Source organism: Pseudomonas sp. H3_C08 (assembly GCF_054669455.1).
On record NZ_CP162803.1, the window covers coordinates 5117160 to 5344649 of the forward strand.

The window sequence follows — 227490 nt, forward strand, 5'->3', positions numbered from 1 at the left end:
TCAGTTATCAGATCGATGGCCAGCCGCCGATCATCTGGCTCAACGACAAGGCCGAGTTCAAGACCGGCAAAAGCATCCGCGCCGGTGTACCGGTGTGCTGGCCGTGGTTCGGCAAGTTCGAGCGTAACCCGCAGAGCGTGCAGGCCATGTTTACCGGTGAGCAACCGGCACCCGCGCACGGTCTGGTGCGGGCGATGGATTGGGAGCTGGGCGGCATCGAATCGGAGGCTGACGGCGTCAAGGTCGAATTCAAGCTGCCCTACCCCGAAGGTGGCCTGCCGGGCTGGCCACATCAGGTCGATCTGACCCTGACCCTGCATTTGTCCGAGCAACTGAGTTTCAGCCTGACCAGCCATAACCATGGCAGTGACAGCGTCAGCCTGAGCCAGGCGCTGCACACTTACTTCGCGGTCAGTGACGTGCGCAATGTGCATGTCGATGGCGTGGATGGTTTGAATTACATCGAGACGCTGGATGACTGGAAAACCACCAGTCAGCAAGGTGCTCTGCATTTTGCCGGAGAGACCGACCGCATCTACCTCGATGCTCCGCCACAGCTGAGCATTGTCGATCCAACGTGGGAACGACGCATTGTGCTGACGGCTACCGGTTCGCGCACGGCGGTGATCTGGAACCCGTGGATTGATCGCGCCGCTGCATTGGCCGACATGGATAACGATGGCTGGCAGCGCATGCTGTGCATCGAGACGGCGAATGTGATGGATGACGTGGTTACGCTGGCACCGGGTGCGAGCCATACCATGGGTGTTAGCGTCGGCAGCCAACCGCTTTAAGACGCGCCGCAATACGAAATGTGGGAGCGAGCTTGCTCGCGAAGGCGTTGTATCAGTCAACATTCAAATGTCTGACACACCGCTTTCGCGAGCAGTCTCGCTCCCACAATTGTTTTGTATAGGTCCTACAGATCAGATTCCTGCACCACCCGCACCTTGTCCGCTTCCAGCGCATACGCCGCATCGGCCAGATCATTGCTGACCTTCTCGACCTTCAGCGTGCCGGTCACCCACAGCGGCGTGTAGATATCGTCCAGCTTCAAGCCTTTCGGATAACGCACCAGCACCAGTTGATTCGGTGGCGGTGGCGGCACATGGATGCACGCGCCCGGGTACGGCACGAGGAAGAACAGCGTGCTGCGACCCTTGGCGTCGGATTCCAGCGGCACCGGATAACCACCGATGCGGATGTGCTTGTCGTTCATCGACGCCACGGTTTTGGTCGAATACATCACTGCCGGCAGACCTTTGGCCTGCTTCATCCCGCCCTTCTCGGTGAAGGTGCCGGTGGCTTCCGGGGAGTTGTGGTCGATTTCTGGCATGGCCTCGAGGGCCTTTTGGTCCGACTTGGGCATCAGTTCGAGCCAGTCGGTTTCCGGCAGTTCGCCGGCGTGGGCCAAACCGCTGCCCAGGAAAAGGAGAGTCAACAAAAGACGGCGCATGAAGGTGCTCGGTATAGAAGGGAAAGAACAGTAAATCGCCGAGCATTCTAGCCCTCCCGGCCACTTTGGCAGAGAGGGCTTTGTCGCTTTGGATCAGTTCTTTTTGATCAGGCCGTAGATCACCAGCAACACGATCGCGCCGACCAGTGCGCCGATGAAGCCTGCGCCCTGACCTGCCTGATAGATGCCCAAGGCCTGGCCGCCGTAGGTGGCTGCCAGCGAACCGCCGATACCGAGCAGGATGGTCATGATCCAGCCCATGCTGTCATCGCCCGGTTTCAGGAACCGCGCCAGCAGGCCGACGATCAAGCCGATAAAGATGGTTCCGATAATTCCCATGGCATTTCCCTCTGAATAGTAGATATGCGAAGCCTAGTCAGACTTTAGCATCCTGCCATCAGAGAACGGCGGCACCTGAATGGTTCCGCCGCTGGCACATGAAACTGTCGTTACTCAGCGATCAGCGCTTCGACCTTGACGATCTGCGCCTGTAGCGTGGCCATGTCGGCGCAGCGCAGGTTGGCGTGACCGACCTTGCGCCCGGCCTTGAAGGCCTTGCCGTAGTGATGCAGATGGCAGTCTTCGATAGCGATGACTTTCTCAACCGGCGGTACAACACCGATGAAGTTAAGCATCGCGCTCTCGCCGACTTTGGCCGTCGAGCCCAGCGGCAGGCCGGCAACGGCGCGCAGATGGTTTTCGAACTGGCTGCACTCGGCGCCTTCGGTGGTCCAGTGCCCGGAGTTGTGCACGCGCGGGGCGATTTCGTTGGCCTTGAGGCCACCGTCGACTTCAAAGAACTCGAACGCCATGACGCCGACGTAGTCGAGTTGCTCGAGCACGCGGCTCGAGTAGTCTTCGGCCAGCGCCTGCAACGGGTGATCGGTACTGGCCACCGACAGCTTGAGGATGCCGCTGTCGTGGGTGTTGTGCACCAGCGGATAGAACTTCGTTTCACCATCGCGGGCACGCACGGCGATCAGCGAGACTTCACCGGTGAACGGCACAAAGCCTTCCAGCAGGCAGGCAACGCTGCCCAGCTCGGCGAAAGTGCCGACCACGTCTTCCGGCTTGCGCAGGACTTTCTGGCCCTTGCCGTCATAACCCAGGGTGCGGGTTTTCAGCACGGCCGGCAGACCGATCGAAGCCACCGCAGCGTCCAGATCGGCTTGCGACTGAATGTCAGCGAAAGCCGGAGTCGGGATGCCCAGGTCCTTGAACATGCTCTTTTCGAACCAGCGGTCGCGAGCGATGCGCAGGGCTTCGGCACTCGGGTAGACCGGGACGAATTGCGACAGGAATGCCACGGTTTCGGCCGGGACGCTTTCGAACTCGAAGGTCACCAGATCGACTTCATCGGCGAGTTGGCGCAGATGATCCTGATCGCCGTAATCGGCCCGCAGGTGTTCGCCCAGCGCAGCGGCGCAAGCGTCCGGCGCAGGGTCGAGAAAAGCGAAGTTCATGCCCAGCGGCGTACCCGCCAGAGCCAACATGCGACCCAACTGGCCGCCACCGATTACACCGATCTTCATCTCAACAACCTCAGGCAATACGTGGGTCTGGATTGTCCAGGACGCTGTCTGTCTGCTCGGCACGGAAGGTTTTCAGTACCGCGTGGAACTGCGGATGCTTGGCGCCGAGGATGCTCGCCGAGAGCAGGGCAGCGTTGATCGCGCCGGCCTTGCCGATGGCCAGGGTGGCGACCGGAACGCCCGCTGGCATCTGCACGATCGACAGCAGCGAGTCGACGCCAGAGAGCATGGCCGACTGCACCGGCACACCCAGCACCGGCAGGTGGGTCTTGGCCGCACACATGCCTGGCAGGTGGGCCGCGCCACCGGCTCCGGCGATGATCACCTCGATGCCACGACCTTCAGCCTCTTCGGCGTACTGGAACAGCAGATCCGGGGTGCGGTGGGCAGAGACCACTTTGACCTCGTACGGGATGCCGAGCTTTTCCAGCATATCGGCGGTGTGGCTAAGGGTGGACCAATCGGACTTGGAGCCCATGATCACGCCAACCAGTGCACTCATCGTCGCGCCTCTTCTCTCTGGAGCGCCCGCAGGCGCGTCATAAAACAACAAGCCACGCAGGTTGCGTGGCTTGATTGTACGAAAAATGGCCGGACGTGCCGGCCGAAGGCCGCGCAGTATACCGCAAAGAAAGCAATAAACAGCCCCCCGCACGACCATCTGTCATCTGCCGCAAATGCCCGGTTTTATTGACTTGAAGGTCAGCGACAGAACACCGCAAATCCCCTGTAGGAGTGAGCCTGCTCGCGATGGCGGTGTATCAGTCACATCATCGTTGAATGTGCAGACGCTATCGCGAGCAGGCTCACTCCTACAAGGGGGCCGCGTAGGCTCAGGAAGCTTGGGCAGCGCCACCCTCGAGCTTGCGCCACAGCAGGCGTACGTTGGCTTTGCGTACCAAGGCGCAGCGGTAGAGGCGAATTTCCAGCGGCACATGCCATTGCGGGCCGCCGCAGACCACCAGCTCGCCACGAGCCAGCTCAGCACGCACGCTCAATTGCGGTACCCAGGCGATACCCAGGCCTTCCAGTGCCATGCTTTTCAGACTGTCAGCCATCGCCGTTTCGTAAATAGTGGTGAAACGCAGCTGACGCTGACGCAGCAAACCATTCACCGAACGCCCGAGAAACGCACCGGCGCTATACGCCAGCAACGGCACGCTCGCATCACCTTCGAGATCGAACAGGGGCTTGCCCTCGGCATCCGCCGCACACACAGGGAGCATTTCCGTCTGGCCCAAATGCAATGAAGGGAAAATCTCCGGGTCCATCTGCATTGCCGCATCCGGATCGTAGAACGCCAGCATCAAATCACAGCCACCTTCGCGCAACGCATGCACCGCATCGCCGACGTTGGTTGCAACCAATCGGGTGGCGATGTTCAACCCTTCATTACGCAACTGCGCGATCCAGCGCGGGAAGAAACCCAGCGCCAAGGAGTGAGCGGCAGCGACCTGCATCACTTCGCCCTGCCCGCCTTCCAGATGATGCAGATGGCGCAGCACTTCACCGAGCTGTTCAACCACCGTGCGCGCGGTCACCAGAAACAACTGCCCCGCTGCCGTCAGTTCGATCGGCGTGCGCGAGCGATTGACCAGAGTCAGCCCCAGCGCAGCCTCCAGACTGCGAATCCGTCGGCTGAACGCCGGCTGGGTCACGAAGCGCCGTTCGGCCGCCTGCGAAAAGCTGCGGGTGGCGGCCAGAGCACTGAAGTCCTCGAGCCATTTGCTTTCCAGATTCATCACGTCCTCCAGGACACGCACCAAAACAGGTCACACGTCTGCCGCGCACGCGGCGTCACACGGGCATTATGCCGAATGTGCATAGGGCAGTGCTGAACAGCATTGGCCCAAAATTTCCCACAAGCCTAGCATTCGCAGCGTTCCGGCACAGACCGGGTCCATATCGAGATGATTTCTATCATGTCCTCCGCTGCATCTTTCCGCACAGAAAACGACCTGCTTGGCGCCCTCGAAGTACCGGCTCAAGCGTATTACGGCATCCAGACCCTGCGAGCGGTGAACAACTTCCGTCTCTCCGGCGTTCCGATTTCGCATTACCCGAAACTGGTTGTCGGCCTGGCGATGGTCAAACAGGCCGCCGCTGACGCCAACCGCGAGTTGGGTCACCTGAGCGAAGCCAAGCACGCTGCCATCAGCGAAGCCTGTGCCCGATTGATCCGCGGTGATTTCCACGAAGAGTTCGTGGTCGACATGATTCAAGGTGGCGCCGGTACTTCCACCAACATGAACGCCAACGAAGTGATCGCCAACATTGCTCTGGAAGCAATGGGTCACCAGAAAGGCGAGTACCAGTACCTGCACCCGAACGACGACGTCAACATGGCGCAGTCGACCAACGACGCCTACCCAACGGCGATCCGTCTGGGTCTGCTGCTCGGTCACGACACCCTGCTGGCCAGCCTCGACAGCCTGATTCAGGCGTTCGCGGCCAAGGGCAAAGAATTCGATCACGTCCTGAAAATGGGCCGTACCCAGCTGCAAGATGCCGTGCCGATGACCCTCGGCCAGGAATTCCGCGCGTTCGCCACCACCATGGGCGAAGACCTGGCGCGTCTGAAGTCGCTGGCCCCGGAACTGCTGACTGAAGTGAACCTGGGCGGCACCGCGATCGGTACCGGCATCAACGCCGACCCGCGTTATCAAGCGCTGGCTGTACAGCGTCTGGCCCTGATCAGCGGTCAACCGGTAGTGCCGGCGGCCGACCTGATCGAAGCGACTTCCGACATGGGCGCCTTCGTGCTGTTCTCCGGCATGCTCAAGCGCACCGCGGTCAAACTGTCGAAGATCTGCAACGACCTGCGCCTGCTGTCCAGCGGCCCACGCACCGGCATCAACGAAATCAACCTGCCAGCGCGTCAGCCAGGCAGCTCGATCATGCCCGGCAAGGTCAACCCGGTAATCCCGGAAGCCGTGAATCAGGTGGCGTTCCAGGTCATCGGTAACGACCTGGCGCTGACCATGGCAGCCGAAGGCGGCCAACTGCAGTTGAACGTGATGGAGCCACTGATCGCCTTCAAGATCTTCGACTCGATCCGCCTGCTGCAACGCGCCATGGACATGCTGCGCGAGCACTGCATCGTCGGCATCACCGCCAACGAAGCGCGCTGCCGCGAACTGGTCGAGCACTCGATCGGTCTGGTCACCGCACTGAACCCGTACATCGGCTACAAAAACGCCACCCGTATTGCCGGCCTCGCCCTTGAAAGCGGCCGCGGCGTACTGGAACTGGTGCGCGAAGAAGGTCTGCTCGACGAAGCCATGCTCGCCGACATTCTGCGCCCGGAAAACATGATTGCTCCGCGTCTGGTTCCGCTTAAAGCCTGAGCCGACGCGTAGTTTGTAGCACCGCTCACCAGGTCGAGGGACTAGACACCTCTCACCTTTTGAGGGCTTGGGGATTTGTCCCCAAGCCCTTTTTTTTAACTTTCTGACCCTGAGACCCGTATGTCTGGGGACTGAACAATGGGGGAGTCCGCTCCCACAAAAAAGCAGTTCCCGCACAAGCCCGGCGCCGGTAACGCCGGGTGTTTCACAGCTTCGTTTCGTCGCTTGCACCACAACCGTGCAGACGGGCGCCGCACTGATCGGTATAGTGCCGCCCCTCTTCGCGTGAGCGGTCGTCGGTAACGAGGCCACAACCCATGCGAAACCCGAACTAATAACAAACCCGCGAAATGGATCCGGGACGAAACCATCGCCTCACCTGTCGTGCCGTGCGCACACCGGTGTAACACGATATTTCTACCATCCAGCATTTGCTCACACAAAAAACAGCGAGGAAAAATCCATGCTCGAAGTCATCAACGACTTCCTCTCAGGGAAAGTACTGATCGTGCTCATTGTCGGGCTCGGTAGCTACTTCACGATTCGCTCGCGTTTCGTTCAATTGCGGCACTTCTTCCACATGTTCGCGGTGTTCCGCGACAGCCTCAAAGGCAGCGCCGGGCAACTCAGCTCGTTCCAGGCCCTGATGCTCAGCCTTGCCGGCCGTGTCGGTGCAGGCAACATCGCCGGTGTCGGCATCGCCGTGACCCTGGGTGGTCCAGGTGCGGTCTTCTGGATGTGGGTGACCGCACTGGTCGGCATGTCCAGCAGCTTCTTCGAATGCACCCTGGCCCAAGTCTACAAGCGCGCCGATGGCGACGGCCTGTACCGTGGCGGTCCGGCTTACTACATCCAGCACGGCCTGAAACTCAAAGGCATGGCGGTGGTGTTCTCGGTCCTGCTGCTGGTCACCTACGGCTTTGCCTTCATTGGCCTGCAGTCCTACACCGTGACTCACTCGCTGCAGAACGCCTTTGAATTCAACCCACAACACACCGGTATCGTCCTGGCAGTGTTGCTGGCCATCACCTTCATCGGCGGCATCAAGCGCATCGCCTCGGTGTCCGACCTGCTGGTACCGATCAAGACCCTCGCCTATATCGGCGTGACCCTGTACGTGATCGGTACTCAGATCGAACACGTACCAGCCATGCTGGAAACCATCTTCAAGAGCGCCTTCGGCCTCGACCCGGCCTTTGGTGGCCTGCTCGGCAGCGCCATTGTCATGGGCGTGAAGCGTGGCGTGTTCGCCAACGAAGCAGGCCTGGGCAGTGCGCCGAACGTCGCCGCCGTGGCTGCCGTGAAGCACCCGGGTGCCCAGGGAGTGGTTCAGGCCTTCAGCGTGTTCCTCGACACCTTCGTGATTTGCACCTGCACCGCGCTGCTGATTCTGCTGTCGGGCTTCTACACCCCGGGCTTCGAAGGTGACGGCATCGTCCTGACCCAGAACTCGCTGGCCGCTGTGGTCGGTGACTGGGGTCGCATGTTCGTCAGCGTCGCGCTGTCGCTGTTCGTCTTCACTTGCATCCTCTACAACTACTACCTGGGCGAAAACAGCCTGCAGTTCCTCACCCGCAACCGCGCCGCGCTGATGATTTTCCGCGGCTTGGTGCTGGCGCTGGTGGTATGGGGTTCGATGCAGGACCTGTCGACCGTGTTCGCCTTCGCTGACATCACCATGACCTGCCTGGCCTTCGTCAACCTGATGGCCCTGGCCATGCTGTTCAAGGTCGGCATGCGCGTAATGCGCGACTACGACGAGCAGCGCCGCGCCGGCGTTAAACAGCCCGTGTTCGACTCCAGCAAATTTACCGATCTGGATCTCGACCTGCAGGCCTGGCCGACCAACCCGTCTGCCGCTGCCGGCAAGACCGAAGCCGAGCCGCAAGGCGTGCCTGCAGCGCAACGCTGACAGGTGAATGACGGGCGCATCCCCTGCGCCCGTCAGTTATTGTGATGCAATAACTTGTAGGAGCGAGCCTGCTCGCGATAGCTGTCTCTCAGCCAACACCAATGTTGAATGATGAACCGCTATCGCGAGCAGGCTCACTCCTACAATGTCATCTCTTGTGGAGACCCTCAGATGATTGCCAATTCCTACTCAGCCGCCCAACACGTCATGGTGCTCTACACCGGTGGCACCATCGGCATGCAGGCCAGCGCCAACGGTCTGGCCCCGGCATCCGGTTTCGAAGCGCGGATGCGCGACCACCTGCACAGCCAGCCTGAACTCGTAGTACCGCAGTGGCGTTTTCGCGAGATGTCGCCGCTGATCGACAGCGCCAACATGACCCCGGCCTATTGGCAGCAACTGCGTGAAGCGGTGGTCGATGCCGTGGATGTGCAAGGTTGCGACAGCGTGCTGATCCTGCACGGCACCGACACCTTGGCTTACAGTGCGGCGGCGATGAGCTTCCAGTTACTGGGGCTGAATGCTCGCGTGTGTTTCACCGGCTCCATGCTGCCGGCCGGTGTTACCGACAGCGATGCCTGGGAAAACCTCGGCGGCGCACTGGTCGCCCTCGGCGAAGGCCTGACGCCCGGTGTGCATCTGTACTTCCACGGTGAGCTACTGGCGCCAACCCGTTGCGCGAAGGTGCGCAGCTTCGGCCGTCATCCGTTCAAACGACTTGAGCGGCAGGGCGGCGGCGTGAAAGCGCCTTCGATTCCAGCGTCGTTGAACTACAACCAGCCGAAGCAACTGGCCAAGGTTGCCGTGCTGCCACTGTTCCCCGGCATCAGCGCCGAAGTCCTCGATGGTCTGCTCGACAGCGGCATTCAGGGTCTGGTGCTGGAGTGCTACGGCAGCGGTACAGGGCCGAGCGACAACCCTGAGTTTCTGGCAAGCCTTGGCCGTGCGCGGGATAACGGTGTGGTGGTGGTTGCCGTGACGCAATGCCATGAAGGCGGCGTTGAGCTGGATGTTTACGAGGCTGGCAGTCGATTGCGCGGTGTAGGCGTGTTGTCCGGTGGTGGCATGACTCGTGAGGCGGCGTTCGGCAAGTTGCATGGCCTGCTCGGTGCTGGGCTTGAAACTCAAGAAGTGCGCCGACTGATCGAACTGGATCTGTGTGGTGAGCTGCTCTGAGCATAACTCTGGATCGGCCCTCACCCTAGCCCTCTCCCGGAGGGAGAGGGAACTGACCGAGTTGTTTTTCGCTGTCCGTCGACCTGATAAACCGTGTCGATCGTGGATTCGGCAGAGATGTCTCACGTCGATGGATCTCGCCAATATCCCCCAATCGGCCCCCTCTACCTTTGGGAGAGGGTTGGGGTGAGGGGCTGCTGCGGCATGCAACTTGCTGCATTCCAGCCATCTCAAGGCTGGAAGATCTTATGCTCCACTCCCACCTCACCACCCTCAACGCCGTCTCGCTAATCCTCAACACCTTCAAAGCCGAAGGCCTGTCGAGCGAAGCGTTGCTGGCCGGCAGCGGCATCAGTGCGGCAGATCTCAGCCGGGCCGACACGCGCATCACCACCAATCAGGAGATGCAGGTCTGCGCCAATGCGGTCGCGCTTAAGCACGATATCGGTCTGGAACTGGGCCGGCGCATGCACGTTTCCTGCTACGGCATCCTTGGCTATGCCTTGCTGACCTGTGCCACCTTCGGTGACGCTTTGCGTCTGGCGATTCGTTATCCGGCGCTGTTGGGAACACTTTTCGAACTCAGTCTGGAGGACGATGGCGAACGCGTCTGGTTCGTCGCTGCCGATTATCGCGAGAGCCCGGCGATGGCGGTGTTCAATGCCGAGTTCTGCCTGGTGTCGCTGAAAGTCATTTGTGATGACCTGCTCGGGCATCCGCTGCCCTTGCTCGCCACGCGCTTCGAACACGCCGCACCGGATTACCGTGACAGTTATGCCGAGCACTTCGACAGCCCGCTGCACTTCGCCGCCAAGGACAACGCCTTCGCCTTCGACCGTCACTGGCTCGATCAACCGCTGCCGCTGGCCGATGCCATCACCCATCAAGCCATGGCCGAACGTTGTCGCAAGCAGAACCTTGAGTTCACCGGACGCCAAGCGTGGCTCGGGCGCATCCGCCAGTTGCTCAGCGCCCAACTGAACGCCGCGCCGGGGCTGGAAGGTCTGGCGCAACAGATGAAGTGCTCGCCACGCACTCTGCGCCGGCATCTCAAGGACATGGGCTGCAGCTATCAGGAATTGCTCGATGAACTGCGCTTCGAGCGAGCCAAGCAGATGTTGTGTGAGGATCAGTTGCCGATCTACCGCATCGCCGAGACCCTTGGCTTCAGTGAGACTGCGAGCTTTCGTCATGCCTTCGTGCGCTGGAGCGGCGTGGCGCCGAGCCAATTCCGGGCCTGAGGGGGCGAATTTCGGTCAGTGTTTTTGGCCATATCCATCCCCTTTTGGCCTTTCCTGCCGTTCTCCGATTCACCTTGCGCCGCAACACTGGGAGCAACCGAATCAGCCCTGCGGAGACCAACAAATGCTGACGATCTACTCGGACGATCACCACCTGCACCATGGCCGCTGCGAACTCATCGATGGCCAACTGAAGCCGTGCTTCGAGATGCCGTCGCGCGCCGACCATGTGCTGCAGCGCGTTAAAAACCAGAAGCTCGGCTCGGTCGAAGCGCCGAAGGATTTCGGTCTGGAGCCGATCGCCCGCATCCACAGCCGTGACTACCTCGACTTTTTCAAAGGCGCGTGGGCGCGCTGGACTGAATTCAATACCGATGGCGATCTGCTGCCCTACACCTGGCCGGCGCGCACTCTGCGTGCAATCAAACCGACCAGCCTGCACGGCCAGCTCGGTTATTACAGCTTCGATGGCGGCGCACCGATCACCGCCGGCACCTGGCAAGCGGCGTACAGCGCGGCGCAAGTGGCCCTGACCGCACAAGCGGAAATTCAGCGCGGCGCGCGCGCGGCATTCGCCTTGTGCCGGCCACCGGGACACCACGCCGCCAGCGATTTGATGGGCGGTTATTGCTACCTCAACAACGCCGCCATCGCCGCACAAGCCTTTCTCGATCAGGGCCACAGGAAAGTCGCGATCCTCGACGTCGATTACCATCACGGCAACGGTACGCAGTCGATTTTCTATGAGCGCAGCGACGTGCTGTTCACCTCGATCCACGGCCACCCGGAAGCAGAATTTCCGTTTTTCCTCGGCTACGACGATGAGCGTGGCGAAGGCGCTGGGGAAGGCTTCAACTTCAACTATCCGCTACCCGCAGGCTCCGGCTGGGACGTGTGGAGTGCGGCGCTGGATCAGGCCTGCGACGAGATCGATCGCTACGGCGCCGACGTCATTGTCGTATCGCTCGGCGTCGACACCTTCAAGGATGACCCGATTTCGCAGTTCAAACTCGACAGCCCCGATTACCTGGCGATGGGCAAGCGCATCGCTGCACTCGGCAAACCGACATTGTTCGTCATGGAGGGCGGTTACGCGGTGGAGGAAATCGGCATCAACGCGGTGAACGTACTGGAAGGCTTCGAACGATAACCGGATTCCCGTCGCAATCGTAAACACCAGACCCGCCCAGGCGGGTCTTTTTTTGCCCGCAATATGTATGTACCGCACGTGCGCCGCCGCTCGCCGCTACCTTGCCCGGAACCGCCGCCCTTGGGCGCGCCCATCAGAGCAGGAGTTGCCCATGCCCGAAATCCCCTCGCCCAGCGCCGTTGATGTCGTGACTCAACTGGTGACCGGCCCTTCACTGCGAGAAGTTGCGTCGAAAACGCTGCGCCCCGCGCTCAGGACGCTGTATCCCGACCTCGATCTCGACCCGCAGCTGGCCATGGTCGTAAGACCGACCTGGGTCATTGAAGATGATCGGGTCGTCCCCGGTCGCCACCTGATCGAATCGCTGACCGACACCCTGGTACGCCTGGGCCTCTCCGGCACGACTGTGGCGTATCTCGACGGTGAGCATTATCTGACCTTGCAGCCCGACCTGCCGTCCGCCATCCAGCTGCCGGTGAAAATCAGCGCGATCGGTAAGCTGCTCAATGAGCTGGCACCGTTGCTGTTCATCGCCTACAAGGAACACCAGGTCAATTACTGGGATGATTTCACCTACCCAGGGCAGCCGCGCTGGCAGCAGATGTCACAAGCCCTGCGCAATTTGTGGAAGGTCGACGCGAACCCTGGCTGGGATGCCGACCAGCGAGCCATGGCCGAAGCGCTTTATAAATACCCGGACAAACACCAGCGACTGCCCACCGACAAATACAAGACCCGCGCCTGCCTGATTGATCTTGACCGTGGCGAGGGTGACGAGCAGAAGCATGTGACCCTGCTCGATACCGCGGTACTGATCGGCACCGATGACAAGCGCACCTTGATCATGACCCACTCGGTGCTGCAGGGCTTCGAGAGTTTTCAATCGCTGGAAAAACTCGGCGAAGCCCTGCCGCGTCGTTATTGGCAAGGTGCCTCCGGTGCCGGGTTGAAATGGCGACTGGTCGAACCACAGGGCCATTTCTTCGACTATCAAGCCTGCACACTGGTCGCCCTGGAAGCCGAGGCGCTGGGCGCGATCAATTATTTTCAGGGTTCGAGTTCCAGCGAGCTATATCCGCACACCGGGACTGTCGGCAATCCGCGAGAGCCGACACCGCGCCTCAAACCTCATATCGCTCGCCTGCGTCCGATGCTGCCAGAATGGCTCGACAGCGCCTCTCCCGCCGATCAAACCCGTTACAGCCGGCATCTGCTGGATCTGACGATGGTGCAGCACACGAACAAGGGAAAATCATTTCAAAGCGAGGTCATCAGCCTGCAAGCGTTCACCCGTGATGCCCTGAAACAACAGATAGCCAAGGATCAGCCGCAAGCCGGCGAGGTGAGGATCGATGACATCGAGATCAGCATCACCAGCCTGGTGGTCTGGGGCACATTTGTCTTTCCGGGTAACACGCAGACCAAGACGCTGTCGCTCATTGAACTCGCGCTGCAGAACCTCGCGGGGCAGCCAGCCGGCAACAAAACCGTACGTTACAAGGATGGCGGCGTGTTGCCTGAGTGGATGACCGCAAGCTACCTGCAACAACTGGTCAGCAGCGTCGATATCGGCCAGACCTACCCGGCGTACCTGCAAAACCTGCTGATTGACAACAATGAGCAGGCGTCGGCAGTGCAAGCACTTTATGCCAGCCAGTTGCCCATCGAGCTGCCGCTGCTGGCGTTACAGCACAAAATACAGGGCAAGACCGGCATCACTGAACAGGGTTACCGCTATGTGGTTGCCGCGCTGGCAAACACCGGCGATGAGCGTCATGTCGATCGCGATGAAATCGTCATTCGCCCGCTGGGGTTCGTGGCCCATCGCAGTCGATCACAGGCCGACATCGTCAACAACATGTTCGTCATCGGCCCGCGCGAGGCGGACAAAGGGCCGTGCCTGCTTTATCGACCACTGTTCGAAACGGCACTGATGCAATTTCCCTCACACGCCAACCTGTTTTACGAGATCCAGCACTCACAGGAGCTGCGCGAATCGGTCCTGGCCTGGTTGCCGGACGATGTGCGCTTCAAGTACAGCCAGTTCGTCTTCACCGCCCGATTGCCTTCAGTCTGGACTATCCCGCAATTGCTGGTGAACCCCTTCACCGCCCTCGACATGTCCGGCCCCGTTGCGCTGGCGACCGCAACGATTGAACACGATGTACTGGCGACCCTGCATAACAGCAACGTGCAGGCTGTCATCACCCAGGCCGATCGGCAATCGGTCTCTGATGCAGAAGCACGCTGGGCAACGCTCAAACACGGCGGCTGGATGCTGTTCAACGCGGCTTTGCCATTCCTCGGGCGCAGCGTCGGCACGGCAGCGTGGATCTGGCAGATCATGGACGACCTGCAAGAGATCAGCGACGTGGCCAATGAGCAATCCGGCAAGCTTGCCTGGACAGCCCTCACCGACATTCTCCTGGCCTTGGGCATGGTGCTCGCCCATCGCGCAGCGGTCGGCGACAAGCCATTCAGCGAGTCGATCCCGCAGGAAGAACCCACCGCCACCGTCACCACCGAACTCGTCGTCAGCAAACCGTTGCAGTTGCCGGACGTCTCCAGCACTGCACTGCCCATTGCGCATGAGATGGTGGTCAACCCCTTCACGGCGCTGAAACGATCCCCGGTCGCACTCGCAGCGCTGCTCGACAGTTTTCAGATCGCCAAACCCAAAGGTATCGGCGATGCCGCCACCGAGGGCACGCTCAGGCATCTTTATTCCCGCCAACAACAGTGGTTCGCTCCCGTAGGCCAGCGCTGGTTCGAAGTCATGCTCAATGAGCACGCCGAGGTGCAGATCATTGACTCGCGCCAGCAACCGCCGCGCAACGGGCCGCAACTGACCCGCACGGCCAACGGCCAATGGGTGGTCGACCTTCGCTTGCGCCTGCGAGGCGGCGGACTCGACAGCGCACTTGAGGCCGTTCAGGACGTGAGCAAAATGGACGCCAGGCAACTGACTGCCGAAATCAGTGCGTTCGACGTAACGATGAAAGCCAAGCAGACTCAGTGTGATGCTGACCACAAAGCCTTCAACGATGCGGTCGGGCAAGCACGAGGACCGGCACGCGAGCACTATCTGGCAACGCTAGACGCACAACTCAAGGCGTACGGCGCGAATATTGAACAGATCAAGGCGTTGAATCAGAAAGAGCCGATTCCGAACTACCGGACCGTCATGATTGAGCGACTGCAAATGCAGCTGTTTCTCGGGCAGGAATGGCTCGACCTGCATTCCGCCGTATTTCAGACTGACCTGAAGGCCATGCAGACAATGCTTGCCGATGAAGCCGGATTCATCGCGCAGGCGTTTGTTCAGACCTTTGAAAGAATGACCCTTCAGACCCAGGCCATCATTGAAAAAACAGAGTTGGCCAATAGCCGTTTTGACGAACTGACGTTGTTGGGAAAAGATGCCGTCAAAATTATTCCAACCTATCGCAAGGCATTGCCGAAATATGATCTGAACGACCTCAAGCTTTTGCAGATCAGTCTTGGCCAGGAGATCTGCATCAAGGCCGGTACGACAGCGGACGCCGCCAATGCCTATCAGGCACTCGCCAGTCTCGTCGAAGACGCCGCGTTGAGTATCCAGAGCACGCTGAATCTGACCGAGGATGAAAGCCTCGACAACCTGCGCGAACGCATCGATGTCCTGAGCAATGTGGCCGAACAGTTTTCCGCTATCGATCAGCGCTTTGGTGATCTGCTCATCGACTATCCCGAACAGATCAACACTGAGCGACTGCAGCATGTGCGTAAACGGGTAAACGGGTTCAGGGCGCGCACGGATGTAAAACTGGCCGAGTTGCTGCACTTCAAGCACTTGCTGGGACCGACATCGAAGCCTTCGAAGGCGAGATCATCAACGCGCCAGATCATCAAAACCCAATCCAGAGGCACAGTAGTCGGTAATCGAAAAAAACGCATCAAGGGGCAAAAATCCGACCTGGTGGAAGTACGAACCACCCTGACGGGCGTCATCGCCACATTCCAGGAAGAGTCGCCCGGTGTCTGGGTAGAACAGCGCACGGCAAAGACCCGCCAACCCAAGGCCCGTCCTTCCCTGAGTGCCAGCAGCCGTGCAGGCCAGGCGCTGATCGACGGCCTGGCTGCATTCCACCAACGTATCGAGGCTCACCTCAAACGAGGGCGGCGGATACCTGTCGAGGTCGAGGAGGAATACCACAAGCATGCCGCTGTCTTGCGCGAAGCCAATGCGGCGATTGATGAAGCATTGACCGCCAGTAATCTGACCGCAGACTTCAAAAAGCCGACCGAAGAAATCAGCCACAAGCTTGACGAGGCCGCTAACGCCCTTGACGAAAAAGGCACCAGCATTCGCATCGGACTGGTCAAACAACAACCGCCGACTGCGGCGGGGGTGCAGTGGCTCAAAGACAAGGGTGAAGTGACGATTTCCAAAACCATTACCCGTCGCCGGCTCAAAGGCCACTCGAGGGGTTTTCTCGACGAATACGAAGTACGCGATGCCCACATCGGCAAGGTGCTGTGTTACGCACACTTCCACTACAGCAGTGTCGACGCTCCCATCGCTTCGTTTACCGCCGGGCATATGAAAACAGTCGCGCAACGACACATCGGCGGTTCACACGAGCCGAGCGATCCCACCAGTTCGCAGCTCCTCGAAATCCATCGCAGCGAGATTTCACGACAGTCAGCCGAGCATCTGTTCTTCACGCCTGCCAAACCTGCCGCAAGCGCTTCAGTGCCGCTGTAATGTCAGGTTCAGGGACGGCGGCAAAGCCCAGGACCAGCCCGGCGCGCTGGTCCAGCGGTGTAGTGGAGTCCGGCAGCCAGTAACTGCTCAAGCCGTTGATCTCCACGTCAACGCCTGCTGCCTGCGCAATCAACTGCTGCTCGCGTTCGATGCTTGTTACGGCCACGGTCAGGTGCAGCCCGGCGGAAACGGCGGGCAAATCTCCAACACCGGCAATGGCGGTCGGCCAACCGTCGAGCAAGGTGTTGCGACGGCTAAGGGCGGCGCGGCGCATGCGCCGGATATGCCGCTGGAAGTGCCCGGCCGCCATGAACTCGGCCATCACCGCTTGGGTACTGACCTCGGAATGGCGGACATCCACCGCGCGGCGTTGCGAGAAGGCATCGACCAGCGCCGGCGGCAGCACCAGATAACCGAGGCGCAATGCCGGAAAGGCAACCTTGCCGAAAGTGCCGACATACAGCACTCGTCCCTGTCGATCAAGTGCCGCCAACGGCGCCAGCGGCGCACCGGTGTAGCGGTATTCGCCATCGTAGTCGTCCTCGACGATCCAGCCTTGGTCGCGCTCGGCCCAGGCGAGCAGTTCGAGGCGCCGCGCAAGACTCATCACCACGCCTGTCGGGTACTGATGAGAGGGCGTGACATACGCTACCCGACAGTCCCCGGTGGCCGACAACGCCGAGCAGTCCATGCCCTCCTCGTCCACGGCAATACCCTGCAAACGACCTCCTGCCACCGCGAACGCATGACCGGCCGCGCGGTAACCCGGATTCTCGATCGCCACACCGTCGCCCGGCTCCACCAGCAGCTGTGCACAAAGACTAATGCCTTGCTGTGCGCCGCTGGTGATCACAATTTGCTCAGGCGAGCACTGCATGCCGCGCGAACTGCGCAAATAGGCAGCGATCATTGCACGCAGGCGCGCATCGCCGGACGGATCGCCATAGCACAGTTGCTCCAGATCCGGTTTGCGCCAGAAAGCCGCATTCAGCTTGGCCCACACCTCGAACGGGAACAGATCAAACGCCGGTACACCGACCCGAAAGGCTCGTGGCGGACCACTCGGTGGCCGGGCCAAATGGTTCTTTTCGATGCGCGAAAAACTATCGCTGTGGATAACTTTACTGGATGAAATTACAGGTAAATCCAGCCAATTTGTGGATAAGGCTGTGGGTAAGCCTGTTGAAAACCCTGTGGATACTTTTGTGGATAATTTTTTCGCAGGGCTCGCTACCGGCATCAATTGTGCGACGTAGGTGCCATCGCCTACCCGCCCTTCGATAAAGCCTTCGGCATACAGTTGATCGTAGGCGCGCACCACGCTGTTGCGGGAAATCCCCAACGCCGCCGCCAGATCGCGACTGGCCGGCAACCGCGTGCCGCTCGCCAGTCGCCCGTCCAGTACCCGCAGGCGCAACGCCTGATACAGCTGACGACTCAAACCCTGGCGGCGATCAAGCTCGATCCCGGCAGGGTTGAACGGCATGGATAACAGCGGCGAATCGGGCATGGCAATGGACCTATGAAATTGGTCATCAATGGCTCTTACAACAGACCAATAGCCTGCCTAGGATGCTGGCATTCGCCAAGGAAAATCTGCCCATGTACACGCCACGCGCCTTTGCCATCGAAGAATTGTCCCAACTGCACGAACTGATTCTCGCCACCCGCCTCGCCATTCTGGTGAGCCATGGCGAAAGCGGCTTGCAGGCCAGCCATGTGCCGGTACTGCTGCATTGCGAACAGGGCGAGTACGGCACGCTCTACGGGCACCTGGCCCGCGCCAACCCACAGTGGAAAGACCTGCGCGACGGCGCCGAAGCCATGCTGATCTTCGCCGGCGCCGATGCCTACGTCAGCCCGGGCTTTTACCCGAGCAAGGCCGAACACGGCAAAGTCGTGCCGACCTGGAACTACATCGCCGTGCACGCTTATGGCCACGCCGAAACCTTCAGCGATGGCGGACGCCTGCTCGACATTGTCAGCACCCTCACCGACCGGCATGAGGCCGGCCGCGCCCAGCCGTGGTCAGTCGCCGACGCGCCCGCCGATTACATCGACGGCATGCTCAAGGCGATTGTCGGTTTCGCCATTCCCATCGACCGTCTCGAAGGCAAGCGCAAGCTCAGCCAGAACCGCAGCGCCGAAGACATTGCCGGCGTGCGCGAAGGTCTGGCGGCCAGCCCGGACATCAATGATCAAACCCTCGCCCGATTGATGCGCTAAGGAAATCCCCCATGAGTCAGATCGACATTCGCCCGGTCAGCGCCGACGACCACGCCGCCTGGCTGCCGCTATGGCAGGCCTACCTGCGTTTCTACAACACCGAACTGCCGGACGCTGTGACGCACAGCACCTGGCAGCGCTTTCTCGACCCGAACGAACCGACCCACGCCGCCCTCGCCTGGGCTGGCGGTAAAGCGGTAGGCATGGTGCATTACATCTATCATCGTTCGAACTGGAGCATCGAAAACTCCTGCTACCTGCAGGACTTGCTGGTGATCCCGGAGACCCGGAGCACCGGCGTCGGCCGCCGGTTGATCGAACACGTCTACGCCACCGCCAAGGCTGACGGCTGCTGCAAGGTTCATTGGTTGACCCACGAAACCAACGCCACCGCGATCCAGCTCTACGAGCGTATCGCCGAACGCCCGGGCTTCATCCAGTTTCGCCAAGCCCTTTAAGGAGACGCACGCATGATCGCTTCACTCGCTGACTGGAAAGGCGTCCCCGCCCCCACCGCCACCTTGCTTGAAGGGCGTTTTATCCGTCTGGAAAGACTCGACCCGGCGCGCCACGGTGACCAACTGTTCGCCGCACTCGAAGGCCCCGGTGCCGACCCGAAACTCTGGGATTATTTGCCCTACGGCCCGTTCCCGGAACGCAGCGTTTTCGACGCTTGGCTGAACAACCACGCGGCCGCCAGCGACCCGTATTTCTTCAGCGTCGTCGATCGCGCCAGCGGTCAGGTACAAGGCATCCTTAGCCTGATGTCGATTGTCCCGGCCCAGGGCCGTATCGAAATCGGCCACGTCACCTTCGGCGCGCCGATGCAGCGCTCGCCGAGAAGCACCGAAGCGGTGTACCTGTTGGCCAAATATTCCTTCGACCTCGGCTACCGCCGCCTCGAATGGAAATGCAATAACGGCAACGCCCGCTCCAAATACGCCGCCGAACGTCTGGGTTTCAGCTTCGAAGGGGTGTTCCGCCAGCACATGGTGGTCAAGGGCCAGAATCGTGATACCGCGTGGTACTCGATTCTGGATGGCGAGTGGCCGGCAATTGCGGCAGGTTTCGAGCGGTGGCTGTCGGATGAAAATCAGACGCCCGACGGGCAGGTGAAAGGTTTGGTCGAGTGCCGTTCCTGATTATCTGAAAAGCAAAAGATCGCAGCCTGCGGCAGCTCCTACACGGTGAATTTAAATCCCATGCAGGAGTGGCCGCAGGCTGCGATCTTTTGATCTGCGGCTACTCCAGTTTCTGCGCCAGCACCGCAATGTGCTCCGGCCCGATCCCGCAGCAACCGCCCAAATGGCTCGCACCGCGCTGCTGCCAGTCAATCGCCCAGTGCAAGTAACCCGGCGGATCCAGGTCATCGCGCAGCGGATCAAGTCCGTCATTGGCCGTAGCTTCTTTTGGCTGCGGCGGAAACGCATTGGCATAGGCACCAAGGTGAATTTTCGCCCCCAGACGCTCGAAGGTGTCACGCGCGGCATCAATCGCGGCACCGATCACTTCCGGCTGACTGCAATTGAACAACAACGTCTCGACGCCCAACTCAGCCGCCACCGCAGCCGCCTCGGCGACTGGCTCACCCGAGCGCAGGCGCGGCACTTCATCGGTGTCTTCGTCCTTCAAGGTGAACGACAACCAGAACGGTTTGCCATCCTTCGGCAACCCGGCGTGAATGGCACGCGCCTCGATGATCGAGCTCTGGGTTTCCGCCAGCCACAGATCAACGTGCGGGGCCAGACCATTGACCAACGGCGCCAGCAACTCGGTCACTCGTGCGGCCTCGAACAGATCCGGACGATATGAGCCGAACAGCGGCGGCAATGAGCCGGCCACCCGCACGGATTTCCCCGAGGCCTGCACCGCACGTCGCGCCAGCTCACCGGCCAACGCGGCCAGCGCCTGCCCTTCTGCGGCGAAACGCTCTTCGCCAATATGGAACGGCACCACGGCATAACTGTTGGTGGTAATCACATTGGCGCCACTGGCGATATAAGCGGCATGCACCCCCTCAACCGCTTGCGGCGCCTCGCTCAACGCCAGCGCCGACCACTCCGGCTGACGAAATGGCGCCCCGGCGCGCTGCAACTCACGGCCCATGCCGCCATCGAGAATAATCGTGCTTCCTGCGCCCATATGCTTTTCACTCATATGCTTATGAAAATAACTCACTATCAGAGTCGTTCTTATAACTATTTAATACGCACCATTCCGTTAAAAACAACCTCTTTTTTACCCAGGGATCGACTGTGAAATTTAAACCGCTACTGGCCCTGGGCCTGACGATTCTGGCCGCTTCCACTCAAGCCTTTGCTGGCGCCACGCTGGATCGTATCGAGCAGAAAAAAGAACTGGTCGGCGTGCTGATGGAAAGCTATCCACCGTTCTCGTTTCTCAATGACCAGAATCAGCTTGATGGCTTCGATGTGGACGTCGCTAAGGCCGTGGCTGACAAGTTGGGCGTGAAGTTGCGACTGGAAACACCGTCCTGGGACGTCATTGCCGCCGGCCGCTGGAGCGGGCGTTACGATATCTGCATCTGCTCGATGACACCGAGCAAGGCCCGCGCCGAAGTGTTCGATTTCCCGGTCGAGTACTACGCCTCGCCCGCAGTGATCGTAGTCAACGCCAAGGATGATCGGATTCACGCTGCCAAGGATCTGAGTGGCAAAAAAGTCGGCCTCACCAGCGCGTCCAGTTACGAAAGTTATCTGAACAAGAACCTGGTCATCGAAGGTGCCGAAGACAAGCAGTTGCAGTACCCGTTCGAAGATGTGCAGATCGCGCCGTACGACACCGACAACGTTGCCTTCCAGGATTTGGGCCTGGGCGCCGGCGTGCGTCTGGATGCAATCCTCACCAACCTCGTCACCGCGCAGCCACGCCTGAACGAAGACAAACGCTTCAAACTGGCCGGCGCGCCGCTGTATTCGGAACCGAACTCGGTGGCCATCGAAAAAGGTGACGCGCAATGGGATGCCAAAGTGCGCGAGGTGTTCGCGCAACTGAAACAGGACGGCACCCTGAGCAAGCTGTCGCAAAAATGGATCGGTGCTGATATCAGCCAATGACTTCTTTCCCGACACCTCCACAGCCACCACAACCGGTGGCTGAATCACGCCTGCAACGCCTGTTCGGTTTTCGTACGCGGCTGTACCTGACATGGGCGGCGCTGTTCTGCCTGTTCGCCGGGTTCTTCCTGAGCTTCGACCTGAAGTTCTCGATCATCCTCGACAAACTGCCCAACCTGGTCGGTTTGCACCTGGCGCCCAACGGCTTTCTGCAAGGCGCGGCGCTGACGCTTTTCCTGTGTATGTGCTCGATTGTCGCCTCGTCCCTGCTGGGCTTCATCACGGCATTGGCGCGCCTGTCGAAAAGCGCCGTGGCGTTCGGTATCGCCAGCTTCTACACCTCGTTCTTTCGCGGCACGCCACTGCTCATTCAGATCCTGTTGATCTACCTCGGCTTGCCACAACTGGGCATCGTGCCTGGCGCCATCGTCGCGGGCATCATTGCCCTGTCGTTGAACTACGGCGCCTATCTCAGCGAAATCTTTCGTGCCGGCATTCTCGGCGTCGACCACGGCCAGCGCGAAGCTTCGCTGGCATTGGGGATGCGCGAGACGGTGATTTTCTGGCGCATCACCCTGCCGCAAGCCATGCGCACGATCATCCCGCCCACCACCAACCAGTTCATCTCGATGCTCAAGGACTCGTCGCTGATCTCGGTGATGGGGGTCTGGGAAGTGATGTTTCTCGCCCAGTCATACGGACGCTCAAGCTACCGCTATATCGAAATGCTGACGACGGCGGCGATCATTTACTGGCTGATGTCGATTGGCCTGGAGTTGATTCAGGCACGCATGGAGCGGCATTACGGCAAGGCTTACGTGCGTCGCGATCAGTGACTCATCACCTCAAAGACATCATTCTGTAAAAACCCTTCGCTATACAGGACGGCCCGCTTATAACAAAAAGGCCGTCCGACCATGCCGTTCCCGCCCCAGCGTCTGTCTCTCGCCATTGCCCTGTTGATCACCGCCACGGCAGCCCACGGCAAAACCGTGCAGATCGACACCGCCACCACGGCAGCGCAAACGCTGGGAGGCAGCGATACGCTGACGATTTCCGCACCGGGCAGCATCACCAACAGCGGCAAGGCCGTGAGCCTGAAAGACAAGACCAGTGGTGCGGGTGTGGTGATCGATAACGCCGGCAAAATCGTGTCCAGCGGTGGCCGGGCCATCGACAGCAGCGGCGGGCAGATTCTCGGCGCCAACGACGCCTTGCGCATCGACAGCAACTTCGTCAGCGGCAGCCTGTTAATCGACAACAGCGGTGTGATTCGCTCCACTACCGGCCAAGGCCTGGATCTGGATGCGCTGCGCAGCGACGGGGTGAAAACCACCATCATCAACCGTGCCGGCGGGCTGATTCGCGGCGACGCCAGCGACGGCATGAAGACCGGGGCCAACGCGACTATTACCAACTACGGCGAGATTTCCACCGGTGATTCGCACAATGCCGACGAGAAATTCGACGGCATCGATATCGATTCCGCAGGCGGTGTCAGCGTGACTAACTACGGAGTGATTTCCGGCGGCCGGCATGGCATCACTACTGACCTTGGCGCGACGCTGATCAACTACGGGCAGGTCACTGGCCGCAATGGCTCCGGCTTCGGTTCCGACGGCGATGGCACGGTGATTAACCACGGCACCATCACTGGCGCTTACTCAGGCTTGCAAGCGAACGGTGACGGCGATGGCGTGGACATCGACAAGATCGCCCACATCGAAAACTACGGGACCATTCAGGGCGTCGGTGCAGGTGGTGTCGACAAGGGCGGTTTCGCCAACGGCAGCGAAGGTATTGCCCTCGGTGGTGGCTACATACTCAACGCCAGCAACGCGTTGATCAGCGGTGCCGACAGCGCCATTCTGGTGGACGATGGCAGCGGCGGTTCGGGGCTGGCGGCGACCACCCTGGAAAACTTCGGCACCATCCAAGGCCTCAACGGTTTTGGCGTGAAGTTCGTCGGTGAGTTCGCCGACAACGTCATCAACGGCGGCACGATCAGCGGCAGCAATGGCCTGGCGCTGGATCTGGGCAGCGGCAACGACAGCCTGACCTTGCGCAATGGCAGTCGCTTTGTCGGCGTGGTGGATGGCGGCAGCGGTTACGACCGCGTGGTGATGGAGGACGCGGCCGGTGGCAGCTTCGGCGCCAGTCGCAACTTCGAATGGCTGGAGGTCAAGCAAGGCGCGTGGACGCTGTCGGGCAGTGGCGATTTCAGCGACGGCGGCGCGGTGCGCAACGGCGCCACCCTGATCAACCAAGGCAGCATCACTGGCAACCTGACCGTCGACGCTGGCGGTGTGTATGCCGGTGGCGGTTCGGTGGGCAATCTCAACGTCAACGGCACGCTACGCACGGACACCGGACTCGGCCGCGCCACCATCGTTCACGACTTGAACATGGGCAGCGCCGGCACCCTCGCCTACGGCGTCAATGCCGACGGCAGCAGCGCGCCGGTACAGGTCGGCGGCATCGCCAACCTCAACGGTGCAACGCTCGCCGTCAATCCCGGCAGCGGCACCTATCCCTGGCAGAGCCACTACACCGTGCTGCAAGCGGCGCAGGTCAACGGCACCTTCGGCAAGGTCAGCAGCGACTACGCATTCCTGACGCCGACTCTCGCCTACACGCCCACGCAAGTCGATCTGACCTACACCCGCAATGATGTGGCGTTCAATGAGTTCGCCACGACTGGCAACGGCAAAAACGCCGCCAACAGCCTCGCCTCAATCGGCAAAGACAACGCCTTGTACAACGCCTTGCTCAATACCAGCCAAAGCAGCGCCGGCGCGGCGATCGAGCAACTGGCCGGTGCCAGCAATGCCAACCTGACCAGCGCCACCCTCGGCGCCAGCAGTCAGGTCGGCAGCAGCATGCTCTCGGCGATGCAGCAAATGGGCGCCAGCCCGGGACTGATGGTCGGTCTCGATCAGCGCGACACCCCCGTGCTGGCAGCCAATGGCGTGCCGTCCGAAGCACGCAACCTGAATGACCCGAACGCTCGCGGGCGGCTCTGGCTGCAAGGCATCGGCGGCTACGGCAAGCTCGATGGCGAACATGGCAGCAGTGGTCTGGAACAACGCACCAAGGGCAGCGTGCTGGGTGCCGACTGGTCGCTGAATCCAGCATGGCGGCTGGGCGTACTCGGTGGCTATTCGAAAACCGATCTGGACGCGACCGGCGTCGACGGCAACGTCGAGAGCTGGCACGCCGGCGTCTACGCGCTGCACCAGAACGGCCCGATCGCTTTGCGCCTCGGCGCGGCGTACAGCGGCCATCAGGGCGAAAGCAAACGCACCATCGCCTTCAATGGTTTCAGCGACCGCCCGAAAGGCGACTACGACGCCGATAGCCAGCAAGCCTTCGCCGAACTCGGCTATGCCATGGGCAGCGGCCGCCTCAGCGCCGAACCATTCGCCAGCCTCGGTTATCAGCGCTACCACCGCGACAGCTATAAGGAAAAAGGTGGCGCCGCCGCGCTGCAAGTCGACAGCCAGACCCAGGACAACTTCAGCAGCACCTTCGGCCTGCGCCTGGCGCACCTGAGCAGCCTGGACAACGGCATGAGCGTGACCCCGCGCATGGCCGCTGGCTGGAAACACACCTATGGCGATGTCAGCAGCTCGACTCGTCAGGCGTTTGTGACTGGCGGCACGGCGTTCAGTGTCGATGGCAGCTCGCTGGATCGCGACAGCCTGGTGCTGGAGGCCGGTCTGGATGTGGGGATCTCGGCGCGGCACACGCTGGGTGTGGGATACAGCGGTGAGATCGGCAGCAACAGCCGCAATCACGGTTTGATCGGGCAGTGGCAGATGAGCTTTTGAGGGTTGAACAGCCGGCGGGGTCTTGAATGGTTGTAGGAAAAGGGAACGCTGCAACCGAGTAAAAATCCTGGTTGCGGATCTCGCGGTCATTTTCTACAAAACGATGCGATGTCGCCTGCAAGCCTGCGGGAAGCAGCCGACATCGAATTTTTCAGTGCATCAATAGAGTTGGGTCTCCTGCTAACCGAGGCTCGACTCAATGACCATTCGACACACGTTCAAACCAAAACATCTGGCTTTGGCCATTTCGCTGGCGCTGGGTTGCGTAGCGGTTGCCAACGCTCAGCAACCCTCTGAAGTCGCTGATTCAACCGCAGTAGCGGATGTCACTGAATTGTCCGAAACCAGCCCTAAAAAAATGGCGCTTGAACGACTGAAGGGATTTCTCACCGACCCAAGTACGGTGCCCATCGCATTTAAAACCCCTAAAGAAACGTTTAAAGGTACCGCTGTAAACGATCTGATCACGCTCACGGACGGCGCAAGCTTTACCGGCCTGCTGGATGGTGGCGGGGGAGATAACGTCCTGTTCCTGGATGCAGCGGCAGGCGGCGAGCTGAAAGACACACGTAATTTCAACGGCCTGTTCCTCAGCCGGGGCGATTGGGCGCTGAGTTCCAAGGGAGACTTCAAGGAGGGCGTGCTGGTCAACAGCGGTACCACGTTGACCAACCTGGGGAGCATTAAGGGCGACGTGTATGTCGAGAGCGGTGGCAGCTTTGCCGGTAAAGGTGTGGTGGGAAGCCTGGAGGTCGCCGGCCTGCTCACCGTCAATGAGGTGCTAGGCAGCCCGCGCGTGAAAGGCGACTTGCGCTTGTCCCCGACCGCCGAACTGGCTTACGAGGTCACCCCCGGTGGCAGTCAAACGATCAAGGTTGATGGCACCGCCAAGCTGGAAGGCGCCACCCTGAAAGTCGTTGCGGGTCCGGGAGAATATCCGCAAAGCAGACAGTACAAAATCCTCGAAGCGGGCAAGGTAGAAGGCGAATTCGGTACGGTCGTTAGCGACCTCGCCTTCATGACAGCCACTGCGCAATACAACAAAAAGTCCGTCGGGCTGACTTACGCCCGTAACGGTAAGCCGCTTTCGAGCGCTGCCACGACAGCCAACACTCGTGCCGCTGCCGAGGCCATTGTCGATCCAACAGCACCTGCGCCATCAGTGACAACAACGCCATTGACGGCGTCTGCACCAGCTCCAATTTCTGTTCCTGTCCCGACTTCAGCGCCGACTCCCACTGCAGAGTCCGTCCCATCGCCAATGCCGGACGAACCTCTTACTGCGCAAGTTAACGAGACCGCCGAACCGCCCGCACCTGCGCCTATAAAACCTGCAAACGCAGCAGTCGCCGCGCTTCTGACCAGCGACAAAACCACCGCACCGGTCGCCCTCGAACAACTCGCCGCCGGCAGCAATGCAAACCTCGCCAAAGCCACGCTGAGCAGCATCACTCCCGTAAGCGCGAGCATGCTTTCGGCCATGCAGCAACTGAACAGCCGTTACGGTTCTGCCTACAGTTCCGGCAACTCGCCGCGTCAGGCCGCCGGCGCTGCCGATTCCGGGCGCGTGTGGATTCAGGCGCTTGGCCATGGTGGCAAAGTCGACCGCAACTTCGACAACACCCTCAAACACGCTACCCAAGGCCTGGTCATGGGCGCCGACTGGCGGCTCAACGAGCAATGGCATGTCGGCCTGGTCGGCGGTAAATCGCAGACCAGACTCGATGCCCGGCAATACGATGGCGACCTCGACAGCTGGCACCTCGGTGCCTACGCCGCACGTCAGGACGGCCCCTTCTCGCTGCGTCTCGGGGCGACCTACGCCAGTCATGACGGCGCCAGCAAACGTCGCGTGGCCTTCAACGGCTTCAGCGATCGCCTCAAGGGCAATTACGACGCCAACACCCAACAAGCCTTTGCCGAACTGGCGGTCAACATCGGCCGGCACAACGCGACGCTCGAACCGTTCGCCAGCGTCGGCTATCAGCGCTATCAACGCGACAGCTACCGTGAAAACGGCGGGGATGCGGCGCTGAAAGTCTTCGGACAAACCCGCGACAACCTCAGCAGTACCTTTGGCCTGCGCACGGCGAAAATCAATCGGCTGGACAACGGCATGACGCTGACACCGCGATTCAGTGCCGGCTGGAAACACACCTTTGGCGAGATCGAAAGCGACACCCGCCAGCAACTGGTCAAGGGTGGCAAACGCTTTGAAATTGCCGGTGCCGCGCTGGATCGCAACAGCCTGTCGGTGGATGCCGGCCTCGATCTCGGGCTGTCTGCCAATCACACGGTCGGTGTGGGTCTCACGGGTGAAATGGCCACTGACAGCCGCACTCATGGCGTAATGGGCCAATGGCGCATGGCGTTCTGACGGATTGAACATCGTCACTGTGGGAGCGAGCCTGCTCGCGAATGCGATCGGTCAGTTGAATAAATATCGACTGACACTCCTCTTCGCGAGCAGGCTCGCTCCCACATAGGCCTCATGTGATGCAGACAAATTCCGGATGAAAAAAAGGGGAGCACATGCCCCCCCGAGGTTTAAAACGTTGGATCGCGGCCGTTATCTCAGCCTTCGATCTCGATCAGAATTTCACCCGGATTGACCCGATCACCCTTGGCCACATGAATGGCGGTTACCTTGCCGGCAATCGCTGCCTGGACTTCGGTTTCCATCTTCATCGCTTCGGTGATCAGCACAGCCTGGCCGGCCTTGACGGTATCGCCCTCCTTGACCAGCACATCGACGATGTTGCCCGGCATGGTGGTGCTGACGTGACCCGGTGCCGACGCCTGCTTGCGTTTGCTGCTGCCTCCGCTGACAAATTCGTTGAGCGGTTCGAACACCACTTCTTCCGGCATGCCGTCGATGGACAGGTAGAAGTGACGCTTGCCTTCAGCTTTGACGCCGACACCGGTGATGTCGACGCGGTAAGTTTCGCCGTGAACGTCGATGACGAACTCGGTCGGCACGCCTTCGCCGCCCGCCTTGGTCACACCGCCCGCTTCCGGAATCGGCAGCAGTACTTCAGGGGTGAGGGTGCCGGCGGCACGCTCTTCGAGGAACTTGCGGCCGATGTCCGGGAACATCGCAAAGGTCAGCACGTCTTCTTCGGACTTGGCCAAGGCGCCGATGTCTGCACGCAGCTTGGTCATTTCCGGCTTGAGCAGATCGGCCGGACGCACGTCGATGACTTCTTCGCTGCCGATCGCCTGGCGACGCAGCTTCTCGTTGACCACGCCCGGCGCCTTGCCGTAACCGCCTTGCAGGTACAGCTTCACTTCGTTGGTGATGGTCTTGTAGCGCTCGCCGGCCAGCACGTTGAAGAACGCCTGGGTGCCGACGATCTGCGAAGTCGGGGTCACCAGCGGCGGGAAGCCGAGGTCTTCACGCACGCGTGGGATTTCCGCCAGCACTTCGGCCATGCGGTTAAGGGCGCCCTGCTCTTTCAACTGATTGGCGAGGTTGGAGATCATCCCGCCCGGCACCTGGTTGACCTGCACACGGGTGTCGACGGCGGTGAATTCGCTTTCGAACTGGTGGTACTTCTTGCGTACGGCGTAGAAATACAGACCGATCTCTTGCAGCAGTTCGAGGTTCAGGCCGGTGTCGTACTCGGTGCCCTTGAGTGCAGCGACCATCGACTCAGTGCCTGGGTGGCTGGTGCCCGAAGCGAAGCTGGAGATCGCGGTGTCGATATGATCGGCGCCGTTTTCGATCGCCTTGAGCTGGCACATGGTCGCCAGACCGGCAGTGTCGTGGGAGTGGATGAACACCGGCAGTGATTGCTCGGCCTTCAACGCGCGAACCAGTTCACCGGTGGCGTACGGGGTCAACAATCCAGCCATGTCCTTGATCGCTACCGAGTCGCAACCCATGGCTTCCATCTGCTTGGCCTGCGTGACGAACGCATCGATGGTGTGCACCGGGCTGGTGGTGTAAGCGATGGTGCCTTGCGCATGTTTGCCGGCAGCCTTCACCGCCTCGATCGCCACGCGCAGGTTACGCACGTCGTTCATCGCATCGAAGATGCGGAACACGTCGATGCCGTTGACCGCAGCTTTGGCGACGAAGGCTTTGACCACGTCGTCGCTGTAGTGGCGGTAGCCCAGCAGGTTCTGCCCGCGCAGAAGCATTTGCAGGCGCGTGTTAGGCAGCGCCGCGCGCAGTTGGCGCAGACGCTCCCACGGGTCTTCTTTCAGAAACCGTACGCAGGCGTCGAACGTCGCGCCGCCCCAGCATTCCAGCGACCAGTAGCCGACTTTGTCGAGCTTGTCGCAAATCGGCAGCATGTCTTCGGTGCGCATGCGAGTGGCGAGCAGCGATTGGTGAGCGTCGCGCAGGATGGTATCGGTGACAAAGATCTTCTTGGACATTGTTGTATTCCTCACAGGCCTGCGTGGGCGGCGATGGCGGCGGCGATGGCCAGGGCCAGCTCTTCGGGTTTGCGCTTGATCGAGTAGTTGGTCAGTTCAGGGTGACTTTCAACGAAGCTGGTATTGAACTGGCCGCTACGGAATTCCGGGTTGCGCAGGATTTCCTGGTAGTACGCGGCGGTGGTCTTCACACCTTGCAGACGCATGTCGTCGAGGGCGCGCAGGCCACGGTCCATCGCCTCTTCCCAGGTCAGCGCCCAGACCACAAGCTTCAGGCACATCGAATCGTAGAACGGCGGAATGGTGTAGCCGGTATAGATCGCTGTGTCGGTGCGCACACCCGGTCCGCCGGGGGCGTAATAACGGGTGATCTTGCCGAAGCTCGGCAGAAAGTTGTTCTTCGGGTCTTCGGCGTTGATGCGGAACTGCAACGCGAAACCCCGGTGCTGAATGTCTTCCTGCTTCACCGACAACGGCAGGCCGGAGGCGATGCGAATCTGTTCGCGGACGATGTCGATCCCGGTGATTTCTTCGGTGATGGTGTGCTCCACCTGCACCCGGGTATTCATCTCCATGAAGTACACCTCGCCCTCGGCGAGCAGGAACTCCACGGTACCGGCGTTCTCGTAACCGACAGCCTTGGCCGCACGCACCGACAGGTCGCCGATGTAGGCGCGCTGTTCCGGGGTCAGTTGCGGGCTCGGGGCGATTTCGATGAGCTTCTGGTTACGGCGCTGGATCGAGCAGTCCCGCTCGAACAGATGCACGACGTTGCCGAAGCTGTCACCGAGAATCTGCGCTTCGATGTGCTTGGGGTTAACGATGCATTTTTCCAGAAACACTTCCGCCGAACCGAAGGCCTTGGTCGCTTCGGAAATCACCCGAGGGAAATTCTGTTCGAGTTCTTCGCGGCTGTTGCAGCGACGGATACCGCGACCGCCACCACCGGAAGTGGCTTTGAGCATCACCGGGTAACCGATGCGGTCGCCCTCGGCCAAGGCTTCTTCGATGTCGGCGACGTTACCTTCGGTGCCCGGCGTCACCGGTACACCGGCCTTGATCATGCTGCGCCGGGCTTCGGTCTTGTCGCCCATGCGGCGAATGACTTCCGCCGACGGGCCAATGAATTTGATGCCGCGCTCGGCGCAGATGTCTGCCAGCTCGGCATTTTCCGAAAGGAAACCGTAACCGGGGTGCAACGCATCGCAGCCGGTTTCAACCGCCAGGTTCACCAGCTTGCGCGGGTTCAGGTAACCGGCCAGTGGCTCGGCACCGATGCTGTGGGCCTCGTCCGCGCGCTTCACATGCAGCGCATGGCGGTCGGCGTCGGAAAAAATCGCAACCGAGCGAATGCCCATTTCGGCGCAGGCTCGCACGATTCGTACGGCAATCTCACCACGGTTGGCGATCAGGATCTTTGTTATCACTTGGAGGTTCCCTTGAGCCGGTGGCACCACGACCTGCTAGACCCAGGTCGACGCGTGACCAAATGTTTCAATTCAGTCGCAGGTCCACACTAGCGCTCATGAGGGATTAACAAAAATGAATAAAAATTGGGCTAGCCATAAGTAAAGACTTATAGTTGAACGATCAGCCTGCCGACAGAGCCTATAAGAAATGCGTAAGTCATTGATGCGTATGACATTGCGTCAGTTGCAGATCTTCAACGAAGTGTGTGATTTACGCTCTTACAGCCGCGCAGCCGAGGAAATGTCGCTCACGCAACCGGCCGTCAGCCTACAGATTCGTCAGCTCGAAGAGCTGATCGGGCAGCCATTATTCGATTACGTCGGCAAAAAACTCTACATGACCGAGGCCGCCGAAGCACTTCAGCGTGCCAGCCGGGACATCTTCGGGCGTCTGGAAAACCTCGATATGCAACTGTCCGACATGCAGGGTTCGCTGCAGGGCCAATTGAAACTGGCGGTGGAATCCAGCGCCAAATACTTCGTGCCGCACCTGTTCGCCGCGTTCAAGCGTCAGCACCCGGAAGTGAATCTGCAACTGACCGTGGTCAACCGTGGCCAGGTGATTCGCAGGCTGTCCGACAACCGCGACGATCTGGTGATCATGTCGATGGTGCCGCAGGACATGGGTCTGGAATTCCTGCCGTTCCTCAACAACCCGATTGTTGCCGTGGCGCGCCCGGATCACCCGCTGGCACACATGGGCCCGCTGCGGTTGCAGGATCTGGAACCCTACACGCTGCTGATCCGCGAGCCCGGCTCGGGCACACGACTGGCCTGCGAAGAGTACTTCAAAGAGAAACGCGTGCACTTCACCCAGACTCAGGAAGTGGCCTCGGCCGAAGCTCAGCGTGAATGTGTTCAGGCGGGTCTGGGCCTGGCGCTGTTGACGCGCCACGCCCTGAACCTGGAACTGGCGACCGGCGGGCTCGTCGAGCTGCCGGTCGAGGAATTGCCGCTATTCCGTAGCTGGTGTCTGGTGCAAGCCAAAGCCAAACGCTTGTCACCGGTGGCGCACGCCTTCCTGGCGTTTATCCGTAGCGAGCGCGTGCAGATCAGCGCGCTGGTTGAGCGCTTCGACGGGAAGCTGCGGGTGCTGCCTGCCAGTGAGTGATCTCGGGAAAGTCGCCGATTTCGGCTTGAAGCTGACGGAGTTCGAAGCGATCTTCGATAGCGCGGCGAAACTCCATGCGGCGCTGGTCTTCCTGCTGACGACGGGTTTTCGCGGCGCTGTTGCGTTCTTCGTAGGGCTGAGCCATTTCGAGTCTCCCAAGGCGATTACGGGAGTTTCACGATAGGCGGCGAGGATGACGGTTTGGCTGCGCGGGGATGACAGTGCGATGAAACTTGCGCAGGGTTGTGGTGTTTTTGAGGACGCCTTCGCGAGCAGGCTCGCTCCCACATTTGATCTCGGTATGACACAGAATCTGTGTTCACAGGAAATCCCCTGTGGGAGCGAGCCTGCTCGCGATTAAGGTCGGAACGACCTTAGATGACTTCAGTCATCCAGCGCTTTCACGGCTTTCGGCGACAAGCGCAAGCTGCGCAGACTGCGCTTCACGCTCTTCAGGTGATTGACCAGACTCGGCCCACGCGCCATCGCCACGCCCATCGCCAGCACGTCAATCACTACCAGGTGAGCAATACGCGAAGTCAGCGGCGTATAGATTTCGGTGTCTTCGTGCACATCGATTGCCAGATTGACGGTCGACAGCTCAGCCAGCGGCGTCTGGCTAGGGCACAGAGTAATCAGCGAAGCGCCGCTCTCACGCACCAGATTGGCGGTAATCAGCAGATCCTTGGAACGCCCGGACTGCGAAATACAGATCGCCACATCGGTCGGTTTCAACGTCACCGCCGACATCGCCTGCATGTGCGGATCGGAATACGCCGCTGCAGTCAGCAGCAAACGGAAGAACTTGTGTTGCGCATCCGCCGCCACTGCACCCGAGGCGCCGAAGCCGTAGAACTCGACGCGCTGCGCCTGCGACATCAGTGTCACCGCACGCTGCAACTCAACCGGATCGAGCTTCTCGCGAACCTCCATCAAGGTGTGCAACGTGGTGTCGAAGATCTTCAGGCTGTAGTCGGCGACCGAGTCGTCTTCATGGATTGCGAACTGGCCGAAGCTGGCACCGGCCGCGAGGCTTTGCGCTAACTTCAGTTTGAGATCCTGAAAACCGGAGCAACCAATGGCGCGACAGAAGCGCACGATGGTCGGCTCGCTGATGCCAACGCTGTGGGCCAGGTCGGCCATGGAACTGTGCATCACCGCCGCAGGGTCAAGCAGCACGTGGTCGGCGACCTTGAGCTCCGACTTGCGTAACAGGTGACGTGACTGGGCGATGTGTTGCAGCAGATTCAAGGGGCTGGACTCTTCTTATGGGCAAGGATGTAGCACGCTTGTAGTTATACTACATGAATTGGCTTTTTGCCTGCTCAATGCGTAACTCCATGTCCCCATATCAGGCGCGATGGGGTGTATGTAGCCCTTAAAACGGTTTTTCCTGTTCGCGCAAAAGCCCGGCCAGACCGCTCGCCTCCACCGGCCGGCTGATCAGATAACCCTGCACTTCATCGCAACGCTCGGCGCGTAGAAACTCCAGCTGCTCCTGGCGCTCGACACCTTCGGCGACCACTTTCAGTGACAGCCCATGGGCCATGGCAATGATCGCGCGAGTGATCGCCGCATCTTCACTGCCCTCCTCCAAACCGCGAATGAATGCCTGATCGATCTTCACGTAATCCACCGGAATGCGCTTGAGGTAACTCAGCGACGAATACCCGGTGCCAAAATCATCGATGGCCAGTTTCACCCCCAGATCGCGCAGTTGCTGGAAGGTCGCGATGATGTGCTCGACGCTGTCGAGCAACTGGCTCTCGGTCAGTTCCAGTTCGAGGTAGTGCGACGCCAGGCCAGTTTCCTCTAGCACCTGCCGCACCAGACTGACCAGTTTGCCCTGACGCAGTTGATGCACCGACAGGTTCACCGAAACACGAATCGGCTCCAGCCCCTGACGCTGCCATTCGCAGGCCTGCCAGCACGCCTGACGCAGGACGAATTCGCCGATCGGCCCGATCAGACCGGTTTCCTCGGCCAGCCCGATGAAGTCCCCCGGCGGCACCTGGCCCATGGTTGGATGATCCCAGCGCACCAGTGCCTCTGCCGCATTCAAACGCCCGGTTTGCAGGCACAGCTTCGGTTGATAGAACACTTTCAGCTGCTTGTCTTCGATGGCCTTGCGCAGATGGTTTTCCAGCTGCAAGCGCTCAAGGGTGCTGGCCTGCAGGCTGTCGGTGTAGAACTGGAAGTTGTTCCCGCCCAGATGCTTGGCATGTTGCATGGCCATGTTCGACTGGCTGACCAGTGCGGAGATTTCCCGGGCGTTGTCCGGCAGCATGCTGATGCCCATCGAGGCGCTGACCACCAGCTCATGCCCTTCGACCGTCAGTGGCAGGCGCAACTTGCTCGACAGGCGCGTGGCGACCCGGGCCAGACTTGAGAGATTGCCGTAGGCATCGAACAGTACGGCGAACTCGTCACCGGACAAGCGGGCGATGGTATCCGCTTCCGGTAAGGCGTTGACCAGCCGACGCGCCATTTTCTGCAGTAACTGGTCAGCAATCTCATGGCCGAGACTGTCGTTGAGCAATTTGAAGCGATCCAGATTGATGTGCAGCAACGCCAGACTGCGTCGGCCCTGACGCGAACGTTGATGCGCTTCATGCAAGCGCTCGCGGAACAGCGAGCGGTTGGCCAACCCGGTGAGCTCGTCGTAATGGGTCAGATAGCGCATGCGCTCTTCGGATTCGCGGCGTGCTGACAGATCGGCGAAGAAGCCGACGATATGGCTGACATTTCCCCGACCATCACGCACTGCATTCAGTTGCAGCCACTGCGGATACAGCTCGCCATTCTTGCGCGTCTCCACCAGTTCGCCCTGCCAACTGCCGTGCTGCTCCAAGGCATGACGTATCGCCACGTAATGACGGCGGGCGTCGCGGCTGCACGGCAGCTCGACGACGTTGCGCCCGAGCATGTCCTCGATGTCGTAACCGGTAACCCGGCTGAACGCCTGATTGATCGCGATCAGCGCATAGTTCGGGTCGAGAATCACGATGCCTTCACTGGCCGCTTCGAATACGGTCGCCGCCAGGCGCTGCTGCTCTTCGAGGCTTTTGCTGGCGCTGATGTCGCGGCGGGTGCCGACCATGCGGATCACCCGGCCGCTGTCGCTGCGCTCTACAGCGCGGCCACGGTCTTCGATCCACACCCAATGGCCATCGCCGTGACGTACGCGGTATTCGATCTGATAGTCCTCAGTGCGCCCCTTCAAGTGCTCAATCAACGCGTATTTCAGCGTCGGCACATCGTCTGGATGCAGACGCGGCTTGAGGTCGCGCAACAGTGCCGTGACGTATTCCGGAGCGAGGCCGAACAGTTCCTGAATCTGCGTGTGGTGGACTTCGTCGGTTTGCAGGTTCCAGTCCCACAGCCCCAGCTCACTGGCCTTCAACGCCAGCGCCAGCCGCGCTTCGCTTTTGCGAAGGGCCTGATTGGCCGCGTCCAGTTCAAGGCTGCGCTGGGCAACGCGGTCTTCAAGTTCGACCTGCGCTTCACGCAATTTGCCCTCGGCGCAGCGGCGCTGGTCGATTTCTTTGGCCAGTTCCTGATTGAGCTGTTCGCTGCGCGACTGGGTCTGTTGCAGGTGCTCGATCAGATGCTGATTCTGGAAGCGCCGCAGCAAGCCCCGATCAATCAGCCGATTGACCTGCCACGCGACCACGCTCAGCGAACCGAGCAGGATCAGACCGAGCCAACCCCAACCGCGCGCCTGCTCGTCACCGCCCCAGAACAGATAACCGATCGCCGGCAACAGGCAGGGCAAGGTAAACGACAGAAACGCCGGCAGGCTCACCGCGTAGGCGACGCTAGCCGAGAGGGTTGCGGCGCCGATCAGGCCGAATACCCAGGCCTGCTGAATGAAGTTGTCGGCGGGCACCAGGGCGATGCCGGCACCGGCCAGGGTCAGACCGGTCATGGTCGACCCGAGCAGAAACATCCGCCGCCAGATCGGTTGCGCCTGACGATCAGGGATCGCCGAATCGAACGCCGCCACCTGAATCACCCGCAACGCCACCAGTGACAGCAACCACACCAGCCAGACGCTGACCACGAAATAGCGCTGCGGGCTCCAGAGCAAAGCGGCGCAGACCAGACCATTGATCAACATGAACAGCGTGGGCAACAACGAGCCCTGATACAGCAGACGCGTGCGCTCGACCGCCATCTCGACGGCATAGTGCTTGCGGATAACCCGGGGATCCACGGAGGGGCCCGACAGTTCGGAGCTGAGGGTCATGGGCAACGTTCTTGTTCTTATAAGGAGGGCGTGCGCCCGAAACGTGGACGGAGCATACACAAGCAGATCCCGTTGCCAAACTGCTCAAGATCATAATTTCACTTAAACTTTTCCGTCCTTTGCCACCGGCCAAACCCTGGGAACGCGGCGGGCCAATGCCTGTAGCCAGTGACCGACCGGTCGTCATCGACAGGAGTTTCATCGGCTAATGCAAAGCTCGGTTTGCCCGGGCCTGCGGCGCACCCTAGAATGCCCCGATGCGCGATGATCTCTCCCTTCTGCTGAACTCCCTCAACGATGCCCAACGCCAGGCCGTAGCAGCCCCCGTTGGCCGTCAGTTGGTCCTGGCCGGTGCTGGCTCCGGTAAAACCCGAGTGCTGGTGCACCGTATCGCCTGGTTGATCCAGGTCGAAAACGCCTCGCCCCACTCCATTCTGTCGGTGACCTTCACCAACAAGGCCGCTGCGGAGATGCGTCATCGCATCGAGCAGTTGCTGGGGATCAACCCGGCCGGCATGTGGGTCGGCACCTTCCACGGCCTGGCGCACCGCTTGCTGCGGGCGCACTGGCAGGAAGCGGGCCTGAGCCAGACTTTCCAGATTCTCGACAGCGATGACCAGCAACGGCTGGTCAAGCGGGTGATCCGCGAACTGGGCCTGGACGAGCAACGCTGGCCAGCCCGTCAGGCGCAGTGGTTCATCAATGGCCAGAAAGACGAAGGCCTGCGTCCGCAACACATTCAGGCCAGTGGAGATTTGTACCTGGCGACCATGCGCGGCATCTATGAGGCCTATGAGGCGGCGTGCCAGCGTGCCGGCGTCATCGATTTCTCCGAACTGCTGCTGCGTGCCCTCGACCTGTGGCGCGATCACCCGGGCCTGCTGGCGCATTATCAAAAGCGCTTCCGGCATATTCTGGTGGACGAGTTCCAGGACACCAACGCCGTGCAGTACGCCTGGTTGCGCTTGCTTGGCAAGGGTGGCGACAGCCTGATGGTGGTCGGCGACGACGACCAGTCGATCTACGGCTGGCGCGGCGCGAAAATCGAGAACATTCATCAGTATTCTTCCGATTTCCCGGATTCGGTGACCATTCGTCTGGAGCAAAACTACCGCTCCACCGCCGGCATCCTCAAGGCCGCCAACGCCTTGATCGCCAACAACACCGGGCGCCTCGGCAAAGAGCTGTGGACCGACGGCGGCGACGGCGAAGCGATCAATCTGTACGCCGCGTTTAACGAGCACGACGAAGCACGCTACGTGGTCGAAACCATCGAAAGCGCGCTGAAAACCGGCTTGGCCCGCAGCGATATCGCGATTCTGTACCGCTCCAACGCCCAATCGCGCGTTCTCGAAGAAGCCTTGCTGCGTGAGCGCATTCCCTACCGCATTTATGGTGGCCAGCGCTTCTTCGAACGTGCCGAAATCAAGAACGCCATGGCCTATCTGCGTTTGCTTGAAGGTCGTGGCAACGATGCGGCGCTGGAACGGGTGATCAACGTGCCGGCCCGAGGCATTGGCGAGAAAACCGTCGAGGCCATCCGCGATCACGCGCGCCACAGCGATGTGTCGATGTGGGAAGCGATGCGCCAACTGGTCGCCAACAAAGGCCTGACCGGTCGCGCCGCCGGGGCGCTGGGTGCGTTTATCGAGTTGATCGAAAATCTCGCCGCCAAGTGCATGGAAATGCCGCTGCATTTGATGACGCAAACCGTCATCGAGCAATCCGGTCTGATCGCTTATCACGAGGCGGAAAAAGGCGAGAAAGGCCAGGCCCGGGTAGAAAACCTTGAGGAACTGGTCAGCGCCGCGCGCAACTTCGAGAACACCGAAGAGGATGAAGAACTGACGCCGCTGGCGGCGTTCCTCGGCCATGCTTCGCTGGAAGCCGGGGACACTCAGGCTGACGAACACGAAGACAGCATTCAGCTGATGACCCTGCACAGCGCCAAAGGCCTGGAATTCCCTTACGTGTTCCTCGTGGGCATGGAAGAAGGCCTGTTCCCGCACAAGATGAGCCTGGAAGAACCGGGGCGTCTCGAAGAAGAGCGGCGTCTGGCTTACGTGGGGATTACCCGGGCGATGCAGAATCTGGTGATGACCTATGCTGAAACCCGACGCCTGTACGGCAGCGAGACCTACAACAAGGTTTCGCGCTTCGTGCGCGAAGTACCGAAAGGCCTGATTCAGGAAGTGCGCTTGTCGAACAGCGTCAGCCGACCCTTCGGCGGCAATCAGTCGATGAGCGGCAGCAATCTGTTCAGCGGCAGCGAGATTCCGGAAACGGGTTTCAGCCTCGGTCAGGCGGTACGCCATTCGATCTTTGGTGACGGCGTGATCCTCAACTTCGAAGGCGCCGGCGCCCAGGCACGGGTGCAGGTGAATTTCAGCGAAGGCAGCAAATGGCTGATGCTCGGTTACGCCAAGCTGGAAGCGATCTGACGCCGATTTCGCTTTTCTGTGGGAGCGAGCCTGCTCGCGAATGAAATCACCGCGGTTGATCTGATAAACCGTGGTGCGGCATTCGCGAGCAAGCTCGCTCCCACAGGATCTGGGTCGGCAGGTTGATCAAAGGACATTTCCATGGGCTCAGGCTTCTTTTCTTCTTGGACATTCTGGGCCCTGCTCTCGGCGACTTTCGCCGCATTGACGGCGATCTTCGCCAAAGTCGGCATCGAAAACGTCAATTCCGACTTCGCCACCCTGCTGCGCACCATCGTGGTACTCGTCAGCCTGGCCTTGATTTTGTACGCGACGGGCCAATATCAATCTTTGGGATCGATCTCTGCGAAGAGTTATCTGTTCCTGCTGCTGTCTGGCCTGGGAACCGGTGCGTCGTGGCTGTGCTATTTCCGCGCGCTGAAAGTCGGTCCGGCCTCGCTGGTCGCGCCAGTGGACAAACTCAGCGTGGTGCTGGTGGCGGTGCTCGGCGTGATCCTGCTGGGCGAGAAACTCGACCTGCGTCAATGGGGCGGCATCGGCCTGATCACCGCAGGTGTGGTGATGCTCGCTTTTCGTCGCTAAACGAGCTTTCTCACTGAACCTGTCCCGATTTCCTACAACCAAAAGTACATAGCCTTATTGTCCCGACCGAGCTGAACGTAACCTGTCAGGCAAAAGCCCGAAACACTCTCTCGCTAGCCAGTAACACTTCAGCTGTGCAACATGGCGCGCGTGTCTCCACAAACGGGAATTCCCTTTATGAAACGTTTTCTTAGCATCGCCATGGCGTTGTGCATCGGCCTGACGATGAGCCTCGACGCCAACGCCAAGCGCTTTGGTGGTGGCAAAAGCGCCGGCGCTGCGCCGACGCACCAGACCAGCCAGATGGCTCCTTCTTCTCCAGGTGTCGGCGGCGCTGCGGCGACCGCAGGTGCTGCCGGTGCCGCAGGCGCTGCCGCCAAGGCCGGCGGTGCTTCGAAATGGCTCGGCCCTCTGGCCGGTATCGCCGCCGGTGGCCTGCTCGCGTCCATGTTCATGGGCGGCGGCTTCCAGGGCATGCAGATCTTCGACATCCTGATCATGGCCGTGATCGCGTTCGTGATCTTCCGCTTCATCGCCGCGCGTCGACGCAAGCAGCAGGAGCAGTTCGCTCCGGCCGGCGCGCCGATGCAGCGTGAAGTGTTCGAGCAGAAGCCTGCCGCCATGGGTTCGATCTTCGGTGGTTCGGCCGCACCCGCCGCCGCTCGTCCGGTGATCAACGCGCCAGCCTGGTTCAATGAGCATAACTTCCTTGAAGCTGCCCGCAGCCACTTCCAGGCGCTGCAGCAGCACTGGGACGCCAACGAGATGGACAAGATCGCCGAGTTCGTGACCCCGCAAATGCTCGAGTTCCTCAAGCGTGAGCGTGCGGATCTGGGCGATGCGTTCCAATCGACCTACATCGACAACCTCCAGGTGCAACTGGATGGTGTTGATGACCGCGCCGACAAGACCATCGCCACCCTGACCTTCAGCGGTGTGTCGAAGACCTCGCGTTTCGACCAGGGCGAAGTGTTCAGCGAAAGCTGGAACATGGAACGTCCGCAGGGCGAGAACCAGCCTTGGCTGGTTGCCGGTATCCGCCAGAACGGCTGATCCCTTCCAGGCGTCACTTGCCGTAATAAAAAACCCCAGCCTCGGCTGGGGTTTTCTATTTCGCGGTTGCATCTATAGCGAGCTACTGTATAAACCGGCCCATATAAACCGCGCCATTCAAGCAAGAGGATCCCGGACGTGGAAGAAATCATCGAACAACTGCGTGAAGCCAACGAACCCGTGCCGGTTCCATTGGAGTTGCCTGACGAAGATCTGCTGGTCGAAATCGAAGAACAGCTGTTCATCGACATTCCGTTTGTCTTCAGAGAGTTTTTGCTGACCGTCAGCGATGTGGTGTACGGCAGCCTCGAGCCGGTGACCGTTACCGATCCACAATCCCACACCTACTTGCCGGATGTTGCCGCCAACGCCTGGGATGCCGGTGTTGATCGCAGCCTGATTCCAATCTGTCAGGACGGCGATGACTACTACTGTGTCGAAGAGGATGGCACGGTGGTGTTGTGGCAGGCCGAAGAAGAGTTGATTGCCGAGGAAACCTGGGAATCGGTATGGCACTGGGCGCGGGACGTCTGGCTGGAAAGCTGATCGGCCAGCCGCCCCGTATGATCAATGCCCCGACGACTCCTTATGGTTGTCGAGGGTTTCCAGCAGCGCCACTTGCATCCGCGTGTGCACGCGGATGAACCAGCGCCAGAGCAGCGCCGCCACGGCCGCCGCCACCACAGCGATCAGTACCAGCAACTTGTTGGTCGGCAAGATACTGGCCGACAAGGCTGCCAGCAGCAGGAAAATCACCAGCAGCGAGAGAATCGGGATCACTTCGGAGATCACCCGGCGCACTCGCTGTGTATGACGCCCGGCCATCTCGGGCTTCACACCCATCTCCGCCAGCAGCATCGACAACGCCTTGAGCTTGCGATAAGCGGCGATCAGGAACGGCAACGACACCAACAATGCCCCGCCCCAGATCAACGCCTTCTGCCAGCTCGGGTCGCTGATCCAGTCTTGCAGCCACAGCGAGATGCGTTCAGCGAAATACGCGCCGGCGAAGAAGATCGCAATCACCAGCGCCAGGTTGACGCCGACTTGCAGCAAGATCTTGCGAATGATTGACGCCAGCATCGCACCCTCGCCTTGCGGCTGAATGCTGCGCAGCCATTCGCCATACATGCCCAGCACGCGGCCGAGAGGCTTGGGCACAGCCGCGGACAACTTGATCGACAGCGGATCAGCCGCGCGGATCAGATACGGCGTCAGCAAAGTGGTAATCACCGACACCGCCACGGCGACCGGGTAGAGGAAGTTACTGGTCACCTGCAACGTCATCCCGAGAGCGGCGATGATGAAGGAAAATTCACCAATCTGTGACAGCCCCATCCCCACGCGCAGTGAGGTACGTCCGTCATTGCCGGCGATAAACGCTCCGAGACCGCAGGACAACATCTTGCCGAGTACAACGGCTACGGTGATCACCGCAATCGGCCACGCGTATTCGAGCAGAATCATCGGATCGAGCATCAGCCCGATAGCGACAAAGAAGATCGCGCTGAACAGGTCGCGAACCGGCTCGATCAGACGCTCGATTTTTAGCAGTTGTCGCGACTCGGCCATGATCGCGCCGATCAGGAACGCACCGAGTACCATGCTGTATTCGAGTTTGACCACCAGCAGGCAGAAGCCGAAACACAGGCCGAGCACGGTGATCAGCAGCATCTCGTTGCTTTCGAATTTGGCCACATAGGCCAGCAATCGCGGCACCAGCAGAATGCCGATGACCAGCGCGACGATCATGAACAGCGACAGTTTGCCAACCGTGGAAAACACTTCTCCGGAACTGACCGTGCCGCTGACGGCGATGCTTGAAAGCAGTGCGATGATGCCGATGCCGAGGATGTCTTCGACGATCAGCACGCCGAAGATCAACTGCGCAAAGCGCTCGTTTTTCATCTTCAGATCATTGAGGGCCTTGACGATGATGGTGGTCGAGGAGATTGCCAGAATCGCGCCGAGGAACAGCGAGTCCATGGTGTTCCAGTCGAACCAGCGGCCGATTTCATAGCCGATCCAGATCATCAGGACGATCTCGAGGAACGCCGCAATAAACGCCGTGGCGCCGACCTTGAACAGCTTGCGCAGGCTGAACTCCAGGCCGAGGCAGAACATCAGGAAAATCACCCCCAGCTCGGCGAGGGTCTTGATGGTGTCTTCGTCGTGGATCAGGCCGAACGGCGGGGTGTGCGGGCCGATGATGAAGCCGGCGACGATATAGCCGAGCACCACCGGCTGTTTGAAGCGATGAAACAATACGGTCACCACGCCCGCGACCAACATGATCACTGCCAGATCCTGAATAAAGCTGATGGCATGCATGGTGTGGGCTCCTTGAATGACGAGGCCCGCCAGCAGACGTCAGAAAGGTCTGGGCGAGCGTAGTAAAAGTCCGCTTTTCCTGTGGGAATTGCCTTTGTAAGGGGCTTTTGCAGGTTAACACCGCGACTTGCGGCTGGAAGGCGGTGCAATATATGGAAACAGATCGATTCCGGCGTGACGGCGGCCAGTCGCCCGGCGTCCCGATAACGGTGCTTTTGAAAAGCGACCAGGCACCCGCAGAGGTGCTTCCAGCAATCAGCCTTGATCCGTGAGAACGTTATGGAACCCGGAAACGCCCAGCTGTCGATGACGGTACTGATGACCCCCGACATGGCCAACTTCTCTGGCAATGTCCACGGTGGCACCCTGCTCAAATACCTCGACGAAGTGGCCTACGCCTGCGCGAGCCGTTATGCCGGTCGCTACGTGGTGACGCTGTCGGTGGATCAGGTGATTTTTCGCGAGCCGATCCATGTCGGCGAACTGGTGACCTTCCTCGCGTCGGTCAACTACACCGGCAACACCTCAATGGAAGTCGGTATCAAAGTCGTTACCGAGAACATCCGCGAGCGCTCGGTGCGCCACACCAACAGCTGCTTCTTCACCATGGTCGCGGTGGATGACCAGCGTAAGCCGGCCGCCGTGCCGCCGCTGCAACCGCAGAACAGTGAAGACAAACGTCGTTACATGCAGGCGCAGCAGCGTCGGCAGATTCGTCAGGAGCTGGAAAAGCGCTATCAGGAGATCAAGGGCGACGCCTGATCAGTCTTTGAACTGATGCTGTCTGAGCTATAGCCTTCGCGAGCAAGCTCGCTCCCACACTGGACCTGTGGCGTACACAAAACCAAATGTGGGAGCGAGCTTGCTCGCGAATGGGGGCAGCGCGGTCTTACAGACTGATCGCCGTCGCCTCGAACTTCACCCGCGGATGCGCAATCCGGTCCTGCGCCCGCACCAGTTGTAGCTCATAACTGGCGCATGCCTGCGTTTCCAGCAGCACCTCATGCACCGCCGCCGCGGTGAATTCGAACGCCGCCACCAGACTGTCACCCAGCAGCACCCGCGCCAGGAACAGGCCGGATGTCAGATCGCCCACACCCACTGGCTGACGCGGGAACGCCAGCAACGGACGGCGCAGATGCCAGCTGCCTTCAGCCGTCACCAGTAGCATTTCAAAGCCATCGGCCGGTTTGCCCGGATAATCCAGATGCTTGACCAGTACTGCTTTCGGCCCGCGCGCCAGCAAGGCCCGCGCCATTGCCAGGCAATCGAACAGCGACTGCGGCTTGCGCCCGGAGAAGCTGTCCAGCTCCAACTGGTTTGGACACATGATGTCCGCTACGGCCGCCGCCTCTTCCAGCAGGAAATCACTGACCTCGGTCGGCACGCTGCAGCCCTTCTCCGGATGGCCCATCACCGGATCGCACAGATACAGCGCCTTCGGATTGACCGATTTGATGCGCTCGACGCCGCTGAGAATCGCCCGGCCCTGCGCCGCGCTGCCGAGGTAACCGGACAGCACCGCATCGCAATTGCCCAGCTCGCCAATCGCAGCAATCCCTTCGACCAGCTCGGGAATCTGTTGCGGTGCCAGCACTTCGCCAGCCCACTGACCGTACTGGGTGTGGTTGGAAAACTGCACGGTGTTGAGCGGCCAGACATTAACCCCGACCCGCTGCATCGGAAAAACCGCGGCGCTGTTGCCGGCGTGGCCGAACACCACATGGGACTGAATGGCGAGCAGATGAGGCGTACGTTTCATTCGGGTCATTCCGTAAAACGATTGAAATTCAAGCCGCGCAGTATGCGACGAAACGCAGCCTGTACGACAGACCAGCGACGCAGTTAAGCTGACGCTATCTTTTGGAGTTCGATGTTGATGCTGACCCTGGAAAACATCTTCGTGCTGATACTGTTCGCCGCTGCCGGCGCGTGGTTATGGCACAACCACGGCTTGCGCGAGCGCGCGCTGGAGCGGGTCAAACAGCATTGCCTGAACGTACGGGTCGAGTTGCTCGACGGCAACGTTGCCCTGAAGAAGATCGGTTTCATCAAGGACGCCAACGGTCGCCGACGACTGGCGCGGGTGTACAACTTTGAATTCACCGTGACCGGCGAAACCCGGCATAACGGCACCATCACCCAGTTTGGCGCGCACAGTGCGCAGATCGAACTGGCGCCCTACCCGGCACCGTTCGACGACACGCCGCCAGTAGTGGAAGTGCACAAGCCGCGGGCGGAAGTGATCGAGTTGAGCCAGTGGCGGCAAGAACATACGAAGTGGAAACCGTAAAAATCGCAGCCTTCGGCAGCTTCTACAAGGTGCACAAAAATCCCATGCAGGAGCTGCCGAAGGCTGCGATCTTTTGATCTAACCCTCCCGACACCCCGATAGCTCCCGCTGCAACACCTCAACATCCTGTGCTTCAGCGAAGATCAGCTCGAGTCGCGAATCTTTTCGCCATTCACTGGCTTGCCAGATCAGTTCGGCATTATTCAAAGCATTAGCCGACACCCAACCCTCCGAGCTGTGGATAACCAGTTTCGCCCGCTGCCAATTGAGGCTGGCTAGCCAGTCAGCAATGTGCCGCTTGTCGAACGTCTGCCCCGGATGCCAACGCCAACCAATACTCCAGCCTCCCTCCTGCGCCTGACTCAGGCAAATCGGCAGCGTCGGATCAGTCCAGACGGCCGGCATTTGTCCTAATCCCTTGGGTACGGCCAAATTATCCACACCGTTGACCGCTTTTGCGGCTAGGCCCGGCAGTTCGCCCAGGCTTAGTTGCGCCTCTTGAGTCCAGACCAACGGCACTGCCGGCAACTGACTGGCGATTTTTTCTCTGGCCCTGTCATCAAGGTTTTCAGCCTTGTTCAACAACAGCAGGCCAGCGGCTTTTAAGGCTTCTTGTTGCGCTACCGGCAAGGCTTTCCCTGCCTGCAGCGCTTGAGCATCCAGCACCAACACACACGGCTGCACCGCCAGCACACCTCGCCACGGCGCCTCATTCAACTGGCTAATCAGCTGCGCCGGATGCCCCAGCCCGGACGGTTCGATAAACAACCGATCCGGCTTCGCCTTGCGCAACAACCGCCCCAGGCCAATCTGAAACGGCGCGCCGTTGACGCAACACAGGCAGCCGCCGGCCACTTCGCCCAGTGCGATACCCTCGGCGTCACTCGTCAACAGGGCGGCGTCGAGGCCGATCTGGCCGAACTCGTTGATCAATACCGCCCAACGTTCGCCTTCTGGACGCTGGGCCATGAGTTGGCGAATCAGGCTGGTTTTTCCGGCGCCCAAAGGGCCAGCAATGACATGGGTAGGAATGTTCTGCAACATGGCCGGGAGCTTTCTTGGGAGATTCAAAGATGCGTTGGAGGGGATGGTCGTTGCTGTTGGCGCTGCTGTCGAGTGAAGCATGGGCCCAGGCCTGCGTGGTGCACAGTCAGGGCGAGCGGCTCGACGTCAAAGTCTGTCAGCAGAACCGCAATATCCCGGAGAAACTGTTCAACGACGGTTTCTGCCAGCCGACGCTGGCCGGGCAAAAAGTCGAAGTGCAGTACGTCGATCAGTGCCCGAGCGGTGCATTTGGCGTGTGCAGCAACGCGCAAGTCGCCAATATGCCCTATCGCCAGGATATCCACTATTACGGCGTGGCCACGGATGCGGCGTATCTGCAACCGTACTGCGAAGGCCTGAGCCAGGGTAAGTGGCTCAAGCCTTGAGGCGTCAGCCGAGCCAGTCGAGGGTCAGTATCAGACGGCGCTGCCCCGCGTCCGGGTGCGGCGAGCGGTGGATCAGGCCAAAGCCTTCATTGCCGTGCCATTTCTCGCCTTTCAACAGCGCCACGTCGCCGCTGTTGAGTTGCTGGATTTGCACGTGGGGCTCGGCGTTGGCCTGCCCCAGCTGACGGCGATCCATCGCACCTTCCTTGAGCCATTGGCTGCCAACACCCGCATAAGTCGTGATCAGTCGCACCGGCACGTGATCGACATGGAAGCGTGGACACATGGCTTTATCCAATACCCGCAGGCGCAGGCCCACGCGCTTTGCCCCCAGTAAGCAGGCGAATGCGCTGACCAGCCATTTCAGGTCGGCGATAAAGCCCTCGTAGCCTTCCAGATCACGGAAGCCTGATGCCACACCGGTGAGATCAGGCTCGGCGTCCTCATCCGGCAACTCAAGGCACAACGATTCCGCCAAGGGTTCATTGAGCGACAGCAGCAGGTGAGCGAACTCGCTGATGTGCAACGGCAGTTGGCGTTGCCAGACGGCGAGGTTGGTGTCGTCTTCGAGGATTCGCGTCAACGCCTTCGGTGTCGGACCTTGATGCTGATGGCGCGTACGGTTCTGCAGCAGCTTTAGCGCGAGCATCAGGCAGCCTCTTCGTGCCAAGGGCCGAACGGATCGGGCAACAATTGCCAGCCTTCGACACCGAGCGCCATTTCTTCATCGTTGAGCAGGCAGGCATCCAGTTCGGCTGAGAGCTGTAGGAAATCAATATTTTGACCGATAAACACCAGCTCCTGGCGGCAGTCTCCTACGCTCGACAGCCAGTTTTCCATGATGGCAGCGGTGCTTTCCTGATCTTGTGGCCACTGCTCCTTTGGCACGAAACGCCACCAGCGCCCGGCAAAACCGTGGCGCATCAAACCACCGGCTTGCGACCAGCTGCCGGCGTCGGTGGGTTTGCTCGCGAGCCAGAAGAAGCCTTTGGAGCGCAGCAATTTCCCGTTCAGCCAAGGACGATCGATAAAGCTGAAAAACCGTTGCGGGTGAAAGGGTCGGCGGGCGCGATAGGCTGTGGAGGCGATGCCGTACTCATCGGTTTCCGGCACGTGTTCGCCGCGTAATTCCTGCAGCCAACCCGGTGCCTGTGCGGCTCTCTCGAAGTCGAAACGCCCGGTGTTGAGGATTTTCTCCAGCGGCACCTCACCCATCACCATCGGGATGATTTCCGCTTGGGCGTTGAGACGCTGGAGGATCGCGATCAACTCCTCACGCTCGCGCTGGCTGATCAAGTCGATCTTGCTGATCAACAACACGTCGGCGAACTCGATCTGTTCGATCAACAGATCGGTGATGGAGCGTTCGTCTTCTTCGCCAAGGATCTCGCCACGGGACGCGAGGCTTTCCGCTGCCTGGTAGTCCGGCAGGAAGTTCACACCGTCGACTACAGTGACCATGGTGTCCAGACGCGCGATGTCGGAGAGACTCTGGCCGTGCTCATCGCGGAAGGTAAACGTCTCTGCCACGGGCAGTGGCTCGGAAATCCCGGTGGACTCGATCAGCAGGTAATCGAAGCGATTTTCACGGGCCAGCTTGCTGACTTCTTCCAGCAGGTCTTCGCGTAACGTACAGCAGATGCAGCCGTTACTCATTTCGACTATTTTTTCTTCGGCGCGGTTCAGGCTGACATCACGCTGGACTTCGCTGCCATCAATGTTGATCTCGCTCATATCATTAACGATAACAGCCACGCGCAAACCCTCTCGATTACGTAGTACGTAATTCAAAAGTGTACTTTTTCCAGCGCCGAGAAATCCTGAAAGTACGGTGACGGGCAATTCTGCTGACATTGGATAATCCTCTTCAGAAGGCAGCCAATTGGCGCTTTTACTGGCGCATGGCGTTTTTGCGCTTCCCACGGGTGGATTACGTAGAAAACCAACGCCTTGAAATCGGGCTGCCCAGGCTTAATTCAAATCAATGTTATATTATAACAATAAAAAGAAACCAGCCTTCTCTTGTCTTGATCGACAAACAACAGGAAGCTTCACCAATCCCGCACCCGGAAATCGCCATGAGAAATGCGCTGAAATGCTCGATGTTGAGCCTTGGGTTGTTGCTGGGCGGCAATGCCTGCGCGCAATTGCCGGCACTCGCCAGCTGCACACGCAGCGCCAACCTGCTGGCTTGTGTCGACGCCGATGGCAACGCTTATAGCGTCAATACCGCAGGCAACACCCTTTATCTGCGCGGTTTTGAGAAGAATGGCCAACGTTATTGGGCGCAGACCAACAGCCGTTTCGGGCAATTGACGTTTTTCACCGGGATCGCCTCTGACGGCGAAGCCTGGGTTGGTTACACCCGACGTGTCGGCTGGACGACCATCAATCGTTTCTCCAGCTCGGGCGGCAGCAGCGCAAAATTCACCTGCAGCCGCATTACCGGCTGTTAAACCTGGGTGTTTTTCTGCGCCTGCTGCCAGGCAAGGTAGCTGTCGATGGGCGGATTCTTTGCAAAATAACGCTGCAATCCTTCAAACAAACCGTTGGCCACGGCCTGCTGATGTCGCGCAGTAACCAGCCGTTGACTGTCGCGCGCATTGGAAATGAAGCCTGTCTCCACCAGAATTGAAGGTACGTCTGGCGATTTCAGGACCGCGAATCCTGCCTGCTCCACACGCTTCTGATGCAGCGTAGTGATGCCGGCCAGACTGCCAAGTACCGTGCTGCCCAACTGCAGACTGGCAGCGATCGTCGCGTTCATCGACATGTCGAGAATCACCCCCGCCAGCATCGGATCCTTATCTTTCAGGTTGAGCGGACTGGTGGCGCCGAGCAGATCCGCACCGTTCTCCCGCTGCGCCATGAAACGCGCCGTCGCCGATGTCGCACCGCCCTCAGACAGGCAATAGACCGACGCGCCGGAAGCAGTCAGACGCGGCGCTGCATCGGCATGCACTGAGATAAACATGTCCGCCTTATGCTGACGCGCGATCTCCACGCGTTTGCGCAACGGCACGAAAAAGTCGTCATTGCGCACCAGTTTTACATTGAAGCCCCTCTCTTTTTTCAGGCGTTTGGCGAGCAGTTGCGCAATGGCAAGCACCACATCCTTTTCCCTTTCGCCCTTGGCACCGACAGCACCGGGATCCTTTCCGCCGTGCCCAGGGTCAACGACAACAATGATGTCGCGTCTGGGATGCGCTTTCAGCGCAGGTGTTTCACGTGGAACCATTGGCGTATTTGGCGTTGATTTGGCGCTAACCAGATCCAGAACCAAGCGATGGCCCTGGCCGTCCTGCGGCGCCAAAAGGAAGCTGTTCAACAGCACCCGATTGCTCAGATCCAGAACAATCCGCGTGTCACCGTGACCAAAAGGCCCGGAGCGAATCGAACGAATCACCGTTCCATTTAGCGCGAGCTGACGGAAATCTGCGCCTACGCTCGCACTAGACACATCAATTATCAGACGTTCCGGGGCCGTTAGCGTGAAGGTTTTATAGCGCACCGGGCCGCTTAGATCGAACACCAATCGTAGCTTTTCATCCGAGCGCCATAGGCGCGCATTACGAATTTGCGTAGCTGAAACACTGAAAGGGAGAGCGAGGGCCGCGCTGGCCAGGATCAGATTAAGCAAGTGGCGTCTGTGCATATGAAAGCCTGTTCATGAAAAAGGCATCGTGATTTGAATTGTTATAATGTAACATTCAATTCAATCAACACGACGGTCCCGAACATGAATTCGATGACACTTCCGGATATCGCCGCGCAGGCCGCACGCCAAACTTTGCCACTCGAATGGGTGGGCATGCGCGGCATTGCGTTACCTGTTTTGTTAGAGGGTCAGCGCTTGAGCGCCAAGGCTGATGCGGGTGTCAGTCTTGATGATGGCGAGGCGCGTGGCATTCACATGTCGCGGCTGTATCTGGCCTTGGAAGCACTCGAACAGAAGAACCTGTCCCCAGCGTTACTGCATCAGGTGCTCAAGGATTTCCTGCAAAGCCACGAAGGTCTATCCACCCGCGCCTACCTGAATATCCACACCGATTTGCTGCTAAAGAGGTCAGCGCTGATCAGCCCATTGGCCGGCTGGAAGTCTTATCCCGCGAGCATTTTCGCCAGCCTGATAAATGAAGTGTTCCACGTGGAACTCAAAATCGAAGTGCCCTACTCCTCAACTTGCCCTTGCTCAGCAGCCTTGGCGCGACAGTTGATCCAGCAGAAATTCATCGCCGACTTCGCCAACAAAGCTCTACAACACGCCGACGTTCTGGCATGGCTTGGCTCGACCCAAGGCATCCTTGCCACGCCTCACAGCCAACGCAGCACAGCACAATTGCACCTTCACCTCGACGACTTCATTGATGAGTTTCCTCTTAGCGTGATCATCAATGACGCTGAAGCTGCCCTCGGCACCGCCGTACAAACCGCCGTGAAACGCGCAGACGAACAAGCCTTCGCCCTCGCCAACGGGCAGAACCTGATGTTCTGCGAAGACGCGGCACGCCGTCTGAATCTGGCCCTGCGACGTACTCCCGGTATCAGCGCATTTCAACTGCGAGTGATCCACGCCGAAAGTCTGCACGCTCACGACGCCGTCGCCGAAAGCCATTGGCAGCGTGAGCAAGCATGATCCGCTGCCAATCCCTGAGTTGGGGTGCGCCCGGCCAACCACTGACCGTGCCCCTGGACCTTGAACTCGACAGCGGCAGCCTGACGGCGATCATCGGCGCCAACGGCTGTGGCAAAAGCAGCCTGCTGAAAGTTATCGCCGGGCTACAAAAGCCATTGGCAGGCAATGTCGGGCTGAGTGTCCCACGTCAAAGCGGGTTGTCCTTTCTGCCCCAGCAACAGCATCTGGATCGCCAATTCCCCATCAGCCTTGAAGATCTGGTCGCCGCCGGTTTCTGGGGACGCAGGCTCGCGACTCAACTACGAAGCCAGCGCCTGAAAGACGCACTGGCGAACTGGCACCTGAGCGGACTTGAGCAACGCCCACTCATGGCCCTGTCCGGTGGCGAACTGCAACGCGCCCTGCTCGCGAGACTGAGCCTGACCGACGCGCCCGTGCTGCTGCTCGACGAGCCCCACGCCGCACTCGATGAACTCGGTCAGCAGTTGCTCTGGCAGCACATCCACGGCTGGCACGGCGAAGGTCGGACACTGGTCGTCGTGTGTCACGACCTCGCCGCCGTACGCCAACACATCCCGAAAACGTTGCTGATCAAAAACCGCGACTGCGTGTTTGGTGCAAGCGCAGAACTCATTCAGCAAACACCTCACACACAGGTGGCCTGATGCTCACCGTCGCCCACCTCTGGCAACCATTTAATGAGTTCGTGTTCATGCGCCGTGCCCTGCTCGGCGGACTGGTATTGGCGTGCAGCACCGCCCCCCTCGGCGTGTTCTTGATCCTGCGACGGATGAGCCTGATCGGTGACGCCGTGGCCCACGGTATCCTTCCCGGCGCGGCACTGGGTTTCTGGTTTGCCGGACTAAGCCTGCCCGCGCTAACGCTGGGAGGCTTGGGCGCCGGTTTGAGCATGGCTGGCCTCGCCGCCTGGATCACCCGTCGCACGGGCCTGCGCGAAGACGCCAGTCTCGCTGCGATCTATCCGATCTCGCTGGCCAGTGGCGTACTCATCCTCGGCATCGCCGGCAAACGCCTCGACCTGTTGCACCTGCTGTTCGGCTCAGCACTGGCCGTCGATGGTCCGACCCTCATCGGCATGTTGTGGGTTTCGGGATTCAGCCTGATCGCCATGGCGCTGATCTACAAACCGCTGCTGCTCGACACCCTCGATCCGTTGTTCTTGAGAACCGTCAGCCGCCTCGGCCCACTCGCCCACGGCGTGTTCCTGACGCTGGTCGTACTCAATCTGGTAATCGGTTTCCAGGCCATCGGCGCGCTGATGGTGGTCGGCCTGATGATGCTTCCCGCTGCGGCTTCGCGATTCTGGAGCCGCCGGCTGCCGACCCTGATTGCCATCGCGGCCGTCATCGGTTGCCTCTCGGTCTGGTTCGGCTTGCTGCTGTCGTTCTACTACTCGTTGCCGAGCGGCCCGGCCATCGTGCTGATCGCTGGCCTTGGCTATCTGTTGTCCGTGGTGTTCGGGCCGGTGCACGGTCTGTTGCGCCGCCCGCCTTTGCTCACATCCCAATGAGGTGCTTCCCGATGCGCGCTCTACTCGTGCTGTTCAGCCTGATGCTGTCGATGTCATTGTCGGCGGCAGAAAAACTGCCTGTGGTCACTAGTTTCAGCATTCTCGCCGACATGGTTCATCAAGTCGGTGGTGAGCATATCCAGATCACCAATATGGTCGGCCCGGACACCGATGCGCACACTTACGAGCCGACACCGGATGATGCGAAAGCGCTGCTCAGCGCCAAACTGATCATCAAGAACGGTCTTGGTTTCGAGCCGTGGCTGGATCGCCTCGTGACCAGCACCGAGACCAAAGCCACGGTCATCAGTGCCAGTCACGGCGTGATTCCACGCTCGCTGGATGAAGACGGCGAAACCGTTCCCGACCCGCATGCCTGGCACAATCTGGCAAACGCCGAGTTGTACGTCGCCAATATCACCAAAGCACTGATCGCTGCGGATCCCGCGAACAAGGCCGACTACGAACGCAACAGCAAAACCTACCTTAAGCAGATCTACGCCCTGCTCGCCGAAGCCAAAGCCAAACTCGGTGCGCTGCCACCGGGCAACCGCAAGATCGTTACCAGCCATGATGCTTTTGGTTATCTCGGTCAGGCCTACGGTATCGACTTCATGGCACCGCAAGGCCTGTCCACCGAACGCGACCCCTCGGCTGCCGAAGTCGCCGCGCTGATCACCCAGATTCGCCAGGCCCACGTCAAAGCGGTGTTCATGGAAAACATCAAGGACGCACGCCTGCTCAAACAGATCGCTGACGAAAGCGGCGCGCACATTGGCGGCACGCTGTACTCGGATGCCCTCGCTGCCAGCGGTCCCGCCAGTACCTTCACCGGTCTGTTCGAATACAACCTCAACACTCTTTACGACGCACTGAGCCAACCATGATCCGCAAGAATCCTTCAGGTGATTTGCCCCACATTGCCGAGTCGGCCTACGTCGATAAAACCGCGATCATCTGCGGCAAAGTGGTGATCGGCGAGAACGTCTTCGTTGGCCCCTATGCAGTCATTCGCGCCGACGAAGTAGACGCCTCAGGCGAGATGGAGCCGATCATCATCGGCGCCAATTCGAATATCCAGGACGGCGTGGTCATCCATTCCAAATCCGGCGCGGCAGTGACCATCGGTGAGTACAGTTCCATCGCCCACCGCTCGATCGTGCACGGCCCCTGCGTCGTCGGCGATCGAGTGTTCATCGGTTTCAACAGCGTCCTGTTCAACTGCGTCGTCGGCAACGGTTGTGTGGTGCGGCACAACTCGGTGGTCGACGGTCGGGATTTGCCGGACGCTTTCTATGTGCCCTCGACGACTCGCATCGGCCCGAACACCGACCTCTCGCAATTTCCACCGGTGAGCGTCAGCGCCTCGGAGTTTTCCGAAGACGTGGCGCGCACCAACGTCGACCTGGTGCGCGGCTACAAAGCCTTGCAGAACGAGTTCTGAACCATGAGCAGCGTGCTGATTCGCAACGCAAGGCTGGTCAACGAAGGACGCGAGTTCGACGGCGATCTGTTGGTCAGCAATGGGCGCATCGTCAAGATTGCCCGCAGCATCGAAGGCGAAAACGCCAAGGTTGAAATCGACGCGAAGGGCCAATGGCTGCTGCCGGGGATGATCGACGACCAAGTGCATTTTCGTGAGCCTGGTGCGCCAGCCAAGGGCAGCATTCATACCGAGTCGCGGGCGGCGGTCGCCGGTGGCATCACCAGTTTTATGGACATGCCGAATACAACCCCGGCCACTCTCACCCTCGAAGCGTTGGCGGATAAAAAGCGCCGGGCTGCGATCAACTCCGTGGCCAACTACGGGTTTCACTTTGGCGTGAGCCAGGACAACCTCGATACAGTGGCGGCGCTCAATCCGTGTGAAGTCGCCGGGGTGAAAGTGTTCATGGGCGCATCGACCGGCAACATGCTGGTGGACGATCCGAAGATCCTCTTGGCTCACTGCGAGCACACGCCCAGCATCAACGCCAATGCCGCCAACTTGCATGAGCTGTTCGGTGATCGTTTGCCCCCGGCTGCCCATGCGTTGATCCGTAATGCCGTGACCTGTTATCGCTCTTCTTCAATGGCGGTTGATCTGGCGAAACGTCACGGCACGCGCCTGCATGTTTTGCACCTGACCACGGCGCGTGAAGTGGCGTTGTTCGAGGACAAACCGCTGGCGCAAAAACACATCACGGCGGAAGTTTGCCTGCACCATTTGCTGTTTGATGATCGCGACTATCCCCACCTCGGCAACCTGATCAAATGCAATCCGGCGATCAAAACCCAATCCGATCGCGATGCACTACGCGCGGCACTGAACAGCAATCGACTCGATGTGATCGGCAGTGACCATGCACCGCATACCTGGGCTGAAAAACAGCGACCTTATGCGCAGGCACCTGCGGGTTTACCATTGGTGCAGCACGCTTTACCGGCACTGCTGGAGTTAGTGGCGGACGATGTGCTGCCAATCACTACGCTGGTGGCGAAGACCAGCCACAGAGTCGCGGATCTTTTTGCGATTCCCGATCGTGGGTATCTACGTGAGGGCTACTGGGCGGATCTGGTGCTGGTTGAGGCGCAGACGCTGGAGGTCGATCGGCAACCCATTCTGTCGCAGTGCGGATGGACGCCGTTTGCCGGGCGCAGCTTTCGGCATCGGGTGAATGCGACGATGGTGTCGGGGCAGATTGCCTGGCGGGAGGGTCGGGTGAACGAGGGATGTCGGGGGCTGGCGCTGAGGTTTATGCGCTGAATACGAAGACGCTTTCGCGAGCAGGCTCCCACATTAGACTGCATTTCAAAGGTGGGAGCGACGGTACGACGATTCGACCTGCTCGCGAAGCTTTTAAGCTCTTGGCTTCACAGCGCCGCAGTCCTGACCCAACCAAACCGCGCGAGTCTCCAGACTGCCCTTCTGATTGATCCCGATCGCATTGAACGTGCCGTTGGCCACGGTGGTGAATTCACGATCACTGAGGAACGTCGCCACCCCGGTACCCTGCGCTTTCGGGCAACTGAAACGGAATTTCCACTGGTTGCCCGTGCGGTCGGTAATCTGCTGTTTGCAGCCCGATTGCGGGTCGGCCAATGGAATATCGTTGGTCGCCACCTGCTCCGGCGTCAGACAGGCACGAATGCCCTTGCCGCCGATATTGATCCCGTTCTTCTCCAGCGCAGCACGCTGTTGCGGGGTCATCTGGCCTTGCAACTGGCCGAGGATCGATTGCACATCCATCGGCTGGTCATCGACCTTGACGTTGCTCGATGTCATTTCCCACAGCCCCGGCTGCAGCATCTGCGCCTGCGCAACCACCGGCAATGCCAAACCCAGGCCCAGCGCCAAACCCAGCAGACGAACGTTCATCGAAAAACTCCTGATCAGTAGTGGCCGTTAGACGTCGGCCGATTGCTTCGGTTCATGCCCCAATTAAATAGCGACATTCGCGGCAGAACATGGTCTGTTAAGCATTGAATCTTCCGGAGCAAGGCTGCCCCATGGATTATTTTGGACCGCACATTTTCGGTTATCTGATCGCCCTGATACACACCCTCGGTCTGATCGCCGCAATTCACGCGGTGCTCACCGTGCGCACGGCTCAAGGCTCGATCGCCTGGGCATTGTCGCTGATCTTCATTCCCTACCTCACGCTAATTCCGTACCTGGTATTTGGGCGCAGCACCTTTGATGGTTACATCAAGGCACGACGCCAGGCCAACGAACAGATGCGTCAGGCCATCTCCGAGTTGAACTGGCGTCCGTGGGTGGAAGAAGCGCTGACTGCACGCGCCTCGAATGCCTACGCTTCGTTACGCGCAATGCCCAAACTCGGGCGCATGCCATGTCTGGCGAATAACGAAGTGCAATTACTGGTCAACGGTGCAGCCACCTTCGACGCTATATTTCAGGCCATCGATCAAGCTAAAGAAGCGGTGCTGATTCAGTTTTTCATCATCCACGATGATCGGCTCGGTCAGCGTTTGCGTGATCTGCTACTGAAGAAGGCTGCTGAAGGCGTATCAATCCATCTGCTTTACGACCGCATCGGCAGCCACGCCCTGCCCCACAGCTATGTGCAGACGTTGCGTGATGGCGGCGTCGAGGTCAAAGCCTTCGCCACACGCAGTGGCTGGCTCAATCGTTTTCAGGTCAACTTCCGTAATCACCGCAAGATCGTCGTGGTCGATGGAGTGGTCGGGTTTGTCGGCGGGCATAACGTTGGCGATGAATACATGGGTGAAAAACCACCGCTGGCACCTTGGCGCGATACGCATGTGAAGGTACGTGGCCCGGTGGTCGCGTGTATGCAGGAATCCTTTGCCGAAGACTGGTTCTGGGCCGCGCGCGCACTGCCGCCACTGATCCTGCCTGACGAGTACCCGGATGACGGCGTGCTCTGCCAATTGCTCGCCAGCGGCCCGGCGGATGCCTACGAAACCTGCTCGTTGTTCTTTGTCGAAGCGATCCACGCGGCGACCGAACGGGTGTGGATCACCAGCCCGTATTTCATTCCGGACGAAGCCGTATTCGCCGCACTGAGGCTGGCCGTATTGCGTGGTGTCGATGTGCGATTGCTGCTGCCGTCGCGTCCCGATCACCGCATCGTTTACGCTGCTTCCAGTCTCTACGCCTTTGAGGCCGTGAGGGCCGGCGTGCGGGTATTCCGCTACGAACCCGGTTTCCTGCATCAGAAAGTGGTGTTGATCGACAGCGAGATCAGCGCGATCGGCAGCGCCAATCTGGACAACCGTTCGTTCCGGCTGAATTTCGAAGTGATGCTGCTGACCGTCGACAGTGACTTCGCCGCCAGCGTGGAGAACATGCTCAGCGCCGATTTCGCGCAAGCCTACGAGGTCGCCAAAGAAGAAAGCCGGGAGATCCACCGCCTGCAACAGGTCGGCATGCGGATCGCCCGGCTTATTTCACCGATTCTATGAAAGCCCTCACCGGTAAGAAAAGGACTGCTTAGCGGTTAAGGGTTGTAGATATCGTCGCGCGTCCACGGCAGTTCATGGCTGCCATCCGCATGCGCCTTCACCGCGAGGATCTGGTGCAGATTGATCCAGCCGCGCGCAAACGCATAAGCGCAACCGGCCAGGTATAGACGCCAGATACGCAGCGCTTGATCCGGCACCAGTTTGCTAGCGGCTTCCAGGTTGTCCTCCAGCCGCTCGCTCCAGTGGTCCAGCGTGCGCGCGTAGTGCAGGCGCAGGCTTTCGACGTCGACAATCTCCAGACCGGCTTCGCTGATCTCGGCCGATATCATCGCCAGGTGCGGTAATTCGCCGTTGGGGAAGACGTATTTCTCAATGAAATCCCCGGCACCACGTCCCACCGGGCGGCCGTCGGTGTGCTTGGCGGTGATGCCATGGTTCATCACCAGACCGCCCTCCTTCACCGCGCCAAACAGGGTTTTGCAGTACTCGGCCAGGTTGGCATGGCCAACGTGTTCGAACATGCCGACGCTGACTACCTTGTCGAAACGCCCGTCCTGAGGCAGGTCGCGATAGTCGAGCAATTGCAGTTCGACCTGGTCTTCCAGGCCTTCGGCTTTGACCCGCTCGCGGGCCAGTTCCAGCTGTTCCTTGCTCAGGGTGATGCCGAACACTTTCGCCCCGAACTCCCGCGCGGCATACCTGGCCAGCCCACCCCAGCCGCAACCGACATCCAGCAGATAGTCACCCGGCTGCAAACGCAGCTTGCGGCAAAGGTGGCGGAATTTGGCTTGTTGCGCCTGCTCGAGGGATTCGCTGCCGGTTTCGAAATACGCGCAGGAGTAGGCCATGTCGCTGTCCAGCCAGAGCTGGTAGAACGCATTCGACAGGTCGTAATGGTAGGAAATGGCTTTGGCGTCGGTTTCCTTGTCGTGCCAGGTACGCACTGGCTGACTGTCGTCATCTTCGCCGAGCAACGCGTTGCTCAATTCGTCGCAGACCCGGATGACCTCGCTGATCGAGCCCTCCAGTTCCAGCTTGCCTTCAACGAATGCCGCTCCGAGCGTGTCGAGGCTTGGATGGGTGAACTGGGTGACCATCGTCGGGTCCTTGACCACGATGGTGACGCTGGGCGCCGGCCCCAGATTGAACTCATGGCCATCCCAGAGTCGCAGGCGCAGCGGAAGCTGCAGATTCTGTAAGGCCGGTGGAAGTTGCGCGAGCATGGAAAATCCCCCTTGTTTCAGACGTCAGATCTGAGGGTAGACCATCCCGAAAAAATAGCAGGCTATCGATTTGATTAACCTTGTCTATCGTTGCAGACGCTCCAGCAAACCATCCTGTATCCACTGTTTCAACCAGGTAACCGCTTGAAGTGGCGCGCCCTCACCATAAGTGACTGCTAACTCGGCGCACAGTTCGGCGAAATTCCAGCCACCGTTGAGTATGCCCATGAGAGCTGAGGCTTCGGCTGAATCCAGGCTGCGGTAACTGCAGATCAACTGGTTTCGCCAGATCAGACAGATCTGTGGGATTTCGAGCGGCGCGCTTTCAGGGAATTGCGCTTCTTCCTTTACCGAGCGCCATAAAGATAGGCTGTTGAAACGGCACTCCAGCCGTTGCATGGACGGCACCGCTCTGACGCGTAATTCGGGCCACTCCTCCGGAGCCAAAGCCGCCATGGCCTCAATTGTCAGCGGCTCAGCGGCAGGTGCATCGAAAGCCAGGGTGAAGGCCCATTCGAGCGCAATCAGCTCAGCCAGCGGCGCGCTCTGTTCCGGCACCAGATGCTCGCGGACGAAGCCTTCGAAGCCTTTACCCAACCAGCGCAGGCTGAAGTGCGCAGACGGATACCGATAGATGTAAGCCATTGCGAGGAGGTCGAATTCCTCATCGCCCAGCCAGTGCAGGCTCGTGGGAAAGTCATTGCGCAACACGTCCAGCAAACGCGCCTTGTAAGCATTGTGGTAGATCGCCAGTCCCGTGCCGACATCCAGTGTCGGGCCACCGATCAGGCTCTCGCTCAACGTCGGATTCGCGTTGGGGTCTTCTTCGAGCAGAAACGCTTCAAACGCCAGTTGCCAGTCTTTCAGGAGCATGGTTGCCTCCGCGCAAGAACCTTGTTCCCGAGCTGACGGGCCGTTTGCAGTTCATCAAGCAGCGCTTCGAAGGGCGGAAAATGATCGTCGCGTTCCAGCAACGTCGCCACCGGGCCGAAATGTTCGAGTGTGCGTTGATAGAGCGCCCAGACCGGATCGCTCACCGGATGGTCGTGGGTGTCGATCACGTAATCGCCGTAATCGCTGTGCCCCGCCAGATGCAGTTGGCGGACTTTATCAACGGGCAGGCTGCTGATGAAGTCCCATGGATCGAAGCCATGATTACGTGAACTGACGTAGACATTGTTCACATCCAGCAGTAATTCGCAGCCGCTCACATGGCTGAGCAAAGCAAGAAACTCCCACTCGGTGAATTCGTCAGAGGCGCCGCGCACGTAACTGGAGACGTTTTCCAGCACCAACGGGCGCTGCAGAATGTCCTGAACCTGCATCACCCGAGCAGCAATGTGGACCAGGCTTTCTTCGGTGTAAGGCAACGGCAGCAAATCGTGTAGCTGATGGGCATTGCCGCGGCTCCAGCACAGGTGATCAGAAATCCATGCCGGTCGGACGCGTTCGGCCAATTGTTTGAGTTGTTTGAGGTAGTCAGGATCGAGGGCATGCGGCCCGCCGATGGACAACGATACGCCGTGCATCACCAACGGATAGCGTTCGGCGAAGGCATCGAGGTAATACAGAGCCTTGCCGCCCTGCACCATGAAGTTTTCCGAGACCACCTCGAACCAGTCGACATCCGGCGACTGCTCAAGGATCTGTTGATAATAAGCACTGCGTAAACCCAGGCCATAACCCAGAAAAGGAAAAGAGGCGGACATGTGCGGACTCCTGATAAAAAGTGGCCGCAGTGGCGCAAACCACTGCGGCAACACTTGCCGGTCAGTTATTCGCCGACCTTGCCACCGGCTTTTTCGCACGCCGCCTGAGTCATTGCCTTGAAGCCCTGGCCTTTGCAGGCGCCCATGCCTTTACAGGCGTGGTCTTTGGTTTTGCAGTCGTTCTGGCCTTTGCAAGCGGTCACGCCGTAGCAGTGAACGTTGGCATCGGCGGCCATCGCGTTGGAGGCAACACCGGCAAACATTGTGGCGGCAGCCAAAGCGAGAGCGGCACCAGCAGCAGCGGTCTTGATGGTCATTTTTCTTATCCTCGGTAATCGTCAGGGGTGTCGGCTGGAAGGTTGTTCAGTCCCGACATAGCACTAGAGAGAGCGGCCCCGACGGCGTTACAGAGGATCGAAAAATAATTTCAAAGATCGTTCTTGAGCTTGAGCAACGGCTCCTGAAAGCGCAGCAAGCGCCCGGCATTCCCGAGGACCAGCAACGTGCTGAGGTTGTGCAGAAGCGCGGCGATCATCGCCCCGGCGGCACCCAGCCAACCGAAAGCGGCAAACACGACAATGGCCAGCGTCCAGCCCAGGCCGATGATCACATTGACCTGCAACGTCCTGCGGCACTGGCGGCTAAGCCGCACACATGTACCGAGACGGCGCAGGTCACTGCCGATCAACACGATGTCGGCTGAGGCCAGCGCGATGTCCGCTCCGCCCGCGCCCATCGCTACACCGACCACGCCCGCCTTCAGTGCGAGGGAATCGTTGATACCGTCACCGACTACCATCGGCCGGAAACCATTGTTGATTTCCTTGAGTACGTGATTGAGTTTGTCCTCGGGCAGGGCTTGGGCTTGCACCTCATGCAAGCCGACCTCGCTGGCCAGCGATTGCGCCACGCTTTGGCGATCGCCGGTCAGCAGCAATTGCCGGCCAAGACCCAACTCGCGCAATTCGTCGAGGGCAAAACGCGCTTCCGGTTTAACCGTGTCGGCAAGCAACAACCAAGCGAGGAATGCACCGTTCAATGCCAACCCGGCAATCGGACCGTCGTGATCGGGAACCGTCGTCGTGGTGATGCCCAGTTGCGCGAACAACTCCGGTCGGCCCAACGCGGCTTCGCCTTGCGCGGTCATGGCCACCACGCCGAGGCCCTGACGTTCGTGGATATCACTGAGTGCCAAACATTCTTCCTGACTGACCAACCCTGCGAGCGCACGACTGACCGGATGACTGCTTGCCGCGCCAAGGCTGGCGGCAAGCGCGATGATCACGGACGAATCTGCACACGGATTATTGATCGACTGCAGGCGCAGGGTGCCGAAAGTCAGGGTGCCGGTCTTGTCGACCACCAGCGAAGTCAGGTCGGCCAGTTCTTCAAGGAACGCCGAACTGCGGATCAGTATGCCGTGACGTGCGGCCACCGCCACACCCGCAATCGCCGTGGCCGGAGCCGACAGCACCAACGCACACGGACAAGCGGCGACCAATACCGCAAGCATCGCTTGCGCATCGTGAGTGATAAACCAGGTCACTGCCGCCAGCAGCAAGACCAGCACCATATAGCTGCCAGCGTAACGTTCGAGCAACCGGGTGATTGGCGGTTTCGAGCGCTCGGCGTTCTGCATCAACGCAATGACCTTGCCCAGCGTCGACTCGCCACCGGTGCGCGTCACTTCAATACGCAACAGACCGTCGAGGTTGATCGCACCGCCGAACACCGACATGCCGACACCCGCCTCGACCGGCACCGATTCACCGGTAATCGATGCAGTGTCGAGACTGGCCTGACCGGATAACACTCGACCATCTGCGGGAATCCGATCACCGGCGCGCACTTCAACGGTGTCGCCGGCTTTCAACGTGCCGTTGTCCACTTCGATGATCGAGCCATCCACTTGCACCTTGCGCGCATGGCTGCGCGTCAGTTGGCCAAGGGCATGGATCGCCTCTTGCGAGCCGATGACGCTGCGCTCCTCCAGCACATGGCCGAAGATCATGATGATCGGCAGCAACGCCGCTGTCAGCAAGTCACCAGTCGCCCATGCACCGAGCATAGCCAGGGCAATCAGTTGATCGGTGATGCCGTGCAAGCTCGGATAGCGCAGGCTGTACCACGCCGAGCGCATTACCGGCACGCCAACCAATAAAGATGCAAACCCAAGCAGCAACTGACTGACACCGGTTTGCTCGGGCATCTGCCAGCGCCAGATCAGACCCAGACCAAGCAGGCCCAGCGCAAGCATGGCCAAGGTCAGTTGCCGTGCAGCACGGCGTTGTTCGGCCGAAGACAACAGGCTCGGTGCGGCGGTGGTCGCAGTCATTTACTGGCTCCCTGAATGATCAGGCGGGAATCGTCTTTCGGGTCGAGCGTGGTCACCGATCCGGCCTGGCCGAGAATCTTCGGTATGCGCTCGCGGTACAGACGCAGGAGCATTTGCGGGTCGGCAGTTTTGGCCAGACTCGACACCGTGGCAGTATCGGTAGAGGCTTTGGCCAAGCGCTCACCAGCCTGCGCGTGAGCGACTTGTAGCGTGCGGTCGGCCTGTTCATTGGCGGTCTGGGTGAGTTTTTCGGCGTCGGTGCGTGCATTGGCCACAGCTTTGTCGGCCTGCTGACTAGCGGTCAATACCGCGTTGAAAGCACTGACCGCCGGATCGGGCAGACTCGATTGCACATCCACCCGCGCCACTTCGATGCCGATGCCCTGCCCGCCTGCCTTCAACTCGGCCAAGCGTTTGTTGATGCCTTGCACCAGATCGCCACGCAGTTTTTCCCGATGTTCCGCGGCTTGATTATCAGCACCGATCAACTCCGGTCGAGCGACCAGAATGGTGTCCAGATCGCGTGCGGCCGTCAGCGCCACCGCGCTGCGCGTCACCAGACGATCCAGCGCCGGCAAGACATGCTCGCCCTGCAACACGAAGTCGTAAGGGTCAGTGACTTTGTAGAACACCCGCACATCCAGTTGCACCACGCCGGCATCACCGGTCAATAAATAACCGGATCCGGCCAGCGCATCACTCAGGGGGGTGGCAAAGGAAGCGACCCGATCGGCCTTCAGCGCCTCATCACTGCGCAACAGATTCTCGACGCGACGCTCGATCACCCGATCGGCTGCCGGCAGCAAAATCACCTGTTCGAATGGCTGCGGCCAAGCCAATAGCAGACCGGCATTCTGGATGCGATCCAGCGCGCCGAAATGCAAAACCACTGCGCGATTTTGCGGATCGATTTGCCGCACATTGGAAAACACCCAAACTAACGCCGCCAGGATCGTCACCGCGTACAAGGCAAAAAACGCCAAGCGCCCAGCTTGAATCCACGGACTGTTCAGCGAATGTGTTCCACGTGGAACTTCGTCATTCATGGCTGCGATCCGGTTTTGCTGTCGAGTGTCGGCGGGCCGTCGACCAATACTCGAAATGGGGCGGCGTCTGTACGCAGAATCAGTTTGGTGTCCGGCGTAACGATGGTGCCGAGGGTGTCCAGCGAGCGCAGCAAATTGTAGAGCTGCGGTGAGCTGGCGTAAGCACGGCCATAAATCTGCGCCGCTTCGACACGAGACTGCGCTTCGATCTCTGCCGCTTTTACCGTCGCGTCAGCCTGCACAATTCGCGCATCGCGCTCAGCTGCGGAACGGATTTGCGCGGCCTCACGTTTGCCGACCGCCGTGCGTTCAGTGGCAATTGTTTCACGCTCGGCGCGCATGCGATCGACCGTGGCAGTGAGTGTCACCGACGGCAAGGTCAAACGCTCGATGCCGACTTGCACAACCCGCACGCCATACGTCGCGAGCAATTGCTGATCGATCTGCTGGCGCAACTGCGCTTCGAAATCGGCGATACGCACCTGACTGGCATCGGTGTTCACCAGATTCGCCAGATCAAAACTGCTCGCGGTGGTTTCCAGCGCCGAGCCGACAAAGGTACGAATCTGCCGCGCCGCTTCGTCCGGCTGATTCTGCACCGCACGCATGAAACGCTGCACATTGTCCGCATCGCCCTGCACCTGCCACGCGACGTAGGCCTGCACAATGATGCGCAAGCCGTCACGGGTGCCGACATCCTGCAAGCCACTGGACGTCGTGCGCAAACGCAAGTCGACCGGAATCGCCGCCTCGAACGGCGCTGGCCAACGCCAGCTCAAACCCGGATCAAGCAACACCCGCGCAGGGTTACCAAAACGCGTGATGACCGTGGCCTCGCCCGAGCGCACTTGCACCAGGCTTGCCGCCGCGATGGCGAACGCCACCAGCAATAGGGCCCAACTCATGCGTCGCCACGGGAAAGGCCCTGCCTCTTCCGGCGCACCGTGGTGATGGTGATGATGCCCATGATGATGGTGATGTCCGCCGTTGCCATGATCGTGGCCGCTGTGATCATGCGGTTCGTGAGTATGCGACTGGCTCAATGGGCGACTCCTGGTTGAGCGGTGGTACGCGCGGGCGTCGGGTCAGCCGGCAGCGTGAAGGTCCGCAAGTCGATGGTCGGCGCATTGCTGCTGCCCCCGAGACGATGGTCGAGTACCAGCAACTTGGCCTTGCTCAGCCCTTGGCTGAGCTGACCGAGGTATTGCTCCAGCACGAAAGCCTGGCCGGCACTGGCGTAAGCTTTTTGCTCGGCGCTGAATTTCAGATCCGCCGCCTGCGCAGTAGCATTGATTTCCCGAGCATTGGCGCTGGCCTGATCGTGAGCCAGGCTGGCCTGCAATTGCGCCTGATTACTCGCCTCGGCCGCCGCGCCACGCTCGCGGGAGATCAATGCCTGCGCGCCGATCTGCGCGGCTTGCACGCTGTGATAGGCATTGGCAGCACCAGCCGGCGGGTGAATGGCTTCGACGACCGTGGCGAGAATCTCCACGCCACTGTTGAGTGTTTGCAGATCACGCTGCATCGCGCGACCAATCTCATCGCCCAGCCCTACCCGGTCTTGACCAAGTAAGCCGTCCAGCGTGCGCGAGGCAAAGTCGTGCACCAGAATCCGGCTGGCGGTGCTGCGAATCAGCGTTGGCACATCGGCGCTGTTATACGTCGCCGCCAGTGCGGCCTGATCGCTGAGGCCGATGCGATAGACGAAGCGCACGTCCATGTTGACGATCTGAAAGCTCTGCTGATCGCCACGGCTGCTGGCGATCACTTGCGATTTGTCGTTGACGTGGCTGGCGTCCCACAAACGGTTGGCGGTCATCGGTGCCGGACCCTCAGCAGGGTCGGCTTGCAGCGGGACCGGGTTGTCGCCGACGCTGGTGGCCAGTTCATGCACCACGCCGTTTTCGATGATCCGCACCCGCCCCAGCGGCCAGGGTAAGCCGCTGTGCAACCCCGGGCCGAATACCTGCACCGGTTTGCCGAAGCGCTCATAAATACCGCGTCCCTGTAGCGGAATTTCATGGATCCCGGTGAGCAACCAACCCACTGCGGCTACTAGCACCAGCACCGGTAGAAAAGCACGGCGCATGTAGCTGAACGCCCAGATCTGGCGCAGATCGATGCCACAACGGTTGTGCAATTCATGCTGCAACGCGAGTAAAGGTTGTGGCGGCCAGCGCAACATATCGGCGACAAAACTGCGCGCCAGCAGGCGCGGCTCAAGCTGCTCGCGACGAGGGCTGAACACTGAAAGAACGGCGCGCAATAACAACTCGATCGCGACCAATCCCGGCAAGATACCGATCAGGACAGCGACACGAACTGGCCACACCGCATTCTCGCCAGCGAACAACAAACACAGTGCGCCTAGCACCAGGCTAATGATCGCCACACGCGTCAGTTGCGCGAGTGAAACCGCTTCGGGCCATTGCGCCGGGTTTTCCTGGGCCAGTTGCCGCTCCAGCACCAGCAGACCGAACGCCAGCAACAATGCCAGCGCTGCGCCCACCGTTGCCGATAAACCCACCGCAGCGGCCGGCAACGTCAGGTTCCACACTTGCTCGATGCTCAGCACCGTCAGCAGCGCCCAGCCCCCCAACCACAGCGTCGCCGCGCCGATCTGACCAAGCAAATGCAAACCGCGCTGACTCAAGCGATCCAGCAGCCGCTCATACCACCCTTGCGGCGCGGGTTGTTCCTCCACGGCAAGCGGCGCCAGCACCACAGGATTGATCACCCGCGCGCGCCACTGTGTCACCCACCACGCCGATTGCAGCCCGGCAACCAGCACCAGCAGCGCGGCGCTCTGATTGACCAGCAGCGGCAGCCACAATGACTGCGGGGCAAACAGCCCGACAAAGAACGCCAGCAACCACCCTGCCCCAGCCAGTCCGCCGAGGCCGATCGCCCAGCGGCGCAGACGCCGGCTCTGCACGGCCGCCTGTTGAAAGCGCGGCAGTCCGGTCACGTGCGTGCCATCTACCTCCAGATCGACTTGCATATCACCCCAATTCATTAGCCCACACTGCATATCGTTACGATATAACGAAAAGCGTGAAATATTCGTACACAATTACGCTTATTCAAAGATGCCCAACCTGTCGCTTGGCTGAAGCCTTGACCGAAATGTCCGCAAACGCACATATTACGTTCGTAATTTTTATCCGAAACTACCGTTAGCGATCTGCATCCATCCATCAGGAGCAAGCACATGAGCAACTATGACGTAGTGATTCTGGGCGGCGGCCCGGGTGGTTATAACGCGGCGATCCGCGCCGGCCAGTTGGGCCTCAGGGCCGCTTGCGTCGAAGGCCGGGCAACCCTCGGCGGCACCTGCCTGAACGTTGGTTGCATGCCGTCCAAAGCCTTGCTGCATGCATCAGAGCTTTACGATGCGGCGATGGGTGCGGAATTCGCCAACCTCGGCATCGAGGTCAAACCGGCGCTAAACCTTGTGCAAATGATGAAACAGAAAGACGAAAGCGTGGCCGGCCTGACCAAAGGTATCGAATTTCTGTTTCGCAAGAACAAGGTCGACTGGATCAAGGGCTGGGGCCATATCGACGGCCCCGGCAAGGTTACGGTGACCGACGATCAGGGCGGCAAAGTCGAACTGACCGCCAAGGACATCATCATCGCCACCGGTTCCGAGCCCACTCCCCTGCCCGGTGTCGAGATCGACAACAAACGTATCCTTGATTCGACCGGTGCGCTTTCCCTGAGTGAAGTGCCCAAACACCTGGTGGTGATCGGTGCCGGTGTGATCGGTCTGGAGTTGGGCTCGGTGTGGCGGCGGCTCGGCGCGCAGGTCACCGTGGTCGAATACCTCGACCGCATCTGCCCGGGCGTCGATGGCGAGGCCGGCAAAACCCTGCAACGCTCGCTGAGCAAACAGGGCATCGCATTCAAGTTGAGTTCGAAAGTCACCAGCGCCACCGCTTCCGCCAACGGTGTGCAACTCAGCGTCGAGCCGGCCGCTGGCGGCACTGCCGAGTTGCTGGAAGCCGATTACGTGCTGGTCGCTATCGGTCGCCGCCCTTATACCCAGGGCCTAGGTCTGGAAAACGTCGGCCTGAGCACCGACAAGCGCGGCATGCTCGCCAACAAACAGCACCGCACCGAAGCGGCAGGGGTCTGGGTGATCGGCGATGTGACCTCCGGGCCGATGCTCGCGCACAAGGCTGAAGACGAAGCGATGGCCTGCGTTGAGCAGATCCATGGCAAGGCCGGCGAGGTCAATTACGACCTGATCCCCAACGTGATCTACACCAAACCGGAACTGGCCAGCGTCGGCAAGACCGAAGAACAGCTCAAGGCTGAAGGACGCGCCTACAAGATCGGCAAATTCCCGTTCACCGCCAACAGCCGGGCGAAGATCAACCACGAGACCGAGGGGTTTGCCAAAGTCATCGCCGACGAGCGCACTGATGAAGTCCTCGGCGTACACCTGGTCGGTCCGAGCGTGAGTGAAATGATTGGCGAGTTTTGCGTGGCGATGGAGTTCAGTGCTTCGGCGGAGGACATTGCGTTGACGTGCCATCCGCATCCAACGCGGTCAGAGGCGTTGCGCCAGGCGGCGATGAATGTCGAGGGGATGGCGACGCAGATGTAAGCAAAAAAGTATGTGGTGACTGGGCGTCTGCTATCGCGAGCAGGCTCACTCCTACAGTTGATCGCGTTTGTTCAGAAGCATCGCGATCAATGTGGGAGCGAGCCTGCTCGCGATTGGGGACAACTCGGTCTCAGGCAGGAAGATGCCCCAGCGGCAACGCCCCCGGCGTCTTCACCGTGTGAATCGCAAAGTTGCTGCGGATGTCACTCACCCCCGGCAGTTTCAACAGGCAGCCGCTGAGAAAAAGGTCATACGCACGCAAATCCGGCACCACCACTTGCAGCAAAAAATCCGACTCCCCCGACACCAGAAATGCTGAAATCACTTCCGGCAATGCCGTCACTGCGGTGTAAAACGCCTCGGCCTGTGCATCGTTGTGGCGCTCGACCTTGACCCCGACAAACACCGTCAGTCCCAGCCCGACTTCATCGCGATCGAGATTGGCCTGATAACCGCGAATCACCCCGGCCTCCTCGAGCATCCGCACCCGGCGCAGACACGGTGAGGCCGACAAGCCGATTTCGTCCGCCAGCTCGACATTGCTCAGGCGTCCGTTGCGTTGCAGCGCCGCGAGAATCTTGCGGTCGAAGGCGTCGAGTTTCATGGTTGGCAGATCCTGATAGTCGGGGCGTTGAAAACCAGCAGATTATGCCAAAGCAGCAGGCTTTTGAAGCGGACTACGCAAGCACCTGCCTCACCTTTCGCGCCTAGACTTGGCGCACCGAATCGACAACGAAAGGGCTGCAACATGGCGAGTCTCTGGCTGTTCTTCCTGGCATTGGCGGTGGTCTATCTGTTGCCCGGCCCGGACATGATCCTGCTGCTGCAAACCGGCGCTCGGCAGGGACGCGGCGCGGCGCTGGCCACCGCTGTCGGTCTGGGCATCGCCCGTGGTTGTCACGTGGCCCTTGCGGCGTTGGGGCTGGCGGCGCTGTTCAAAGCGGCGCCGTGGACATTCGAGGTGGTGCGATTGGCGGGGGCAGCATATCTGCTGTGGATCGGCATTCAATGCCTGCGCAGCACCCTGCTGCCGAACCTGAATACCGGTGAAGCTGTCGACGCGCACGGGCAATGGCGCGAAGCCGTCCGACGCGGTTTGCTGACCAACCTGCTCAACCCCAAAGCGCTGCTGTTCTGCTCGGTGTTGCTGCCGCAGTTCATCGTCAATGACGGCGTGGCGGTGCTAAGCCAGTTCGCCGTGCTGGGCATGCTGCTTGTCGGTATCGGCCTGCTGTTCGACAGCGCCTACGCCCTCACCGGCGCCGCGCTGGGTCGTTGGCTGCAACACAGTCCAACGGCCCAACGCGTACAACAATGGTTGTTCGGCAGCTTGCTGATCGGTTTCGCCGTGCGCCTGACCTTCGTCCAGCAAGCTTAGCCTTTACGGACCTTGCGCTGGCGACGGCTGATCAACAGCAACGCAGCACCGGCGACCAGCACAACCGCGCCGATCTGCACCGGCCACTTGTACGGCCGCAGCGATGAACGCACGGCATCCGTGACCTGGGTGACGTAACGCTTGTCGGCGTTTTCGAAATCCGGGTACGGGCACTGATTGCCGAAATCCACCGCCCACGGGACAAACGGACCTTCCTTGATGTAACGCTGATACAGCGCGCTCTGATCTTCCAGGCTGCTGTTCCAGCCAGCGGCGTTGCACAGCACTGCGGCAAACGCCTGACTGGTGTGCGGCAGGTTGTCAGCGGCGCGCCCGGCCAGCGCGGTGGCGACGAAACGGTAGTGATAGCGCTGATCCGGTTTCGCTTCGCTGGCGACCTGACGTTGCACTTCGGCTTCGCTCACCAGCGGACCGACTTTCAGCTCGGTACTTTCCAGGCTGTAGTTGCCACCGAACGTGGCGTAGTCCGGCGCCATCTCGTAACCGAGAATATCCATGCCCCACTCGCGGGCTGTCCACGCCGCGTTGTACAAGGCACTGGCGCGCTTGGTCGGCCACCACGCGGCATCAGCCTTCAGCCGTTGTTCGCCGTAGAGTCGGGCCTTGTTTTGCAGGTCGGAATTGTCGAAATAAGCCACCGCGTCGGCGTAATGCCCTTCACGCAGCAAGCGTCGACCGAGCAGATTGCGCAGGCTGGCGGCGACCGGCAGCGGCACGTAGTTGTCACGCTCCTGCTGGGTCAACGCCGGCGGCGCCGGGACGTTGTCGTCGACGTATTTTTTCAATTCCTCGACCGTCAGCACTCGTTCGGCCACGGTCGCAGCGTCGAACCAATAGGTGCTGTTGCTGCGATACAACTGCACGAAGGCTTGCAGGTATTCGCCGCGCTGCAAGGCGAGAATCGCGCTTTCGCCCTCGACCCGGCACTTCGGCTGAACGGCTTCATACGCCCAGTCCGGGGTGCGCCGGTAACCCCAGTCTTCGCTCTGCGGGAAGGCCTGCGCGGCTTTCGAATAGGCGGCGGCCGCGGCATTTTTATCGCCGTCACGCACCGCCAGTTTCGCCCGTAGCCACCACGCCAATCCGCCGTCGCCGGCGTTCTCGAGAAAAGCCTTGGCCCCAGCGTAATCACCCTGTTGATAACTCATTGCCGCCAGACGATCAGCGTTGTCGAGGCTGCCACGGGTGCTGTTTTGCAGCAGCTTGACCAGTTTCTTCTCGTTCGGCGGCTCATCGCCAAACGACCAGCCTTGGCGGCTGACCAGCGATGCCGTGACCATTTGCTGCACGGCTTTGTGTTGCAGCAGCTCGGCCAGTTCGGCCTCGGGCAACTCCGCCAGTTCATTCATCAATTGCTTGAGCGAGGTGTAACCCACGGCCGAACCGTGCAGATTCTGTGCTTCATACAATTCGATGGCGCCGCTCCAGTCGCCTGCCGAGCGCAACACCCGCGCCTCTTCACCGAGGCTGGCAACACCCAACTCCAGCGGATCGCTGAAACCGTCGATGCTCAGTTGCCGGGCCTGGCGGAACGCATCACGCGATTGTTCCAGCGCCTCGACCCCATCCCCTCCTTCGCTGCTCATCGCAAACCAGGTACGGCCCAGCGAATACGCCGCCCACGTGCTGCGCAACGGACGCTGATCTGCCGGCAGCGCCAGCAGCTTGTTGAAATACGCGACCGCGAGTTGATGATCGCCTGTGGCAAACGCCACCGCACCGGCCACATACAAACGGATTTCCGTCGGCAGACTGGCGCCCTGCACCTCGACCTGACGCGCATCGGTCAGGCCACGCAGTTGTTTGACCAACGCTTGCTGCTCGGCGCTCAGTCCGGCCTGCTCGGCCTTCTCCCGTGCCTCGGCGGCCGCGTTTTCCTCGCCGTACATATCGTTCGGATTGTGCGTTGCCGCGGTGACATTCTTCAGCCCGGCGATGGCTTTGCCGAGGCGACTGAGTTCGAAGTTGAAGTTGCCCTCAGGCAGATCCGCGAGGGTTTGCCCGCGATTGTCGAGCAGGCGCATGGGGAAATCCGGTCCGCAGGCCAGCGCCGAACCCAGCGGCAGGCAGAGGCTCAGGCAGAGCAGATGGCGGGGCCAGTTACGGGTCAACATGCGAACCTCCTTGATCAATATTGGCGCAACGCGCCCAACCGATGGCGCGCTGCCCGCCCGCCGGCAAACGGCCGTCGCGCAGGCGGGTGAAGGTAAGCAGATCCGGGGCTTGTTGCAACGAGTAACCGGCGAGCGCATCGGCGCCTTCACAGCTTTGCGCCTTCAAGGTGATTTGCGCAGGCCAGGCACTGTCGAGGTTACCGGGGTTTTCGAGTTTGATGTCGTAGAGACCGTCGTGTTCGCTGAACGTCACGCCGAGCTGGCTGACGAGTTGATCACCCCGGGCCACCGCGCGCAGGGTGGTCAGGCTCCAGGCGCGGCGATCATTGGCCAGCGGCAAGCGAAACCAGATCAGCCCGGCCAGATGCGCCGGCGGGTCTTCGCGCAGGGTCTTGCCGAGTTGGCTCAACTGCAGCGGATCGGCGAGCAACTCCTGACGCTCACCGCCGCGCTCAAGTTGCACCTCGCTTTCCACCACCGGCGCCCCGCCGTCATCCGGCAACAGCGCGACACCGTAAGCCGGCAGCGCGAGATAAAAAGGTTTGTCGGTAATCCGTGCCCAGGCCTTGGCCCACTTCAACGCCTGATCAGGATCGAACAAACCCCGGCGTGGATCGCTGACGGCATGCACTTGCAGCACGCTGCTGTCGACGGTTTGCAGAAGTTCGGGCAATTGCACACTGCCGAGCCAGGCCGGTAGTGCCGTGATGCTCAAGGGCAGATTCGTCGGTAAGGCCGAGCGCAGATGTCTGAGAAATTCAGCATACGCCGGCAACCGCGCATTGCCCGCGTCGTGGTCGATTTCGACACCGCTCAGCGTCAGCCCTTGCGCCTGCCAATCGGCAAGCACCTGCAGAATCTGCTCGGTGACCTGATCCTGATCCAGCGACTTGAGTTGGCCGTCGAGACGAATCACGGCTATCAATGGACGGCCATCGGCTTTCAGTAAGTGCGCATCGATCCGCGCGCGGCTCCATCCGGCATTGGGAAAGGCTTGCAGTGCAAGGACGCGTAACGTCGAGAAATCCTGGCGACTGTCACGCAGCGCCGCCTCGTGGGCCGGCGTCCATTGGCGTTGCCAGATGTAGAGTTGTTGGTCGAGAGGGGGCGCGTCGTGTTGCTCGCAACCCGCGATAACGATGCCCAAAAACAGACCCACAATAAACCGCATACCTTCCAGCCCCCTGACAACACAAGGCTGCAAGGTTACACAAAAACCCTGTCGGAGCTGTCGAGTGAAACGAGGCTGCGATCTTTTGATCTTCTTTTTTCAGGATCAAGATCAAAAGATCGCCGCGTGCCGCAGCTACAGGGGTGCGGCGGGTTTACGGGCAATGATCACCTGGCTTTTCGCAACCACCGCATCCAGCGCCTGTTTGATCTGCGCGCCACGCGGCGAGTCCAGCACCGCTTGCCAGGTGTCGGCCCAGTGATTGAGCAGCGGATGATCCGGATTACTGAAATCGACCTTGGCTTCCCAGAACAGCAACATCCACATCGACCAGTAAAAACCGTATTGGCTGTGGCTGATGATCTCCAGCCCCGCTTCACTGACCATCGCCTTGAACTGGTCTTCGCTGATGATGCGAATGTGGTTGGGCTTCTGGAAATACTCGGCCGCGGCGATATCTTTTTGCAAATCTTCGGAGCTAGGGTGCGGCACGCTCAGCAAGTACAGGGCGCCTGGCTTGCCGACGCGTACCAGTTCGGCAAGGAACTGCGCCGGGTCGTCGACGTGCTCGATGACTTCCGTGGAGACCACACGCGTGGCCGTGCCGTCGGCAATCGGCAGCGGATTGCAGTCGGTGACGTGGCATTCGATGCCCCGCGCCGGGGTATCGCTGAGACGCTGACGGGTCGCTTCGACCTTCGCTCCGTCAATGTCGGCAATGATGATCTTCGCCCCACGCATGCCGCAGAAATGCACGTTGCCGCCATCACCGCAGCCGACGTCGAGCAGGGTGTCATCGGCGGTCACCGGAAAGTCTTTGAACAGCTCGCCGGTTTCCTGGTTGAACCAGCCACTGAGCATCGCATCGTGCAGGCCGAGCATGTACGGATCGGTCTTCTCGGCGACCGCCGCGACGGGCTGCGCGGCGGCCGGAGCAGGCGTGCCCGCCGTGAGTTTCTTCAAAAGGCTCAGCATGAGGTGGCTCCAGAGGATGGGATGGCGGTTCGGGACGTGCCGAGGCGTTTGACCAATGCTGCGCCACGGTTGCGCATCGGCATTTCGATAACGCGGTAATTCAGTTCACTGAGCAGCACGATCAGGCCGAACGCTAGCAACAGGGTGACGATCGGATGCCCGGCAGGGCTGGGCAAACCGGCGTTCTGCAAACGGAAGATCAGTTCACGCACCAGTTGATAGGCCGGAATGTGGATCAGGTACATGCCGTAGGATCGACTGCCGACCCACGCCAGCACACGCTGTACAGCACCGGCAGGCATCAGGTAGTCGCGGTTGTACGAAGCGATCCACACCAGCAAGGCGCCGAGTACGGCAATCGATCCGATGCGGTAAGGGGCAAAGGTGAAACGGTCGGTGGCCATGAAGCTCAACAGTGATCCGATGGCGATCAGCGCCGAAATGCCGGCCCACGGTCGACGCAGGAAGGTCGGCTCCCAGCGTTGATAACCCGGCTGCGCGCTCCACATCGCCAACAGCACGCCGAGGGCCAGCGCGTCGGTACGCACGACCATCAGCAACGGCGTGCGCACGCTCAGAATCTGCACCGCCACCAGCGCCAGCAATGCCCAGACCAGACGCCGGCGAAACAGCAGAATCAACAGCGGAAACAGCAGATAAAATTGCTCCTCCAGCGCCAGGCTCCAGTAAACGAAACTGCTGCCGTACTCGTAATGAAAGAAGCTGTCGGCAAAACGGAAGTTCGCGTACTGCAGCACCCCGGCCAGCGTCGCTTGCAGGTTGGCGCTCAACGTGCCAAACGCCCCGGAGCGATTGAGAAACACGCAGGCCAGCAGCATCAGCGCCAGCCACAACCAGGCCGACGGCAACAGGCGAAACGCCCGTCGCAACCAGAAATTGCGCGTTTGCTGCCAATATTCCCGGCGAGTCGTACAGCCTTGCAGCGTCGGAATCAGGCTACGGGCGATGACAAAACCGGAAATCGCGAAGAACAGATCGACGCCCCACCATGGCTGCGCCCAGCCATGAATCTTCTCCAGCAACGGCACCGGGTCGGTGAACAGGCTGCCCTGCAGGTGGTGGAACAGCACGCCCAGCACGGCAATGGCGCGCAGGACTTCAATGTCCATGATCCGTTTGCTGCTCATGCTTGGGGAGTTTCCATGGCCATGCAGCGCTGTTCGAACAACTGTGCGAGGAATACCTGCAGACGCTGTTCAGCCACGGCCTGACTGCAGAAACCTTGCAGGCTGCTGACGGCGTGTGCCGACATCTGTGCGTAACGCGCCGGATGGTTTTTCGCCACGTCGTAACTGGCTTTGTAGGCTGCACACAACGACGCCCAGTTGGTTACATAACGCAAGGTGCGAAAGGCCCGACGCGGGTCGTGCGGCCAGGCGGTCAGTTCGTCGGTGGACTCGATCAGAAAGGCATTGTCGGCGCTCAGGTAATCGATCATTGCCGTGGTGCGCGGCGCCACCGCCGGTTTGCCGCAGGACATGAACTCCATCAATGGCAAACACTGACCTTCGCCATACGAAGTGTTGACCACGTAACGGGTGGCCTGCACCAACCGCTCATAATCCGGATCGGCAAGGTAGCCATAGATCAACACGATGCGGCAGCGGTAGGACTGGTTTTTGTACAGGTGATGGAGGATGTCGCTGAGGGCTTCTTCGGCATCGTGGTGGGTCAGTTTCAGCACCAGCGTGGCATCTTCGACGTCGCGAAAACTCACACAGAAAGCGCTGAGCATGTCTTCCCAGTTCTTGCGCCCGTCGCCGGGGTTGAACACCGAGGTGTACACAACGCCGTCGAGCAATAGCTCCTGCTCGGCGACCGGCGCGGTGAAATCGATGCCGGGGCCACTGCGCAAATGGGCCGGGCCGAACGCATTCAGATCGAGCGTGCGACTGTCTGCTACCACGCCTTTGATTGTCAGGCGCAACGGCTCTTCCCGCGGTGCCCCATGCAACTGCGCGCCACGCGCTGCAAAGCGATCCCACACCGGCGCCGGCACCGCAATTATCGGGTAGTCATCCGCCATCGCTTCGCGCACGGCGTTCACCGTGTAACTCGAATGAGTGATCGCCGCGCCACAGGCAGCCAACACCGTGCGCCAATCGTTGCGCGGCTCACCGGCAAACGGCTCGTTGGGGATGGTGCTGAATTCCCACGCAAACACCGGCAATGTCGGACACGCCAGGTGTACCGAGGTGCGATGTGGCGGCGAGAACGACAGAAACACACACGGCTCGCCCCGGCTCAGGCACTCCAGGTACAGCGCATCGACCTCAACCTGCGGATCGAGCACTTCCACCACCCGCCCGAGTCGTTCGAGTACCGGACGGTATTCCTTGAGCACAAAGTAATAGCTGTACTCCGAACGCCCGAGGTTCTGCGCGATGGTGTGCTGGTTGGTTTCCGAGTGAATGATGATCAGCATGAGGCGTTATCCGTCACGGGCGCGGCATCGGCAGTCCTGGGTGCCAGCGCGAAAAAGTCCGCCATGCGTTTTTGCACCGGGGCGAACGCGCAGTAATCGTGCATGCGTTCGATGGCGGCCATGGACATCCGCTGATAGTCCTGAGGCTGGGTCCTGGCCATCCGATAGCTGTGTTCGTAGGCGTTTTTCAGCGAGCCCCAGTCCGGGCGATAACGCAATGTGCGGTAGATGATGCGGGTGTCCTGCGGCCAGATCGTCAGCTCTTCGCTGGACTTGACCACGAATGCCACCGCGTCATCGATGTAGTCTTCCATCGCCGTGTGATCGGGGGCGATCACCGGTGTGCCGCTGGACATGAACTCCATCAGTGGCAGGCACAGCCCTTCACAGCGTGAGGCGTTCACATAGAAACTCGCGGCCTGATACAACCTGGCATATTGCGCATTGTCGAGGTAACCGTGCATCACCACCACCCGACAGGCGAACGGCGTTAGCTGCGCGAGCAAGGTCATCAACTCGCTGTAATAGGACGCCAGATCGTTCTGGGTAATCTTCAACACAAGCGTCGCGTCGGACGTTTCGCGAAACGCCCAACAAAATGCGGTAATCAGTTGATGCCAGTTCTTGCGCCCGTCCTTGGGGTTGAACACGGTGACATACACCACACCGTCGACTGTGGTTTCGACCACCGATGTGGTGTCCGGCAAGTCCAGCGTCACTGGTTCGACTACGGGCACTGGCAGCGGCCCGCACACAGCCGGCAGGCGCTGTTCGAGCCAGCCGTGCAGCGTGTCAGGCACCAGATCGCGAATACCTTCCCAATACCAGTGATAGAGAAACTTCACCCGTGGCACCGGCTCTGCCTGCGCGTGTCCCAGATTCAGCGCCCATAGACGCAGGTAATGCCGGGCAATGACGAAGCGGCGTTTGAGGGTCAGCGGTGGCGGCCGCGCGGCTTCGATTTCGGCCGCCAGCGCGGCTTCCTCTTCAGGCGTGATCGGCGTCGGGATCAGCGCATCGGCGCAGAGGCCAAGGGTACGGGTATCGAAAATGCAGCCTTTTATCGCCAGCGACGTGCCTGGTTTGACCGGCAGACTGAGCGTCTGCTGACGAATCGCCGCGAAGTTTTCCCATAGCGGCGTGGGCAATACCAACACCGGGAAGTTTTCGCCCATGGCGCGACGAATGGCCCGGGCGGTGTGGCTCGACAGGGTGATAACCCGCCCATGGCGAGCGAGCATCTGCGTCCAGTCCTGACGCGGGTCGTTGTCCCATTGCTCGTCAGGAATCGAGTCGAACTCCCAGGCCACCACACACACCGTCGGGCATTCGAGGTCGACCGGGGTTTTCTGCGGTGGAGTGAACGACAGGAACAGGCTGTCTTCGCCGGCGGCAAGCAGTTGTCGATACAGCGGATCGACATCGGCGGTGGACGACACCACGTGCACATGCCCAAGGCTTTCCAGCACCGGGCGATAGGCCTTGAGCACGAAGTAATAACTGTATTCGGGACGCCCGAGACTCTGGCTGATGGAGCGGTCGTTGACGTCCGAGTAAAGAATGAAATTCATGGCATCCCACGATGAAGCTGCCGTCCTGGCAACCTCATGCTATGACGACCGGGCGCTGGTTCAAGTCGGCATCGCTGCTGCTTGTCCATCATCCTCGGGAACGTCTTCGTTTTTGTTTTAGTGGTCAGTTTCACCCCGTTGCGCTACGCCCACGGCGAACCTTGGGAATAGCGACGAGGGCCATTCTAAACACATCCATCAACGATCCGGGAACCGCCGGACGGGAATAAATCGGACTACGCTAACGAGAACTGACCGGTCACGGTTTGGCCTGTTGAAATTGCTGAGTAATTGGCACAGATTGGTAACAAACAACTACAACAACTGACTTCGCCTGTCTTTCACCCGGTTTTTCCTACGGTCTGACAGACCTCTCCTTAAAGCCTGTGAGAAAGTGGCGCAAGTTCAAGACTAAGGGGTCGCTGTTTGAAAAAGCGTCTGTTCGTCACGGGTCTCAGTGGATTCGTTGGACAACATATTCAGTCATGTTTGGCCTCGCCTGACTCAGCGTGGGAACTGCTGCCTGCAGCTTCACGTTACGACCTGACGGATCCGGACAGCCTTGTCGACCAGTGGCCGCAAATGCCTGACGCGGTCATGCATCTGGCCGGCCAGACTTTCGTCCCCGAAGCCTTCCGCGACCCGGCACGTACCTTCGACATCAATCTGCTCGGCACCCTCAATCTGTTGCAGGCTCTTAAGGCCCGTGGTTTTCAGGGCACCTTCCTGTACGTCAGCTCCGGCGACGTTTACGGCCAGGTCAGCGAAAGCGATCTGCCGATCACCGAACGACAAGCGCCCTGCCCGCGCAATCCGTATGCGGTGAGCAAACTCTCGGCCGAGTTTCTCAGCCTGCAATGGGGTTTGAGTGAGGGCTGGCCGGTACTCGTCGCACGGCCGTTCAACCACATTGGCACAGGGCAAAAAGAAAGTTTCGTCATCGCCAGTGCCGCCCGCCAGATCAATCGCATCAAACAGGGCCTGCAAGCCCCGCAGCTAGAAGTCGGCGATATCGACGTGACGCGAGATTTTCTCGATGTCGGCGATGTGATCTCGGCCTATCTCGCGCTGCTGGAAAAAGGCACACCCGGCCAGGTCTACAACATCTGCTCGGGTCGTGAGCAAAGCATCCGCAGCCTGATCGAGCAACTCGGCGACCTGGCCGAAGTGGAGATGCAACTGGTGCAAGACCCCGCGCGCATACGCCGCGCCGATCAGCGTCGCGTTTGCGGCAGCCACGCAAAACTGGCCAAAGCCACCGGATGGTCGCCAGCCATCACCACACAACAATCCCTGCGGACGATCCTGTCCGACTGGGAGACGCGAGTACGACAAGAATGACAAAAAGTGCACTCATCACAGGGATCACCGGCCAGGACGGCGCGTATCTGGCCAAGTTGCTGCTCGACAAGGGCTATAAGGTTCACGGCCTCGTTGCACGACGCAGCAGCGACTCGCGCTGGCGTCTGCGCGAAATGGGCGTCGAAGCCGACATCGTCTATTTGGACGGTGACATGGCCGATGCCTGTTCGGTACAGCGAGCAGTCATTCAATCAGCGCCGGACGAGGTCTATAACCTCGCCGCGCAGAGCTTTGTCGCCGCGTCGTGGAGTCAACCGGTGACCACCGGCATCGTCGATGGCCTGGGCGTTACCCACCTGCTCGAAGCGATCCGCCAGTTCAGCCCGCACACCCGGTTCTATCAAGCCTCGACCAGCGAAATGTTCGGTCTGATCCAGGCCGAGCAACAGGATGAAAACACGCCGTTCTATCCGCGCAGCCCTTACGGAGTGGCCAAACTCTACGGTCACTGGATCACCGTCAACTACCGCGAAAGTTTCAACCTGCACGCCAACAGCGGCATCCTCTTCAACCACGAATCGCCGCTGCGCGGCATCGAGTTCGTCACCCGCAAGGTCACCGATGCCGCCGCACGCATCAAGCAAGGCAAACAGCAGGAGCTGGCCCTGGGCAACATCGATGCGAAACGCGATTGGGGTTTTGCCGGTGACTACGTCGAAGCCATGTGGCTGATGCTGCAACAGGACAAACCTGACGACTTCGTGGTGGCCACTGGTGTCACCACCACCGTGCGGGAAATGTGCCGCATCGCCTTCGATCACGTCGGCCTCAACTACCGCGATTACGTGAAGATCGACCCGGCGTTCTTCCGCCCCGCCGAAGTCGAAGTGCTGCTCGGCAATCCGGCCAAGGCTCAGCGCGTGCTGGGCTGGAAGCCGAAAACAGACCTGGATACCTTGATCCGCATGATGATGGATGCGGACATGAAACGCGTCGCCAAGGAGTAGGCCATGCTGATTCCCGTGATTTTGTCCGGCGGTGCAGGCACCCGTTTGTGGCCGGTGTCCCGCGAGGGCCATCCCAAGCCGTTCATGACCCTGCCCGACGGCCAGTCGTTGCTGGGCAAGACCTACCGGCGTGCGGCAGCGTTGCTCGACGGCTGGGGTGATATCGTCACGGTGACCAACCGCGAGTACTACTTCCAGAGCAAGGATCATTATTGCGCCGCACATGTCTCGCGTCATCGCGGGCATTTCCTGCTGGAGCCGAGCGGGCGCAACACGGCGCCGGCCATTGCTGCTGCCGCGTTGTCGCTACAGGCGCTGCACGGTGACGACGCGATCATGGTGGTGATGCCCGCCGATCATTTGATCGTCAATCAGGACGCGCTGAAGACGGCGGTCGAGCACGCGATCAATCTGGCCAAAGACGGTTATCTGGTGACCTTCGGCGTAATCCCGACGGCGCCGGAAACCGGCTTCGGCTACATCGAAACCGGTGCCCCGCTGGACGCCAGAGGCGCGGCGAAAGTGCAGCGCTTCGTCGAGAAACCCGACCTGCAAACTGCCACGCATTATCTGGAGAGCGGCAACTTCCTGTGGAATTCGGGGATGTTCTGCTTCACCACCGCGACCTTGATTGCTGAACTGCAATTGCACGCGCCCGAGTTGCTGGAGCAGACCCGCGCCTGCATAGATGTCAGCGCGCCGATTGAAACCGTCGGCTGCCTGCAACAGGAACTGTCGCCGGCACTGTTCGCGGAAATCACTGACATCTCGATCGACTACGCACTGATGGAGCGCTCGGAAAAAGTGGTGGTCGTGCCCGCCGGTTTCGACTGGAGCGACATCGGTTCGTGGGGCGCCGTCGCGGCCCTGGTACCGGCCGATGCCGACAACAACCGCGCCAGCGGTGAAGCGATCTTTATCGACAGCCATAACAACTTTGTCCAGAGCGATGGCCGGCTGGTAGCAACAGTGGGTGTGGATAACCTGATCGTGGTCGATACTGCTGACGCCGTGCTGGTAGCCCACGCCGACCGTGCGCAAGACGTACGCCGCGTGGCCAAGCAACTCAAGGACAAATCCCACGAAGCCTATCGGTTGCATCGTACCGTCAGCCGCCCGTGGGGTACTTACACGGTTCTCGAAGAAGGTCCGCGCTTCAAGATCAAGCGCATCGTGGTCAAGCCTGGCGGCAAGTTGTCGCTGCAAATGCACCATCACCGCAACGAACACTGGGTGGTGGTCGAAGGCATGGCCAAGGTCACCAACAACGGCTCCGGCACGACGCTGGTGGCCAAGAACGAATCGACCTTCATCGCCGCCGGCCACAAGCATCGTCTGGAAAACCCTGGGGTGATCGATCTGGTGATCATCGAAGTGCAAAGCGGCGAATACCTGGGAGAGGACGACATCGTCCGCTTCGAAGACCAATACGGCAGGACGGTTTAAATGCTGCTTTCCCTGTATCGCTCGTTGCATGGCTACCGGGGTTTCATCCTCGGCAGCGTGCAGCGAGAGTTTCAAGCGCGATACCGCAATTCGCTGTTCGGCGCCTTGTGGCCGATTTTCAATCCGCTGTCGATGATCATTGTTTACACCGTGATCTTTTCCCACATCATGCGCGCCCGCTTGCCGGGTGTGGATGACAGCATGGCCTACAGTGTTTACCTCTGCGCCGGGTTGCTGGCGTGGGGACTGTTTTCCGAAATCACCCTGCGCAGCCAGAACATGTTTCTGGAAAACGCCAACCTGCTGAAGAAAATCAGTTTCCCGCGTATCTGTCTGCCAGTGATTGTGCTGTGCAATGCCGGGATCAATTTCGCGATCATCATCAGTCTGTTTCTCGGCTTTCTGCTGATCACCGGGCGCTGGCCGGGCATGGCGCTGCTGGCGCTGATTCCATTGATCGCCCTGCAAATGATGTTCTGCGCCGGGTTAGGCATGGTGCTCGGCGTATTGAACGTGTTCTTCCGCGATGTCGGCCAGCTCTTCGGCATCTGCTTGCAATTCTGGTTCTGGCTGACGCCGATCGTTTACCCGATCACGATCCTGCCGGAATGGGTGCAGCGCCTGTTGCAACTCAATCCGCTGACCAACCTGTTCAGCAGTTATCAGAACCTGTTTCTCTACGGACAGTGGCCGGTCTGGAGCTCGCTGCTGCCGATCTTCGTTACGGGCGTGCTGTTTTGTCTGATCGGTCTGCGGCTGTTTCGCCAACGCGTTGGCGAAATGGTGGATGAACTCTGATGGGGCATATTCGCGTCACCGGCCTGAGCAAGGCCTACAAACAATATCCCAACCGCTGGAGCCGACTGGCTGAGTGGCTGATTCCGTTTTCGCCAATCCGCCACCACCAACACTGGGTGCTGCAGGACGTCGAATTCGAAATCGCCCCCGGTGAAGCGGTGGGCATCGTCGGTGCCAACGGCGCGGGCAAAAGCACCCTGCTGAAGATGATCACCGGCACCACCCAACCCACCACCGGCAAGATCGAACTGCAAGGCCGCGTGGCCGCGCTGCTGGAACTGGGCATGGGGTTCCACCCGGATTTCACCGGTCGCCAGAACGCAATCATGGCCGGTCAGTTGCTGGGCATGCAGCTCGAAGAAATCGAAGCACTGATGCCCGAGATCGAGCATTTCGCCGAGATTGGCGACGCCATCGACCATCCGGTACGCACTTACTCCAGCGGCATGCAGATGCGCCTGGCGTTCAGCGTTGCCACAGCCCGGCGCCCGGACATTCTTATCGTCGACGAGGCACTGTCGGTGGGCGACGCCTACTTCCAGCACAAAAGCTTCGAACGCATCCGCAGTTTCCGCAAATCCGGCACCACGCTGCTAATCGTGTCCCACGACCGCTCGGCGATTCAGTCGATCTGCGACTCGGCCATCCTGCTCAAGGACGGCCGCATGGCCATGTACGGCAAACCGGAACCGGTGCTCGACTACTACAACGCGCTGATGGCCGAACGCGAAGGCCAGATCGTCCGTCAGGAAATGCTCGCCGGCGGCGAAGTGCAAACGATATCAGGCACCGGCGAAGCGGCGATTCTCGGCGTGCGCCTGCTCGATGAAAACGATCGCAGCATCGATGCCGCCGAAGTCGGTCAGCCGGTGGTACTCGAAGTCAAAGTCGAAGTGCACAAGGACATCGAACGACTGGTGCTGGGCTTTATCCTCAAGGATCGTCTGGGCCAGATGATGTACGGCATCAACACCCATCGCCTCGACAAGGCATTGACCGACCTGCACGCCGGCGAGCGCTTTACCTACCGCTTCTCGTTCATCATGGGTTTGGGCAAAGGCAATTATTCCGTGTCGCTGAGCCTGTCGCGTCTGGACTCGCACCTCGATCGCAATTTCGAATGGCGCGACTACGGGTTGGTGTTCCACGTGATCAACAACCGTCAGGAAGATTTCGTTGGCTGCTCATGGCTCGGCGCCAAGACCACCATCACTCGCGACATCGAGGCCCGGCACGTGGAGCGTGCGCCATGACCCGCTTGCTGGTCGAATGCACCCATGTGTTCAAACACCCGGCCATCAATTCGGGTATTCAGCGGGTGGTGCGCAACGTCATCAAGCAACTGCCCGCCAGCGCCGCAGGTGTGGAGTGCATGCCGGTGGTGGTGCTCAATGGCAAACTCTATCGCGTATTGCAACTGGCATCGCTCGATACGCCTTTTTTCAACGCGCTGGAAACCTTCGGTGGACGCCTGGAGCGCCTCGCCCATCGCGTCTGGCAATGGCACCAGCGGCGTGACGCCCAATGCACCTCGAAGCTGGCGCGACGAATTTTGTATGTCGGATACCGGCTCACCATCTTCGGCGCATTCGGCCTGCCGATCCGCCTGATCCGAAGAATCAACCGCAGGCAATTGCTCAAGCGTTGTTCACCACTGCAACATCAGCCGGGCGATCAATTGATGCTGCTGGATTCATCCTGGCACTCGGATTTTTTTGCCCACGTCGAGCGACTGAAACGCGACGGCGTCGGCATGATTGCGGTGATCTACGACCTGATCCCGCTGACTCACCCACAGTTTTACGATACGCGTCTGGTCGAGGTCTTCAGCGAATGGTTCGACTGGATCACCCGCACAGCGGATGGCTACATGGCGATTTCCGCCACGGTGCGCGATCAAGTGCATGAAGAGATGCAGCGCAGAATCGGTGCCGAGCAGACCAATAAACGCTGGTTCGATTTCTTTCACTTGGGTTCCGAACTGGATCTGCACAACGACCAGGCCACGGTTGATCCACGCCTAAGACAATTGTTCACGACAACAGACCCGGTTTACCTGATGGTCAGCACCATCGAGCCGCGCAAGAATCATGCGTATCTGCTCGATGCCTTCGAGCGCGCCTGGGCCACAGGCTCGACGGCCCGGCTGTGCATCGCCGGGCGGGTCGGCTGGAAATGCGACACCCTCCTCGCCCGGGTGCGCAATCATCCCGAGCTGAACCAGCGTCTGTTCATGTTCAACGACCTCAGTGACACCAGCCTTGAACACGCCTACGCCCACGCCAGTGCGCTGGTGTTTCCCTCGTTCGTCGAAGGCTTTGGTCTGCCCCTGGTGGAAGCCATGCAGCGTGGCTTGCCGGCGATGGGCAGTGATATCGCGGTGTTCCGCGAAATCGGCGGCGAGTTCATGGCGTACTTTGATCTGCAGGATCCGCAAAGCCTTGCCGACCTGATCAACCAATTCCAGCGCAGCGGCCAGTTCCCCGCTGCACGCGATGTCGCGGACTGGCAGTGGATCGGCTGGCGCGAAGCCAGTCTGCAACTGGCCGAACGCAGCGTGCGTAACGTTCTGCAAGCGCCGGCGGCGCCAGCGAGGCTGCATGCGCATTGCCCTTAACGCACGAATTCTCCAGGCGCCACGTACCGGCATCGGCCACTACGTCGCCGAACTGGTCAACGCCTTGCGCAGCGAGCCTGATATGGATGTGACGTTATTCCATGGCTGGGGCTGGAGTTCGGCGCTGCCGGAAGCGGCCATGCCCGGTTACTCGCGTCTGACGCCACTGCTGCGGCAAATCCCCGGTGCCTATCAGGCGCGCCGCTGGTTGGAGCAGAAACGCTTCGATCAGGGGCGCGCGCAAGGTATCGACCTCTATCACGAGCCAAGTCTGTGGCCGCTGGCCTTCGACGGCCCGACCGTAATCACCCTCCACGACCTGACACACCTGCATTTCCCCGAGACCCAGCCCCCGGCGCGGCTCAAGGAAATCGAGCGTCGATTGGCTCAGGGTGTGCAACAGGCGCAGGTGATTCTCACCGACTCGCAAGCCATTGCTGAGGAAGCTCAAGCTTATTTCGGCCTGCCTGCCGAGCGTTTTGTGGTGGCGCCACTGGGCGTCGCCGAGCGCTTTCATCCACGCGAGGCGAGCACCATTGACGCGGTGCTCAAGGCGCACGCGGTCGAGGCGCGGGAATATTTCCTGAGTGTGGGCACGCTGGAGCCGCGCAAGAATCTTGGCCTGGCCCTACGTGCCCATGCCCTGTTGCCGGAGGCTGTGCGCCAGCGCTTTCCGCTGTTGATCGTCGGTATGGCCGGGTGGGAGCGCGAACAGTTCAGCGACCCCTTGCGTCAGGCACTGGCCAGCGGGCACGTGTGCCTGCTCGGTTATCTGCCCGATGAACAGGTCGCGCAACTGCTGGCCGGCGCCCGGGCGCTGATTTTTCCATCACTGTATGAAGGTTTTGGTCTGCCGGTATTGGAGGCCATGGCCAGCGGCACACCGGTGGTGCTCACGCGTTCTTCAGCGATGCCGGAAGTCGCGGGCGCGGCGGGCAACTATATTGAAGCTGACGATGCAGAAGGCCTGCGTGACGCGCTGAGCCGACTGATCGACGATCAAGCGCATTGGCAGGCATGCCAAGAAGCCGGGTTACAGCAGTCACGGCTTTTTTCCTGGGAGCGTTGTGCACAGGCCACAGCCAGTGCCTACCGCCAGGCCATGGGAGGTTGAATGCGAGTTCTTCATTTTTTCAAGACGTACCTGCCTGACTCCGTCGGCGGCATTGAGCAAGTGATCTTCCAGCTCTGCGAGAGCGGCGCCCAGCACGGCATCGATGGCCAGGTGCTGACATTAAGCGCTGACCCGACACCGGCCGTGGTGCAACTCGGTCAGCACGAAGTGCACCGGGCCAAACTCGATATTCAATTCGCCTCCACCGGTTTTTCCTGGAGTGTGTTCAAACAGTTTCGCGAGCTGGCCGCCGAGGCCGACGTGGTCAATTACCACTTCCCGTGGCCGTTCATGGACATGGTGCATTTCGCCAGTGCGATGAATAAACCAAGCGTGGTGACCTACCATTCGGACATCATTCGCCAAAAGCACCTGCTCAAACTCTATCGCCCGTTGATGAATCGCTTCCTCGCCAGCGCCGACCGCATCGTTGCCGCTTCACCGAACTACCTGCACACCAGCGATGTGCTGCAGCAGTTCCAGGACAAGACCCGAGTGATTCCCTACGGTTTGAACAAGGCCGGTTATCCACAGCCGGATACCGAACGAATGAATCGCTGGCGCCAGCAGCTTGGGGATAAGTTTTTTCTGTTTGTCGGCGTGATGCGTTACTACAAAGGCCTGCACATTTTGCTTGAGGCCCTGAAAGACGTGGACTATCCCGTGGTCATTGTCGGCGCCGGGCCTCTGGAACTGGAACTGCACGCTCAGGCTCGGGCGCTGGGCCTGCGCAACATTCATTTCCTCGGGCGCCTGGGTGACGAAGACAAAGTCGCACTGCTGCAACTGAGCTACGCCATCGTCTTCCCTTCGCACCTGCGCTCGGAAGCTTTCGGCATCTCCCTGCTGGAAGGTGCGATGTACGGCAAGCCGATGATTTCCAGCGAGATCGGCACTGGCACCAGCTACATCAATATCCACAACGAAACCGGGCTGGTGGTCCCGCCCAGTCATCCGCAGGCGTTTCGCGAGGCAATGCGCACGCTGTGGGAAGACCCGGTGCGTGCCGCAACGATGGGGGTGAAAGCCGAAGCGCGTTACCGTCAGTTATTCACAGCCGATGACATGGGCCGCAAGTGGACAGAGCTGTATCAGGAATTGCTGGAAGAGAAATCCCTGTCTTACGCTTAATGCTATTCAACACAGATTCATTGTAGGAGTGAGCCTGCTCGCGATAGCGGTCTGTCAGCAACAATGATGTTGATTGACCCGACGCGATCGCGAGCAGGCTCACTCCTACAGGGTCAGGTTACAGATCCAGTACCAGCGGCTGCGTGCTTTGCGCCGGGACCGCGCAGCAAATCAGCACATGCCCCGCTTCCGGAATATCCGCCGGCACCTGTGGATAATTCACCGCGCCACTGACCAGCCGGGTCTTGCAGGTACCGCACGACCCACCACGGCAACTGAACTCCGGGCGTAGTCCGCGACTTTCTGCTAGCTCCAGCAAACTACCGCCATCGGGTTGCCAGCGCGCCTCTTTCGCCGAGCGCTCGAACACCACCGGCACCGACGTGGTCGCTGCGGGCGGTTGTTCGATCACGATCGCATCCGGATCGGCCTGACGTTTCAGCGTCGACGGGCCAAAGGTTTCCGCGTGAATCTGCGCGTCGCGCACATCCAGTTCGCGGAGGGTGTCGTACAACCCTTGGGTAAAACCACCAGGGCCACAGAGCACAAAGTCGAGCTGATCGAAATCCTCGGCCTCCAGCAGGTTCCTCAGCACCGCGCCGTCGATGCGCCCATGCACATCGAAATCCTCGCCCTCTTGCAGATCGGCTTCCGGCTGGCTGAGCAGACGCAGCACTCGTACAGAATCGCCTGCGGTTTCGAGCAAACGATCCAGCTCCTTTCGAAATGGCTGATCCGCCAGACTGCGCGAACTCTGCAGCAACAACGTCGGACGAATCCCCCGCGTGCGCAAGCCCTGGTACACAACCTCGCGCAGCATCGACAGCAACGGCGTGATGCCGACCCCGGCAGCCAGCAGCACCAACGGTCGCTGTTCCAGCGGCGCCACGGTGAAATGTCCCTGCGGCGCCCGCGCCTCGAGCACATCACCAACGCGAATCTGCTCATGCAGGTGCGAGGAAATCAGCCCTTCGCGCTTCACGCTGATCCGGTAGAAACCATCCGATGGCGCACTCGAAAGACTGTAGGTGCGGATATGCACCTCGCCATCAATAGTGAAACGCACTGGCAAATGCTGACCCGCGAGAAACACTGGCAACCCGGCGCCATCGGTTGGCTCCAGATAGATTGAACGGATGCTGCGACTTTCTGCTTCGATCTTCGCTACGCGCAGCGGCCGCCATTGATTACCCAGTGCCTGCGCCTGCAAACGCGCGTCCGCCTCGGCCCAATTACCGGTCAACAGACTGGTCGGCGACATGCTGTCGAAGCGCCAGCGCAACGCCAGAGCGGCCGGACGCCGCACCAGTTTTTCCACCTCAAATGTCCACAGCCGTTCCGCACCTTGAAAGGCTTCGATCTGCGGGTCATCGAGAAGGATCTCGGTACGCCCGCTGATTTGCAGCAGATCACCTGTGGAAAAGTCGATGAACAGCAAGCCGGCCTTGGGATTGAGCAGCAGATTGCCGAGGGTGTTGAAATGCAGGTTGCCGGCAAAGTCAGGGATGGTCAGACGATTGCCTTCCACCCGGACGAAACCGGCCTGGCCACCCCGGTGAGAAACATCCACCGCACGCTGGCCGTCGACATCGACATAACTGGCGACAAAAAACGTATCAGCGCCGGCGATCAGCGCCATGGCTGCATCATCGAGGCCGCTCAGATGCTCAGCCGGGCGTGTCTGCGGATCCGTCAGCGGCACCCGCTGAAACTGCCGCAGTTGAATGTACTGCGGGCAGTTGCCGAAGGCCTGATCCACGCTCACGTCAAAACCATCAGCGCTTAGATTGCCGACATGGCCGTTGAGGCGATTGCGCCGGCGGGTGTGCAACTCGATGCCAAGCAAACCGATCGGCTCGCCATTGCGCGGTTGCGCCGGGTCATCGGCAGCAGGCTGGCTGGCGAAATGCAAATGCTCGGGATCCGGCGACCGGGCAAACCCCGGCGCACCTTCGAGCACACTGGCCCACGGCATCCCCTGCGCATCGACTGCGCCGTACAGCATGAAGGGCAGTTGCTGATAGAACTCACGGTGCTGATCCGGCATCCAGGTGCGAATCACCTTACGCCCGAAGGCTTCCATACGATCGGCAACGCCGACATGGGCCTGCAATTGCTGTTCGCCAGCGTGCCACGGTGAACGTTCCATCACGACCTCTCCCCTGCACCGTCGGCGCAGTGTCGATTGCGAAAATCAGGCAGTGGTTTGCAGACCGGCAACCGTACGCGGCATGCCGACGAAACCAGGCAAGGCTTCAACCCGCGCCAGCCAGGCGCGGACGTTGCCGTAGTCGTCCAGCGACACGTTGCCTTCCGGTGCGTGGGCGATGTAACTGTAGGCAGAAACGTCGGCAATGCTCGGTTCGTCGCCGGCCAGGTACGCGGTTTTGCCCAACTCGATGTCCATCACCTTGAGCAGGTTATGCGCCCGGGTGATTGCCTCGTCCGCATTCAGTTGTGCGCCAAACACCGTGACCAGTCGCGCTGCAGCGGGTCCGAAGGCAATCGGCCCGGCGGCGGCCGACAACCAGCGCTGCACACGTGCGGCGCCGACAGGATCCGTTGGCAACCAACGGCCGTTGCCGTATTTCTGCGCCAGGTACACCAGAATCGCGTTGGAGTCGGCCAGCACCACGCCGCCGTCATCAATCGCCGGTACTTGGCCAAAACTGTTGATCGCCAGATACGCCGGCTGCTTGTGCTCACCCTTGGCCAGATCGACGAAAACCAGCTCGGTCGGCAGTTGCAGCAGGGACAACATCAGCTCGACACGGTGGGCGTGGCCGGAACGTGGAAAGTTGTAGAGTTTGATCGCTTGCATGGTCGACTCCGCTGAACAGGGGCGCCACTGCGGGAATGAGAGCGCCGATGGAGGCCATCTTGCGCTGATCGCAAAAACAACAGAATAACCAGTAACTGCAATCGATTATTTCATTGGGTGCAATAACGCAGCGCCTTTCAAAGCAGGATGTTCGCGCAAAGCGTTGGCGGTGAAATCGACAAAACTGCGAATCCGCGCCGGCGCCTTGCGCCCGCCCTGATAAACCACATGGATCGGCAATGTCGGCAGTTCAAATTCAGCGAGGACGATTTCCAGCTCACCGGTCGCGATTTTGCTGGCAACTTGATAAGACAGCACCCGAGTCAAGCCCAGCCCCATGCAGGCTGCGGTAATCGCTGCCTGATTGGCGGTCACGATCAGACGCGGCTCAGGACGCACGCTAAGCGGTTCGCCCGCGTCGAGAAACGGCCAACTGCGTTGCTGGCTAATTGCTGAAGTCGCCACCACTGGCGCGCCCGCCAAGGCGTGGGGATGAGCCGGTCGGCCATATTTGGCAAAGTAGTCCGGCGAGCCGCAAACGACCCTACGCACCTCACCCACGCGAACAGCATGCTGACTGCTGTCCGGCAGATCACCGATGCGCACCGCCACATCGATGCCCTCCTCGACCATGTTGACGATCCGATCGACCAGCACTGCGTTGATCGTAACGTCCGGATACTGCGCCAGATAACGCGCCATCAGCGGCGTCACAAACAAATCACCGAACAACACCGGCGCCGTGACCGTCAGTTGCCCACGCGGCTCGGCATGACTGCCCGCTGCCGAATCCTCGGCCTCCTGCACCTCGGCGAGGATCCTCCGGCAATCCTCCAGATAACGCTGCCCGGCTTCGCTCAAATGCACACTGCGCGTGGTGCGGATCAACAACTGCGTACCGATGCGTTGCTCCAGCGCCGCCACCGCCCGCGTGACGCTGGCAGCCGACAATCCCAGACGCCGCGCGGCAGAGGAAAAGCCTTGCTCCTGAGCGACGGTGGTGAAGATGTGCATTTCCTGGAAGCGATCCATGGTGCCTCTCGAGTCAGATACAAAAATCGCAGCCGAAGCTGCGATTTTTTGTGCGTAGGTCAGCTGTGGATAACTTATTCCACCGTCACCGACTTCGCCAGGTTACGCGGCTGATCGACGTCCGTGCCCTTGAGCACCGCCACGTAGTACGACAGCAACTGCAGCGGAACCGTGTAGAGGATCGGCGAGAGGATGTCGTGGATATGCGGCATCTGCACCACGTGGGTGCCTTCACCGTTGGTCATCCCGGCTTTCTCATCGGCGAATACGATCAGTTCACCGCCACGGGCACGGACTTCCTGCAGGTTGGATTTGAGCTTTTCCAGCAGTTCGTTGTTCGGCGCGACGGTAACCACCGGCATGTCGTTATCCACCAGCGCCAGCGGGCCGTGTTTCAGTTCGCCGGCCGGATAGGCTTCGGCGTGGATGTAGGAGATTTCCTTGAGTTTCAGGGCGCCTTCCATTGCTACCGGGAATTGCGCACCACGACCGAGAAATAGCGTGTGGTTCTTCTCGGCGAACAGCTCGGCGATTTTTTCCACCGTGCTGTCCATGGCCAGTGCTTCGCCGAGACGGGTTGGCAGGCGACGCAGTTCTTCGACCAGACGTGCTTCGACGCCGTCGGCCAGTGTGCCGCGCACTTGGCCCAGCGACAGGGTCAGCAGCAATAGGCCGACCAATTGCGTGGTGAAGGCTTTGGTCGAGGCGACGCCGATTTCGCGGCCGGCCTGGGTCAGCAGGGTCAGGTCGGATTCGCGCACCAGTGAGCTGATGCCAACGTTGCAGATGGCCAGGCTGGCGAGGAAGCCCAGTTCCTTGGCATTGCGCAGCGCCGCCAGGGTGTCGGCGGTTTCGCCGGACTGCGAGATGGTCACGAACAAGGTGTCCGGCTGCACCACCACTTTGCGGTAGCGGAATTCGCTGGCGACTTCGACCTGGCACGGGATACCGGCCAGTTCTTCGAGCCAGTAACGCGCGACCATGCCGGCGTGATAGCTGGTGCCACAGGCGACGATCTGTACGTTGCGGACTTTGGCGAACAGTTCGGCCGCTTGTGGGCCGAACGCTTGCACCAGCACCTGATCGTTGCTCAGGCGACCTTCGAGGGTGCGTTGTACAACGGCCGGTTGCTCGTGGATTTCCTTGAGCATGTAGTGGCGGTATTCACCTTTGTCGGCAGCTTCGGCACCATCGCTGTACTGCACGGTCTGGCGCTCGACGGCATTACCGTTGATGTCCCAGATCTGCACGTTATCGCGGCGAATTTCGGCGATATCGCCTTCTTCCAGGTACATGAAGCGGTCCGTGACCTGACGCAGGGCCAATTGGTCAGAGGCGAGGAAATTCTCGCCCAGACCCAGACCGATCACCAACGGGCTGCCACTGCGCGCGGCGACCAGACGATCCGGCTGTTTGGCATTGATCACGGCCAGACCGTAAGCACCGTGCAGTTCCTTGACCGTCGCTTTAAGCGCAACGCTCAGGTCTGGCTGGTCCTTGAGCTTGTGGTTGAGCAGGTGGGCAATGACTTCGGTGTCGGTGTCCGAAGTAAACACGTAACCCAGCGCTTTCAGTTGTTCACGCAGGGCTTCGTGGTTTTCGATGATGCCGTTGTGCACCACCGCGATGTCGCCGGAGAAATGCGGGTGCGCGTTACGCTCGCAAGGAGCGCCGTGGGTGGCCCAACGGGTGTGAGCAATGCCGAGACGGCCCACCAGTGGGTGTTCGGCCAGCGCCGCTTCGAGTTCACTGACCTTGCCCGGGCGACGCATGCGCTCGAGGGTTTCGTCGTTGGTGAAGACCGCGACACCGGCGCTGTCATAGCCACGGTATTCAAGGCGCTTGAGGCCTTCGAGCAGGATGGCGGTGATATTACGTTCAGCAACTGCGCCGACAATTCCACACATGCTTATTTCTCCTGACTGACAGCCGCGCAAATCACGGTGATACCGCGGGCCTGTATCTGATCGCGCGCTTCGATAGGCAGGCGATCATCGGTAATGAGGGTATGGACGCTGCTCCACGGCAGTTCCAGATTGGGGATCTTGCGACCGATCTTGTCGGCCTCGACCATGACGATGACTTCTCGCGCCACCTCGGCCATGACCCGGCTCAGTCCCAGCAATTCATTGAAAGTCGTCGTGCCGCGCACCAGATCGATACCGTCGGCGCCAATGAACAACTGGTCGAAGTCGTAAGAGCGTAGTACCTGCTCGGCGACCTGGCCCTGAAAGGATTCCGAATGCGGATCCCAGGTGCCGCCGGTCATCAACAGCACCGGTTCGTGCTCAAGTTCACTCAGGGCGTTGGCGACGTGCAGGGAATTGGTCATCACCACCAAACCCGGCTGCTGGCCAAGTTCGGGGATCATCGCGGCGGTGGTGCTGCCGCTGTCGATGATGATCCGCGCGTGTTCGCGGATGCGTTTCACCGCCGCGCGGGCGATGGCCTGTTTGTACTTGGAAACGCTCTGCGCGGTTTCCGCGACCAGTTCCTGCGGCATGGTGATCGCCCCGCCGTAGCGGCGCAGCAACAGACCGTGGCTTTCCAGGGCGGCGAGATCCTTGCGGATCGTAACTTCCGAGGTTTCGAAGCGCTTGGCCAGTTCATCCACACTGACTTCGCCCTGCTCGTTGAGCAAGGCGAGGATGTTGTGACGGCGTTGCGGCGTGTTGCGTTTCGACATGGCGACTTAAGTTTCGTTTCGAAAGATAACGGAAGCAATCAAAACCTATCGGCTCTAAATCGTCAAGCGGCAGCAAGGCTTTTTTGAAAACGACACAAACAAAAATGTGGGAGCGAGCTTGCTCGCGAAGGCATCGTGTCAGTCAACATCAATGTTGAATGATCTACGGCATTCGCGAGCAAGTTCGCTCCCACATTGGATTTTCGTCGCTAAAAAGAAACTGTGGATAACTCAGCTCTTCTTGATCTTCTCCGGCCGCTTCCAGCCGTCGATATTTCTCTGCCGCGCTCGGCCCACGGCCAACTGCGCGTTATCCACATTCTGCGTAATCGTCGAGCCGGCCGCCGTGGTTGCACCATCGGAGATATCCACAGGCGCGACCAGCGAATTATTGGAACCGATGAACACATCTGCACCCAGCACGGTTCTCCACTTGTTGGCGCCATCGTAGTTGCAAGTGATGGTGCCGGCGCCGATGTTGGTACGCGCACCGATCTCGGCATCGCCTAGATAAGTCAGGTGTCCCGCCTTGGCGCCTTCGCCCATGCGGGCATTTTTCAGCTCAACGAAGTTACCCACATGCGCGCGTGCTTCAAGCACGGTGCCTGGACGCAGACGCGCGAACGGGCCGGCGTCACTGCCCTCGCCCAGTACGGCACCTTCGATATGACTGTTGGCTTTGATGACCACGCCTTTGCGCAGGGTGCTGTCCTTGATCACGCAGTTCGGGCCGATCACCACGTCATCTTCGATGACCACATTGCCTTCGAGGATCACGTTGATGTCGATCAGCACATCGCGACCGACGGTCACTTCACCACGCACGTCAAAGCGCGCCGGATCACGCAAAGTGACGCCTTGCGCCATCAACCGACGACCAGCGCGCAACTGGTAATGACGCTCCAGCTCAGACAGCTGCTTGCGGTCATTGGCGCCCTGCACTTCCATCGGGTCGTGTGGTTGCTCGGTGGCGACCACCAGACCATCATTGACCGCCATCTCGATCACGTCGGTCAGGTAGTACTCGCCTTGAGCGTTGTTGTTCGACAGACGGCTCATCCAGTCAGCCAGACGATTGGCCGGGACAGCAAGAATGCCGGTGTTGCCTTCAGTAATTGCGCGTTGCGCTTCGCTGGCATCTTTGTGCTCAACGATCGCGGCCACCTTACCGTCGGCATCGCGCACGATGCGGCCGTAACCGGTCGGGTCATCCAGCTCGACGGTGAGCAAGCCCATCTGTCCAGGCACGACATGCTTGAGCAGACGCCGCAGAGTTTCGACTTCGATCAGCGGTACGTCCCCGTAGAGGATCAGCACGGTGTCGGCAGTAATGAACGGCACCGCTTGAGCGGTGGCGTGGCCGGTGCCGAGTTGCTTGTCCTGCAGGACGAAATTCAGATCGTCGGCAACCAGTCGCTCGCGCACCACGTCGGCACCATGACCAATCACCACATGAATGCGTTGTGGATCGAGTTGCCGAGCGCTGTGGATAACATGACCCAGCATGGAGTTGCCGGCAATCGGGTGCAGCACCTTCGGCAGGGCCGAGCGCATACGCGTGCCTTGACCGGCCGCGAGGATAACGATTTCAAGAGACATGACTGGCTACCAATCCTGGGTGGTCAGCAACTGCGACCGGGTTGTAAAAATCGGAAAAGAAAAAAGGGTAGCCGAGGCTACCCTTTTTTATCAATCGCACAACAAGCGGCTGACGGATTAACCGCCAAACTTCTTGCGGATCTGCTGGACGGTGCGCAGCTGAGCTGCAGCCTCGGCCAGTCGCGCGGACGCAGCTCCGTAGTCGAAATCTGCGCTCTTCTCGTGCAGAGCAGCTTCGGCAGCCTTGAGAGCGGCCTGGGCTTGAGCTTCATCCAGGTCGGCAGCACGTTGCACGGTATCGGCAAGTACCTTGACCATGTTCGGCTGAACCTCGAGGAAACCACCGGAGATGTAGAACACCTCGGCTTCCCCGCCTTGCTTGATCAGGCGGATCGGACCTGGCTTCAGATTAGTGATCAGCGGCGCGTGACCCAGAGCGATACCAAGATCACCCAGTGCACCGTGCGCAATCACCATCTCGACCAGGCCGGAAAAGATTTCCCCTTCCGCGCTGACGATATCGCAATGGACTGTCATAGCCATCTGATTGCCTCAACCTAAATTAGCGCCCGTTGCCGGGCGCCGGGATTACAGTTTCTTGGCTTTCTCGATCGCTTCTTCGATGCCGCCAACCATGTAGAACGCTTGTTCTGGCAGGTGGTCGTAGTCACCGTTGAGGATGCCTTTGAAGCCAGCAATGGTGTCTTTCAGGGAAACGTATTTACCCGAAGCACCGGTGAAGACTTCAGCCACGAAGAACGGCTGCGACAAGAAGCGCTGGATCTTACGAGCACGGTTTACCAACTGCTTGTCGGCTTCCGACAGCTCGTCCATACCCAGGATCGCGATGATGTCCTTCAGCTCTTTGTAACGTTGCAGAACGTACTGAACGCCGCGAGCGGTGTCGTAGTGGTCCTGGCCGATTACGTTCGGGTCCAGCTGGCGCGAAGTCGAATCCAGTGGATCTACCGCTGGGTAGATACCCAGGGAAGCGATGTCACGGGACAGAACGACGGTGGCGTCCAAGTGGGCGAAGGTGGTCGCTGGCGACGGGTCGGTCAAGTCATCCGCAGGTACGTATACCGCTTGGATCGAAGTGATCGAACCTTCCTTGGTCGAAGTGATACGTTCTTGCAGAACGCCCATCTCTTCAGCCAGGGTCGGCTGGTAACCTACTGCCGAAGGCATACGGCCCAGCAGTGCGGATACTTCAGTACCGGCCAGGGTGTAACGATAGATGTTGTCGACGAACAGCAGAACGTCGTTACCTTCGTCACGGAACTTCTCGGCCATGGTCAGGCCGGTCAGTGCTACGCGCAGACGGTTACCCGGCGGCTCGTTCATCTGACCGTAAACCAGTGCCACTTTGTCCAGAACGTTGGAGTCCTTCATCTCGTGGTAGAAGTCGTTACCCTCACGAGTACGCTCACCCACACCGGCGAACACGGAATAACCGCTGTGCTCGATGGCGATGTTACGGATCAGTTCCATCATGTTTACGGTTTTGCCTACACCGGCACCACCGAACAGACCGACTTTACCGCCTTTGGCAAACGGGCAAACCAGGTCGATAACCTTGATGCCGGTTTCCAGCAGGTCGTTGCCGCCTGCCTGTTCAGCGAACGAAGGCGCTGGACGGTGAATGCCCCAACGCTCTTCGGTGTCGATCGGGCCAGCTTCGTCGATCGGGTTACCGAGGACGTCCATGATCCGGCCCAGGGTCGCTTTACCGACCGGTACGGAGATGGCTGCGCCAGAGTCGGTAACTTCCAGACCGCGCTTCAAGCCCTCGGTGGAACCCATCGCAATGGTGCGAACCACGCCGTCGCCCAGCTGTTGCTGAACTTCCAGAGTGGTTTCAGCCGCGCTCACTACTTTCAGCGCGTTGTAGATGCTCGGTACGCTGTCGCGTGGAAATTCCACGTCGATAACGGCGCCGATGATTTGAACGATACGTCCGCTACTCATAGCTGGATCCTCTGAATATTTGAACCGTTAAACCGCGGCAGCGCCGCCGACGATTTCCGAGATCTCTTGGGTGATCGCAGCCTGACGCGCCTTGTTGTAGATCAGCTGCAAATCGCTGATCAAATCACCGGCGTTGTCGGTAGCGTTCTTCATCGCGATCATCCGCGCAGCTTGTTCAGCCGCGTTGTTCTCGACCACCGCCTGGTAGACCTGCGACTCAACGTAGCGGACCATCAAGCCGTCAAGCAGCTCTTTGGCATCCGGTTCGTAGAGATAGTCCCAGTGGTGCTTGAGATCCTGATCCGGGGTGGCCACCAGTGGAATCAACTGCTCCACGGTAGGCTGTTGCGTCATGGTGTTGATGAACTTGTTGGACACCACGGACAGGCGGTCAATACGGCCGTCCAGGTAGGCATCCAGCATCACCTTGACGCTGCCGATCAGATCATTGATCGACGGCTCTTCACCCAGGTGGCTGATAGCTGCAACGACGTTACCGCCGAAGTTGCGGAAAAAGGCCGCACCCTTGCTACCAACAACACACAGATCAATCTCAACGCCGTTTTCGCGGTTTACCGCCATGTCCTTGACCAGGGCCTTGAACAGGTTGGTATTCAAGCCGCCGCACAGACCACGGTCACTGCTCACCACAACATAACCGACACGCTTGATAGCGCGGTCGATCATGAACGGGTGGCGGTATTCCGGGTTGGCGTTGGCCAGATGCCCAATAACCTGGCGGATACGCTCCGCATAAGGACGGCTAGCAGCCATGCGCATTTGTGCCTTTCGCATTTTGCTGACCGCCACTTTTTCCATGGCGCTGGTAATCTTTTGCGTGCTTTTGATGCTCGCAATCTTACTGCGAATCTCTTTTGCGCCTGCCATGTAACACCTATCAGGTTAGCAAGCGGGAGCCTCGCGGCTCCCGCTGCGGCTTACCAGGTTTGGGTGGCCTTGAACTTCTCGATACCGGCTTTCATGCCAGCGTCGATTTCGTCATTGAAGTCACCTTTAACGTTGATCTTGGCCATCAAATCGGCGTGATCGCGGTTGAAGAAAGCAATCAGCGCTTGTTCGAAGCTGCCGATCTTGGCGATTTCAATGTCAGTCAGGAACCCACGCTCAGCGGCATACAGCGACAGCGCCATGTCAGCGATCGACATTGGTGCGTATTGCTTCTGCTTCATCAGCTCGGTAACGCGCTGACCATGCTCAAGTTGCTTACGGGTCGCTTCGTCCAGGTCAGAAGCGAACTGGGCGAATGCCGCCAGTTCACGGTACTGAGCCAGAGCGGTACGGATACCACCGGAGAGCTTCTTGATGATCTTGGTCTGAGCGGCACCACCCACACGGGATACCGAAACACCGGCGTTCACTGCAGGGCGGATGCCCGAGTTGAACATGGCCGATTCCAGGAAGATCTGACCGTCGGTGATGGAAATCACGTTGGTCGGAACGAACGCGGAAACGTCGCCAGCCTGGGTTTCGATGATCGGCAGTGCGGTCAGGGAACCGGTTTTGCCGGTCACTGCGCCGTTGGTGAACTTCTCTACGTATTCTTCCGAAACGCGGGATGCGCGCTCCAGCAGACGGGAGTGGAGATAGAACACGTCGCCTGGGTAAGCTTCACGGCCTGGTGGACGGCGCAGCAGCAGGGAAATCTGGCGGTAAGCCACTGCTTGCTTGGACAGATCGTCATAAACGATCAGCGCGTCTTCACCGCGGTCGCGGAAGAATTCACCCATGGTGCAACCGGAGTACGGTGCCAGGAATTGCAGCGCAGGAGATTCCGAAGCACTGGCAGCCACGATGATCGTGTTGGCCAGGGCGCCGTTTTCTTCCAGCTTGCGAACCACGTTGGCGATGGTCGATTGCTTCTGACCGATAGCTACGTAGACGCAGAAAATGCCGCTGTCTTTCTGGTTGATGATCGCGTCGATCGCCAGAGCGGTTTTACCGATCTGACGGTCACCGATGATCAGCTCACGCTGGCCACGGCCGACAGGGATCATGGCATCGACAGCCTTGTAGCCAGTCTGTACAGGCTGGTCTACCGACTTACGCCAGATCACGCCCGGTGCAACTTTCTCGACCGCGTCGGTCTCGGTGTTGCCCAGTGGACCTTTGCCGTCAACAGGGTTACCCAGTGCGTCGACTACGCGCCCCAGCAGTTCCTTACCAACCGGAACTTCGAGGATGCGGCCAGTGCACTTGGCGCTCATGCCTTCAGCCAGAGACTGGTAAGCGCCCAGTACAACGGCACCTACGGAGTCTTGCTCCAGGTTGAGGGCCATACCGTAGACGCCGCCCGGAAACTCGATCATCTCGCCGTACATAACGTCGGCCAGACCGTGAATCCGCACGATGCCGTCAGATACGCTGACGACAGTGCCTTCGTTACGGGCTTGGGAGGTCACATCGAGCTTGTCGATGCGGCCCTTGATAATTTCACTTATTTCGGAAGGATTGAGTTGCTGCATTGCTCTGCTGCCCCTTCAAACTCAAGATTTCAATGCTTCGGCAAGTTTCGCGATTTTGCCGCGAATCGAGCCATCGATAACCAGGTCGCCGGCGCGGATAACGACACCACCTATTAGGGCAGCATCCTCCGCAACTTGCAGGCGCACTTCCCGGTTGAGTCGTGCACTGAGAACCTTGGCGAGTTTGTCTTGCTGTTCTTGGTTCAATGCAAAAGCACTGGTCACTTCAACGTCTACCGACTTCTCTTGTTCGGCCTTGTACAGGTCGAAAAGAGCGGCTATCTCCGGCAGAAGCGGGAGACGGTCGTTTTCGGCAACGACATTGATGAAGTTCTGTGCCTTGGCATCAAACTTGTCGCCGCACACGTCAATAAACGTGGCGGCCTTTTCTGCGCTCGTCAGTCGCGGGGCCTTGAGCACGCGCTGCATGGTGTCGTCTTGCGACACCGCTGCAGCCAGGCCGAGCATGGCTGACCAATTGGCCAGTTGCTGGTGGGCCTGAGCGTGCTCGAAGGCCGCCTTAGCGTAAGGTCGGGCCAACGTGGTCAGTTCTGCCATGATCGCCCTCGCTTAGATTTCAGCAGCCAGTTGGTTAACCAGCTCTGCGTGCGCGTTTTGATCGATTGTGGCACCCAGGATCTTCTCGGCGCCGCCGACAGCCAGCAAACCCACTTGGGCGCGCAGCTTGTCTTTGACACTGTTCAGTTCCTGTTCGATCTCGGCTTGAGCCTGAACCTTCACACGGTCAGCGTCGACACGGGCCTTTTCAACGGCCTCTTCGACAATCTGGTTACCGCGTTTCTTGGCTTGCTCGATGATTTCAGCTGCCTGAGCTTTCGCTTCGCGCAGTTGCTGACCCGCTTTTTCTTGGGCCAACTCCAGGTCGCGAGCTGCACGGCTGGCAGCGTCCAGACCATCAGCGATCTTCTTTTGACGTTCGTGCAGAGCAGCGATGACCGGAGGCCATACATACTTCATGCAGAACAGTACAAAAATCAGGAACGCAACGGACTGGCCAATCAGGGTCGCATTAATGTTCACGCCAACACCTCGCAGTTACGTTGTCCATCACATCAAATTACTCGGAAGAATCCGGGTAATTAGCCAGCGATCTGACCAACGAACGGGTTCGCAAAGGTGAAGAACAGAGCGATACCAACACCGATCATGGTTACGGCGTCGAGCAGACCGGCAACGATGAACATTTTAACTTGCAGCATTGGAACCATTTCTGGCTGACGCGCTGCGCCTTCCAGGAACTTGCCGCCCAGCAGGCCGAAACCAATTGCGGTACCCAGTGCGCCCAGGCCGATCAACAGTGCAACAGCGATAGCGGTTAGACCAACTACAGTTTCCATCTTTCCTCCCGACTTTTACGTCGTATGGTTTAGGTTTTTTAGATTAAAGCGGTAAAACAAATCGTTTCAGGTGCCCTGTGAAGAGCCCCTTCCCGTTTGACCGGGAAGGACATCAGACTAGTCGAGACTGGCCTTAATGGTTTTCTTCGTGCGCCATCGACAGGTAGACGATGGTCAGCATCATGAAGATGAACGCCTGCAGCGTGATGATCAGGATGTGGAACACAGCCCACGCCCACTGCAGAACAACGCCCAGGCCGCTCAGCCAGAGCAGGCCGCTGCCGAACATCACAGCGATCAGAATGAACACCAGCTCGCCGGCATACATGTTGCCGAACAGACGCAGAGCCAGAGAGATCGGCTTGGCGATCAGGGTCACGAATTCCAGCAGGAAGTTCACCGGGATCAGCAGGGCTTGAACGAAGATGTTCTTGCTGCCGAACGGGTGCAGGGTCAGTTCGCCGATGAAGCCGCCGAAGCCCTTGACCTTGATGCTATAGAAAATGATCAATGCGAAAACCGAGAACGCCATGCCCAGAGTCGCGTTCGGGTCGGTAGTCGACACGGCGCGGAACGGGATGTGGTGGTCGCCGGTGATCAGGATGGCCAGCTGAGGAATCCAGTCGACCGGTACCAGGTCGACAGCGTTCATCAGGAACACCCAGACGAAGATGGTCAGTGCCAGCGGTGCAATCACCGGGCTACGGCCATGGAAGCTGTCTTTCACGCTGCCATCGACGAATTCGACCAATACTTCAACGAAGTTCTGCAAAGCACCCGGCTGACCCGAAGTCGCTTTCTTTGCCGCCATGCGGAAAAGAAGTACGAAGATCAGACCCAACGCGACCGACCAGCCGAGGGTATCGACGTGGAAAGCCCAGAAGCCCATTTCTTTGGCTTCTGCTGCGGTATGGGCAAAGCCCCAGCCGCCGTTAGGTAGCTGACCGAAGGTCAGGTTCTGCAAGTGGTGCTGGATATAGCCCGAAGCGGTTGTTTCTGCCATGGTTGCCTCAAACGCCCTAAGGTCTCGAAAGTCTTGTTCTCATCAGCAGGGGAGCGAACCAGCTGACCGACTGAGTCAGCACGAACGCGCCGAATACAGCTATCGGCGCCAGTGGCTTCACACCTGCAAACACCAGTGCAAAGAGCACTGCCGTCAAAATCAGTTTGCCTGCCTCGCCGGCATAAAAAGACCGGACGATGGACTGGGCTGCTCGGGCGCCGGAAAACCGAAATGCCTTGTGAGCGAAATAAACATTGGGCAGCAAGGCTATCAGGCCTCCGCAAAGTCCCGAGTATCCGGCAACGACTCCGTGCCATTGCCAGAGCGCCAAAGCGGCAATGAGCAAAATGACAAATTGAGCCATTAACACCGGAAAAACCGCCAGGCGATGGAACGGCAGGCGGTTTGGCTTGCGGGTTTCCATCACGTTTGCTCTCCAATGGTCGGCTGCCAGAATTCAATAACTTGGCATAATTTGTGCCGACAAAATGCGCGCAGAGTATAGGGGCGGTTCTGCCCCTATTCAACTGTCAGGTAGTGATTTCCGACTGCGCGCTACATGAGGAAATGTTTCAGCGGATGTGTGCGAGCACACCTTGAAGCTCATCGAGGGAGTTGTAACCGATCACCAACTGGCCCTTTCCTTTCTTCCCATGGCGAATCTGCACCGCAGAGCCTAGGCGCTCGGCCAGACGCTGTTCAAGGCGGGCGATATCCGGGTCGGGTTTGGTCGCTTCCACAGGCTCCGGTTTGCCACTCAACCACTGGCGAACCAGTGCCTCAGTTTGGCGCACGGTGAGACCGCGTGCGACAACATGTCGCGCCCCTTCCACCTGCTGATTGTCCGGCAGACCGAGCAAAGCACGGGCATGCCCCATTTCCAGGTCGCCATGGGACAGCATGGTCTTGATGACTTCCGGTAGTGCAATAAGCCGCAACAGGTTAGCCACAGTGACGCGGGACTTACCCACAGCCTCGGCGACCTGCTGCTGCGTCAGCTGGAATTCCTGCTGCAAACGCTGCAGGGCCACCGCTTCTTCGATCGGGTTGAGGTCTTCGCGCTGGATGTTCTCGATCAGCGCAATGGCGATTGCGGTTTCATCCGGCACATCGCGGACCATCGCCGGGATGGTTTCCTGCCCGGCTTGCTGACTCGCGCGCCAGCGACGTTCACCAGCGATGATCTCAAAGCGGCCACCGCCAATCGGGCGCACCACGATCGGCTGCATGACGCCTTGCGCCTTGATCGACGCTGCCAGTTCTTCCAGCGCCTGCGGATCCATGTCGCGGCGCGGCTGGTATTTGCCGCGCTGCAGCAGATCCAACGGCAAGTGCTGCAGTTCGCGGGTGTCAGCTTGCGCCGCTTGTTCTTCCAGCGCGCTGACGGTCGGACCACTCAGCAGTGCATCCAGTCCACGTCCGAGACCTCGTTTCTTGACGGCCATGGGGATTCCTTAAGTTGCCTGAGCGGCGGCGATGCGTGAGTTTTTGCGCTGACGGCGAACCATCTCGCCGGCCAGGGCCAGATAAGCCAGGGCGCCGCGCGATTGCTTGTCGTAGGCCAGCGCCGGCATGCCGTAGCTCGGCGCTTCGGCCAGGCGGATGTTGCGCGGGATCACCGTGTCGTACAGCTGATCGCCGAAGTGCTCCTTGAGCTGCGCCGAAACGTCGTTCATCAGGCTCAGGCGCGGGTCATACATGGTCCGCAGCAACCCTTCGACTTTCAGGTTCGGATTCAGCAGTTCAGCGATGCGCTTGATGTTATCCACAAGGTCGCTGAGACCTTCGAGCGCAAAGTACTCGCACTGCATGGGGATAATGACCCCGTCAGCAGCAACCAAGGCGTTCAGCGTAAGCATCGACAGCGACGGCGGGCAGTCGATCAGAATGTAATCGTAGTTTTCGCGGATTGGCGCCAGCGCGCTGCGCAGACGGCTTTCCTTCATCTGCATTTCCAGCAGCACGACTTCGGCCGCCGTCAGATCGCGGTTGGCCGGCAGCAGTTGGTAACCGCCATGTTCGGAATAGTGCATGGCCTGAGCCAGATCACATTCGCCGATCAGCAGGTCGTAGACCGAGTTTTCCAGGCCGTGTTTATCCACACCGCTACCCATGGTGGCGTTGCCCTGTGGATCGAGATCGATCAACAGCACCCGGCGCTTGGTCGCGACCAGGGATGCTGCGAGGTTGATGCAGGTGGTGGTCTTGCCCACACCACCCTTTTGGTTCGCTATCGCGAATACCTTAGCCATTCTTGCTTGTGTTCCCAATCATGCCGTGCGGCGCAGTATCAGCAGATGGCGTTGGCCTTGGCAACCGGGTACGGCCAGGGCGTGTTCGCTATCGAGTTTGAAGTCTGCCGGCAATGCTACCAGCTCATCGGCCGGATGAACGCCCTTCATTGCCAGCCAGCGTGTATCGGCGTCGCCTAAGTGGCGAGTCCAGTTGGTGAAGTTTTCCATGCTGCTGAACGCCCGGGAAATGATCCCGTTGAACGGCTGCGCAGGCTGGAACGCTTCGACACGACTGTGGATAACTTGCAGGTTATCCAGTTTGAGTTCGAGTTTGACCTGGGTCAGAAAGCGGGTTTTCTTGCCGTTGCTGTCCAGACAAGTCACTTGCGAGTCCGGATACAGGATCGCCAACGGGATTCCCGGCATGCCGCCGCCGCTACCGACGTCGAGCCAACGGCCGTTTTCGATGAACGACATCACGCTCAGGCTATCGAGCAAGTGACGCGACACCATCTCGTCCGGATCGCGTACAGCGGTCAGGTTGTAGGCCTGGTTCCATTTGATCAACAGGGCCAGATAACCCAGCAGCAATTCATGCTGGGCTTCAGTGAGGTTGACACCGAGCTCGCGGGCTCCTGTGGATAACTCTTCGGCGTGTTGCGAAGTGACCTTAGAACTCAAGCGCTTTGCTCCAACTGACGGCCCGCGCCGCGTTTTTTCAAATGAATCATCAACAGCGAAATCGCTGCCGGGGTCACACCCGGGATCCGCGAAGCCTGGCCCAGCGTCTCTGGTCGAGTCGCGCCGAGCTTGCTCTGGATCTCCTTGGAGAGACCGGAAATGTTGGTGTAATCGATATCCACAGGCAATTTCGTGTCTTCACTGGCGCGCAGACGGGCGATTTCGTCCTGTTGACGGTCGATGTAACCGGCGTATTTGGTCTTGATCTCAACCTGTTCGGCGACCTGTGGATCTTCGGCGCCATTGCCGGTCACTTCGACCAGACCAGCGTAGTCGATTTCCGGACGACTCAAGAGGTTGAGCAAGTTGTATTCGTGAGTCAGCGGCGTGCCGAATTTTTCCGCGATCGCATCGCCCTGCTGCGTATTCGGGCGAACCCAAGTGCTTTTCAGGCGCTGTTCTTCGAGTTCGATGCTTTCGCGTTTCTTGCAGAAGGCTGCCCAACGTGCGTCATCGACCAATCCGAGCTCGCGACCTTTTTCGGTCAAACGCAGGTCGGCGTTGTCCTCGCGCAGTATCAGGCGGTACTCGGCACGGGAAGTGAACATGCGGTACGGCTCTTGGGTACCGAGGGTGATCAGGTCGTCGACCAACACACCGATGTACGCTTCATCGCGACGCGGACACCAGGCTTCTTTGCCCTTGGCGCGCAGTGCCGCGTTGGCCCCGGCCAGCAAACCCTGGGCGCCAGCTTCTTCGTAACCGGTGGTGCCGTTGATTTGTCCGGCAAAGAACAGACCGCCGATGACCTTGGTTTCGAGGCTGTACTTCAGGTCGCGCGGATCGAAGTAGTCGTACTCGATCGCATAACCCGGACGCACGATGTGCGCGTTTTCCATGCCGCGAATCGATTGCACGATCTGCAATTGCACATCGAAAGGCAAGCTTGTGGATATTCCGTTCGGGTACAGCTCATGGGTGGTCAAACCTTCCGGTTCGATAAACACCTGATGGCTTTCCTTGTCGGCAAAGCGGTGGATCTTGTCTTCGATCGACGGGCAGTAGCGCGGGCCAATGCCTTCGATCTCACCGGCAGCGGAATACATCGGCGAACGGTCGAGGTTCGCCGCGATGATTTCGTGGGTGCGGGCGTTGGTGTGAGTAATCCAGCAACTGACCTGACGTGGATGCTGTTCTTTGTTACCCATGAACGACATCACCGGGATCGGCGTATCGCCTGGTTGCTCGGTCATTACCGAGAAATCCACAGACTTGCCGTCGATACGCGGCGGTGTGCCGGTTTTCAGGCGACCGACACGCAGCGGCAGTTCACGCAGACGGTGAGCCAGTGCGATGGACGGCGGATCACCGGCACGACCGCCGGAAAAATTCTGCAAACCGATGTGGATAAGTCCGCCGAGGAACGTACCGGTGGTCAACACCACGGAATCGGCGAGAAAACGCAGACCCATTTGCGTGACAACACCACGGACTTGTTCCTGCTCGACGATCAGGTCGTCAGCAGCTTGTTGAAATATCCACAGGTTCGGCTGGTTTTCCAGAATTTCGCGGACAGCGGCTTTGTACAGAATCCGGTCAGCTTGCGCACGGGTCGCCCGTACGGCCGGGCCTTTGCGGCTGTTCAACACGCGAAACTGAATGCCACCCAAATCGGTAGCGGTGGCCATCGCGCCGCCGAGGGCATCGATTTCCTTGACCAGATGGCTTTTGCCAATGCCACCGATGGCCGGGTTGCAACTCATGGCACCGAGGGTTTCCACGTTATGCGTCAGCAACAGGGTTTTTGCCCCCATACGTGCTGAGGCCAGTGCTGCCTCGGTACCGGCATGACCGCCGCCGATGACGATCACTTCAAAACGGGAAGGGAAATCCACCACGCACCTCGTGCCTGCTTAAGTAGGTAATTCAGGAATAGTTTGAGATCAGGTTTCTGAACCTGGTCGACAAGTATAGGGACTTCGCCCTTCCTAAAGAACCCTTTGCACAAAATTTAACCAGCTGTGGAGAACTCGAGGTTAAAAGAATAAAAAAGAGAGAAATTTATAAAACCTTTGTTTTTATGTTTATTTCTACTGAGGCCATTTTCTGTGGATAGATTGATACAGGCCTTTATATACAATATGTACAGAGATTCAAAACCCTGTGACCATGTGCCAATGAGGGCCTTGGATAACCGGTTTAAGCCTGTGGATTAAAGGGTTGGTTATCCACAGAGGGGGTTATGTCCAGTTTTCAGGCCCTGTTATCAACTGCCCTTAGTGGCAGTTATTCACAGGGCTTAATCCACAGAAATACGGTGAATGAAGAAATAACAGGCGCGAGAAATCCGCTCAGGGAGACGAAATCTGCCCGGCACTGGAGAAAGGTTTGAGAAAGAGGAGGCGCAGACAGGTCGCGAATGGACCTGTCTGTGGAAAGCGGAGGGTTTATTTACCGATACAGAAGCTGGAAAAGATCCGTCCCAGCAGATCATCAGAGCTGAATGCCCCGGTGATTTCCCCTAGAGAGTGCTGAGCCTGACGCAGGTCTTCGGCCAGCAACTCGCCCGCACCCGCCAGAGTCAGTTGCGCACGACCGTGTTCAAGGGCTGCACTGGCATGGCGCAACGCTTCCAGATGGCGACGACGAGCACTGAAGCTGCTTTCCGAAGTCTGCTCGTAGCCCATACAGGCCTTGAGGTGATCACGCAGGAGTTCCAGGCCATCACCTGCAGATTTGGCGCTCAGACTGATCGTCACGTGGCTATCTTCACTGACTTCCAGGGAAATGGATTCACCAGTCAGGTCTGCTTTGTTACGGATCAACGTAACCTTGGCCGGATCCGGGCGGGTTTCGAGGAATTCAGGCCACAAGGCAAACGGATCCAGTGCTTCCGGAGCGGTTGCATCGACCACCAGCAGGACGCGATCCGCTTCGCCGATGGCTTTCAGTGCGCGTTCAACGCCAATCTTTTCCACCTGGTCTTCGGTATCACGCAAACCTGCGGTATCCACAACGTGCAACGGCATACCGTCGATGTGGATATGTTCACGCAAAATATCGCGGGTGGTGCCGGCAATCTCGGTGACGATCGCCGCTTCGCGACCGGCTAACGCATTCAACAGGCTGGACTTGCCGGCATTCGGACGACCGGCAATCACCACGGTCATGCCATCGCGCAACAACGCGCCCTGCCCGGCTTCGCGCAATACTGTGGATAATTCATCACGGACTTTGTCGAGCATGCTCAGCACATGGCCATCGGCGAGGAAGTCGATTTCTTCTTCCGGGAAGTCGATGGCGGCTTCGACGTAGATGCGCAGGCCGATCAGTTGTTCGGTCAAGTTATGCACACGCTGGGAAAACGCACCTTGCAAAGACCGCAGGGCATTGCGCGCCGCCTGTGCAGAACTCGCCTCGATCAAATCGGCAATCGCCTCGGCCTGGGCCAGGTCGAGTTTGTCATTGAGGAACGCGCGTTCGCTGAACTCCCCCGGACGCGCCAGACGGCAGCCCAGTTCCAGGCAGCGTTTGAGCAGCATGTCCAGAACGATCGGCCCACCGTGGCCCTGCAATTCCAGAACGTCTTCGCCTGTGAACGAGTTTGGCCCCGGGAAATATAGCGCCAGACCTTCATCGAGCACTTGCTGGTCATCACTGAAAAATGGCCCGTAATGGGCGTAACGCGGTTTCAGCTCGCGGCCGCTTATAGCTTTGGCTGCAACGCTGGCCAGCGGCCCGGAAATACGAACAATGCCCACACCGCCGCGACCCTGAGCGGTGGCGACGGCGGCGATGGTTTCACGAGGTGTGCTCATAAACCGGAATCCAGACAAAAGTGGCAGATAGCAAAACGCCCCACTAGGGGGCGTTTTGAGTGGTTATCCACAGTGTAAATCAAGCGGCTGCTTTGGTAGCCCGTTCGATCTTACGTGTGATGTACCACTGTTGGGTGATGGACAGGCAGTTGTTCACAACCCAGTACAGCACCAGACCAGCCGGGAACCACAGGAAGAAGAAGGTGAAGATGATTGGCATCATTTTCATGACCTTCGCCTGCATCGGATCCGGCGGAGTCGGGTTCAGCTGCTGCTGGATGAACATGGTTGCGCCCATGATGATCGGCAGAATGAAGAACGGATCCTTGATCGACAGGTCAGTGATCCACAGCATGAACGGCGCCTGGCGCATTTCCACGCTTTCCAGCAGAACCCAGTACAGCGAAAGGAAAACCGGCATCTGCACGAGGATCGGCAAGCAGCCGCCTAGCGGATTGATCTTCTCTTTCTTGTACAGCTCCATCATGGCTTGCGACATTTTCTGCCGGTCATCGCCATGTTGCTCTTTCAGAGCAGCCAGTTTCGGCGCAACGGCACGCATGCGCGCCATCGATTTGTAGCTGGCAGCCGACAGAGGGAAGAACAGACCCTTGATCAGCATGGTCAGGAAGATGATCGACCAGCCCCAGTTACCAACGATCGCGTGGATGTGTTGCAGCAGCCAGAAGATTGGCTGGGCAATGAACCACAGAATGCCGTAGTCGACGGTCAGTTCCAGACCTGGGGACAACTCTTTCAGTACAGCCTGGCTTTTCGGACCGGCGTACAGCACAGCGCTGGTTTCAACTTTGGCACCCGGAGCAGCGGTCAGTGTAGGACCGGTGTAACCGATGATGTAGTTGCCTTTGCTGTCTTTGCGGGTCTGGACGATGTTGTTTTCGCCCTTGGCCGGAATCCACGCGGTCACAAAGTAGTGTTGCAGCCAGGCTACCCAACCACCGGTGACGGTTTCCTTCAGTTGCGCCTTGTCCATGTCCTTCATGGACACTTTCTTGTACGGCTCCGAACTTGTCCACAGGGCGGCGCCCAGGTAGGTCGCGGTGCCAGTAGCAGTAGTGGACGAAGGGTCAGCGCTGTTATCACGCTTCAACTGAGCAAACATTGCGCCGTTCCAGGACTGAGCGCTCTGGTTATCCACAATGTACGAAACGGCTACGTCATACAGGCCGCGTTTCAGGGTGAAACGCTTGATGTAGTTGACGCCGTCCTTGCTGAATTTCAGGTCGACGACCAGTTGGTCCTGACCGTCAGCCAGTTGATAAGTCTTCTTCTCCGAAGAGTAGACCGGACGACCGGCCGGATTTGCATCCGGGCCATTGGTGCCGATCAGGCCGCTTTGTGCCAGATAAACACGTTCGCCGCCGTTATCGAACAGCTGGAACGGCACATCAGGACGATCCTGACGACGTGGATACAAAGGCAAGGTCAGTTGAGCAACATCACCACCTTGTGGATCGATCGCCAGATCGAGCACGTCGGTTTTGATCTGGATCAGATCCTTGCTGGCGGCTACCGGTGTTTCGGCAGGTGCGCTGGTATCGCTAGCGGCGCGCGGAATATCGTCACTGGCAGCAGCATTATTGCCAGTGGCGGTGTCCGGCAAACCGGATGTAGTCGTACTGGAAGCAACATTCTGAGTCGGCAGGGCAGCCTGACCATAGTCCTGGTTCCATTTAAGGACCATAACGTAGGCCACGATTGCCAGGGCGACGATCAGGATCGTGCGTTTGATATCCATGATTACTCGGCCATCGAAGAAGAACGGGAGGTAGGGATAGGTGGAACCGGGTCATAACCACCGGGATTCCACGGATGACAGCGACCTAAACGACGAAAGGTCAGCCAGCCACCGCGCAGAAGGCCATGATTTTCGATGGCTTCATACGCGTAGCAGGAACAACTGGGGTAGAAACGACAGTGACTGGCCATCAAAGGACTAATGGCATAGCGATAAAACTGGATCGGAACGAGGGCCAGTTTACGCATCTGGACTGTCTACCCCTACAGTTTCGGTTTTGACTTCTGGAACTGGCTTGCTGCGTGCCAGACGCTTCCAGAGCTTGCCGAAATGCTGAATCAATTCGGGGTTTTCTACATCGCCCAGACCTTTGCGCGCGACGATAACGATGTCCCAGCCGACCAGTGAATCCTGGTGCAGACGGAACGATTCGCGCATCAAACGTTTGAGGCGATTGCGCTCAACGGAGAGCTTTACGCTCTTTTTCCCGATAACCAGCCCGAGACGGGGGTGATCAAGATCGTTGTTGCGTGCAAGGAGCAGGAGATTTTTCCCCGGAACCTTGCCGGTAGGGGAGTCAAAGACTGCCTTGAAATGCCGGGGAGTAAGCAGACGCTTTTCCCGACTGAAGTCCTGACTCACCTCCAGTACCGGATTATCAAACTGCCAGACGCGCACGACCTTTGGCGCGGCGACGCGACAGGACAGCACGGCCGTTCTTGGTAGCCATGCGAGCACGGAAACCGTGGGTACGGGCGCGTTTGATGGTGCTTGGTTGGAAAGTACGTTTCATGTCGTGTTACCTGGTTCGTCCACAACGGGCCGGAATGGCCCCCGTTTTAAGAGACCGGGGATTCTAGAGAAAGCAAGCCTTCAGGTCAATTTCCAACCAGCGTTTCCTTATAAATAGATCTCAGGGCTGTCTCTGGCTGAAAGCCTGTCTGCCAAACATAAAAATAAAGAAGGGAATTATTTAAAGCTTTTCTGTAAAGCTTATAAAAGCTAGGAATGCCTCCTTCTGTGGATAAGTGCTATCAGCCCTTATTTCGCCTGATGTACAGAGAATGACAACTACAGTGGAAAACCGTGTTCAGCCTGTGCTGCACTATCGGATAACCTGTGTGTGGAAAGGCCTGTTATCCACAGCCAGGTTATCCACCGAGTTCAGCCCCCAGTTGTCCAGTGCCCTTAGAGGCGGTTATCCACAGAGCTTATTCACGCACCGTTGGTCGCTTTTTCATCGGTTAACACATTGATAAATCATGGTCACCGGGCAACCTGCATGTGGATAAGTGGACGGCTCGCCGCTACAATGGCCGCTTGTTTTTGCCTCACCGGCTTTCAACTTAGGGGATATCCGTGTCAGTGGAACTTTGGCAGCAGTGCGTGGAGCTTTTGCGCGAGGAGCTGCCTGCCCAACAATTCAACACCTGGATCCGTCCACTACAGGTCGAAGCCGAAGGCGACGAGTTGCGCGTCTACGCACCGAACCGTTTTGTGCTGGACTGGGTCAACGAAAAGTACCTGGGCCGCGTCCTTGAACTGCTGGATGAGCATGGCAACGGCACGGCGCCGGCGCTCTCCTTATTAATAGGCAGCAAGCGCAGCTCGGCACCGCGTGCCGCACCGAATGCACCGCTGGCCGCCGCTCAGGTTTCCCAGGCTCAGCTCAATGCCGCACCTGCGAACGTGCAGGCACCGACGCAGACGCCCGCACCGACGGCCAAGCGCTCGACGCAGAAAAGCCCTGAAGTCAGCGATGAACCGTCTCGCGACAGTTTCGATCCGATGTCCGGTGCCGCTTCGCAGCAAGCCCCTGTTCGCGCCGAACAGCGCACCGTGCAGGTCGAAGGTGCGCTCAAGCACACCAGCTACCTGAACCGCACCTTCACCTTCGAAAACTTCGTCGAAGGTAAATCCAACCAGCTCGCCCGCGCGGCGGCCTGGCAAGTGGCGGACAACCCCAAGCACGGCTACAACCCACTCTTCCTTTATGGTGGCGTCGGCCTGGGTAAAACCCACTTGATGCACGCGGTGGGTAACCACCTATTAAAGAAGAACCCGAATGCCAAGGTTGTGTACCTGCATTCCGAGCGTTTCGTCGCCGATATGGTCAAGGCGCTGCAACTGAACGCGATCAACGAGTTCAAGCGTTTCTACCGTTCGGTGGATGCTTTGCTGATCGACGACATTCAGTTCTTCGCCCGCAAAGAGCGCTCGCAGGAAGAGTTTTTCCACACCTTCAACGCCCTGCTTGAAGGTGGCCAGCAGGTCATTCTCACCAGTGACCGCTACCCGAAAGAAATCGAAGGCCTTGAAGAACGCCTCAAATCCCGCTTCGGCTGGGGCCTGACGGTTGCCGTCGAGCCGCCGGAATTGGAAACCCGCGTGGCTATCTTGATGAAGAAGGCCGACCAGGCCAAAGTCGAGTTACCGCATGACGCCGCGTTCTTCATCGCCCAGCGCATTCGCTCCAACGTCCGTGAGCTGGAAGGTGCGCTGAAACGCGTGATCGCCCACTCGCACTTCATGGGCCGCGACATCACCATCGAGCTGATTCGCGAATCCCTGAAAGACCTGTTGGCGTTGCAGGACAAACTGGTCTCTGTGGATAACATTCAGCGCACCGTCGCCGAGTACTACAAGATCAAGATCTCGGATCTGCTGTCCAAGCGCCGTTCGCGCTCGGTGGCTCGTCCGCGTCAGGTCGCCATGGCCTTGTCCAAGGAACTGACCAACCACAGCCTGCCGGAAATCGGCGATGTGTTCGGCGGCCGCGACCACACCACGGTGTTGCACGCCTGTCGAAAGATCAACGAACTTAAGGAATCCGACGCGGACATCCGCGAGGACTACAAGAACCTGCTGCGTACACTGACCACTTGATGAACACCAGCGCAGCTTATTAAGGCAAGGGACTAGACCATGCATTTCACCATTCAACGCGAAGCCCTGTTGAAACCCCTGCAACTGGTCGCAGGCGTCGTCGAGCGCCGACAGACCTTGCCGGTACTCTCCAACGTGCTGCTGGTTGTCGAAGGCCAGCAACTGTCGCTGACCGGTACCGACCTCGAGGTCGAGCTGGTCGGTCGTGTGCAACTTGAAGAGCCGGCTGAAACAGGTTCCATCACCGTGCCTGCGCGCAAGCTGATGGATATCTGCAAAAGCCTGCCCAACGACGCGCTGATCGACATCAAGGTCGACGAGCAGAAGCTGGTGGTGAAGGCTGGCCGTAGCCGCTTCACCCTGTCGACTCTGCCGGCCAACGATTTCCCGACCGTTGAAGAAGGTCCGGGCTCGCTGACTTGCAGTCTTGAACAAAGCAAACTGCGTCGCCTGATCGAACGCACAAGCTTCGCCATGGCCCAGCAGGACGTGCGTTATTACCTCAATGGCATGCTGCTGGAAGTGTCCGAAGGCATCATCCGCGCTGTGGCCACCGACGGTCACCGTCTGGCCATGTGCTCGATGAAGGCCGATATCGGCCAGCCAGATCGCCATCAGGTGATCGTGCCGCGCAAAGGTATTCTGGAACTGGCGCGTCTGCTCACCGAGCCGGACGGCAATGTCAGCATCGTGCTGGGTCAACATCACATCCGCGCCACCACCGGCGAATTCACCTTCACCTCGAAACTGGTTGACGGCAAGTTCCCGGACTACGAGCGCGTTCTGCCAAAGGGCGGCGACAAGCTGGTATTGGGCGATCGCCAGGCCTTGCGTGAAGCGTTCAGCCGTACCGCGATTCTGTCCAACGAGAAGTACCGTGGTATCCGTCTGCAACTGGCCAGCGGTCAGTTGAAGATCCAGGCCAACAACCCGGAACAGGAAGAAGCGGAAGAGGAAGTGGGCGTTGAATACAACGGCGGCTCTCTGGAAATCGGCTTCAACGTGAGCTATTTGCTCGACGTGCTGGGCGTGATGACCACCGAGCAGGTTCGTCTGATCCTGTCCGACTCCAACAGCAGTGCATTGGTGCAAGAGTCCGACAACGACGATTCGGCTTACGTTGTCATGCCGATGCGTCTGTAATCAGCTGACCCTGGATGTCCTTAAGTCGTGTTTCGGTCACCGCGGTGCGCAATCTGCACCCGGTGACCTTCTCCCCCTCCCCCCGCATCAACATTCTTTACGGCGCCAACGGCAGCGGCAAAACCAGTGTTCTGGAAGCCATTCATCTGCTGGGGCTTGCCCGTTCGTTTCGTAGCACGCGGCTGTTGCCGGTCATTCAGTACGAGCAACTCGCCTGCACCGTGTTCGGTCAGGTCGAATTGGCTGAGGGTGGGCACAGTGCGTTGGGGATCTCGCGCGATCGTCAGGGCGAGTTCCAGATCCGCATCGACGGCCAGAACGCCCGCAGTGCTGCGCAGCTGGCGGAGATCCTGCCGCTGCAGTTGATCAACCCCGACAGCTTCCGCTTGCTTGAAGGTGCGCCGAAGATTCGTCGACAGTTTCTCGACTGGGGCGTGTTCCACGTCGAGCCGCGCTTTATGGCCACCTGGCAGCGGTTGCAGAAGGCCCTGCGCCAGAGAAACTCTTGGCTGCGACATGGTACACTTGACGCCGTTTCGCAAGCGGTTTGGGACAGGGAACTGTGCCAGGCCAGCGCTGAAATCGATGAATACCGCCGCGCCTACATCAAAGCCTTGAAACCAGTCTTTGAACAAACCTTGAGCGAACTGGTTGAGCTTGAAGGTTTGACGCTCAGCTATTACCGAGGCTGGGACAAAGACCGGGAATTGAGCGCTGTACTGGCTGGATCCGTGCAACGGGATCAGCAAATGGGTCATACCCAGGCCGGACCGCAACGAGCTGATTTGCGTCTTAGATTGGGCGCTCACAACGCCGCGGACATCTTGTCCCGGGGTCAGCAGAAGTTAGTGGTCTGTGCACTACGGATTGCCCAAGGGCATTTGGTCAGCCGGGCCCGTCGCGGTCAGTGTATTTATCTGGTGGATGACTTGCCGTCCGAGCTGGACGAGGGCCATCGTCGCGCGCTGTGCCGTTTGCTGGAAGACTTACGCTGCCAGGTGTTTATCACCTGTGTAGATCACGAATTATTGAGGGAAGGCTGGCAGACGGAAACGCCAGTCGCTCTGTTCCACGTGGAACAGGGCCGTATCACCCAGACCCACGACCATCGGGAGTGAAGGCATTGAGCGAAGAAAATACGTACGACTCAACGAGCATTAAAGTGCTGAAAGGCCTGGATGCCGTACGCAAACGTCCCGGTATGTACATTGGTGACACTGACGATGGCAGCGGTCTGCACCACATGGTGTTCGAGGTGGTCGACAACTCGATCGACGAAGCCCTCGCCGGCCACTGCGACGACATCAGCATCATCATCCACCCGGATGAGTCCATCACCGTTAAAGACAACGGCCGTGGCATCCCGGTAGACGTGCACAAAGAGGAAGGCGTTTCCGCCGCCGAGGTCATCATGACCGTCCTCCACGCTGGCGGTAAGTTCGACGACAACTCCTACAAGGTCTCCGGCGGTCTGCACGGCGTAGGTGTATCGGTAGTGAACGCACTGTCCGAAGAACTGGTCCTGACCGTTCGCCGCAGCGGCAAGATCTGGGAACAGACCTACGTCCACGGCGTACCTCAGGCACCGATGGCCATCGTTGGCGACAGCGAAACCACCGGTACCCAGATCCACTTCAAGGCTTCCAGCGAAACCTTCAAGAACATTCACTTCAGCTGGGACATCCTGGCCAAGCGCATTCGTGAACTGTCCTTCCTCAACTCCGGTGTCGGCATCGTCCTCAAGGATGAGCGCAGCGGCAAGGAAGAGCTGTTCAAATACGAAGGTGGCCTGCGTGCGTTCGTTGAATACCTGAACACCAACAAGACTGCGGTCAACCAGGTGTTCCACTTCAACATCCAGCGTGAAGACGGCATCGGCGTGGAAATCGCCCTGCAGTGGAACGACAGCTTCAACGAGAACCTGTTGTGTTTCACCAACAACATTCCGCAGCGCGACGGCGGTACCCACCTGGTGGGTTTCCGTTCGGCCCTGACGCGTAACCTGAACAACTACATCGAGCAGGAAGGTCTGGCGAAGAAGCACAAAGTCGCCACCACCGGCGACGATGCCCGTGAAGGCCTGACCGCAATCATTTCGGTGAAAGTGCCGGATCCGAAGTTCAGCTCGCAGACCAAAGACAAGCTGGTGTCTTCCGAAGTGAAGACTGCGGTCGAGCAGGAGATGGGCAAGTACTTCTCCGACTTCCTCCTGGAAAACCCGAACGAAGCCAAGCTGGTCGTCGGCAAGATGATCGACGCCGCCCGTGCCCGTGAAGCTGCGCGCAAGGCCCGTGAGATGACCCGCCGCAAAGGCGCGCTGGACATTGCCGGTCTGCCAGGCAAGCTCGCTGACTGCCAGGAAAAAGACCCAGCGCTGTCCGAACTGTATCTCGTGGAAGGTGACTCCGCGGGCGGCTCTGCCAAGCAGGGACGTAACCGCAAGACCCAGGCGATCCTGCCGTTGAAGGGCAAGATCCTCAACGTCGAGAAAGCGCGTTTCGACAAGATGATCTCTTCCCAGGAAGTGGGCACCTTGATCACCGCGCTGGGCTGCGGCATCGGTCGCGACGAATACAACATCGACAAGCTGCGTTATCACAACATCATCATCATGACCGATGCTGACGTCGACGGTTCGCACATCCGTACCCTGCTGCTGACCTTCTTCTTCCGTCAGTTGCCGGAGCTGATCGAGCGCGGCTACATCTACATCGCCCAGCCGCCGCTGTACAAGGTCAAGAAAGGCAAGCAAGAGCAATACATCAAAGACGACGACGCCATGGAAGAGTACATGACGCAGTCGGCTCTGGAAGATGCGAGCCTGCACCTGAACGAAGAGGCCCCGGGCATTTCCGGTGAAGCACTCGAGCGTCTGGTAAACGACTTCCGCATGGTGATGAAGACCCTCAAGCGTCTGTCGCGCCTGTACCCGCAAGAGCTGACCGAGCACTTCATCTACCTGCCGGCCGTGAGCCTGGAAATGCTTGGCGACCACGCCAAGATGCAGGACTGGCTGGCCCAGTACGAAGTCCGTCTGCGCACCGTCGAAAAGTCCGGCTTGGTCTACAAGGCCAGCCTGCGTGAAGACCGTGAACGTGGTGTGTGGCTGCCGGAGGTCGAACTGATCTCCCACGGCCTGTCGAACTACGTCACCTTCAACCGCGACTTCTTCGGCAGCAACGACTACAAAACCGTCGTCACCCTTGGCGCTCAACTGAGCACCCTGCTCGACGACGGCGCGTACATCCAGCGTGGCGAGCGCAAGAAGGCAGTCACCGAGTTCAAGGAAGCCCTCGACTGGCTGATGGCTGAAAGCACCAAGCGCCACACCATTCAGCGATACAAAGGTCTGGGCGAAATGAACCCGGATCAGCTGTGGGAAACCACCATGGACCCAAGCGTGCGCCGCATGCTGAAAGTCACCATCGAAGACGCCATTGGCGCAGACCAGATCTTCAACACCCTGATGGGTGATGCGGTCGAACCTCGCCGTGACTTCATCGAGAGCAATGCGCTGGCGGTTTCGAACCTGGATTTCTGATCCATATCAGCTGCAACGAAAAAGGCCAACGCATTGCGTTGGCCTTTTTTTATTTTCCCGGTTTGCCACTGTCAACCATTCCGAGCATGTGCTCGGAATGGTCTACTCGACCGCAGATGCGACACTTTCTAAACGATACCCATACCCATAAATCGTCAGCAACTGCCACCCTCGATCCGCCGTCAGCCCGAGCTTGTTCCGCAACCGGTAGATATGCGTATCCAACGGTCGCGACGACGCCATCTCTTCATGCGGCCAAAACCGCTCATATAGATAATCCCGTGACAACGGCCGGCCCAGATTGCTGAACAGACACCGCGCCAGCCGATATTCACGCTCGGTCATGACGATCGGCTTTCCCTCCCGGGTAACGGTCAGCTCTGCATCATCAAACGTCAGGTCATTGAAGCTCAGCACTTCCGTCGCCGTGCTGCGTGGCTGGCTATGCCGACGTAGTACTGCGGCGACTCGGGCTTTCAGTTCATTGGGGCGGAACGGTTTACTTACATAATCGTCGGCCCCGGCATTCAACGCCTGGACGATATCGCTCTCGCCATCACGACTGGTGAGCATGATCGCCGCCGGCGGTGCTTCCATGTGTTCGCGAGTCCAGCGCAGCAGGGCCAGGCCGGTCAGGTCTGGCAGTTGCCAGTCGAGGATCAACAGGTCGAAGGTTTCCCGGCGCAACTGGCGCAGCAAGTCTTCGCCACGCTCGAAGCTGTGCAGCGACCATGGCTGATCGCCGGCATCGGCCATTTGCTGCAGGGTTTGCTCGACCCGGCGCAGTTCGGCGGGTTCGTCGTCCAGAATCGCAACGCGCATTCGCGGTTATTCCTTGTTGCTGGGGCAGTTGGCGGACAACCATAGTCGCTCGGCCCAAGCTGTGAAAGTAAGCGGCCCGCCGTTGGTCGACGTCCGCTATGATTCTTCGGGTCTACGTCTCAGACCTGTGGCCCATGAAACCATTCACACTGCCCTGCCCTTTTTCCCCATGAACAATCAGCGTCGGCGTGAAAGCCGTGAACCGAGCCAGGTGCAGCGATTGTTTCGACAGTTGGTGCGCGAATGGTTGTGGATAAGTCTAGTGCTGTTGCCGCTGACTGCGCTGCTGTCTTATCGCGCGCAGATTAACCTGCACGATGCGTCTGCCGCCAAAGGCGCCCTGTTGTCGGTCGCCTTGGTGGCCGGCAGTCTTGGGCTGCTGTTGTGGCGCCCGCGCTGGGCGCTCTGGGTCACGTTGATCAGCATGGCGTGCGCGTTGCTGACCAGTGCAGGTTTAGCAGAAACGCGCCGCTGGTGGTCGCCGACGCCAGCCGTGTTGGGGATGTTGTTCGGTTATCTGATCTGGAACTGGCGGCGCCTGAGCGTAGTGCTGACTTATTTCGGCTGGGAGCTGGCACGACTGGACAGCGAGCCGAAGGTTTTCCCCGAACGCCGTCGCTCGCAATTCACCGGTGCTGATCGCTTGCAGGGGCAGATCATGGCGCTGGAACAGGCTATGAGTCGCACCCGTGATACCCGGCGCTTTATTGCCGACGGTCTGGAGTACTTGCCCGTCGCCACACTGATCAGCGATCCCAAAGGCCAGATCCTGCTGGGCAATCGCAAGGCTCGCCAGCTATTCGATCACAATCTGGTGGGGGACGACGTCCTCGATCAACTGGCCAGCCTCGGTTACCCGGAGTTGTCCACAGAGTTGCGCCCGTCACTGTCGGCCATTCCGCTGTTGGAGTTTCGCGATCACAAGGAACGCAGCCTGCGCCTGGAGCGTGCCGCCCTGCTGCCGGTGGACGGAGACACGCCGATTGGTTGGCTGCTCAGCCTCACCGATCTCAGCGCCGAACGTGCCGCCGAGGAACAACGCGGGGTATTGCTGCGCTTTCTTTCCCACGACTTGCGTGCCCCGCATTCGGCGATCCTCGCCCTGCTCGATGTTCACCGCCATCAGGCCGGGGCGGACTCGCCGTTATTCGAACAGATTGAGCGGCAGGTGCGTCGCGCGCTGGATCTCACCGATGGTTTCGTCTTGCTGGCGCGGGCCGAGTCCGAAGCCTATCAGTTCCAGCCGAGCCTGTTCGCTATGTTGGTGCTGGACGTGCTGGATCAGGCCTTGCCCATCGCCCAGCAGAAACGCATCGAACTGCTGCACGACATGGATGAGCAATCCCAAGAGCGCCTGATCATGGCTGACCAGGGATTGCTGACGCGTGCGCTGTTCAACCTGCTGGAGAATGCGATCAAGTACAGCCCCGCAGATACCACGATTGAACTACGAGTCAGTTGCCAAGGAGAGTGGCTACGTTGCGAACTGACCGATCAAGGCAAAGGCATCGCCGAACAAGAGTTGCCCGACCTGTTCAGTCAGTACCGACGTTTTTCCTCCGCACAAGGCATCGACGGCGTTGGCCTGGGCTTGTCGATGGTCAAAGCGGTGGTTGATCACCACGGCGGCAAAATCTCGTGCCACAGCATGGTCGATCAAGGCACCACATTTCTTTTCGAATTACCGTTGATCGCCGAGTGAACAGGCACAAAAAAACCGGCTATATCAGCCGGTTTTTTTACTTCCGAAAAAAACTTATGCACCTTTTACGGTGTTTTATGAGCTTGAGAAATATATAAGTAAATCAATAAGTTAATTTCAATATTCAGGCTTTTTCAACAAAACCGTACACAGGTTATCCACAAAATCTCAGATAGCGATCTGATCATTTGCAGCCGGTGCCTGCGGAGCAGGTGGCAGTGAGCCCATTTCCCGTTGAGTCTTCTCGTTCCACGCTTGTACGCGGTCGTTCAGATGAGCAATGGCGCGAGGCCCTGTGCCTTCGGCATACATCGGCTCACCGATGACCACGGTGATCACCCCAGACTTCTTGCCCCAGCCGATTTTCGGCCAGAATTTGCCGGCATTGTGTGCAATCGGCAGGACCGGAAGCGCCGCATTCACTGCCAAAGCGCTACCACTGCGGGAGAACTTGCCGACAGTGCCGTAAGGAACGCGTGTACCTTCCGGAAAGATCAGCACCCAAACGTTGTCCTTGAGCAGCTCATCACCTTTGGCCGCGACTTGTTTCAGCGCCGCTTTCGGGTTGTCGCGATCAATCGCGATCGGCCGCAGCATGGCCATGGCCCAGCCAAAGAACGGTACATAAAGCAGTTCGCGCTTGAGCACCTGGCTCAACGGCGAAAAATAAGCGGAGAGAAAGAACGTCTCCCAAGTGCTCTGGTGGTTCGACTGAATCACGCAGGGCCGATCAGGTACGTTTTCCGCGCCTTTGATTTCGTAACGGATACCGAGGAACACCTTGGTCAACCACAAGGCACAGCGGCACCAGTACACGTTGATAAAACGATAGCGCGCCTTGAACGGCAAAAATGGCGCGATAAAGAAACTCAAGCTGCACCACAGCAGGGAGGTGGTGCCCAGCAGCAGGTAAAAGAGAAAAATCCTGATGGCCCGCAGTATCGACATAGTGACGTTTACCGTTACGGGGCAATGCCCGAATGTTCAAGCGCACTCCCGATCAATCCCTGGTCAGGAACTTCAGAAGTACTCTAGTTGTGGATAAGTTCTGCGGCAATCGCCGCCAGATCGTCAAAAATCAGAGTGCCAACCGGCAGGGTTTTGCCCTGAGTCTTTGCGCCTTTTCCGGTCTTTACCAAAACTGGCTGTGAATCGACGGCTTTGGCGGCCTCCAGGTCACCAAGGCTGTCGCCGACGAACCAGACATTGTTCAGTTCGACGTCGTAATGCGCGGCGATGGTTTTCAACATCCCCGGTTTCGGCTTGCGGCAATCGCAGCCTTCGTCCGGCCCATGCGGGCAATACACGATCAGCCCGACTTCACCGCCCTGCTCCGCCACGAGCGTACGCAATCGCGCGTGCATGGCATCGAGGGTGGCGAGGTCGTAGTAGCCGCGAGCAATGCCCGACTGGTTGGTGGCGACCGCCACCGTCCAGCCGGCCTTGCTCAACTGCGCAATCGCTTCGATCGAGCCGGGCAGCGGAATCCACTCCTCTACCGACTTGATGTAAGCGTCGGAGTCGTAATTGATCACTCCGTCCCGATCGAGAATCAGCAGTTTCAACAGCAATCCCTCAACCCAGCAGCGAAATGTCGGCAACACCGAGGAACAGACCACGCAGACGCGCCAGCAGCGCGTAACGGTTGGCCCGCACATTGGCGTCGTCGGCATTGACCATCACCGCGTCGAAGAACGCATCCACCGGCTCACGCAATGCCGCCAGGCGTGCCAGCGATTCGTTGTACTGACGCGCTGCCGCCATTGGCTGCACCGCTTGATCCGCTTGCTGGATCGCCGAGTACAGCGAGAACTCGTTGGCGTTGTCGAAGTACTTGGCTTGCACCTCGGTCGGTACCGCGCCTTCGAGTTTGCTCAACAGGTTCGACACACGCTTGTTCACCGCCGCCAGCGCTGCTGCTTCCGGCAGTTTGCGGAAGGCTTGCACTGCTTGCACACGCTGGTCGAAGTCCAGCGCCGAACCCGGTTTCAGGGCACGCACCGACAGGTAAGTGGCAACATCGACGCCTTCGTCTTCGTAACGTGCACGCAGACGATCGAAGATGAACTCCAGCACGGCTTCGTTGAGGCCGGCAGCCTTGACCTTGGCGCCGAACGCAGTCACGGCGAAAGCCACGGCGTCGTTCAGGTCCAGATCGAGTTTTTTCTCGATCAGGATACGCAGCACACCGAGGGCCGCACGGCGCAGGGCATACGGGTCTTTGCTGCCGGTTGGCAGCATGCCAATACCGAAGATACCGACCAAGGTGTCGAGCTTGTCAGCGATCGCGACGGCTGCACCGGTCAGGGTGGCTGGCAGTTCCGCACCGGCACCGCGTGGCATGTACTGCTCGTTGAGCGCCAGCGCGACGTCTTCCGGCTCGCCGTCATTCAGTGCGTAGTAGTAACCGGCGACACCTTGCATCTCCGGGAACTCGCCGACCATTTCAGTCGCCAGGTCGCACTTCGACAGCAGGCCTGCACGGGCAGCCCACGAGGCGTTGCCACCGATGCGTGCGGCGATGTACGCAGCCAGTTTGGAAACGCGCTCGGCCTTGTCGTAGACGCTGCCGAGTTTTTCCTGGAACACCACGTTCTTCAGGCGATCATTGAAGGCTTCGAGTTTCTGCTTCTTGTCTTGCTTGAAGAAGAACTCGGCGTCGGTCAGGCGTGGACGAACCACTTTCTCGTTACCGGCGATGATCTGTTGCGGGTCTTTGCTTTCGATGTTGGCCACAGTAATGAAACGTGGCAGCAACTTGCCGTCGGCATCCAGCAGGCAGAAGTACTTCTGGTTGTCCTGCATGGTGGTGATCAGGGCTTCTTGCGGCACGTCGAGGAAACGCTCCTCGAACGAGCACACCAGCGGCACCGGCCATTCAACCAGTGCGGTCACTTCGTCGAGCAGTGCCGGCGGAACGATTGCCGTGCCTTCCTGACGGGTGGCCAGTTCTTCGGTGCGCTTGCTGATGATCTCGCGACGCTCGTTGGCATCGGCCAATACATAAGCGGCACGCAGGTCGGCGAGGTAGCTCGACGGCGAACCGATGCGCACGCTTTCCGGGTGATGGAAGCGGTGACCACGGGAATCACGGCCAGCCTTCTGCGCGAGGATGGTGCAGTCGATGACCTGGTCACCGAGCAGCATCACCAGCCATTGGGTCGGACGCACGAACTCTTCCTTGCGCGCACCCCAACGCATGCGTTTCGGGATCGGCAGGTCGTTCAGCGAGTCTTCGACGATGGTCGGCAGCAGGCTCGCGGTCGGCTTGCCGGCGATGCTCTGGCTGTAACGCAGTTTCGGGCCGCTCTGATCGATTTCGCTCAGATCGACGCCGCACTTCTTGGCGAAGCCCAGTGCTGCTTGCGTTGGATTGCCGTCAGCGTCGAACGCCGCCTGACGTGGTGGGCCGTCGAGGTTGATGCTGCGATCCGGTTGCTGGGTAGCCAGCGCGGTGATCAGCACAGCCAGACGACGCGGTGCGGCGTAGACGGTTTTAGTCTCGTAGCTCAGGCCAGCGGCTTGCAGGCCCTTGTCGATACCGGCGAGGAACGCTTCAGCCAAGGTGTTCAGGGCTTTCGGTGGCAGTTCTTCGGTGCCCAGTTCAACCAGAAAATCTTGCGCACTCATTGTGCTGCCTCCAGCTTGGCCAGTACTTCGTCACGCAGGTCCGGGTTCGCCATCGGGAAGCCCAGCTTGGCGCGCGCCAGCAGGTAGGCTTGCGCAACGGAACGCGCCAGGGTGCGTACGCGCAGAATGTATTGCTGACGCGCGGTCACCGAGATCGCCCGGCGTGCATCCAGCAGGTTGAAGGTGTGCGACGCCTTCAACACCATTTCGTAGCTCGGCAACGGCAGCGGCTGGTCGAGTTCGATCAGGCGTTTGGCTTCGCTTTCATAGAAGTCGAACAGTTCGAACAGCTTGTCGACGTTGGCGTGTTCGAAGTTGTAAGTGGACTGTTCCACTTCGTTCTGGTGGAACACGTCGCCGTAGGTCACCTTGCCAAACGGACCGTCAGCCCAGACCAGGTCGTAGACCGAGTCCACGCCTTGCAGGTACATGGCCAGACGCTCGAGACCGTAAGTGATCTCGCCGGTCACCGGGTAGCACTCGATGCCGCCCGCCTGCTGGAAGTAAGTGAACTGAGTCACTTCCATGCCGTTGAGCCAGACTTCCCAGCCCAGACCCCAGGCGCCGAGAGTCGGCGATTCCCAGTTGTCTTCGACGAAGCGAATGTCGTGGACCAGCGGGTCCAGGCCGACATGCTTGAGCGAGCCCAGGTACAGTTCCTGGAAGTTGTCCGGGTTCGGTTTCAGGACGACCTGGAACTGATAGTAGTGCTGCAGACGGTTCGGGTTTTCGCCGTAGCGGCCGTCAGTCGGACGGCGGCTTGGCTGCACGTAGGCGGCGTTCCAGGTTTCCGGGCCGATGGCGCGGAGGAAGGTCGCGGTGTGGAAAGTGCCGGCGCCTACTTCCATATCGTAGGGCTGAAGTACCACGCAACCTTGCTCGGCCCAGTATTGCTGGAGCGCGAGGATCAAGTCTTGGAAGGTACGCACGGCTGGCGTAGGCTGGCTCACGAAATTCACCTGTTTCTTGGGCTGCGATTTAAAGAGCGGGAGTATACCCGATTCAGTCGCACCTCCACCCCCTGGAGCCTTATGCCACGCTGCTTTTGGTGTACCGAAGATCCGCTGTACATGGCTTATCACGATCAGGAGTGGGGCACGCCGCTACGCGATGCGCAGGGTTTGTTCGAGTTGCTTTTGCTCGAAGGGTTCCAGGCCGGGCTGTCCTGGATCACCGTGTTGCGCAAGCGCGAGCGTTATCGCGAGGTGTTGTTCGGCTTCGACGTACAGCGCGTGGCGCAGATGAGCGACGCTGAAATCGACGAATTGATGCTCGATCCTGGGATCATCCGCAACCGCCTGAAACTCAACGCCGCCCGGCGTAATGCCCAGGCCTGGCTGGCGCTGGAGGACCCGGTGGCGTTCCTCTGGTCGTTCGTCGGTGACCAACCGCTCATCAATCACTTCAAGGATCGCAGCGAAGTCCCGGCGATCACCCCCGAAGCGCTGGCGATGAGCAAAGGCTTGAAAAAGGCCGGATTCACGTTCGTCGGCCCGACCATTTGCTACGCACTGATGCAGGCCTCGGGCATGGTCATGGACCACACTCAGGACTGCGACCGCTACGCGCAGCTCGTCAACGCCGGTTAGAATGGCCGCCTCGCGCACCGCACAAGATCAGGAGTGACCTGTGGAAAAGTTTAAAGGCGCCTTGCTGGTAGGCGCTCTGCGGCTGTTTGCCCTGCTGCCATGGCGGGCCGTGCAGGCCGTAGGTTCGGCGATTGGCTGGATCATGTGGAAAACCCCCAACCGTTCCCGCGAAGTGGTGCGGATCAACCTTGCGAAATGTTTTCCACAGATGGATGCCGCCGAACGTGAACGTCTGGTCGGCCAAAGCCTGAAAGACATCGGCAAGTCGCTGACCGAAAGCGCCTGCGCGTGGATCTGGCCGGCGCAGCGCTCGATCGATCTAGTGCGCGAAGTTCAAGGTCTCGACATCCTCAAGAATGCCTTGGCCTCGGGCAAAGGCGTGGTCGGCATCACCAGCCACCTGGGCAACTGGGAAGTGCTCAACCACTTCTATTGCAGCCAGTGCAAACCGATCATTTTCTACCGTCCGCCGAAGCTCAAAGCTGTGGACGAATTGCTGCGCAAACAGCGCGTGCAATTGGGCAACAAAGTCGCTGCTTCCACCAAGGAAGGCATCCTCAGTGTGATCAAGGAAGTGCGCAAAGGTGGTGCAGTGGGCATTCCTGCTGACCCGGAACCGGCCGAATCCGCCGGGATCTTCGTGCCGTTCTTCGCCACTCAAGCGCTGACCAGCAAATTCGTGCCGAACATGCTCGCCGGTGGCAAAGCCGTCGGTGTGTTCCTGCATGCGCTGCGCCTGCCCGACGGTTCCGGCTACAAAGTGATCCTCGAAGCCGCGCCAGAAGCCATGTACAGCACCGATACCGCCGAATCCTGCGCCGCGATGAGTAAAGTCGTCGAGCGTTACGTCGCCGCGTACCCGAGCCAGTACATGTGGAGCATGAAGCGCTTCAAGAAGCGTCCGCCGGGCGAAGAGCGCTGGTACTGAGCTGATTGGCATGATCTGTGGATAACCTCACTGGCGAGGTTATCCACAACCGTTCATCAAAGGGCGCAACAAGATGTCCGAACAACGCAAATCCTTCCGCATCAAGATTACCCACGACAGCTTTGGCGAATGCCTCGGGCAGACGCGCAACCTGTCGCCTACCGGGGTGTTTGTGCAGCATCCGGTTTTGGCTTCTTTGCCCAAAGGCGCAGTGGTTTACGGCGAGGTGCAGGGTTTACCCACAGGCGCGCCGCGGGTGCGGATGGAAGTGGTGACGGTGGATGCCGACGGGATCGGTCTTCGCTACCTTTGACTTATAGCGCCTGACGATCAAGCTTCTTCAGAAACACCGTCATTTCCTTCTCGGCCTGCTTGTCGCCATGGGCGCGGGCCGCTTCCAGACCTTGTTCCCACGCATTACGCGCGGCGGCGTGATCGCCCAGCGCCAGATGCGCTTTGCCCAACAGCTTCCAGGCTGCGGAATATTTCGGATCGAAGCCGACACAACGTTCAAAGTGCTCGGCGGCCTTGGCGTTTTCACCCAGATCCAGATAACCCTTGCCCAGGCCGAAGCGCAGCAGAGAGTTATCCACACCCTTGGCGAGCATTTTTTCCAGGGAGTCGAGCATGGGAGATTCCTTGAGTGAGGTGTGTCAGGGATGAGTCTTGCTTACTGATACCGCCATCGTGAGCAGGCTCACTCCTACATTTGGAATGCGTTCCCCTGTAGGAGTGAGCCTGCTCGCGATGACGCCAGTCTGATCACCCAAAAAGCCGGATCAGAAGAAGCTCAACCCCACATGAAACAGCTTCTCCACATCGCGAATATGCTTTTTATCCACAAGAAACAGGATCACATGGTCGCCCGCTTCGATTACCGTGTCGTCGTGGGCGATGATCACTTGCTCGTTGCGAATGACCGCGCCAATGGTGGTGCCGGGCGGCAGGCCAATCTTCTCGATGGGCTTGCCGATGACCTTGCTCGACTTCGCATCACCGTGGGCAATCGCCTCGATGGCTTCTGCCGCACCGCGGCGCAGTGAGTGCACGCTGACGATATCGCCACGACGCACGTGCGCCAGCAAGGTGCCGATGGTCGCCAGTTGCGGGCTGATGGCGATGTCGATATCGCCGCCCTGAATCAGATCGACGTAGGCCGGGTTGTTGATGATCGTCATGACCTTCTTCGCCCCCAGCCGTTTGGCCAGCAGCGACGACATGATGTTGGCTTCGTCATCGTTGGTGAGGGCGAGGAAGATATCGGCGTCGGCAATGTTCTCCTCCATCAGTAAATCACGATCTGATGCACTGCCCTGCAGCACCACGGTGCTGTCGAGGGTGTCGGAGAGATAACGGCAACGCGCCGGATTCATCTCGATGATCTTCACCTGATAACGGCTTTCGATGGCCTCGGCCAAACGCTCGCCAATTTGCCCGCCGCCAGCAATGACGATGCGTTTGTAGGTTTCGTCGAGGCGGCGCATTTCGCTCATCACTGCGCGAATATTCTCACGGGCGGCGATGAAAAAGACTTCGTCATCCGCCTCGATCACCGTATCGCCCTGGGGCAGGATCGGCCGGTCACGGCGGAAAATTGCGGCGACGCGAGTCTCGACATTCGGCATGTGCTCACGCAACTGCCGCAGTTGCTGACCCACCAGCGGCCCGCCGTAATAGGCGCGCACCGCTACCAGTTGCGCTGCACCCTCGGCGAAGTCGATCACCTGCAAGGCGCCCGGATGCTGGATCAGGCGCTTGATGTAGTTGGTCACCACCTGCTCGGGGCTGATCAGCACGTCGACCGGAATCGCTTCGTTCTGAAACAGTTGCTCCTCGCGATTGAGGTAGGACGCTTCGCGCACCCGGGCGATCTTGGTCGGGGTGTGGAACAGCGTGTGGGCGACCTGGCAGGCGACCATGTTGGTTTCGTCGCTGTTGGTCACCGCCACCAGCATGTCCGCGTCGTCGGCGCCGGCCTGACGCAGCACCGACGGCAGCGAGCCCCGGCCCTGCACGGTGCGGATGTCGAGGCGGTCGCCGAGGTCGCGCAGGCGCTCACCGTCGGTGTCGACTACCGTAATATCGTTGGCCTCGCTGGCCAGATGTTCTGCCAGCGAACCGCCGACCTGTCCTGCACCGAGGATGATGATTTTCATCCAGTCACTCCGTTAAATCCGTTTAGCTGCGTGCGGCAGCAATCTTGATCAGCTTGGCGTAGTAGAACCCGTCATGCCCACCTTGCTGGGCCAGCAGTTGGCGACCATGGGGCTGTTTGATTCCGGCCGACGTGGCCAGATCCAGTTCACGGGCGCCTGGGGTACGCTCAAGGAACGCAGCGATGACTTCGGTATTCTCGGTCGGCAGCGTCGAGCAGGTGGCGTACAGCAGGATGCCGCCGACTTCGAGGGTTTTCCACATCGCGTCGAGCAGTTCGCCTTGCAGTTGCGCGAGGGCGACGATGTCGTCCGGCTGACGGGTCAGCTTGATGTCCGGATGGCGGCGGATCACGCCGGTCGCCGAGCACGGCGCGTCTAGCAGAATGCGCTGGAACGGTTTGCCGTCCCACCACTTTTCGGTATCGCGACCGTCGGCGGCGATCAGTTCGGCGTTCAGACCAAGGCGTTCAAGGTTCTCCTTGACCCGCACCAGACGCTTGGCTTCCAGATCCACCGCCACTACACCGGCCAGCGCAGGTTCGGCTTCGAGGATGTGGCAAGTCTTGCCGCCCGGCGCGCAGCAGGCGTCGAGCACGCGTTGCCCCGGCGCCAGATTGAGCAGATCGGCGGCCAGTTGCGCCGCTTCGTCCTGCACGCTGATCCAGCCTTCGGCGAAACCAGGCAGGCTGCGTACGTCGGCGGCGGCTTCGAGAATGATGCCGTCGCAACTGTACACACATGGCGTCGCGGCAATCCCGGCCTCCGTCAGCAAGCCAAGATAGGCGTCGCGGCTGTGGTGACGGCGGTTGACCCGCAGGATCATCGGCGGATGCGCATTGTTCGCCTCGCAAATCGCTTCCCACTGTTCCGGCCAGAAGGCCTTCAGGGATTTTTGCAGCCAGCGCGGGTGAGCGGTGCGCACCACTGGGTCACGTTCCAGCTCGGCGAAAATCGTTTCGCTTTCGCGCTGGGCGTTACGCAGCACCGCGTTGAGCAGGCCTTTGGCCCACGGCTTCTTCAGCTTGTCGGCGCAACCGACGGTTTCGCCGATGGCGGCATGGGCCGGCACGCGGGTGTAGAGCAATTGGTAGAGACCGACCAGCAGCAGCGCTTCGACATCGGCGTCGGCAGCCTTGAACGGTTTCTGCAGCAGCTTCTCGGCGAGTGCCGACAGGCGTGGCTGCCAGCGCGCAGTGCCGAAGGCCAGATCCTGAGTGAAGCCGCGATCACGATCCTCGACCTTGTCCAGTTGCGTCGGCAGGGAGCTGTTCAACGAGGCTTTGCCGCTGAGCACGGCGGCGAGTGCCTTGGCGGCGGCCAGACGCGGGTTCATTGCGCGTCCACCGCTGCGCCGAGCACGGTGCCGACAGCGAATTTCTCTCGACGGCTGTTGAACAGGTCGCTGAAGTTCAGCGCCTTGCCACCCGGCAATTGCAGGCGGGTCAGGCACAGCGCCTGCTCGCCGCAAGCGACGACCAAACCGTCCTTGCTGGCGCTGAGGATTTCACCCGGCGCGCCTTTACCTTCGGCGAGTGTCGCCGCCAGTACTTTCAGCGCTTCACCGTTGAGGGTGCTGTGGGTGATCGGCCATGGGTTGAAGGCGCGCACCAGGCGTTCCAGCTCAACGGCCGGACGGCTCCAGTCGATGCGTGCTTCGTCTTTGTTCAGCTTATGCGCGTAAGTGGCGCGCTCATCGTTCTGCACTTCACCTTCCAGCGTGCCTGCAGCCAGACCGGCAATCGCCTGGACCACGGCGGGCGGGCCCATTTCGGCGAGGCGGTCGTGCAGCGTGCCGCCGGTGTCTTCGCCGGTGATCGGCGTGACGACCTTGAGCAGCATCGGTCCGGTGTCGAGGCCCGCTTCCATGCGCATCACGGTCACGCCGCTTTCCGCGTCACCGTGTTCGACGGCGCGCTGAATCGGCGCCGCACCGCGCCAGCGTGGCAGCAAGGAGGCGTGGCTGTTGATGCAGCCCAGACGCGGGATATCCAGCACCACTTGCGGCAGGATCAAGCCGTAGGCGACCACCACCAGCAAGTCCGGCTTCAGTGCGGCCAGTTCTGCCTGAGCGTCAGCGTTGCGCAACGTCGGCGGCTGCAACACCTGGATATTATTTTCCAGGGCGAGCTGTTTGACCGGGCTTGGCATCAGTTTTTGCCCGCGACCGGCCGGACGATCCGGTTGGGTGTAGACCGCAACGATCTCGTAAGGGCTATTCAGCAGGGCCTTGAGGTGTTCGGCGGCGAATTCCGGGGTGCCGGCAAAAACGATGCGCAGTGGCTCAGTCATGAAGGGAGTCTCATAAAAAGAAAAGGCTTGCCGCAGCAAGCCTTTGAAGAGGGGCATCAAGCGTTCTGGCGGTGCTGCTTTTCCAGTTTCTTCTTGATCCGGTCGCGTTTGAGCGTGGACAGGTAGTCGACGAACAATTTGCCGTTGAGGTGGTCGCATTCGTGCTGGATGCACACCGCGAGCAGGCCTTCGGCGATCAGCTCATAGGGCTTGCCGTCGCGGTCCAGCGCCTTGATCTTGACCTTTTGCGGGCGGTCGACGTTTTCGTAGAAACCCGGTACCGAAAGGCAGCCTTCCTGGTATTGGTCCATTTCGTCGGTCAGCGATTCGAACTCGGGGTTGATGAACACCCGCGGTTCGGTGCGGTCTTCGGAAAGGTCCATCACGACGATACGTTTGTGCACGTTGACCTGGGTCGCGGCAAGGCCGATGCCCGGCGCTTCATACATTGTTTCAAACATGTCATCGACCAACTGACGCACTTCGTCGTCCACTACAGCCACAGGTTTGGCGATAGTGCGCAGACGCGGGTCCGGGAATTCGAGGATGTTTAAAATGGCCATAGGCTTTGATTGCTGCACACGTTGAGTAAAGTCGGGCGATGGCCTGGCAGGTCCGAAGATGCAGGCTACCGTTGTGAAGCGTAGCTTGTGCATTTTGCACAAGCGAGCCACGGGGGCTCTGACGGTTCACGCGAATGCACATGATAAAGGGATTCACTGCATGAGGAAAACACTACTCGCCCTGCTGCTGTTGGCTTCGGCCGGCGTGGCGCAAGGGCAAGTGCAACTCAGGGATGGTTTTCCACAGCAATACACGGTGGTTTCGGGGGATACGCTCTGGGACATTTCCGGCAAATACCTGCGCGAGCCCTGGCAGTGGCCACAACTGTGGCGGGCCAATCCGCAAATCGAAAACCCCAACCTGATCTATCCCGGCGACACGCTGACGCTCAGTTATGTCGATGGCCAGCCACGTCTGACCCTTAATCGCGGCGAGTCGCGCGGCACCATCAAGCTCTCGCCACGCATTCGCACCAGCCCGGTGGCCGAGGCTATTCCGAGCATTCCGCTGAAATCCATCAACAGCTTTTTGCTGAGCAACCGCATCGTCGACAAGGTCGAGGACTTCGACAAGGCGCCGTACATCGTTGCCGGCGATGCCGAACGCGTGCTCAGCGGTACCGGTGACCGGATCTTCGCGCGCGGCCATTTCGACCCGGATCAACCGGTCTACGGCATCTTCCGTCAGGGCAAGGTCTACACCGATCCACAGACCAAGGAGTTCCTGGGAATCAACGCCGACGACATCGGCGGCGGCGAAATCGTCGCCACTGAAGGCGACGTCGCCACCCTCGCCCTGCAACGCACCACCCAGGAAGTGCGCCTTGGCGACCGTTTGTTCAGCGGCGAAGAGCGCTCGATCAACTCGACCTTCATGCCCAGCGCGCCAACGACCAGCATCAACGGCGTGATCATCGATGTACCGCGCGGCGTCACCCAGATTGGTGTGATGGACGTGGTCACGTTGAACAAAGGCAAGCGCGACGGTCTTGCCGAAGGCAACGTGCTGGTGGTGATGAAAACCGGTGAAACCGTGCGCGACCGCATCACTGGCCAGCCGCTGAAAATTCCCGATGAACGCGCCGGGTTGCTGATGGTGTTCCGCACCTACGACAAACTCAGCTACGGCCTCGTCCTCAATGCATCGCGATCGCTCGCGGTGCTCGACAAGGTGCGCAATCCGTAAGCGTGCTTCACAAGTTACCAACAGAGTTATCCACAGCTTGTTCCGAATGGTTCGGGGCTTATAACGATCAAGGATGATCCATCATGTTGCCTGTCTGTACGCCGGTTTCCCCGGCGGAACTGGAAGCGCGTCTGCGCCTGCACCGCTTGCCGGATGTTGGCCCGAAGCGTTTTGCCAAATTGCTCGAAGCCTTCGGCTCGGCCTCCAAAGCCATCAGCGCGCCGGCCAGCGCCTGGCGTTCTCTCGGTTTGCCGGCGGCGTGCGCCGAAGCGCGGCGCTGCCCCGAAGTTCGCGACGGCGCCAGTCATGCAATGCGCTGGCTAGAGCGTCCGGATCAGCATTTGCTGATGTGGGACCAACCCGATTACCCCGCATTGCTGGCGCAGATTCCCGACCCGCCGCCAATGTTGTTCGTGGCCGGTGATCCGCAGATTTTGGAAAAACCGCAACTGGCGATGGTTGGCAGTCGCCGGGCATCGCGTCCGGGCATGGACACCGCAGCGGCATTTTCCCGCAGTCTCGCCGGGGCCGGTTTTGTCATCACCAGCGGCCTGGCGCTAGGTATCGATGCCGCTGCGCATCAGGCCGCGCTGGATGTTGGCGGGTTGACGGTCGGTGTCCTCGGCACGGGGCTGGAAAATTTTTATCCACAGCGCAACCGCCGCCTGGCTGACGCGATGATTGCGTGCGGCAGCGCAGTGCTTTCCGAGTTTCCGCTGGATGCCGGGCCAACGGCGAGCAACTTCCCGCGACGTAACCGCATCATCAGCGGTTTGTCCCTCGGCGTGCTGGTGGTCGAGGCCAGCGTCGCCAGCGGTTCGCTGATCACCGCACGGCTGGCGGCGGAACAGGGACGCGAGGTTTACGCGATTCCCGGTTCGATCCATCACCCCGGCGCTCGCGGTTGCCATCAGCTGATCCGCGATGGCGCGGTGCTGGTGGAAACCATTGAGCACATCCTCGAAGCCTTGCGTGGTTGGCAGCATCTGCCGCTATCCACTGACACGGCGAAAGCCGATCACCCGTTGCTCATCCTGCTCCATGCTGCCCCGCACACCAGCGAAGGCTTGGCTGACAGCAGCGGCTGGACGTTGCCCAAAGTGCTGGCGGCACTCACCGAACTGGAAATGGATGGCTGTGCAGTGTGCGAAAACGGTCGCTGGTTGGCCAGGACACGCTAGGTTTTACAAGGAAGATCGGTAAACTGCGCGAAACCTGTTTGCGGAGAGTTTTTTCATGGTTAACAGTTGGCGTGTGCAACAAGCCGCACGAGAGATTCGCGCCGGGGCGGTGATTGCCTATCCAACCGAAGCCGTCTGGGGGCTGGGTTGCGACCCATGGAACGAAGAGGCCGTGGATCGGTTGCTGGCGATCAAGAATCGTTCGGTGGTCAAAGGCCTGATTCTGGTTGCCGACAACATTCGCCAGTTCGACTTTCTGTTCGAAGACTTCCCGCAAGAATGGATCGACCGCATGGCCAGCACCTGGCCGGGGCCGAACACCTGGCTGGTGCCGCATCAGGGCTTGCTCCCGGAATGGGTGACCGGCATGCACGACACCGTCGCACTGCGGGTCAGTGATCATCCGCAAGTACGCGATCTGTGCTCGATGGTCGGGCCGTTGATTTCGACCTCAGCCAACCCGCAGGGACGCCCGGCGGCGCGCACGCGATTGCGTGTCGAGCAGTATTTCCGTGGGCAGATCGATCTGATACTGGGCGGGCAACTGGGTGGGCGCAAGAACCCCAGCGTGATTCGTGATCTGGCGACCGGCAAAGTCATTCGTCCCGACTGATCCAGCCTCGAACATTTGTGACGTGAGTACTCCTCGCCTTGATGGCGAGGAGTACTACACGTGCCTGCGATTTATCCTGCAATGATGCTGATTGTTGCGTCGGAAAAATCATCAACTATCTGAATCAACTGAATTTTCCCACCTGATTATCAGACCGCGTTTCGTGGCGGTATCGCCAAAAGCAACCATCCTTTCCCTGCACTCGAAACACTTCGATAAGTTAAGGTCTGCGGAGAAAGAATGGACACTACGGATTTGCAACTCACGGATTACCTGCAGGCGCTCCAGGTGACGTTAAACAGTCATCAGGAGGGTTGCCGTATCGTGATGCTTGAAGCGGGGTCGGATACCCAGGTGTTCGATCGGTTTATCGATCGGCAATTTCGGCTTCGGCTGCAGCATTACATGCTGACGTCCAGGGCGCGGATGCTCGAAACCCGACTGGCGACACGGTCGCGCAGTACCCACTTTCTGCTGTATCGGCACGAGCAACTGCTGGCGGTATTGAGGGCCACTCCGGCGCCGTTCGAGTGGGCATCACTGGCGCAGCAACATGTTTCGCCCACGGTGGCGTTGTCACGCCATGTCGAACTCAGTCGCTTGATCTCGTACGCGCCCAGCCAACAGCCCATTGCCGTCGACAGTCTGCTGGCGGCCGCTGCCGAGTGGGCCATAAAACAGGGCTATCTAGGTGTCACCGCGTTGTGCAGGGCATCGCAGCTGCGCCTGTACCAGCGTTTCGGTCTGATGCCGGTCGCCTCCAATCCCTTGCATATCGAACAGCGCGCACGCGGGGATTACTGGGTGTTGTCAGCCGAGTGGCGGCAAATCCTCGCCGCGTTGCAACAGCCTGATTCCGCGACGGTCGGTCATTGGGCGCCAAGACCGTTGGCGGCTCATCCACCGCAGTACTGAACACGCTCGAAGCGTCCTGTCAGTCATGGTTCTGAAACCCTGACTGGCAGGACGCCGGGAGGTATCAAGGCAGCAGGATGGTGGAACCGGTAGTGCGCCGTGCCGACAGCTCGGTTTGCGCCTTCGCCGCATCAGCCAGTGGATAACGCTGGCTGACGTCCACCTTCAACTTGCCGCTGATGATCATCTCGAACAGCTCATCGGCCATTCGCTGCAGGTTTTCGGCGTTGTTGGCATAAGTCGCCAGCGTCGGCCGGGTCACGTACAGCGAACCCTTGGCGGAGAGAATCCCAAGATTCACGCCGTCCACCGCACCGGAGGCATTGCCGAAGCTCACGACCAGGCCACGCGGCGACACGCTGTCGAGGGACGTCAGCCAGGTGTCCTTGCCAACACCGTCATAGACCACCGGGACTTTCTTGCCATCGGTCAATTCCAGCACGCGCTGGGCAACGTTTTCGTGGCTGTAATCGATCGTCGCCCAGGCGCCATTGGCCTTGGCCAGTTCGGCTTTCTCTTTGGAGCTGACGGTGCCGATCAGCTTCACGCCTAACGCTTTGGCCCATTGGCAGGCCAGTGAACCGACACCGCCGGCCGCCGCGTGGAACAGAATGGTTTCGCCACCCTTGAGTTCATAGGTCTGGCGCAGCAGGTATTGCACGGTCAGGCCTTTGAGCATTACACCGGCAGCCGTTTCGAAACTGATTTCGTCGGGCAGATGCACCAGATTGTCCTGCGGCAGCACATGCAATTCGCTGTAGGCCCCCAACGGGCCGCTGCCATAGGCCACGCGATCACCGACCTTGAACCGGGTGACGTCGCTGCCCACGGCATCGACGATCCCCGCACCTTCAGCACCCAGGCCGGACGGCAAGGCGGGCGGTGCGTACAGACCGCTGCGGTAATAGGTGTCGATGAAGTTCAGGCCGATCGCCTTGTTCGCCACGCGGACTTGATTGGGGCCGGGCGCGGCGGGTTGGTAATCAACATATTCGAGCACTTCGGTGCCGCCGTGGGCGCGGAACTGGATACGCTTTGCCATCTGCCTGCTCTCCTTGGGTCTTTTGTGAGCCCCCTATCCAACTCCCATGCTTGATCTTCGTCAACTGCGGCGGGTTGTTGTGCGGTGGTATGCTACGCGCCCATTTGCGTCGCCCGTCTGCCGGGGCGCCGCCCGATTCAAGGTGAAGCCATGACGACCCGCACCGACGCCGTAAAGGCCTATCTGCTCGACCTGCAAGACCGCATCTGCGCGGCTCTCGAAACCGAAGACGGCGGCACGCGCTTCGTCGAAGACGCCTGGACCCGGCCCGCCGGCGGTGGCGGTCGTACTCGCGTGATCGAGAACGGCACGGTAATCGAAAAGGGCGGTGTCAACTTTTCCCACGTCTTCGGCAGTGGTCTGCCACCGTCGGCCAGCGCCCATCGCCCGGAATTGGCTGGCCGCGGTTTCGAAGCCCTTGGCGTGTCGCTGGTGATCCACCCGCACAACCCGCATGTGCCGACGTCCCACGCCAACGTGCGCTTTTTCATCGCCGAGAAGGAGGGTGAAGAGCCGGTCTGGTGGTTCGGCGGCGGCTTTGACCTGACCCCGTATTACGGCAATGAAGAAGATTGCGTTCACTGGCACCGCGTTGCCGAGCAGGCTTGCGCGCCGTTTGGCCCGGACGTCTACCCGCGCTACAAGGCCTGGTGTGACACCTACTTCCACATCAAGCATCGCCACGAACCGCGCGGCATCGGCGGTTTGTTCTTCGATGACCTGAACGAGTGGGACTTCGATACCAGCTTCGCTTTTATGCGGGCCATCGGCGACGCCTACATCGATGCTTATCTGCCGATCGTGCAGCGCCGCAAAAACGATGCGTTTACCGCTCAGCAGCGTGAATTCCAGGAATTCCGCCGTGGCCGTTACGTCGAGTTCAACCTGGTGTATGACCGTGGCACCTTGTTCGGTCTGCAATCGGGCGGGCGTACCGAGTCGATCCTGATGTCGTTGCCGCCGCAAGTGCGCTGGGGCTATGACTGGAAAGCCGAGCCTGGCAGCGAAGAAGCACGCCTGACCGAGTACTTCCTGCAAGACCGCGACTGGCTGGCCGAGGCCTGAGGACATCTGATGGATCGTTACGTCGTTTTCGGCAACCCGATCGGCCACAGCAAATCGCCGATGATTCACAAGCTGTTCGCCGAGCAGACCTGCCAGCACCTCGACTACAGCACCTTGCTGGCGCCGCTTGAAGATTTCGCCAACTGCGCCACGGCGTTTTTCCAGGAAGGTCGCGGCGCCAACGTCACCGTGCCGTTCAAGGAAGACGCCTATCGTCTGGCAAATAGCCTGACCGCTCGCGCACAACGGGCCGGTGCGGTGAACACCTTGAGCAAACTGGCCGACGGCTCACTGCTCGGTGATAACACTGACGGCGCCGGACTGGTGCGCGATCTGACGGTGAACGCCGGGTTCAGCCTGACCGGCAAACGCATTCTGCTGCTCGGTGCCGGTGGTGCGGTGCGCGGTGCGCTGGAACCGTTGCTGGCGGAACAACCGGCCTCGGTGATCATCGCCAATCGTACGGTGGACAAGGCTGAGTTGCTGGCGGAGTTGTTCTGCGACCTCGGGCCGGTCTCGGCCAGTGGTTTCGACTGGTTGCGCGAGCCGGTGGACGTGATCATCAATGCCACATCGGCCAGCCTCACTGGTGACGTGCCGCCGATTGCACCGAGCCTGATCGAGCCGGGCAAGACCCTGTGCTACGACATGATGTACGGCAAAGAGCCAACGGCGTTTTGCCGCTGGGCCCGTGAACATGGCGCGGCGGTGGCGATGGATGGCTTGGGGATGTTGGCGGAGCAGGCGGCTGAGGCGTTTTTCCTGTGGCGTGGTGTGCGCCCGGACACTGCGCCCGTGCTCACAGAGTTGCGTCGACAACTGGCCCTTTAAAAAGCTTCGCGAGCAAGCTCGCTCCCACAGTGGAATGCGATCAAATGTGGGAGCGAGCTTGCTCGCGAATGGCCTCACCACCGATTCTGGGTCAGTCTTCAAACCGGATCGGACATTTCTCCGGCCCTTCCAGCTTCCGCAGCTCCTCCACCACCTGCGGCCGCGCCCGGCGCAAGGTCAGGCTGCGATCCTGGCCAAGCAAGCGCCGCGCCTCCTGATGCAGCATCTCCACGCCCGAATAATCGATGAAGTTGATCTGCTGCGCCTCGATCACCACGCGTGCGCCGTGCATGCGCTGCAGACGTACCTGCAGGTAATGGCTGGCGCCGAAAAAGATCGATCCGCCGACACGCAACACATCGTCTTCGCCGTCGCGCCAGTGCTGCACGCGCGGTTGCGAAGTGCGCTTGAGGTAGAAGAACAGCGAGGCCAGCACACCGGCATAAATCGCCGTCTGCAATTCCAGTAGCAAAGTCGCGAGGCAGGTCAGCGCCATGACCACAAACTCGGCGCGGCTGACACGCAGCAATGCGCGAATGCCTCGGTGGTCGACCAGCCCCCAGGCAATCAACAGAATGCTCCCGGCCATCGCCGGGATCGGAATGTGCGCGATCAGCCCCGCACCAAAAATTGCGAACAACGCCACCCAGATTGCCGAAAACACTCCGGCCAGCGGCGAGCAAGCGCCTGCCTCGTAACTGAGGCCCGAGCGGGTGAACGACCCGGCCGACAGCGACCCGGAAAAGAACGCCCCGAGAATATTCGACAAGCCCTGTGCACGGACTTCCTGATTGGCATCAAGCAATTGCTGCGACCGCGCCGAAATCGAGCGCGCAATCGACAGACTGGTAACCAGGCCGAGCATGCCCACCGCCACAGCACTTGGCAGCAATCGCAGGATCAAATCCAGATCCAGCGGCAATCCACTGAACGGCGGCAAACGCCCGACAAACGCGCTGACCAGATGCACATGGCCGAACACGCCCGGCCACAACCACACCAGCAAACTGGCCAGCACCAGTGTGATCAACAGCGTCGGCCAGCGCGGCAACAGGTGTTTGAGCAGCAGACCGACGACCACCGTGGCCAAACCCAACACCAGCGAAGGTTTATCCACAGCCCTCAGGTGTTGCAGCAGATCCATCAAACTGGCCAGCGCCGTGGCTTTTGCCGGCAACTCCAGGCCCAGCAGGTTTGGCAATTGTCCGATAGCAATCACCACCGCCGCGCCAAGGGTGAACCCCAGCACCACCGAATGCGAGACGAAATTCACCAGCGCGCCAAAGCGCAGCAAACCGAGCAGCCACTGGAATATCCCCGCAAGCAAGGTCAGCAGCAGGATCAGGGTGATGTAGTCCTGCGAGGCTGGAACCGCTAAAGGGCTGACACTGGCAAACAGCACAATCGAAATCGCTGCCGTCGGACCGCAGATCAAATGCCACGACGAACCCCACAGGCAGGCGATCAGCACCGGAATGATTGCGGCGTAGAGGCCGTACTCGGGTGGCAGACCGGCGATCAACGCGTAGGCAATCGACTGGGGGAGCGCAAGAATCGCCCCGCTGAGGCCGACGATCAGATCCCGTCCGACGCTGGCGCGGGTTTGTCGCGGCAACCAGGTGAGGAAGGGGAAGAGAGAGTGGCGGCTGGGGAAGGCCATGGGTCCTCGCGGTTGGGTTTTGTTCAAGGTTATCAGGGTGCCAGGGGAAAGGCCCCTCACCCTAACCCTCTCCCAAGGGAGAGGGGACTGACCGTGGTGTTTATTCAAGATTCACCGACCTGCGATTTCAGAGTTGAACGCAAGTTTTGAATCCAACAGATATCGGCTCCCTTTCCCCCTCGCCCCTCTGGGGAGAGGGCTGGGGTGAGGGGGCAAAAATCTCGAGCCGAGCACAATTCCAGCCACCCCACGATCAAAGCTTCGCTTTCACCGCCGCCAACGCATCCTTCCCGTCAGACGTCTTGACGCCATCCAGCCACTTATCCAACACCGCCGGATTTGCCTTGATCCAAGCCTTCGCCGCCTCGGCATTGCTGACCTTTTTGTTCACCACCTCAGCCATGATGCTGTTCTCCATCTCCTGAGTGAACGAAAGATTGGTCAGCAATTTACCCACATTCGGACACGCCTCGGCGTAGCCCTTGCGCGTTAACGTAAACACGCTGCCGGTGTCGCCAAAGTACTTCTCGCCACCCTTGAGGTAATGCATCTTCAACTGCACGTTCATCGGGTGCGGCGTCCAGCCGAGGAAGGTGACGAATTTCTGTTTCTTCACCGCCCGCGACACTTCAGCCAGCATCGCCTGTTCGCTGGATTCGATCAGCTTCCACTGGCCCATGTCGAAGTCGTTCTTCTTGATGATTTCCTGCAGCGAGATATTCGCCGGCGCACCCGAACCGATGCCGTAGATCTTACGATCGAACTTGTCCGCGTATTTGTTCAGGTCGGCAAAGTTATGCACACCCGCGTCCCACACGTAGTCCGGCACGGCGAGGGTGAATTCGGTGCCGTCGAGGTTCTTCGCCAGTTGCGTGACGTCACCGGTGGCGACGAACTTGTCGTAGAAGCCCTGCTGCGCCGGCATCCAGTTGCCGAGAAACACGTCCACCTGGCCGTCCTTCAAACCACCGAAGGTGATCGGCACCGCGAGGGTGTCGACCTTGGCCTTGTAGCCCATGCCGTCCAGCAGAAACCCGGTGATGGCGTTGGTCGCGGCGATGTCGCTCCAGCCCGGATCGGCCATTTTCACGGTGTCGCAGCTTTGCTCAGCGAAGGCCGAGGCGCTGCTCAGCGCGAGCAGGCCGATCGTCACTACTGTGGATAACTTACGCATGGACTTCCCCTTAACATTATTGGTTTTGGCAGGGTTGTGGATAACGTGCTTTGCGTTCCAGATCGTCGAGGTCGATGTGGTTGCGCATGTATTGCTGACTGGCGTCCACCAGTGGCTGGTGATCCCAGCTCTTCAGCTTGCCGAGGGTCAACGCGTCGGCGACAAATCGGCGGCGGCGCTGGCTCGCGAGGACCTCCCGGTGAATCGACTGAATGTCCCATTTGGCCCGTGCTTCGGCGAGAAAATCGTCGAACAGCGGGCGATGTTGCGGCGATTGGCTGAGTTCTTCCAGTTCATGCGGATCGTTATCTACGTCGAAGAGTAGGCAAGGGTCGCTTTCACTGTAGATAAATTTGTAGGCGCCGCGACGGATCATCATCAGCGGGCTGATGGTGCCTTCGGCCATGTATTCGCCGAACACTTCGTCATGACCGCCCTGCCCTTGAAGGTGTGATACCAGCGAGCGGCCATCCAGTGGCAGGCCCGGTTCCAGCGTGCCGCCGGCCAATTCGACGAAGGTTGGCAACAGGTCTGCGGTCGATACGGCAGCGCTGACACGCCCGGCATCGAACTGGCCTGGAGCACTTATCAACAGGGGGACGCGGGCCGCCATTTCGTACCAGTGCATTTTGTACCAAAGGCCCTTTTCGCCGAGCATGTCGCCGTGGTCACCGGAGAAGACAATAATTGTGTCTTCGATCAGCCCGGTTTCTTCGAGGGTTTCCAGAAGTTTGCCGACGTTGGCGTCGATATAGCTGCATGCACCGAAATATGCCCGGCGTGCATCGCGAATCTTATCCACAGGCAGTGGCTTGTCCCACAGGTCATAAACCTTGAGCAGCCGCTGTGAGTGCGGATCGAGTTCGTGTTGATCCGGGGTTGTAGGCAACGGGATATCGGCATCGTCGTACAAATCCCAGAACGCCTTGGGAATGGTGTACGGGTCGTGTGGGTGAGTCATCGATACTGTCAGGCAAAACGGCTGATCGCCGTCCTCGCGGATGTGATCGAACAGATATTGCTGTGCCTTGAACACCACCTCTTCATCGAAATCCAGTTGATTGGTGCGCACACATGGCCCGGCCTGCAGCACCGAAGACATGTTGTGGTACCAGCTCGGCCGTACATCCGGCTCATCCCAGTTCACGGCCCAACCGTAATCGGCCGGGTAGATATCACTGGTCAGGCGTTCTTCATAACCGTGCAACTGGTCCGGACCGCAGAAGTGCATCTTGCCGGATAGCGCGGTGCGGTAGCCGAGGCGGCGCAAGTAATGGGCATAAGTCGGCACATCGGCAGGGAAATCGGCGGCGTTGTCGTAGGCGCCGATCTTGCTCGGCAACTGGCCGCTGACCAGGGTGAACCGCGATGGCGCGCACAACGGGCTGTTGCAGTAAGCGGCATCGAACACCACGCCTTGGGCGGCGAGGCGGGAAAGATTCGGCAGTTTGATCGGCGATGGGCCGTAGAACGGCAACATTGGCGCGGCCATCTGATCGGCCATGATGAAAAGAATATTCTTGCGCTTCATGTGATCGCGGCATTCCATAGTGAATATTTATGCGACATTGCTGCGATCGAGCATGGAGTCCATGCTTTATCCGGTAAAGCCCGCGCCGGACAATGACTAGGATAAGCACAGCTTATGTATGAAGCCTTGGGTGATCTGTCCCTCGACCTGTTACGCGCCTTTGAGGCGGCCGCTCGCCAGCGCAGCTTTACCGCAGCGGCGGTAGAGCTTGGCACCACGCAACCAGCGATCAGTCAGCAGATCAAACGGCTGGAAGAACAACTCGGTACGCGACTATTTGATCGCATTTACCGTGGGATCGAGCTGACCGAAGTCGGCGCGATACTGTTTGAGCAAGTTACTCTCGGTTTACAGAATATCGATGCAGGATTGAGCGCGATCAGCGCACAGCAACAACATGAAGTCCTGCAAGTTGCCACCGACTTTGCCTTCGCTGCTTATTGGCTGATGCCGCGCCTGCACCGCTTTCATGAAGCTAACCCGCAGGTCGACGTCAGCCTGGTGACCAGCGAACGCAACCACAACATGCTGCGCACCGATATCGACGTGGCGATCCTGTTCGGTGATGGTCGTTTCAAGCAGGGCGAAAGCCATTGGTTGTTCAGCGAAGAAGTATTCCCGGTGTGCAGCCCGCAATTGCTCAAGGATCGCGCCCTGCCCTTGCCTGCTCACGCACTGCTGGAGTTCCCGTTGCTGCACCTGCGTGGGGAAAACAGCAGCAACTGGTTTGACTGGAGTGGTCTGTTCCGTGAACTCGGTATCAATACGCCGCCGGCGCCGGGGCAATTGCGCTTCGACAATTACACGTTGTTGATTCAAGCGGCGATTGGCGGTCAAGGCGTAGCGATTGGCTGGCGGCACCTTGTGGATAACTTGCTGAGTCAGGGTTTGCTGTGCCGCCCCATCGCCGAAACGACCTTGTCGCGCCTCGGTTATTACGTGGTGCTGCCCCAGCGCAAACGTCGGGGCGCGTTGATTCAACAGTTTGTCGATTGGTTAATGGCGGAACAGGCGAGCAGCGCGCAATCCCTCAACGGTTTGACGTTGCCGTCGATCGCGGTTTGAAGATCTTTTACGAATCTGAAGCCGCAACGAAATTCACATGCTGCCCTATATGCAAATTCAGCCGTAGCTCATCGGCAATCCCCACCGCCACGCGGTTCAGCCGCTCCAATGGCTCGGCCAGACCCGGTTCGAGATTGCCGCCGACCTGGCTGAAATGCTCAATGGTCAGCCCGGCCACGCCGTGTGGCGCATTGACCAGTGTCCAGTGCAGCGGGCTGCTTTGCACGGCTTCGCGAATTTCTTCGGCAGCATGGCGTTGCAGGCGATCATCGACGTCCGGCTCATCGAGTACGGCAAAATCCCCCACCAGAAACAGCCGCGAAACGTTGGCGGCTTGCAGTCCATCGACCAATGCATCGACGGCCAGCACCTGCTCGACGGGGCCGAGTACGACAGAGCGCTCAACGTGATCGCTGCTGAATGGCAAACCTGGCGCATCCAATAAGCAGATGACCACCGAACTGCCGGCCACACTTTGATTGACCCTCTCGGAGTCGAACAGATCGCCGCTCTTGGTGCGTAGTCCGGGACGCGGCGCAAGTGCGGTCAGATCGTCGAGAATGGCGATGACTTCATGCTGACGACGCAGCAACTCAGCCATCAACGCGCTGCCCAGGCTACTCATGGCACCATAGAGCACCACTTTTACCGCCGGGGTTTCGGCATTTTTCATGGCTGATCCCTTTTCTTATCCCTTGTATGACGTGTGACATACGGGCAACGCCGAGGGTTCGAACCGATTTCCGAGGGCTTCAGATGCAAGCGATCAAGGGCTACCACGCCCACGTCTATTTCGACGCCAGCACCATTGAACAGGCACGGGCCTTGTGCGAGCAGGCCGCGCAGTTATTTGCAGTGAAAATGGGCCGCGTTCACGAACGTCCGGTCGGTCCGCATCCGGACTGGAGTTGCCAGTTGGCCTTCGGCCCCGAGTTGATCAGCGATGTGCTGCCGTGGCTGGTGTTGAACCGCAAAGGTCTGGTGGTGTTCCTGCACCCGGACACCGGCGATGACCTGCTTGACCACACCGAACACGCAATCTGGATGGGCGCGATGCGGTCGCTGGATCTGTCTGTTTTCTGATCAGATCGTTTCTTCGGCTTCGCCCGGCAGATGCTCGTCCAAGTGCAGCCAGGGCAATTGGCTGTCGGTCCAGATGTGTCGTTCGGCGGGCGCCAGCTCGGGTTGATCGAGGGTGGCGATGGTCACGTCGATACTCTGTGGGCTGAGCAACGTCACCAACGCCAGTTGCGCGCCGCACTGCGGGCAGAAGTACCGCGCGCAACTGTCGGATGAGTCATAACGCGCCGGCGTACCAGCCAGCCATTGGAAACTGGAGGCTGGCACTGTGATCCACGTCGTGACGATGCCGCCGCTGACCTTGCGGCAGATCGAACAATGGCAATGGGCGATATCCTGCAACGCCCCGCTGAACTGATAACGAATATGTCCGCAGTGGCAGCCTCCGCTGTGCGATTGGCTCATCTCGAAAGCTCCCCTTCCCGTGTTTATTGACTCTAGATCGCATCCGACGGCCGGTTGACCGTTCATTCAAAGCTTTCTGCAGCGAAAGGTAGCTGAAAGCTTGCCCGATTAGGATCGCCTCACTTCCGGCAACAGACCGGTTGGCCAATGCGTGTGATACCTCGCACTAAAGGCCCAATTAACAACAACAATGGTGATTCTGATGTCCTCTGTAGCCCGCCTTTACGCTGTCACTCCGCCCGTACGTCTCGTGCTTCCCGTTCTGCGCTGATCGGCCCGATCTGCTCATTTAACTAGCCGCGCTACGCCTGGAGTATTCCCATGCTGACTTTCCTTGGCTTCGCCATGGTCATCACGTTCATGTTCCTGATCATGACCAAGCGCCTGTCCGCGCTGATCGCTCTGATCATCATCCCGATCGTCTTCGCCCTGTTCGGCGGCTTTGCACCGAAGATCGGCCCGATGATGCTCGAAGGCATCACCAAGCTCGCGCCGACTGGCGTGATGCTGATGTTCGCCATTCTCTATTTCGCCCTGATGATCGACTCCGGCCTGTTCGACCCGGCCGTGCGCAAGATCCTCAAACTGGTCAAGGGCGACCCGCTGAAGGTTTCGGTCGGCACCGCCGTACTGGCGCTCGTCGTTTCCCTCGATGGTGACGGCGCGACCACTTACATGATCTGCGTGGCCGCCATGCTGCCGCTGTACAGCCGCATCGGCATGAGCCCGCGGATCATGGCCGGTCTGATCATTCTCGCCGGCGGCGTGATGAACATGACTCCATGGGGTGGCCCGACTGCCCGCGCCGCGAGTGCGCTGCACGTTGACCCGTCGGACATCTTCGTACCGATGATCCCGGCGATGGCCGCGGGTGTGGTCGCGATTCTGGTTATCGCTTATTTCTACGGCAAACGTGAACGTGCGCGTCTGGGTGAGCTGCATCTGGTTGGCGATGATATCGATCACAGCGAAATCAGCGTGTCGCAGTTCCCGGATGCCCGCCGTCCAAAACTGATCTGGTTCAACGGCGCCCTGACCTTCGGCCTGATGTGCACCCTGATCGCTGGCCTGCTGCCGCTGCCGGTTCTATTCATGGTCGCGTTCAGTATTGCCATGATCGTCAACTACCCTTGCCTGCAGATGCAGAAGGATCGCGTTGCGGCTCACGCCGGTAGCGTGCTGGCAGTGGTCGGGCTGATCTTTGCGGCGGGTATCTTCACCGGTATCCTGAGCGGCACCGGCATGGTCGATGCGATGTCGAAGAGCCTGTTGGCGGTGATTCCGGATTTCCTCGGCCCTTACCTGGCCGTGATCACGGCGCTGGTGAGCATGCCGTTCACCTTCTTCATGTCCAACGATGCGTTCTACTATGGCGTGTTGCCGGTGTTGGCCGAAGCCGCCAGCCACTACGGGATCACCGCAGTGGAAATGGCCCGTGCCTCGATCGTCGGTCAGCCCGTCCACTTGCTGAGCCCGTTGGTGCCATCGACCTATCTGTTGGTGGCCCTGGCCGGTATTGATTTTGGTGACCACCAGCGTTTCACCCTGAAATGGGCGATCCTGGTATGTATCTGCATTCTGATTGCTGCACTGCTGTTGGGGACTTTCCCGGTGTTCAGCACTCTATAAGCCCACGACTCACCGTTTCGGGTCCTGGCTTCGCGGTTTGAAGCCCGGGCCTTTTTCGGTTTAACACTCGCTCAAAGGAATACACATGGATTGGCTGACCAACCCCGAAATCTGGGTTGCCTTCTTTACCCTGACCGCCCTGGAAATCGTACTGGGCATCGATAACATCATCATGATTTCGATCCTGGTCAGCCGCATGCCCAAACACATGCAACAGCGCACCCGGATCTTCGGTCTTGGCCTGGCCATGATCACCCGCATCCTGTTGCTGCTGTCGATCACCTGGGTCATGCGCCTCACCGCCGACCTGTTCGAAGTGTTCGGCCAAGGCATTTCCGGCCGTGACCTGATCCTGTTCTTCGGTGGTCTGTTCCTGCTGTGGAAGAGCTCGCAGGAGATGTACCACGCGCTGGAAGGCGAAGACGAAAGCGACGAAACCCCGGGCGGCAAGGGTGGCAACTTCCTCTACACCATCATCCAGATCGCGATCATCGACATCGTTTTCTCGCTGGATTCGGTGATCACGGCGGTGGGCATGGTGTCCCACGTGCCGGTGATGGTCGCGGCGATCGTCGTGGCGGTGCTGGTGATGATGCTGGCCTCGGGCAAGATCAGCGAGTTCATCGACAAACACCCGTCGCTGAAGATGCTGGCGCTGTCGTTCCTGCTGGTGGTCGGCACCGTGCTGATTGCCGAGTCGTTCGACGTGCATGTGCCGAAGGGCTACGTCTACTTCGCCATGGCGTTCTCGCTGGCCGTGGAAGCGATCAACATCAAGCTGCGCGGCGCAATGGCCAAGAAAAAACAGCAGCAAGACCCGGTGAAACTGCGCAAGGACATCCCGGGCCAGTAACCCGGTAATCCAGACGCACGCAGTACCCCCTGTGGGAGCGAGCTTGCTCGCGAAGGCTTTGTGTCAGTCGACAGAAATGTTGGCTGGCCCACTGCTTTCGCGAGCAAGCTCGCTCCCACATTTGTTTTGGGTAACACAGGGGGAACGTGTCGGATTCAGGTGGGTGAATGAACCCGTTTTCATGACACTTTTGTTTCAATCGACACTTTAGCTGTGCAATGCTGGCGCCCAGACCGTTAGCCAACTACAGCTTAAGTATCAAAAACGTAGAAACCGCGCGGTACCGTCAACTTGCCTCTCTGAGGCGCTGCTACTACAGGGGGTTTGTATGCTCACCCTGCTCAATCTGCTTTCCGCCGTCGCCCTGCTGATCTGGGGCACGCACATCGTTCGAACCGGCATCCTGCGGGTGTACGGCACCAATCTGCGCCATGTGATCGGCCAGAACATGTCCAAGCGCTGGCTGGCCTTTGTCGCCGGCATCGTCGTTACCGCGATGGTGCAGAGCAGCAATGCCACGGCCATGCTCGTGACCTCTTTCGTCGGCCAGGGCCTGATGGCGCTGACCCCGGCGCTGGCGACCATGCTCGGCGCCGACGTCGGTACCGCGCTGATGGCGCGGGTGCTGACGTTTGACTTGTCGTGGCTGTCGCCGCTGCTGATTTTCCTCGGGGTGATTTTCTTTCTGTCGCGCAAACAGACGCGGCTCGGGCAGATGGGCCGGGTCAGCATCGGTCTGGGGCTGATCATTCTCGCGCTGCAATTGATCGTCGAGGCCGCCGCACCGATCACCCACGCGCAAGGGGTCAAGGTGATCTTCGCCTCGCTGACCGGCGATATCCTTCTCGACGCCTTGGTCGGCGCGTTGTTCGCGATGATTTCCTACTCGAGCCTCGCCGCCGTGTTGCTCACCGCGACACTGGCCGGCGCCAGTGTGATCAGTCTGCCGGTGGCGATCGGCCTGGTGATCGGCGCCAATATTGGCAGCGGCATTCTTGCGTTCATGAGCACCAGCATGCAGAACGCGGCCGGGCGGCAAGTGGCGCTGGGCAGTCTGCTGTACAAACTGATCGGCTTGCTGCTGATCATTCCGGTACTCGATCCGTTGGTGCACTGGATCGACAGCCTCGATTTCAGCCCGCAGGAAATGGTCATCGGCTTCCACCTGCTCTACAACACCGCGCGCTGCCTGATTCTTCTACCAAGCGTCGGGCCGATGGCACGCCTGTGTGCTTGGCTGCTGCCGGAGCGGCCGGAGGTCAACGGCACCGCCAAACCGCGCCATCTCGACGCGACCGCGCTGGTGACACCGAGCCTGGCGTTGGCCAACGCCGCGCGGGAAACCCTGCGCATGGGCGATCTGCTCGACAACATGCTCGACGCGACCCTCGATGTGCTGCGCGGCAAGCAGACCGCCGTCACCCAGGAAATGCGCCGATTGACCGACGACGTCGAAGCGCTGTACAGCGCAATCAAACTGTACCTGGCGCAGATGCCCCGCGAAGACCTCGGCGAGCAGGACAGTCGGCGCTGGGCCGAAATCATCGAGCTGGCGATCAATCTGAAACTGGCCGCCGACCTGATCGAACGCATGCTGCGCAAGATCCAGCAGCAGAAAACCTCGCAGCGGCGCTCGTTTTCCGAAGAGGGTCTGGAGGACCTGGCCGGGCTGCAGCAGCAACTGATCGCCAATTTGCGTTTGGGCCTGTCGGTGTTTCTCAGCGGCGACCGCGAAAGTGCCCGGCAATTGCTCCGCGAGAAACGCCGCTTTCGCGCGCAGGAACGTCGTCTGGCCCACGCGCATGTCAGCCGTTTGCAACGCAAGATCGTGCAGAGTATTGAAACCAGTTCGCTGCATCTGGAGTTGATTGCCGACATGAAGCGGCTCAATTCGCTGTTTTGCGGCAGTGCGTATGTGGTGCTGGAAACGGCGGATACCGGGGCGCTGGCGGCGGATGATATTGCCGACATTACGCATTCGCCTTGAACGACTGGGGCTGGGTTTAGTCAGTTACATTGATTCAGCCTTCAGGCCGCTATCGCGAGCAGGCTCACTCCTACAGGGGGGGGACGCATTCCAAATGCAGGAGTGAGCCTGCTCGCGATGGGGCCCTGACTGACGACACGGATCTCCAAATCAGCCGTACGGAAGCCTGTTATGCGTTGCCTGTTGTTCGCCTGTCTGTTGCTCGGTTCCCTGCCCGCCTTCGCCCTGGATCGTTTTCAGGTTGAAGGCTATGCGCTGCCCAACGGTTTGCAGCTAATGCTCAAGCCCGGCACCGAACGGGGGCACGTGGCGATCCGGCTGGTGGTCGGCGTCGGCCTTGATGATTTCGAGTGCGATGACAAGGAGCTGCCGCACCTGCTCGAACACCTGCTGTTCAGTGGCATCGACGCCACCGGCGAAGGTGGTCTGGAGGAGCGCATGCAAGCGCTGGGCGGTGACTGGAATGCCTTCACCAGCAACGCCGACACCACCTTCGTCATCGAAGCTCCGGCGAAAAACCAGCGCAAGGTACTCGACCTGCTGCTCGCTCTGCTCACGCAAACGCGTATCGACGACAACGCGATCAACGCCGCCAAACGTGTGGTCGAGCGCGAGGACGGCGGCCATTACACACGCCTGCAACGCTTTCTCGATCGTCAGGACCTCGGCCACACCGCGAGCAATCAGCTCGCTGTTGAACTGGGCCTCAAATGCCCGCAACGCGCCGAGGTCGGCCATCTGACTCAGGAGCAACTGGAGAAGGTGCGCAAGGCCTGGTACGCGCCGAACAACATGACGCTGATTGTCGTCGGCGAACTCGACAAACTGCTGCCGGCGTATCTGGAACGCACTTGGGGCGCGCTCGAAGCGGTCGAGCCAAGCGAACACCGCCCACTGCCGGATATCCGCACCAGCGCCGCCCACGAGCGCACGCTCACCCGTGGCTTTATCGGCGACAGCGCCAAATTGCACTGGCTGGTGCCGGAACCGGTGCTGGACGATCAGTACGACCAGACGTTCGATATCCTCAAGGATTATCTCGACTGGGCGCTGTACCGGCAGATTCGTCTCAACCACGGTTTATCCTATGGGCCGTGGGCCGAGCGTGAGGTGTTTGGCGGTGTGGGCTTCATGAGTCTGAACGCCGATCTGGATCGTGATGACGTTGACGAAGCCATTCAGGTGCTGGAGGACCTCAAGGCTGATCTGCTGAAAAACGGCCTAGACCCGGATACTTTCGCGCGGATCAAGCAGGCCTCGATCGCCCATCAGGCGTGGGCGGTGCAAGGCAACAGTGCGCTGGCGGATTATTACTGGAGCGCCCTCGGTGATTACCAGGACGGTCGTTTTGCCAACCCGGCGCGGGAGCTGCAAGGGGTGACGCTGGAAGCGGCGAACAAGGCCATGCGTGAGTTGCTGTTGCAACCGGGGTATCTGCGGATCGAGAAGCCGTTGATCAGTGATGATCAGGTTTTGTGGTTGAGTGCGGGTGGCTTGGGTCTGGTGTTGTTGATCCTGATCGGCTGGCGTTTGCATCACCGCCGCCGGCCGGCCGAACACTAACCCTGTAGGAGTGAGCCTGCTCGCGATAGCGGTCCTTCAGTCATCATTTCTTCGGCTGATACACCGCAATCGCGAGCAGGCTCACTCCTACAAGGAAATGCGTTGGTTTTAAGTGACCATCAGCCTTGCCAGCGCTACTCTGTCGAGGTTTTTTCCCCTCAAATCGTGAACCGCCCAAATGCCAAAAATACAGCTCCTGATCCAGCGCATTCTCGAACTGATGAAGCGTTATCCCGGGGTCATTGCGCTTGGCGGGTTCATCTCCGGGGTCGGCAGTTTCATCATGGTCGATCGTCAGCAGGGCCTGGCGAGCTGGATCACCGTGATCATGCTGCTCAGCTGGATCTGGCTGATGCTGGAAAACACCCTCACCGGCCTCTTCACCCGCGTGTTCAAACGCGAGATTCCCCAGCCGCTGCTGCGTTATGCGACGCAGATGATCCATCAGGAAAGCCTGTTTTTCGTCTTGCCGTTTTTCTTCATCACCACGACCTGGAACAGCGGCCAGTTGTTTTTCACCGGGCTACTCAGCGTCGCCGCACTGATTTCCATCGTCGATCCGCTTTATTACAAATGGCTGGCGCCACGGCGCTGGGCGTTTCTCGCGCTGCACACGCTGACCCTGTTCGCCGCCCTGCTCACCGCGTTGCCGGTGATCATGCACCTGACCACCGCGCAAAGCTTCAAATGGGCGCTGGGCATTGCCGTGTTGTTGTCGTTCCCGAGCCTGGCGTCGATCTTCCCGATCCGCACGGTGCGCAATGCTTTGGCAATCCTGTGCATCACGGTCGGCATCGGTGGCGTGGGTTGGGCGCTGCGTTCGTGGGTGCCGCCGGCGACGCTGTGGATGACCGACGTGGCGATCAGCACGCAAATGCAGGATCGCACCCCCGGCGCCAGCCTCGACACGGTCAGCGCCGAGCAGATTCGTGGCGATGGCCTTTACGCCTATACCGCTATCAACGCGCCGCGCGGGCTGGATGAGCGGATTTATCACGTCTGGCAATTCAACGGCAAAGAGGTCGACCGCATCGCCCTCGACATCCATGGCGGGCGCAAGGAAGGCTACCGTGCGTGGACGCACAAGCAGAATTTCCCTGGCAATCCGGCGGGCAAGTGGCAGGTGCGGGTGTTGACCGAGGATGGCCAGGTGATCGGCGTGCTGCGTTTCGAAGTCACGGACAGCACAGCGATCAAAGAAAAGTAATCCGGTTCGTGCTATTACGTTAGTTCGCATAAAGGCCGAACAAGCACGGAGCTTATGACCAGCAGCTCGATCAGCGGTAATGCTCAACTGGACACGTCGATAACCCCTGCGCGCCTGCGGGTCACGGGGGACTGGACGCTTGCCCATTACGCCGAGCTCAAGCAACTGAGCGAAAAGCTCCACGGTCAGTACGATGCCAACACCCCGATCGACCTCAACAGCCTCGGCGCCCTCGACACCGCTGGCGCTTCGTTGCTGGTCGAACTGCTCGGCTCCGAACGCCTGGGCAAATCCGCCGAACACCCCGATTGCACCCTGACCTCCGCCGACCGCGCGCTGCTGCAAACCGTGTACTGCTCCATGACCGATTTCTGCGTGCCGATCAAAGAACCGGAAATCAGCGTCAGTGTGCAACTGCTGACGCGCATTGGTCGCGCCGTCGACACCGTCTGGCAGGACACTCTGCAACTGCTCGGTTTCGTCGGCCTGATCATGGAAACCATCGCTCGCAACCTGTTACGGCCCAAGCGCTGGCGCATCACGCCGATGATCGCGCACATCGAGCAGACCGGCCTCGACGCCGCGCCGATTGTGGCGTTGCTGACTTTTCTGGTGGGTGCGGTGGTGGCGTTTCTTGGCGCGACGGTGCTGGCCAGTTTCGGTGCGACAATTTTTACTGTGGACCTGGTGGGCTTCTCGTTCCTGCGCGAATTCGGTGTGCTGCTCACGGCGATCCTCATGGCCGGGCGCACTGCCAGTGCTTTCACTGCGCAGATCGGCTCGATGAAGGCCAACGAGGAAATCGACGCAATCCGCACCCTCGGCCTCGATCCGATGGAGTTGCTGGTGGTGCCGCGGGTATTGGCGATGCTGGTGGCGCTGCCGATGCTGACGTTTCTCGCCATGCTTTGCGGGATCATCGGTGGCGGCGTGGTCTGTGCGGTGTCGCTGGATATTTCGCCGGCGATGTTTCTGTCGTTGCTGCAATCGGACATCGGCATCCAGCATTTTCTGGTGGGCCTGGTCAAAGCCCCGATCTTCGCTTTCCTGATTGCCGCGATTGGTTGTCTGGAAGGTTTCAAGGTCAGTGGTAGCGCCGAGTCGGTTGGCGCGCACACCACGTCTGCCGTGGTGCAATCGATTTTCGTGGTGATCGTGCTCGACGCGGTGGCCGCGCTGTTCTTCATGGAGATGGGCTGGTGAGTCGTCTACCCCGCGCGCCCTCGGAGGCGGTGATCGAAGTCCGTGGCCTGTGCAATCGCTTTGGCAGCCAGAGCGTGCACGAGAACCTCGATCTGGATTTGTACAAAGGCGAGATTCTCGCCGTGGTCGGCGGCTCCGGCAGCGGCAAATCGGTGTTGCTGCGCAGCATCGTCGGCCTGCGCCGGCCTAGCGAAGGCATCGTCAAAGTGTTCGGCAAGAACCTGCCGAGCCTGTCCGAGCATGAGCGTTCGCTGGTCGAACGCCGTTTTGGCGTGCTGTTTCAGAAAGGCGCGCTGTTCTCCTCGCTGACCGTTACTGAGAACGTCGCCCTGCCCCTTATCGAACACGCCGGCCTCAGCCGCAACGACGCCGAGCACTTGGCTGCGGTGAAGCTGGCGCTGGCCGGGTTGCCGCTGTCGGCGGCGGACAAATACCCGGCATCGCTGTCCGGCGGCATGATCAAACGCGCTGCTCTGGCCCGGGCTCTGGCGCTGGACCCGGACATCCTGTTTCTCGACGAACCCACCGCTGGCCTTGATCCGATTGGCGCGGCGCAATTCGATCAATTGATCCTGACCTTGCGCGATGCGCTCGGCCTCAGCGTGTTTCTGGTGACCCACGACCTCGACACGCTCTACACCATCACTGACCGCGTGGCGGTGCTGGCGCAGAAGAAGGTGCTAGTGGCAGGTCCCATCGACGTTGTCTCGGAAACCGACGACGCGTGGATTCACGAATACTTCCACGGCCCGCGCGGCCGCTCGGCGCTGGACGCCGCCAAATTGCTCAACGAGGTCTGACATGGAAACCCGAGCGCATCATGTGTTGATCGGCCTGTTCACCGTGATTGTGGTGGCAGGCGCCCTGCTCTTCGGCCTGTGGCTGGCCAAGTCCAGCGTCGACACCGAGTTCAAGGATTACGAAATTGTCTTCAGTGAGGCGGTCAGTGGCTTGTCCAAAGGCAGCCCGGTGCAGTACAGCGGGATCAAGGTCGGCGATGTGATCAACCTGCGCCTTGATCCGAAGGACCCACGGCGGGTGCTGGCGCGGATTCGTCTGGCCGGTGACACCCCGGTCAAGGAAGACACCCAGGCCAAACTGGCGCTGGCCGGGATCACCGGTACGTCGATTATCCAGCTCAGCGGCGGTACGCCCGAGAGCCCGAAGCTACGTGGACATGACGGCAATCTGCCGACCATCGTCGCTTCGCCCTCGCCTATTTCGCGGCTGCTCAATGACAGCAATGATTTGATGAGCGGCATCACCGCGCTGCTGCAAAACGCCAACCAGATGTTCTCTGCCGACAACGTCGAGCGTGTGAGCAAAACCCTCGCCCATCTGGAGCAGACCACCGGCACCATCAACGATCAGCGCGGTGACATCAAGCAAGCCATGCAGCAACTGGCGAGCGTTGGCAAACAGGCCGGCAGCATGCTCGAACAGACCTCGTTATTGATGCGCAATGCCAACGGCTTGATCAACGATCAGGGCAAGCAGGCATTGGGCAGTGCCGAACAAGCCATGAAGTCGCTGGAGCAAAGTACCGCGACGATCAGCACCCTGCTGAACAAAAACGAAAACTCCCTCGACAACGGCATGCAGGGCCTCAATGGCCTGGCCCCGGCGATCCGCGAACTGCGCGAGACGCTGACCTCGCTGCGCGCCATCTCCCAACGCCTTGAGGCCAACCCCAGCGGCTACCTGCTGGGCCGTGACAAGAACAAGGAATTCACGCCATGAAGCTGACTCGACTTGCCCTTCTCGCCGGCTTCACGCTGATCAGCGCCTGTTCGATTCTGCCCCAGTCGGAGCCGGCGGATGTCTATCGCCTGCCGGCCGCACAGGCGCCCGCCTCGGCCAGTTCGGCGGCGACTCAGTCTTGGTCGTTGCGGCTGAACAAGTTGCAGGCCAGTGAGGCGTTGAACCGGCCGACGATTGCGGTGATTCCGCAGGGCGACGTGATCAGCAGTTACAAGGGCTCGCGCTGGAGTGATCCGGCGCCGGTGCTGGTGCGTAATCGCTTGCTCGATGGGTTTCAGCGTGATGGTCGGGTGACGTTGCTTAGTACCGATGACAGCAACTTTGCGGCGGATCTGGAATTGGGCGGGAGTTTGCAGGCGTTTCAGACCGAATACCAAGGCTCACAGGCCAGCGTTGTGGTGCGCGTCGATGCGTTGCTGGTGCGCGGTTATGACCAGCGCATTCTCGCCAGTCGCCGCTTTGAAGAGCGCCAGCCGTTGAGCGATGTGCAGGTGCCGGCGGTGGTGGCAGGGTTTGGCCAGGCCAGTGATCGCCTGACCGCGAAAGTCGTCGCTTGGGCTGTCGACCAAGGCCAGAAACTCGCCCCCCCAAAACCTTAAGCCCGACACACAACCCCTGTAGGAGTGAGCCTGCTCGCGATAGCGGTTTATCAATCGCCATCATCGGTGACTGATACACCGCTATCGCGAGCAGGCTCACTCCTACAGTCTGGATATTTGTTCAGCCGAAGAACCAGTAGCAGACGGCGATCGCGCCAACCACACCAGCGAACTCCGCCAGCAACGCACACCCCACCGCATGCCGCGCGCGCTGAATGCCCACCGCGCCGAAATACACTGCCAGCACATAGAACGTCGTCTCGGTACTACCCTGCACCGTCGCCGCGACCAGCGCCGGGAAGCTGTCGACGCCCGAGGTCTTCATCGTCTCGATCAGCATGGCCCGCGCTGCGCTGCCGGAGAACGGCTTGACCATCGCCGTCGGCAACGCATCGACAAACCGCGTGTCCCAACCCGCCCACTCGACCAGATGACGAATGCCGTCCAGACCGAAGTCCAGCGCCCCGGACGCACGCAGTACGCCGACCGCGCAGAGCATCGCCACCAGATACGGCAGCAGGTTCTTCGCGACGTCGAAGCCTTCCTTCGCGCCTTCAACGAACGCCTCGTAAACCTTCACTTTCCTCAACGCGCCGATGATCAGAAACAGCATGATCAACCCGAACAGCGTGAGATTGCCGAGGATCGACGACAATCCCGCCAAAGCCGTCGCTGAAAGGGTGCCGAGCAACGCCATGAAACCACCCAACAACAGCGCACCCGGTACCAGATAGGCCAGCACCACCGGATCCCAGATCCGCAGGCGCTGCATGAACGCCACCGAGAGGAAGCCGACGATCGTCGAACAACTGGTCGCCAGCAGGATCGGCAGGAACACCAGCGTCGGATCTGGCGCGCCTTGCTGGGCGCGGTACATGAAGATCGTCACCGGCAGCAGGGTCAGGGAGGAGGCGTTGAGCACCAGGAAGAGGATTTGCGCGTTACTGGCGATGGTGGCGCTGGGATTGAGCTCTTGCAGCGCCTTCATGGCTTTCAGGCCGATGGGCGTCGCGGCATTGTCGAGGCCCAAGCCGTTGGCGGCGAAGTTCAGGGTGATCAGGCCAAGGGCAGGGTGACCGGGTGGGACTTCCGGCATCAGCCTTAGAAACAGCGGGCCGAGGATCTTGGCCAACCATTCGACGATGCCGGCCTTCTCGGCAATGCGCAGAAAGCCCAGCCACAGGGTGAGGGTGCCGAACAGCAGCACCATGACTTCGACCGAGAGCTTGGCCATGGCGAAAATGCTTTCCACCATCGCCGCGAAGATCCCGGCGTTGCCGCCGATCAGCCACTGCGCCAGCGCCGATACGGCTGCCACGATGAAGAAGCCAAGCCACAGGCCATTAAGCATCAGTCAAATCCCCCGAAGAATGCCGCGAATGATAGCGGGGTCACCAGAAACGACAAACCCCGGATTTCTCCGGGGTTCGTTGGTAAGCCTTGCATCAATCACTGTGGGAGCGAGCTTGCTCGCGAAGGCGGTGTGTCAATCAACATAATGGTTGAATGTGCCGGCCTCTTCGCGAGCAAGCTCGCTCCCACAGGGTTTTGCGTTACGGCTTGGAGATTTCGCCCGCTGGCAGTTTTTCCTTGCTGCGCCAGTGTGGCAGGGAGTTCCAGTAGCGCTGGCCCTTGGCATCGTCGTACATGCCTTCCCAGCGTGCGATAACCAGTACCGCGAGGGCATTGCCGATCACGTTCAGAGCGGTACGCGCCATGTCCATGATGCGGTCGACACCGGCGATGAACGCCAAGCCTTCCAGAGGAATGCCGACGCTGCCCAGAGTGGCCAGCAGCACCACGAAGGACACGCCCGGTACACCGGCGATGCCTTTGGAGGTGACCATCAGGGTCAGGACCAGCAACAGTTGCTGGCTGATCGACAGGTCGATGCCGTACAGCTGGGCAATAAAGATCGCCGCGATCGACTGGTACAGGGTCGAACCGTCGAGGTTGAACGAATAACCGGTCGGGACCACGAAGCTGCAGATGGCTTTCGGTGCGCCGTAGGCTTCCATCTTCTCGATCACGCGTGGCAGCACGGTTTCCGAAGACGCGGTGGAGTAGGCCAGCACCAGCTCATCCTTGAAGATGCGCATCAGCTTGATCACAGAGAAACCGAACAGCTTGGCGATCAGGCCCAGCACCACGAAGGCAAAGAAGGCGATGGCGACGTAAACCAGGATCACCAGTTTCGCCAGCGGCAGCAGCGAGGCGAAACCGAAGTTGGCCACGGTCACCGCGATCAGTGCGAACACGCCGATCGGGGCGTAGTTCATGATCATGTGGGTGACTTTGAACATGCTTTCCGAGACGCCCTGGAACATCTTCACCAGCGGCTCGCGCAGGTCCGACTGCAGGCTCGACAGACCGAGACCGAACAGCACGGAGAAGAAGATGATCGGCAGCATTTCGCCGCGGGCCATGGCCGCGAAGATGTTCGACGGGATCAGGTTGAGGATGGTCTCGATGAACGCGTGTTCATGCTGCACTTCGGCGGCGGTCGCCTGGTACTTCGAGATGTCGACCGTACCCAGGGTGCTCATGTCGATGCCGGTGCCCGGGTGGAACAGGTTGGCCAGCAGCAGGCCGACAACGATGGCGATGGTGGTGACGATTTCGAAATAGATGATCGTCTTCAGGCCGATCCGCCCGAGTTTCTTGGCGTCGCCCACGCCGGCGATGCCGACGATCAGGGAAGAGATGACGATCGGGATCACGATCATCTTGATCAGACGGATAAAGATATCGCCTGCCGGTTGCAGGACGTTGCTGATCCACCAGGCCTTCTCGGCACTGAAGTGATTGAGCAACGCACCAATTGCAATCCCTAGAACAAGACCGATGAGGATCTGCCAGGCGAGGCTGATTTTTGCCTTCTTCATTATCTTTACCCTTACTTGCGTTTGACTCAGGCACATGCAGGAACTGGAACGCTCTTTAGCGGAAAAGTCTGTGCATCTGCCTCCGTATAAGGTGCCCCGAAGCGCGTAGTTACGGCTCTTCGGCAGGCGAAAAAAGGCGCAACTATTCCGATGCAAGGTTGCGCCGTCTAATGCCGTAAACGCCTACCCTATGCCGAATCGGCATGAGCTTTTTTAAATGAAACTGGCGTCCCAACCGGTTCGATTGTGACATTTCGGCCGGCATAAGTGCCGTGAACCGGTCATCACAGCCTAGGTTGGTTATTTTTTGAACGAGAAAAATCGACGAAATAATTAGGAAAAAGCCTACGCAGGAAGACTAGAAGTCCTACTGTTTAAGCGGTCTCTTTGTCGATATACGGTCGCCATGAAACACCGCGTAATGTTTTCGCGCGCAGTGTCAGCGATAAAAAGGATGAGCTGGACGCTCTGGATCAATGTTTTGCGTGTTGGAAAGCTCAGCGCAAGTCCGTCGAGCCACTACGGGTCGGCGAACCTGCGGCGCAGCTTTTACCCTGACCCGGCCCTTGCGCAGGCACTCCCTGTCCCCGTAGGTCACTCCGACCCTGCAACAGTCAGAACGTCCCGGCCCCTTGGTCATGCGCCTGCCTTCCTCAGGTGGGCGCAATGGAAGGCAGCAGGGCTGCTGCCTTCATGTTCAAATCAGTACCACTTCGGATCTTTCTTCAGGGTTTCCATCAAAAGATCCTGCATGCCTTGATCGGGTTTGCCGAGGAAGCGATAGGTCGCATGTCGCGTCGGCGACTTGTCGGCCGGCAGTCCTTCGGGCACATCAACGAGCATGGCGTAAGCGTCTTTCTTGTCGAAACTGAAGGCGACGATCAAACGGTGGTTGAGGCACTTGTCTGCGGATTCGCAGAGGGGGCCGACCAGATACTTGTCGCCATCTTCAGTCACGGCATTCATCTGCTGGTCAGGCGTGCCGGACAGGTTCATCACCCATTCCGGCAGGCGTTCTTCCTTCTTCACCACGCCTTCCCAGGTTTCGCGATACTGCGGGTCGGAACTCAACAGTTCGTTGACCCGCGTCTGGCCGTCATTGGCCGCCATCGCCATGGCACTACCGCCCAGAAGCAGGGCGGCTGCCAGTGTCTTTAACACAGTCATCGTTAACCTCGGCCGCGACGGCCAAAGAAGAAGGAAGCGATGAACATCACCAGGAACACGACAAAGAGAATCTTGGCGATACCCGTGGCGGTGCCCGCGATACCACCGAAGCCCAGTACTGCAGCGATGATGGCAATGATCAAGAATGTAATTGCCCAGCTCAACATGGTGATTCTCCTTACTTCTCTATTTAGGGGTGTTACGTGTTCTGGCGCTGTGCGCCCGAATTCATGTGTTCTTTAGAAAACCCAACGCTCTTCACGTGGCAGTTGATCCAGCGGCTGCGCCTGATCGACATCCATCATGCGCATCGAGGCGCTCTCGGCCTGGCTGCTGCTGACGGCGCTGAAGTGCGTTTGCGTGTTGTGCTGGATCGAAATCAGCGGCTCAACCTGCTGGCTGTTTTCCCAGCGCAGGTATTGCTGACAGGCGATCAGGGTGATCAACAGCGCCAGTACGCCAAACAGACCTTGCTGAATATGCAGTGGCGAGATACGCACTTGGGCGGCACGTTGGCGAGTCATCCTGGGTTCCTCACTCTTATTCGGTTGGGGCAGTTCATTTCTGCCCGGGCTGAATGAGGTATTGCAGCCTGCATGCCAGTTTTTTAACTGAAAAATATTCAATAAAATCAATTAGTTATGATCTTAGTAAAAAACGTTCGCGACGCATCCTGCACGATGGGTCATCTGGGATCGTGCGCAATGCACGATTTTTTCGTAGGAGATTTCATTCTTATGGAATTGAGAGCAGGGCGCAGATGTCAGAAAAGTACGCAGGGAATGCCCTGCAAATCGGCATTTGTTTAAAAAACCAACAAAATCAACGTATTGGCCGTAAAGGCAGGAGAGAGCTACCCTCCTATGGCTGGCATCGTTCAGAATCAACCATGCAACTTGCCCGATTTTTCCGGGACTAACCCAAGACCAATCACTATGGAGCGTAGGAAAAATGGAATCTGCCACTGAGCATCAAGGCCGCATTCTGCTGGTGGACGACGAATCCGCCATCCTGCGTACTTTCCGTTATTGCCTCGAAGATGAAGGCTATACGGTTGCCACAGCCAACAGCGCGGCTCAGGCCGACGCCTTGCTGCAACGCCAGGTCTTCGACCTGTGCTTCCTTGATTTACGTCTGGGTGAAGACAACGGCCTCGACGTACTGGCGCAGATGCGCATTCAGGCACCATGGATGCGAGTGGTGATTGTCACCGCGCATTCGGCTGTCGATACCGCCGTCGACGCGATCCAGGCCGGCGCCGCCGACTATCTGGTCAAACCGTGCAGCCCGGATCAGCTGCGTCTGGCCACCGCCAAGCAACTGGAAGTGCGCCAACTGTCGGCGCGCCTCGAAGCCCTCGAAGGCGAGATCCGCAAACCGAAGGACGGTCTTGATTCCCACAGCCCGGCAATGAAAGTCGTACTGGAAACTGCACGTCAGGTCGCCGGCACCGACGCCAACATTCTGATCCTCGGCGAGTCCGGCACCGGTAAAGGTGAGCTGGCCCGAGCGATTCACGGCTGGAGCAAGCGCGAGAAAAAATCCTGCGTGACCATCAACTGCCCGTCGTTGACCGCTGAACTGATGGAAAGCGAGCTGTTTGGCCACAGTCGAGGCGCATTTACCGGTGCCAGCGAAAGTACACTGGGCCGAGTCAATCAGGCCGACGGCGGTACGCTGTTTCTCGACGAGATCGGCGATTTTCCGCTGACATTGCAACCAAAATTGCTGCGTTTCATTCAGGACAAGGAATATGAGCGGGTAGGGGATCCGGTGACTCGTCGCGCGGATGTGCGCATCCTCGCCGCAACCAACCTCAATCTGGAAGACATGGTCCGTGACGGCCGATTCCGTGAAGACCTGCTCTATCGCCTCAACGTCATTACTCTGCACCTGCCGCCTCTGCGCGAGCGTGCCGAGGACATCCTGACGTTGGCCGACCGTTTCCTCGCGCGCTTCGTCAAAGAGTATGCGCGTCCGGCACGCGGCTTCAGCGACGAGGCTCGCGAGGCACTGCTCGGCTATCGCTGGCCGGGCAACATTCGCGAGTTGCGCAACGTGGTCGAGCGGGCGAGCATCATCTGCCCGCAGGAACGCGTGGAGATCAGCCACCTGGGCATGGCCGAACAACCGGCCAACAACGCGCCACGAGTCGGTGCCGCGTTGAGTCTCGACGAGTTGGAGAAGGCCCACATCGGCGCCGTCCTCGCCACCGCCGGCACCTTGGACCAGGCGGCGAAAACGCTCGGCATCGATGCCTCGACCCTGTATCGCAAGCGCAAGCAGTACAACCTGTGAGCGCCCGACGATGAAATTGGCGATGAAGTTGCGGACCCGTTTGTTCTTGAGCATTTCCGCGCTCATCACCGTGGCCTTGCTCGGGCTGTTGCTCGGGCTGGTCAGCGTGATGCAAATGGCTGGCTCGCAGGAAACGACGCTGCGTAACAACTTCGTCACTCTCGATCTGGGCCTCAAGCTGCGACAAACCCTGGGTGATCAACTGGTCCTCATGCTCGCCGAAAAACCCGATGCGGTCGCGTTCGAGGCGTCAAAGCAGCAGTATCTCAAGTTGCTTGATGACGGTATCGCCCAAGAGCACATTGGCGATGGCCGCCAGTATGGTTTCAGTCAGGCCAAGGCTGATTACCTGAGTTTTCTTCAGGCCTTTGATGTGTCCCGTGATCCGGCGACTGCGTTGAGCAGCAACGCCAACCTCAGAGAGCGCTTCAACACGCTGCGCAACGGTTTGATCACTGAACACAAGCATGCACTGGACAACATCAACGCGGTTCAGCATCAAGCGCGCGACCGAGCATTGTTGATCGCCGGTCTGTTGGGTTTTGTCGGGCTGGCGGTGTTGATCATCGGCTTCATCACGGCCCACGGGATTGCCCGGCGTTTCGGCGCGCCGATTGAGGCGCTGGCGCAGGCGGCGGACAATATCGGCCAAGGCAATTTTGAAGTGACCCTGCCGATTTCCTCGGCGATGGAAATGAACCTGCTGACCAAGCGTTTCGGCCTGATGGCTGAGGCCCTGCGGGAACATCAGGCGACCAATGTCGACGAATTGTTCGCCGGTCAGCAGCGGCTGCAAGCGGTGCTCGACAGTATCGACGACGGCTTGCTGATGATCGACCGCGAGGGGCATCTGGAACACCTCAATCCGGTGGCTCAGCGCCAGTTGGGTTGGGACGATGATCGCCTCGGCCAAGGCTTGGGCACCGCGCTGGAGCGGCCGGAGCTGGATGCGCAGTTGCAACTGGTGTTGCGCGGTGGCTCGCTTGAGCGCGCACCGGAAGACCTGAGCATCGAGGTCGACGGCGAATCTCGTTTGCTGACCTACAGCCTGACGCCGGTCAGCCACACGCAGGGGCATATCCTTGGCGCGGTGATGGTCTTGCATGACGTGACCGAGCAACGCGCCTTCGAGCGGGTGCGCAGCGAATTCGTGTTGCGCGCTTCCCATGAGCTGCGCACGCCGGTCACCGGCATGCACATGGCCTTCGGGCTGTTCCGCGAACGAGCGAAGTACGCCCCGGAATCGCGCGAAGCCGATTTGCTCGACACCGTGAACGAAGAGATGCAGCGCTTGATGCAGTTGATAAACGACTTGCTCAACTTCTCGCGTTATCAGAATGGCCTGCAGAAACTCACGCTGGCACCATGCTCCATCGAGGATTTGCTGGAGCAGGCGCAACTGCGCTTTGCCGATTCGGCGGCGGCCAAGGGCATCGCCCTGCATGTCGAAGTGCAGGGACCGTTGCCACGTTTGCAGGCCGATCAGGCACAGCTCGATCGTGTGCTGGATAACCTGATCGACAACGCCTTGCGCCATACCGCCCGCGACGGTCAGATCCGCTTGCAGGCACGTCGGCATGGCGAGCGGCTGATTATCAGCGTCGAAGACAACGGCGAAGGCATTGCCTACGGCCAGCAGGGGCGGATCTTCGAACCTTTCGTGCAGGTAGGGCGCAAGAAGGGCGGTGCCGGTTTGGGCCTGGCGTTGTGCAAGGAAATCGTCCAGTTGCATGGTGGGCGTATGGGCGTTTACTCACGGCCGGGGCAGGGCACGCAGTTTTATATGGCGCTCGCTGTCTAGGCTTCGTCATCCATGCGTCGACCGGCAAGGCGCCGGCCACGGGTGATCAGTTCGATGAATTGCACCGCGCTCAGCGCATGGGCGAACAACCAGCCCTGACCGAATTTCACCCCTTCACTGCTGAGCAATTGCGCTTGGGATTCGAGCTCGATGCCTTCGGCAATCACCTTCAAATCCAGCGCCTGGGCCATGTGAATGATGTGCGGGGCGACGCCGCTGCTGGCCGCGTCATGGCCCAGTGCATCAATGAATGCTTTGTCGATCTTCAAGCAGTCCACTGGCAAGGTTTGCAAGTAGGCGAGGCTGCAATAGCCGGTGCCGAAGTCGTCGATCAACACCTGATGGCCAACGTTGCGCAAGGCTTGCAGGTTTTCCCGCGCCACTACCACATCAATCAAGCCACGTTCGGTGACCTCGAAGGCAATCTGCCGCGCCGCCACGCGATGCAGGGTGAGCAGCCGCGCCATGACCGGGCCGATGCGCGGCACCATCACGTCGCAAGCTGCCAGGTTGACCGAGATGTATAGCTGCGGATTGGCGCGCAGCAACTGGCCCAGTTGCTCCAGCAGGCGCTGCAGGACGAAGTCGGTCATCTGCCGGATCTGCCCGGTGTTTTCTGCCATGGGGATGAACAGGTCGGGGCTGGTCAGCGTACCGTCGGGGCGGCGCCACCGCAGCAGGGCCTCGGCACCGACGCAGTTGCGGCTGTCGAGGTCGAAGATCGGTTGATAGAGCACCTGCAACTCGCCACGGCGGATCGCACCGTGTAGTTCGGCATCCAGAGACTGACGCTGGCGCACCAGTAAGAACACGAAAAATCCGACAAAGGCGCCGAGCAGCAGACACGCCGGGATGATCCACCACCAGACAGCCGGAATGTGCATGCCGGTTCTGGGTGTGATCAGGACCAACTGATACTCCGGATTATCCGTGGGCATGCGGTAGATCAGCCGGGTTTGCGTAACTTGCAGGGCATCGCGACTTTTCGGTGGCCAGTGTTCCGTGGGTGGCCAGGCTTGCGCCGTGCCAAGCACCGGGATAGCACGGGTGCCATGATCGAGCACCACCAGCAGGCTGCTGCCGGGGGACAAATCGACCATGTCGGTCAGATGCCCGCGCGAGGTGGCCACGCGGAAATTGCCGCGCCCCAGCATCAGCGCCGCGCGGTTTTCATCAGGTTCGGTGGTGGTGTTCAGCCAATAGCTGTAGGTCGGGCCTTTGATATCTGGCGCGCGGACCACTGACAGACCTTCCTGGCGCGGACGGTTGGAGCAGATCCGCGAGGCGTCCATGTAAGCCGCTTCATAGACGAAGCGATAGTTGAAGGTGACTTGCTGCAGGGTGGCGATCATTTCATCGTCACAACTGCGCAAGGGCTGCGCTTCCAGGTCATCGAGACTTTCACGCAACTGGCCAAACAATTGTTCGAGGCGGGCCAGAAAACGTTCGCCTTGTGCGTTCATTTGCTGGCTTTCGTTTTGCTCGACCTGACGCATCGCCACGAACATACCGCCGGCGATCAGCAGGCTGGCACTGAGGACAGCCGCGATCATCGCCAAAAACCAGGGGCGATAAAACCAGCTACGCAGCGTCTCTCGGGTAGCAACCATTATGGAATATCCGAAGAATTACCAATGAGTTATAGCTGCTGATTGCAATTTCGCCCTGACCGTCGGGCGGGCGTCATTATTTTGTCTGATTGAGTACCAGCAACAACGCTGCCGTTTGTGCATCCGGCGTGCCGTCGAAGCGCGAAGGGCGGAAGTGCATCTGGAAGGCGGCGAGGACGTGGCGTGTGGCAACGTCCAGCTCACCGGTCTGCGGTGTGTCATAACCCAAGTGCGCCAACTGTGCCTGGAACCAGCTGATGCTCGGCAGTTCGCTGCTGTTGAACAGCATTTGCTGGCGCGCTACTGCCTGTTCGTTCGGCCATACGCCCAAGCCTTCGGCGGCGAGACGTTTCCACGGGAACAATGGGCCCGGATCGAGTTTGCGCAGTGGCGCGATGTCGCTATGGCCGATGATGTGGCGCGGGCTGATGCCGTTGCGCTTGCTGATGTCCTTGAGCAGGACGATCAACGATTGAATCTGCGCTTCGCTGTACGGATACCACAGACGGCCGGTCGGGGTGTCCTTGAAGCCCGGATTGACGATTTCGATACCGATCGAGCTTGAGTTAAGCCAGGTACGGCCCTGCCATTGGCTTTCGCCGGCGTGCCAGGCGCGCTGGTTTTCGTCCATCAGCTTGTAGATGGTGCCGCTCTTGTCGTCGCCGATCAGGTAATGGCTGCTGACTTCGCCATGGGTCAGCAGTTGCAGCGAGCGTTCCAGCGACGCTGAGGTGTAGTGGACGATCACGAACTGGATACGGCTGTCGTAATTGGCTGAAGGATGGCTGGTGTCGTAACGCGGGGCGCTGGCACAACCGGCCAGAACGAGCAGCGACGCGAGGAGGGCAAAGAATTTCATGGCAGAGGACAATACACGCAAGACAGTAATGCAACAGTGTAACGTACTGCCTCGCGTCTCGACGGTCAGTGGGCGGATTTAAACAAAATGGAACAATTTGCTCAGCCCAGCTCGACCCTGTTGCGCCCCGCATTTTTCGCCCGGTACAACGCCTGATCGGCTCTTTTCAATACAAGATCGCTGTGTTCTCCGGCACGGAATGTCGCCAGTCCCATGGAGAGGGTGATGGTCACTCGTTCACCCTTGAAGTGGAACGGGCAGGCTTCGATAGCGGCGCGCAGGGTTTCCAGCAGTTTTGCGCCGACCGCTGGCGGCGTCGCCGGCATCAAAAGAACGAACTCCTCACCGCCGAAACGGGCGATGAAATCGCCGCCGCGCAGACGCTTGCGCAGTACGGTGGCGATGATTTTCAGCACCTTGTCGCCGGCCAGATGGCCGTAGTTGTCATTGATCCGCTTGAAGTGATCGAGGTCGAGCATGGCCAGGCTCAGCGTGTTGCCGTGCTGTTGCCACTGCTTGATTTCATGCTCAAGGCGTTCGCTCCACGCGGCGCGGTTCGGCAGGCCGGTGAGCGGGTCGATCAGTGCTTTCTGCCGTTGTACTTCAAGATGTTCGCGGAAACCCTGGGCTTCCTGCTCCATGTGCGCCACGCGTTCGGACAGGCTTTTCAGCCGCGTGGCGACTTCCTGCTCGCGGGCGTCGCGCTGCTTCTGATGCTGGTCCATGGTGCCGAGCAGGCCTTCGAGATGATTTTCCAGCACGTGCTTGAGGTCTTCCAGATCCGCAGCTTCCTGCATGCTGGTCTGCAGGCCGTCGACTTGCTCACGGATCTGCGTGTCCATGGCTTTCGCCGCCGAGCTGTTGTCGGCATGGCCCTCGCTGGCGGCTTGCAGATTGCTCTGAAACGCTTCGAGGCGTTCATTGAGTTGTTGCAGATAGGCTTCGAATTCGTGCTGGCCGCTATCGGTGATCGCCAGCATCAACGTTGCAAGATCGTCGAGAATCGGGATCAGTTCGTACCAGTTCAAACCGTGTTTTAGCCGCTCACGCATGGCTTCGGCTTGCGGGCGGTGGCGTTCCGGCAGAGTCAGGTCGTCGAGCAGCCCGATCAGGGTATCTTCGATGTGCTTGGCCACGGAACTGTAAGAAGGCTCCGGGGTGTCCGGCAGGGCGAACAGGATGTCGTGCTCGGGCTGTTCCGGGTCGATGGCGGCCAGCGCCTGAGCAATCGGTTCGGGCAGGGGCAGGCTGTCGATGATCGGTGGTGATGGGTCACCGGGGTGGATCAGTTCATCAGGATTGACCGCCTCAGCGGTGATCGGCGCTTGAGCCGGCGCTGAAGCGGGGGCGAAAACAGGCTCGGGCTCGAAGCGCTCTGCCTCCGGTTCGAGCGGTTCACTGATAACTTCGCTGACGACCGTTGGCGGGACGAAGGCCACTACATTTGCCGGTTCCAACGGGGTTGGAGCGGCTGGCGTGGGTGGTTCGACAACAGGTGCAAGTGCTTCGCTGGCAGGCGCTGCCGGTGCCGGCTCAGCCGCCGCGACAGGCGCGAGCTGTGCGGTTTCCGCTGTGGGTGACGGTGCAGCCAGCGGTTGCTCTGGCGGCGAGGCTGGAACCTGCGCGGGGGATTGTGTCGCTAGCGCTTCTTCGCTGTCACGGCTACCAAACAAACGCTGCAACAATCCTGGGCGCCCCGGTTCGGCTGGCGTTTCCAGCTGACTCAAAGCCTTGCCCTGCAAGCCGCTGAGTTCACTCAGCAACAGGGGCATTTCCCGCGCCGAACCGACGCGGCTATCCAGTTGTTTGGCGAATTTCTTCAGTGGCTGAGCGACTTCACGCGGCAACGGCAAAGCCTGCAACTGAGTGACCAGCGATGTCAGCGCGGTACTGACTTGATCGATGCGGGTTTCGCGGCGCTGTTCGGAATCGAGCACGGCTTTTTCCAAGCGCGGCAACAGGGCGGCGAGGCCGGCGTCCATGTCGTCGGTGCGCACCACGTCGCGCATCTCTTTCATGCACTGATCGACGACTTTATCGGTGCCTTCAGCCGCTAGTGTGCTGCGCACCAGACCGCGCCGCAGCAAGTCGAGCCTGGCGGCCCAGCGCCGTTCAAGCTTGTCTTGCTGTTCGATGCTTTTGAGGTACTTCTCTTTCCAGCGCTGGGCGTCGTCGCTCATTCAGGGGTTCCGCGAGGGGCAGGACTCAACGCGGGCAATGCATCGGCCGTGAGCGAACCCGGCAGACGAATCTCTACCGCGACCGGCAGGTGATCGGAAATCGGTTGGGCCAGCACTTCGACCTTTTCCAGGGTCAGGGTCGGGCTGAGCAATATATGATCAAGGCAACGCTGAGGACGCCAGCTGGGGAATGTCGCTTCCACCTGCGGTGCCAGCAGGCCGAGATCGCGTAACGGAGAATGTTGCAGCAGATCGCTGGCATGGGTGTTCATGTCGCCCATCAACACCTGGTGTTTATAGCCACCGATCAGCTCACGAATATAGGCCAGTTGCAGGCTGCGGGTTCGCGCGCCAAGGGCCAGATGCATCATCACCACCACTAACGCCTCCGGACCTTCGCCGAAGCGCAGCAGAATCGCGCCGCGACCTTTCGGACCGGGCAGCGGGTGATCCTCAATCGCCCACGGTTTCAGGCGACTGAGCACGCCATTGCTGTGCTGGGCCAGTCGACCGAGGTTGCGATTGAGTTGTTGATACCAATAAGGGAAGGCGCCGAGCTGCGCCAGATGTTCGACCTGATTGACGTAGCCCGAACGCAGGCTGCCGCCATCGGCTTCCTGCAGCGCGACCAGATCGAAGTCGCCGAGCAGGTCGCCGATCTTTTGCAGATTGCCTGAGCGGCCGTTGTGCGGCAGCAGGTGCTGCCAGCTACGGGTCAGGTAATGCCGATAACGCTCGGTGCTGATGCCCACCTGGATATTGAAACTGAGCAAACGCAGACGCTGGTCTGCGGGCAGGCCCGTGGACTCCAGGTGATGCTCGTTGACCTGCGGATCATGCAGGCCAACGATGCGTTCAGACTTCCAGCGGCGCATGGCGGTTGCCGCGCTTAGTTGGCAGCAGCCTTGGTTGCCGCTCGCTCTTTGGCAACCAGTTGGTCAGCCAGTTTCAGCGCCTGCTCGGCACCACCGGCAGAGCCGATGTCAAAGCGGTACTTGCCGTTGACGATCATGGTTGGCACGCCAGTGATTTCGTACTTCTTGGCCAGTTCACGGGCCTTGACGATCTGGCCTTTGATGGCGAACGAGTCGAAGGTGGCGAGGAACTTGTCCTTGTCCACGCCTTGAGTGGCGAGGAAGTCAGCCATGTCGTTCTTGTCGGTCAGCTTCTTGTGTTCTTTCTGGATTGCGTTGAACACGGCGTTGTGAACCTTGTGCTCGACACCCATCGCTTCCAGGGTCAGGAACATCTGGCCGTGAGCGTCCCACGGGCCGCCGAACATCGCCGGGATACGCACGAAGTTGACGTCGGATGGCAGTTTTTCAACCCACGGGTTGATCACCGGTTCAAACGCGTAGCAATGCGGGCAGCCATACCAGAACAGCTCGACCACTTCGATCTTGCCAGGCTCTGCAACCGGAACCGGGTTGGCCAGTTCCACGTAAGGGGCGGCAGGTGTTTCGGCGGCTTGAGCGGTCACGCCGAACAGGCTGGCAGCGACGAGGGCGGCGCTGATGATCAGATTACGCATGCTTTACTCCTGGACAATTTGGGTCGCCTCGCGCGACCTGTTTTCAGACAGATCCTGGCGGGCATGAGTTCTGTAGTGTAACGGCAGCGGCCACAAAAAAGGGCGGCCAAAGCCACCCTTTTTATACTTGCTGCGACGGATTAATCGAGCGTTAACGTTGCACGAGATCTATCGCTGCCAAATGCTCTTAGTGCAGACCTTGAATGTAGCTGGAGACCGCAGCAATATCTTCGTCGCTCAGGCGCTTGGCGATGGTCTGCATGGTCATGGTGTCGCCGTCGTTGGTGCGGCCACCTTCTTCCTTGCGGAAATCGGTCAGCTGCTTGGCGATGTATTGAGCGTGTTGGCCACCCAGGTGCGGGAACCCGGCGGCGGCGTTGCCAGCGCCATTCGGCGAATGGCAGCCAGTGCAGGCTGGCAGGCCCTTGGCCAGGTTGCCGCCACGGAACAGCGCTTCACCGCGAGCGACGATCTTCGGATCGGCGGCGCCGACGCTGCCTTTCTGGCTGGCGAAGTAGGCGGCGATGTCGGCCAGGTCCTGATCGCTCAGGTTGGTCAGCAAGCCGGTCATTTCCAGAACGGTGCGTTTGCCCGACTTGATGTCGTGCAGTTGCTTGGTCAGGTAGCGTTCACCTTGACCGGCCAGTTTCGGAAAGTTTGGCGCTATGCTGTTCCCGTCCGGGCCATGACAGGCTCCGCATACGGCGGCTTTTGCCTGGCCTGCTGCGGCATCACCGGCAGCATGGGCGAAGCCTGAGATTCCCACGGTCAACAGCAGACTCACGATCAATTTGTTCATCAGCTAATCCAACTACGGCTAAGGGTTAAGTTATGGACCGGGTTTACTCGCTCATCCACAGGATGATGGCTTGGTAATCCTCGGCACTGCAGTCCATGCACAAACCACGCGGCGGCATCGCCTTGAAACCCTGGGTCACGTGTTGCACCAGCGTCTCCATACCTTTCGCCAACCTCGGCGTCCAAGCTTCCTGATCGCCTCTTTCGGGCGCCATGGGTAGTTGGCCGGAATGACAGGCACCACAAACACGGTTGTACACAGCTTCCGGATCCTGTGTAGCCTGTGCGCTGTAAAGCGGCATCAAGACTCCGGCAGCCAGCAGCCATTTCGTCATAAAACGACCTTTTCAGGGTTGAGAGCGTTCTGCGTTCTAATGCGCAATCAAGGTCTGTCGCTCTCGTGAACTTAATCCTACGCTGGGACAAAGCACACACAAAATCTGCGGCATTATATACTGGCGTCACTGAAACGGAAGCGACACCGCGTTCCGCGCCCAATCCCGGCGCCGCCCACATCGGAAATCCCATGCAACTCAAGAATCCCATCCTCGGCCTGTGCCAACAGTCCACGTTCATGCTCAGTGCCGCCAAAGTCGATCAATGCCCTGACGACGAAGGCTTCGAAGTAGCGTTCGCCGGTCGTTCCAACGCCGGCAAATCCAGCGCGCTGAACACTTTGACTCACGCCAGCCTGGCGCGTACCTCGAAAACCCCGGGTCGCACACAGCTGTTGAACTTCTTCAAGCTAGACGAAGATCGCCGTCTGGTCGACCTGCCGGGCTACGGTTACGCAAAAGTACCGATCCCGCTGAAGATGCACTGGCAGCGTCACCTTGAGGCTTACCTCGGTGGCCGCGAGAGTTTGAAGGGTTTGATTCTGATGATGGACATCCGTCATCCAATGACCGACTTCGACCTGCTGATGCTCGACTGGGCCGTTGCGGCCGGCATGCCGATGCACATCCTGCTGACCAAGGCCGACAAACTGACCTACGGCGCAGCCAAGAACACCCTGCTCAAAGTGCAGTCGGAAATCCGCAAGGGTTGGGGCGACCTGGTCACCATCCAGCTGTTCTCCGCGCCAAAACGCATGGGCCTGGAAGAGGCCTACACTGTACTGGCCGGCTGGATGGAACTGGCAGACAAAAGCGCCGAGGCGGCAGCCGAGTAAGTCGGGATTGGGAAAAATTGGTTGTAGTGTGGTCAGGCAAGGCAAAGGTGATGCTCAAAAGCGGAGTTTAGGGACCTAAATGAGCATTTTGAGTAGCGCCTTTAACGCAGCATGGCCGCGCTACAGCCGATTTTTGGGCAAAAAAAGCCCCGGATTTCATTGGGGAGGGAGAAATTCCGGGGTTTAAGTTCCGAACCGCTAGGGCGGGGTTCAGATATCTGCCAACACTTAACACAACATAGGAGCATCGAAGGGCTTCACCAGCCATTCAGTATCTCTGAGTGGCGTCCTTCCAGATTAGTTCAGATTTTTTTCAAAAAGCTTTGGAATAATCCCAAGCGCTTTTCGAAATAAGCAGGTTTTACCGGCGTTGCCGCGACAACAGGTCGCGGCAGACCGAGATCAAATGGCTCAGTGAGCCTCATCCCAATTGTTGCCCACACCCACTTCGACCAGCAGCGGCACATCCAGTTTCGCCGCCTCGCTCATGTGCACGCGAATCTCGGCACTGACTTGTTCGACCAGATCCTCACGAACCTCCAGCACCAGTTCATCGTGCACCTGCAGGATGACTTTGGCGTCCAGCCCGGATGTTGCCAGCCAGTTATCCACCGCCACCATGGCTTTCTTGATGATGTCGGCAGCCGTGCCCTGCATCGGCGCGTTGATCGCTGTGCGCTCGGCAGCGGCGCGTTCCTGCGGCTTGTTCGAGTTGATCTCCGGCAGGTACAGACGACGACCGAAAAACGTCTCGACATAACCCTGATCCGCTGCCTGCGCGCGGGTGCGATCCATGTATTCGCGAACCCCCGGATAACGGGCGAAGTAGGTATCGATGTAAGCCTTGGCGGTCTTGGTATCGACGCCGATGTCCTTGCCGAGCTTCTGTGCGCCCATGCCGTAGATCAGGCCGAAGTTGATCGCCTTGGCGCCACGGCGCTGGGCGGAGGTCACTTCGTTGAGTTCGACCTTGAACACTTCGGCAGCGGTGGCGGTGTGCACGTCCAGATTGTTGCGGAAGGCGTTCATCAAGCCTTCGTCCTTGGACAGGTGCGCCATGATCCGCAGCTCGATCTGCGAATAGTCCGCCGCCAGCAGTTTGTAGCCTTTTGGCGCGACGAACGCCTGACGGATGCGTCGGCCTTCGGCGGTGCGCACCGGGATGTTCTGCAGGTTTGGATCGCTGGAGGACAAACGTCCGGTCGATGCCACAGCCTGGTGATACGAGGTGTGGACACGCCCGGTGCGCGGATTGATCTGCTCCGGCAGACGATCGGTGTAAGTGCTTTTCAGCTTGCTCATCGAACGGTGCTCCATCAGCACCTTCGGCAAGCGGTGATCGTCTTCAGCGAGCTTCGCCAGCACTTCTTCAGCGGTGGACGGTTGGCCCTTGGCGGTCTTCTTCAATACTGGCAGGCCGAGTTTCTCGTAGAGAATCACGCCCAACTGCTTCGGCGAGCCAAGATTGAATTCTTCCCCGGCGATCTCGAAGGCTTCGCGCTCCAGCGCGACCATTTTGTTGCCCAGTTCGATGCTCTGAATGCCGAGCAACTCAGCGTCAACGAACGCGCCTTGGCGCTCGATGCGGGCGAGAACGGGCACCAGCGGAATCTCGATATCGGTCAAAACGCTGGCCAGACTCGGGATCGCGCTGAGTTTTTCGAACAGCGTCTGGTGCAGGCGCAGGGTGATATCAGCGTCTTCAGCGGCGTACGGCCCGGCCTGTTCCAGGGCGATCTGGTCGAAGGTCAGCTGCTTGGCGCCTTTGCCGGCGATGTCCTGGAAGCTCACCGTGGTGTGGTCCAGGTACTTCTGCGCGAGGCTGTCCATGTCGTGGCGGGTGGCGGTGGAGTTGAGCACGTAGGACTCAAGCATCGTGTCGAAGGCGATGCCGCGCACGTTGATGCCTTGGCTCTGATCGCCGCCGATGGCGCAGTTGGCCAGGATGTTCATGTCGAACTTGGCGTGCTGGCCGACCTTGAGCTTGTTCGGGTCTTCCAGAATCGGCTTGAGTGCGCGCAGCACGGTGTCGCGATCCAGCTGTTCCGGCACGCCGATGTAGGAGTGGGTCAGCGGAATGTAAGCGGCTTCGTTGGCCTGCACGGCGAACGACAGGCCGACCAGTTGCGCCTGCTGCGCGTCGATGCCGGTGGTTTCGGTGTCGAAGGCGAACAGCTTGGCGTTGTTGAGTTTTTCCAGCCAGACGTCGAAGCGCGCCTGATCAAGGATGGTTTCGTACGCAGCTTCGGCGGGAGCGGCAGGCGCTTCTTCCGCTGGTGCGCTGAACAGATCGCCGGCCAGCGCAGGTTCGCTGGCTGCGCTCAGTTCCAGACGTTTGGCGTCGCGATCGAGATCGTTGATCCAGCTTTTGAATTCCAGCAGCGAGTACAGTTCGTAGAGCTTGGCCGGGTCTTCGGCGCCCATCTGCAGATCGTCGAGTTCGACGTCCAGCGGCACATCGACCTTGATGGTCGCCAGTTGATAGGAGAGGAACGCCATCTCCTTGTGCTCTTCGAGCTTGGCCGGCAGGGTTTTCGCGCCGCGAATCGGCAGGGTCGGGACGATGTCGAGATTGGCGTACAGCTCGGTGAGGCCGCCGTTGACGCCGACCAACAGGCCGGACGCAGTCTTCGGGCCGATGCCGGGAACGCCCGGAATGTTGTCGGACGAATCGCCCATCAGCGCCAGATAATCGATGATCTGCTCCGGAGCGACGCCGAATTTCTCCTTAACGCCCTCCACGTCCATCGAGCTACCGGACATGGTGTTGACCAAAGTAATGTGGCCATCGACCAGTTGCGCCATGTCCTTGTCACCGGTGGAGATGATCACCGGGCGATCCGCCGCCGCGCTGCTGCGCGCCAGGGTGCCGATCACGTCGTCAGCCTCGACGCCTTCCACGCACAGTAGCGGGAAACCGAGGGCGATCACGCTCTGGTGCAGCGGCTCGATCTGCACGCGCATGTCGTCGGGCATGCTTGGGCGGTTGGCTTTGTATTCGGCGTACATTTCATCGCGAAATGTCCCGCCCTTGGCGTCGAAAACCACGGCGAACGGGCTGTCCGGGTACTGCTTGCGCAGACTCTTGAGCATGTTCAGCACGCCTTTGACCGCACCGGTCGGCAGGCCTTTGGAGGTGGTCAGTGGTGGCAGCGCGTGAAAGGCGCGGTACAGGTAAGACGAACCGTCCACCAGGACGAGGGGGGCTTGGCTCATGAGCAGGATCAACCTTTTCGGCGGGTCCGGCGCTAGAATAGCGGGACCGTTGACGACAAAGGGACAAGGTTATCATGCGTACGTTAAATCGCTTGCTGCTGGTCGGTCTGATTGCTGCCTCACCGTTGGCCGCGATGGCGGCGGATGATGCGCCGTCAAAGGAGCCGGAAGTTACCATTAACACGCACACGGAAGGCGACAAGGTTATCCAGGAATACAGTCGCAGTGGTTTCGTCTATGCGATCAAGGTCACGCCAAAGGGTGGCAAACCGTATTTCCTGGTGCGCGCCGATGGTACGGACGCGAACTACATTCGCTCCGACCAGCCGGATATGCTGATTCCGTCGTGGGAAATCTTTACCTGGAAGTAAGTTTCCCGACTTTTAATCGGCGTCGCCTGACCGCGACGCCTGAACTGAGCAGTTTTTGACCATGTCTGTGTTCACTCCCCTGGCTCGGCCCGAGCTGGAAACCTTTCTCGCCCCTTACGGGCTTGGCCGTCTGCTTGATTTCCAGGGGATCGCCGCCGGCAGCGAAAACACCAATTTCTTTATCAGCCTGGAGCAGGGCGAATTCGTCCTGACTCTGGTCGAGCGTGGCCCGGTGCAGGAGATGCCGTTTTTCATCGACCTGCTCGACGTGCTGCACGAAGCCGACTTGCCGGTGCCGTACGCGCTGCGCACCACTGACGGCGTGGCATTGCGTGAGCTGAAGGGCAAACCGGCGCTGCTGCAACCGCGGCTGTCCGGCAAGCACATCAAAGTCGCCAATGCTCAGCATTGCGCGCAGGTCGGCGAGTTGCAGGCGCATCTGCATCTGGCGACCCAGGGCGAGCGCATGATCAAGCGCAAGACCGATCGTGGCCTGGACTGGATGCTGGAGGAGGGCAACGAGTTGCTCTCGCACCTGAGCGATGAGCCGCGTGCCTTGCTGCAAAAGGCGCTCGATGAAATCACCGAGCGCAAAGAGAAGATCCTCGCGCTGCCTCGGGCCAACATTCACGCCGACCTGTTTCGCGACAACGCGATGTTCGAAGGCACGCACCTGACCGGGCTGATCGACTTCTACAACGCCTGCTCGGGGCCGATGCTGTACGACGTAGCGATTGCGTTGAACGACTGGTGTTCGGACGAGGACGGTCTGATCGATGGGCCGCGAGCCCGCGCATTCCTTGGTGCCTATGCGGCGCTGCGACCGTTTACGGCGGCGGAGGCCGAGTTGTGGCCGACCATGCTGCGCGTGGCCTGCGTGCGGTTCTGGCTGTCGCGGTTGATCGCGGCGGAGCAGTTTGCCGGGCAGGATGTGTTGATTCACGATCCCAAGGAGTTTGAGCAGCGCTTGGCGCAGCGGCAGCAGGTTCACACACCGTTACCTTTCGCCCTTTAAAAGCATCGCGAGCAGGCTCACTCCTACAGGGGTTAGGTGATATCTTGTAGGAGTGAGCCTGCTCGCGATTGAGGCGAAGCCGAATCAGCCTTAAAGCGATTCCAGGCAGCCCGCCATATCGTTACCCAACTTCTCCAGCACTTGCTCATAGCCCTGAGCCGTAGCCGGGGTGTACCCGCCCAGCGCATCCAGCTCCGCCAGTTTCACTGGCAAACCCGCCACCAGCGTCTCCGCCAGACGCGGCCGCAACGGCGGCTCACTGAACACACACGTCTTGCCGACTTCCTGCAAGCGCTTGCGCATCGCCGCGACATGTTGCGCGCCCGGCTGCACTTCGGCGGCCACGCTGAACACGCCGGCATGCTTCAGGCCGTAAGCCTCTTCAAAGTAATCAAACGCCTCGTGAAAGACGAAGTACGGCTTGCCTTCAACGCTGGCCAGACGCTTCTTCAAACGCTGATCCAGCGCATCCAGACGCTCATCAAACGCCTTGGCATTGCTCTGATAACGCTCGGCGTTCTCCGGGTCCGCAGTGCTCAAGTCAGCGGCCATTTTGTCGGCAATTACCCGCGCATTGACCGGTGATAACCACAAATGCGCATCGAGCGTGCCAGGACGGTGATCGTGATCGTGATCGTGCTCGTCAGCCTCTTCGGCGTGGGAGTGGCTGTCCTCAGCGAAACGCCGCAGTTTCATCCCTGGCAGATCCTGCACCGCGACGCTCGGCAGCGTCCGACCGTTCAACACGCGCGGCAGAAAGCCTTCCATGTCCGGGCCGATCCAGTAGAGCAGATCCACCGATTGCACCTTCCGTACGTCGGATGGCCGCAGGGCGTAATTGTGTGGCGAAGCACCCGGCGGCAGCAGCACTTCGGGAATCGCTACGCCGTCCTGCACGGCCGCTGCAATCAGCTGCAACGGTTTGATGCTGGTGAGGACTTTGACCTCGGCCTGAGCCGAACCGATCAGCAGAAAACTGGCGACAAAAGCCACAAAAACAGAAAAAAGTCGGGACACGATGACCACTCAAGGAGGCGAGAACGGGTAACATAATAACGTCTCTATCAAAACTCGTCGCCGCCCATGCCTATTACACCGATTGCCAGCCGTCCCCACGACCACTCTCATTGCGTGCACAGCGCTTTGTCCGAGGCCGATACCTTGTGCGCCCAGAAAGGCTTGCGCCTGACCGCGTTGCGCCGCCGGGTGCTGGAATTGGTGTGGCAGAGCCACAAACCGCTGGGCGCCTACGACATTCTTGCCGTGCTGAGCGAGCAGGATGGCCGCCGCGCCGCGCCGCCGACCGTGTACCGCGCGCTGGATTTCCTTCTGGAAAACGGCCTGGTGCACCGCATCTCCTCGCTCAACGCCTTCGTTGGCTGCGTGCACCCGGAGCACGCGCATCAGGGCCAATTCCTGATCTGCCGCGATTGCCACGCCGCCATCGAACTTGAGCAAAAAGTGATCAGCGACGCGATCATCAACAGCGCCAGAGACGTTGGTTTCATCGTCGAAGCGCAGACCGTCGAAGTCGTCGGCCTGTGTTCCGGTTGCCAGGGGGCTTGATGAGCAATGCGCTGATCCGTCTGGAGCAGGTCGCCGTCACGTTTGCCGGGCAGGCTGTGCTGGACAACATCGAGCTGAGCGTCGAGCCGGGGCAGATCGTCACCCTGATCGGCCCCAACGGCGCCGGCAAGACCACGCTGGTGCGCGCCGTGCTCGGCTTGCTCAAGCCGGACAGCGGCAGTGTCTGGCGCAAGCCGAAGCTGCGCGTCGGTTACATGCCGCAAAAACTCCACGTCGATCCGACCTTGCCGTTGTCGGTGCTGCGCTTTCTGCGCCTGGTTCCGGGCGTTGATCGGCCGCGCGCGCTGGCTGCGCTGAAAGAAGTTGGCGCCGAACACGTCATCGATAGCCCGGTGCAAAGCGTTTCCGGCGGCGAAATGCAGCGCGTGCTGCTCGCTCGCGCGTTGTTGCGCGAGCCGGAATTGCTGGTGCTCGATGAACCGGTGCAAGGTGTCGACGTCGCCGGCCAAGCGGAGTTGTACAGCCTGATCACCCGTCTGCGCGATCGTCATGGTTGCGGCGTGTTGATGGTGTCCCACGATTTGCATCTGGTGATGAGCACCACCGACCAAGTGGTCTGCCTCAACCGTCATGTCTGCTGTTCCGGGCATCCCGAGCAGGTCAGCGGCGATCCTGCGTTCGTCGAGCTGTTCGGCAAGAACGCGCAGAGCCTGGCGGTTTATCACCACCATCACGACCACGCTCACGACCTGCACGGTTCGGTGGTCAAAGGGCCGGTTATTGGCCAACCTCACGTTCACGGAGACAACTGCAAGCATGGCTGATTTTCTGTTGTATGCCCTGCTTGCAGGTCTGGCGCTGGCGATCGTTGCAGGTCCGCTGGGTTCGTTTGTGGTCTGGCGGCGCATGGCGTATTTCGGCGACACCTTGTCCCACGCCGCGTTGCTGGGTGTGGCGCTGGGCTTTCTGCTGGATGTCAGCCCGACCGTTGCGGTGACCGTAGGCTGTCTGTTGCTGGCGGTGCTGCTGGTCACATTGCAACAGCGTCAACCGCTGGCGTCCGACACGTTGTTGGGAATTCTCGCACCGAGCACGCTCTCTCTCGGCCTGGTGGTACTAAGCTTCATGCATGAAGTGCGGATCGACCTGATGGCCTATCTGTTTGGCGACCTGCTGGCGATCAGCCCGACCGATCTGGCGTGGATCCTCGGTGGCAGCGCGGCGGTACTGGCATTGCTGGTGACACTGTGGCGGCCATTGCTGGCGATCACCGTGCACGAAGAGCTGGCCAAGGTTGAAGGTCTGCCGGTGGCGGGCCTGCGCATGGCGCTGATGCTGTTGATCGCGGTGGTGATTGCGGTGGCGATGAAAATCGTCGGAGTGTTGCTGATTACTTCACTGTTGATCATCCCGGCGGCTGCCGCACAGCGTCACGCCCGCTCGCCGGAGCAGATGGCACTGGGCGCAAGCCTGCTGGGCATGCTCGCCGTGTGTGGCGGGCTGGCGCTGTCGTGGTTCAAAGACACCCCGGCGGGGCCGTCTATCGTTGTGACGGCGGCCGCACTGTTTCTGTTGAGTTTTGTTCTGCCCCGTCGTGGGGTGTAGACTTGGCCGCTTTTTGCGCAAATAGAGAGTCGCAGGAATGAAGCCGTTCGCCTCCCGTTATCTGCTCCTTGTCGCATTTTCAGTGCTACTGGGCGCCTGCCAAAGCACGCCGCCGGTGGCCGAAGTCCCCGATGCGCGAGCTGCGGCCATCGCACAGCTGGAGCAAAGCCTGGCCAGCAGCGAGCTGGCCACTGCCGAAGATCAGTTGGCCGCTTTGCAGAAAGAAACCCCCAACGATCAATCCCTTGAGCAATACCAGCGGCAATTGGCCGAAGCGTATCTGCGTCGCAGCCAGATTGTGCTGCAGAAGGGCGATGTGAATGCTGCCGCTACGGCGTTAAGTCGTGCCCGCGCTTTGATGCCGAAAGCGCCGGCGCTGACCGGTGGCGTCAACGGTGCCATTACTGAAGCGCGCAAGGCTGAGCTGGAAAAGGCTGAGGCTGCATTGCTGGCCGCCGAGGCCAAGCCGAAAGCCAAAGTAATTGATCCGACTGCCGAGAGCACCACGGTTGCGCTGAACATCACCGATAGCCGCAAACTTCGTCGGCAACTCGACGCGATCGCCGCTGATGTGGTGAATTATGAGTGTGGGGTGACGATTCAGGCGCCACGGACCAATGATTATCCTTGGTTGGCGACGTTGCTGACCAAGCGAGTCAAGAAATTGAATCCGGATTTTGATCTGAAGATTGTGAAGCAAACTCTGCGCACAGTACCGGCGCAGATGGTCTTGAGTCCGCGTAAACCTTAAAAGCTTCGTCGAAACGCCGCCCGGAGCAAGCTCGCTCCCACATTTGATCTCGGGCCTGACACAAAATCTGTGTTCACCAGAGATCCCTTGTGGGAGCGAGCTTGCTCGCGAAAGCGTCCTTTCAGCCAACGAAGCTTTTAAGCCGGAATGGCCTTCGCCTTAGGCTCCCGCGCCCAAACCCGATGCTGCCCGATCGCCGCAAAGAACGGCTTGGTCAACGCCGGCACATCCTTGCCCTGCAGCAATCCAGCATCAGCCTCCAGCTTCAGCAGATCCTGCAACTGCTTGGCCTCGCCGTGCAACGCAATCGCCTTCAGATGCTTGTACGCCTCCAGCAGGTAGTGCAGCGCCACACCATCGCCGCTCAACGCCTTCACCGACGCCGCGCCACCCGGTACGAACACCGCATCGAAAATCACTGACGGCATGCCTTCCATCGAGGCATCCACTGGCAACGTTTTGCCGTCAGCGGTCTTCACCGGCGCTGAAGTTGGGCCGAGCAACTTGGCATGCGCACCCTCAGCCGCCAATGCCTTCCTCATTGCATCAATCGCCGCACCATCGACGCCGTTAGCGGCAAGAATTGCAACTTTTCGCGTCTTGATGTTTTCTGGCAGCAAATTAGCCTGACTCAATGACGGCGAGTGATCGAAAGACAGCTTGCGCGCATCCACTGTGCCTTTGGCAGGCGCCGGCAAGCCCAGATTAGCCGCCACACGCTTGGCCAGTTCCAGATCGATGTTGGCCAGAATCTCGTTCACCTCCCGCGCACGGATAAATTCACGCTCAACCTTGCCCAACTCGAAGCTGTAGGCCGCAATGATGTGCTCCTTCTCGTGATCGCTCATGCTGTTGAAAAATAGCGTCGCTTGGGAGAAGTGATCGCTGAACGACTCGCTGCGCTGGCGGATCTTGTTCGCATCAATGCGTTCTGGATAGCTCTCGAAGCCACCGTCCTGTGCGGCCGGCGGCGTTTCTTTCGGCCAGCCGCCATCAATCGAGTTCGGCTCATACGAGGCGCGGCCCTTGTCGATCACCGTGCGGTGCTGCGCATCACGCTGGCCATTGTGGAACGGTGCCACCGGCCGGTTGATCGGCAACTCGTGAAAATTCGGCCCACCGAGTCGGCTGATTTGCGTGTCGGTGTAGGAAAACAGCCGACCTTGCAGCAGCGGGTCATTGGAGAAGTCGATACCGGGCACGATGTGGCCAGGGCAGAACGCGACCTGCTCGGTCTCGGCAAAGAAGTTGTCGGGGTTGCGGTTCAGGGTCATTTTGCCCAGCGGCGTGATCGGCACGATTTCTTCGGGGATCAGCTTGGTCGGGTCGAGGATGTCGAAATCGAAGTCGTGCTCGTTTTCCTCCTCGATGATCTGTACGCCGAGTTCCCATTCCGGGTAATCGCCCATCTCGATCGCTTCCCACAGATCGCGACGGTGGTAGTCAGTGTCCTTACCGGCAAGCTTCTGCGCCTCGTCCCACACCAGCGAACAAGTGCCGGCGGTAGGGCGCCAGTGGAATTTGACGAAGCGCGATTTGCCCTCGGCGTTGATCAGGCGGAAGGTGTGCACGCCGAAGCCCTGCATGCTGCGCAGGCTTTTCGGGATCGCCCGGTCGGACATCGCCCAGATGACCATGTGCGCCGATTCCGGCACCAGGGACACGAAGTCCCAGAAGGTATCGTGCGCCGAACCGCCAGTGGGGATTTCGTTGTGCGGCTCGGGTTTCACCGCGTGGACGAAGTCGGGAAACTTGATCGCGTCCTGAATGAAAAACACCGGCATGTTGTTGCCGACCAGGTCGAAGTTGCCTTCATCGGTAAAGAACTTCACCGCGAAACCGCGTACGTCACGCACGGTGTCGCCGGAACCGCGTGGGCCCTGAACCGTGGAAAAGCGCACGAACACCGGGGTCTTTTTCCCCGGATCCTGTAGGAACCCGGCCTTGGTCAGCGTCGAATGGTTCTCGTAGGCCTGAAAGAAACCATGCGCCCCGGTGCCGCGTGCGTGGACGATGCGTTCCGGGATCCGCTCATGGTCAAAATGCGTGATCTTTTCCCGCATGATGAAATCTTCAAGCAGCGACGGCCCGCGCGGGCCGGCCTTGAGGGTGTTCTGGTTGTCGGCAATCTTCACACCCTGGTTGGTGCGCAGCGCCTGGCCAGTGGCGTCGGAGCGGAATTTCTCCAGGCTGTCGAGTTTGGCGTTGGTGTTGGCGCGATCCGGGGCATCGGTTCCGGCCATCTGGCTTTTATCGGTCGTAGGCTTCTTGCTCATCAGTCGTAAACTCCTCGGTTGACCCCGTGGTTTGCCGGGGACTCTTGAGTGGTTCCCGGGCACGGCACCCAGGGTTTTCAAGTCGCTTACTTAGTGACTGATGAGGCGTTGGGGGCGTTCCTTTTTTATGACCTTTGATCTTGTTATTGCCAAATCGAAGGTTAATTGCGAAATAAATGCTAAGAACCTCTATACGGACAGGCTAAAATGCGCGCCCGGCTAACCGCTGATCCTTTTCTAACGCGCCCCACAAGGTTCGCTACGTGATCGAGTTTCAAAACGTCCACAAGACTTACCGCGTCGCCGGTAAGGACATTCCCGCGCTGCATCCGACCAGTCTCTCCATCGAGAACGGGCAGGTGTTCGGCCTGATCGGCCATTCCGGCGCGGGCAAAAGTACCCTGCTGCGCCTGATCAATCGCCTGGAAGACTCCAGTGGCGGCAAGATCATCGTCGACGGCGAAGAAGTCACCGCACTGGACGCAAACGGCCTGCGCCATTTCCGTCAGCAAGTCGGGATGATCTTTCAGCACTTCAACCTGCTTGCCTCCAAGACCGTGGCCGACAACGTTGCGTTGCCGCTGACCCTGGCCGGCGAACTGTCGGGCGGCGAGATTGACAAGCGTGTTGCCGAATTGCTGGCTCGGGTCGGTCTGTCCGACCACGCCAAGAAGTACCCGGCGCAATTGTCCGGTGGCCAGAAGCAGCGCGTCGGCATCGCCCGCGCCCTGGCAACCAAGCCGAAGATTCTGCTGTGCGACGAGGCCACCAGTGCCCTCGACCCGCAGACCACCGCGTCGGTCCTGCAATTGCTGGCCGAGATCAACCGCGAACTGAAACTGACCATCGTCCTGATCACCCACGAGATGGATGTGATCCGTCGCGTTTGCGATCAAGTGGCGGTAATGGATGCCGGTGTGATCGTCGAGCAAGGTTCGGTCGCCGATGTGTTCCTGCATCCAAAACACCCGACCACCAAGCGTTTTGTGCAGGAAAGCGAGCAGATCGACGAAAGCGAACAGCGTGATGACTTCGCTCATGTGCCGGGCCGCATTGTGCGTCTGACCTTCCAGGGCGAAGCGACCTACGCGCCGCTGCTCGGTACCGTCGCCCGGGAAACCGGCGTCGACTACAGCATCCTCGCCGGTCGCATCGACCGCATCAAAGACATTCCGTACGGGCAATTGACCCTCGCCGTCACCGGTGGCGACATGGAAGCGGCGTTTGCCCGCTTCACCGCCGCTGACGTTCACATGGAGGTATTGCGCTAATGGAAGACCTGATCAGTTTCTTCACCAATATCGACTGGTACGAAATCTGGCTGGCCACCGGCGACACGATGCTGATGCTCGGTGGTTCGCTGCTGTTCACCGTATTACTCGGCCTACCGCTGGGCGTGTTGCTGTTTCTGTGCAGCCCGCGTCAATTGCTGGAAAACCGTGGCCTCTACGCATTCATGTCGCTGGCGGTGAACATCCTGCGTTCGCTGCCGTTCATCATTCTGTTGATCGTGATGATCCCGTTCACCGTGCTGATCACCGGCACGTCGCTGGGCGTGGCAGGTGCGATTCCGCCATTGGTAGTCGGTGCGACACCGTTCTTCGCGCGTTTGGTGGAAACCGCGCTGCGTGAAGTCGATCGCGGGATCATCGAAGCGACCCAGTCGATGGGCGCGACCACGCGGCAGATCATCATGAACGCTTTGCTGCCGGAAGCCCGCCCGGGCATCTTCGCGGCGATTACGGTGACGGCGATTACACTGGTGTCCTACACGGCGATGGCCGGTGTGGTCGGCGCCGGTGGTCTGGGTGACCTGGCGATCCGTTTCGGTTACCAGCGTTTCCAGACTGACGTGATGATCGTCACCGTGGTGTTGCTGTTGATTCTGGTGCAGGTGCTGCAGATGGTCGGTGATCGACTGGTTGTGCATTTCTCGCGCAAATAACCGGTTTTGTAATCAAGAGATGAGCCGGCCATTCGCTGGCAGGCGCCAGACGGGCGCCTCATAAGGAGTTAGCTGAATGAAAAAACTGATCGCTGCTTTCGCTGCCGTTGCAGCATTCTCGGCCCACGCCGAAACCCTGACCGTTGCCGCCACCCCGGTGCCGCACGCGGAAATCCTTGAGTTCGTGAAGCCGGCGTTGGCCAAAGAAGGTGTGGATCTGAAGGTCAAGGTCTTCACCGACTACATTCAGCCGAACGTACAGGTCGCGGAAAAGCGTCTGGACGCCAACTTCTTCCAGCACCAGCCGTACCTCGATGAGTTCAACAAGGCCAAGGGCACTAGTCTGGTTGCCGTGACCGGTGTGCACCTGGAGCCGCTGGGCGCCTACTCGAGCAAGCTCAAGGATCTGAAGGATCTGCCAAGCGGTGCCAACGTGGTGATTCCGAACGACGCCACCAACGGCGGCCGTGCCCTGTTGCTGCTGGCCAAGGCTGGCGTGATCACGTTGAAGGATCCGACCAACATCCTGTCGACCGTCAAAGACATCAAGACAAACCCGAAAGACCTGAAAATCCGTGAACTGGAAGCCGCGACCATCCCGCGTGTGCTGACCCAGGTCGATCTGGCGCTGATCAACACCAACTACGCGCTGGAAGCCAAGCTCGATCCGTCCAAGGATGCGCTGGTAATCGAAGGCAACGACTCGCCGTACGTGAACATCCTCGTGTCCCGCGCGGACAACAAAGACAGCGACGCGATGCAGAAACTCGCTGCTGCGCTGCACAGCCCGGAAGTGAAGAAATTCATTACCGAGAAGTACAAAGGCGCGGTATTGCCGGCGTTCTGATTGGGGTTGCTGTAATGAAAAAGGGGACGCCATGAGCGTCCCCTTTTTTGTCTCTGGTGTTTGGCTTTGGACCTGCTGTGACGCTGCCCCTCACCCCAGCCCTCTCCCGAGGGAGAGGGGGCCGATCTTCAAGCTTTTCGAGCCTGAGTTCGACTCATAATTGCAGGTCGGCGCAACTCGAACAAACACCTCGGTCAGTTCCCTCTCCCTCTGGGCGGTCCGACGTTTCGGGAGGGCTAGGGTGAGGGGCTTTTCGCTCTTCAGCTTTTATTTGCGGTTAAGCATGACCGGCAGCTGCGCAACCAGTTTGGCATTGTTCAACGGCGCTCGAATAAACCCCCGCTGCGTCCCGTCCGGGCCGATCACCGCCAGATTGCCGCTATGGTCGACGGTGTAATTCGGCTTGCTCGTATCCGCCGGAATAAACGGAATACTCACCGCGTTCGCCACTTTCTGCAGCTCTTCAATCGAAGTCGGTGTCAGGCCAATGAACTGCGGATCAAAATAGCCCAGGTACTGCTTCAACTGCTTCGGGTTATCGCGGTTCGGGTCAACACTGACCAGAACGATCTGCAACTTGTCCACAGCGTCTTTCGGCAGTTCACTCTTGATCTGCCGCAGCTGCGCCAACGTAGTCGGGCAGATGTCCGGGCAGAAGGTGTAGCCGAAGAACAGCAGGCTCCACTTGCCTTTCAACTCGTTGATCGCCACCGGTTTACCGTCCTGATCGGTCATCGTCACATCCGGCAGATTGCGGCTCTGCGGCAGCAGGATAATGCCGGCGTCGATCAGCGCAGTCGGGTCGCCCTGGCCCTTGCCGCTCAGCACTTTGTTGACGGTAAGTCCCAGGATCAGCGCGATCACGGCGACGAGGATGAAGACGGTTTTCTGGGTTCGAGTCATAGGTTCAACAGTAAGTAGTGGTCTACGAGCAGGGCGATGAACAACAGGAACAAGTACCAAATAGAGTACTTGAAGGTGTTGATCGCCGCGTGCGGCCGAGTGCCACGGTACAGCACCACGGCCCATTGCAGAAACCTCGCGCCCAAGCAGAGCGCGCAAATCAGGTAGAGCATGCCGCTCATGTGAATCACGTACGGCAGCAGACTCACCGCCAGCAGCGCGAAGGTGTAGAGCAGAATGTGCACCTTGGTGTAGTGCTCGCCGTGGGTGACTGGCAGCATCGGGATGTCGGCCTTGGCGTATTCCTCCTTGCGATGAATCGCCAGCGCCCAGAAGTGCGGTGGGGTCCAGGCGAAGATGATCAGCACCAGCAACAACGGTTCGGCGCTGACGTGGTCGGTGGCTGCGGTCCAGCCCAGTAATGGCGGGGCAGCACCGGCGAGGCCACCGATGACGATGTTCTGCGGCGTCGCGCGTTTGAGGAAACCGGTGTAAATCACTGCATAACCAAGAAGCGAAGCCAAGGTCAGCCAAGCGGTCAGCGGATTGGTGAAAGTCAGCAACAACGCCTGACCGAGCAACGCCAGCACCAAGGCAAACGTCAGCGCCGCCGCCGGTGAAACCCGGCCCTCGGCCAGCGGCCGTTTATGCGTACGCGCCATCACCGCATCGATGCGCCGATCCACCACATGGTTGACCGCCGCCGCACCACCGGCACACAGGGCAATCCCCAGATTGCCGAACACCAGCACCGTCCACGGCACCCCGGCACGGGTCGCGAGGAACATGCCAACCAGCGAGGTGATCAGCATCAGCACCACGACTTTCGGTTTGGTCAGCTCCAGATAATCACGCCAGATCGCCTGATGCGGGCGCTCGCCAATCAGAATCGCCACGGCGTTTCTCCTTTTATGGTGATGGGCGCGGCCGTGTGTTTGCGCGGGCTCAGGCGCCAGCGCGCGAGCACCGGTTGTTTGACCCGGACCAGGCTGGTGCGCGCGTGGTAATTGACCAGCACCATGGTCAGCAGCAACGCCGCGCCGCCAGCGTTATGCGCGACCGCCACCGGCAGGGGCAGATGGAACAGCACGTTGCTGATGCCGAGGGTGATCTGCGCCGCGAGGGCGACGAGAACCAGACCGGCCAACCGCGTCATGCCAACCACTTTCAGTTGCCAGGCGAGACCGAGCAGCACCAACGTCACCAGCAACGCGCCGATCCGATGAGTCAGGTGAATCGCCGTGCGCGCATCGCTGTCGAGTTGCCCGCCGAGATAATTTGGGCCGATGTGTTGAGTCAGATGAAACCCATTGGCGAAATCCGCTGGCGGCAACCACTGCCCGTGGCAGGTCGGGAAGTCGATGCAGGCCACCGCCGCGTAGTTGGAGCTGACCCAGCCACCCAGCGCAATCTGACCAATCACCAACAGTAATCCCGCCGTCGCCCAATACTGCAAACGCTTGGGCACGGTCAGCGCCGGCAACACGCCGGACAATCTAAGCGTCAGCAAAAACAGCAGACTCAACGTCGCAAAACCGCCGAGCAAATGCCCGGTGACCACTTGCGGCCAGAGCTTGAGCGTCACCGTCCACATGCCGAACGCCGCTTGTGCGAACACCACCGCTAGCAGAAACAACGGCAGCTTCAACGGCAGCCCCGGATGACGACGGTTAACCCACGCGCGCCCGGCGAGAATCGAAATGAGCAGGCCGAGGGTGCCGGCGAAGTAGCGGTGGATCATCTCGTTCCAGCCCTTGTGTGCCTCTACTGGCGAGTCGGGGTAATGCAGTTCGGCATGGGCCAGTTGCGCTTCGCTTTTCGGCACGCTGATAAAACCGTAGCAGCCCGGCCAGTCCGGACAGCCGAGGCCGGCGTGGGTCAGGCGCGTATAGGCGCCGAGCAGCACCACAATCAGGGCCAGCAGGGTGGCAAACAGCGCGAGGCGAAATCCAGGTTTGGCCATGACGATGCCCTTATCCGATGTTCGACAGTTTCAGCAGATGACGCAGGTCGTTGAGCAGATCCTTGCCTTTCACATTCGGCTCGTAACGCAGCACGAGGTTGCCGTGGGGGTCGATGATCCACAGTTGCGGCGTGGCTTTGTCGCCCGTGGTTTTACTGAACGTTGTAGCGTCCAGCGGATAGCGTTGCAGCTGTGGATATTCGCGGGTCAGCTTGGCGTCGTAATCGGCGCTCACTGGTTGCGCAGCAGCAAGGGCGTGGCTGGCGCGGCCGGCATCGCGACCGAGGCCGATCTGGATCTGCCGCGCCAGATACACCAGTTGCTGGCAATCCACCGCGCAATCCTTCGGCGCGGTGACCAGCATCTGCCAGCGCTCCTCGTCGGCCTGCACGCCGAGGTCGGCGCGGGTCTGGCCGTTGCCGATCAGTTCGCCGTGATAGCTGCGACCCTCCGGCACCCAGAACTGCAATTTGTACATGCCGGTGGCGAGCACCATCGGGCCGATCACGCCAAGCAATATCAGCAGCAACTGAATGCGCCCGCGACGACGGGTGGCGGCAGGTTTCGCCTCAGACATGCTGGGTGGATTCATGGCCGTTCCCATGGTGTTTCTCCTTTGCGTTGTGCAAGCCCAAATAGACGTAGAGGCCGAGCAGGGCGGTGGCCATGGCGAACCACTGCACGGCGTAACCGAGGTGTTTTTCCGGGCCCATGGCGACCACCGGCCAATCGGCCTCGTAGCTGGCCGGGCCGGGTTCGGCGCGTAACTCGTAGGTAAAGCCGTCGCGCTCAAGGGTTTTCCACAGCTTGGCGGGTTCGACGGCAGTGATGGTTTGCGGCCAGGTGTTGCTGACCGGATCGGCATGAAGTTGAAAAGTGGCGCCGGGGGCGACGTAGACCCAGGCATCGACATTCAAGGCTTCGGAAGGCGTGGTGAATTGCGGCGGCACGCGGCGGTCCGGCCACGGCAGCCAGCCGCGATTAACCAGCAGCCACAGGCCTGTGCGTTGATCCTGAAACGGTTGCAGCAGCTCGACACCGACCTTGCCGTTACGCTGACGGTTATCCAGCAGCAAGCTGTGCGCGGCATCGAACTGGCCGTGCAGATGCACGCGGCGATAAGCCGGATCAGCGCTATTGAGCAGTTCGCTGCTGGCCATCGGTTCGGCCGCGCGGCGTTCGGCGTAGCTGGTGAGCAGAGCGGTTTTATCGGCACCCCGGCTCAATTGCCAGAAGCCTAGCGAAACCAGCAACGGCAGCAACAACGCCACCACCACGGTCGGTATCACGCCCGGGCGAAAGCGCTTCATGGCTGCGCCACAAAGTCAGTCGTTGCGATCGCTATACTCAACTGCATCGCCTGTCCCCCGGAGTTCTTCCCATGCTCAAAACAGCCATCGTCCTGATGCTGATTGCCACGGTGATCAGCCTGTTCAGCGGCCTGTTTTTCCTGGTCAAGGACGACAGCAGCTCCAATCGCCTGGTCATCGCCTTGAGTGTTCGGGTGGCATTGGCCGCCGCCACCGTCGGCTTGATCGCCTGGGGCTTTTACAGCGGCCAACTGGTGTCGCATGCGCCTTGGTAGTGGTGATCCTCAGAGTACGTAGACGAAGATAAACAGACCGATCCAGACCACGTCGACGAAGTGCCAATACCAGCTCGCCGCTTCGAAGCCGAACTGGTGCTCGTTGTCGAAGTGGCCCTTCATGATGCGCATCAGCATCACGAACAGAATGATCGTGCCGATGGTCACGTGGGCGCCGTGGAAACCGGTGAGCATGAAGAACGTCGCGCCATAAATACCGGAACCGAGGGTCAGGCCCAGTTCGTGGTAGGCGTGCATGTATTCCTCAGCCTGGAAACCGAGAAACGCGCAGCCCAGCAGCACGGTGATCGCCAGCCAGATTTTCAGCGCGCCGCGATGGCCCTTCTTCAAGGCATGGTGGGCGATGGTGATGGTCACACTGGAGCTGACCAGCAGAATTGTGTTGATCAGCGGCAGGCCCCACGGGCTGATGACTTCTTTCGGCGGCGGGAACAGTTTCGGATCCGGCGTGTGCAGCAACGGCCAGGTGAACTGGAAGTTCGGCCAGAGCATGTGCGCGATGCCCTTGGTGCCTTCACCGCCGAGCGCCGGTCCGGAGACGTGCCGCACGTAAAACAGCGCACCGAAGAAGGCGACGAAGAACATCACTTCGGAGAAGATGAACCAACTCATGCCCCAGCGGAACGAGCGATCGAGCTGCGGGCTATAAAGCCCCGCGCGGCTTTCCTTGATCACCGCCCCGAACCAGCCGAACAGCATGTACGCCAGCAACAGGCCACCGACGAAAAAGATGTACGGGCCGTGGGATTCCGGGCGCGCTGCCTTCAGATCGTTAAACCAGGTGGCGAGGCCGTACACGGTGATGGCCATGCCGAAGGTCGCAATGATCGGCCATTTGCTTTGCGGCGGAACGTAATATTGCTCATGAGTTGCCATTTATTGTTCTCCTTATCGGGCACGCTCAACCGCCAGTGTTTACAGCCACCGGCGGATGTCGGGCGGTGATATCGAACAGCGTGTAGGACAGCGTCAGGTGCTTCACATCCTTGGGCATGTCGCGGTCAACAATGAAGCGCACCGGCATCTCGATCTGTTGACCGGGCTGCAGCACCTGCTGGGTAAAGCAAAAGCATTCGGTCTTGTGGAAATATGCCGCGGCGTTGCTCGGCGCGATGCTCGGCACGGCTTGCGCACTCATCGGTTTGTCGGTGGGGTTGCGCGCGATGAAGATCATCTCGTTGACCGCGCCGGGGTTGGCGGTGAGTTCGTCATGCTTGGGGTAAAAGTCCCACGGCATGTCGACGTTGTTGGTCGACAGAAACTGCACACGCACCTGGCGCGAAGTGTCGACCACCTGCTCACCCTCGTACTGCCCGGCGGTCTTGCCGTTGATGCCGAAGGCTTTGCACATCACGTCGTAGATCGGCACCAAGGCAAAACCGAAGACAAACATCGCCACCACCACGCCGAGCAGGCGGGTGACGAGTTTTTTCATCGAGATCGAATCAGCCATGGTTCATGCCTCCCCACCAAACCCTGTAGGAGTGAGCCTGCTCGCGATGGGTGCACCGCGGTGTGCCCGACACACCGCCATCGCGAGCAGGCTCACTCCTACAAAAGCCAAGCGTTTCATTTCACTTCCGGCGGTGTGGTGAAGGTGTGATACGGCGCCGGGGACGGCACGCTCCACTCCAGACCTTCCGCACCATCCCACGGTTTGGCCGGTGCTGGCGGGCCGCCGCGAATGGTCTTGATGACGATGAACAGGAAGAAGATCTGCGTCGCACCGAACATGAACGCGCCAATCGAGGAGACCATGTTGAAGTCGGCGAATTGCAGGTTGTAGTCCGGAATCCGTCGAGGCATTCCCGCAAGCCCGACGAAGTGCATCGGGAAGAAGGTCAGGTTCATGCCGACGAATGACAGCCAGAAATGCAGCTTGCCGAGGGTTTCGTCGTACATGTGGCCGGTCCATTTCGGCAGCCAGTAGTAGGTCGAGGCGAAGATCCCGAAGATCGCCCCCGGCACCAGCACGTAATGGAAGTGCGCGACCACAAAGTAGGTGTCCTGATACTGGAAGTCCGCCGGCGCGATGGCCAGCATCAACCCGGAGAAACCGCCGATGGAGAACAGGATCACGAACGCCACGGCAAACAGCATCGGCGTTTCGAAGGTCAGCGAGCCTTGCCACATGGTGCTGGCCCAGTTGAACACCTTCACCCCGGTCGGCACCGCGATCAACAGCGTGGCGTACATGAAGAACAGCTCGCCCACCAATGGAATGCCGACCACGAACATGTGGTGCGCCCAGACGATGAACGACAGGAAGGCGATGCTCGCCGTCGCGTAGACCATCGAGGTGTAGCCGAACAGCGGCTTGCGCGAGAAGGTCGGGATGATCGAGCTGACGGCGCCGAAGGCCGGCAGGATCATGATGTACACCTCGGGATGGCCGAAGAACCAGAACACATGCTGGAACAGCACCGGGTCACCGCCACCGGCAGCGCTGAAGAAGCTGGTGCCGAAGTGGATGTCCATCAGCATCATCGTCACGCACCCGGCCAGCACCGGCATCACCGCGATCAGCAGGAACGCGGTGATCAGCCAGGTCCAGACGAACAGCGGCATTTTCATCAGCGTCATGCCGGGCGCCCGCAGATTGAGGATGGTGGCGATCACGTTGATCGCGCCCATGATCGAACTGATGCCCATCAAGTGGATGGCGAAGATGAAGAAGGTCACGCTTTCCGGTGCATACGTCGTCGACAGCGGCGCATAGAACGTCCAGCCGAAGTTCGGCCCGCCGCCGGGGGTAAACAGGGTCGACACCAGGATCAGGAACGCCGCCGGCAACAGCCAGAAGCTGAAGTTGTTCATCCGGGGCAAGGCCATGTCCGGCGCGCCGATCATCAACGGGATCATCCAGTTGGCGAGGCCGACAAACGCCGGCATCACCGCACCGAAGACCATCACCAGACCGTGCATGGTGGTCATCTGGTTGAAGAACGCCGGCTCGACGATCTGCAAGCCGGGCTGGAACAGTTCAGCGCGAATCACCATCGCGAACGTGCCGCCGAGCAGAAACATGGAGAACGCAAACCACAGGTACAGCGTGCCGATGTCCTTGTGGTTGGTGGTCAGCACCCAGCGCATCAGGCCTTTGGCGGGGCCGTGGGCGTGGTCGGCATGACCGTGGTCATCAATGACAGCGCTCATGGCCGGTCTCCTTTACGTGAGTGGATGAGGCAGGCCGGGGCGCTCTGCCCCGACCGGTTCACGAGGTACGCGATAGACCGGCTCATTTGCTTTCCGCCTGTTTCAGCTCCAGCACTTCTTTTGGCGTGACCATGTCGCCCTTGTTGTTGCCCCAGGCGTTACGTTCGTAGGTCACGACCGCTGCGATATCGACTTCCGACAACTGCTTGCCGAACGCCGCCATGGCGGTGCCGGGCTTGCCGTGGAAGACAATGCTCAAGTGGCCTTCTTTCGGTCCGGTGGCGATTTTCGAGCCTTTGAGCGCCGGGAACATCGGCGGCAGGCCCTGACCTTCGGCCTGGTGACAGGCGACGCAGGTGGTGTGATAGATCTTGTCGCCGCGTTCCTTGAGTTCGTCGAGGGTCCATTCCTTGCTGGTCAGCTCTTTGAGCTGCGCAGCCTCGGCTTTGCGGTCGGCGAGCCATTTGTCGTAGTCGGCCTTCTCTTTGACCTCGACCACGATCGGCATGAAGCCGTGATCCTTGCCGCACAATTCGGCGCACTGGCCACGGTAGATGCCGGGCTTGTCGATGCGCGTCCACGCCTCGTTGACGAATCCCGGGATCGCATCGCGTTTCACCGCGAAGGCCGGCACCCACCAGGAGTGAATGACGTCGGCGGAAGTCACGAGGAAGCGCACTTTGGCGCCGGTCGGCAGCACCAACGGCTTGTCGACCTCGAGCAAGTAATGCTCGCCCTTGGTTTCCTTGTTGTGGATCTGTTCCGCGGGAGTGGCCAGGTTGCTGAAAAACTCGACGTCCTGGCCCAGGTATTTGTAGTGCCACTTCCACTGATAACCGGTGATCTGGATATCGATATCCGGCTCACTGGTGTCGTACATCTTGATCAGGGTGGCGGTCGCCGGTACGGCCATCGCCACCAGAATCAGGAACGGTACGACGGTCCAGAGAATTTCGACGGTAGTGCTTTCGTGGAATTTTGCGGCGACCTGCCCGGTAGAACGGCGGTGCACCATCATCGACCAGAACATGGCGCCGAAGACGATGATCCCGATCACCACACAGATCCAGAAAATGGTCATGTGCAGGTCGAATACTGCGTGACTGATTTCAGTCGCTCCAGGCGCCATATTTACAGTCCAGGCAGCGTGTGCCGGACTGAAAATCGACCACAACAGGAGGCCCATCCAGACGTGTGGATGTCGCATCATTGCGGGTTCCCCTTATCGTTCTTGTTATCCCGCCGGCTTTCGCCTGCGGCAAGGGAGCGGCTGCATCAGACTACGAACTTGAATCGCCGGGCCTTGCTGCGGGTGCAGTCGGGCGTCATCAGCTAACTCCATTCAATGGCGAGTATAGACAGCGACGGGAAATTGCAATGTGCGCACGTAAATGAACTGAAACAGCTGGCACTTGCGTTCAAGGGCACGAATGGAGAAGGATGCAGACGAGTGGTGGCAAACCGATATAACGCAGGTGCATCAAGGATGAAATAATTATGACAAATGCGTCTTAGCATTTTTCGTAAGCCAGCTAAGTTATGTCTTCCCTATTTCATTGCCTTGTTTCCTGGAGTTTTCATGAACACCGCCGCATTGCGCGAGCAGATCCAAAAAGCCCAACAACACGAAAAAGAAACCGGCCTGCTGACCCGTCAGCTGGAAAGCAAGCTGCCTCATTTACACCCGGCGATCCAATTGCCGGAAGCCGACGCCAACGGTGTGCTGACGCGTTTTGTCGCCGCCTACATTGATGAAGTGCCAGACCTGCTGGATGCAGCCAATGAAGTTGCCAGGGAAGCGGGAATCGAATCGCAGATCAAACCGGTGCTGAAAATCGCCGAGCAGTATTTCCTCCAGCCGCCAGCCATCATGGCCGGGCACGTTGGCCTGGACAGCCTGCTCGACGAAGCCTATCTGGCGCACCGTTTTGTCGAAGAGGTCAACGACCTGTACATCAAGCATTTCGGCCAGCCACTGATCCCCTTGGACATGACGGTCGCTAACTTGATTGCTCACCAATTGATCGGTGAGGAATTTGCCAACCAACTGGACGAAGCGGTGCATCACGCCATCGACGAGATGCTCAACGACGAGAGTTTTGCCCTGGAATCGGTAGAAGCCTACCGCGGCAAACTCAGCAGCCCGGACACCGGCGCCGCGTGGAAACGCTGGCCGTGCATGGGCCGCCGACTGGGTGTAGGCCTGGAACTGGACCAGCCTGCGGCCTGAGTTACACACAATCCAATGTAGGAGTGAGCCTGCTCGCGATGGCGATAGATCATTCAACATCTCTGTTGACTGACCCACCGCCATCGCGAGCAGGCTCACTCCTACAGGGGTTGAGTTCAACCAGCAAATTTAGCCGGCAGCGCCGATCCCGGTGGTGGTTCGAATCCGTCCCTCAAGCCTGCGCTTCAACCCGCGCGACTCAATCAACAGCTTCGAGCCCTTCGCCGCATTCGCCCGGCCCCACTCCTCCAGCAACTCCAGACACGAATGGTCGATGTAGCTCAGGTTATTGAGCGGCACATGCACCGTGGTGCCTTGCGGAATACTGCCCAGCACTTGCGTCAACGCCGGCACTTTGAGGAATGTCGCCGCGCCGACCAGACGCAACTCCATCTCGCCGTCCTGCGGCAGATCGATCAGGCTGATCTTCAATCGCGAAGCCTTGAACGCCAGTTTCAACATCGTCAGACCGAAACCGATCAACACCCCGGTCAACAGGTCAGTGAAGATGATCGCCAGCGCCGTCGCCGCATAGGTGAACATCGGCATCCGCCCATAACGACCCAGACCTCGAAACGCTTTGAGATCGACCAGTTTGAACCCGGTGTACACCAGCACACCCGCCAGACTCGCCACCGGAATGCTTTGCAGCACACTCGACAGCAACAGCACGAACGCCAGCAGCCACAGACCATGGAAGATCGTCGAGTAACGCGTGGTTGCGCCGGCCTGGACGTTGGCCGAACTGCGCACGATCACCCCGGTCATCGGCAGCGCGCCGAGCAGACCGCAGAGCATGTTGCCGACACCTTGCGCCGAAAGCTCACGGTCGAAGTCCGAACGCACGCCGCTGTGCATGCGATCCACTGCAGCGGCGGACAACAAGGTTTCGGCGCTGGCGATAAACGCCACGGCGAACGCGGCGATCAGCAGCGTCGGGTCGGCCAGACTTAGCAGGTCCGCCGGTTTCAGCCAATCAATGGCTTCGGCCAGATTCGCCGGTACTTCAACGCGTTTGACCTGCAACGCCAGCAGCAGACTGGCAGCTGTCGCCAGACCCACGCCGAGCAACGCACCCGGAACGAAGCGCAACGAATGTGGGCGAAATTTTTCCCACAACCACATCACCGCAATCGTCGACAGCCCCAACAGCCCGGCCTGCCAGCCGAACGACGGCAAGGCCTGCGCCACAGCCGCCGGGAACGCCGTGAGGTTATCCAGGCCAGAGGGCTTCGGTGACGCATCAAGCATCACATGCACCTGCGACAGCACGATCAACACGCCAATCCCCGCCAGCATCCCGTACACCACCGCTGGCGCCGTGACCCGAAACCAGCAACCGAGCTTCAAGCGCCCGGCCACCAGTTGCAGGAAACCGGCGAGCAGCAGAATCGGCCCTAGCATTTCAATGCCGTGCTGGCGCACCAGTTCAAACACCAACACCGCCAGACCCGCCGCCGGCCCGCTGACCTGCAACGGCGAACCCGCCAGCCAGCCAACCACCAGACCGCCGATGATCCCGGTGATCAGACCTTTGGCCGGTGGCAACCCTGACGCAATCGCGATACCCATGCACAGCGGCAACGCGACCAGAAACACAACCACTGAAGCGAGCAACTCCCGTGGCAACACCGCTTTCAATTGAGCCGCACGCATGGCGATTCTCCCGAAGTTTTCTTCAGGCATGGCTTCGCCGAACCGCTGAAACAGCGGCCGGCGTCAAACCACACAGATGTTTAGGAAGATTTAGAAGCGCGCTTTGGGCGTCGCCACCGGAATCGGATGGCTACCATCGAGCGGCAGGAAACGTCCCTGATCCGCGTCGTAAGCTTTTATTTCGCTGGTTTCGATGTTGTAGACCCAGCCATGGATGAACAGATGACCGTTCGCCATGCGCGAGGCTACCGAAGGATGGGTACGCAAGTGCTGCAATTGGGCGATGACGTTTTCCTCGGTGAGGATCGGCATGCTTTCTTTTTCGTCGGCGCAGTGACAGTTGTCGTGCACCATGGTTTTCGCGACTTCAGCGTGACGCAGCCAGGCTTTGACTGTCGGCATCTTTTCCAGGCTGTCCGGATTGAGCACCGCACGCATGGCGCCGCAATCGGAGTGGCCGCAGATGATGATGTGCTGCACGCCCAGCGCCAGCACCGCGTATTCGATCGCGGTGGATACGCCGCCGTTCATCTGGCCGTAAGGCGGGACAACGTTGCCGACGTTACGGGTCACGAACAGATCGCCCGGCGAGCTCTGGGTGATCAGCTCAGGGACGATGCGCGAGTCGGCGCAGGTGATGAACATCGCCTTTGGCGCTTGGGCCGTGGCGAGTTTCTTGAAGAGTTCTTCCTGCTGGGGAAAGACCTCATGATGAAAATGCAAAAAGCCGTCTACGATCTGTCGCAGCGCTGCATCGGCGGATTCCGCTTCAGGGGTTTGCGCCGACGCAGCCAACGGCTGTTTATCCTTGTCACTCATGATTCATCCTCTTTGGCGGATTAGGGGAGTCGTTCCCATGTATTCCGGTATGAAGCCAGTGGCTGTTTAAAACATCCGGGTCATCCCGACCCGTCAGTCACTCGATGAACAAGGTAGCCGCCGAAACTTAACTCAAACTGAATCAAACGCTCTAGCACGTGTGTTCCAGGTCACAAAAAACGTGACTGAGTGATTTCGGCGGAAGGATTCCAACCCCTCAACCATAGGCTAATTGTCGCTAAATCAACGACATCTGGCGACCCGGCGGACAGAAGGCAGTGCAATCGAGGTTGTAGCTTTCGCGGTGATTGATGCCCAGACGCTTGATGGCTTTGGCAAATCGTTGCGCGAGCAGGTCGGCGAACACTCCTTCGCCGCGCATGCGCGCGCCGAAACGGCTGTCGTAGAGCTCGCCGCCACGGCTCTGGCGGATCAGGCTCAGCACATGCGCGGCGCGTTGCGGATAGTGTGCCGCCAGCCACTCCTCGAACAGCGGCGCCACCTCCAGCGGCAAGCGCAGCATCATATAGGCAGCGCTTTGTGCTCCGGCCGCGTGGGCTTCGTTAAGCAGGTTTTCGATCTCGCTGTCGTTGATCATCGGAATCATCGGCGAACACAGCACGCCGACCGGTATGCCTGCTTCGCGCATGACCCGAATCGCGCGCAATCGCGCTTTGGGGGCAGCAGCGCGCGGTTCGAGGATGCGTTTGAGCTCGTCATCGAGCGTGGTCAGGCTGATCATCACCGCGACCAGACGTTGCTCGGCCAACTCAGTCAGCAGGTCGAGATCGCGCAGAATCAGCGAGCCTTTGGTGACGATGGTCACCGGGTGCCGGTAACGCAGCAGCACTTCGAGGGTCTGCCGGGTGATTTTGTGTTCGCGCTCGATCGGCTGATACGGATCGGTGTTGGAGCCCAGATTGATCGGCGCACATTGATAGCCTTTTTTCCCGAGCTGTTCTTCCAGCACTTGGGCGGCGTTGGTCTTGGCGATCAGTCTGGTTTCGAAGTCCAGCCCTGGCGACATGTCCCAGTAAGCGTGGCTGGGCCGTGCGTAGCAATAGATGCAGCCATGCTCGCAGCCACGGTAGGGATTGATCGAGCGGTCGAAGGGCAGATCCGGAGAGGTATTGCGGGTAATGATGGTTTTCGCGGTTTCGATCATCACCTCGGTGCCTTGGGTCAGCGGCACCTCTTGATACCAGCCGTCATCCTCGGCCACCGAACGGTTCGGCGCGAAGCGATTGTGCGGGTTGCTGGCGGTGCCGCGACCGCGCTGGGGGAGAGGGTTGATCATTGGGCAGGCTCCTGATCTGTATATGCATACAGTACATGAGCGAGCCCACGTTGATCCAGTACCGTTCAGCGATGGGATACTTGCTGAGTTCCAAAATTTATATATAGGTGCAGAGCCGAAGTACAACCCGAGATACATATGTTCGATTGTCGTGACAAGTTATCAAAGATAGTCTTGGCTACTTCGAGTGGTTCTTGTCCGATAACTAAATTAAAAGGATTTAATTCATGTCTTACCTCAATCAGCGCGGTGTCTTTGTGCAAATGATGCAACCCAATGCATCGGAACCCAACACGATTGTTTCGATGCAACTGGCACGAAAGGAACTGGGCTGGAACGCCGAACAGGAACTGCCCACCGAGGCACTGGTCGACTCGATCTACGTGGTGGCGGTGTCCAGCGACCGTGGCAAAACGTTCACTGTTCGCACCAACAAGAAAGATGTGGACGGTGATGGCGATATTGATAACGACGACAAAACGAAGTTGATTGCACTGGCCAAGGCTTATGTAAGTATCGTTAATCCGTAATTGAAAATTCAAGAGTCTCACAGCAAATGAAAATAAAGTCCTGCATGACGACTCATGCAGGACTTTATTGTTTTAGAAGAAAAGACGGTAAATGACAGGTGGCCAGTAAAAGACTGGCTGGGTATACACCCTGTCAACTCTGACAGTAGACCGGAATTTTCGCCAACCCTAATCTCAAGCACGTAATCAATCTGCAGGGTTTCATCCATGGCTATCAGAATACTGCTGGAAATTGCGGATATGGATCGAGATGGAACTCCGGAAATCGCGTTTTACCACTACAGCGAAGACGCGACCGAAATGATGGATTACGACTATGCGCTTTTTGCTTCGTCGTCGCAGGCCAATGGTCGTTATGACGTGATCTGCGAAGACGCCGTCGATGCTGACGGTGATGGCGACATCGACAAATATGACGAGAAGCTCTATCTGCAACTGGCCGATGCATTTGCGCAGTTCAAAGGCTTTCAGTCCAAGCGTTGACCGTCCGCTGGCACCGCACGAAAAGTCGAACCGTGCCAGCGGAGTATCAATCAGGTCCGTCAGTTATGCGTGGTGACTTGCCCCAAATCATCCCCGGAAGTCGTTTGCATATCGTTCTTGCGTAGATTGGCTACATCTTCAGCGTCAACCGGCGCGCCTTTGTTGCCCCAACTGCCACGAATGAAACTCACCACATCCGCCACTTCCTGGTCCGACAGGCGCCAGGCAAAGCCCGGCATGGTGAACGTCGACGGTGCCGTGTGCGTCGCCGGCAACGTACCGCCCTTGAGCACGATGTGAATCAACGAAGTCGGGTCTTCCGATTGCAGCACCGGATTGCCCGCCAGCGCCGGGAACACCCGGGTGTAGCCGTGACCATCGGTGCGGTGGCACGCCGCGCAGTTGTCGATGTACACCGCAGCTCCGCGCTGACTGTCGTCACCGTTCCACAGTGCTTTGGCGGCTTTCTCATCGTACTGATGCGGTTGATCGTTCGGATCACTGGCCGGCAGTGATTTGAGGTAGCGGGCAATCGCGGTCAGGTCGGCATCGGTCATGTATTGCATGCTGTGGGTGACCACGTCGCTCATGCCGCCGAACACCGCGCTGCGGTCGCTGCGCCCGGTCTTGAGGAACTGCACCAGTTGTTCCTCGTTCCAGCTGCCGAGGCCATCCTTGTGATCGCCGCGCAGACTCTTGGCGATCCAGCCTTCCAGCGGCGCACTGCCGGCGAGAAAGGTTGTGCCGTCAGCCGCACTCAGGGATTTTTCCTGCATGGTCAGCGCGCGTGGCGTATGGCAGGCACCGCAATGGCCGAGGCCTTCGACCAGATACGCGCCACGGCTGATGACGGCGTCGTCACCGACTGCCTTGTAGTCCTCGACCTTCGGCGCAAACATCCAGCGCCAGCCCATCAACGGCCAACGCATGCTCAACGGCCACGGAATGTCGCTGGCCTTGTTTTCCTGCGCCACCGGTTCTACGCCATGCATGAAGTACGCGTACAACGCTTGCATGTCGGTTTCGCTGACACGCGCGTAGGACGGATACGGCATCGCCGGGTACAACGTACTGCCGTTTTTGGCGACGCCATGGCGTACGGCCTGATCGAAGTCTTCGAAGCTGTATTCGCCGACGCCGGTCTTGTCCGGGGTGATGTTGGTCGAGTAGATCGTGCCGATCGGGGTTTCCATCGGCAGGCCACCGGCGAACGGTTTGCCGCCCTTGGCAGTGTGGCAGGCTACGCAGTCACCGGCGCGGGCGAGGTATTCGCCCTGTTTGATCAGACTTTGATCAACTTCAGCCGCATGAATGGAAGCGCTGCCGAGCAGCGCCAGGGTCGCGATAACGAGATTTTTCATGGTCATCGCTCCTTAAGCCTGAACCAGCGGGCCGGGGTTTTTCAGGTACTGCTCGCGGATCGCCTTCGCCGACCAATAGGTCAGCGCAGCAACCAGCCCGGTCGGGTTGTAACCGAGGCCCTGCGGGAAGGCCGAGGCGCCCGGGACGAAGACGTTGTGCACGTCCCAGCTCTGCAAGTAGCGGTTCAGCGCGCTCTTCTTCGGATCGGTGCCCATGATCGCGCCACCATTGAGGTGGGTGGTCTGGTACGACGCCGTATTGAAGTGGTCGCCGACTTTCTTGCCGATCACCGCGATGGCTTTCGGGCCCATCGCTTCGGCGACCTTGCCCATTTTCTCGACCATGAAGCGGTTCATCTTGATGTCGTTTTCCTGCCAGTCGAAGGTCATCCGCAGCAGCGGCAAGCCGTAGGCGTCGCGGTACACCGGATCGAGATCGAGGTAGTTGCCACGGTAGGACTGATGCGCGCCGTGGGCGTCCATCGACACCTGGTGGGTGTAGTAATCGGCGGTCGCGCGTTTCCAGGCACTGCCCCACGCAGGTGTGCCCGGCGGGTTCGAAGTGCCGGCAATCGGCCGGCTGCCGGCCTGGTTGACCCACATCGGCGAGCCACCGACGAAGCCGTGCGGGCCGTGGTCGAAGTTATCGGCGTTGAAATCGTCCAGCGCCACGCCGTTACCGCCGGCGCCAATGAAGTTGTTGGTGTGGGTGTCCTTGTCGAAGAACGCCTTGATGGTCGCCATGTTCTGGTAGGCAAAGTTACGCCCGACCACGCCTTCGCCGCTGATCGGGTCGTATGGCTTGCCGATGCCGGACAGCAGCATCAGACGCACGTTGTGCAACTGGAATGCGCCGAGGATCACCAGATCCGCCGGTTGCTCGATCTCGCGACCCTGAGCGTCGATGTAGGTCACGCCGGTGGCTTTGCTCTTGGTGCTGTCGAGGTTGATGCGCAGCACGTGGGCGTTGGCGCGCAGTTCGAAATTCGGCAGCGGTTTCAGCGCCGGCAGAATGTTCACGTTCGGCGAAGCTTTGGAATACATGTAGCAGACATAGCCGCTGCAGAAACCGCAGAAGTTGCACGGGCCCATTTGCGCGCCGTAAGGGTTGGTGTACGGTCCGGAGGTGTTCGCGGACGGCAGGTTATAGGGTTTGTAACCGACCTCTGTAGCCGCTTTGCCGAACAGCTGTGCAGACACCGTGTTCTTCTGCGCTTCCAGCGGGAACGGGTTGGAGCGATCCGGCGCGTACGGGTTGCCGCCCTTGCCCTGACCGACCAATTGGCCTTTCACCGTCCAGGCCTGGCCCGAGGTGCCGAAGACTTTTTCGGCGAAATCGAAGAACGGCTCCAGTTCTTCATAGCTGACGCCGAAGTCCTGGATGGTCATGTCCTTGGGGATAAAGCTTTTGCCGTAGCGCTCTTCGTAGTGGCTACGCATGCGCAACTCGATCGGATCGACCCGGAAGTGCACGCCCGACCAGTGCAGTCCGGCGCCGCCAACACCATTGCCCGGCAGAAACGCGCCCAACTGGCGGTTCGGCAGGGCGATGTCGTTGACGCTGTGGCGAATGGTGACGGTTTCCTTGGAGATGTCCTGAAAGAGTTTTTTACGCACGCTGTAGGTGAGTTCGTCGATCACCTGCGGATAGTTGCCGTCCGGGTAGGTGTCCTGCATCGGCCCGCGCTCCAGCGCCAGCACGTTGAGACCCGCTTCGGTCAGCTCCTTGGCCATGATCGCGCCGGTCCAGCCGAAACCGACGATCACTGCGTCAACCTTCTTCATTACCGTTGCCATGCTTACGCCCTCTCGCCGCGAATCGAAACTGCCGGGAAGGGGTATTGCTCGTTACGTTCCACCCAATCCATGAAATCGGCGCGGGCGCCGGGGAAGCCGATCATGGTCCAGCCGACCATGCCTTTGTTGCCACCGTGGATCGGGTCGCAGAAGAACCCTTCCTTGGTGTTTTGCAGCAGCAGATTGAAGAAAATCTTTGCCGGAACCGCATCGAATTGCGGCTTGCCAGCTTCGAGTTGCTTGAGCAAATCGTCTCGGGTAGCGCTGTCTTGCTCAGCAAATACTTTACCGTTGAGGGATTTTGCCCACTGATCCGTGGCGGCGATGCCGAGTCGATAGATCTCTTTGGGCACCAGTTTGCTCTGCCAACCCATTTCCGGAGCGGCGTCGGCATTGAACGGGCCTTGCATGTACCAAAGTGCACCGGCGGCGTACGGCGTGTTCATCTGCCGGTCGATGTATTCCGGGACACCGGCTTCTAGCGCCCCCGGACCTTGGGCATCGTTGGGGATCAGCTGTGCGACGGCGGCATTGACGAACGCCCATTCTTCGGCGGTGAAATAGCTCGGCTGATACACGCTGGCATCAGCGCGAACCGGTTGCGGCGCGGGCGCAGCAGGTTTGGCTTCAGGCGCTGCTTGCAAGACGCTGCTGCCCAGACCGGTGCCAGCCAGGGTGACCACCGGAATCAGGGTCAGGGATTTGCGCAAGAAATCACGCCGCGGGTTGTCTCGACTTTCATCAGACATGGGGTGCACCTCATCAGGCATTAGGGGACAGCCGCTTCTGCGAACGGCTTGAGGAATTTTCGTCGCGACGTGACGGTATGACCCGGAAAATGGGGACGCGTCTGCAACATCGTGTGACAAATGGTAGCAGGCTAAGCTTCGGGATGAATCGATTCAGTGGAAAAAACAGCGGTTTTCCGCATGCCAGTGCATGAAACCGTGCGGATTCACGATTCTTTGACAAGCGCCTCACAGGGCTTTGACCGCTCAACATCGAAGCTGCAGTTCCTCTCACCGATGAACCCCGACACGGTTACCCCAGCATGTCCCGAGTGCGTTTTTTTCCGCTTTGTGCTTATCGCTATTGGTGCTGTTGCCCTGGATGCCTGCCCAGGCTGCGGCAACTGCGACAGTTCGTCCTGCTGATTGGGCGCAACCGGTCGAAGTGCAATACAACCTGTTCCAGATGTCGCCGACGCTCTATCGCAGCGCCTTGCCCGATGGCGGTGCGGTGCCGTTGCTGAAGAATCTGAAAGTCGCCACGGTGATCAACTTCCTTCCGGAAGCGGACAATAACTGGTTGTCCGAGCCGGGCATCAACCAGGTGCAATTGCCTTACCGCACCAATCATGTCGATGACGCCGATGTGCTCAAGACTCTGCGCGCGATTCAGTCCGCCGAAGCCAACGGTCCGGTGTTGATGCATTGCAAACACGGCTCTGACCGCACCGGCCTGATGGCGGCGATGTACCGGATCGTGGTGCAAGGCTGGAGCAAGGAAGATGCGCTGAATGAAATGACTCAGGGCGGATTTGGAGAAAGCGGTCATTTCAAGGATGGCGTGCGTTATGTGATGCAGGCCGATGTCGACAAGCTGCGCACCGCTCTGGCCAATGGTGATTGCAGCACCAGTGCGTTTGCCACCTGCTCGATGAAGAGCTGGTTTCAGTCAGTCAATCTGAAGTAATCCGCTACCTTCCACGACATTGCATCGTGGAAGGTTTTCAAGCTGCAGCTCAGTCTTCGGATTTCTTCTTGAGCTTCGGATTCGGGAAGAACTGTACTGCCTGCACCGTCTTGTCCGGCGCAGGTTTGTTCAGCGCGCTGGTGTTGACCCGCGTGCCCAGTTCTTTCGGTACCGACAGCCCTTGCTCGTTTAGCGTATCCGAGTAACCGCAGGCCACACATTCGCGGTGCGGCACGCCGTCCTCGTTCCACATCATCAGCTTGTCCGGTTCGCTGCACGCCGGGCAGACCGCCCCGGCGATAAAGCGTTTCTTGGTAATCACAGGTGCCTCACTCATGCTGCCGCGTCCTCACTCAGGCCGCTGTGGCGCAAGAGTGCGTCAATCGATGGCTCACGGCCACGGAAGTCGACGAACAGCACCATCGGTGCCTGCGAACCGCCGCGCGCCAGAATCGCTTCGCGGAAAGCGCGACCGGTTTCAGCGTTGAGCACGCCGTCCTCTTCAAACTTGGAGAAGGCATCCGCCGACAGTACTTCAGCCCACTTGTAGCTGTAGTAACCCGCCGCGTAACCGCCGGCAAAGATGTGCGCGAAGCTGTTCGGGAAACGGTTGTAGGCCGGCGGACGCATCACCGATACCTCGTCACGCACGCCTTCGAGCACTTGCAGCACGCTACGGCCGTCGCCGTGGGTGGCATGCAGTTCGAAGTCGAACAGCGAGAACTCGAGTTGGCGGACCATCATCAGGCCGGACTGGAAATTCTTCGCCGCGAGCATTTTTTCCAGCAGGTCCTGGGGCAGCGGCTCGCCGCTTTCGTAGTGACCGGAAATCAGTGCGAGGCCTTCCGGCTCCCAGCACCAGTTTTCCATGAACTGGCTCGGCAGCTCGACCGCGTCCCATGCCACACCGTTGATCCCGGAAACGCCGGCGTGATCAACGCGGGTCAGCAAGTGATGCAGGCCATGACCGAATTCGTGGAACAGCGTGGTCACTTCATCGTGGGTCAGCAGCGCAGGCTTGCCGCTGTCGGCCGGGGTGAAGTTGCACACCAGATTGGCCACCGGGCTTTGCAGCACGCCGTCGACGGTGCGGCGACGGTCGCGGGCGCCATCCATCCAGGCACCGCCACGCTTGTTGGCGCGGGCGTAGAGGTCGAAGAAGAAGCGGCCGACGTGCTGGCCGTTTTCCTTGATTTCGAACAGGCGCACGTCCGGATGCCAGGTGTCGAAACCTTTCTGTTCAGCGATTTCGATGCCGTACAGACGCTGCACGATGGCGAACAGACCGCCCAGCACTTTGTCGATCGGGAAGTAAGCGCGCAGGGTTTCCTGAGCAACGCTGTAGCGTTGTTCACGCAGCTTCTCGCCGTAGAAACCGCTGTCCCAGCTTTGCAGGTCGGCGCAGCCCTGTTCGGCGGCGTAGGCGCGCAGCTGTTGCAGATCCTGCGCAGCGAACGGCTTGCTGCGCTTGGCCAGATCGCGCAGGAAGCTCAGCACCTGATCGCTGGATTCAGCCATTTTGGTGGCCAGGCTCAGCTCGGAGAAACTGGCGAAGCCCAACAGTTTGGCCAGTTCCTGACGCAGGTCGAGGATCTCTTCCATCACCGGGCCGTTGTCGTTCTGACCGGCGTTCGGACCTTGGTCCGAGGCGCGGGTGCAGTAAGCGGCATAGACTTCTTCGCGCAGCGCGCGGTCTTGCGCGTAGGTCATCACCGCGTAGTAGCTCGGGAATTCCAGGGTGATCAGCCAGCCGTCGAGGCCTTTGGCCTGTGCGGCAGCAGCCATTTGCGCCTTGGCTGAATCGGTCAGGCCGGCGAGGGCGGCTTCGTCGGTGACGTGCTTGGTCCACGCCTGAGTGGCGTCGAGCAGTTGATTGGAGAAACGGCTGCCCAGCTCGGACAGTTTGCTCTGCACTTCGGCGTAGCGTTTCTGTTCGGCTTCCGGCAGGTCGATACCCGACAGACGGAAATCACGCAGGGCGTGTTCCAGAATAGTCTTTTGCGCCACGTCGAAACCGGCGGCTTCCGGGCTGTTGGCCAGCGCTTCATAAGCCTGGAACAGCTCGCGGTTCTGGCCCATCTCGGTGGAGTAGGCGCTCAAAGCCGGCAGGCATGACTCGTAGGCTTCACGCAATTCGGCGCTGTTGCACACGGCATTGAGGTGGCTGACCGGGCTCCAGGCAGCGCCGAGGCGGTCATTGAGTTCGTCCATCGCCAGTACCAGACCGGCCCAAGTCGGGTTCTGAACCTGAGTCTTGAGGATTTCGGCAATGGCGGCGCGGTTGTCGGCCAGGATCGTTTCGATGGCGGGCAGGACGTGTTCGGCACGGATCGTGGAGAACGGTGGCAGGTCGTAGGACTGCAGCAGAGGGTTGTTCACGCTCACGGTTGGCACCTTGGCTGGGGAAACATTGCCCCATCTTAATTACAATCGGCATTCACCGCAGCTATCGGCGACAGAGAGAGAAATTATCGTGTCCGTTCGCAAGTACCAGAATCACACCCCGCACTTGAACAAAGGCGCGTTTGTCGACGGCTCGGCGGTGGTTATCGGCGACGTCGAAATCGGCGAAGACAGCTCTGTCTGGCCGCTGACCGTGATCCGTGGCGACATGCACCGTATCCGTATCGGTGCGCGCACCAGCGTGCAGGACGGCTGCGTGTTGCACATCACCCACGCCGGCCCGTTCAACCCCGACGGCTTCCCGCTGCTGATCGGCGATGACGTGACCATCGCCCACAAAGTCATGCTGCACGGCTGTACCGTCGGCAGCCGCGTGTTGATCGGCATGGGCAGCATCGTCATGGACGGCGCGGTGGTCGAGGACGACGTGATCATTGGCGCCGGCAGCCTGGTGCCTCCGGGCAAGCGTCTGCAAAGTGGCTTCCTCTATGTGGGTAGCCCGGTGAAACAGGTGCGAGAACTCACCGACAAGGAAAAAGCTTTCTTCACCTACAGCGCGGCGAACTACGTGAAACTCAAGGACCTGCATCTGGCCGAAGGCTACGACCAGCTCTGAATCGCCTTACACCTGCTCAGGATTTCTCATGCATTACCAGACCGTACTGTTCGACCTTGACGGCACCCTGACCGACCCGCGTGAGGGCATCACCCGTTCCATCCAGTTCGCCCTCGCCAAGCTCGGCATCGATGAGCCGGATCTGACCAAGCTGGAACACTTCATCGGCCCGCCGTTATTGCAGGCGTTCATGCAGTTTTACGGATTCGATGAGGCCAAGGCATGGCAGGCGGTGAATTTCTATCGCGAGCGCTTCAAAGTGACGGGCCTGTACGAGAACCGTGTGTTCGATGGCGTCACGCCGTTGCTGGAAACCCTCAGTGGCCAAGGCCGGCAGCTGTATATCGCCACCTCGAAGCCGTGGGAATTTGCCCGCGAGATCGCCCGGCATTTTGATTTTGCCCGGCACTTCAAGGTGATCTACGGCAGTGAGCTGGATGGCACGCGGACCAACAAGGTTGAGTTGATTGCGCATCTGATCGAGGAAGAAGGGCTGGATCCTGCGGATACGCTGATGATCGGTGACCGTAAGCATGACTTGATCGGGGCGCGCAGCAATGGGCTGGATGCGGCGGCGGTCGGTTATGGGTTTGGCAGTTTTGAAGAGTTGAGTGCCGAGGCGCCGGCTTATCACTTTGAAACGCTGGACGAGTTGCATCAGGCGTTTCTGCAGCGCTGATTAGATTGCTATCGCGAGCAGGCTCACTCCTGCATGTGGAACGCATTCCCCTGTAGGAGTGAGCCTGCTCGCGATGACGCTCTTTCAGCCACCTCAGACTTCCGGATATGCCAACGCTTTCAGTGCCGCCTTGCGCTCAGCGGCCGGCAGTCCACCCAACCGCTCTACCTCAGCATAAAACTTCAGCCAATCTCCCCCGACCTTTTTGAATAGTGTCGAAAACACGGGGACCCACTGGTCATAAAGCCCAAACGGCAACAACCGCGCATTGTTCAGCGGCGCATTCACCCAAGCGTCATAACGCTTGTCCCCGGACCACTGACTGTCCCTCATCAGCCGATAACTCCGGCGAAACTGCTCGAACTCGGCCGCTTTGCGCTCGCGCATTTGCTCAACCGGCATTGACTGCACGTAAAGCTTCTCCAGCCGTGAACGGGTATCGAGGACCAATTCAATAAACTGATCGCGCTGCTTCAGCCGTGAATCGGTATCCGCCGGCAACCCGCGAAACGCCCGCCACTGCCGCGTGCCTTCCTGCTCGACAAACGTGGCAAAGGACTCGTTGAACTCGGTGTCGTCCTTCACATAGAAACGCTGGTGCGCCAGCTCATGAAAGATCAGCGTGGCCAGGCGCTCGTCGCCCCAGCCCATCATCGAATTGAGGATCGGGTCGTTGAACCAGCCGAGCGTCGAGTAAGCCTCGACACCGCCAATCGACACGTCCATACCCTGCAAGCGCTGGATCGCTGCCTCGCCGCGCGCGGCGCTCTGGCTGTAATAACCGCGATAGGCCACGCAGCCGGCAATCGGGAAGCAATGGTTCAGCGGTGTCAGGGAGAACTCTTGAGTGGCGAACACATTCCACACCACGTACGGGCGATGGATGTCGGCGTACAGGCGATAGCTCTGGTTATCCGGCAAATGCAGATGTTCACTCGCAAAGGCGCGGGCCTTTTGCGCTTGCGCCAGGTGTTCGCGCAGTGTCGCGTCGCGGCTCGAATCGTTGATCACCTTTTCCACAGGCTCGCGCGCCCGCAGCAATTGCAGTTGGCCGCTGGCCAACTGCGTGTAATAGCTGACGCTGGCGCAACCGTTGAGCAACAAAAACAACACACCCGGAAACAAAATCCGAAAAACGCGATCAAGTAACCCAAGGCTTGGAAACGGCCTGCTCAAAATAAGAAATCCCCCGGAGAGTCTGCCCGCAAGACTATCCCGCCTTAAGGAGCACCGCTATGCGCATGTTGATGCTGTCAGGAGGCCTGCTGACGCTGGCCGGTTGTGCCGGATTCGGAATGCCCGATCCTGACCCTTCGCAAGCCTGGATCGATCTGGATGCCCGGCAGCAGGACACGGCGCTGCAAGCGCTGCAGGTCGATACCCAAGCGACTGCCGACAAACGCTACTTTGAAGTACAGCCCGGCAGCCATGAGTTGAAGGTGCGTTATCAATTTCCGGTCGAGGCGACCAACATCGGTCCCGACGCTGAGCCGCTGTGGCGCGATTGCCAGTTGAGCGTGAAATTCAAGGACTTCAACGCCGGCCAGCGTTATCAGTTGCAGGCCGGCAGTATTGGTTTCCGGCCTTGGGCCAAGCTCTATGACGAGCAGCGCAAAGTGGTAGGCCAAGGCACGCCGGCAGGCTGTCAGCGCACCTGAACGGCGCTATGCTGAGTATTCAGATCAGTGGATATTCGTCATGCGCCAGTTGCTGTTGTTGCTCGTTGCCAGTCTTGTGGCCGGTTGTCAGACGCCATTGCCCCCGGTCGATCCGCAGATGGCCTGGGTCGATTTTTCGACGCCGACACCCGGCGGTAAAGTGCTCATGGCCGAGCGCCTCGACAAACAGCGACTGAATGACGGGCGCTACTTTCAGGTCACGCCGGGCAGCCACGAATTGCGCGTGCGGTTTGATTTCGAAGTGTTTGGTGGTGGCGGCAGTTTGATGAACGGCCCGGTAGAGCGGTTGTGTTACCTGTACATCCGCTACGACCATTTCGAGGCCGGGCAGCGTTATGTGCTGGAAGGGCGTTCGCTGGGGTTCACACCGAGCGCCCGGCTGTATAACGCCAAGCGAGAAATCGTCGCCGAGGATTACGACTACAACTGCATTATCTAGTCAGGTTCAGCGATAGTTCTTCTGATAAATGATCGCTTTGGTGCCGTTGTCGCAGGTGCCGACGACCATCGCCACATCGTGTTTGTCGGCCTCTTCCTTGCTGACGATTTCCAGCGTGTAAGACGGCACGGCGTTGGCCTGAATTTTTACTTCGATTTCGTTCTTCAGTTCTTCGCAATCTTTGGGTGCTGCAATGACAGAAGTGGCCAGTGCACTGCAGAGGATCGCCAAGCCAATACGTTTCATGAGTGAAGCTCCCTGAGGCAGCGCGCACGGGTGTGCGCTGAAGCTGCTGTCATTTATTCGACCATATTTTTACAGCGAGGGTTCTGACTTCGCTCACAACTTGTGTTTTTGGTTTCAAACCTGTGTCGATCTCGAGATCGCCTTCGCGAGCAAGCTCGCTCCCACAATGTTCCGGTTTAGTCAGAACCAATGTGGGAGCGAGCTTGCTCGCGAAGGCGTCGGCAAAGCCAGCGCTTGTTTCGAAGCTTAAGAAATCAGCGAAGCCTCAAGCGTAATCTTCGCATTCAGCACTTTCGAGACCGGGCACCCTTCCTTGGCCTTGTTGCTCAGCTCTTCAAACTGCTCCTGCGTCGCCCCAGGGATTTTCGCCTTGAGGATCAGCTTCACCGCGGTGATCGCGAAGCCGCCATCCACCTGGTCCAGGGTCACTTCAGCCTGAGTATCAATGCTGTCAGCCTTCAGGCCCGCATCGCCGAGAATCATCGAAAACGCCATGGAGAAGCAGCCGGCATGCGCGGCGCCGATCAGCTCTTCCGGGTTAGTGCCCTTACCGCCCTCAAAGCGCGCCTTGAAGCCGTAAGGGGCTTCTCTGAGGACACCGGTTTCGGTGGAGATCGAGCCGATGCCGGTTTTCAGATCGCCTGCCCAATGTGCGGATGCTTTCTTCACGATAGCCATGTCTGCCTCCTCAAGATCTGACGCGGAAACGCCGCGTCGTCGTGGTTTTTGCTTGCAAGGCTTCTGAGGATAGACGCCGCAGCAAAGTTCAGCCCGGCTGAATCGTTGACTTTTTTAGTAGGAAATTTCATCACTGCTATTGAAACTCGGGTATATGCCCTCATTGCACAAAACACGCTTATGGATTCGGCAGGTTTTCGTTTGCAAGAAGAACCTGCCTCCTCACTCGGAGACGCAGGTTTATGAAGCAACTGTCCGACGTAAAATTTTCCACCCTCGATCTGGTACCGGTGCGCGAAAACGGCAGCCCGGCGCAATCGCTGCGCAACTCGCTGGATCTGGCGCGGCACGTCGAGAAATTCGGCTACACGCGGTTCTGGGTGGCCGAACACCACAACATGGACGGCATTGCCAGTTCGGCAACATCGGTGCTGCTGGGTTATCTGGCGGGCGGCACATCGACCATCCGCGTTGGCTCCGGCGGCGTGATGCTGCCCAACCATGCGCCGCTGGTGATCGCCGAGCAGTTCGGCACCCTCGAAAGCCTCTATCCGGGACGGATCGATCTCGGCCTGGGCCGCGCGCCCGGCTCCGATCAGATGACTGCTCGGGCGTTGCGCCGTGAACGCTCCGGCAGCGCCGATGATTTCCCCGAAGACGTCGCCGAACTGGTGCGCTACCTCGGCCCGCGCACGCCGGATCAGCGCGTGATCGCGATGCCGGGCACCGGCACCAATGTGCCGATCTGGCTGCTCGGTTCCAGCCTGTTCAGTGCGCAATTGGCTGGTGAACGCGGCTTGCCTTACGCCTTCGCCTCGCATTTCGCCCCGCGCTTCATGCACGAGGCGGTCCGCGTTTATCGCAATCACTTCAAGCCTTCGGCGGTGCTCGACAAACCGTACGTGATGCTCGGCGTGCCGCTGGTGGCGGCGGATACCGATGAACAAGCCGATTACCTGGCGACGTCGGTGTACCAGCGCATTCTCGCGTTGATGCGCGGGCAGAGCCTGGTGCAGCGTCCGCCGGTGAAAACCATGGACGGGCTGTGGTTGCCGCATGAGCGTGAGGCGGTGGGGGATTTCCTCGGGCTGGCGATGGTGGGGAGTCCGCAGAAGATTCGCGCCAAGCTTGAGGTGCTGGTTGAGCAGACTCAGGCGGATGAGCTGATTTTTACCAGTGATTTGTATGAGCACGCTGATCGGGTGCACTCGTACGAACTGCTCGCGCAGGTCATGAAGGGCTGAAAAGCCGAAAGGCACCCTCACCCTAGCCCTCCCGAAACGTCGGACCGCCCGGAGGGCGAGGGGACTGACCGGGTTGAATGTTCGAGATACATCGACCTGAAAAATCGAGTCGAACTCACGGTCTGAACAACCCCCGATCGGCTCCCTTTCCCCCTCGCCCCCCTGGGGGAGAGGGCTGGGGTGAGGGGGATCAATCTCAAACACACCACAAATCTTTCAGACACAAAAAAGCCGACGCCTTCACGTCGGCTTTTTGCATTTCAGTCACGATCAACCGCGCTTGTAGACGATTTCCTTGGTGCCACCTTCGCAGGTGCCCACGACGTCGCCACCAGCCGCCGCGCCCTTATCGACAATCTCCAGCGAATACCCGGAAACGCCCTTGGCATCCAGCTTCGCCGCAATCTCGCTTTTCAGCTCTTCACATGGCTTGCCGGCAGCAAACGCACCACCCGCAAGGCTCAACAAACCTACTGCCAACATGAACTTCTTCATCGGTCGCACTCCCTGGTCGGATTAAAAGAGGCGGGCATCGAGCGTTGACCCGATGCACTCACCCTGTAGCGCTTTGCCATTCCTATGGCACTCGGCCAGCGCGCAAGTTCAGAAGACTAGACCAAACTCAGCTGCTGGCAATGCGGAAGCCGACTTTCAGCGTCACCTGAAAGTGCGCCGCCTTGCCGTCCTTGATGTGGCCACGGGTGTCGACCACTTCAAACCACTCAAGATGCTTGATGCTCTTGTTGGCTTCGGCCAGCGCGTTGTTGATGGCGTCTTCGATGCTGCTGGTGGACGAACCGACCAGCTCGACTTTCTTGTACGTGTGATGGTCACTCATAACGATCTCCTTGGCGTGTGGAATTGAGACTAGCAGTGAATCTGCACTGTTGATTTCGGCGGCACCGCGCAGGCGAAGTTCAGATTTTCTGCACTTTCTCAAACCGCTGAAGTCCCAACCAACACACGCCACTCATCACCAATGCAGGAGAGCCACCATGGCCAACACCTCTTTACGTAAAGCCTCGTTGCAAAGCATGGAAGCCGAGATCGAGAGTCTGCTCAAATCGTTGGAAAGCTTGAAGGACGACGCTTCGGACGAGTCGCGCAAGACCCTCAAGGCGCTGAAAAGCAATGCCGAAAGTGCGCTGAAGCACTCGCGCCACTTGCTTAGCGATGCCTACGAAGAAGTCAAAGTGAAAACCCGCGAAACCGGGATCGCCACCCGTGATTACGCTCAGGAACATCCATGGACGACGGCCGGTGTGGCCGTCGGTGCGATCGGTCTGCTGGCGGCTTACTTGCTGTTCAAGCGCGGCGAGTGATCCGTCTGGCGCAGTTCGTTCTTGAGCCATTGCGCCAGTTGCCGGGCGCGCCCGTCTGCGGCGCGCTTGGGTAGCCACAACGCCAGTTGCGCCGGGGTTTCACAGAAACCCCATGGCGCAACCAGGCGACCAGCCTTCAAATCTTCCGTCACCAGCGGCTCCGGCGCGATGGCTACGCCGAGACCCGCGACCGCTGCTTCCAGCAAATAATACAAATGCTCAAAACCTTGCCCGAGCTTCATTGCTTTTGCGTCGAGTGCGTTCTGCTGCGCCCAACTCGGCCATGCTTGCGGGCGCGAAGTGGTGTGCAGCAACGGTTCGTTTAGCAGTGCCGAGGCTGGCGCGGTTTGCAGACGTTGATAACCACTGAACAGCGGACTCATGACCGGGCCGATGCGTTCTGCGGCTAGTTCGTAAACCTGCATGTCCGCCGGCCACGGTGGTTCGGCGAACAGCAGCAAAGCATCCAGCCCCGGGCGTCGTGGATCGAGATCGCCTTCGCCCGCCGACAGGTGCAGCCGCAAATCCGGCAGATCAGCATTCAATCGCCCCAGGCGCGGAATAAACCAGCGCGCCAGCAGGCTTCCAGAGCAGCCGAGTACAAACGGCGCATCCGCCGTGCTTTGCGTCAATTCAGCGCAAACACTGCGCAAGCGGTCAAACGCCTCGCCACTGGCATCGCGTAACCGCATGCCGGCATCTGTGAGTTTCAAGCCGCGCCCATCTTTGACGAACAGACTGACGCCAAGGTGTTCCTCCAGCACCTTGAGCTGACGACTGACCGCGCCATGGGTGACGTGCAGCTGTTCGGCAGCCTGACTGACGCTGTTCAGCCGGGCGGTGGCTTCGAACGCACGCAAGGCGTTCAGTGGGGGAAGGTCTTGGCTCATGGTATCTGTGAGTTTTCCTGACAGGTCGTGGCGATCTTATCGGTTTTCAGCATAGAAGGTCAGGGGTAGAGTGGTCGTCATTGTCTTCTCACCCGAATTCACCTGGAGCGACTCATGACCCAGACTTCGAACACCTCTGATCTGCGTAACGGCCCTGACGCCAACGGCCTGTTCGGTTCGTTCGGTGGCCGCTACGTGGCGGAAACCCTGATGCCGTTGATCCTCGACCTGGCCCGCGAATACGAAGCGGCCAAGGAAGATCCGGCGTTCAAAGAAGAATTGGCCTACTTCCAGCGTGACTACGTCGGGCGTCCGAGCCCACTGTATTTCGCCGAACGCCTGACCGAGTTCTGCGGCGGCGCGAAGATTTACCTCAAGCGTGAAGAGCTGAACCACACCGGCGCGCACAAGATCAACAACTGCATCGGCCAGATCCTGCTGGCACGGCGCATGGGCAAGAAACGCATCATCGCCGAGACCGGCGCCGGCATGCACGGCGTGGCCACGGCCACCGTCGCCGCACGTTTCGGTCTGGACTGCGTGATCTACATGGGCACCACTGACATCGAACGTCAGCAGGCCAACGTCTTCCGCATGAAGCTGTTGGGCGCTGAAGTAATTCCGGTCGTGGCCGGCACCGGCACCCTTAAAGACGCGATGAACGAAGCCCTGCGTGACTGGGTGACCAACGTCGACAACACGTTCTACCTGATCGGCACCGTGGCCGGCCCGCACCCTTATCCAGCAATGGTTCGCGACTTCCAGGCCGTCATCGGTAAGGAAACCCGCGATCAGTTGCAGGCTCAGGAAGGTCGTCTGCCGGACAGCCTGGTGGCGTGCATCGGTGGCGGGTCTAACGCCATGGGCCTGTTCCACCCGTTCCTTGATGACAAGAGCGTCGAGATCATCGGTGTTGAAGCCGCCGGTTACGGCATTGAAACCGGCAAGCATGCGGCGAGCCTGAATGGCGGCGTTCCGGGTGTGTTGCACGGCAACCGTACCTTCCTGCTGCAGGACGACGACGGCCAGATCATCGACGCTCACTCGATTTCCGCCGGCCTCGATTACCCAGGCATTGGTCCTGAACACGCGTGGTTGCATGACATCGGCCGCGTTCAGTACACCTCGGTGACCGACGACGAAGCGCTGGATGCATTCCACAAATGCTGCCGCCTGGAAGGGATCATTCCTGCCCTGGAAAGCGCCCACGCCTTGGCTGAAGTGTTCAAGCGCGCACCGAACTTGCCGAAGGATCACCTGATGGTGGTCAACCTTTCCGGCCGTGGTGACAAAGACATGCAGACCGTCATGCATCACATGGAACAGTCCCAGCAGGAGAAACACTGATGAGCCGCCTGCAAACCCGTTTTGCCGACCTCAAAGAACAGAACCGCGCCGCGCTGGTGACCTTCGTCACCGCCGGTGATCCGGACTACGACACCTCGCTGGCGATCCTCAAAGGCTTGCCGGGTGCTGGCGCCGACGTGATCGAGCTGGGCATGCCGTTCACCGACCCGATGGCCGACGGCCCGGCGATTCAACTGGCGAACATCCGTGCCTTGGGCGCCAAGCAGAACCTGATGAAAACCCTGCAAATGGTTCGCGAGTTCCGTGAAGGCAACAGTGATACGCCGCTGGTGCTGATGGGCTACTTCAACCCGATCCACATGTATGGCGTTGAGCGCTTCATCGCCGATGCGAAAGAGGCCGGCGTCGATGGCCTGATCGTGGTCGACATGCCACCTGAGCACAACGCCGAGCTGTGCGACCCGGCGCAGGCTGCCGGTCTGGACTTTATCCGTCTGACCACGCCGACCACCGACGATGCACGCCTGCCGAAAGTGCTTAATGGCAGTTCCGGTTTCGTTTACTACGTGTCGGTCGCCGGTGTGACCGGTGCCGGCGCGGCGACGCTGGAGCACGTTGAAGAGGCGGTGACCCGTCTGCGTCGCCATACCGATCTGCCGATCAGCATCGGTTTCGGCATCCGCACGCCGGAGCAAGCGGCGTCCATCGCGCGTCTGGCCGACGGTGTGGTGGTGGGTTCGGCGTTGATCGATCACATCGCCAACGCGACCACACCCGACCAGGCCATCGACGGCGTGCTGAGCCTGTGCTCGGCTCTCTCCGAAGGCGTGCGTAAGGCCCGCGTCAGCTGAAGGTAAAGTTCCTGATACAGAGGAATTAGCGCCTCGCGGCACAGACTAATCCAGCAAGACCGAGGGATTCAGAACCACGTTCTGAATCCCTTTTTGCTGTTTGTGCCGTGAGGAAAGACCCGATGAAAATGCCGAAACGTCTGATGGCCGGACTGGGCGTGCTGATGATCAGCGTGACACCGCTGCTGGCCAGCGCCGATCCGCGCGATGATCATGACCACGGCGGCCCACAGCAGGGCCAATACAACAACCATGGTAATGATCACCGTGGCCCGCAGAACGATCACCGTGGCGGCCCGCCGCCGCACGACTTCGGCCCGGTGCGCCAGACCATTCGCGATAACCATGGCTACTTTGTACGCGGTGCGCCGCCGCCTCCGGGGATTCATCTGGAGCGTGGCCGGCCGTTGCCGCACGGCTATTACGGCGAGCGTCTGGATAATCGGGCGTTAGGTCGTCTGCCGGTGTACCCGGGTTACGAATGGCGCCGGGCGGGGGGTGATATCGTGCTGATCGCGGTGGGCACCGGGATCGTCTACGAAATTCTCGATGGCGTTTTGTATTGATCTGCAGGCAATAAAAAAGACCGCAGCCATTGGCTGCGGTCTTTTTTTCAGGGCAGCTCCAGTCCGCCGGAGGCCTTGTGCAGTTTGCGCAGATGCGCGCCGATCTGCTTCACGTTCTCCTCACTGGCCGTAATTTCGGCGGCCCGCTTCGGCTCCAGCAACTTACGCACTTCTGCATCCAGATCTCCGGACAGTGCCAACAGCTTCTTCTGCCGCTGACTGCTCTCCGCTTCGAGTCGACTGAACTCGGTCGGCTGCGGCAATCCGTAACCCTTGGAATCGAGCAATTCCGCCGGACGACTGAGGAACCCGCTGTTGGCGAGGATTTCCTGCAAGGTCGCGTTGGCCTTGTCCATGCCGCCGTTTTCCAGCTCCCGCGCGCCGAGGTAGCGTTGCTTGACCTCATCCTGAGCCAGCAACAACTGGCGTCGATAACTCGCCTGCTCCAACAGCAGCAGGGCGGCGCTGGTACGCAAGTCGGCGCGTTCGAACCACTCACGGCGTTCTTCGGCTGTCAGCGAAAGCCATTCCTCGACGGTGTTCTGTTTGATCGGCAATTGCTTCTTAAGCACATCGAACATGGCCTGATAGCGATCGCGGAACGAGTCGAAGCGGTAGCCAAGACGCAACGCTTCTTTCGGATCATCCAGCACACTGGTGTCCGCCAGACCACGGCCCTTCATCACTTCCAGCAAACCGTTGGGCATGATGCTGTCCAGACCCACGAACTGGCTGTTGTCACTGCCGCTGCGCAACAGTTTCAGACCTTCCACCGCACAGTTGTTGGAGAGGAAGAAGTAGTTGCCGTCGTAGCTCCAGTGCATTTCGGCGGCGTGTTCGACCACGCCTTCGATCTCGCCCCGTGACAGGTTCAGCGGCACGGAAGCGAGGCTACGCAGTTCGGTCTTGGTGTATTCGTCGATGACCTGCGCGAGCGGCAGCACGAACAGGCGCGACGGGTACTTGCCGACCAGTCCGTCCCAGCTCGACAGCTGTACATCGCCGACAAAGGCGCGGTAGGACAACACCAGATGCTGATCGAGGTCGAGCCGGCAATCCGGCCCGCGCGGGCGACCCGGTGCACAGATCACCAGACGCAACATGCTGTGGCCCCAGCGGCTGACCCAGTTCTGATTGGCCTCGGCCAGTAGATAGTCGACGGCGTAGACCCGCTCGGGATCGACCTGCCCCAAGGGTTGCTTGGCGAAGTCGTTGCCGGCATTGAGGAAGGAGAAGGTCTTGCTGCAGGTGTCCTTGGCCGACGGTGTCCAGCCGAAGTGCTGCTGGTAATAGCGATACAACGCCGGGCGACGGCAGGCATAGCTCGGGTCGAGGAGGAAATACTCCATGTTGACCGCGACAAACTCCTTCGGGCTGGAGATTTCGTACAGGTCCGGGCTGCGCGCGATCTGGCGGTTGTGTTGTTCGCGCTCACCCCGACGGCCGACGTATTGCTGCCAACCGGCAAGATCGAGCAGGCGTGGGTCATCACTGAGGGTGAAACGCCGCCCGTTCTGCCCGCGACACTCATCGGGAATGCCGATCAGCCCGGCGCTGTTGAAGCGGCGGGTGCAGCGCTGGATTAGCGTGCGCTCGGCGTCCGGCCACAAGCGCGCGCGATCGTAAATGTGGGTAATTTCGTGCAACACCGTGGCGAGCAATTCCTGGCGCACAGTGCCGTGGGGGCGATTGGTTTTTTCTTTGGCTGCAGTGCCGTCAGTGAGGCTGGCCAGCAGTTTGCGATTCAGATCGAGTTCGGCAACGAGCGTGGCCTGGCCGTAAGCGTTGGCGGGCATGTCGTCGGTCCAGCCGACATCGATGCGCCGATCCAGCCGCTCGATAAAGCTCGGCGGCAGCTTTTGCATCGCCTCATCGATCAGCGCCTGGCTGGCCTGTTGTTGGGCGGGGCTCAGACCGTCGGTCTTGAGCCGCAATTGCAGGCCGGCGTGGGCGCTGTTGCCAAGCAGCAACAACGCCCCGGCCAGCAGCCAGGTGCCGAGTGACTTCACAGTGCGAGGATGGCTTCGGCGAGAACCTGATCGCTGGCGTCGCGCGCTTCCGGCACACGGGTGCGCAGGGTGTTGAGCGCGGCTTCCAGATGCGCGCCACGGATATCACCGTTAGTGGCGACGAAACTGGCGGCATCATCGTGTGCTTCGCGGATGATTTTCGAATCGCGGATCGACGTGGTGGTGTCGGAAGTGAAATCGATAGTGCGCTGGGAGGCACGAACGATGATGTTACTGGTGGCTACCAGGGTGTGCGCCTGGGCCACGTCGGCCAACAAAAACAGGCCAAGGGCGGCAGCAATCAGCGGGCTACGCATGGAACGACTCCGGAAGGGCAAGGATAACAGGGGTACAGGATAACTATTGGACGAGAATTGCCTCTGCCAGTTCAAGGTCGCTGACATGAAGTTTCGGCCGGGTTTTGCGCAGGTAATGCAGCGCGGATTCCAGTCGAGCACCACGCCATTCACCGTCACTGGCAACAAAAGCTGCGGCATCATCGTGGGCCGCGAGCAGCAGTTTACGGTCGAACGGGGCGGAAGACACCATGCTGGTGGCGTAACCACTGACGACGGTGCCTTGCGTCGACGCATTGAAAGCATCAAAGGCATCGACCGACGTCGCCCAGCAGGCGGTGAACAATACGGAGGGAATCAGTAGATTTGGAAGAAAGCGCATCGGACTCGGTAATTTTTGGTGAGCCCAAAGGCTAGCGCAATGCCCGGGCCAGAGCCAGTGCCGAAACATCGGGACACGACCGGCGTGTCCCGAACGGTGTAAGGCGCTTAGATCGTCAGGATGGCTTGAGCCAACTGCGCGTCGGTAGCTTGTAGCTGTGGGGCCTGATGACGGATGTGATCCAGCGCGCTTTCCAGTTTCACCCCACGGATTTCGCCTTCGCTGGCCACGAAGCTGGCAGCGTCGTCACGGGCGGCGAGGACGATTTTGTCATCACGGAACGACGAGGAAACGTCGGAGGTGGCGTCGGACGAGGATTTCAGTGCACCGACAACAGCGTCGGTGGTCACGATGAAGCTGGTGGCGCTGGCGTTGGCAGCCACGGCCAGCAGGGCGGCAGCACTGAGCAAACGAAGACGGGACATGGGTAACTCCTGTGGATAAACCGTATTGAGAGGTGGCTCGGAATCTGAGGAGTCAGACGCCAGTGACACAGCATTCGCCACGTTCTGCGTGGATATTAGGCCTGCTTTGCGAGGTTCGCACAGTGGGCAAAATGCTAGCGCCAGAACGGTTTATCCAGTTCACTCAGTCGATCGGCATGGCTGAGGCCAAGATCGGCGAGATCCCGACCGTCGAGTTGAGAGAGCAGGCGCCTTGTTCTGGCGCGCTCCAGGCTGTCCAGAAGCCCGCGAATCAGGCGACGCAGAGCATTTGGGCGAGGGTAGGAATGGCTGAAGTTTCTTGAAACATCCTGTAAGTCATTCATGACGTATTCCTTATTACCGGTGAAGGCGGAAGGTCATGTTGAGCCTGTGACAGAGGAAGAGGCAGATACAGCAGAAGTAAATTGTACTGGTTCAGGTGGTGATTCCAATAAACTGTACCTGCCGGCGATAAAGCTAGCTGTATAGGGATTTAAAACTCCCAAAACGACGAAACCCGTCGTGGTTTCCCACGACGGGTTTCGTTAGTTCAATTCGGGTTGCTGGCGGTGGGTCTAATGACCAGAGCCAGCGACGCTACTTAGCGCCAGAACGGCTTGCTCAGCTCTTCGTAGCGTTGTGCTTCGCTGATACCGGCGTCAGCCAGCAAACGCGAATCCAGGCGAGCCAGTTGATGGCGGCTGGAGATGCGGCGCTGCCACAACATCAGGTTGGCGATAACGCGCAGAGGCAGGGAAGCCTGGGTGTTTACAGCTTTGTCTTCGAAGAACAGTTCGGAACTGAGTGTACGTTCCATGGTTGACATCCTTCCGCTTGTGGCGGGATCAGGTAGTGGTTTGACTGGTGCCCATGATCCTCTCGTTTGCCAAGTCTCTCTAGATACAGTTCAACTGTATTGTGAGTGACCAGTTAACTGTTTATAGGGGGTGTACGGGTCAAAAACGAGCAAACTGTACCTGTCCGCACTTAAGTGGTGCGTTTTTGCTCGATTCGAGGAAAAAGGTAGGCAAAAGCTGTAGGAAAGGACCGGTACAGCGGTACAGTTTTTGTCAGCTTTGAAGATTGCAACAATCCGCTGACGCAAACTGTGTTTGCGCCAACGGTTATCTGAGTGAATTACACCGCAAGCATGCGCCCGGTTTCTTCCAGGTTGATATGCCAGCTCAACGCTTCACGCAGAATGTGTGGGGTATGGCCACCGATTGCACAGGCCTTCGTGAAGTAATCATCCAGCGCTTGACGGAAGTCCGGGTGCACACAGTTATCGATGATCACACGTGCACGTTCCCGCGGCGCCAAGCCGCGTAAATCGGCCAGACCCACTTCGGTCACCAGAATGTCGACATCGTGCTCTGTGTGGTCGACGTGGCTGACCATCGGCACCACGCTGGAAATCGCCCCGCCCTTGGCGATCGACTTGGTCACGAACACCGCCAGATGCGCGTTACGCGCGAAGTCGCCGGAACCGCCGATGCCGTTCATCATCCGCGTGCCGCAAACGTGGGTGGAGTTGACGTTGCCGTAAATGTCGAACTCCAGCGCCGTGTTGATCCCGATGATGCCTAGGCGGCGCACCACTTCCGGGTGGTTGGAGATCTCCTGCGGACGCAGTACCAGTTTGTCCTTGTACTTCTCCAGGTTACCGAACACGTCGCTGTTGCGGCGCTCCGACAGGGTGATCGAGCTGCCCGAAGCGAAGCTCAGCTTGCCGGCGTCGATCAGGTCGAAGGTCGAATCCTGTAGTACTTCGGAGTACATGGTCAGGTCTTCAAACGGCGAATCGATCAGACCGCACATCACCGCGTTGGCAATGTTGCCGATCCCTGCCTGCAACGGGCCGAGCTTGTTGGTCATGCGCCCGGCGTCGACTTCCTGCTTGAAGAAGGTGATCAGGTGATCGGCAATGGCGTTGGTGTCGACGTCCGGCGACGACACGGTAGACGGCGAGTCCGCCTGCTGGGTGATCACAATGGCGACGATTTTTTCCGGCGGAATCGGAATCGCCGTGTTGCCGATGCGGTCGTCGACTTTTACCAGCGGGATCGGCGTGCGCGTCGGGCGATAGGTCGGGATATAGATGTCATGCAGGCCTTCGAGGTTGGCGTTGTGCGCCAGGTTGATCTCGACAATCACCTGTTTGGCGAAAATTGCGAAGCTCGCCGAGTTGCCCACCGAGGTGGTCGGCACGATGTGGCCTTGCTCGGTGATGGCCACAGCTTCGATGACCGCGATGTCCGGCAGCTTCAGTTGCTGGTTGCGTAGCTGCTCGACGGTTTCCGACAGGTGCTGATCAATGAACATTACCTGGCCGGCATTGATCGCCTTGCGCAAGGTGCTGTCGACCTGGAACGGCATGCGCCGCGACAGCACGCCGGCTTCGGTCAGTTGCTTGTCGAGGTCGTTGCCCAGGCTGGCGCCGGTCATCAGGCTGATCTTCAGCGGCGTGACCTTGGCGCGCTCGGCCAGTGCATGAGGGACGGCTTTGGCTTCGCCAGCACGAGTAAATCCGCTCATGCCGACGGTCATGCCGTCCTCAATCAAAGCGGCTGCGTCGGCGGCGCTCATCACTTTATCCAACAACGAAGGCAGGCGAATACGGTCACGGTACATGGATTATTATCTCGGGAAGCGAGTAGCAGGATGCGCAGTCTAGTGAATTTGACGAGCGCCTGTCCCGCTACCAAGGTCGCAAACGAGGCGTCTATTTAGCGGGTTTGAAGTAAAACACCGTTACTGGATCTGCAACAACGCGGCAAATTGTCCGACTGTTTGCGCAAACAAAAACGCCCCGACAAGTCGGGGCGTTCGCTATTGCAGCGGGGAATTACTCGACCGCTTTGACCATGTCTTCGATGACTTTCTTCGCGTCGCCGAAGACCATCATGGTTTTGTCCAGATAGAACAGCTCGTTGTCCAGACCGGCATAGCCGCTGGCCATCGAGCGCTTGTTGACGATGATGGTCTTGGCTTTGAACGCTTCGAGAATCGGCATGCCGGCAATCGGCGATTTCGGATCGTTCTTTGCGGCCGGGTTAACCACGTCGTTCGCGCCGAGCACCAGCACCACGTCGGCCTGACCGAACTCGGAGTTGATGTCCTCCATCTCGAACACCTGGTCGTAAGGCACTTCGGCCTCGGCGAGCAGAACGTTCATGTGCCCCGGCATACGGCCCGCCACGGGGTGGATCGCGTACTTCACAGTCACGCCACGGTGGGTCAGCTTCTCGGTCAGCTCTTTCAGCGCATGTTGCGCACGTGCCACTGCCAGACCGTAGCCCGGGACGATGATCACGGTGTCGGCGTTGGTCAGCAGGAAGGTCGCGTCGTCAGCCGAACCGGATTTCACCGGACGTGCTTCTTTCGCACCGGCAGGACCTGCGTCTGCCGTGTTGCCGAAACCGCCGAGCAGTACATTAAAGAAGGAACGGTTCATCGCCTTGCACATGATGTACGACAGGATCGCACCGCTCGAACCCACCAGGGAACCGGCAATGATCAGCATCGAGTTGTTCAGCGAGAAGCCGATACCCGCCGCCGCCCAGCCCGAGTAGCTGTTGAGCATCGACACCACGACCGGCATGTCGGCGCCGCCAATCGGGATGATGATCAGCACGCCCATCACAAACGCCAGCGCTAGCATCAGCGCGAACGCAGTGAGGTTGCCGGTGAACATGAAGGTCAGGCCCAGTGCCAGCGTCGCCAGGCCCAGCACGGCGTTCAGCTTGTGCTGACCAACGAACTGTACCGGGGCGCCCTGGAACAGACGGAACTTGTATTTGCCCGACAGCTTGCCGAACGCAATCACCGAACCGGAGAAGGTGATCGCACCGATCGCAGCGCCGAGGAACAGCTCCAGACGGTTGCCCGCTGGAATCGAGTCGCCCAGTTGCTTGACGATGCCCAGCGATTGCGGCTCCACCACAGCGGCGATGGCAATGAACACTGCCGCGAGGCCGATCATGCTGTGCATGAAGGCGACCAGTTCCGGCATCTTGGTCATTTCAACGCGCTTGGCCATGATCGAACCGGCGGTGCCGCCGACCAGCAGGCCGACGATCACGTAACCGATGCCAGCCGTGGCCAGCTCAGCACCCAACTTATAGATAAGGCCGACGGTGGTCAGGATGGCCAACGCCATGCCGAGCATGCCGAACAGATTGCCGCGCCGCGAGGTAGTCGGGTGCGACAGGCCTTTGAGGGCCTGGATAAAGCAGATCGACGCGATCAGGTAGAGCGTCGTGACGAGATTCATGCTCATTACTTCGGCGCCTCTTCTTTTACTTTCGGGGCTTTCTTCTTGAACATCTCAAGCATGCGGCGGGTCACCAGGAAGCCACCGAACACGTTGACCGCAGCCAGCGCCACAGCAAGGGTACCCATGGTTTTGCCCAGCGGCGTGACGGTCAGCGCAGCGGCAAGCATGGCGCCGACGATCACGATCGCCGAGATGGCGTTGGTTACCGCCATCAAAGGTGTGTGCAGCGCAGGTGTAACGTTCCAGACCACGTGGTAACCGACATAAATCGCCAGCACGAAGATGATCAGGTTGTAGATACCGGGGGAGATAAGCTCTTCCATCGTCTGAATCCCTGCTTAGGCGTTTTTGCGGATGACTTGGCCGTCGCGGCACATCAGGCACGCGGCGACGATGTCGTCTTCGAGGTTGACGTCGAACTGGCCTTCTTTGGTGAAGACCAG

At 59.6% G+C, this 227490-nt stretch carries 213 protein-coding genes (2 of these 213 running past the window's edge); 91 read left to right on the forward strand and 122 right to left on the reverse strand.

Annotation, left to right across the window (positions count from 1 at the left end):
- Window positions 1–794: the 3' portion of a D-hexose-6-phosphate mutarotase gene (locus AB4N74_RS23435; RefSeq protein ID WP_460097351.1), read on the forward strand. It extends 106 nt beyond the left edge of the window; 794 of the gene's 900 nt are visible here — the last part of the coding sequence; its start codon lies beyond the left edge, outside the window; the stop codon is at window positions 792–794.
- A gap of 125 nt (window positions 795–919) precedes the next feature.
- On the opposite strand, the gene AB4N74_RS23440 is transcribed toward AB4N74_RS23435, so the two are convergent.
- The 5 genes from AB4N74_RS23440 to AB4N74_RS23460 all read right to left on the reverse strand — a co-directional run bounded on the left by AB4N74_RS23440 (window position 920) and on the right by AB4N74_RS23460 (window position 4730).
- Complete coding sequence (locus tag AB4N74_RS23440) at window positions 920–1456, reverse strand: DUF3299 domain-containing protein (protein ID WP_007920225.1); 537 nt, start codon at window positions 1454–1456, stop codon at window positions 920–922.
- Window positions 1457–1549: 93 nt separating this feature from the next.
- Window positions 1550–1795, reverse strand: a complete 246-nt coding sequence (locus AB4N74_RS23445) for a GlsB/YeaQ/YmgE family stress response membrane protein (RefSeq protein ID WP_003229635.1) — start codon at window positions 1793–1795, stop codon at window positions 1550–1552.
- Between the two features lie 110 nt (window positions 1796–1905).
- Window positions 1906–2988, reverse strand: coding sequence for a 5-(carboxyamino)imidazole ribonucleotide synthase (locus AB4N74_RS23450; RefSeq protein ID WP_460097353.1), 1083 nt, complete (start codon window positions 2986–2988; stop codon window positions 1906–1908).
- 10 nt (window positions 2989–2998) lie between these two features.
- Window positions 2999–3490, reverse strand: a complete 492-nt coding sequence (gene purE / locus AB4N74_RS23455; RefSeq protein WP_085579114.1) for a 5-(carboxyamino)imidazole ribonucleotide mutase — start codon at window positions 3488–3490, stop codon at window positions 2999–3001.
- A gap of 331 nt (window positions 3491–3821) precedes the next feature.
- Window positions 3822–4730, reverse strand: coding sequence for a LysR substrate-binding domain-containing protein (locus tag AB4N74_RS23460; protein ID WP_093429621.1), 909 nt, complete (start codon window positions 4728–4730; stop codon window positions 3822–3824).
- A gap of 180 nt (window positions 4731–4910) precedes the next feature.
- On the opposite strand from AB4N74_RS23460, the gene aspA reads away from it, so the two are divergent.
- From aspA to AB4N74_RS23490, 6 genes are all read left to right on the forward strand, one after another.
- Entirely contained in the window at window positions 4911–6335 is a 1425-nt protein-coding gene (gene aspA / locus AB4N74_RS23465) for an aspartate ammonia-lyase (RefSeq protein WP_095049638.1), read from the forward strand.
- A gap of 463 nt (window positions 6336–6798) precedes the next feature.
- Window positions 6799–8247 (forward strand): alanine/glycine:cation symporter family protein, encoded by a 1449-nt coding sequence (locus AB4N74_RS23470; RefSeq protein ID WP_093429619.1) that lies wholly within the window; start codon window positions 6799–6801, stop codon window positions 8245–8247.
- Window positions 8248–8418: 171 nt separating this feature from the next.
- Complete coding sequence (locus AB4N74_RS23475) at window positions 8419–9423, forward strand: asparaginase (protein ID WP_460097356.1); 1005 nt, start codon at window positions 8419–8421, stop codon at window positions 9421–9423.
- Window positions 9424–9671: 248 nt separating this feature from the next.
- Window positions 9672–10664, forward strand: a complete 993-nt coding sequence (locus AB4N74_RS23480; protein ID WP_116254211.1) for an AraC family transcriptional regulator — start codon at window positions 9672–9674, stop codon at window positions 10662–10664.
- A 124-nt stretch (window positions 10665–10788) separates the two neighbouring features.
- Window positions 10789–11814, forward strand: a complete 1026-nt coding sequence (locus AB4N74_RS23485) for a histone deacetylase family protein (protein ID WP_460097357.1) — start codon at window positions 10789–10791, stop codon at window positions 11812–11814.
- A gap of 151 nt (window positions 11815–11965) precedes the next feature.
- The gene (locus tag AB4N74_RS23490) at window positions 11966–16561 is read left to right on the forward strand and encodes a dermonecrotic toxin domain-containing protein (protein WP_460097359.1); all 4596 of its coding nucleotides are present in this window, start codon (window positions 11966–11968) and stop codon (window positions 16559–16561) included.
- Here AB4N74_RS23490 and pdxR read toward each other — a convergent pair.
- Entirely contained in the window at window positions 16518–18071 is a 1554-nt protein-coding gene (gene pdxR / locus AB4N74_RS23495; RefSeq protein WP_460097360.1) for a MocR-like pyridoxine biosynthesis transcription factor PdxR, read from the reverse strand. The genes AB4N74_RS23490 and pdxR overlap by 44 nt on opposite strands.
- A gap of 92 nt (window positions 18072–18163) precedes the next feature.
- Here pdxR and AB4N74_RS23500 point away from each other — a divergent pair, with 92 nt between their 5' ends.
- The 3 genes from AB4N74_RS23500 to AB4N74_RS23510 are packed head-to-tail and all read left to right on the forward strand — an operon-like array spanning window position 18164 to window position 19929.
- Complete coding sequence (locus tag AB4N74_RS23500; protein ID WP_093429613.1) at window positions 18164–18787, forward strand: FMN-binding negative transcriptional regulator; 624 nt, start codon at window positions 18164–18166, stop codon at window positions 18785–18787.
- An 11-nt stretch (window positions 18788–18798) separates the two neighbouring features.
- Window positions 18799–19245, forward strand: a complete 447-nt coding sequence (locus tag AB4N74_RS23505) for a GNAT family N-acetyltransferase (RefSeq protein WP_257356628.1) — start codon at window positions 18799–18801, stop codon at window positions 19243–19245.
- A 12-nt stretch (window positions 19246–19257) separates the two neighbouring features.
- Window positions 19258–19929: a GNAT family N-acetyltransferase gene (locus AB4N74_RS23510; RefSeq protein ID WP_093429611.1), complete on the forward strand. Its 672-nt coding sequence runs from the start codon at window positions 19258–19260 to the stop codon at window positions 19927–19929.
- 100 nt (window positions 19930–20029) lie between these two features.
- Here the strand turns inward: AB4N74_RS23510 and AB4N74_RS23515 are convergent, their stop codons facing one another.
- Entirely contained in the window at window positions 20030–20929 is a 900-nt protein-coding gene (locus tag AB4N74_RS23515) for a homocysteine S-methyltransferase family protein (RefSeq protein WP_093429610.1), read from the reverse strand.
- 113 nt (window positions 20930–21042) lie between these two features.
- On the opposite strand from AB4N74_RS23515, the gene AB4N74_RS23520 reads away from it, so the two are divergent.
- From AB4N74_RS23520 to AB4N74_RS23535, 4 genes are all read left to right on the forward strand, one after another.
- Window positions 21043–21864 (forward strand): ABC transporter substrate-binding protein, encoded by an 822-nt coding sequence (locus AB4N74_RS23520; protein ID WP_099757552.1) that lies wholly within the window; start codon window positions 21043–21045, stop codon window positions 21862–21864.
- A complete protein-coding gene (locus AB4N74_RS23525) occupies window positions 21861–22700 on the forward strand; it encodes an amino acid ABC transporter permease (RefSeq protein ID WP_099757553.1) in 840 nt (279 codons plus the stop codon). The genes AB4N74_RS23520 and AB4N74_RS23525 overlap by 4 nt, the downstream gene beginning before the upstream one ends.
- Before the next feature lie 81 nt (window positions 22701–22781).
- Window positions 22782–25694, forward strand: coding sequence for an autotransporter outer membrane beta-barrel domain-containing protein (locus AB4N74_RS23530; protein WP_460097364.1), 2913 nt, complete (start codon window positions 22782–22784; stop codon window positions 25692–25694).
- 199 nt (window positions 25695–25893) lie between these two features.
- Entirely contained in the window at window positions 25894–28071 is a 2178-nt protein-coding gene (locus AB4N74_RS23535) for an autotransporter domain-containing protein (protein ID WP_257356631.1), read from the forward strand.
- A gap of 197 nt (window positions 28072–28268) precedes the next feature.
- Here AB4N74_RS23535 and oadA read toward each other — a convergent pair whose 3' ends face one another.
- Complete coding sequence (gene oadA / locus AB4N74_RS23540) at window positions 28269–30077, reverse strand: sodium-extruding oxaloacetate decarboxylase subunit alpha (RefSeq protein WP_093429605.1); 1809 nt, start codon at window positions 30075–30077, stop codon at window positions 28269–28271.
- An 11-nt stretch (window positions 30078–30088) separates the two neighbouring features.
- Window positions 30089–31504 (reverse strand): acetyl-CoA carboxylase biotin carboxylase subunit, encoded by a 1416-nt coding sequence (locus AB4N74_RS23545; protein ID WP_025112637.1) that lies wholly within the window; start codon window positions 31502–31504, stop codon window positions 30089–30091.
- A 190-nt stretch (window positions 31505–31694) separates the two neighbouring features.
- On the opposite strand from AB4N74_RS23545, the gene AB4N74_RS23550 reads away from it, so the two are divergent.
- The gene (locus AB4N74_RS23550; protein ID WP_122592934.1) at window positions 31695–32657 is read left to right on the forward strand and encodes a LysR family transcriptional regulator; all 963 of its coding nucleotides are present in this window, start codon (window positions 31695–31697) and stop codon (window positions 32655–32657) included.
- On the opposite strand, the gene AB4N74_RS23555 is transcribed toward AB4N74_RS23550, so the two are convergent.
- The 3 genes from AB4N74_RS23555 to AB4N74_RS23565 all read right to left on the reverse strand — a co-directional run bounded on the left by AB4N74_RS23555 (window position 32599) and on the right by AB4N74_RS23565 (window position 36906).
- Window positions 32599–32802, reverse strand: a complete 204-nt coding sequence (locus AB4N74_RS23555; protein WP_008078845.1) for a PA3496 family putative envelope integrity protein — start codon at window positions 32800–32802, stop codon at window positions 32599–32601. The two genes, AB4N74_RS23550 and AB4N74_RS23555, sit on opposite strands and share 59 nt — an antisense overlap.
- 239 nt (window positions 32803–33041) lie before the next feature.
- The gene (gene hexR / locus AB4N74_RS23560; RefSeq protein WP_007962240.1) at window positions 33042–33908 is read right to left on the reverse strand and encodes a transcriptional regulator HexR; all 867 of its coding nucleotides are present in this window, start codon (window positions 33906–33908) and stop codon (window positions 33042–33044) included.
- A gap of 127 nt (window positions 33909–34035) precedes the next feature.
- On the reverse strand, window positions 34036–36906 hold the full coding sequence (locus tag AB4N74_RS23565; protein WP_460097367.1) for a putative bifunctional diguanylate cyclase/phosphodiesterase: 2871 nt from the start codon (window positions 36904–36906) through the stop codon (window positions 34036–34038).
- 257 nt (window positions 36907–37163) lie between these two features.
- On the opposite strand from AB4N74_RS23565, the gene uvrD reads away from it, so the two are divergent.
- From uvrD to AB4N74_RS23585, 4 genes are all read left to right on the forward strand, one after another.
- The gene (gene uvrD, locus AB4N74_RS23570; protein ID WP_003229685.1) at window positions 37164–39347 is read left to right on the forward strand and encodes a DNA helicase II; all 2184 of its coding nucleotides are present in this window, start codon (window positions 37164–37166) and stop codon (window positions 39345–39347) included.
- A gap of 141 nt (window positions 39348–39488) precedes the next feature.
- Entirely contained in the window at window positions 39489–39929 is a 441-nt protein-coding gene (locus tag AB4N74_RS23575) for an EamA family transporter (protein ID WP_016984014.1), read from the forward strand.
- A 177-nt stretch (window positions 39930–40106) separates the two neighbouring features.
- Window positions 40107–40982 carry a Tim44 domain-containing protein gene (locus tag AB4N74_RS23580; protein WP_093429599.1) on the forward strand — a complete coding sequence of 292 codons (876 nt, stop codon included), beginning with the start codon at window positions 40107–40109 and terminating at the stop codon, window positions 40980–40982.
- 138 nt (window positions 40983–41120) lie between these two features.
- Window positions 41121–41528, forward strand: a complete 408-nt coding sequence (locus AB4N74_RS23585; protein ID WP_003187120.1) for an SMI1/KNR4 family protein — start codon at window positions 41121–41123, stop codon at window positions 41526–41528.
- A gap of 21 nt (window positions 41529–41549) precedes the next feature.
- Here AB4N74_RS23585 and AB4N74_RS23590 read toward each other — a convergent pair whose 3' ends face one another.
- Complete coding sequence (locus AB4N74_RS23590) at window positions 41550–43313, reverse strand: cation:proton antiporter (protein ID WP_093429598.1); 1764 nt, start codon at window positions 43311–43313, stop codon at window positions 41550–41552.
- Window positions 43314–43592: 279 nt separating this feature from the next.
- Here AB4N74_RS23590 and AB4N74_RS23595 point away from each other — a divergent pair, with 279 nt between their 5' ends.
- A complete protein-coding gene (locus tag AB4N74_RS23595; RefSeq protein ID WP_003229693.1) occupies window positions 43593–44075 on the forward strand; it encodes an acyl-CoA thioesterase in 483 nt (160 codons plus the stop codon).
- Between the two features lie 127 nt (window positions 44076–44202).
- On the opposite strand, the gene pdxY is transcribed toward AB4N74_RS23595, so the two are convergent.
- The gene (gene pdxY / locus AB4N74_RS23600; protein ID WP_007912061.1) at window positions 44203–45075 is read right to left on the reverse strand and encodes a pyridoxal kinase PdxY; all 873 of its coding nucleotides are present in this window, start codon (window positions 45073–45075) and stop codon (window positions 44203–44205) included.
- Between the two features lie 117 nt (window positions 45076–45192).
- Here pdxY and AB4N74_RS23605 point away from each other — a divergent pair, with 117 nt between their 5' ends.
- On the forward strand, window positions 45193–45606 hold the full coding sequence (locus AB4N74_RS23605) for a DUF3301 domain-containing protein (RefSeq protein WP_026000521.1): 414 nt from the start codon (window positions 45193–45195) through the stop codon (window positions 45604–45606).
- A 78-nt stretch (window positions 45607–45684) separates the two neighbouring features.
- Here AB4N74_RS23605 and AB4N74_RS23610 read toward each other — a convergent pair whose 3' ends face one another.
- Window positions 45685–46650: a CobW family GTP-binding protein gene (locus tag AB4N74_RS23610; protein ID WP_257356633.1), complete on the reverse strand. Its 966-nt coding sequence runs from the start codon at window positions 46648–46650 to the stop codon at window positions 45685–45687.
- A gap of 29 nt (window positions 46651–46679) precedes the next feature.
- On the opposite strand from AB4N74_RS23610, the gene AB4N74_RS23615 reads away from it, so the two are divergent.
- Window positions 46680–47036: an NADH:ubiquinone oxidoreductase gene (locus tag AB4N74_RS23615; protein WP_099757562.1), complete on the forward strand. Its 357-nt coding sequence runs from the start codon at window positions 46680–46682 to the stop codon at window positions 47034–47036.
- A gap of 4 nt (window positions 47037–47040) precedes the next feature.
- On the opposite strand, the gene AB4N74_RS23620 is transcribed toward AB4N74_RS23615, so the two are convergent.
- On the reverse strand, window positions 47041–47685 hold the full coding sequence (locus tag AB4N74_RS23620) for a DUF1826 domain-containing protein (RefSeq protein WP_093429594.1): 645 nt from the start codon (window positions 47683–47685) through the stop codon (window positions 47041–47043).
- Window positions 47685–48890, reverse strand: a complete 1206-nt coding sequence (zigA, locus tag AB4N74_RS23625; RefSeq protein WP_320336116.1) for a zinc metallochaperone GTPase ZigA — start codon at window positions 48888–48890, stop codon at window positions 47685–47687. The genes AB4N74_RS23620 and zigA overlap by 1 nt, the downstream gene beginning before the upstream one ends.
- 224 nt (window positions 48891–49114) lie before the next feature.
- Here zigA and AB4N74_RS23630 point away from each other — a divergent pair, with 224 nt between their 5' ends.
- Window positions 49115–49492: a glutamine synthetase gene (locus tag AB4N74_RS23630; protein WP_460097370.1), complete on the forward strand. Its 378-nt coding sequence runs from the start codon at window positions 49115–49117 to the stop codon at window positions 49490–49492.
- Here AB4N74_RS23630 and AB4N74_RS23635 read toward each other — a convergent pair.
- A complete protein-coding gene (locus AB4N74_RS23635) occupies window positions 49489–50691 on the reverse strand; it encodes an N-acetylmuramoyl-L-alanine amidase (protein ID WP_460097372.1) in 1203 nt (400 codons plus the stop codon). The genes AB4N74_RS23630 and AB4N74_RS23635 overlap by 4 nt on opposite strands.
- A gap of 84 nt (window positions 50692–50775) precedes the next feature.
- Here AB4N74_RS23635 and folE2 point away from each other — a divergent pair, with 84 nt between their 5' ends.
- The 6 genes from folE2 to AB4N74_RS23665 are packed head-to-tail and all read left to right on the forward strand — an operon-like array spanning window position 50776 to window position 55949.
- On the forward strand, window positions 50776–51672 hold the full coding sequence (gene folE2, locus AB4N74_RS23640; protein WP_414927215.1) for a GTP cyclohydrolase FolE2: 897 nt from the start codon (window positions 50776–50778) through the stop codon (window positions 51670–51672).
- On the forward strand, window positions 51669–52337 hold the full coding sequence (locus AB4N74_RS23645) for a metal ABC transporter ATP-binding protein (RefSeq protein WP_320336113.1): 669 nt from the start codon (window positions 51669–51671) through the stop codon (window positions 52335–52337). Before folE2 ends, AB4N74_RS23645 begins: the two co-directional genes overlap by 4 nt.
- A complete protein-coding gene (locus AB4N74_RS23650; RefSeq protein ID WP_099757569.1) occupies window positions 52337–53203 on the forward strand; it encodes a metal ABC transporter permease in 867 nt (288 codons plus the stop codon). Before AB4N74_RS23645 ends, AB4N74_RS23650 begins: the two co-directional genes overlap by 1 nt.
- An 11-nt stretch (window positions 53204–53214) precedes the next feature.
- Window positions 53215–54090 (forward strand): metal ABC transporter substrate-binding protein, encoded by an 876-nt coding sequence (locus AB4N74_RS23655; RefSeq protein ID WP_099757570.1) that lies wholly within the window; start codon window positions 53215–53217, stop codon window positions 54088–54090.
- The gene (locus AB4N74_RS23660; RefSeq protein WP_093429587.1) at window positions 54087–54647 is read left to right on the forward strand and encodes a gamma carbonic anhydrase family protein; all 561 of its coding nucleotides are present in this window, start codon (window positions 54087–54089) and stop codon (window positions 54645–54647) included. Before AB4N74_RS23655 ends, AB4N74_RS23660 begins: the two co-directional genes overlap by 4 nt.
- 3 nt (window positions 54648–54650) lie before the next feature.
- On the forward strand, window positions 54651–55949 hold the full coding sequence (locus tag AB4N74_RS23665) for a dihydroorotase (RefSeq protein WP_460097376.1): 1299 nt from the start codon (window positions 54651–54653) through the stop codon (window positions 55947–55949).
- 93 nt (window positions 55950–56042) lie between these two features.
- Here the strand turns inward: AB4N74_RS23665 and AB4N74_RS23670 are convergent, their stop codons facing one another.
- Window positions 56043–56561 carry a DUF3617 domain-containing protein gene (locus AB4N74_RS23670; protein WP_034152149.1) on the reverse strand — a complete coding sequence of 173 codons (519 nt, stop codon included), beginning with the start codon at window positions 56559–56561 and terminating at the stop codon, window positions 56043–56045.
- 131 nt (window positions 56562–56692) lie between these two features.
- On the opposite strand from AB4N74_RS23670, the gene cls reads away from it, so the two are divergent.
- Window positions 56693–58132, forward strand: coding sequence for a cardiolipin synthase (gene cls, locus AB4N74_RS23675; protein WP_099757572.1), 1440 nt, complete (start codon window positions 56693–56695; stop codon window positions 58130–58132).
- A gap of 35 nt (window positions 58133–58167) precedes the next feature.
- On the opposite strand, the gene cfaB is transcribed toward cls, so the two are convergent.
- The 8 genes from cfaB to hflK (AB4N74_RS23715) all read right to left on the reverse strand — a co-directional run bounded on the left by cfaB (window position 58168) and on the right by hflK (AB4N74_RS23715) (window position 67446).
- Window positions 58168–59355, reverse strand: coding sequence for a C17 cyclopropane fatty acid synthase CfaB (gene cfaB, locus AB4N74_RS23680; protein ID WP_460097378.1), 1188 nt, complete (start codon window positions 59353–59355; stop codon window positions 58168–58170).
- An 84-nt stretch (window positions 59356–59439) separates the two neighbouring features.
- Complete coding sequence (locus AB4N74_RS23685; protein WP_460097380.1) at window positions 59440–60228, reverse strand: HvfC/BufC family peptide modification chaperone; 789 nt, start codon at window positions 60226–60228, stop codon at window positions 59440–59442.
- Complete coding sequence (bufB, locus tag AB4N74_RS23690) at window positions 60219–61064, reverse strand: MNIO family bufferin maturase (protein ID WP_093429582.1); 846 nt, start codon at window positions 61062–61064, stop codon at window positions 60219–60221. Before bufB ends, AB4N74_RS23685 begins: the two co-directional genes overlap by 10 nt.
- 65 nt (window positions 61065–61129) lie before the next feature.
- Window positions 61130–61381, reverse strand: coding sequence for a BufA2 family periplasmic bufferin-type metallophore (gene bufA2, locus AB4N74_RS23695; protein ID WP_093429581.1), 252 nt, complete (start codon window positions 61379–61381; stop codon window positions 61130–61132).
- Window positions 61382–61491: 110 nt separating this feature from the next.
- Complete coding sequence (locus AB4N74_RS23700; protein ID WP_095049604.1) at window positions 61492–63399, reverse strand: heavy metal translocating P-type ATPase; 1908 nt, start codon at window positions 63397–63399, stop codon at window positions 61492–61494.
- Window positions 63396–64445: a protease modulator HflK gene (gene hflK / locus AB4N74_RS23705; protein WP_257356644.1), complete on the reverse strand. Its 1050-nt coding sequence runs from the start codon at window positions 64443–64445 to the stop codon at window positions 63396–63398. Before hflK (AB4N74_RS23705) ends, AB4N74_RS23700 begins: the two co-directional genes overlap by 4 nt.
- Window positions 64442–65488: a protease modulator HflC gene (gene hflC / locus AB4N74_RS23710; protein ID WP_093429578.1), complete on the reverse strand. Its 1047-nt coding sequence runs from the start codon at window positions 65486–65488 to the stop codon at window positions 64442–64444. The genes hflK (AB4N74_RS23705) and hflC overlap by 4 nt, the downstream gene beginning before the upstream one ends.
- On the reverse strand, window positions 65485–67446 hold the full coding sequence (hflK, locus tag AB4N74_RS23715; protein WP_460097383.1) for a protease modulator HflK: 1962 nt from the start codon (window positions 67444–67446) through the stop codon (window positions 65485–65487). The genes hflC and hflK (AB4N74_RS23715) overlap by 4 nt, the downstream gene beginning before the upstream one ends.
- A 210-nt stretch (window positions 67447–67656) precedes the next feature.
- Between hflK (AB4N74_RS23715) and lpdA the strand changes: the two genes are divergently transcribed.
- Entirely contained in the window at window positions 67657–69057 is a 1401-nt protein-coding gene (gene lpdA, locus AB4N74_RS23720; protein WP_460097385.1) for a dihydrolipoyl dehydrogenase, read from the forward strand.
- Between the two features lie 130 nt (window positions 69058–69187).
- On the opposite strand, the gene AB4N74_RS23725 is transcribed toward lpdA, so the two are convergent.
- Window positions 69188–69661, reverse strand: a complete 474-nt coding sequence (locus AB4N74_RS23725; protein WP_099757580.1) for an Lrp/AsnC family transcriptional regulator — start codon at window positions 69659–69661, stop codon at window positions 69188–69190.
- Between the two features lie 144 nt (window positions 69662–69805).
- Here AB4N74_RS23725 and AB4N74_RS23730 point away from each other — a divergent pair, with 144 nt between their 5' ends.
- On the forward strand, window positions 69806–70435 hold the full coding sequence (locus AB4N74_RS23730) for a LysE family translocator (protein ID WP_093429574.1): 630 nt from the start codon (window positions 69806–69808) through the stop codon (window positions 70433–70435).
- On the opposite strand, the gene AB4N74_RS23735 is transcribed toward AB4N74_RS23730, so the two are convergent.
- From AB4N74_RS23735 to AB4N74_RS23760, 6 genes are all read right to left on the reverse strand, one after another.
- Window positions 70432–72570, reverse strand: a complete 2139-nt coding sequence (locus AB4N74_RS23735) for a hypothetical protein (protein WP_320336100.1) — start codon at window positions 72568–72570, stop codon at window positions 70432–70434. The genes AB4N74_RS23730 and AB4N74_RS23735 overlap by 4 nt on opposite strands.
- Window positions 72557–73741 (reverse strand): DUF3142 domain-containing protein, encoded by a 1185-nt coding sequence (locus AB4N74_RS23740; protein WP_460097388.1) that lies wholly within the window; start codon window positions 73739–73741, stop codon window positions 72557–72559. The genes AB4N74_RS23735 and AB4N74_RS23740 overlap by 14 nt, the downstream gene beginning before the upstream one ends.
- A gap of 135 nt (window positions 73742–73876) precedes the next feature.
- Entirely contained in the window at window positions 73877–74716 is an 840-nt protein-coding gene (locus AB4N74_RS23745) for a class I SAM-dependent methyltransferase (RefSeq protein ID WP_093429571.1), read from the reverse strand.
- Window positions 74710–75864, reverse strand: coding sequence for an acyltransferase family protein (locus AB4N74_RS23750; RefSeq protein WP_460097390.1), 1155 nt, complete (start codon window positions 75862–75864; stop codon window positions 74710–74712). Before AB4N74_RS23750 ends, AB4N74_RS23745 begins: the two co-directional genes overlap by 7 nt.
- On the reverse strand, window positions 75861–77162 hold the full coding sequence (locus AB4N74_RS23755) for a glycosyltransferase (RefSeq protein WP_320336097.1): 1302 nt from the start codon (window positions 77160–77162) through the stop codon (window positions 75861–75863). The genes AB4N74_RS23750 and AB4N74_RS23755 overlap by 4 nt, the downstream gene beginning before the upstream one ends.
- Window positions 77156–78733, reverse strand: coding sequence for a glycosyltransferase (locus AB4N74_RS23760; protein ID WP_320336096.1), 1578 nt, complete (start codon window positions 78731–78733; stop codon window positions 77156–77158). The genes AB4N74_RS23755 and AB4N74_RS23760 overlap by 7 nt, the downstream gene beginning before the upstream one ends.
- A gap of 426 nt (window positions 78734–79159) precedes the next feature.
- Here AB4N74_RS23760 and AB4N74_RS23765 point away from each other — a divergent pair, with 426 nt between their 5' ends.
- Genes AB4N74_RS23765 through AB4N74_RS23800 form a run of 8 tightly spaced genes read left to right on the forward strand, consistent with a single transcriptional unit; the run spans window position 79160 to window position 88148 of the window.
- Window positions 79160–80074, forward strand: a complete 915-nt coding sequence (locus AB4N74_RS23765) for a GDP-mannose 4,6-dehydratase (protein ID WP_320336095.1) — start codon at window positions 79160–79162, stop codon at window positions 80072–80074.
- Window positions 80071–81042, forward strand: coding sequence for a GDP-mannose 4,6-dehydratase (gene gmd, locus AB4N74_RS23770; RefSeq protein WP_093429566.1), 972 nt, complete (start codon window positions 80071–80073; stop codon window positions 81040–81042). The genes AB4N74_RS23765 and gmd overlap by 4 nt, the downstream gene beginning before the upstream one ends.
- A 3-nt stretch (window positions 81043–81045) precedes the next feature.
- Window positions 81046–82488, forward strand: coding sequence for a mannose-1-phosphate guanylyltransferase/mannose-6-phosphate isomerase (locus AB4N74_RS23775; RefSeq protein ID WP_460097392.1), 1443 nt, complete (start codon window positions 81046–81048; stop codon window positions 82486–82488).
- A complete protein-coding gene (locus AB4N74_RS23780) occupies window positions 82489–83286 on the forward strand; it encodes an ABC transporter permease (protein WP_093429564.1) in 798 nt (265 codons plus the stop codon).
- Window positions 83286–84539, forward strand: a complete 1254-nt coding sequence (locus AB4N74_RS23785; RefSeq protein ID WP_320336093.1) for an ABC transporter ATP-binding protein — start codon at window positions 83286–83288, stop codon at window positions 84537–84539. Before AB4N74_RS23780 ends, AB4N74_RS23785 begins: the two co-directional genes overlap by 1 nt.
- Entirely contained in the window at window positions 84536–85903 is a 1368-nt protein-coding gene (locus AB4N74_RS23790; RefSeq protein ID WP_460097394.1) for a glycosyltransferase family 4 protein, read from the forward strand. The genes AB4N74_RS23785 and AB4N74_RS23790 overlap by 4 nt, the downstream gene beginning before the upstream one ends.
- Entirely contained in the window at window positions 85887–87017 is a 1131-nt protein-coding gene (locus AB4N74_RS23795; protein WP_093429561.1) for a glycosyltransferase family 4 protein, read from the forward strand. Before AB4N74_RS23790 ends, AB4N74_RS23795 begins: the two co-directional genes overlap by 17 nt.
- Window positions 87018–88148 carry a glycosyltransferase family 4 protein gene (locus tag AB4N74_RS23800; protein ID WP_460097396.1) on the forward strand — a complete coding sequence of 377 codons (1131 nt, stop codon included), beginning with the start codon at window positions 87018–87020 and terminating at the stop codon, window positions 88146–88148.
- A gap of 118 nt (window positions 88149–88266) precedes the next feature.
- Here AB4N74_RS23800 and AB4N74_RS23805 read toward each other — a convergent pair whose 3' ends face one another.
- The 24 genes from AB4N74_RS23805 to rpmH form a co-directional block, all read right to left on the reverse strand.
- Window positions 88267–90297 carry a 2Fe-2S iron-sulfur cluster-binding protein gene (locus AB4N74_RS23805; RefSeq protein WP_460097397.1) on the reverse strand — a complete coding sequence of 677 codons (2031 nt, stop codon included), beginning with the start codon at window positions 90295–90297 and terminating at the stop codon, window positions 88267–88269.
- 45 nt (window positions 90298–90342) lie between these two features.
- Complete coding sequence (locus AB4N74_RS23810; protein ID WP_116254185.1) at window positions 90343–90969, reverse strand: glutathione S-transferase family protein; 627 nt, start codon at window positions 90967–90969, stop codon at window positions 90343–90345.
- A gap of 105 nt (window positions 90970–91074) precedes the next feature.
- Window positions 91075–92001 carry a LysR family transcriptional regulator gene (locus AB4N74_RS23815; RefSeq protein ID WP_099757593.1) on the reverse strand — a complete coding sequence of 309 codons (927 nt, stop codon included), beginning with the start codon at window positions 91999–92001 and terminating at the stop codon, window positions 91075–91077.
- A gap of 74 nt (window positions 92002–92075) precedes the next feature.
- Complete coding sequence (gene glmS, locus AB4N74_RS23820; RefSeq protein WP_095119699.1) at window positions 92076–93908, reverse strand: glutamine--fructose-6-phosphate transaminase (isomerizing); 1833 nt, start codon at window positions 93906–93908, stop codon at window positions 92076–92078.
- A 2-nt stretch (window positions 93909–93910) separates the two neighbouring features.
- Window positions 93911–94687, reverse strand: coding sequence for a DeoR/GlpR family DNA-binding transcription regulator (locus AB4N74_RS23825; RefSeq protein WP_007911964.1), 777 nt, complete (start codon window positions 94685–94687; stop codon window positions 93911–93913).
- A 231-nt stretch (window positions 94688–94918) separates the two neighbouring features.
- Window positions 94919–96286: a bifunctional UDP-N-acetylglucosamine diphosphorylase/glucosamine-1-phosphate N-acetyltransferase GlmU gene (gene glmU, locus AB4N74_RS23830; protein WP_460097400.1), complete on the reverse strand. Its 1368-nt coding sequence runs from the start codon at window positions 96284–96286 to the stop codon at window positions 94919–94921.
- A gap of 117 nt (window positions 96287–96403) precedes the next feature.
- The gene (locus tag AB4N74_RS23835; RefSeq protein ID WP_007954164.1) at window positions 96404–96829 is read right to left on the reverse strand and encodes a F0F1 ATP synthase subunit epsilon; all 426 of its coding nucleotides are present in this window, start codon (window positions 96827–96829) and stop codon (window positions 96404–96406) included.
- A 45-nt stretch (window positions 96830–96874) separates the two neighbouring features.
- Window positions 96875–98254: a F0F1 ATP synthase subunit beta gene (gene atpD, locus AB4N74_RS23840; protein ID WP_007911961.1), complete on the reverse strand. Its 1380-nt coding sequence runs from the start codon at window positions 98252–98254 to the stop codon at window positions 96875–96877.
- Between the two features lie 27 nt (window positions 98255–98281).
- Window positions 98282–99142 carry a F0F1 ATP synthase subunit gamma gene (gene atpG / locus AB4N74_RS23845; protein ID WP_008084419.1) on the reverse strand — a complete coding sequence of 287 codons (861 nt, stop codon included), beginning with the start codon at window positions 99140–99142 and terminating at the stop codon, window positions 98282–98284.
- 50 nt (window positions 99143–99192) lie between these two features.
- Entirely contained in the window at window positions 99193–100737 is a 1545-nt protein-coding gene (atpA, locus tag AB4N74_RS23850) for a F0F1 ATP synthase subunit alpha (protein ID WP_016984064.1), read from the reverse strand.
- A gap of 21 nt (window positions 100738–100758) precedes the next feature.
- Window positions 100759–101295: a F0F1 ATP synthase subunit delta gene (locus tag AB4N74_RS23855; protein WP_007911956.1), complete on the reverse strand. Its 537-nt coding sequence runs from the start codon at window positions 101293–101295 to the stop codon at window positions 100759–100761.
- A gap of 12 nt (window positions 101296–101307) precedes the next feature.
- Window positions 101308–101778: a F0F1 ATP synthase subunit B gene (locus AB4N74_RS23860; RefSeq protein ID WP_003229781.1), complete on the reverse strand. Its 471-nt coding sequence runs from the start codon at window positions 101776–101778 to the stop codon at window positions 101308–101310.
- Between the two features lie 59 nt (window positions 101779–101837).
- A complete protein-coding gene (gene atpE, locus AB4N74_RS23865; RefSeq protein WP_003097235.1) occupies window positions 101838–102095 on the reverse strand; it encodes a F0F1 ATP synthase subunit C in 258 nt (85 codons plus the stop codon).
- Window positions 102096–102228: 133 nt separating this feature from the next.
- Window positions 102229–103098, reverse strand: coding sequence for a F0F1 ATP synthase subunit A (atpB, locus tag AB4N74_RS23870; RefSeq protein WP_093429553.1), 870 nt, complete (start codon window positions 103096–103098; stop codon window positions 102229–102231).
- 16 nt (window positions 103099–103114) lie between these two features.
- Window positions 103115–103522: a F0F1 ATP synthase subunit I gene (locus AB4N74_RS23875; protein ID WP_003229783.1), complete on the reverse strand. Its 408-nt coding sequence runs from the start codon at window positions 103520–103522 to the stop codon at window positions 103115–103117.
- 148 nt (window positions 103523–103670) lie between these two features.
- Entirely contained in the window at window positions 103671–104543 is an 873-nt protein-coding gene (locus AB4N74_RS23880) for a ParB/RepB/Spo0J family partition protein (protein ID WP_034152184.1), read from the reverse strand.
- Window positions 104544–104552: 9 nt separating this feature from the next.
- Window positions 104553–105350: a ParA family protein gene (locus tag AB4N74_RS23885; protein ID WP_008084406.1), complete on the reverse strand. Its 798-nt coding sequence runs from the start codon at window positions 105348–105350 to the stop codon at window positions 104553–104555.
- Between the two features lie 18 nt (window positions 105351–105368).
- The gene (gene rsmG, locus AB4N74_RS23890; protein WP_038359549.1) at window positions 105369–106013 is read right to left on the reverse strand and encodes a 16S rRNA (guanine(527)-N(7))-methyltransferase RsmG; all 645 of its coding nucleotides are present in this window, start codon (window positions 106011–106013) and stop codon (window positions 105369–105371) included.
- Window positions 106010–107908 carry a tRNA uridine-5-carboxymethylaminomethyl(34) synthesis enzyme MnmG gene (gene mnmG / locus AB4N74_RS23895; protein WP_093429552.1) on the reverse strand — a complete coding sequence of 633 codons (1899 nt, stop codon included), beginning with the start codon at window positions 107906–107908 and terminating at the stop codon, window positions 106010–106012. Before mnmG ends, rsmG begins: the two co-directional genes overlap by 4 nt.
- Window positions 107909–108460: 552 nt before the next feature.
- Entirely contained in the window at window positions 108461–109831 is a 1371-nt protein-coding gene (mnmE, locus tag AB4N74_RS23900) for a tRNA uridine-5-carboxymethylaminomethyl(34) synthesis GTPase MnmE (protein ID WP_093429551.1), read from the reverse strand.
- Window positions 109832–109910: 79 nt separating this feature from the next.
- Window positions 109911–111590 (reverse strand): membrane protein insertase YidC, encoded by a 1680-nt coding sequence (yidC, locus tag AB4N74_RS23905; protein ID WP_320336086.1) that lies wholly within the window; start codon window positions 111588–111590, stop codon window positions 109911–109913.
- Window positions 111591–111592: 2 nt separating this feature from the next.
- Window positions 111593–111838, reverse strand: a complete 246-nt coding sequence (gene yidD, locus AB4N74_RS23910) for a membrane protein insertion efficiency factor YidD (RefSeq protein WP_010465488.1) — start codon at window positions 111836–111838, stop codon at window positions 111593–111595.
- On the reverse strand, window positions 111831–112232 hold the full coding sequence (gene rnpA, locus AB4N74_RS23915) for a ribonuclease P protein component (protein ID WP_042704971.1): 402 nt from the start codon (window positions 112230–112232) through the stop codon (window positions 111831–111833). The genes yidD and rnpA overlap by 8 nt, the downstream gene beginning before the upstream one ends.
- 16 nt (window positions 112233–112248) lie before the next feature.
- A complete protein-coding gene (gene rpmH / locus AB4N74_RS23920) occupies window positions 112249–112383 on the reverse strand; it encodes a 50S ribosomal protein L34 (RefSeq protein WP_003213577.1) in 135 nt (44 codons plus the stop codon).
- Window positions 112384–112949: 566 nt separating this feature from the next.
- On the opposite strand from rpmH, the gene dnaA reads away from it, so the two are divergent.
- From dnaA to gyrB, 4 genes are read left to right on the forward strand one after another with little or no spacing between them, the layout of a single operon-like run.
- Window positions 112950–114476, forward strand: a complete 1527-nt coding sequence (gene dnaA / locus AB4N74_RS23925; protein WP_460097403.1) for a chromosomal replication initiator protein DnaA — start codon at window positions 112950–112952, stop codon at window positions 114474–114476.
- Between the two features lie 39 nt (window positions 114477–114515).
- Entirely contained in the window at window positions 114516–115619 is a 1104-nt protein-coding gene (gene dnaN, locus AB4N74_RS23930) for a DNA polymerase III subunit beta (protein WP_007911887.1), read from the forward strand.
- A gap of 14 nt (window positions 115620–115633) precedes the next feature.
- The gene (recF, locus tag AB4N74_RS23935; RefSeq protein WP_257356661.1) at window positions 115634–116737 is read left to right on the forward strand and encodes a DNA replication/repair protein RecF; all 1104 of its coding nucleotides are present in this window, start codon (window positions 115634–115636) and stop codon (window positions 116735–116737) included.
- Window positions 116738–116742: 5 nt separating this feature from the next.
- Window positions 116743–119160 carry a DNA topoisomerase (ATP-hydrolyzing) subunit B gene (gene gyrB, locus AB4N74_RS23940; protein WP_093429549.1) on the forward strand — a complete coding sequence of 806 codons (2418 nt, stop codon included), beginning with the start codon at window positions 116743–116745 and terminating at the stop codon, window positions 119158–119160.
- A gap of 102 nt (window positions 119161–119262) precedes the next feature.
- Here the strand turns inward: gyrB and AB4N74_RS23945 are convergent, their stop codons facing one another.
- Window positions 119263–119982: a response regulator transcription factor gene (locus AB4N74_RS23945; RefSeq protein ID WP_099757598.1), complete on the reverse strand. Its 720-nt coding sequence runs from the start codon at window positions 119980–119982 to the stop codon at window positions 119263–119265.
- Between the two features lie 169 nt (window positions 119983–120151).
- Between AB4N74_RS23945 and AB4N74_RS23950 the strand changes: the two genes are divergently transcribed.
- Window positions 120152–121684, forward strand: a complete 1533-nt coding sequence (locus tag AB4N74_RS23950) for a sensor histidine kinase (protein WP_093429547.1) — start codon at window positions 120152–120154, stop codon at window positions 121682–121684.
- Between the two features lie 168 nt (window positions 121685–121852).
- On the opposite strand, the gene AB4N74_RS23955 is transcribed toward AB4N74_RS23950, so the two are convergent.
- The 4 genes from AB4N74_RS23955 to glyQ all read right to left on the reverse strand — a co-directional run bounded on the left by AB4N74_RS23955 (window position 121853) and on the right by glyQ (window position 126264).
- Window positions 121853–122632 (reverse strand): lysophospholipid acyltransferase family protein, encoded by a 780-nt coding sequence (locus AB4N74_RS23955; protein ID WP_460097406.1) that lies wholly within the window; start codon window positions 122630–122632, stop codon window positions 121853–121855.
- Between the two features lie 83 nt (window positions 122633–122715).
- Window positions 122716–123255: a D-glycero-beta-D-manno-heptose 1,7-bisphosphate 7-phosphatase gene (gene gmhB, locus AB4N74_RS23960; RefSeq protein ID WP_176471260.1), complete on the reverse strand. Its 540-nt coding sequence runs from the start codon at window positions 123253–123255 to the stop codon at window positions 122716–122718.
- Window positions 123256–123259: 4 nt separating this feature from the next.
- Window positions 123260–125314 (reverse strand): glycine--tRNA ligase subunit beta, encoded by a 2055-nt coding sequence (gene glyS, locus AB4N74_RS23965; RefSeq protein WP_427120235.1) that lies wholly within the window; start codon window positions 125312–125314, stop codon window positions 123260–123262.
- The gene (gene glyQ / locus AB4N74_RS23970) at window positions 125311–126264 is read right to left on the reverse strand and encodes a glycine--tRNA ligase subunit alpha (RefSeq protein ID WP_320336084.1); all 954 of its coding nucleotides are present in this window, start codon (window positions 126262–126264) and stop codon (window positions 125311–125313) included. The genes glyS and glyQ overlap by 4 nt, the downstream gene beginning before the upstream one ends.
- A gap of 81 nt (window positions 126265–126345) precedes the next feature.
- Here glyQ and AB4N74_RS23975 point away from each other — a divergent pair, with 81 nt between their 5' ends.
- The 3 genes from AB4N74_RS23975 (at window position 126346) to AB4N74_RS23985 (ending at window position 128144) form a co-directional block, all read left to right on the forward strand.
- A complete protein-coding gene (locus tag AB4N74_RS23975) occupies window positions 126346–126903 on the forward strand; it encodes a DNA-3-methyladenine glycosylase I (protein WP_093429543.1) in 558 nt (185 codons plus the stop codon).
- Between the two features lie 40 nt (window positions 126904–126943).
- Window positions 126944–127831: a lysophospholipid acyltransferase gene (locus AB4N74_RS23980; RefSeq protein WP_460097409.1), complete on the forward strand. Its 888-nt coding sequence runs from the start codon at window positions 126944–126946 to the stop codon at window positions 127829–127831.
- A gap of 73 nt (window positions 127832–127904) precedes the next feature.
- The gene (locus AB4N74_RS23985; RefSeq protein ID WP_095049573.1) at window positions 127905–128144 is read left to right on the forward strand and encodes a PilZ domain-containing protein; all 240 of its coding nucleotides are present in this window, start codon (window positions 127905–127907) and stop codon (window positions 128142–128144) included.
- Between the two features lies 1 nt (window position 128145).
- Here AB4N74_RS23985 and AB4N74_RS23990 read toward each other — a convergent pair whose 3' ends face one another.
- The 5 genes from AB4N74_RS23990 to def form a co-directional block, all read right to left on the reverse strand.
- Entirely contained in the window at window positions 128146–128460 is a 315-nt protein-coding gene (locus AB4N74_RS23990; RefSeq protein ID WP_320336083.1) for a tetratricopeptide repeat protein, read from the reverse strand.
- Window positions 128461–128610: 150 nt separating this feature from the next.
- Window positions 128611–129987, reverse strand: coding sequence for a Trk system potassium transporter TrkA (gene trkA, locus AB4N74_RS23995; RefSeq protein WP_093429539.1), 1377 nt, complete (start codon window positions 129985–129987; stop codon window positions 128611–128613).
- A gap of 22 nt (window positions 129988–130009) precedes the next feature.
- Window positions 130010–131320 carry a 16S rRNA (cytosine(967)-C(5))-methyltransferase RsmB gene (gene rsmB / locus AB4N74_RS24000; protein WP_460097411.1) on the reverse strand — a complete coding sequence of 437 codons (1311 nt, stop codon included), beginning with the start codon at window positions 131318–131320 and terminating at the stop codon, window positions 130010–130012.
- Window positions 131317–132276 carry a methionyl-tRNA formyltransferase gene (gene fmt / locus AB4N74_RS24005; RefSeq protein ID WP_116254177.1) on the reverse strand — a complete coding sequence of 320 codons (960 nt, stop codon included), beginning with the start codon at window positions 132274–132276 and terminating at the stop codon, window positions 131317–131319. Before fmt ends, rsmB begins: the two co-directional genes overlap by 4 nt.
- Before the next feature lie 56 nt (window positions 132277–132332).
- Window positions 132333–132839: a peptide deformylase gene (gene def / locus AB4N74_RS24010; RefSeq protein WP_016984087.1), complete on the reverse strand. Its 507-nt coding sequence runs from the start codon at window positions 132837–132839 to the stop codon at window positions 132333–132335.
- Between the two features lie 160 nt (window positions 132840–132999).
- Here def and AB4N74_RS24015 point away from each other — a divergent pair, with 160 nt between their 5' ends.
- From AB4N74_RS24015 to AB4N74_RS24030, 4 genes are all read left to right on the forward strand, one after another.
- A complete protein-coding gene (locus AB4N74_RS24015; RefSeq protein WP_077575172.1) occupies window positions 133000–134025 on the forward strand; it encodes a LysM peptidoglycan-binding domain-containing protein in 1026 nt (341 codons plus the stop codon).
- Window positions 134026–134105: 80 nt separating this feature from the next.
- Window positions 134106–135206 (forward strand): DNA-processing protein DprA, encoded by a 1101-nt coding sequence (gene dprA / locus AB4N74_RS24020; protein ID WP_460101219.1) that lies wholly within the window; start codon window positions 134106–134108, stop codon window positions 135204–135206.
- A 55-nt stretch (window positions 135207–135261) separates the two neighbouring features.
- Window positions 135262–135819 carry an L-threonylcarbamoyladenylate synthase type 1 TsaC gene (locus AB4N74_RS24025; protein ID WP_093429535.1) on the forward strand — a complete coding sequence of 186 codons (558 nt, stop codon included), beginning with the start codon at window positions 135262–135264 and terminating at the stop codon, window positions 135817–135819.
- Window positions 135820–136059: 240 nt separating this feature from the next.
- Complete coding sequence (locus AB4N74_RS24030) at window positions 136060–136734, forward strand: hypothetical protein (RefSeq protein ID WP_093429534.1); 675 nt, start codon at window positions 136060–136062, stop codon at window positions 136732–136734.
- 64 nt (window positions 136735–136798) lie between these two features.
- Here AB4N74_RS24030 and AB4N74_RS24035 read toward each other — a convergent pair whose 3' ends face one another.
- Complete coding sequence (locus tag AB4N74_RS24035) at window positions 136799–137776, reverse strand: NADPH:quinone reductase (RefSeq protein WP_460097412.1); 978 nt, start codon at window positions 137774–137776, stop codon at window positions 136799–136801.
- Between the two features lie 150 nt (window positions 137777–137926).
- Here AB4N74_RS24035 and hemF point away from each other — a divergent pair, with 150 nt between their 5' ends.
- Together hemF and aroE are read left to right on the forward strand one after the other, a co-directional pair.
- Complete coding sequence (gene hemF / locus AB4N74_RS24040) at window positions 137927–138841, forward strand: oxygen-dependent coproporphyrinogen oxidase (protein ID WP_099757608.1); 915 nt, start codon at window positions 137927–137929, stop codon at window positions 138839–138841.
- Window positions 138842–138850: 9 nt separating this feature from the next.
- On the forward strand, window positions 138851–139672 hold the full coding sequence (gene aroE / locus AB4N74_RS24045; RefSeq protein WP_257356667.1) for a shikimate dehydrogenase: 822 nt from the start codon (window positions 138851–138853) through the stop codon (window positions 139670–139672).
- Between the two features lie 91 nt (window positions 139673–139763).
- On the opposite strand, the gene AB4N74_RS24050 is transcribed toward aroE, so the two are convergent.
- The 3 genes from AB4N74_RS24050 to betC all read right to left on the reverse strand — a co-directional run bounded on the left by AB4N74_RS24050 (window position 139764) and on the right by betC (window position 144037).
- Window positions 139764–141332: a SulP family inorganic anion transporter gene (locus tag AB4N74_RS24050; protein ID WP_257356668.1), complete on the reverse strand. Its 1569-nt coding sequence runs from the start codon at window positions 141330–141332 to the stop codon at window positions 139764–139766.
- A gap of 253 nt (window positions 141333–141585) precedes the next feature.
- Window positions 141586–142506: a choline ABC transporter substrate-binding protein gene (gene choX, locus AB4N74_RS24055; protein WP_093429529.1), complete on the reverse strand. Its 921-nt coding sequence runs from the start codon at window positions 142504–142506 to the stop codon at window positions 141586–141588.
- A gap of 16 nt (window positions 142507–142522) precedes the next feature.
- Window positions 142523–144037: a choline-sulfatase gene (betC, locus tag AB4N74_RS24060; protein ID WP_093429528.1), complete on the reverse strand. Its 1515-nt coding sequence runs from the start codon at window positions 144035–144037 to the stop codon at window positions 142523–142525.
- A 114-nt stretch (window positions 144038–144151) separates the two neighbouring features.
- On the opposite strand from betC, the gene AB4N74_RS24065 reads away from it, so the two are divergent.
- Window positions 144152–145102, forward strand: coding sequence for a choline sulfate utilization transcriptional regulator (locus AB4N74_RS24065; RefSeq protein WP_093429527.1), 951 nt, complete (start codon window positions 144152–144154; stop codon window positions 145100–145102).
- Between the two features lie 7 nt (window positions 145103–145109).
- Here the strand turns inward: AB4N74_RS24065 and AB4N74_RS24070 are convergent, their stop codons facing one another.
- The gene (locus tag AB4N74_RS24070; protein WP_257356671.1) at window positions 145110–145775 is read right to left on the reverse strand and encodes an NAD(P)-dependent oxidoreductase; all 666 of its coding nucleotides are present in this window, start codon (window positions 145773–145775) and stop codon (window positions 145110–145112) included.
- A gap of 83 nt (window positions 145776–145858) precedes the next feature.
- Between AB4N74_RS24070 and AB4N74_RS24075 the strand changes: the two genes are divergently transcribed.
- Window positions 145859–146185: a DOPA 4,5-dioxygenase family protein gene (locus tag AB4N74_RS24075; protein ID WP_093429525.1), complete on the forward strand. Its 327-nt coding sequence runs from the start codon at window positions 145859–145861 to the stop codon at window positions 146183–146185.
- On the opposite strand, the gene AB4N74_RS24080 is transcribed toward AB4N74_RS24075, so the two are convergent.
- Window positions 146186–146587, reverse strand: coding sequence for a GFA family protein (locus tag AB4N74_RS24080; protein WP_099757614.1), 402 nt, complete (start codon window positions 146585–146587; stop codon window positions 146186–146188).
- 321 nt (window positions 146588–146908) lie between these two features.
- Here AB4N74_RS24080 and AB4N74_RS24085 point away from each other — a divergent pair, with 321 nt between their 5' ends.
- From AB4N74_RS24085 to AB4N74_RS24125, 9 genes are all read left to right on the forward strand, one after another.
- Complete coding sequence (locus AB4N74_RS24085) at window positions 146909–148216, forward strand: CitMHS family transporter (RefSeq protein ID WP_007911819.1); 1308 nt, start codon at window positions 146909–146911, stop codon at window positions 148214–148216.
- A gap of 85 nt (window positions 148217–148301) precedes the next feature.
- Window positions 148302–149069, forward strand: a complete 768-nt coding sequence (locus tag AB4N74_RS24090) for a TerC family protein (RefSeq protein WP_093429523.1) — start codon at window positions 148302–148304, stop codon at window positions 149067–149069.
- A gap of 328 nt (window positions 149070–149397) precedes the next feature.
- Window positions 149398–151056, forward strand: coding sequence for a Na/Pi cotransporter family protein (locus AB4N74_RS24095; protein ID WP_095125091.1), 1659 nt, complete (start codon window positions 149398–149400; stop codon window positions 151054–151056).
- Window positions 151057–151227: 171 nt separating this feature from the next.
- Complete coding sequence (locus AB4N74_RS24100; protein WP_116254169.1) at window positions 151228–152619, forward strand: M16 family metallopeptidase; 1392 nt, start codon at window positions 151228–151230, stop codon at window positions 152617–152619.
- A gap of 178 nt (window positions 152620–152797) precedes the next feature.
- Entirely contained in the window at window positions 152798–153826 is a 1029-nt protein-coding gene (locus AB4N74_RS24105) for a DUF5924 family protein (protein WP_016986428.1), read from the forward strand.
- Between the two features lie 54 nt (window positions 153827–153880).
- Window positions 153881–155029, forward strand: coding sequence for an ABC transporter permease (locus AB4N74_RS24110; protein ID WP_093429519.1), 1149 nt, complete (start codon window positions 153881–153883; stop codon window positions 155027–155029).
- On the forward strand, window positions 155026–155829 hold the full coding sequence (locus AB4N74_RS24115; RefSeq protein WP_116254167.1) for an ABC transporter ATP-binding protein: 804 nt from the start codon (window positions 155026–155028) through the stop codon (window positions 155827–155829). Before AB4N74_RS24110 ends, AB4N74_RS24115 begins: the two co-directional genes overlap by 4 nt.
- Before the next feature lies 1 nt (window position 155830).
- Window positions 155831–156769, forward strand: coding sequence for an MlaD family protein (locus AB4N74_RS24120; protein WP_093429517.1), 939 nt, complete (start codon window positions 155831–155833; stop codon window positions 156767–156769).
- Window positions 156766–157389 carry an ABC-type transport auxiliary lipoprotein family protein gene (locus tag AB4N74_RS24125; protein ID WP_460097419.1) on the forward strand — a complete coding sequence of 208 codons (624 nt, stop codon included), beginning with the start codon at window positions 156766–156768 and terminating at the stop codon, window positions 157387–157389. The genes AB4N74_RS24120 and AB4N74_RS24125 overlap by 4 nt, the downstream gene beginning before the upstream one ends.
- Before the next feature lie 121 nt (window positions 157390–157510).
- Here the strand turns inward: AB4N74_RS24125 and AB4N74_RS24130 are convergent, their stop codons facing one another.
- From AB4N74_RS24130 to AB4N74_RS24150, 5 genes are all read right to left on the reverse strand, one after another.
- Entirely contained in the window at window positions 157511–158740 is a 1230-nt protein-coding gene (locus AB4N74_RS24130) for a nucleoside recognition domain-containing protein (protein WP_257356676.1), read from the reverse strand.
- A gap of 202 nt (window positions 158741–158942) precedes the next feature.
- Window positions 158943–160274, reverse strand: a complete 1332-nt coding sequence (gene gltP / locus AB4N74_RS24135; RefSeq protein WP_093429514.1) for a glutamate/aspartate:proton symporter GltP — start codon at window positions 160272–160274, stop codon at window positions 158943–158945.
- Between the two features lie 702 nt (window positions 160275–160976).
- The gene (locus AB4N74_RS24140; protein ID WP_093429513.1) at window positions 160977–161441 is read right to left on the reverse strand and encodes an inhibitor of vertebrate lysozyme family protein; all 465 of its coding nucleotides are present in this window, start codon (window positions 161439–161441) and stop codon (window positions 160977–160979) included.
- Between the two features lie 2 nt (window positions 161442–161443).
- On the reverse strand, window positions 161444–161608 hold the full coding sequence (locus AB4N74_RS24145) for a DUF1328 domain-containing protein (RefSeq protein WP_003177151.1): 165 nt from the start codon (window positions 161606–161608) through the stop codon (window positions 161444–161446).
- 72 nt (window positions 161609–161680) lie between these two features.
- Entirely contained in the window at window positions 161681–161965 is a 285-nt protein-coding gene (locus AB4N74_RS24150; RefSeq protein ID WP_093429512.1) for a hypothetical protein, read from the reverse strand.
- Between the two features lie 427 nt (window positions 161966–162392).
- On the opposite strand from AB4N74_RS24150, the gene algB reads away from it, so the two are divergent.
- Both algB and AB4N74_RS24160 read left to right on the forward strand, forming a co-directional pair.
- Window positions 162393–163739: a sigma-54-dependent response regulator transcription factor AlgB gene (gene algB / locus AB4N74_RS24155; protein ID WP_007954049.1), complete on the forward strand. Its 1347-nt coding sequence runs from the start codon at window positions 162393–162395 to the stop codon at window positions 163737–163739.
- A 10-nt stretch (window positions 163740–163749) separates the two neighbouring features.
- On the forward strand, window positions 163750–165540 hold the full coding sequence (locus AB4N74_RS24160; protein WP_093429511.1) for a KinB sensor domain-containing domain: 1791 nt from the start codon (window positions 163750–163752) through the stop codon (window positions 165538–165540).
- On the opposite strand, the gene AB4N74_RS24165 is transcribed toward AB4N74_RS24160, so the two are convergent.
- The 7 genes from AB4N74_RS24165 to AB4N74_RS24195 form a co-directional block, all read right to left on the reverse strand.
- On the reverse strand, window positions 165537–167150 hold the full coding sequence (locus tag AB4N74_RS24165) for an EAL domain-containing protein (RefSeq protein WP_460097422.1): 1614 nt from the start codon (window positions 167148–167150) through the stop codon (window positions 165537–165539). The genes AB4N74_RS24160 and AB4N74_RS24165 overlap by 4 nt on opposite strands.
- 76 nt (window positions 167151–167226) lie before the next feature.
- A complete protein-coding gene (locus tag AB4N74_RS24170; RefSeq protein ID WP_099757620.1) occupies window positions 167227–168009 on the reverse strand; it encodes an N-acetylmuramoyl-L-alanine amidase in 783 nt (260 codons plus the stop codon).
- A gap of 101 nt (window positions 168010–168110) precedes the next feature.
- A complete protein-coding gene (locus tag AB4N74_RS24175; RefSeq protein WP_257356678.1) occupies window positions 168111–170189 on the reverse strand; it encodes a GGDEF domain-containing protein in 2079 nt (692 codons plus the stop codon).
- On the reverse strand, window positions 170186–171064 hold the full coding sequence (locus tag AB4N74_RS24180; protein WP_093429507.1) for an endonuclease/exonuclease/phosphatase family protein: 879 nt from the start codon (window positions 171062–171064) through the stop codon (window positions 170186–170188). Before AB4N74_RS24180 ends, AB4N74_RS24175 begins: the two co-directional genes overlap by 4 nt.
- Before the next feature lie 14 nt (window positions 171065–171078).
- Entirely contained in the window at window positions 171079–171720 is a 642-nt protein-coding gene (locus AB4N74_RS24185) for a thiol:disulfide interchange protein DsbA/DsbL (protein WP_460097424.1), read from the reverse strand.
- A gap of 187 nt (window positions 171721–171907) precedes the next feature.
- Window positions 171908–172519 carry a c-type cytochrome gene (locus AB4N74_RS24190; RefSeq protein ID WP_460097426.1) on the reverse strand — a complete coding sequence of 204 codons (612 nt, stop codon included), beginning with the start codon at window positions 172517–172519 and terminating at the stop codon, window positions 171908–171910.
- Between the two features lie 43 nt (window positions 172520–172562).
- A complete protein-coding gene (locus tag AB4N74_RS24195; RefSeq protein WP_034152239.1) occupies window positions 172563–172853 on the reverse strand; it encodes a c-type cytochrome in 291 nt (96 codons plus the stop codon).
- Between the two features lie 191 nt (window positions 172854–173044).
- Here AB4N74_RS24195 and yihA point away from each other — a divergent pair, with 191 nt between their 5' ends.
- Window positions 173045–173689: a ribosome biogenesis GTP-binding protein YihA/YsxC gene (yihA, locus tag AB4N74_RS24200; RefSeq protein WP_099757622.1), complete on the forward strand. Its 645-nt coding sequence runs from the start codon at window positions 173045–173047 to the stop codon at window positions 173687–173689.
- A 411-nt stretch (window positions 173690–174100) separates the two neighbouring features.
- Here yihA and polA read toward each other — a convergent pair whose 3' ends face one another.
- Window positions 174101–176905, reverse strand: coding sequence for a DNA polymerase I (gene polA / locus AB4N74_RS24205; protein WP_257356679.1), 2805 nt, complete (start codon window positions 176903–176905; stop codon window positions 174101–174103).
- Between the two features lie 74 nt (window positions 176906–176979).
- On the opposite strand from polA, the gene AB4N74_RS24210 reads away from it, so the two are divergent.
- Both AB4N74_RS24210 and AB4N74_RS24215 read left to right on the forward strand, forming a co-directional pair.
- A complete protein-coding gene (locus tag AB4N74_RS24210; protein ID WP_093429504.1) occupies window positions 176980–177276 on the forward strand; it encodes a DUF2782 domain-containing protein in 297 nt (98 codons plus the stop codon).
- A 61-nt stretch (window positions 177277–177337) separates the two neighbouring features.
- Window positions 177338–178291 (forward strand): homoserine kinase, encoded by a 954-nt coding sequence (locus AB4N74_RS24215; protein ID WP_099757624.1) that lies wholly within the window; start codon window positions 177338–177340, stop codon window positions 178289–178291.
- Between the two features lie 90 nt (window positions 178292–178381).
- Here AB4N74_RS24215 and znuA read toward each other — a convergent pair whose 3' ends face one another.
- Window positions 178382–179308 carry a zinc ABC transporter substrate-binding protein ZnuA gene (gene znuA, locus AB4N74_RS24220; protein ID WP_460097429.1) on the reverse strand — a complete coding sequence of 309 codons (927 nt, stop codon included), beginning with the start codon at window positions 179306–179308 and terminating at the stop codon, window positions 178382–178384.
- A gap of 66 nt (window positions 179309–179374) precedes the next feature.
- Between znuA and AB4N74_RS24225 the strand changes: the two genes are divergently transcribed.
- From AB4N74_RS24225 to AB4N74_RS24240, 4 genes are read left to right on the forward strand one after another with little or no spacing between them, the layout of a single operon-like run.
- Window positions 179375–179857, forward strand: coding sequence for a Fur family transcriptional regulator (locus AB4N74_RS24225; RefSeq protein ID WP_166222181.1), 483 nt, complete (start codon window positions 179375–179377; stop codon window positions 179855–179857).
- Entirely contained in the window at window positions 179857–180642 is a 786-nt protein-coding gene (gene znuC, locus AB4N74_RS24230) for a zinc ABC transporter ATP-binding protein ZnuC (RefSeq protein ID WP_007911759.1), read from the forward strand. Before AB4N74_RS24225 ends, znuC begins: the two co-directional genes overlap by 1 nt.
- Window positions 180635–181423, forward strand: coding sequence for a zinc ABC transporter permease subunit ZnuB (znuB, locus tag AB4N74_RS24235; RefSeq protein WP_093429502.1), 789 nt, complete (start codon window positions 180635–180637; stop codon window positions 181421–181423). The genes znuC and znuB overlap by 8 nt, the downstream gene beginning before the upstream one ends.
- A gap of 37 nt (window positions 181424–181460) precedes the next feature.
- The gene (locus tag AB4N74_RS24240; RefSeq protein WP_093429501.1) at window positions 181461–182174 is read left to right on the forward strand and encodes a PA5502 family lipoprotein; all 714 of its coding nucleotides are present in this window, start codon (window positions 181461–181463) and stop codon (window positions 182172–182174) included.
- Window positions 182175–182311: 137 nt separating this feature from the next.
- On the opposite strand, the gene katE is transcribed toward AB4N74_RS24240, so the two are convergent.
- Window positions 182312–184453 carry a catalase HPII gene (gene katE, locus AB4N74_RS24245; protein WP_460101222.1) on the reverse strand — a complete coding sequence of 714 codons (2142 nt, stop codon included), beginning with the start codon at window positions 184451–184453 and terminating at the stop codon, window positions 182312–182314.
- 260 nt (window positions 184454–184713) lie between these two features.
- Here katE and AB4N74_RS24250 point away from each other — a divergent pair, with 260 nt between their 5' ends.
- From AB4N74_RS24250 to AB4N74_RS24260, 3 genes are all read left to right on the forward strand, one after another.
- Entirely contained in the window at window positions 184714–185721 is a 1008-nt protein-coding gene (locus AB4N74_RS24250) for a methionine ABC transporter ATP-binding protein (protein WP_093429500.1), read from the forward strand.
- Window positions 185721–186395 (forward strand): methionine ABC transporter permease, encoded by a 675-nt coding sequence (locus AB4N74_RS24255; RefSeq protein WP_016986455.1) that lies wholly within the window; start codon window positions 185721–185723, stop codon window positions 186393–186395. The genes AB4N74_RS24250 and AB4N74_RS24255 overlap by 1 nt, the downstream gene beginning before the upstream one ends.
- A gap of 76 nt (window positions 186396–186471) precedes the next feature.
- Entirely contained in the window at window positions 186472–187242 is a 771-nt protein-coding gene (locus AB4N74_RS24260) for a MetQ/NlpA family ABC transporter substrate-binding protein (protein WP_460097432.1), read from the forward strand.
- A 267-nt stretch (window positions 187243–187509) separates the two neighbouring features.
- On the opposite strand, the gene AB4N74_RS24265 is transcribed toward AB4N74_RS24260, so the two are convergent.
- The 5 genes from AB4N74_RS24265 to AB4N74_RS24285 are packed head-to-tail and all read right to left on the reverse strand — an operon-like array spanning window position 187510 to window position 191418.
- Window positions 187510–188145, reverse strand: a complete 636-nt coding sequence (locus tag AB4N74_RS24265; protein ID WP_008081211.1) for an SCO family protein — start codon at window positions 188143–188145, stop codon at window positions 187510–187512.
- Entirely contained in the window at window positions 188142–189041 is a 900-nt protein-coding gene (cyoE, locus tag AB4N74_RS24270; protein ID WP_460097434.1) for a heme o synthase, read from the reverse strand. The genes AB4N74_RS24265 and cyoE overlap by 4 nt, the downstream gene beginning before the upstream one ends.
- Entirely contained in the window at window positions 189029–190108 is a 1080-nt protein-coding gene (locus AB4N74_RS24275; protein WP_460097436.1) for a COX15/CtaA family protein, read from the reverse strand. Before AB4N74_RS24275 ends, cyoE begins: the two co-directional genes overlap by 13 nt.
- A gap of 10 nt (window positions 190109–190118) precedes the next feature.
- Window positions 190119–190712: a hypothetical protein gene (locus tag AB4N74_RS24280; RefSeq protein WP_460097438.1), complete on the reverse strand. Its 594-nt coding sequence runs from the start codon at window positions 190710–190712 to the stop codon at window positions 190119–190121.
- Window positions 190678–191418, reverse strand: a complete 741-nt coding sequence (locus AB4N74_RS24285; RefSeq protein WP_460097440.1) for an SURF1 family protein — start codon at window positions 191416–191418, stop codon at window positions 190678–190680. The genes AB4N74_RS24280 and AB4N74_RS24285 overlap by 35 nt, the downstream gene beginning before the upstream one ends.
- A gap of 71 nt (window positions 191419–191489) precedes the next feature.
- Here AB4N74_RS24285 and AB4N74_RS24290 point away from each other — a divergent pair, with 71 nt between their 5' ends.
- Window positions 191490–191693, forward strand: coding sequence for a twin transmembrane helix small protein (locus tag AB4N74_RS24290; protein WP_007911731.1), 204 nt, complete (start codon window positions 191490–191492; stop codon window positions 191691–191693).
- A gap of 9 nt (window positions 191694–191702) precedes the next feature.
- Here AB4N74_RS24290 and AB4N74_RS24295 read toward each other — a convergent pair whose 3' ends face one another.
- The 4 genes from AB4N74_RS24295 to coxB form a co-directional block, all read right to left on the reverse strand.
- Complete coding sequence (locus tag AB4N74_RS24295; protein WP_460097442.1) at window positions 191703–192590, reverse strand: cytochrome c oxidase subunit 3; 888 nt, start codon at window positions 192588–192590, stop codon at window positions 191703–191705.
- A gap of 25 nt (window positions 192591–192615) precedes the next feature.
- A complete protein-coding gene (locus AB4N74_RS24300) occupies window positions 192616–193167 on the reverse strand; it encodes a cytochrome c oxidase assembly protein (RefSeq protein WP_016986464.1) in 552 nt (183 codons plus the stop codon).
- A gap of 116 nt (window positions 193168–193283) precedes the next feature.
- Window positions 193284–194870 (reverse strand): cytochrome c oxidase subunit I, encoded by a 1587-nt coding sequence (ctaD, locus tag AB4N74_RS24305; protein WP_034152254.1) that lies wholly within the window; start codon window positions 194868–194870, stop codon window positions 193284–193286.
- An 82-nt stretch (window positions 194871–194952) separates the two neighbouring features.
- The gene (coxB, locus tag AB4N74_RS24310; protein WP_034152255.1) at window positions 194953–196080 is read right to left on the reverse strand and encodes a cytochrome c oxidase subunit II; all 1128 of its coding nucleotides are present in this window, start codon (window positions 196078–196080) and stop codon (window positions 194953–194955) included.
- Between the two features lie 369 nt (window positions 196081–196449).
- Between coxB and AB4N74_RS24315 the strand changes: the two genes are divergently transcribed.
- Entirely contained in the window at window positions 196450–197100 is a 651-nt protein-coding gene (locus AB4N74_RS24315) for a hypothetical protein (RefSeq protein WP_093429493.1), read from the forward strand.
- Between the two features lie 129 nt (window positions 197101–197229).
- Here AB4N74_RS24315 and AB4N74_RS24320 read toward each other — a convergent pair whose 3' ends face one another.
- The 3 genes from AB4N74_RS24320 to AB4N74_RS24330 all read right to left on the reverse strand — a co-directional run bounded on the left by AB4N74_RS24320 (window position 197230) and on the right by AB4N74_RS24330 (window position 200872).
- Window positions 197230–198756 carry a SulP family inorganic anion transporter gene (locus tag AB4N74_RS24320; protein ID WP_099757633.1) on the reverse strand — a complete coding sequence of 509 codons (1527 nt, stop codon included), beginning with the start codon at window positions 198754–198756 and terminating at the stop codon, window positions 197230–197232.
- A 90-nt stretch (window positions 198757–198846) separates the two neighbouring features.
- On the reverse strand, window positions 198847–199575 hold the full coding sequence (locus AB4N74_RS24325) for a carbonic anhydrase (RefSeq protein WP_064116616.1): 729 nt from the start codon (window positions 199573–199575) through the stop codon (window positions 198847–198849).
- Between the two features lie 238 nt (window positions 199576–199813).
- Window positions 199814–200872 (reverse strand): PA0069 family radical SAM protein, encoded by a 1059-nt coding sequence (locus AB4N74_RS24330; RefSeq protein WP_460097445.1) that lies wholly within the window; start codon window positions 200870–200872, stop codon window positions 199814–199816.
- A 227-nt stretch (window positions 200873–201099) separates the two neighbouring features.
- On the opposite strand from AB4N74_RS24330, the gene AB4N74_RS24335 reads away from it, so the two are divergent.
- Complete coding sequence (locus AB4N74_RS24335; RefSeq protein ID WP_093429490.1) at window positions 201100–201402, forward strand: hypothetical protein; 303 nt, start codon at window positions 201100–201102, stop codon at window positions 201400–201402.
- A 207-nt stretch (window positions 201403–201609) separates the two neighbouring features.
- The gene (locus AB4N74_RS24340) at window positions 201610–201885 is read left to right on the forward strand and encodes a hypothetical protein (RefSeq protein WP_093429489.1); all 276 of its coding nucleotides are present in this window, start codon (window positions 201610–201612) and stop codon (window positions 201883–201885) included.
- A gap of 59 nt (window positions 201886–201944) precedes the next feature.
- Here the strand turns inward: AB4N74_RS24340 and AB4N74_RS24345 are convergent, their stop codons facing one another.
- From AB4N74_RS24345 to AB4N74_RS24355, 3 genes are read right to left on the reverse strand one after another with little or no spacing between them, the layout of a single operon-like run.
- The gene (locus tag AB4N74_RS24345; RefSeq protein ID WP_093429488.1) at window positions 201945–203246 is read right to left on the reverse strand and encodes a c-type cytochrome; all 1302 of its coding nucleotides are present in this window, start codon (window positions 203244–203246) and stop codon (window positions 201945–201947) included.
- A 12-nt stretch (window positions 203247–203258) separates the two neighbouring features.
- Window positions 203259–205043 carry a GMC family oxidoreductase gene (locus AB4N74_RS24350; protein ID WP_034152261.1) on the reverse strand — a complete coding sequence of 595 codons (1785 nt, stop codon included), beginning with the start codon at window positions 205041–205043 and terminating at the stop codon, window positions 203259–203261.
- A 2-nt stretch (window positions 205044–205045) separates the two neighbouring features.
- On the reverse strand, window positions 205046–205792 hold the full coding sequence (locus tag AB4N74_RS24355) for a gluconate 2-dehydrogenase subunit 3 family protein (RefSeq protein ID WP_460097447.1): 747 nt from the start codon (window positions 205790–205792) through the stop codon (window positions 205046–205048).
- A 361-nt stretch (window positions 205793–206153) separates the two neighbouring features.
- On the opposite strand from AB4N74_RS24355, the gene AB4N74_RS24360 reads away from it, so the two are divergent.
- Window positions 206154–206738 carry a dual specificity protein phosphatase family protein gene (locus AB4N74_RS24360; RefSeq protein ID WP_460097448.1) on the forward strand — a complete coding sequence of 195 codons (585 nt, stop codon included), beginning with the start codon at window positions 206154–206156 and terminating at the stop codon, window positions 206736–206738.
- 49 nt (window positions 206739–206787) lie between these two features.
- Here the strand turns inward: AB4N74_RS24360 and AB4N74_RS24365 are convergent, their stop codons facing one another.
- Together AB4N74_RS24365 and prlC are read right to left on the reverse strand one after the other, a co-directional pair.
- Entirely contained in the window at window positions 206788–207075 is a 288-nt protein-coding gene (locus tag AB4N74_RS24365; RefSeq protein WP_093429485.1) for a YheV family putative zinc ribbon protein, read from the reverse strand.
- Window positions 207072–209123: an oligopeptidase A gene (gene prlC / locus AB4N74_RS24370; protein WP_095113094.1), complete on the reverse strand. Its 2052-nt coding sequence runs from the start codon at window positions 209121–209123 to the stop codon at window positions 207072–207074. The genes AB4N74_RS24365 and prlC overlap by 4 nt, the downstream gene beginning before the upstream one ends.
- Before the next feature lie 88 nt (window positions 209124–209211).
- On the opposite strand from prlC, the gene AB4N74_RS24375 reads away from it, so the two are divergent.
- Both AB4N74_RS24375 and AB4N74_RS24380 read left to right on the forward strand, forming a co-directional pair.
- Window positions 209212–209757, forward strand: a complete 546-nt coding sequence (locus tag AB4N74_RS24375) for a gamma carbonic anhydrase family protein (protein ID WP_093429483.1) — start codon at window positions 209212–209214, stop codon at window positions 209755–209757.
- Window positions 209758–209785: 28 nt separating this feature from the next.
- The gene (locus tag AB4N74_RS24380) at window positions 209786–210436 is read left to right on the forward strand and encodes an HAD family hydrolase (RefSeq protein WP_093429482.1); all 651 of its coding nucleotides are present in this window, start codon (window positions 209786–209788) and stop codon (window positions 210434–210436) included.
- Between the two features lie 93 nt (window positions 210437–210529).
- On the opposite strand, the gene AB4N74_RS24385 is transcribed toward AB4N74_RS24380, so the two are convergent.
- Complete coding sequence (locus AB4N74_RS24385) at window positions 210530–211612, reverse strand: aminopeptidase (RefSeq protein WP_116254156.1); 1083 nt, start codon at window positions 211610–211612, stop codon at window positions 210530–210532.
- 59 nt (window positions 211613–211671) lie between these two features.
- On the opposite strand from AB4N74_RS24385, the gene AB4N74_RS24390 reads away from it, so the two are divergent.
- Both AB4N74_RS24390 and AB4N74_RS24395 read left to right on the forward strand, forming a co-directional pair.
- Complete coding sequence (locus tag AB4N74_RS24390) at window positions 211672–212094, forward strand: PA0061/PA0062 family lipoprotein (protein WP_034152270.1); 423 nt, start codon at window positions 211672–211674, stop codon at window positions 212092–212094.
- A gap of 40 nt (window positions 212095–212134) precedes the next feature.
- A complete protein-coding gene (locus tag AB4N74_RS24395; RefSeq protein WP_093429480.1) occupies window positions 212135–212554 on the forward strand; it encodes a PA0061/PA0062 family lipoprotein in 420 nt (139 codons plus the stop codon).
- Between the two features lie 6 nt (window positions 212555–212560).
- Here the strand turns inward: AB4N74_RS24395 and AB4N74_RS24400 are convergent, their stop codons facing one another.
- Together AB4N74_RS24400 and AB4N74_RS24405 are read right to left on the reverse strand one after the other, a co-directional pair.
- Window positions 212561–212800, reverse strand: a complete 240-nt coding sequence (locus tag AB4N74_RS24400) for a DUF1161 domain-containing protein (protein ID WP_460097451.1) — start codon at window positions 212798–212800, stop codon at window positions 212561–212563.
- A 246-nt stretch (window positions 212801–213046) separates the two neighbouring features.
- A complete protein-coding gene (locus AB4N74_RS24405) occupies window positions 213047–213478 on the reverse strand; it encodes an OsmC family protein (protein WP_093429478.1) in 432 nt (143 codons plus the stop codon).
- A 242-nt stretch (window positions 213479–213720) separates the two neighbouring features.
- Here AB4N74_RS24405 and AB4N74_RS24410 point away from each other — a divergent pair, with 242 nt between their 5' ends.
- A complete protein-coding gene (locus tag AB4N74_RS24410; protein ID WP_257356693.1) occupies window positions 213721–214722 on the forward strand; it encodes an LLM class flavin-dependent oxidoreductase in 1002 nt (333 codons plus the stop codon).
- 270 nt (window positions 214723–214992) lie between these two features.
- On the opposite strand, the gene AB4N74_RS24415 is transcribed toward AB4N74_RS24410, so the two are convergent.
- Window positions 214993–215217, reverse strand: coding sequence for a DUF1161 domain-containing protein (locus AB4N74_RS24415; RefSeq protein ID WP_007911690.1), 225 nt, complete (start codon window positions 215215–215217; stop codon window positions 214993–214995).
- Between the two features lie 127 nt (window positions 215218–215344).
- Window positions 215345–215560, reverse strand: coding sequence for a dodecin (locus AB4N74_RS24420; protein WP_003220389.1), 216 nt, complete (start codon window positions 215558–215560; stop codon window positions 215345–215347).
- 157 nt (window positions 215561–215717) lie between these two features.
- Between AB4N74_RS24420 and AB4N74_RS24425 the strand changes: the two genes are divergently transcribed.
- On the forward strand, window positions 215718–216044 hold the full coding sequence (locus AB4N74_RS24425) for an ElaB/YgaM/YqjD family protein (protein WP_007911686.1): 327 nt from the start codon (window positions 215718–215720) through the stop codon (window positions 216042–216044).
- Here the strand turns inward: AB4N74_RS24425 and AB4N74_RS24430 are convergent.
- Window positions 216017–216934 carry a LysR family transcriptional regulator gene (locus AB4N74_RS24430; protein WP_460097454.1) on the reverse strand — a complete coding sequence of 306 codons (918 nt, stop codon included), beginning with the start codon at window positions 216932–216934 and terminating at the stop codon, window positions 216017–216019. The two genes, AB4N74_RS24425 and AB4N74_RS24430, sit on opposite strands and share 28 nt — an antisense overlap.
- Window positions 216935–217048: 114 nt before the next feature.
- Here AB4N74_RS24430 and trpB point away from each other — a divergent pair, with 114 nt between their 5' ends.
- The 3 genes from trpB to AB4N74_RS24445 all read left to right on the forward strand — a co-directional run bounded on the left by trpB (window position 217049) and on the right by AB4N74_RS24445 (window position 219659).
- The gene (gene trpB, locus AB4N74_RS24435; RefSeq protein WP_093429476.1) at window positions 217049–218281 is read left to right on the forward strand and encodes a tryptophan synthase subunit beta; all 1233 of its coding nucleotides are present in this window, start codon (window positions 217049–217051) and stop codon (window positions 218279–218281) included.
- Window positions 218281–219093: a tryptophan synthase subunit alpha gene (gene trpA, locus AB4N74_RS24440; protein WP_116254153.1), complete on the forward strand. Its 813-nt coding sequence runs from the start codon at window positions 218281–218283 to the stop codon at window positions 219091–219093. Before trpB ends, trpA begins: the two co-directional genes overlap by 1 nt.
- Before the next feature lie 122 nt (window positions 219094–219215).
- Window positions 219216–219659, forward strand: coding sequence for an anti-virulence regulator CigR family protein (locus tag AB4N74_RS24445; RefSeq protein WP_093429474.1), 444 nt, complete (start codon window positions 219216–219218; stop codon window positions 219657–219659).
- A 47-nt stretch (window positions 219660–219706) separates the two neighbouring features.
- On the opposite strand, the gene AB4N74_RS24450 is transcribed toward AB4N74_RS24445, so the two are convergent.
- From AB4N74_RS24450 to AB4N74_RS24495, 10 genes are all read right to left on the reverse strand, one after another.
- A complete protein-coding gene (locus tag AB4N74_RS24450) occupies window positions 219707–221668 on the reverse strand; it encodes a DUF7844 domain-containing protein (protein ID WP_460097456.1) in 1962 nt (653 codons plus the stop codon).
- Window positions 221665–221985: a DUF2388 domain-containing protein gene (locus AB4N74_RS24455; RefSeq protein WP_007911662.1), complete on the reverse strand. Its 321-nt coding sequence runs from the start codon at window positions 221983–221985 to the stop codon at window positions 221665–221667. Before AB4N74_RS24455 ends, AB4N74_RS24450 begins: the two co-directional genes overlap by 4 nt.
- Before the next feature lie 43 nt (window positions 221986–222028).
- Window positions 222029–222346 carry a DUF2388 domain-containing protein gene (locus AB4N74_RS24460; protein WP_093429472.1) on the reverse strand — a complete coding sequence of 106 codons (318 nt, stop codon included), beginning with the start codon at window positions 222344–222346 and terminating at the stop codon, window positions 222029–222031.
- Window positions 222347–222453: 107 nt separating this feature from the next.
- Window positions 222454–222771, reverse strand: coding sequence for a DUF2388 domain-containing protein (locus AB4N74_RS24465; protein WP_093429471.1), 318 nt, complete (start codon window positions 222769–222771; stop codon window positions 222454–222456).
- A 134-nt stretch (window positions 222772–222905) separates the two neighbouring features.
- Window positions 222906–223115, reverse strand: a complete 210-nt coding sequence (locus AB4N74_RS24470) for a DUF1127 domain-containing protein (RefSeq protein ID WP_093429470.1) — start codon at window positions 223113–223115, stop codon at window positions 222906–222908.
- A 257-nt stretch (window positions 223116–223372) separates the two neighbouring features.
- Window positions 223373–223588, reverse strand: coding sequence for a DUF1127 domain-containing protein (locus tag AB4N74_RS24475; RefSeq protein WP_007911656.1), 216 nt, complete (start codon window positions 223586–223588; stop codon window positions 223373–223375).
- Between the two features lie 320 nt (window positions 223589–223908).
- On the reverse strand, window positions 223909–225402 hold the full coding sequence (locus AB4N74_RS24480) for an acetyl-CoA hydrolase/transferase family protein (protein WP_099757648.1): 1494 nt from the start codon (window positions 225400–225402) through the stop codon (window positions 223909–223911).
- A 214-nt stretch (window positions 225403–225616) separates the two neighbouring features.
- On the reverse strand, window positions 225617–227050 hold the full coding sequence (locus AB4N74_RS24485) for an NAD(P)(+) transhydrogenase (Re/Si-specific) subunit beta (RefSeq protein ID WP_093429468.1): 1434 nt from the start codon (window positions 227048–227050) through the stop codon (window positions 225617–225619).
- A complete protein-coding gene (locus tag AB4N74_RS24490; RefSeq protein ID WP_003187417.1) occupies window positions 227050–227370 on the reverse strand; it encodes an NAD(P) transhydrogenase subunit alpha part 2 in 321 nt (106 codons plus the stop codon). Before AB4N74_RS24490 ends, AB4N74_RS24485 begins: the two co-directional genes overlap by 1 nt.
- Window positions 227371–227385: 15 nt before the next feature.
- Window positions 227386–227490, reverse strand: the 3' portion of a protein-coding gene (locus AB4N74_RS24495; RefSeq protein WP_093429467.1) for a Re/Si-specific NAD(P)(+) transhydrogenase subunit alpha. 1017 nt of this gene lie beyond the right edge of the window; 105 of the gene's 1122 nt are visible here — the last part of the coding sequence; the start codon falls outside the window, past its right edge — the gene reads right to left on this strand; the stop codon is at window positions 227386–227388.

What these genes read in the sequence shown, in the direction of transcription:
- AB4N74_RS23440 (WP_007920225.1), bottom strand. Translation starts at nt 1,456, where the DNA reads ATGCGCCGTCTTTTGTTGACTCTCCTTTTCCTGGGCAGCGGTTTGGCC.
- AB4N74_RS24400 (WP_460097451.1), bottom strand. Translation starts at nt 212,800, where the DNA reads ATGAAACGTATTGGCTTGGCGATCCTCTGCAGTGCACTGGCCACTTCT.
- hemF (WP_099757608.1), top strand. Translation starts at nt 137,927, where the DNA reads ATGACGACCCGCACCGACGCCGTAAAGGCCTATCTGCTCGACCTGCAA.
- oadA (WP_093429605.1), bottom strand. Translation starts at nt 30,077, where the DNA reads ATGTCCAAGAAGATCTTTGTCACCGATACCATCCTGCGCGACGCTCAC.
- AB4N74_RS24390 (WP_034152270.1), top strand. Translation starts at nt 211,672, where the DNA reads ATGCGCATGTTGATGCTGTCAGGAGGCCTGCTGACGCTGGCCGGTTGT.
- AB4N74_RS23530 (WP_460097364.1), top strand. Translation starts at nt 22,782, where the DNA reads ATGCCGTTCCCGCCCCAGCGTCTGTCTCTCGCCATTGCCCTGTTGATC.
- AB4N74_RS23740 (WP_460097388.1), bottom strand. Translation starts at nt 73,741, where the DNA reads ATGCGGTTTATTGTGGGTCTGTTTTTGGGCATCGTTATCGCGGGTTGC.
- pdxR (WP_460097360.1), bottom strand. Translation starts at nt 18,071, where the DNA reads ATGCCCGATTCGCCGCTGTTATCCATGCCGTTCAACCCTGCCGGGATC.
- AB4N74_RS24485 (WP_093429468.1), bottom strand. Translation starts at nt 227,050, where the DNA reads ATGAGCATGAATCTCGTCACGACGCTCTACCTGATCGCGTCGATCTGC.
- AB4N74_RS23775 (WP_460097392.1), top strand. Translation starts at nt 81,046, where the DNA reads ATGCTGATTCCCGTGATTTTGTCCGGCGGTGCAGGCACCCGTTTGTGG.
- zigA (WP_320336116.1), bottom strand. Translation starts at nt 48,890, where the DNA reads ATGTCAGCAGAATTGCCCGTCACCGTACTTTCAGGATTTCTCGGCGCT.
- AB4N74_RS24260 (WP_460097432.1), top strand. Translation starts at nt 186,472, where the DNA reads ATGAAAAAACTGATCGCTGCTTTCGCTGCCGTTGCAGCATTCTCGGCC.
- AB4N74_RS24420 (WP_003220389.1), bottom strand. Translation starts at nt 215,560, where the DNA reads ATGAGTGACCATCACACGTACAAGAAAGTCGAGCTGGTCGGTTCGTCC.
- AB4N74_RS24455 (WP_007911662.1), bottom strand. Translation starts at nt 221,985, where the DNA reads ATGCGTAGCCCGCTGATTGCTGCCGCCCTTGGCCTGTTTTTGTTGGCC.
- AB4N74_RS23755 (WP_320336097.1), bottom strand. Translation starts at nt 77,162, where the DNA reads ATGCTGATCATCATTCACTCGGAAACCAACCAGCACACCATCGCGCAG.
- atpE (WP_003097235.1), bottom strand. Translation starts at nt 102,095, where the DNA reads ATGGAAACTGTAGTTGGTCTAACCGCTATCGCTGTTGCACTGTTGATC.
- AB4N74_RS23760 (WP_320336096.1), bottom strand. Translation starts at nt 78,733, where the DNA reads ATGAATTTCATTCTTTACTCGGACGTCAACGACCGCTCCATCAGCCAG.
- hflK (WP_257356644.1), bottom strand. Translation starts at nt 64,445, where the DNA reads ATGAATGACGAAGTTCCACGTGGAACACATTCGCTGAACAGTCCGTGG.
- AB4N74_RS23645 (WP_320336113.1), top strand. Translation starts at nt 51,669, where the DNA reads ATGATCCGCTGCCAATCCCTGAGTTGGGGTGCGCCCGGCCAACCACTG.
- recF (WP_257356661.1), top strand. Translation starts at nt 115,634, where the DNA reads ATGTCCTTAAGTCGTGTTTCGGTCACCGCGGTGCGCAATCTGCACCCG.
- AB4N74_RS24315 (WP_093429493.1), top strand. Translation starts at nt 196,450, where the DNA reads ATGAACACCGCCGCATTGCGCGAGCAGATCCAAAAAGCCCAACAACAC.
- AB4N74_RS24325 (WP_064116616.1), bottom strand. Translation starts at nt 199,575, where the DNA reads ATGAGTGACAAGGATAAACAGCCGTTGGCTGCGTCGGCGCAAACCCCT.
- AB4N74_RS23460 (WP_093429621.1), bottom strand. Translation starts at nt 4,730, where the DNA reads ATGAATCTGGAAAGCAAATGGCTCGAGGACTTCAGTGCTCTGGCCGCC.
- yidC (WP_320336086.1), bottom strand. Translation starts at nt 111,590, where the DNA reads ATGGATATCAAACGCACGATCCTGATCGTCGCCCTGGCAATCGTGGCC.
- AB4N74_RS23580 (WP_093429599.1), top strand. Translation starts at nt 40,107, where the DNA reads ATGAAACGTTTTCTTAGCATCGCCATGGCGTTGTGCATCGGCCTGACG.
- choX (WP_093429529.1), bottom strand. Translation starts at nt 142,506, where the DNA reads ATGCGTAAGTTATCCACAGTAGTGACGATCGGCCTGCTCGCGCTGAGC.
- AB4N74_RS23525 (WP_099757553.1), top strand. Translation starts at nt 21,861, where the DNA reads ATGACTTCTTTCCCGACACCTCCACAGCCACCACAACCGGTGGCTGAA.
- lpdA (WP_460097385.1), top strand. Translation starts at nt 67,657, where the DNA reads ATGAGCAACTATGACGTAGTGATTCTGGGCGGCGGCCCGGGTGGTTAT.
- AB4N74_RS23745 (WP_093429571.1), bottom strand. Translation starts at nt 74,716, where the DNA reads ATGCTGAGCCTTTTGAAGAAACTCACGGCGGGCACGCCTGCTCCGGCC.
- AB4N74_RS24090 (WP_093429523.1), top strand. Translation starts at nt 148,302, where the DNA reads ATGGATTGGCTGACCAACCCCGAAATCTGGGTTGCCTTCTTTACCCTG.
- AB4N74_RS24405 (WP_093429478.1), bottom strand. Translation starts at nt 213,478, where the DNA reads ATGGCTATCGTGAAGAAAGCATCCGCACATTGGGCAGGCGATCTGAAA.
- cls (WP_099757572.1), top strand. Translation starts at nt 56,693, where the DNA reads ATGGATTATTTTGGACCGCACATTTTCGGTTATCTGATCGCCCTGATA.
- pdxY (WP_007912061.1), bottom strand. Translation starts at nt 45,075, where the DNA reads ATGAAACGTACGCCTCATCTGCTCGCCATTCAGTCCCATGTGGTGTTC.
- AB4N74_RS24015 (WP_077575172.1), top strand. Translation starts at nt 133,000, where the DNA reads ATGAGGAAAACACTACTCGCCCTGCTGCTGTTGGCTTCGGCCGGCGTG.
- trkA (WP_093429539.1), bottom strand. Translation starts at nt 129,987, where the DNA reads ATGAAAATCATCATCCTCGGTGCAGGACAGGTCGGCGGTTCGCTGGCA.
- AB4N74_RS23665 (WP_460097376.1), top strand. Translation starts at nt 54,651, where the DNA reads ATGAGCAGCGTGCTGATTCGCAACGCAAGGCTGGTCAACGAAGGACGC.
- AB4N74_RS24170 (WP_099757620.1), bottom strand. Translation starts at nt 168,009, where the DNA reads ATGAAATTCTTTGCCCTCCTCGCGTCGCTGCTCGTTCTGGCCGGTTGT.
- AB4N74_RS24190 (WP_460097426.1), bottom strand. Translation starts at nt 172,519, where the DNA reads ATGAACAAATTGATCGTGAGTCTGCTGTTGACCGTGGGAATCTCAGGC.
- AB4N74_RS24215 (WP_099757624.1), top strand. Translation starts at nt 177,338, where the DNA reads ATGTCTGTGTTCACTCCCCTGGCTCGGCCCGAGCTGGAAACCTTTCTC.
- ctaD (WP_034152254.1), bottom strand. Translation starts at nt 194,870, where the DNA reads ATGAGCGCTGTCATTGATGACCACGGTCATGCCGACCACGCCCACGGC.
- trpA (WP_116254153.1), top strand. Translation starts at nt 218,281, where the DNA reads ATGAGCCGCCTGCAAACCCGTTTTGCCGACCTCAAAGAACAGAACCGC.
- fmt (WP_116254177.1), bottom strand. Translation starts at nt 132,276, where the DNA reads ATGACTGAGCCACTGCGCATCGTTTTTGCCGGCACCCCGGAATTCGCC.
- AB4N74_RS24145 (WP_003177151.1), bottom strand. Translation starts at nt 161,608, where the DNA reads ATGTTGAGCTGGGCAATTACATTCTTGATCATTGCCATCATCGCTGCA.
- AB4N74_RS24210 (WP_093429504.1), top strand. Translation starts at nt 176,980, where the DNA reads ATGCGTACGTTAAATCGCTTGCTGCTGGTCGGTCTGATTGCTGCCTCA.
- trpB (WP_093429476.1), top strand. Translation starts at nt 217,049, where the DNA reads ATGACCCAGACTTCGAACACCTCTGATCTGCGTAACGGCCCTGACGCC.
- AB4N74_RS24410 (WP_257356693.1), top strand. Translation starts at nt 213,721, where the DNA reads ATGAAGCAACTGTCCGACGTAAAATTTTCCACCCTCGATCTGGTACCG.
- AB4N74_RS23450 (WP_460097353.1), bottom strand. Translation starts at nt 2,988, where the DNA reads ATGAAGATCGGTGTAATCGGTGGCGGCCAGTTGGGTCGCATGTTGGCT.
- polA (WP_257356679.1), bottom strand. Translation starts at nt 176,905, where the DNA reads ATGAGCCAAGCCCCCCTCGTCCTGGTGGACGGTTCGTCTTACCTGTAC.
- AB4N74_RS23635 (WP_460097372.1), bottom strand. Translation starts at nt 50,691, where the DNA reads ATGCACAGACGCCACTTGCTTAATCTGATCCTGGCCAGCGCGGCCCTC.
- aroE (WP_257356667.1), top strand. Translation starts at nt 138,851, where the DNA reads ATGGATCGTTACGTCGTTTTCGGCAACCCGATCGGCCACAGCAAATCG.
- AB4N74_RS24080 (WP_099757614.1), bottom strand. Translation starts at nt 146,587, where the DNA reads ATGAGCCAATCGCACAGCGGAGGCTGCCACTGCGGACATATTCGTTAT.
- AB4N74_RS24255 (WP_016986455.1), top strand. Translation starts at nt 185,721, where the DNA reads ATGGAAGACCTGATCAGTTTCTTCACCAATATCGACTGGTACGAAATC.
- AB4N74_RS23670 (WP_034152149.1), bottom strand. Translation starts at nt 56,561, where the DNA reads ATGAACGTTCGTCTGCTGGGTTTGGCGCTGGGCCTGGGTTTGGCATTG.
- AB4N74_RS24185 (WP_460097424.1), bottom strand. Translation starts at nt 171,720, where the DNA reads ATGCGTAATCTGATCATCAGCGCCGCCCTCGTCGCTGCCAGCCTGTTC.
- coxB (WP_034152255.1), bottom strand. Translation starts at nt 196,080, where the DNA reads ATGATGCGACATCCACACGTCTGGATGGGCCTCCTGTTGTGGTCGATT.
- AB4N74_RS24465 (WP_093429471.1), bottom strand. Translation starts at nt 222,771, where the DNA reads ATGTCCCGTCTTCGTTTGCTCAGTGCTGCCGCCCTGCTGGCCGTGGCT.
- AB4N74_RS24430 (WP_460097454.1), bottom strand. Translation starts at nt 216,934, where the DNA reads ATGAGCCAAGACCTTCCCCCACTGAACGCCTTGCGTGCGTTCGAAGCC.
- bufB (WP_093429582.1), bottom strand. Translation starts at nt 61,064, where the DNA reads ATGTCCGCCTCTTTTCCTTTTCTGGGTTATGGCCTGGGTTTACGCAGT.
- AB4N74_RS24415 (WP_007911690.1), bottom strand. Translation starts at nt 215,217, where the DNA reads ATGAAGAAGTTCATGTTGGCAGTAGGTTTGTTGAGCCTTGCGGGTGGT.
- AB4N74_RS23550 (WP_122592934.1), top strand. Translation starts at nt 31,695, where the DNA reads ATGCGTAAGTCATTGATGCGTATGACATTGCGTCAGTTGCAGATCTTC.
- AB4N74_RS23815 (WP_099757593.1), bottom strand. Translation starts at nt 92,001, where the DNA reads ATGGATCGCTTCCAGGAAATGCACATCTTCACCACCGTCGCTCAGGAG.
- AB4N74_RS24425 (WP_007911686.1), top strand. Translation starts at nt 215,718, where the DNA reads ATGGCCAACACCTCTTTACGTAAAGCCTCGTTGCAAAGCATGGAAGCC.
- AB4N74_RS24350 (WP_034152261.1), bottom strand. Translation starts at nt 205,043, where the DNA reads ATGGCAACGGTAATGAAGAAGGTTGACGCAGTGATCGTCGGTTTCGGC.
- AB4N74_RS23685 (WP_460097380.1), bottom strand. Translation starts at nt 60,228, where the DNA reads ATGCTCCTGAAAGACTGGCAACTGGCGTTTGAAGCGTTTCTGCTCGAA.
- AB4N74_RS24265 (WP_008081211.1), bottom strand. Translation starts at nt 188,145, where the DNA reads ATGACTCGAACCCAGAAAACCGTCTTCATCCTCGTCGCCGTGATCGCG.
- hflK (WP_460097383.1), bottom strand. Translation starts at nt 67,446, where the DNA reads ATGCAAGTCGATCTGGAGGTAGATGGCACGCACGTGACCGGACTGCCG.
- AB4N74_RS23810 (WP_116254185.1), bottom strand. Translation starts at nt 90,969, where the DNA reads ATGCAAGCGATCAAACTCTACAACTTTCCACGTTCCGGCCACGCCCAC.
- AB4N74_RS23510 (WP_093429611.1), top strand. Translation starts at nt 19,258, where the DNA reads ATGATCGCTTCACTCGCTGACTGGAAAGGCGTCCCCGCCCCCACCGCC.
- AB4N74_RS24125 (WP_460097419.1), top strand. Translation starts at nt 156,766, where the DNA reads ATGAAGCTGACTCGACTTGCCCTTCTCGCCGGCTTCACGCTGATCAGC.
- AB4N74_RS23575 (WP_016984014.1), top strand. Translation starts at nt 39,489, where the DNA reads ATGGGCTCAGGCTTCTTTTCTTCTTGGACATTCTGGGCCCTGCTCTCG.
- AB4N74_RS23590 (WP_093429598.1), bottom strand. Translation starts at nt 43,313, where the DNA reads ATGCATGCCATCAGCTTTATTCAGGATCTGGCAGTGATCATGTTGGTC.
- AB4N74_RS23620 (WP_093429594.1), bottom strand. Translation starts at nt 47,685, where the DNA reads ATGCTCGCGCTAAAGCTGCTGCAGAACCGTACGCGCCATCAGCATCAA.
- AB4N74_RS23945 (WP_099757598.1), bottom strand. Translation starts at nt 119,982, where the DNA reads ATGCGCGTTGCGATTCTGGACGACGAACCCGCCGAACTGCGCCGGGTC.
- yihA (WP_099757622.1), top strand. Translation starts at nt 173,045, where the DNA reads ATGCAACTCAAGAATCCCATCCTCGGCCTGTGCCAACAGTCCACGTTC.
- AB4N74_RS24150 (WP_093429512.1), bottom strand. Translation starts at nt 161,965, where the DNA reads ATGACTCGCCAACGTGCCGCCCAAGTGCGTATCTCGCCACTGCATATT.
- AB4N74_RS24275 (WP_460097436.1), bottom strand. Translation starts at nt 190,108, where the DNA reads ATGGCCAAACCTGGATTTCGCCTCGCGCTGTTTGCCACCCTGCTGGCC.
- AB4N74_RS24095 (WP_095125091.1), top strand. Translation starts at nt 149,398, where the DNA reads ATGCTCACCCTGCTCAATCTGCTTTCCGCCGTCGCCCTGCTGATCTGG.
- AB4N74_RS23780 (WP_093429564.1), top strand. Translation starts at nt 82,489, where the DNA reads ATGCTGCTTTCCCTGTATCGCTCGTTGCATGGCTACCGGGGTTTCATC.
- AB4N74_RS23660 (WP_093429587.1), top strand. Translation starts at nt 54,087, where the DNA reads ATGATCCGCAAGAATCCTTCAGGTGATTTGCCCCACATTGCCGAGTCG.
- AB4N74_RS24140 (WP_093429513.1), bottom strand. Translation starts at nt 161,441, where the DNA reads ATGACTGTGTTAAAGACACTGGCAGCCGCCCTGCTTCTGGGCGGTAGT.
- AB4N74_RS23950 (WP_093429547.1), top strand. Translation starts at nt 120,152, where the DNA reads ATGAACAATCAGCGTCGGCGTGAAAGCCGTGAACCGAGCCAGGTGCAG.
- rsmB (WP_460097411.1), bottom strand. Translation starts at nt 131,320, where the DNA reads ATGAACCCGCGTCTGGCCGCCGCCAAGGCACTCGCCGCCGTGCTCAGC.
- AB4N74_RS23595 (WP_003229693.1), top strand. Translation starts at nt 43,593, where the DNA reads ATGGAACCCGGAAACGCCCAGCTGTCGATGACGGTACTGATGACCCCC.
- AB4N74_RS23875 (WP_003229783.1), bottom strand. Translation starts at nt 103,522, where the DNA reads ATGGAAACCCGCAAGCCAAACCGCCTGCCGTTCCATCGCCTGGCGGTT.
- AB4N74_RS24360 (WP_460097448.1), top strand. Translation starts at nt 206,154, where the DNA reads ATGCCTGCCCAGGCTGCGGCAACTGCGACAGTTCGTCCTGCTGATTGG.
- AB4N74_RS23555 (WP_008078845.1), bottom strand. Translation starts at nt 32,802, where the DNA reads ATGGCTCAGCCCTACGAAGAACGCAACAGCGCCGCGAAAACCCGTCGT.
- AB4N74_RS23880 (WP_034152184.1), bottom strand. Translation starts at nt 104,543, where the DNA reads ATGGCCGTCAAGAAACGAGGTCTCGGACGTGGACTGGATGCACTGCTG.
- atpB (WP_093429553.1), bottom strand. Translation starts at nt 103,098, where the DNA reads ATGGCAGAAACAACCGCTTCGGGCTATATCCAGCACCACTTGCAGAAC.
- purE (WP_085579114.1), bottom strand. Translation starts at nt 3,490, where the DNA reads ATGAGTGCACTGGTTGGCGTGATCATGGGCTCCAAGTCCGATTGGTCC.
- AB4N74_RS24475 (WP_007911656.1), bottom strand. Translation starts at nt 223,588, where the DNA reads ATGGAACGTACACTCAGTTCCGAACTGTTCTTCGAAGACAAAGCTGTA.
- AB4N74_RS24280 (WP_460097438.1), bottom strand. Translation starts at nt 190,712, where the DNA reads ATGGGAACGGCCATGAATCCACCCAGCATGTCTGAGGCGAAACCTGCC.
- AB4N74_RS23985 (WP_095049573.1), top strand. Translation starts at nt 127,905, where the DNA reads ATGTCCGAACAACGCAAATCCTTCCGCATCAAGATTACCCACGACAGC.
- algB (WP_007954049.1), top strand. Translation starts at nt 162,393, where the DNA reads ATGGAATCTGCCACTGAGCATCAAGGCCGCATTCTGCTGGTGGACGAC.
- AB4N74_RS23955 (WP_460097406.1), bottom strand. Translation starts at nt 122,632, where the DNA reads ATGTCGATACTGCGGGCCATCAGGATTTTTCTCTTTTACCTGCTGCTG.
- AB4N74_RS24365 (WP_093429485.1), bottom strand. Translation starts at nt 207,075, where the DNA reads ATGAGTGAGGCACCTGTGATTACCAAGAAACGCTTTATCGCCGGGGCG.
- betC (WP_093429528.1), bottom strand. Translation starts at nt 144,037, where the DNA reads ATGAAGCGCAAGAATATTCTTTTCATCATGGCCGATCAGATGGCCGCG.
- AB4N74_RS24470 (WP_093429470.1), bottom strand. Translation starts at nt 223,115, where the DNA reads ATGAATGACTTACAGGATGTTTCAAGAAACTTCAGCCATTCCTACCCT.
- AB4N74_RS23855 (WP_007911956.1), bottom strand. Translation starts at nt 101,295, where the DNA reads ATGGCAGAACTGACCACGTTGGCCCGACCTTACGCTAAGGCGGCCTTC.
- AB4N74_RS24030 (WP_093429534.1), top strand. Translation starts at nt 136,060, where the DNA reads ATGGACACTACGGATTTGCAACTCACGGATTACCTGCAGGCGCTCCAG.
- AB4N74_RS23630 (WP_460097370.1), top strand. Translation starts at nt 49,115, where the DNA reads ATGAGAAATGCGCTGAAATGCTCGATGTTGAGCCTTGGGTTGTTGCTG.
- AB4N74_RS23655 (WP_099757570.1), top strand. Translation starts at nt 53,215, where the DNA reads ATGCGCGCTCTACTCGTGCTGTTCAGCCTGATGCTGTCGATGTCATTG.
- atpA (WP_016984064.1), bottom strand. Translation starts at nt 100,737, where the DNA reads ATGCAGCAACTCAATCCTTCCGAAATAAGTGAAATTATCAAGGGCCGC.
- AB4N74_RS23505 (WP_257356628.1), top strand. Translation starts at nt 18,799, where the DNA reads ATGAGTCAGATCGACATTCGCCCGGTCAGCGCCGACGACCACGCCGCC.
- AB4N74_RS24335 (WP_093429490.1), top strand. Translation starts at nt 201,100, where the DNA reads ATGTCTTACCTCAATCAGCGCGGTGTCTTTGTGCAAATGATGCAACCC.
- AB4N74_RS24290 (WP_007911731.1), top strand. Translation starts at nt 191,490, where the DNA reads ATGCTCAAAACAGCCATCGTCCTGATGCTGATTGCCACGGTGATCAGC.
- cfaB (WP_460097378.1), bottom strand. Translation starts at nt 59,355, where the DNA reads ATGCTCGCGCAACTTCCACCGGCCTTACAGAATCTGCAGCTTCCGCTG.
- AB4N74_RS24110 (WP_093429519.1), top strand. Translation starts at nt 153,881, where the DNA reads ATGACCAGCAGCTCGATCAGCGGTAATGCTCAACTGGACACGTCGATA.
- aspA (WP_095049638.1), top strand. Translation starts at nt 4,911, where the DNA reads ATGTCCTCCGCTGCATCTTTCCGCACAGAAAACGACCTGCTTGGCGCC.
- atpG (WP_008084419.1), bottom strand. Translation starts at nt 99,142, where the DNA reads ATGGCAGGCGCAAAAGAGATTCGCAGTAAGATTGCGAGCATCAAAAGC.
- AB4N74_RS23835 (WP_007954164.1), bottom strand. Translation starts at nt 96,829, where the DNA reads ATGGCTATGACAGTCCATTGCGATATCGTCAGCGCGGAAGGGGAAATC.
- mnmE (WP_093429551.1), bottom strand. Translation starts at nt 109,831, where the DNA reads ATGAGCACACCTCGTGAAACCATCGCCGCCGTCGCCACCGCTCAGGGT.
- gltP (WP_093429514.1), bottom strand. Translation starts at nt 160,274, where the DNA reads ATGAAGAAGGCAAAAATCAGCCTCGCCTGGCAGATCCTCATCGGTCTT.
- AB4N74_RS23565 (WP_460097367.1), bottom strand. Translation starts at nt 36,906, where the DNA reads ATGACCCTCAGCTCCGAACTGTCGGGCCCCTCCGTGGATCCCCGGGTT.
- AB4N74_RS23605 (WP_026000521.1), top strand. Translation starts at nt 45,193, where the DNA reads ATGCTGACCCTGGAAAACATCTTCGTGCTGATACTGTTCGCCGCTGCC.
- AB4N74_RS23800 (WP_460097396.1), top strand. Translation starts at nt 87,018, where the DNA reads ATGCGAGTTCTTCATTTTTTCAAGACGTACCTGCCTGACTCCGTCGGC.
- AB4N74_RS24160 (WP_093429511.1), top strand. Translation starts at nt 163,750, where the DNA reads ATGAAATTGGCGATGAAGTTGCGGACCCGTTTGTTCTTGAGCATTTCC.
- AB4N74_RS23975 (WP_093429543.1), top strand. Translation starts at nt 126,346, where the DNA reads ATGCCACGCTGCTTTTGGTGTACCGAAGATCCGCTGTACATGGCTTAT.
- AB4N74_RS23535 (WP_257356631.1), top strand. Translation starts at nt 25,894, where the DNA reads ATGACCATTCGACACACGTTCAAACCAAAACATCTGGCTTTGGCCATT.
- AB4N74_RS24345 (WP_093429488.1), bottom strand. Translation starts at nt 203,246, where the DNA reads ATGAAAAATCTCGTTATCGCGACCCTGGCGCTGCTCGGCAGCGCTTCC.
- gmd (WP_093429566.1), top strand. Translation starts at nt 80,071, where the DNA reads ATGACAAAAAGTGCACTCATCACAGGGATCACCGGCCAGGACGGCGCG.
- AB4N74_RS23480 (WP_116254211.1), top strand. Translation starts at nt 9,672, where the DNA reads ATGCTCCACTCCCACCTCACCACCCTCAACGCCGTCTCGCTAATCCTC.
- glmS (WP_095119699.1), bottom strand. Translation starts at nt 93,908, where the DNA reads ATGTGTGGAATTGTCGGCGCAGTTGCTGAACGTAATATCACCGCCATC.
- glyS (WP_427120235.1), bottom strand. Translation starts at nt 125,314, where the DNA reads ATGAGTGCGCAAGATTTTCTGGTTGAACTGGGCACCGAAGAACTGCCA.
- AB4N74_RS24225 (WP_166222181.1), top strand. Translation starts at nt 179,375, where the DNA reads ATGCCTATTACACCGATTGCCAGCCGTCCCCACGACCACTCTCATTGC.
- AB4N74_RS23790 (WP_460097394.1), top strand. Translation starts at nt 84,536, where the DNA reads ATGACCCGCTTGCTGGTCGAATGCACCCATGTGTTCAAACACCCGGCC.
- bufA2 (WP_093429581.1), bottom strand. Translation starts at nt 61,381, where the DNA reads ATGACCATCAAGACCGCTGCTGCTGGTGCCGCTCTCGCTTTGGCTGCC.
- AB4N74_RS23825 (WP_007911964.1), bottom strand. Translation starts at nt 94,687, where the DNA reads ATGTCGAAACGCAACACGCCGCAACGCCGTCACAACATCCTCGCCTTG.
- AB4N74_RS23885 (WP_008084406.1), bottom strand. Translation starts at nt 105,350, where the DNA reads ATGGCTAAGGTATTCGCGATAGCGAACCAAAAGGGTGGTGTGGGCAAG.
- AB4N74_RS23805 (WP_460097397.1), bottom strand. Translation starts at nt 90,297, where the DNA reads ATGGAACGTTCACCGTGGCACGCTGGCGAACAGCAATTGCAGGCCCAT.
- AB4N74_RS24025 (WP_093429535.1), top strand. Translation starts at nt 135,262, where the DNA reads ATGGTTAACAGTTGGCGTGTGCAACAAGCCGCACGAGAGATTCGCGCC.
- AB4N74_RS24075 (WP_093429525.1), top strand. Translation starts at nt 145,859, where the DNA reads ATGCAAGCGATCAAGGGCTACCACGCCCACGTCTATTTCGACGCCAGC.
- AB4N74_RS23515 (WP_093429610.1), bottom strand. Translation starts at nt 20,929, where the DNA reads ATGGGCGCAGGAAGCACGATTATTCTCGATGGCGGCATGGGCCGTGAG.
- AB4N74_RS23990 (WP_320336083.1), bottom strand. Translation starts at nt 128,460, where the DNA reads ATGCTCGACTCCCTGGAAAAAATGCTCGCCAAGGGTGTGGATAACTCT.
- folE2 (WP_414927215.1), top strand. Translation starts at nt 50,776, where the DNA reads ATGAATTCGATGACACTTCCGGATATCGCCGCGCAGGCCGCACGCCAA.
- AB4N74_RS24340 (WP_093429489.1), top strand. Translation starts at nt 201,610, where the DNA reads ATGGCTATCAGAATACTGCTGGAAATTGCGGATATGGATCGAGATGGA.
- AB4N74_RS24320 (WP_099757633.1), bottom strand. Translation starts at nt 198,756, where the DNA reads ATGCGTGCGGCTCAATTGAAAGCGGTGTTGCCACGGGAGTTGCTCGCT.
- AB4N74_RS23500 (WP_093429613.1), top strand. Translation starts at nt 18,164, where the DNA reads ATGTACACGCCACGCGCCTTTGCCATCGAAGAATTGTCCCAACTGCAC.
- AB4N74_RS24195 (WP_034152239.1), bottom strand. Translation starts at nt 172,853, where the DNA reads ATGACGAAATGGCTGCTGGCTGCCGGAGTCTTGATGCCGCTTTACAGC.
- AB4N74_RS24300 (WP_016986464.1), bottom strand. Translation starts at nt 193,167, where the DNA reads ATGGCTGATTCGATCTCGATGAAAAAACTCGTCACCCGCCTGCTCGGC.
- atpD (WP_007911961.1), bottom strand. Translation starts at nt 98,254, where the DNA reads ATGAGTAGCGGACGTATCGTTCAAATCATCGGCGCCGTTATCGACGTG.
- AB4N74_RS23730 (WP_093429574.1), top strand. Translation starts at nt 69,806, where the DNA reads ATGGCGAGTCTCTGGCTGTTCTTCCTGGCATTGGCGGTGGTCTATCTG.
- AB4N74_RS23615 (WP_099757562.1), top strand. Translation starts at nt 46,680, where the DNA reads ATGCGTTGGAGGGGATGGTCGTTGCTGTTGGCGCTGCTGTCGAGTGAA.
- AB4N74_RS24085 (WP_007911819.1), top strand. Translation starts at nt 146,909, where the DNA reads ATGCTGACTTTCCTTGGCTTCGCCATGGTCATCACGTTCATGTTCCTG.
- dnaN (WP_007911887.1), top strand. Translation starts at nt 114,516, where the DNA reads ATGCATTTCACCATTCAACGCGAAGCCCTGTTGAAACCCCTGCAACTG.
- AB4N74_RS23700 (WP_095049604.1), bottom strand. Translation starts at nt 63,399, where the DNA reads ATGACTGCGACCACCGCCGCACCGAGCCTGTTGTCTTCGGCCGAACAA.
- AB4N74_RS23750 (WP_460097390.1), bottom strand. Translation starts at nt 75,864, where the DNA reads ATGAGCAGCAAACGGATCATGGACATTGAAGTCCTGCGCGCCATTGCC.
- AB4N74_RS23725 (WP_099757580.1), bottom strand. Translation starts at nt 69,661, where the DNA reads ATGAAACTCGACGCCTTCGACCGCAAGATTCTCGCGGCGCTGCAACGC.
- glmU (WP_460097400.1), bottom strand. Translation starts at nt 96,286, where the DNA reads ATGTCTCTTGAAATCGTTATCCTCGCGGCCGGTCAAGGCACGCGTATG.
- AB4N74_RS24105 (WP_016986428.1), top strand. Translation starts at nt 152,798, where the DNA reads ATGCCAAAAATACAGCTCCTGATCCAGCGCATTCTCGAACTGATGAAG.
- AB4N74_RS24035 (WP_460097412.1), bottom strand. Translation starts at nt 137,776, where the DNA reads ATGGCAAAGCGTATCCAGTTCCGCGCCCACGGCGGCACCGAAGTGCTC.
- AB4N74_RS24285 (WP_460097440.1), bottom strand. Translation starts at nt 191,418, where the DNA reads ATGAAGCGCTTTCGCCCGGGCGTGATACCGACCGTGGTGGTGGCGTTG.
- AB4N74_RS24240 (WP_093429501.1), top strand. Translation starts at nt 181,461, where the DNA reads ATGAAGCCGTTCGCCTCCCGTTATCTGCTCCTTGTCGCATTTTCAGTG.
- AB4N74_RS23485 (WP_460097357.1), top strand. Translation starts at nt 10,789, where the DNA reads ATGCTGACGATCTACTCGGACGATCACCACCTGCACCATGGCCGCTGC.
- AB4N74_RS24070 (WP_257356671.1), bottom strand. Translation starts at nt 145,775, where the DNA reads ATGAAAAATGCCGAAACCCCGGCGGTAAAAGTGGTGCTCTATGGTGCC.
- AB4N74_RS24445 (WP_093429474.1), top strand. Translation starts at nt 219,216, where the DNA reads ATGAAAATGCCGAAACGTCTGATGGCCGGACTGGGCGTGCTGATGATC.
- AB4N74_RS23795 (WP_093429561.1), top strand. Translation starts at nt 85,887, where the DNA reads ATGCGCATTGCCCTTAACGCACGAATTCTCCAGGCGCCACGTACCGGC.
- AB4N74_RS24165 (WP_460097422.1), bottom strand. Translation starts at nt 167,150, where the DNA reads ATGGTTGCTACCCGAGAGACGCTGCGTAGCTGGTTTTATCGCCCCTGG.
- AB4N74_RS24380 (WP_093429482.1), top strand. Translation starts at nt 209,786, where the DNA reads ATGCATTACCAGACCGTACTGTTCGACCTTGACGGCACCCTGACCGAC.
- AB4N74_RS24395 (WP_093429480.1), top strand. Translation starts at nt 212,135, where the DNA reads ATGCGCCAGTTGCTGTTGTTGCTCGTTGCCAGTCTTGTGGCCGGTTGT.
- AB4N74_RS24100 (WP_116254169.1), top strand. Translation starts at nt 151,228, where the DNA reads ATGCGTTGCCTGTTGTTCGCCTGTCTGTTGCTCGGTTCCCTGCCCGCC.
- AB4N74_RS24460 (WP_093429472.1), bottom strand. Translation starts at nt 222,346, where the DNA reads ATGCGCTTTCTTCCAAATCTACTGATTCCCTCCGTATTGTTCACCGCC.
- AB4N74_RS23470 (WP_093429619.1), top strand. Translation starts at nt 6,799, where the DNA reads ATGCTCGAAGTCATCAACGACTTCCTCTCAGGGAAAGTACTGATCGTG.
- AB4N74_RS23490 (WP_460097359.1), top strand. Translation starts at nt 11,966, where the DNA reads ATGCCCGAAATCCCCTCGCCCAGCGCCGTTGATGTCGTGACTCAACTG.
- znuC (WP_007911759.1), top strand. Translation starts at nt 179,857, where the DNA reads ATGAGCAATGCGCTGATCCGTCTGGAGCAGGTCGCCGTCACGTTTGCC.
- AB4N74_RS24065 (WP_093429527.1), top strand. Translation starts at nt 144,152, where the DNA reads ATGTATGAAGCCTTGGGTGATCTGTCCCTCGACCTGTTACGCGCCTTT.
- AB4N74_RS24120 (WP_093429517.1), top strand. Translation starts at nt 155,831, where the DNA reads ATGGAAACCCGAGCGCATCATGTGTTGATCGGCCTGTTCACCGTGATT.
- AB4N74_RS24480 (WP_099757648.1), bottom strand. Translation starts at nt 225,402, where the DNA reads ATGTACCGTGACCGTATTCGCCTGCCTTCGTTGTTGGATAAAGTGATG.
- def (WP_016984087.1), bottom strand. Translation starts at nt 132,839, where the DNA reads ATGGCCATTTTAAACATCCTCGAATTCCCGGACCCGCGTCTGCGCACT.
- rpmH (WP_003213577.1), bottom strand. Translation starts at nt 112,383, where the DNA reads ATGAAACGTACTTTCCAACCAAGCACCATCAAACGCGCCCGTACCCAC.
- AB4N74_RS23735 (WP_320336100.1), bottom strand. Translation starts at nt 72,570, where the DNA reads ATGTTGACCCGTAACTGGCCCCGCCATCTGCTCTGCCTGAGCCTCTGC.
- AB4N74_RS24490 (WP_003187417.1), bottom strand. Translation starts at nt 227,370, where the DNA reads ATGGAAGAGCTTATCTCCCCCGGTATCTACAACCTGATCATCTTCGTG.
- AB4N74_RS24050 (WP_257356668.1), bottom strand. Translation starts at nt 141,332, where the DNA reads ATGGCCTTCCCCAGCCGCCACTCTCTCTTCCCCTTCCTCACCTGGTTG.
- AB4N74_RS24355 (WP_460097447.1), bottom strand. Translation starts at nt 205,792, where the DNA reads ATGTCTGATGAAAGTCGAGACAACCCGCGGCGTGATTTCTTGCGCAAA.
- AB4N74_RS23785 (WP_320336093.1), top strand. Translation starts at nt 83,286, where the DNA reads ATGGGGCATATTCGCGTCACCGGCCTGAGCAAGGCCTACAAACAATAT.
- AB4N74_RS23475 (WP_460097356.1), top strand. Translation starts at nt 8,419, where the DNA reads ATGATTGCCAATTCCTACTCAGCCGCCCAACACGTCATGGTGCTCTAC.
- AB4N74_RS23650 (WP_099757569.1), top strand. Translation starts at nt 52,337, where the DNA reads ATGCTCACCGTCGCCCACCTCTGGCAACCATTTAATGAGTTCGTGTTC.
- yidD (WP_010465488.1), bottom strand. Translation starts at nt 111,838, where the DNA reads ATGCGTAAACTGGCCCTCGTTCCGATCCAGTTTTATCGCTATGCCATT.
- AB4N74_RS24330 (WP_460097445.1), bottom strand. Translation starts at nt 200,872, where the DNA reads ATGATCAACCCTCTCCCCCAGCGCGGTCGCGGCACCGCCAGCAACCCG.
- AB4N74_RS23445 (WP_003229635.1), bottom strand. Translation starts at nt 1,795, where the DNA reads ATGGGAATTATCGGAACCATCTTTATCGGCTTGATCGTCGGCCTGCTG.
- AB4N74_RS24130 (WP_257356676.1), bottom strand. Translation starts at nt 158,740, where the DNA reads ATGCTTAATGGCCTGTGGCTTGGCTTCTTCATCGTGGCAGCCGTATCG.
- AB4N74_RS24175 (WP_257356678.1), bottom strand. Translation starts at nt 170,189, where the DNA reads ATGAGCGACGACGCCCAGCGCTGGAAAGAGAAGTACCTCAAAAGCATC.
- AB4N74_RS24180 (WP_093429507.1), bottom strand. Translation starts at nt 171,064, where the DNA reads ATGCGCCGCTGGAAGTCTGAACGCATCGTTGGCCTGCATGATCCGCAG.
- AB4N74_RS23610 (WP_257356633.1), bottom strand. Translation starts at nt 46,650, where the DNA reads ATGTTGCAGAACATTCCTACCCATGTCATTGCTGGCCCTTTGGGCGCC.
- znuB (WP_093429502.1), top strand. Translation starts at nt 180,635, where the DNA reads ATGGCTGATTTTCTGTTGTATGCCCTGCTTGCAGGTCTGGCGCTGGCG.
- AB4N74_RS24295 (WP_460097442.1), bottom strand. Translation starts at nt 192,590, where the DNA reads ATGGCAACTCATGAGCAATATTACGTTCCGCCGCAAAGCAAATGGCCG.
- uvrD (WP_003229685.1), top strand. Translation starts at nt 37,164, where the DNA reads ATGCGCGATGATCTCTCCCTTCTGCTGAACTCCCTCAACGATGCCCAA.